Source organism: Vibrio sp. T13N (assembly GCF_032970445.1).
GTDB classification, from domain to species: domain Bacteria; phylum Pseudomonadota; class Gammaproteobacteria; order Enterobacterales; family Vibrionaceae; genus Vibrio; species Vibrio diabolicus.
In genome coordinates, this window is the sequence record NZ_JAWJYE010000003.1 from 115343 (window position 1) to 346028 (window position 230686).

Genomic DNA, 230686 nt, shown 5'->3' on the forward strand with positions numbered 1-230686 from the left:
TAAACGCTTGGTTTACGACGGAAAACAGTGGTTGAGTCAACTGCATAATCCAAGAGATAGAAAAAACCAATGCAATACGAGCAATAACAGCAAGGCCGATACCAAGGTTTCTTGCCAGTTTACGTTGATGCAGTGGTAATCTTTCACATAGGACGGAGATAAAAACGACGTTATCAACGCCTAAGACAACTTCAAGCGCAAACAAAGTGGCAAAAATCGCCCAAGCCTCTGGTTGCATGAAAAGTTCTAACATGAGTACGCCTCCAGTGATGGGAAGACATACGGTGAAGGGTTCTGTCGACTAAAGGGGTCGTCCATTAATTATTTATACCTCTGTTACTTAAGGATCTTGAGTAAATCACCAAACAATCAACAACACAATGGCTATTTTTAATAGGTAATGACGGCTTTTCATTCGTACACAAACTATTCAGCCCTCGCACTAGAAAGATAAATAAAATAGAAATTCTAAAATTGAAGAAAGAAAAACGCCAAAGACCTAACAAATCCAAGAGAGTTCTTTAATCTTACAAAGCTCAAATTATTTTTACGCAACACGTTAAATACATTGAGCTCAAAGCGAAAGATGCTCATTTACGAGATAAACAATAGTAAAAATTTGTTTCATCCTGATATACTGCCAAAAATCATAAGAAACCATGCTATTTATGGACTACATTGCTCTTTCACGCATTAGCCTAAAACATCTCACTGTATTGCATATGTTGTTAACCACTCACAGTGTTACGCTTGCCGCAGAGCGCCTGTGTGTGACACCTTCGAGCGTCAGTAAAACACTTGGGCAATTACGTGAAACGCTGAAAGATGACCTTTTCTATCGCGATGGTACTCGCTTGGTACCAACGGCATTTGCGCTGCACATTGGCCCCTCGATCCATGGCATACTCTCTAGCATGAATGGATTATTACATCAGGGCTCATTTAATCCAGCTTACTATCAGGGCAGTTTCTCATTAGCTATGCGCGAAAGTTCGTTTGAGCTTTTTGCGCCAGTTCTACAGCATTTATCTCAGCAACTCGGCAATCATGCACATTTGAATGTGCATGCAAAAGAGGAAATGAGTTTCGATGCGTTGGTAAGAGGCCAAGTGGACTTTTTGCTGCTTCCACACGATCTTAGTCAGCCGCCCACGCAAAACAAAGACTTGGTATGGCAAACCATTCTGAAAGACGAAATGGTTTGTTTAATGGGATCATCAAATCCACTCTCTAAACAGCCTTTGTCTGTTGAAAGCTACCTCTGTGCAAGACACATTGGGATTCATGATAAAGATCTCTCACAACCTTATTTCGAGCAGAACCTCACACAAAGGCACTCGAAGCGAAATATGGCTATGCGTGTAGCGGATTTTGGCTCAGCTGCGGTGATGTGCCAGCACTCAGATTACTTGTTCACCTGTTCCAAGCTTTGGGCAAGGGCGGCCATGCAAGCAAAAGGCTTGGTTGAACAATCCCTTCCATTCGATTATGGACAGGTAGCCTACAGCCTCGTTTGGAACAAAGCGAGCTTGAACGATCCGGCTTTAAAATGGCTACAAAAACAATTGCTCGATGCCTGTGCCATGCTAGACGCGTGCGATGCGTGAGTAAGATAACGAATCAAAACTGCATTACGTGAGTACAGCCGGCACTACGATGGGGTTACTCACGTAACGTAAAAGTTCTGATTTTAAGCGTTCGATATCATGGCGCGAGCAGACATCCCAAGTTAGCGCCTCCCCCATGACTCCGTGATGTTGAAATGCATTTAAACGGATAAGCACCGATTCAGGCAAAGTACTCAAATAGCGCCCAATCGCTACGATTTCTATATCTAAATCACTTTTCCCTGGAATATGCAGTAACCGAACTTCATACAATTTTTCATGCTTTGCAAGATACTGAAGCGTTTTGAATACACGGTGATTATCACGCCCAGTTAGCCACTGGTGCGTCTCTGTCTGCCACGATTTCAAATCGATCATCGCACCGTCCAGAAAAGGAAGCACACGTTGCCAACCTGTCACTGATAAAGAGCCATTGCTGTCGATGAAACAAGAAAGGTGCTGTAACTCAGGATCTTGCTTGATCCCTTTAAACAGCTCAATAATGAAAGGAAGTTGTAAGGTAGATTCCCCACCGGATACTGTAACACCACTGATGAAAAAGCGATGCTTGCGTATCAAATCGAGCATTGTTACCACAGAGTAGTCAGTAATTTTTGGATTAGATTGGTTCTGACATATCTCTATACAATGATCGCAGTGGGTGCACTCCTCTTTAAGCCAAACAACGTTGTTGTTTTCGTCGAACTTCAGTGCGTCTGCCGGGCACTCACTCACACAATCACCACAGTGATTACAATGGTTTATTGTATGAGGGTTATGACAGTTCAAACACTGATAGTTACAACCCTGTAGAAAGATGACTAGACGATTTCCTGGCCCATCAACACAAGAGAAAGGAAGGATACGAGTGACTTTTGCCAAAAGGCTTCCACTTCGTCTAGACATCTTGTTCTTTCCTAAACCGACCTTTACGCCTGCGTGTAGGTCGGTGTCATTTCATGACTCACCACACGTGGTGAGCGTTCTAAAATCCCAGTATTTCTTGCCGCCTCTGCTCCCAGAAACGTCGTATTGGTTCTCGAACCTTCTGCATCATATTTTGCGATATCAGAAAGTTTGACCATGTATCCCGTAACGCGAATCAAATCATTTGAGGCCACATTCGCGGTAAACTCACGATAACCAGCATTTAACGCCCCTTTGCACAAATTGAACATCGCTTCTGGGTTTGATTTCACCGTTTCATCAATCGTCAAAATATCGCTGATACCTGCACGATAATACTGGTGATGCTCAGCTGTTGCTTGTACATAAGTGACAGGGTCTGGCTCCGTGCCATAAGGAAGACGCACACCTGGCGTAACGCCAAGATCTAAGCTAATACCACCTTGAGCATGTAAGAGCGCTTTGCCATCCAAACCATATTTCACTGGGGTTGACTCCACTAGTTTCGCCAGTGTGGCTGAAACATCATGAGCAAAGGCATTCGCACGTTCATCTTTTCCGTACTGCCCCGTTTGGCCTTCTTTTTCGAACAGAAGATTCACCGCTTCTGCCATACCATAAATGCCATACATTGGTGCGAAACGGGACTCTTCAATCAACCCTTCTTGCGTCAAAAATCCTTGAAAGAAATTGGACTTTTCATGCAAGTGCGTACTTCTAGCGTCCATCAACTCAACCATTAATTGATGGTATAGAGGTAAAACACTGTTTAAGAAGTCGTTACAATCCGATGCTCGTTCTGCGACTCCTTTTAGGTTCATTCGCACCAGCGTGTTTGAACCACCAGCCAGTGGCAGTGAATTGTAGCAACTTACAATACCAAAACGTGAACCGCTGTAGGCTTTCGAGTGCACAGGGTAATTGGCAATATGAGGCTTACTACACTCGCAAATATTCTGCGTCGCTTGACGAAGTAAATCATCAGGCGTGACCGACTCGTCGTACATGAACGTAAGATTTGGCGCAATCTGCTTGAGCTCGGCGTCCACTTTTAAAATAGTGCGACAAATAATGTTGTCTGTCGGTCCGACATTCACGTGCATAAACGCATCTGGCAATGTGCGATCCAACATGATCCAAAAATGTTTTAACTTTTTGTAAATTTGATTCTCTGTTAGGTCGCCTATGTAAGGCAGCAAGACATCATCCAACTGACCTAAATACACCGGAATATTCGTTACCGATGGAACATGATGGTAAATGATGGTGAGCATATTCAGCGCATCATCGAAATCGTCAGCTGGAAGCAACTCTAGATACTCAGAGCCTTGCGATAGGAACTTAGCGTAATCAGGCAGCACATAGCGTGGTTTGAAAGGTGCATGGCCTTCAAACATATCACAGATGATTCCTTCATCCATTGCTTGTCTTAGCGATGGGGAAATCGACATGTAAGGAATACATGCTTCCGCCTCCAAGGCCAAAAAGTTCGACTTTTGTTTTGGAGAAAGACGAACATCAGTCGCAATGTCTAGAAAACGTTGTTGTAGTTCAGAAAGGCTTTTCATCTGAGATGTCCCTGAAAAAGTAACCACAAACCCACAAGATAAAACATGGATTCTACCCCTAAAGAGTAACGTGATTTTACTCCGGCTTACCTGTTGCCACTAATGAAAATAAACAAAACGTCTATTTCCATAATGGAAATAAGCTAACACTAAATTAGGTTATTACAACTTACGCTATTGAAATAACCCAACCATGCTCCAAACACGTGCTTTCTCATCGGTTTGCCGTCGACAACATGAAGCCAGCGCTAATAAATACTCCGCCAGTCAGGCGATTGAACAACTTGGCTCTTCCAGCGACAAACAGCCAGTCTGAAGCTTTTACACCTAATAATGCATAAAATGTTAGCCAACTTAGCTCAAACACCACAAATGTAGATGCAAAAATCGCGTATTGAGCCAACAAAGGCGCAGAGGGATCAATGAACTGAGGAAACAAAGCGGTAAAAAAGACAATCGCTTTCGGGTTACTAGCGCCAACAATAAAACCACTGGTGAACGCGCTGAGCGCATTCGAGGAGCTTTGGACGGCTGCCGTTTTGTCAAAATCCGTTTGAGAAGAGCGCAGCGCTTGAATGCCTAACCAAATTAAATAAGCGGCACCACACCATTTGATGATATTGAAGACCAGCTCAGATGAGGCAATCACAACCCCTAACCCGGTAAAAGAAAGCGTTAGTATAATAGTGATCGCTGATAAACTGCCTAGCGCAGTCATGAGGGCAATACGAAACCCACTACTCACACCTTTACTTAAACACAGCAACGAGCTTGGCCCAGGCGATGCAGTAAGCACCAAAACGGCCAGAGTGTAAAAAATCCATGTATCAATTTGCATTGGCATCCCTTCCCGCAAAAAGTTGAGGGTTATATCTCAATCTTTATTGAGATATTCCTAGCTCGGTTTCCATCCATGAAACTCGATTCTTTAATAACCACCTAGTCGCTACATAATTTAGAAACCATTAATAGATAGTTATGCAATCAAAATACGCTCTGCATGCAAGGTTGTAAAGCATGTTTATTTTTCTTAATCATAAAAAGGCTTGGGATCGATTTCTAACGATGACGGAGCGACTGCTCTTTCTATTTTGTGTAGGCTATTTTTCAAATCGACCATCGCCACATCGATATAACGCTGATATTTGCGTGAGTAAAAACACTTCACTTCTGGCTTTAAAGCTTGAGAGTCATTTGAGGACCAAACAATACCAACACGCCCATCACTCAACTCAACAATAGAGCCCACTGGGTACATCCCAACGCAATTAATGAACTTGTAGACTAGGTCTGCATCTAAATGAAATGGCGTTAAACTCAACAAGATTTTAAACGCTTCTGCTGAGCTCATGCCTTTTTTGTAGCAGCGATCGGCCGTCAACGCATCGTAAATATCAACAATACAACTCATGCGGCCGTGAATCGGAATCTCATCGCCCTTCAAACCTCTAGGGTAGCCATTGCCATCTAACTTCTCATGATGCATCAAACAAACATCGCGACTCACATCACTAAGGCCCTTTACATGGAGAATAATCTCACCAGCGAACACTTGATGTAGCTTCATGTGTTCAAACTCTTCAGGTGTTAGCTTTGCTGGTTTATGCAAAATCTTGTCATCAACTTTAATTTTACCTACATCATGAATGATGCCACCAATAGCGAGCTGCTTTAATGTCTGCTTATCTAACCCCAAGTACTTACCAAATGACACTAAAAGGCAAGCCACATTGACGGAGTGTTCCAACAAGTAGGAGTCTTTTTTTCGGAGTGCAGAAACACATTGCAACGCATCTGAGTCGATAAAAACGCTTTCAATGACATCATCGGCCCAAGCTTCTACCTCATCAACTTCAATGATTTTGCCTTCAAAAGTTTGATTCAATAGTTTCTGCGCCAGATCTTTTGCTTCCGCAATTAGCTTTTTGGCTCGTTTATGTTGAACATCTCTCGAGCGATAAGCGCGTTGAACCTTCGAAAAGTCAGAGGACTTGGGCTCTCGATCCTCTTCTACGGCAACAATGGATTCATCCACAGGCTTAAAGACACACTTCTGAGAAGATAATGTTTGATCTACCCAAACATACTTCACGCCGCTCGCGGTAAGCTTCTTAATGCCCTCTGGGCTAGATATCCGCCCTGCATTGGCTAAATTTACGCGCTTGTTGTGCTCTATCGCGGTAACAAACATACCAACGCCGACATCAGCGAGCGCAATTTTGATTGAATTTTTTGGATCGTACTGCATAAAAAGAAAGCTTACTCGATATTAACGGCAGTATTATAAGAGATTTGATTAATTGGCGTGATAATAAATTAGAATTGATTACTATTAATGAGCATCCTGTCAATTAATAACCCATCGCGATCACTAAGCCCTTTTTGTTATTATGGTCTTTAGCCTAGCAAATATACAGATATGACACTCAAGAGCAGAACCTCTAACCGACACGTCTTAAAATAACTTGAGGATAATTATTCATAAATATTTATAGATTGCGGACAGCATCAATAACTGTATTTTATAAATGATTTTTACTGTTGACTATTTTTTATAAATGTCGATGATTAGCCGCCTAATCTTAGTATGTTATTAACCTAGTAGCGCATAAAATGATAGCCAAACAATTTGAACTGATACTTTTGTGATTGTAATGTACGCCAACAGATCAACTCTATGTTATCAAACCCCCACACTCATCTCTGATGCTAACACGCTCGAGGAGGAAATATCTTGACCACCATATTTGACCAACAAGCCTCAGATAGTGACCGAGAGTTCCTGAAAATCGTTGAAGAACGATTCATTCATATCTTCGACGTATTTAACGAAGGCCTCTTCTACATGGATGAGTTTGGTACCATGGTATTTTACAACAAAGGCTTCTATGAACAGCTCGGTATTAACGCTGGCCGAATCAGTTTAGAGCAATGGTTAGAGCTTGTTCATCCTCTTGATCGAGAAAGGCTGTCCACAAGGGTCGATGCGCACATCACGACCAACAATAAGAGGGTTACAACCACTTACCGAGTGCGTAAACCCAATGGACAATACGTCTGGATAGAAGGCGTAGCCATGACCAAAGAAACAGAACATGGCCATTACATGGTTGGCAGCCATCGCGATATTTCTGAGCGTAAGCTGATGGAAAGTTACATCCATCAAGTCGCATTTCATGACAACGCGTCAGGCATGGCTAACCGCGCCCATCTCTTGCTGGATATCGAAGACAGTGTACGTACCACTGATTCTTGCGCGTCTATTTGTTATATTCAGATCGAAGACATCAAATCTTACTTGAATCAATATGGCAGTGAACTGGTCGATGGGTTAGTAGAGAAGTTGCTACAAACTCTCAGTCACTTGCCCTCTCCAAACAGCTCGGTGTATCGCGTGCATGATGATGACTTTGCGATTTTGATTCACGATGAGTGCTCAATAGAAGCGCTACAGAGTTACGCTGAAAGTTTAAAACAAACCTACCATGAAGCGGTGATTGAAGAAGGCCAATACCTAGGTAGCAACATTAGCATTGGTTTGTATCCTTGTATTGACCCTAGTCACTCCGCAGAGGAAATTTTACGTAAAGCGGCAAGAACTTGTCAGTACGCGAGCGAACAAAATAGAGACCGCGTCGCGGTCTACAGTGAGAAGACGCAGCATGCCGTTGATCGCTACTTCTTTATTGAGCAAGGTCTTAAAAGTGCGCTAGAAAAACAGACATTAAGTGTTAAGTTTCAGCCAATTATTGACGCCAAAAGCTCAAAAGTGGTGAGCTTCGAATCGCTAGTTCGCTGGCGTAGCAAAGAGTTTGGCGAAATTTATCCCGACGAGTTTATCCCTGTAGCAGAGAACAAAGGATTGATCGTCGAACTGGGATATCAAGTATTTGCCAAAGCGTGTGAATTCATCAGAAACTACCGTGAGCGTTACCAAAACCAAGTTCGTGTTAACGTGAACGTTTCTGTACTTCAGTTGATGAACAGCGAATTCCCTACGCGAATTAAAGCCATGGCGGATGAAGCAGGCGTTGACCCCGAGTCCATTGTTTTGGAACTGACAGAAACGTTTATTTTGGATAATAACCAGACGGCCATTGCTCCCCTAAGCACGCTCAGGGAGTTAGGTTTTGCACTCTCGCTCGATGACTTTGGCTCTGGTTACAGTTCATTAAATAGCTTCTTCGACTTGCCGATGACACAAATCAAAATTGATAAGTCGATGGCATGGAAGACACTGACCAATCGCTCTTCTCAAGAGTATTTGAAGTTTCTTATCACTATGTGTCAGGAAAATAATATTGAAGTGGTGATAGAAGGCATCGAAGACGCAAAAATGTGTGACTTCTTTTCCGAGATGGGCGTCGATTATTTGCAAGGTTATTGGTTCTCTAAACCACTCTCTGTTGCCAGTGCCAGTCGCTATTCATTGAGCTAAACCGTTCTTCGGCGAAATAATCCCAGAATTAACGCTATTCCGCACGGCCACGTTAAGCATGCTGAACTACTCACAGTAAATTTCAGACACTAACTGGCCGTGACGAAAACAACCTTAGAGAGCCTTGATTAACGTAGGCGCTCAAAAACAACACTCTGATCTAAGTGTTCGTGATATTGAGTGTAATCTAAGCCCATATCAAAGATATATTGAGTCACCAAGTTTCTAACGCACTCAATCAATTGGCTCGCTTGCCATGGCTTCTCAAAGTAGCGATCAATACCTGCGGAGTTAATCGCATTAATGGTATCCGTGTGCGTCGCCTGCCCCGTCAGAAGCACTTTACGTGTGCGAACAAAACGACTGTCTTGTGATACCTCTGTCAGTAGTTCCACTCCTGTTTTACCTGGCATGACATGATCGGAAATTATTAATGCGATCATCTCGCCTTCTGCATCAAGCTCATCCATCAGTTCTAGAACCTCACCTGCGGATTCGCAGTCTTCGATATTCAACCACTGATGTAACGGCTCTAAATCTTGTAGAACCGCGCTTAATACCTCTCGTTGGTCATCAACGCAAATTACATTAAGCTTCTCCATGTTCACCCTCTACTGGTAACTTGATTCTAAAAATTGTTTTTTCACTGTCGCTCTTTACCACAATAGAGCCGTTATATCCGGCGATAATGCGTTTCACAATCGACAGCCCTAATCCTAAACCAAACGACAACCCACCCTTTTTAGTGGTGAAGTTTGGCCGGAAAATTTTTCTGCGTGTCGCTTCATCGATTTCTGGTCCGTTGTTAGCAATCGTGACCAAAATTTTCCCCTTACTCTCTCGAGTATGTATTTCGATCCCCGGATCTTCGGTTTGACCAAGTGCATCACACGCATTCTTTAAAATATTGACCCAAACTTGGACGAGTTCGGTTTGAGAACCGACAAAGTCCGGCAAGTCCGCTGGGCTAAAACGTACGCTCACGCGTCTTAAGTCACTTTGCAATAGGGCCAGCGCTCGATTGATTGAGTCATTAATATTAAACGCTTCATCCAAGTCGATATCCGTACGCCCCAATTGTTTCACTGAACGTACAATGCCAACAGTATGTTTAGAGGCAATACGCAAATCATGAAGGTCTCGCCCCATTTGCCAGAAACGTATCGCTTCTTCGGGTCTTTTTAACCAATGCTCCGACAGGAAATTATTTGGAACGGCACGTGCGAGATCACGCGCGAGATCCTTGGGTAAGCCGTAATATTTTTCGAAGTGACGCCCCCGCTTTCTCGCTTCGCTGGAAGAGACTTTCTGTCCTTGCATCAAACCAAAATCAAAAAACTGACTCGCTTCCGGATGAACTTCTTCAAGCAATTCCATGATGACCGACTCGAGTCGCTCTGATTTACTGCTTACCACACCAATAGCATTGTTCAACTCATGAGCAATACCCGCAGCAAGCTGCCCTAACGTTGTCATTTGCTCTGCGGTATGCAGCTTTTGCAACGCTTTTTCTTTAGCCAAGGCCTCTTGCATTGCACGCCGTTGACGCCGAGATAACTCGTTCACCATCACAGGCATAAATTGTGTCGTCAATGGCCCGTATGTCGCCTCTTCCACCGCGGGCGTATCACGCTGTATCCAAGCCAGTTCAACGTCGGTTTGAGCAATCACTGTCGAAGAGGCCGTCCATGTACCAGAAAAGAAACTATGTACGCCAATAAACGCACCTTGAGACGCAGAAAATACCTGAATTGGCTTCTTGTCGTCTTCCGCATAATAGCCAGCCAACTCTCCTGAAAGCACGTAGTACAACCGATCGTTGTAGCCAGCTTGCTCGATCAGTACCGATCCGGACAAAACCGTTAATCGGCGTTCAAGATGGTTAAAATAGCGTTGTACTAACGCATCTAGTTTCGTTTCGTACATGGGTTACCCAATATGCCCAACGGTATGTAAAATCCAAACCATAACAAAACTAAGTAATACACCAATCACGCCCAGCACTGCACCGATACGAGCCATTTGGCTGCTTTCGACATGCCCAGTAGCATGAGCTAACGCGTTTGGTGGCGTACTGATTGGTAACGACATACCGAGTGACGCGGCAAATGTCACGACTAAGATCAGCGTCACTTCTCCACCCAATGGCGTTAACGAAGTCATCGAGGTACCTAGCGCAGCCATAATCGGCATAAGCAAGTTTGCAGTGGCCGTATGCGACATAAAGTTTGCCATTAGCAAGCACATGAAAGCCGCACCAAACAAGACCACATATGGCGAGAACTGATCAAACGGAATACTGTGTACCACCAGCTTCGCAAGCCCTGTTTTATCCAGAGCAAGACCCAGAGCGATACCACCTGACACCAACCAAAGCACGTCCCAAGAAATTTTCTTCAAATCTTCCTTGTTGATAATGCCCGTCAATGAGAATACCGCGACCGGAATTAATGCCACTGTGTAAGAGTTCATCCCATGTGCAGAACCCATCAACCAAAGAATAATCGTACCTGCGAAGGTGACATAGACAATCATCGCTTTTGGTGTTTTCAAAAACTTGCTCTTAATATTCAGATCGATGGTAGTTTGCTCGGCTTTATACAAAAAGCCAATCAGAAACCACGCTAGCGCCATCATCACAATGACGAATGGCACGCCAAAGACCATCCATTCACCAAAGGTAATTAAGTTGTCACCAACCAAATATTTCAGCGCGATAGCATTCGGGGGCGTGCCGATTGGTGTACCAATACCACCAATGTTGGCGGCAACGGGAATACACAAGGCAAACGCAATTCGACCGGGATCTTTAGGCCCAAATACCGCAATCACAGGGGTTAGAATCGACAACATCATCGCTGTTGTTGCAGTGTTTGACATAAACATGGAAAAGACAGCGGTGATCAACATCAAACCCAACATAACGAACTTTGGTTTTTGCCCAAATGGTTTTAGCAACACGCGCGCTAAGTTGACATCCAGCCTGTACTTTGTCGCCGCCATAGCTAAGAAGAACCCGCCGAGAAACAGCATAATAATCGGGCTAGCGAAAGTCGCCATTATCTCGTTATATTGCAACAGCTCACCAAAATGTGGCTGCCCTTCTTGCAAGCGAAAAAGTACGATGCTTTTATTCGAAACAAGCAATAGTTCGAGCACAATGATAACGACCGAAGTGGCGTAGATTGGAATGGGTTCAAACACCCAACAGAATGCAGCAAGCAAGAAGATTGCGATCACTCTCTGCTGGACGATAGTAATGCCATCAAATGGGAATGCAGAGAGGGGCATTAACCAAATAAGCAATGGTATCAATGTTGGAATAATGTATTTGAGATAAGGGCGCATAGTACTACTTCTCTTCCTGAGATGGTTAGCCAGACACGTTTGGCGTTTGGAACGCCATTACCCACCGCAATACCGAAGCTTTTAGGCTCTGACTAAGCCTTCAGAGACGAAAAATGCTGTAATGGCTTGTTCCAGAGAAGATTATGCACACTGTTTTCAAACAAAACTTTGGTGCGAGATCAATGAACTTGTTTTCACATTGGAAAACATTTTATATCTGTGTTCAAGCTCACTAAATGCTCACGATTTCAATGAAATATACTTTTCCATCATAAAGTTAGTTAAGGTTTCTCCCCTAACTTCAGCACGTTGCTGAACCTTAACTGTGAACCCCATTTTCTCGTAGAAAGGCCGGGCAGTGATACTCACTTCAGAGTACAGTCGCTCTATCCCCTTTACTTTCGCCTGTGAAAATAGAAAAGACATCAAATCACGACCAATACCTTGGCCTTGATATTCATTGTGACAAAAGAAATGGTCAATCAAGCCGTCACTTTGCAAATCACAATAGCCAACGATCTGCCCTTCTATTTCCGCGATATAGGGTTGAATAGCATCCATTGTGCGTTGCCATGAATTGAGATCAAAATCTGATGGGGCCCAAGCTGAAACTTGTGATTCAGTATAATCGCGACGATTAATGACTCGTACAGTGTGGTAAAAAAGTGTCCACAATATTGGAGCATCCTCTGTGCGATAGCGGCGTATTGAGAGCATCGGTTTAATCATTCCTATTCGATAAATACCAAGTATTAACGCAAAGTAATACTGGTGAATTCATCATTTTCAATACCAACCACTAAAGGCTTTTCAAGCTGATCGCTGCTCATCAATACGGTGGTATTTAGCTCTCGACTTGATCTGCGTATTTTGCTTTTTCTGATGATATGTATATTAACAATGTAATCGGAATATTCCTTCGTGACTCCTCCAGAAAACTCCACATGTTCACTTTCATTATCTTGGACCACATGAAATTTTCGATTTGCTTGAATATCAGCGCTGAGTGAAGAGTCACCATAGTTCAGTACAACGGACGTTGGTTCACTATCTTGATTGGCAAAACAGCTAAATGCGAACATGCATAATGCAAGTATACTTTTTGGTTTAAACATTGGTTATTCAATTTCTAGTTATTTTTCTGCCATTTGCATTACCAAACAGCACTCCTCAATAATCGCCTATTGTGCCACAGGTGTACGCAAGTCTCTAAATACAGTAAAAGGATGTACGATGAAATTCCGCTAAAAATGAGGAAATCACAATGCAGCTGAGGATAAACCAGCCTATTTAATCGCCCCAACAACACCCAAGCAATTGTTTTTATTGAATTTAAAAGCAGTAAATAATGTAAGCAATTACGTACAAGCTCTTACTTTTTCATACGCAACTAAGCAAGTTAATAGAGAGAGACAATATTGTCTATGCCACATGTTACAAATCTGCTTACCTCATTATTACGTATGATCCGATATTGTGGCGCTAGCCTTCCCTTCTTTTTAACGAAGGGAAGTTTTAACAATAAGGCTTGCACCTATTTTATAGCTAAAATCAATAAAGCATTTCCAACATCGGTTGGTCTAGGAGCGATCAATGAAAAACTCTCTCAGTTTTACTCATCTATTAAAAGTTGGCTTGATATCAATCGCAGCTTTGATGGGTGGATGCACTCAAGGAGATTGGCGTACCGCAAGCAGAGAACCTGCCGGTATCGCGCCTGACCCTTCCAATGTGAAACATGCCGTAATTGAGTTTTATGCCGCAGATGCATTTGGTTGGCGAGGCTGGTTTGCGGTGCACACTTGGTTTGCGATAAAGCCTGAAAATGCGAACGAATATACCGTTTATGAAGTGGTCGGGTGGCGCGTGAATCGTGGACAACCCGCTCTGTATCAATACCAAACGGGCACACCAGATCGCTACTGGTATGGTGCGAAGCCAGAAAAAATACTCTCAATACAAGGTGAAAAAGCCGATAAACTTATCCCAAAAATACAAAGCGTTATCAACCAATACCCTTGGGCTGAAGAATACACGTTGTTTCCAGGACCAAATAGCAATACATTCCCGGCTTGGGTGGGCAAGCAAATTCCGGAGTTAGAACTCGACTTGCCATTTAGAGCAATTGGTAGCGGCTACGCCAACGAGTAAAACAAAAGCTTGGTAACTGGCGCGTTTTACGTTCAGCGCATAGCACTATACCTATTGTGCGTCTTCACCCAACTCGGTTCTGTTTCTTCCGTTGCGCTTTGCTTTATACAGAGCGTTGTCAGCGTCTTTCATTACCGCTTCAATTGGCATATCGTTGCCTTTCCAGTGAGAAACACCAAGTGATACCGTTACCTTACCAACGACCAGGAAATCGTGTTTTTCTACGTTATGCCTAATCCGCTCAGCGACATCAACCGCGTGATGAACATCCGTCGCTTCAAGGAACATCATGAACTCTTCCCCACCGGAACGGCAAAGATGATCATTCGCTCGGGCTTGCTCTTTCATCAACTGAGCGAATTCTTTGAGTAGATTGTCACCCACATCATGACCATAGTTATCATTGACGCTCTTAAAGTGATCAATATCCAAAGCTAAAATAGAAAAAGCGGTGTTTTCTTGCTTAAACAAGCCTAGAACTTTGTCTAAGCCGCGTCGATTTAACAACCCAGTCATCGCGTCTGTTAGCGTATCCAGTTGCAGCTTATCAATGGTTTTTGAAACGATACCAAACGCCTTGAGAAAACTGAGCTTCAAATGTGAAGCCTCAAAATACCAAGACTTAACCAGCTTCAAATCATCGATGGATGAAGAGTGTTCTTCCACTCCTCGAACAGCGCCAGCCAGTTGCCATAATGGTCTTGAAATAAGTAGAGAGAAGAACCAGATTAACAGCAGAGTTAATAAACCAATTGGAATCGATTTGAAAAATACACTCCACATCTGCTCATCTAGCACCATTAACGTCATTGATTTCGGGCGCTGAGCGACAATTCCCCACCCTGATGATTCAACTGGTGCATACCCTGCTAGCATTTCAACACCGCGAGAGTTCACAATTTCTTTGTTACCACGCTGACCCATTGTCACGGCGTTAATTGCCATATTATCGTTGATCACTTCACCAACCCGCGATTTATCTGGGTGGTAGATCAGCGTATTGCTTTCGTCCACAACGTAAAGGAAAGAGCCATCTTTGTAAGCATGCTGGCTAAGTAATTCCGCAAGAATATTATCCTTCTCTAAATAGATAGTACCGCCGATATAGCCTAAATATTCATTGGACTGAGAAAATATAGGGTATGAGATCGTTAACAGATAATTTCCTGCGGGTGAGATGAATGGCTCAGTGACAACGGGCGCTTGAGCATTTAAAGATTGACGTTTTCTTTCACCAACGAGCTTTACACCTTTCACCTGAAGTGTCTCTGGTGATACAGAAATAATGACGCCTTTCGCATTAACGACAACCACAGAGTTGAATGATTTGGTTTGCTTTCTCAGCCTCTCCGCCTCTTCGTCAAGAAACTGAGCATCGTGCATCTTATCTTTTAGCAAGTTCGCACTGTATTTTAACTGCGACATTGAGCTTTCTATGAAAGAGTCCGTCATTTCTGACATTTTTTGCGCATAAACGCGGTTGGACTCTAACGTGTTATTGATGATGAGATCTCGTTGCACTCGATAGATCGAATAAAACGCATTGATCAAAGTGACAAGCACGCTGAAAACACACAGGATTACAATAAGGTTTCTAAGATTAAGTTTTTCTTTTCTTCTAAAGGACATTTGCCAACTGCCAGCTTCGATGGCTTTTTGTATGAATGAGCGTATAGGTTATATGAAATTGATTTAATTTTCAGGTAGGAAGTTGGGAGCAGTGTTAAATATTTTCTCACATAATAGAACGCAAAATGAGCTAATAAGAGAATTCAGTGACACAAAATAAATGCCGTGCCACTGTAATATCGCACAACTTTAAGCAAGCTCTGTGCTGGTCATTACCATTGTCTTTAATACATCGACAACAAGCTGATGATCATCTAACTGCGGTAAACCCGATACCGTCACAACCCCAATTAAACCAGAACCCACGATTCGAATTGGGAACGCGCCACCATGAGCACAATACTCACGCGCATCGAGATGTGGCTGATTTTCAAAATCACGCTGCTTTTGCTTATTGTACAGCGAGAGGTAGTAAGAGCTGTGACCATATCTCAATACTGAATTTCGCTTTCTACGAACCCAATCCAAATGGTCAGCGCACGTTCCTGTCATCGCGTATTGAAATAGCGTTTGTCCAAAACCGTAGACCTCAATAGCCACAGCCGCGTCACAGGCTTCCGCCGCTTCTTTTAAAGCTAAACCAATAGACCACGCTACTTGGTGGTTAAACTCTTTCAATTGAAGCTCATGCTCTTGTTGAGCGACGAGCTCAAGCGTTAAGCTCATGATTTCACCTGAATCGTTTTACCCGTTTTACTGCTTTCCAATGCCATCTCAATCAGAGCGATATTCTGTATTGCTTGAACGGCAGGAACCGGGTTATCAGTACCCAGGCGAATTGCGTCCGCCACACCAACAAAATAAGCTTGATACGCACCTCTCTCCGTTTTGATAGTTTGCGCACCGTCTTCGTCGTAGCGGACACCGTATAACGCCTCGTCCTCTTCTGACCAAGCATCGTTCTCCGGTAATCGGCCTTCTTTTAAGTAACCTTCTTGAGGATCTAATCCGTATTTTTCATATTTAGCCTCAGTACCCAATACTTTATAACGCAGGTTTGGTTCTGGGCTGTATAAGTTTGAATGTAAATGCACAATATGGTCTGGGTAATGAAGCACTAAGTTGTAGTAATCAATCGTGGTCGCGCCCGGACGCATCATTCGACACTGTGCGTCTATCGCATCTGGCAAACCAAATAACACCAAGGCCTGATCGAGAAGATGGGGAGCAAGATCGAATAAAATACCACCGCCATCTTGAGCCTGCTCTCGCCAGCGTTGACGAACTTCAGGACGGTAGCGATCAAAGTGCGACTCAAACAGCCTCACATCACCTAACTTACCTTGTTCGATAAGCGATTTAACGGTAAGAAAGTCGCCATCCCAACGCCTATTATGAAAAACGCTCAGAACCAATCCTTTTTCTTCTGCTAAGGCGATCAACTCATTCCCATCTTCTATGCGCGTTACAAACGGCTTTTCGACAATGACATGTTTGCCATTGTTCAACGCGCGCTTTGCGAGCTCGTAGTGCACGTCATTTGGCGCAGTGATGATCACAAGCTCAGCGTCACTGTCATCTAGTAAAGTATTGGCATCAGCAAACCACTGAGCATCTGGCCAATCATTTTGGACCGCTTCCTGTTGACGAGAACTTATTGCGCTCAACGTCAAGTTTGGCAGTGCTTTAATGAAGGGTAAGTGGAAAGTTTTTGCTGAATATCCGTAACCAATCACGGCGGTCTTTACGGGATCGTAAGCCATACTAAGATTCCTTATTTCGGTGAAACAACAATACATTCAATATCATTGTGGTCGAGAAGTTGTTGAAAGTCTGATTGAGGAGCATGATCGGTAATAACGATGTCGATCTTTGACAAATCACATACATGGTGAAAATTGTCGCTTCCAATTTTGCGGGATTCACAAACGACAATGACTTGTTGAGCTTGCTCTATCATGGTTTGTTTCATGGTTGCTTCTAGCTCATTATTTGTCGTCAACCCTCGGGATGACAACGCGCACACACCAATAAACGCCTTATTCACATGATATTGCTTCATTTGCTGTTCTGCTTGTGCCCCCAAGATCGCTCTGGCGTAGGGGTCAAAGTGTCCACCTAAGAAATGGACGTCCATTGATTCACTTTTTTCAGCAGCGAGCAGTACGTCAATACTGTTGGTGACCACGTTGAGCTTATCTTCTTCACAGCGTGCTTTTTCTACGTAAAGTGGGAGCAGAGATAAGATAGTACTGGTATCAATAACAAGGTGGTCACGCTCATCCACAAGCTTAGCGGCCGCTTGAGCGAGGCGATGTTTAGTGTCACTAATTGGTCGATTAGAGTACGCCTCTGTAGAGGAAGATATCGGGGCAAGCATGACGCCACCTCGGATTCTTTGTAATCCCGGTAGTTGGCTCAACTTAACTAAATCTCGACGCGCTGAATCTCGCGAGATGCCAAAATACTCGCAAACTTCCGATAACGTTATTTTGTTTTGTAGCTCTAGCTTGGCTCTGAGCTCTATCAATCGCTCTTCTTGCGTCATTACTTAAATTCACTTAAGTGGTTTTAAGCAATAATGCCACACAGCAATCAAATAACCAATACGGACGCACGCAATATTTGCTTATGCTGATACCAAACAGAATTGTTAAGTTGAGGAGATGAAGAGCGTTTTGCTCATCACCCCCTATCACAAAATGTTTGGTGTAGTGTTTACGTTGGCTGGGTCGCTATTTTTTCATCGCTTCTTTAAAAACTTGATTCCAATCTTGTTTCATATCGACAAACAGCCAACCTTGCTCTTCACCCACTTTAAATGATTTGTCTAATTTCCCCACGTGAGAGTCTTTATCATACGCCCATTCACGCTTGTCATCCGTGTGATGGATAACCGCTGAAAATCGTGGGCCAGACCCCGCTTTAGTCCACTCTAGCATTTGTAAGTCACCGTCAGAATTACCAAATGCCATCACCGGACGCTTACCAATGAAGTTCTGGATCGTGACAGGCTTCACCGCTTTATCATTCACAAAATCAATTTCTGGCAAGCGTTGAATCGTTGGCTTTCCATCAACGACCTGATACTCCGCTTTTAATGTCGTCCCAACGATATTTTGCGTTGGGATCCCGTATACTTCTGGTGCCCAAACACGCATGAAATCAATGCCACCTCCAGAAATTATATAGGTCTGGTAGTCATTTGCTCTCAAATAGTCGAGTAACTCAAGCATCGGTTGATAAACCATTTCAGTGTATGGCTTTCCCGTCGTAGGATGCACGGCCGTTTTCATCCACTCCTTCACTTCTTGATGGAACTGATCAGTCGACATTCCGGAGTGAGTCGCCATAACAAGCTTCATCACACCTTCAAGGCCTTGCTTGCCAACCCCCTCCAAGTCACCTTTTATTGCCGAAGCAAAAGGTTCTGTTGTTTTCCAATCAGGATGCTCAGAGGCCATCTCTTTCACTTTATCGATCGCAAAAAACAGCTGTAGATAAACGGGTTTTTCTGCCCACAGCGTCCCGTCATTATCAAACGTAGCGATCCTTTGGCTTTCAGGAATATAAGCGTCCGAGCCTTGAGTCGTCGTTTTAGTAACAAACGCCATAATAGCTTGCTTAGCACCGGTGTTGTTCCATGACGGCAGAGGATCTTGCATATCAGCAGCAATGCTATAGCTAGACAGAGCAAAACTTGTCGCAAGGACAATCACCTTTAACTTTATAGCCATTTTAATTCCTTATATTGAGGTACGGGATGCAAATCCAAATGAAAGTATAGTTCACGATTAACAAGCGCAATTCAGAGCAACATATGCAACAACACCACAACGTGACACTGTAACAAAAAGCACACTTCAATTAAAGAAGATTACCGATAAAGTGTTGAGTTAACTGGCGTCAACCTGCTCTGAAGTACTTTGACGTCCCTTTTTCTGATTAAGCTCATCAATCACGTAATCCGGAGCCACTTTCTTAAGTTCCGCTAAACACTGTTCAGACTTGGGGTTATCGTACCGAATGTAGATATCACACACTGCGTAAAGCTGCTCCGGCGCGCCAGAGATCAAATAAGCTTTTTCAAAAGCGTGCACAGATTTTTTAAGATCTAACTCTTCTTGCAGAACACCATTTAAGTACCAAAAATAACTGTTGTTCTTTGCCATGTTAGCGGCCTTTTCAATTTCGCTAGCGGCATCATGCTTCTCACCAAGTCTTACTAGCGCCAATGACTTCGAGTAATGCAAAGCAGCGTTATCAGGAAAAAGTGTGATTGCTTCATCAAGTACTTGGATAGCTTGTCGATCTTTTTGTTGCGCTCGAAAATTGTCCGCATAGCTTAACCAGACTTGGGGGTTACTTGGCATCAGCTTGGTTAGCTCTGGATAAATCAATGCCGCTTTGTCCCACTCTCGATGCCAACGATATACATCGGCAAGGAGTAATCTAGAAACGTTGTCAGTTTTCTGCGACAAGTAGGATGTTAAATCAGTCACCGCGCCTTCAAGTGACTGTTGCTGCTCCGAACTTAAACTGGCGTAATCTCGAACCAAGTTTATCGCTGCGGTAATTCGAACCATTGCATCGTCATCACTTAGCAACGGGGAAACCAGACGCCAGCGATGATCTATCATATAGGGTTGAGCTCCTACAATTGCTGCTTCACGAATTCCAGCATCTGCATCTTTCAAACCACGAGCGACGGCAACCAAAGCGTTTTGGCTGGGGTAGTTGGCCAGTTCACGTAAAGCATCAATACGCTTTTCTGAAGACAACTTCTTGTTTTGTGCATCATAAGACAACTTTTCGACTTGCTGTACTAGCGTCATTGGTTCTTCTTGAGATGCTATCTCAACGGGTGAAACTCTATCTGAATTGAGCGGAGGTTTATCTTGAGCCCAAGCGCCTTGGCTTAACGCTACACTCAGCGTGAAAGTTAAAAGTGACTTCGTAAAACGCGTTATCTTTTGCATTGATGAGACCTTACTTTTATAAAACTGGACCAGTTGAATCTTAGAACTTAGTGTCAAAAACAGGTCGATTAGACGCTTTCAGGTGTAAAGCCTTATCGCTGTATTTACCGTGTACCACAGGGTTGCCCATCGCTCGTAAAATGTACGCCATTGATTTGTCGACATGCGCAAAAAACTTCTTCCAACCTGCGCATAGATAGTTAAGGCCAGGCTCACCTTCTCTGGTGCGAATAAAGCGGTTTTTAGGGCATTCTCCAAAACATGCAAACTGATAATCGCAATGAACACACTGCTGAGGCAGTGTACGACTTTTAGCAAACCCGAATTTCTGCTGGTCAGGGCTATAAGCGAGAGTATCGAGTTTTTCGCTGTGAATATTTCCGACCTTGTATTCCGGGTAAACATAGTGGTCACACGCAAAGACATCACCGTTTGGTTCCATTGCTAAACCTTTGCCACAGATTTCACCTAGCGTGCATAGTGGGTTTTTTCTTCCCATCCATGTTTCCAAACTTGCTTCAAAATACTGTACAAAAACGTTACCAATATCATGCACGACCCACTCATTGAATATCGCGATAAGAAAGTTACCCCATGCTTCATCCGCCACACAAAATGGCTCGACAACCGAATCCTTGTGACCGGGAATCAGACGTTTATCACCTTGCATCAGTTGCTCATTGGGCTTCCAAGTTTGTGGCGCTGTTGTTCTGAAAGTTTTCTGCTCAACAATCGGAATAAACTGCATTTGAGGGGAACATACTTCATCTCGTAAGAAACGATACACTTCCAAAGGGTTACGACTAGTCAAGTTGTTCACACACGTGAGCGTTGCAAACTTCACTTCATGCTTATGCAATAGCTCAACGGCGTTCATCACTTGTTTAAATGTACCTCTTCCCGCTCGGTTTGTTCGGTAAGCGTTGTGCATCATCTCAGGGCCATCGATGCTTAAACCGACGAGAAAGTGGTTCGCTTTTAGAAACTCGCACCACTCATCATTAAGAAGCGTGCCATTAGTCTGAAGATCATTAGAGATCGTAATACCATGAGGGCGGTATTTATCTTGTAATTCAACAATTCTTTTGAAGTAATCCAACCCCAGCATGGTTGGCTCTCCACCTTGCCAAGAGAAGATAATTTCAGGTGTGTTCTGCCCTTCTATGTATTGGCGGATATAGCTCTCTAAGGTTTCGTCATCCATTATTGGCGAGCACCCTTGCTTATATTCCAACAAATCTTGTTTGCTTAAGTAATAACAATAAGTGCAATCGATGTTGCAAGCAGCACCAATGGGCTTTGCCATCACATGTAAACGCTTAGATGCTTTTCCGTTGAACTGCGGCCCTTGAGTTATGTGCATTCATCACCTTCTTAATTGCTAACCTGTCCCCAATGATGTCAAACCTAATCATCGAGTTAATCGCCTAGGGTGATGATAATGTTCAATTATTCTCGGCGCTTGTTATAGTGTGTATAACCGTTTGTTATGGTTTTGCTTGCTAGACTTTCTGACCAAAGTCGTTGACGGAGTCGCCGAATGAAGCATCCCAAAAGTAAGATTATTTCCTTTGTCTCAGCCATATCGGTCACGCTGATAATTAATGGGTGTGCAACAACCCCACCAAACTCTCTCGCTCAGAAAATCGATCAAGATATGGTTCTTGTCGAAGGTGGGCAGTTTACGATGGGCGCAGATAATCCATCAGCCAAAAAGTCAGAGGGCCCAGCTCGCACTGTTAACGTTGATGGATTCTATTTGTCAAAATTCGAGGTAACTCAATCGCTCTTTGAAGCTATCACTGGCTCCTCTCTGAGCTACTTTCGAGATCCAAATACACCCGTCAATAATATTAGTTGGCAACAAGCCAATTATTTCATTAAGAAATTGAATGAAAAAACGGGAGAGCATTACCGTCTACCAACAGAAGCAGAATGGGAGTTTGCCGCTAAAGGCGGAATTTTAAGTAAAGGCTTCACTTTTTCTGGATCAAACAATATTGACGAGGTGGCTTGGTATGCGAATAACTCGCACAATAAGGCTCATAAGGTAGGTCAAAAGCAACCAAACGAGCTCGGGTTGTACGATATGACAGGTAACGTAGGCGAGTTTGTTATTGATGCTTTTGACGAAGGTTATTACAAAACAGCGCCCAGTGATAATCCGGTAAACGCAAAAGAGGAAAAAGAAAGCCTTGCACACAAGTCTGTACGTGGCGGCAGCTTTGCTTATGACGCAGACGAATCTGAAAACTATCGCCGCGATTTTGCCAGCCAATCCGTAATTATGTCTGACATGGGCCTTAGACTAGCGAAAGACGTAGACTAAACTAAGTAGAGAAAGTGGCGCGATAAAGGCTCCACTTTTTACTATTGGTGTTTAATCTCTACAGATTCGTAATAGGTGCTTTCAGCTGATCAATAGCCTGCTTAGGAGCATAATTACTCAGCTCTTTTAGACACCTATCGAAAGCAAAAGCGACAGCGCCTTTTTTATGATTTCTCGCTAGAACTTCGCATTGAGCATATAAATGTTGAGGGTTCCCACCAACTTTAAACGCAGTCTGCAATGCCTTACTGGCTTCCAGAACGTCACTTTTTTCCAAAGCTAGACCATAAACATACCAGTAGTGAGCGTTAGTCTTTCCTAGTTCTGCGGCATGTTTAAGTAGAGCTTTGGCCTCATCTTCCTTGCCTTGGCGTAACAAAGAAAGACCGGCACTGTAAGGTAATGAGCTGGATTTAGGCTGAGCTTTCATCCCTTGTTGTAACACCCAGAGCGCAGCTTTTTCTTTCCCAAGGCGTCGATACAGGTCCGATAAATTCACGTAACTATTTTCGAAATAAGGCTCGATACTTATCGCTTCTTGGTATAACGCAATTGCCTTATCGATTTTGCCTAAGCTGCGGTATACATTTGCCAAATTGGTTCTACCAAAACCACGATCGGCGTTAAACTTTTGAATGTCCATGTACTCTTCAAGTGATGGTTGAATCCTATCTTTTTGTAACGGCGTCATTTGCGCATAGCTGGTCACTAATACCGAAGCCGCCTCCGCCCTCACTGAAAGTACGGGATCATCCAGCAGTGGTTCTAAAATTCGCCATCGATCATGAAACTCATAACCAGACGAGCCCGCGACTGCGCCGAGCCGAATCATTTCATTCTCATTTTTAACGGCCCTTGCGAGCGAAACAGTCGTATTTTGGTCAGTATTGCCGCCCATTCGCTCTAATGCAGAAGCTCGTATGATGTCTTTTAATGATGAATCCTGAGCAGAGTAAGCCAGAGCATTCGCCGCCCCTTTGTGCCCAATTGCATCGGCATAAAACGCGACAGCAAAGTGTTGTTGATAGCGGTATTGAGAGTGAGGAAACCATTCGGCTATCTGCGCATCCGCCCACTGGTTACTCTTATCCTCATGACAAGACGTACATACATTGGGCGTATCGATGTGTTTGCTCAAGTCAGGTCTAGGTACGTGCCAACTGTGGTCTCTACGAGGATCGACTTGCATATAAATCGTTTCTGGCATGTGACAAGTCGTACATTGTGACGCTTTGGATCCCGCTTCATGGAAGGTGTGGTTTTCTGGGGTATATTCTGACGCAATATGACATTGTGAACATACCGCCTCTTCTGGGATGTTTAGTTTTGCCGAATGAGGATCGTGGCAATTGGTGCATGTTACGCCTTTTTCAGCCATTTCAGACTGAAGAAATGAACCGTAAACATAGTCTTCATCGTAAATTTGGCCATCGTGGTAGTAGAGTTCTGGAGTGATCAGGCTTAACCGATATTTATCGAAAAATGAGCCTTGAATGTGATCACCTGTCTCATTTAACTGCGTTCGACGGCTGTGACATTGTGCGCACGTCTGAACTTGATTTGTTTCTGCGATTGCTTTTGGTTGTAACGTTCTGTGGCCCTTCTCAAATACCCACTCGGTTACCGCTTTAGATAAATTTCGGTCAAAACCATAGTGACTACCTGTATCGAAAGAGCCTCCTGTAGATGCGGACTTTTTCGCCAACTCGATGTGTCCACTTGCAGGGCCATGACACGCTTCACAACCAACATTGATCTCGGACCAAGACGTGTTGTAGGTATTTTTGATTGCTTCATAGTTCTTCTTTAAATTGGTCGAATGACAGTCTGCACACATGAAATTCCAATTTTGCCCAGTGTTAGTCCAGTAAAACTCATCTGTCGTTGTTGTCTCTGGATAAAGGTGAAACCAGCGCTGACCACCTTCCGATTTCGTCCTTGAATCCCACGCAAAAGGAATGAGCTGTACACGACCGTCTTCAAACTCCACCATATATTGCTGTAACGGTTCCCAACCAAATGTGTAGCTAATTTTATAATCATGCCATTGACCATCAGGGCCTTGAATATTGACCCAATACTCCTCGCCTTGTCTAAAAAAACGGTTGGGTTGCCCATCATGCGTCACTGTGCGGTTATCAAAATCACCTTGAACAGATTCTGAGTTTGCATGTTTCATTGCCATATCGTGATGAGAGCCCTTCCAAGCCTCCACCTCTTGTTGGTGACATTCCGCGCACGTTTGCGTGCCAACATATTCCAACCCAAGCTTCGTGGTATTTTGGGGACTCTCTATCACTGATGCCTGGGAAAAAAACGAACCACTCACCATGACGATACCCAGAAATAGACACCGAAACCGACCCGCCCACTGACTCATAACTATCCTTAGTATTTAGATGGTGCAACTTGAATCAATATAGTCGCTAACCCCTTGGTTATACAAATAATTAGAAGTGAAAGGCCTTCAAAATGAGTGCTCCATTCTTCGTCCCCCGATTAGGGAATATCTCGGTGTTTTTGCTGAAACTTTATTCGTCTCACCAGCAATCGGCAATGGTGTTCATTAGTGACCCATCTCTATTTTTAAAACCTCCCCAAATCATCAGAATGACAAGTATTTTTATTTAGAAACAAATAGTTAAATACCCTCAATAACTTATGGTTATAAAGAGTATAAGAGGATTTTTCTATACACATCATTAACTTATGCAACACCTAAGCACAAGGTTTACTTGTGCTTCTCGTTACTCTCAACCACCTGGAGTTTTTTATGGCAAACCAATTGAGAAAAATCGCAGTAGGCGTCGGACTGTTAGCAACGTCCAGCGCAGCGATGGCGGCAGACAAACCCAACATACTCGCAATTTTCGGTGACGATGTCGGTTACTGGAACATCAGCGCATATAACCAAGGTATGATGCGTTACAAAACCCCTAACATCGATCGTATCGCGAACGAAGGGGCTTTGTTTACAGACCATTACGGCCAACAATCTTGTACTGCCGGTCGAGCAGCATTCATTACTGGCGAAGAACCATTTCGCACTGGCTTGCTGACGATTGGTATGCCGGGTTCCGACCATGGGATTCCAGATTGGGCACCAACTATTGCTGACTTACTAAAAGACCAAGGTTATATGACAGCTCAGTTCGGTAAAAACCACTTGGGCGATCAAGATAAGCACCTACCTACCAATAATGGTTTTGATGAATTCTTTGGTAACTTGTACCACCTTAATGCAGAAGAAGAGCCCGAAACCTACTATTACCCTAAAGACCCAAAGTTCCGTAAAAACTATGGTCCTCGTGGTGTAATTAAATCTTATGCCGACGGTAAGATTGAAGATACTGGCCCAATGACGCGTAAACGCATGGAACACGCGGACGAAGAGTTCCTCGAAAGCACTTTATCGTTTATGGAGAAAGCTGTTAAAGCAGATAAGCCTTTCTTCATCTGGCATAACTCTACGCGCATGCACGTTTGGACCCGATTACAAGAGAAGTATCGAGGCAAGTCCGGTGTTAGCATTTACGCTGATGGCATGTTAGAGCATGACGATCAAGTCGGCGTATTGCTCGACAAACTCGATGAGCTAGGCGTTGCTGATAATACTATCGTTATTTATACAACAGATAATGGCGCGGAGACCATGACTTGGCCTGATGGGGGCGCAACCCCATTCCACGGTGAGAAAGGCACGACTTGGGAAGGCGGTATGCGTGTGCCTCAACTTGTACGTTGGCCTGGTGTCATTAAGCCAGGAACGAAAATCAACGAAATGATGGCTCATCAAGACTGGTTGCCAACATTGTTGGCGGCAGCTGGCGTTCCTGACGTGAAAGAAAAGCTTGCTGAAGGTTACAAAGCAAATGGTAAAGACTGGCGTGTCCATATAGACGGCTACAACTTCATGCCATACTTCGAGGGCAAAGAAGAGAAAGGACCACGTGAGTCTCTGCTCTACTTCACCTCAAATGGTGAACTAAACGCAGTACGCTGGAATGACTGGAAACTTCACTTTGCAACTCTGGAAGGAAACCTAAGCGACGCCGTGCGATCTGTACCAAACTGGCCTAAGATCATTCACTTACGTGCTGACCCATTTGAAAAAGGTCCTAGCGAGTCACAAATGTACCTACGTTGGATGGCAGACAACATGTGGTTGTTTGTACCAATTCAAGACGTTGTTGGCGACTTCTTTAAAACGTTACCTGAATACCCAATGCAACGCGGTACAACTATGAACCCTGCTTCTTTAAATTACGACTCTTTGCAGATGCAAGAAAAGATGCAGCAGTTAGAAATGCTTAAACAGGAAGTGAATAAAGTTAAGTAATCTAATTAATCACTCTAGATTGCGTTACTGAGCCAACAGAGCTCTGCTGGCTTATGTGTATCTCTACGGACACACTTAGCTCGGTAGTTTACTCCATGCAAAGCGGGCCTATATTGAGAACACAGAAAAACAAAAAAGGAGAGCAAACCTGCTCTCCTTTGTATTTTAACCGTGAATAAACTAAGCTACGTTAACCGATTTAGTTAAACTATTGCTCTGAAAGAATTCATCATGCAACGCACAAATTGCACGCTGATATTCTTTATCACCCACGACGAACTGAACGTTTACATTTCTCATTGATGAGTGAAGTGCAACTGGCGTTACGCCATTGTTCATCAAAGAAAGTACACCTTTCGCTAGTGTCTTGTTAGTGTCAATTTGAGAACCGATGGCTGAAATCAGCGCGACCATACGGCCTTTAATCGACGCATTCGGATAGCGTTTTTCAGCTTTATACAATACTTTGTTCAAGCTATCAGTACTGCCACCTAGATAGTAAGTAATAGAGTTCGCGTTCATCTCTTTACCAACTAAACTTACGCGAGCATCAGAGATAATTTCCATTAATTCGTAGCTAACGTTATCAGCTTTTCCCACCATCGCTTGGTCAAACAAATGCAGTGCGAACACCTTTTCTTTACCTGCGATAATTTCGACTTTGTCTTCTTCTGGGCGGTAGCTTGAAGAGATCAAAGTGCCTTCGTGTTCAGGTTCAAATGTATTTTTAATCTGTAGCTCAATACCACTCTCACGTAAACCTGCGGCTGCATTTGGGTGAATCGCTTCCATGCCAAGGTTAGCAAGTTGGTCTGCTACATCATAGTTTGTACTACCAATTGGCAAAACTTTTTCAGGACCAACAACACGCGGGTCTGCAGAGCTCAAGTGATATTCTTTGTGAATTACCGCTAAATCCGCTTTTGTTATCGCTGCAATTCGGCTAAATGTCATTTCACTATAACCTCGGTCATAAGTGTGCATTAGGCCTTCCTTACAGTAAGCATAACCTGTAACGATTGGCAGTTCTTTTGACACATCGATATCAGCAAACGCATCACTGATCGATTCATCAAGGCTTCTTGGCGCTTGATTGTCCCAACCGGACAGGTCAACGAACTTAGCGTTAATACCCATATTTTTTAGTTTCAGTGCCGTGTTGTAAGCACTGTGCGCCTCACCTATAGACGACAGAAACTCTCGAATTTGAGGCAAATACTGACGTAGCGAAAACTGACCGTACTGACACGTTTCTAAAATGTTCGCAATACAGTTTTTTGCTTCAGCAATACGTGAGCGAATGAATTTATCTGCACGGATACGATTCATTGGGTCCGCGAAAATATTTTCATTTGTGAGCAGCATACGGCTTTCTACATATGCTAGCGCTTCTTCCCATTTGTCATCACGTTTCGCGATAAGCTGATAAACACCTGGCTTACTGGTTTTTTTACATTCGAGTAGCGCGTCGGTCATACCGCCGTATGCAGAGACGACAAAGATACGATTGTATGGCGATTTAGGACGAAGAATAATGTTGTCGAGAACAGCATCAAATGCTGTCATTGATGTACCGCCGATTTTTTCTACGGTAAATGTCATGATAAGCCTTTTTTGATTGGTAACTTTAAAAGAAAAAAGAAGAGATAGTTGATCGTGGGGCGACAAGCACCCCACCTCTATCTTTTAGTCAACGAGAGGATAAACACCATTTTCATCGTGCACTTCAGCGCCGGTAATTGGTGGGTTGAATACACAAGCCATTACCATTTCTTTGTTCTTATAAGCTCTCAAGTAGTGCTCATCGTGTTTATCAAGGATGTATAACGTACCCGGTTTAATCGGGTAAGTTTCTCCACCAACGACTTCAATTTCACCTTCACCGCTCATACAAAAAACCGATTCTAGGTGATTTTGATAGTGAATGTGTGTTTCAGTACCTTCATAAATCGTAGTGATGTGGAAAGAAAAACCCATGTTGTCACCTTTCAACAACATACGGACACTTTCCCAGTTATCTGAAACGACACGTCGCTCACTGTTGCGACACTCATCGAGTGTTCTGACGATCATAATTAATAATCCTTATTAAGATGCTTGTTTGAAATGTTTCGCAGCAATGGTTTCCACTGCACTTTCAAAGATGCTTAGTCCTTGGTCTAGTTCTGACTCGCTAATCGTAAGTGGGCAGAAGAACTTAACGACTTCGTCGTCAGGGCCAGCTGTCTCAATTACCATTCCGTTTTCGAAACAGTTTTTCGCGATTTCAGATGCCATATCACCGTTGATACACTCAATACCAACCATCATGCCGCGACCTTTTTTCTGTACAAACATTTGTGGGAAGCGACGAACGCAGCGATCAATAACAGCACTTACTTTGTCTGAACACTGTTTGATGTGTGTTTCAAAATCATCATTTGCCCAATAAATTTCTAATGCTTTCGCCGCGGTAATAAATGCATGGTTGTTGCCACGGAACGTGCCGTTATGCTCACCTGGCTTCCACTGGTCTAGCTCTGGTTTGAGTAGAACGACGGCCATTGGTAAACCGTAACCACCGATCGATTTCGATAGCGTCACGATATCTGGTTGAATACCTGACGGCTCAAAGCTAAAGAAAGTACCTGTACGTCCGCAGCCAGCCTGAATGTCATCGACAATCACAAGAATGTCGTTGGCTTTACAGATTTTGCTCAAACGTTGTAACCACTCGTTTGAAGCAGCATTTAAACCACCCTCGCCCTGCACAGTTTCAAGAAGTACAGCGGCTGGTTTATCCATACCTGCAGAGTTGTCGTTTAGCATGGTTTCGAACAATGCTAGACCATCAACGCCAGCGTAACCTTCAAATGGAATACGAGTGACGTTACTTAAGCTAGAACCGTTACCTTGTCTGTGATGCTGGTTACCCGTTGCAGCTAGAGCGCCAGCTGTACAACCGTGGAAACCGTTGGTAAATGCAACGACGCTGTCGCGACCTTTTACTTTTTTCGCTAACTTAAGTGCTGCCTCAACGGCGTTAGTACCAGTTGGGCCAGTAAACTGAACTTTGTAGTCCAAGTTTCTTGGTTTAAGGATGTAAGTATCCAACGCTTCAAGAAACGATGCTTTCGCTTCTGAGTGCATATCCAAACCGTGAGTAATACCGTCCATCTCAATGTACTCAAGCAGTGCTTGCTTAAGTACTGGGTTGTTATGGCCGTAATTTAGAGATCCCGCTCCAGCAAGGAAGTCTAAGTATCGTTCACCTTGTTCTGTTTCCAGCCAGCAGCCTTTCGCTTTACGAAAAACCACTGGGAAATTGTTTGAATATGAGCGTACGTTGGATTCCTGCTTTTTGAAAATATCCATGATGAGACCGTTTTTAATTCCTATTGTTTGAGGATTATTTGAGAGGAATGCGATACAAATATTCTGTATCGTGTTTGCCTTTAAAGTGGGCTTCTTCATCCAAAAATGTGCTTACTTGGCCAGAGTTGCCGTTCATCGCATCTAACTTTTTGAACAATGCCCAAGAGGCTTTATTATCTTCCGTGATGGTAGTTTCTACCGATTTAACACCGCCCAATTCCTCTCGGGTGAGAAGTTCTTTCAACATGCGGAATGCTAAACCGTGACCTCTAAAACGAGGTGAGACTGCAACTTGCCAGACAAATAAAACGTCTTGCTCGTCTGGTTTCTGATAACCGGAAATGAAACCTGCGATTTCGCCTTTTTGCTCAACCAAAATACTGGTTTTGCTGAAATGCGTAGACTGTAGGAAATTGCAATAAGATGAGTTCATGTCCAATGGAGGACAATCTGCAATTAAGCTGTAAATGTCGTCACCATCAGAGATTTTAGGCTCACGAAAAATCCATTTTTTACTTGAGTCTTCTCCAATCTCTGGATAAAGAACCCAAGGTGCTGATGTGATCATGTGGAAATACATATCCTTTGAGGTCTAATTAAATTTCCTTTTTATTATGGGCATTCCTCGCGACTAAAAATCAAATAATCCGCCTTTTTATCGGTATTTTTGTGACAAATATCACAAAAACACCCCATTTAACCAAATCTTAAAATAGTTCGAGGTCTAATTTATTAAAAAATCACTTAAAGAATAAGCATAAAAAATGAACAGAAAAAACAGTCCTCCATGGTCTTCATTTCTCAGCAAAAAATTCAAAAATCAAAAAAAACGGCATGCTTTCGCATGCCGCTTTATTCAAATATTTAACTGCTGATGTTGGTTATTTCGATTTCTTCTTAGAAACCGCTTTTGGACGAGGTTCATCCATCAAGCCTTTTACTAGAGAAACCGTTGCAACAAGCAGAACAATCGTAAATGGTAGGCCTGTGGTCACGGCCATTGCTTGAGCTGCCGCTAGGCCACCACCAAGCATCAATGCAATCGCAACTAAGCCTTCAAACGTACACCAGAACACGCGTTGAGGCGTTGGCGCATCGACCTTACCGCCCGCAGCAATAGTATCAATAACCAGTGAGCCAGAGTCTGAAGAGGTAATGAAGAATACCACCACCAAAATAATACCGACGAAAGATGTAATTTCAGCTAGCGGCATCACATCTAACATGGCAAATAGTTTTAACGGTAATTCCGCGTTGAACACGGCTTCATAACCATCGCTCACGTATTGGCTTATAGCGTTACCACCAAAAGCGGTCATCCATAACACACAAACAGAGGAAGGGATAAGGATAACGCAAATAATGAACTCACGAACGGAACGACCACGAGATACACGCGCAATGAACATACCGACAAATGGTGACCAAGAAATCCACCAAGCCCAGTAGAATGCTGTCCAACCTTGAGAATAGTTTACGTCTTCTCGTCCAAATGGCATTGATAGGGCAGGAATATTAGCCACATATGACACTATATTTTCGAAGAAACCCGTTAAAATCGCGATCGTCGGGCCGACAACAATAACGAAAAGCAGTAAAAGCGCAGCGAGACCCATATTGATCTCAGATAAGATTTTCACGCCTTTGTCTAGTCCAGCAACAACTGAGATTAAAGCGAGTGCGGTGATGCCAATAATCAATAGTACCTGCGTAGTATTCGTCATTGGAACATCAAACAGGAAGTTCAAACCCGTTGCGGCTTGAGACGCACCGTAACCTAGAGACGTTGCCAGACCAAAAACTGTCGCTACAACGGCAAGAATGTCGATAATGTGACCAGTCCAACCCCATACACGCTCACCAAACAGTGGGTAAAAAATGGATCGCATGGTAAGTGGCAAGCCTTTATTAAACGAGAAAATCGCCAAACCAAGAGCCAATAGCGCATAGATTGACCACGGATGAAGCGCCCAGTGGTAAATCGTCGCCGCCATGCCTAGTGCAGATGCAGCACTTGCATCGCCTTCTGCACCACCTAGAGGGGCCCAGTCAGTACGAACACCGTTCTCAACGTTCACGCCACCAATAGCAGAACTAAAATGAGACATAGGTTCTGATACACCAAAGAACACCAGACCGATACCCATACCTGCTGCAAAGAGCATTGCCAGCCAACCCGCATAGGAATAATCTGGCGTCGCTTCTGTACCGCCGATTCGTACCCGACCTAGCGGTGTAAAAATCAACCCAACACAGACAATGACAAAAATATTACCAGATGCGAGAAAGAACCAATCCAAATGGTGTAACAAACCCGCTCTTAGATCTGCGAAAAACGGCTCTACCTGTTCTCGAAATAATAGTGTTACTACAACAAATAGGATGATTGCTAAACCAGAAATTGCAAAAACACGGTTATGAATATCAAGGCCAAACGGGCCTACTTTTAACGCGACGTTATCCTGACCAATTTGATAGTCAGTGTCTATCGCGTTTACCTTTCCATCGGGGCGTTGAATGCCACCGTTATTATCGGTGCTCACGGATAATCTCCTTAAAAATACGTGACCAAATTTAAATTACTTTCGTCGGAGTTTGAGTGATGAAGCCTCCCATCACTACCAAGCACATGTTCAAAAAACATAGTTCTTATAAGCGGTTACTCAGTCCGCCATCATAATCGCAAAGCCCCCTACCTTTCATTGCATTTTATTGTCTTCATCATAAACAACGCTTATTGCCAAATCGAAGAGATTGGCATGCTTCGATTAAAATGATATTGCAACTGTGCTTGAAACAGTTCAGCAGTTGCCAGCGCATCGGTCAAAGCATGATGAGGTTGATAAGCAGGAAGGCGATACCTTTCACGAGCATGCCCCAGCCTGACAGAGCCTGGCTTCTTACCTTTTAACTTATTGAATAGGCCACTGCATTCACGGCGCTGTATCGCGTGTTCAATGTCTAGCGTATCGACAACGGGAAACTGTATCCCCTCCCCAATGCTATTTAGCAACGCGTTATTAAAAAACTGCCTTTCGATATTTTTATAATGAACAAGCACAACTTTGCCTGACAGCGCATCCAATATTTCCCCTAAAATGTGGGTTAATTGGGGCGCGTTTTTGACTTCAGAATCAGTGATGCCATGAATCACGACTGACTCTTCGTTTAACTCACGATTAGGGTTAACAACCCAATGCGCAGAGCCACTACATTGAACACGATCAATGGTAAACGGCACAAGTCCAATCGTGAGAATTGCATCCTCTTCCGCATTCAAACCTGTCGTTTCAAAATCTACCGAGACAAATGGCACTTCCTCAACTGGGGTTTCCCCATTAACCATCGGTGTCGAGTAATAACGTTTGAGTCTCTCGTCTCTTGCTTCGGTCGCGAGCTGTTTGAATAACGTTGACCACTCTGGCGTCCGAGACGTATTCAACAACGGCTGATCTTTTGCTGCCTTTTTTGAGAACCACATTATTTGCTACTTCTCTGGTATCGGAACTTGATGAAGTTCTGTGCATTACTAAGGATTTGGAAAGCAGCTTTTAAGTTTCGGCGCTCAAACTCTGACATGTTCTCTGGCTCAATGTTGTTATCTGGTTCATCTCCATTTTCGATATCGAGTGCTTGATGACGAATTCGAACCATGTAGATCAATTCCATTGCATCCCTCAAGTCCATTCCTCGACCTTTAGGTAAAATGCCCGCATCATTGATATCGTCTAAACGGTCAAACGAGTTTTGCGAACGGGAACCAATTGCCAATGAATGTACTCGAATCAAATCTGCCAATGGCGCAGTACCTCTTCTTTTCAAGTTAATAGAATTGCGGTGACGACCATCTTTCTCCATAACAAAATCTTTGAAGAAGCCCAATGGCGGTGTACGACGTATCGCGTTGTAAGCCATACATGCAAGGAAACGGTTGTTTCTTTTCGCGCGCCTAACAATAAAGCTGCTTAATTGTTCCGCCCACTTCACTCGCCCATGAACACCTAATAAATCAAAAAAGATATTACTGTTTAACAACCTTTCAGGAGTTGGGTTATCTATCCAGTTGCCAAAGCACTCCTCCCACTCCGCTCGGGTTTTTCGCCACTCTGGATTGGTTGCCATAATGTCACCAGTACAGTAAGCATAGCCGCATGCTGCTAAACCATCACAAACAAATTTGGCAAACTTTTCAAAGTACTCCCCGTGCATCTCAACATCATAACTGTTGTCGAGAATAAGGGCGTTGTCTTGGTCCGTTACAATTAACTGCTCATCCCTGGCCATCGATCCCATAGCGACCAAACAATACGGAATTGGCGCAGGGCCAAGCTCTTGCTCTGCTAATTCAGCCAAACGCTGTTTAAAGCTACTACCAATGACCGACATGGCTCGACCAATCATATGAGCGTTGGCATCTTCATTCACCATTCGCACAAAACAGTCTTTCACTTGTTCAGAAACTTGCTTGAGATCTTCAACGCTGGTTTGTTGGAAGATAGAGCTAACGAGCAGCAAGCTGTTTTGAGATTCATAACGGACAATATCCGTCATGCCAATAATTCCTATCGGCTTTTTATCTTTTAAAATTGGGAGATGGTGCACGTTGTAGCGCAACATGGTTAACATGGCTTCAAAGACATAAGCGTTGTAATCCAGAGACACCACGTCATAACTCATGACCTCACTCACTGGGATATTGGTATCAATGCCCTGAGCTAATACGCGAATACATAGATCGCGATCAGTCAATATTCCAAGTAGTTGTTCATCATCTTCTTCTGTGAGTTCTTCTGCTGGGCGAACAATAAGCAAAGAAGTGACATTTTCCTCCGCCATCAGTATCGCGGCTTCTTGAATCGATGCCGTCGCCTCCAACGTTACCGGATCTCTCGCTAAGATCTTACGTGCCTTGGCAGTGGTAAAGTCATTGCTTTCTGAGCGGCTGGATATTGCGCTTCGCAAACGCGCGCTGTCTTCCAGTTCCATGTAGTCAGCAAAGTTTTCAAACTCGTCACAAAGCTCGTTGAAAATACCCTCCGGAATACAGTAAACCAAGGTGTCTTCTATCGCTTTGGCAGGCATACGCACACGGTTGTTCATTAACAACCCCATCTGTCCAAACAGTCCACCAGCGTCAATCCTGTTATAGAGTTCGCCTTTACGTCGGTAGATCTCCACAGCGCCGCTTCTCACCATATATAAGTCGCGGATCGTGTCTCCAAAATTGAGTATCTCTGTGCCTTGCCGAAAGTATGCAACCTCGGCATTTAGAGCGATCTTTTTTAACTGCTCTTCGGGTAGATCATCGAAAGGTGGGTACTGACTAATGAAGTTGAGCACTTCTAACTGTTCGGCTTCCATCTTTTATTCCATACGTTGCCTAAACTACAGCGATAAATATCACCAAGATTGAAATCAATCAATGAATAAATCTAAGAATAACAACACCTAACCCAGTTCGCAGAATAAAACTCCAATTAAAAATTAGAGCTCTAACGTTTTTAAATATAGACCTCTAATCTATTTCTCCTTATAGCTATGCAGGTGGGCTGAGTTGAAATGTACTAAAAACTTCAAAATAAATTCAAACCAATGTCATGGAAAAGTTATGCAAAGACAAGACTAACCATAAGCATCTATTTTTGTTAATAAAAACACCATTTAGCAACACCTACTTAATTGTTCATTGTATGCACATAAAACCCAGTTAACCGAACCCCATTCGTTGAAAGTTGAACTAAAATTAATTAGAGTACAAATCGTTAAACAGTTATAAACACACAAAAAAGGACAGATAACATGGATCCCATACTGGAAGTTAAGGGACTGTATAAAGTGTTTGGAGAAGACCCAGAAAGAGCCTTCTCGCTTATCGAAAAAGGTATCGATAAGGATGGTATTTTTGAACAGACAGGTTTAACAGTCGGCGTAAACGATGTATCTCTCACCATTAACGAAGGTGAAATTTTCGTAATCATGGGGCTTTCTGGTTCGGGAAAATCTACTCTCGTTCGACTCCTAAACCGACTCATTGAGCCAACGAAAGGCAGTGTTTATCTCAAAGGGAAAGATATTGCCCATATCTCTGAAGACGAACTTCGAGAAGTTCGTCGCAACAATATCTCAATGGTTTTCCAAAGTTTCGCGCTTATGCCTCACATGACGGTGATCGAAAACGCTGCATTCGGTTTAGAACTTGCTGGCATTGATGTTAATGAACGTCAGAAAAGTGCCCTTTCCGCCTTGGAAAGAGTTGGCTTAGACCCTTATGCAGAATCTTTCCCTGACGAATTATCCGGTGGTATGAAACAGCGCGTGGGTTTAGCAAGGGCATTGGCTTGTGACCCAGACATTCTATTAATGGACGAGGCGTTTTCCGCTTTAGACCCATTAATCCGTTCTGAGATGCAGGATGAGCTTATTCGTCTACAAAACGATGATAAACGCACAATTGTCTTCATATCTCATGATTTGGACGAAGCAATGCGTATTGGTGATCGTATCGCCATCATGCAAAACGGTGAGGTTGTTCAGGTTGGCACACCTGATGAAATATTGCACAGCCCAGCAAATGATTATGTTGAAGCATTTTTCCGCGGCGTAAACATCGCAAGTGTCTTGACAGCAAAAGATATCGCTCGCAAGAAGCCAGCCGCCGTCTTTAAGAAATCGGAAAATGATGGCCCGGGCTCTGCGATGCAGATTCTGATGGATCATGACCGTGATTACGGCATTGTCGTCGATAAATCTAGCCGATATTCCGGCATCGTGTCTCTTGACTCACTACGTTTGGCTCACAAAGAAAACCGCTCTCTAGCCAGTGCTCAATTGACGGATGAAGTCACTCTTCAGCCAGAGCAGTCAATCAATGACATTTTGGGACTAGTTGCAGGCGTTCCTTATGCCGTACCTGTCGTTGATGAGCAAGGTACTTACTTTGGTGTCGTGACTAAATCACGTCTTCTACAAACACTAGATAAGGATTAACACGATGTCTTCAGAGCAAACTAACAATGATCCCTGGTCGAATACCGCTCCTGCACAAGATGATCCTTGGTCACAAGGTGCAGGTGCTGACGCTGCCCCAAGTAATGACTGGTTAAGCTCAGAAACTGTAGAGCAAGCTCCATTCGACATTATGAACCCATTCCAAGATGCGGTTCTACCACTTGATAGCTGGGTAGAATCGGGATTGAACTGGTTGGTGGAACATGGTCGCCCTGTTTTCCAAGCAATTCGAGTTCCAATCGACTTTATTCTTACCTCGTTTGAAACTGCTTTGGTGTCCACACCTGCGCCCATCATGGTGCTCATTTTATTTTTGCTGGCGTGGCAGTTTTCCAATGTAAAACTCGGTTTTTCAACGCTTGTATCCCTTGTTTTTATCGGCCTAATTGGTGCGTGGTCACAGGCGATGACAACGCTCGCACTGGTTTTAACCGCCGTCTTCTTCTGTTTGCTTATCGGGCTACCGATGGGGATATGGTTGGCGAGAAGCCAAACCGCAGCCAAATTTGTTAGACCAATACTCGATGCAATGCAAACGACCCCCGCGTTCGTTTATCTAGTGCCAATCGTTATGCTATTCGGTATTGGTAACGTTCCTGGCGTTGTAGTAACCATCATTTTCGCACTGCCTCCCGTTGTGCGCCTGACTATTTTAGGGATTCAGCAAGTACCTGAAGAGCTGATCGAAGCGGGCCACTCTTTCGGGGCAAACAAAAAACAGATGCTTTACCGCATCCAATTGCCATTGGCGTTACCAACGATTATGGCAGGGGTAAACCAAACCTTGATGCTTTCACTTTCTATGGTAGTGATCGCTTCAATGATTGCGGTTGGCGGCTTGGGCCAAATGGTACTTCGTGGTATCGGCCGACTTGATATGGGTCTTGCTGCTGTCGGTGGCTTAGGCATCGTAATTCTTGCCATTTTATTAGACCGTATTACCCAAGTATTAGGGGTTAATGCGGGTAACACCAAGCTTCGCTGGTATCACACAGGTCCTGTTTCATACCTATTAAAACTGAAAACAAAGACGAACCAAGACGATCTAAAACTTAGGAGAAACATCAATGAATAATTCATGGAAGAAAGCGCTCTCTGTTGGAGCTCTAAGTACTATCGCATTTTCAACTTATGGTGTGGCAAGCGAACTACCGGGTGAAGGTGTGACTGTTCAGCCAGTTCAATCAACCGTTGCAGAGGAAACGTTTCAAACATTGATCGTAAACCGTGCACTTGAAGAGCTTGGTTACGATGTAAAACCAACTAAAGAAGTGGATTACAACGTAGGCTATACCTCTATTGCTAAAGGCGACGCCACTTTCTTAGCAGTAGGTTGGTTCCCTCTTCACGCCGATAAGTACACAATGTCTGGCGGTGATGATAAGTTTTTCCGCAAAGGTCAATATGTAAGTGGTGCTGCGCAAGGCTACTTGATCGATAAAAAAACCGCTGAAAAATATGGCATCACAAATATTGGTCAATTAAAAGATCCAAAACTGGCCAAGCTTTTCGATGCCAACGGTGACGGTAAAGCGGACTTAACAGGTTGTAACCCAGGTTGGGGTTGTGAAATGGTCGTTGAGCATCAGTTGGATGCATTCAAGCTTCGTGACACAGTAACGCACAACCAAGGTAACTACGCTGCGATTATCGCTGACACGATTTCTCGTTACAAAAAAGGCGATCCGATTCTTTACTACACTTGGACACCTTACTGGGTAAGCGGCGTCTTAGTTCCGGGTAAAGATGTTGTTTGGTTAGAAGTGCCATTCTCTTCACTTCCTGGTGAGCGTAAGGACATCGACACAACACTAGAGAACGGTAAGAACTACGGCTTTGAGATGAACTCTATGCGCATCGTTGCGAACAAAGAGTTTACTGAAAAGAACCCAGCAGCAGCGAAGCTGTTTGAAATCATCAAGCTAAACATCAATGATGTTAGTGCGCAGAATATGATGATGAGCCAAGGTAAGAACAGCTCAGCAGACATCGAGTCTCATGTAAATGGCTGGATCAAAGCGAACCAGAAAAAGTTCGACGCATGGGTAGACGAAGCTAAAAAAGCAGCCATGTAATCGGCACAACCATTAAAATACGTGACACCTAACTTTAGAGCCAACCGATAACATCGGTTGGCTCTTATTTTATTCACAGTAGTAAAAAGGATTGCAACAATACTGAGCCTTGCTCCTCAGTATTTTCTTAAAGTTTCTACTTAATTTCATTCCTTAAGAATTTCTTAAGTTTCGCGTTTTATTTTGTTGATAACCAATCAAACAAAGGAAGCGCTCATGAAACACCATGCACAAATTTCTGCAGATGGCTTTACTTTAGACATCGTCTATCCAATGCATCCGCTTTGGAGCCAAGTTATCGAGCATGTTTCTCAGCGTTATCAAGAAGCATTCTTTGCCGAGCTCAAACATTTTATGCCGGCGTATTTAACCCTCATTGAAGGTGCTCAAATTATTTCCGTATGCGGCTTTCGCATCGCCGAAGATGAGCCCTTGTTCCTTGAACAGTATTTAGAAGACGACGCTCAAAAGCTGGTTTCTAACGTATTTAACTGCGACGTAAAACGTTCGAACTTAGTGGAGTTTGGTCACTTGGCATCTTTCGCTAAGGGCATGTCATCTCTGCACTTCTACCTCATCGCAGAAATGCTGGTCAATCTCGGTTTTGAATGGTGCATCTTCACCGCGACAGACCCTCTTCACGCAATGATGGCGCGTCTAGGATTGGAGCCTCATGTCATCGCGCAGGCCGATCAAAATAAAGTCCCCTATGCCAAGTCCACTTGGGGTTCGTACTACGAACATCAACCGCGTGTGTTAGCTGGCAATTTGCAAAAAGGACTAGAGCGCCTTCGATTAGTCCAAGAAAAAAAACGTAAACAAGCCTAGATAGAAAAGTAAACGTCGTTAAAACCGCAAACACAACCAGAACAACTTGGTTAAACAAAACGCCAGAATATAGGTGACGTATGAATATTCTCCTCGATGCCATTACAAAATGGGCAAAAACGACACCAGATCAAGTAGCACTTGTCGGCTACGAAGCGAATCAAACGGTTGAACTGACTTACTCTGAATTGTTAAACAAGATCGAACTCGTTGCCGCCGAGCTTATTGCACAGAACATCAAAGTACTCGCGCTACGCGCAGAAAACAGCATCGATTGGGCCATTGTTGATTTGGCGGCGATGGCGGCAGACATAATCGTCGTACCTATTCCGACTTTTTTCTCTGATGCACAAGTTGAACACACATTAGAGCAATCAGGCGTCGATGCTTTAGTCGGCGATTGGCAAGCATGGTTGGCATCTAATCCTAAGCAAAGCTTTAACCAGCAAAACTATTCGTTTTCCATTGCAAATTTGCCTTTGCTGCGTCGTAACCAGTTGGGAGATGAAGATACACAGGTAGCTTATCTACCAGAAACCGGAAAAATCACCTTTACCTCTGGTTCGACTGGTCAGCCTAAAGGCGTGTGTTTAAGCAATGATCATTTGTGTTTGGTGGCGAAATCGCTCGCCGACGCAGTAAACAGCGCGGCGCACTCACACTTAGTGCTGCTTCCGTTATCGACGCTTCTCGAGAACATAACCGGCGTTTATGTTCCACTCATGTTGGGCGTGACGTCATATATTTTACCCGGAGAGCAAACCGGCCTACTCGGTTCGAGCCAATTCGAACCGGGTTTGTTTGCACAAGCATTAGCGACCATCAAACCAGAAAGCTTAGTGCTAACACCGGCTTTATTGCTTGCGCTCATTCAGATCGCGAAACAACAGCCCTCTCTTGTGGATTCTCTAAAATTTGTCGCCGTTGGCGGCGCAAGAGTGTCGTCGCAACTGATTAACACCGCGCATGCGCTGAACATCCCGGCGTTTGAAGGTTATGGCTTGTCTGAATGTGGCTCCGTCGTTTGTTTGAATATACCAGCCGCATTTAAAGCAGGAACGTGTGGCAAACCACTTCCCCACGCTCAGATTCGTATCGCAGAAGATGGTGAACTGCTCGTCAAAGGCAACGTTGCTCTTGGTTATTTGAATGAGCCGTTTACTCAAGAATGGTTAGCAACTGGCGACTTAGCCCAAATCGACGCGCAAGGTTTTGTCACTCTCTCGGGGCGCAAGAAGAACCTTATCGTCACCGCGTATGGCAGAAATGTCTCACCGGAATGGATTGAATCAGAAGCGTTGGCGTTTTTGCCGATGACGCCACTAATCGTTACGGGCGATAGCCAACAAACATTATGCGCTGTCATTGCCAATAGCGAAGACGTCGAAGCAAAGGTTCATACATTAAACCAAACCCTACCCGATTACGCTCAAATCCGAACCTTGTTGCTACTTGACAACCCACGAGCCATCTCTGGTTGGTACACGGATAACGGCAAGCTCAAACGAAATCAAATCGAACATGATGTGGCTCAGTTATTAGCGAGCACAACGCCTGAATTAACGCTGCAAGCGCAAAAGCTCCAACGCATCGATTTGCCCTTCCAGCAACACATTACGTCTTTCCAAACTGCATCTTAGTTAACGGCTTCTTACGGAGAAGGTTATGACTTTATTTTTCGAACAACTCAAACAAAGCACTGCCGCTGCTCAACAAGCAATGTTAACTGCGCCAGTCATCGCAGAAGTTCAACAAGGCAACATTTCCAAAGATATGTATATCGCCTTTCTAACCCAAGCTTACCATCACGTTAAGCACACTGTTCCCTTGCTGATGGCGTGTGGAGGCCGACTACCTGGCGAATACGAATGGGTACGAGATGCCATTGCCGAGTACATCGAGGAAGAGAAAGGCCATCAAGAATGGATTTTAAATGACATCAAAGCGTGCGGCGGCGATGCCGAAGCAGTGCGCAACAACAAAGATGTAGGTCAAGTAGGAGCACCGATTGAACTGATGGTTTCCTACCTTTACCACAACATTGACCGCCACAACCCACTCGCGCTGTTTGGCATGGTGTGGGTATTAGAAGGCACCAGCGTCGGCATTGGTGGCCAAATGGCTGAAAAAATCCAGTCAACGCTAAGCCTACCGCCTTCGGCAATGACTTACCTAGTTTCACACAGCGTGTTAGACCAAGATCATCTGCAATTTTTTGAATCACTGATGAACAAAATCACCAAAGAGGAAGATCAACAAGTCATCATCGACTCCGCAAAAATGGTGTTCGCATTGTACGGACAAATGCTGCGTTCTTTGCCTTCTTTCTCAACCCAACAAGCGGCGTGAGGTGAAGCATGATCATTAACAACAGCACCATTCTCTTGACAGGCGCAACGGGCGGAATTGGGCAAGCCATCGCGCAAGAGTTAGCAAAACGCGGTGCCAGCCTCATTCTTGTTGGGCGAAACGAAGAGAGCTTGCAAACACTACAGCGTGAACTGTCGAATCCAGAGCGCCATAACCTAGTCGTTGCAGACATCACCTCATCAGAAGGATTAACTGCGATTAAAGCTCGAGCGCGCCGACATCAAAGAGTGGACGCACTGATTAACAATGCGGGCAGCAACGATTTCTCGTTGTTAAGCCACAAACGACCAACACAGATTGCAGACGAAATCCAACTCAATCTCGTTGCGCCGATGCTGCTGTGCCAATCAGCGTTAACGTGGTTAAAGCAGCCTGGGGTGATTCTCAATATAGGTTCCACATTCGGCTCAATTGGCTACCCAGGCTATACCTCCTATTGCGCGGCAAAAGCGGGATTGCACCGTTTTACCGAATCGCTCGACAGAGAACTGTTCGCAACCGGAATCCGTGCGCTGTATTTGGCACCAAGAGCGACAGAAACCTCTCTCAATAGCGATGCTGTCAATGAAATGAATCGACAGCTAGGTAACCAAACGGACTCGCCGCAAGTTGTTGCCAATCACGTTGTCGCCATGTTGGAAAAAGAAATCTCCGCGAAATGGATTGGTTGGCCAGAGAAGCTTTTTGCACGCATCAATCAACTGCTTCCAAGCATGGTTTCTTCTGCGATTCGTAAGCAGCAAGAAACCATTCACCAATACGTAAACCGAGTCAGTCACTGAAGAGGACATAGACGATGAAGACCAAACAACTACTTTGCGCTTTGACGGTTTGTTCAACGTTAGCGTCGACCGCTGCGTTGGCAGGTAATGCTCCACTGCAACAGGTTCAAAAGAAATGGGCGGAATGTCAGTACAGCACGCCCGATGGTGACGAAAAGGAACAATGCTTCCATCGCGCGATTGCCAAAACCAGTATTTATCTCGACAGAGAACCGGGCAATCCCGAACTCACTGTTTGGCTGGCAATCAATAAAGCATCGCTGGCTGGTGCTCAAGGTGGCTTGGGTGCACTATCACTCGCCAAAGAAGCCAAATCTTTACTCGAAGGGGTAATTGCAACTTCACCGCAAGCGCTTGATGGATCTGCATACACCAGTTTAGGTTCTCTGTATTACAAAGTTCCGGGGTGGCCAATTGGCTTTGGTGATGACGATAAAGCCGAAGAAATGTTGAAAAAAGCGTTAGAGATCAATCCAAAAGGCATCGATCCGAACTATTTTTATGGAGACTTCCTTGCAGAAGAAGGTCGAGACAAGGAAGCGAAAGTGTATTTGACTCGCGCAATGCAGGCGTCACCTCGCCCTGACCGGCCTTTGGCTGATAAAGGTCGAAAACTGGAAATTAAAGCGACTCTTGGGAGTTTGAAATAATCCATGCGCTTATTACTCGTAGAAGATGACAAACTACTCGGTCAATCCATGGTGACTTCATTAAGTCGCCATGGGTACACCGTGGATTGGGTGGAAAAAGGCTCTGGCGTGACTAGCGCACTCAAAACAGAAGCGTTCACCGCCGTAATATTGGATCTCACTCTACCCGATATCGATGGATTGGAAGTTCTGCGTAAGATTCGCAAAGGCGGATTTAAGCTCCCCGTGATGATACTTACCGCCCGAGACGACATTCGAGATCGCGTTCAAGGCCTCGACGGCGGCGCAGATGACTACCTCGGAAAACCGTTTGCACTCGAAGAGTTGCTCGCTCGCTTGCGTGTGTTGATTCGCCGTCAATCCGGTAGTGCAGAAGAAATCATTCAAGTTGGACAGTTATCTTTATCCTTATCGGAACAAAGCATTCGCTACGATGACGCGCCGCTTAAACTCACACGCAATGAATTTAAAATCCTCACCAGTTTGATGACGAACGCCGGACGCGTGCAAAGTAAGGAGCAATTGCAACAATCACTGCACGGCTGGGATGAAGGTTCAAGCGACAACGCTATCGAAGTTCATATTCACAATTTGCGTAAAAAAGCGCCCAAAGTGGTCATTAAAAATATTCGCGGTGTGGGGTACATTCTTGAAAGATAAGAAATCGTACTCGATCAAACGTCAGTTAACTCTATCAGTAGGCGTGTTGGTAAGTGTTCTCTTACTCATCTCACTTTATTTCAGTTTCCAATCTGCGAAGCACGAGGTCGAAGAAGTTTATGACGCTAGGCTTGGACAATCCGCAAAATTAATGTTGCTGACGCTCTCAATTTCAACGGAAGAGAGGACTCTCGCTAACCATCGAGAATTATTTAATGAGTGGATGGAAAACATTGAGTCAATGTCAAAGTCTGACGATGACAATGTCACAACGTTCGGCCACCCTTATGAACAAAACTTGGTTTTTCAATTCTATCGAGACAACACACTGCTCTGGAGCTCTGATCAAACCTTGCACGCACTCTCTACGTCCTTTGATAATAACGGCTACGCTGATATCGTAAAAGACGGTACACAATGGCGTACATTTCAGATTTCACTACCACAAACAAAACATGATAATGAATACGTCGTGGTTGCAGAAAAATACAAGATACGTAAAGAGATCATCCACGAAATTGCCCTATCCACATCAATAGAACAATTGCTGATACTACCAACTTTGTTGCTTTTGCTGTTTTGGTTGATCGATAAACATTTCCGACCGATTAACGACCTGCGCACCGCCATCACACAAAGAAACGTACACCGATTAGATCGCATTCATGTAAAAGACAACACTGTTGAACTCGCACCACTTGTCGATTCGCTCAACTCTCTCCTCTCTGAACTAGAGTTAGCCTGGCAAAGAGAGAAACGCTTTACACGTGCTGCAGCGCATGAACTAAAAACCCCACTAACAATCCTTCGTCTTAACGTAGAAAATGCACTTGAAAGTAATGATCCGGAGCAACTGAGAGGAGATTTACACAACATTTTGCAAGGCATTGAACGCACTGACCGCCTTATCCATCAGCTACTGACTTTAGCTAAAGTAGATAGCTTATCAGAACGTGTATTCGACACCGTTGAGCTAACCCCTTTGTTGCAAACCGTTGTTGCTGATTTGGCACCGTTAGCATTGAAGCATAAGCAAGACATCAGTTTATCATCTTCCAACATCGCTATATCCGGTGATCGAATGTTGTTAGAGGTGTTATTTCGTAACCTCGTCGATAATGCGATTCGTTACTCCGGCGAGCACAGTGACATACAAGTCAGCGTCACTGAGAACAATAATACAATCAAAGTCTTAATTTCCGATACAGGCCCAGAAATCCCGAAAGAAACTCGTGAAAGAATCTTCGAACAGTTTTATCGGGGTCATTCCGAACTTGGCGACGGTGCGGGTTTAGGGATGTCAATTTGCAAAGACATTACAGTACTACACCGTGCAACACTTGAGCTCATTCCCAGAGAAAATAGTAGGAATACGTTTGTCGTCACTTTCCCAAAGTGCTAACAAAAGCGATACAGACCATAACGTGTTTAATTTATGTTCCAGCCGAACATGAGCTTCATTCCACACTTACATAGACATACCAACACTTACACTACTCGACCATAAACCCACATTATAATTCACGTTTATTTCACGCTTGCTTTGTTAAAAACAACACAACATAACAATTAAACTATTCGAATAAATATGAAAAACTTATCTAAGGGCTCTGTGTGGGGGCCTTTGCAGCCAATTGCTGCTTTTTCTTTGTTTTCACTTATATTTTTGTCTATCTCACGCGTTTTGCTCGCCTTTTGGCAACTTGATCGAATTGACTCTTTCAACGACTTAATTTACATCCTAGGCCAAGGCCTACGCGTAGACATTGCAACACTGTGCTGGTTATTCATCCTCCCTGCACTGCTTTCAGCCCTAATGCCATTAAACGGCAAGATTGGGCAATGCTGGAAATGGATATTGCGCATATGGATGGTTGTAGGGCTTTGGATTCTCGTGTACATGGAACTGGCAACGGCACCATTCATTCAAGAATATGACCTACGCCCAAACCGTCTGTTTGTGGAATACCTTATCTATCCGAAAGAGGTCATGGGCATGCTTTGGACTGGCTATAAGCTAGAGCTGTTTATTGGCGCGTTAGGCACGGCATTAACTCTAGTTTTGGGTTGGAAGTGGAGCAAAAAACTGACCGACAATGCACAGCAGATCAAATGGAAGTGGCGCCCACTATTAGCCATTTTTGTTGTACTTCTTGGTGTTGCAGGCGCACGCTCGTCTTTAGGCCACCGCCCACTAAACCCTGCCATGGTGGCATTTTCTAACGATCCACTGCTTAACGACTTAGCATTAAACTCATCTTACTCACTGCTGTTTGCTGTCAACAGCATGAAGTCAGAAAAAAGCGCAGAGCAGTTCTACGGCAAGATGGATAATCAAAAGATGCTGGAGCTAGTTCGCGCTTCGTCAAAAAAGTCCGACTTTGATCCAACATTGCTTCCAACCATGAACAGTAACCCCGCGACTTACCATGGTAAACGTAAGAACTTAGTGATCTTGCTACAAGAGAGCTTAGGAGCGCAATTTGTGGGTTCTTTGGGTGGTCTGCCTCTTACGCCAAACCTAGATGAACTCATGGCTGAAGGTTGGCAGTTCACGCAAATGTACGCAACGGGCACTCGTTCTGTTCGTGGTATCGAAGCTGTAACCACGGGTTTTCCACCATCCCCTTCTCGCGCAGTGGTGAAACTAAGCAAAAGCCAAACAGGCTTCTTTACCATCGCAGACTTACTCAAAGCACAAGGCTATCACACGCAATTTATTTATGGCGGTGAAGCAAACTTCGATAACATGAAAACCTTCTTCTACGGTAATGGTTTTGATCAAATCGTCGAAGAAGATAATTACAATAACCCAAGCTTTGTTGGCTCTTGGGGGGTCAGTGATGAAGACTTATACAACAAAGCAGACGAAGAGTTTGAACGCCTTTCAAAAAGCGACAAACCTTTTTTCAGCTTAGTTTTTACGTCAAGTAATCACAGTCCTTATGAGTATCCGAAAGGTAAAATTGAGCCATACGATTCCGAACACATGACGCGTAATAACGCGGTAAAATATTCAGATTACGCTTTGGGTACGTTCTTTGACAAAGCGAAAAACTCATCCTACTGGGATGATACTATTTTCATTGTCATTGCAGACCACGATGCCCGCGTGTCTGGCGCTAACTTGGTTCCAGTTAAGCACTTCCACATTCCTGCATTGATCATTGGTAAAGACATTCAACCACGTAAAGATGACCGTATCGCAAACAACATAGATATGCCGCCTACACTGTTGTCTCTTATTGGCGTAGACGCCAAAACGCCGATGATTGGTCGTGATTTAACGAAACCACTGGCTCGCGAAGATGAACGCGCAATGATGCAATACGACAAAAACTTTGGTTATTTAACGCGTGACAACCTAGTTGTGCTTTCTCCTGGTGAAAAAGTATCGACCCTGGCGTACGACTTTGAAAGCCAAACCATGAAACCGCTAGAAGTCGATGAATCCGTTATTGAACGCGCAAAAGCAAACGCATTGTTTGCATCTAAGGCGTATCAAAACAACTGGTACGCTTCGAAACGTACCAACTAATATCCGCTGATTCAGTGAAAAGGGAGCCAATTGGCTCCTTTTCTTTATTCTGTAAGACTCTTCACTCTTAGAGTACATGGAGGAACGCACACTTTGTATCTAGAAAATCATAGTCATATGTAGAGCATGAACTTTTCAGGATTGTGTTCGATGACTAAGGCCAACACGTAAACAACGAGGCTTGTTGATATCAAGCCAAACAGAAAACTGACCCGAAATACCATCGTTGTTATCGTGATAAAACCWTAGGCAAATACACCACTATTAATCATAGCGTACAAATTATCCAGACCAAAACTTGGTAAGGGTGCGCTAATAAATAGGAGTGAAAACATCATAATATTTGAAAATTTTTTAACCCAACTTGGTTTTTGTAGATAAAAACCCGAAATAGAAAAGGACAACAACAGCAATGGCACTAACCCATAATAAGTAAATTTGTAATATGGCGTAATCCAATCTGAACTCTGGTTTAAGAATAGTATTATGCAAGTAACAATGGTCGATGATAACGCTAAAGAAAAACACTTTGTTCCTTTGTACGGTTTGTCTTCAAAGTTAAATAACTTAAAAATTCCCACTGCAATACCAAGAACAACCCATGCAAATGTCACTAGCTGTAAAAATGCGATCTCTTCGCGGATGGCAAAAAAGCCAAAGTAAATAGCATGATAAAAAGACCAAACCATACCAATTGGTAAACCCAAGGAGAGTTTTTCTAGGAGAATTTCTGACTGCTCTTCGTAATGAATAGTCCACCATACTAGTGCGACATAAGCGAGCAACACACCAAAAATGACAACATATTGCGCTTCTGAGATACTGATAATCATTGGAACTAAGGCTAGGGTTAAGCCAATGATAACAAATAGAATCTGGTAACAAATCGCGGGTAATGTGCAAATAAGTCGCCAAAATACCCTACCGATATCTTGAAGAAGTTCGTAGGTTTGAGCGATAAAATAAGCAACAGCAGCGATAAGAAGCAACACTCCACATAGTTTCATCAGGTTAACTAAGTTAAATAGTTTCACCCAGTCACTGCTTTCTTCGGCTTGCTTCAGCTCTTTTTGAGCGTCATCAATGTGAGCGAGTTTCAATAAGGCATTTTTTCTGTCTTCATTTTCGAGAAAGTGTCCAAACTCTTGGTTTGCTTCACTCTCCGTTATCACTCCATTTTTGTAAAGAAGATAGATAGTTGAAAGGCTCACTCTTTCTATTTCTGTAAGATCACGAATTTTTTCTTTATTATTAATTTCATTGATAGTTAAAATTTGACTTTCTTTCTTTTCTATATTTTTTGCTGAAATACTTAATGAACATGTAACACAAAAAATAATAATTAACAGTGAACTAATCGTTTTACACATATGAACGGGATTGCTTTTGACAAGGAAATGTCGAGAAGATAAATGGAATCAAATACAAAGCAAACGATATGTTCATATGCTCGATCCTGAGCCAATAAAATTGAAAGTGATACTTCTCACTATTTCAAACAAGGTACTTTAACTTGGTCTACTGACAAAGCCTGTCTTAGCCTTCCGTTAGATTCAACCTCATACTTCTAGTAAATTGAGAAACAGACCATGCTAACTATTAATTCATTCGTCCTCTATGTTGAGGACATCCACGTAAGCCAAGCTTTTTACTCGAAACTGTTTGATTATGAGGTCACGTTTTTGTCTCCAACATTTGCTTCTATGCCACTCGCAAATGGCTTAAAACTGACACTCAAGCAAAGTGATGTTCTTTCCCCTTCCAGCGACATCAAAGGTGGTGGCACCGAGTTATCATTTGCAGTGCGCAACCGCCATACGTTAGAGCACGTTTACAACAGTTGGAAAAACATGGGCGTTGAGTTTGCTCAACCACCAATGACTTCGGTGTATGGCTTAAATTTTGTGGCTACCGATCCGGATAAACATCGCATTCGCGTTTTTATTAGTGAATAAAAATGCGTTAAAAATGCTTTTTACCCATTCCCAATGTGACTTCAATAAATTAGACTCAGGGAAACATCAAAAGCTGCGTAGTATATAAGAAGGAATGCCCATGAGCTCAAGTATGATCCTTAGCGAATCTCTAATCGAGAGTGGAAGAGATATCCCCCTCAAAGAACTGCTTTATGCAAAGCGCGTGCTGGATAACTACATGGCGGTAGCAAAAGAGAGCAGCCCACTTGAGCTGTTGACAGAGATGAAATCGGCAGCAAAGCAAGTGGAATACTTTACCACTACGAGTAACCCGTGTGAGGCTCGTAATGTCATCAGTCAGATGATTGAAAAAATCGACACTGCGGAATCTTTTGAGTCGTTCAAGGCTTTAGCAGGCAAGCCCTCACTAGCTCTCAATGAACTGATTGAAGATCGCGCCCAACTGATTAAACATGAGCGAGAATTGCTGCTTGCTTCAGGCTATGACGCCTCACGTATCTAAGAATAAACGCTAGCTCCCGAGTTTAAAGCTAGCAACGAAAAAGGAGCTCTTAAAGAGCTCCTTTTACTTTCCAAAATCAGGTATAAAAGATCTAGAGGCCGATATCTTCAGTTATTGCTTTGATTTGCTTGAGATCCATTTTATAAACTTCAATCATTTGATCGACCTGACTTAGTCGTGAATTGGCTTCATCGTGTTTATCACACGCGTCCGATTTCACGTCCCAAGATTTACCTTCCAAAAATACATCACACTCTTTTTTGAGTTTCTCGATCTTAGGCAATAATTTCGCCCTTTCTTTCTCTAGAGAATCCAATTCTTGCGAAATTTTCAGCTCTTTTTGAAACACCTCGCGCGATCGTTCAAAGATAGTCGCTTGCATATCCGCTTGACGACTCAACTTCTCATTTTCCGACTTCGTCGTATTGATCTTATCTGCCTGTTGTTTCAATTGAGACTCTAGCGACAAGTTAACTTTCTCGACCTCAGTCAATTGCTTTTGTAACTTCTTAAGCGCTTTCTCGTGCGCTTCATCTTTCGCAACGAGCAGTTCAGTGACTTTATCTTGTATTTCTTGGTCGAGCGCTTCTTCGCGCACTTTTACTTGAGACACCAACTGCGTTTTATCTTGCGTCAACGCTTGGTATTTTTCTTCTAGCACATGATAAGTCGATTCCCACTTATTCGCAGTGACAATCGATCCAACAAGGCCACCAAATGCCAAGCCTAATACCGCAGCAATCGCGATATAGATATGAGTACGTTTGTCACGCTCTTCAATGACAACAACGTCGTCTTGTTCTTCCATCTTGTTCTGAGAACTCACCGTATACTACTCCAAGGACTCTTTTACTTTGCTAGCGGATCAATTCCGCAAACATAATCGATGCTGTATAAATCAGAAAGGCGCCAATTAATGTTATAACGGTCGCTTTTTGGACTTTTTCATTGGTTCGATAACGAAACAGCACAAATGCTACTGCAATCAACACCGCAATGGCTAATAATCTGGTCATACCGCCTCCTTGTCCACTCATGAAAAACTGCCTAGGTCCATAGACGGTTTCACAAAGATTTATTGTAACTCATTTATACGCCCCATAAGGTCAACTTAGCGTAGATTTTAAAATAAGTGCTTCGATTTTAATCAAATTTGTGTTCTCAATTGAATAACTTATGCCGTAATAATCGAAACACATTTATCGTTCTGAAGTGTGTTCTTGGTTCTATTCCCTAGCCCAATGAGTTTTGTTTATGCAGTTGCTCACACAAAAAACTTGGTAAACATAGCTTCGTGAAAATAAGTGGGATTATTTCGTTGAAAATAAATTGACATAGGGTGTTGAAATGGACCAAAAACATGATAGAGTTCACACGTTAATGATGACCAGCATCATTAACTAACCTTTACTCATTTAATTGAGTAATTGTTCCGATGAAGACTGCAGGAGAGTGGTTATTAATCAAATTTTAACATTTGATTAGCATAACTCGCCGAAGAATTAACTATTTCAGGTGCTACCTAGGTAGCGGGGACTGTAGTTGGAGGAACCTCTGGAGAGAACCGTTAAATCGGTCGCCGAAGGAGCAAGTCTTGCACTCACGCAAGGTGAAACTCTCAGGCAAAAGGACAGAGGAGTGGAAAGTTACAACCTAACTATTTTGCTTGGCCTTCCCGCCTACAACCAATAGCTTAGTTCTTTTAGAGATCGTTGATCTCGTCCTTTCCCTCTTCTCCTTATTAGTTGTTTTATTAAGGGGAAATCATGAACGACCTACAATCTTTACTACAAACCATCGATAATTTTGTCTGGGGTCCACCACTGCTTATTTTGCTAGTGGGTACCGGTGTTTACTTCACTTTTAGCCTCGGCTTGATCCAGTTTAAACATCTCCCAACAGCGCTAGCGATGGTATTCAGTAAAGATAAGTCATCTGATAAACAAGGTGACGTTTCTAGCTTTGCAGCACTTTGTACTGCGCTCTCAGCAACGATTGGTACTGGTAACATTGTTGGTGTTGCCACCGCGATCAAACTTGGTGGACCAGGTGCCCTATTCTGGATGTGGCTCGCCGCCCTTTTCGGAATGGCGACTAAATACGCCGAATGTTTGTTAGCGGTTAAATACCGAAGAGTAGATGATAAAGGCCAAATGATTGGTGGCCCAATGTACTATCTGCAATACGGTGTTGGCTCAAAAGCCCTCGCGATCATGTTTGCAGTGTTTGCTTTGGGTGTTGCTTGTTTTGGTATTGGTACGTTTCCACAAGTAAACGCGATTCTGGATGCAAGTGAGATATCTCTCGGTGTTGACCGTGAGCTCTCTGCCTTTGTACTGACTCTTTTGGTTGCTTTCGTAACTTTGGGTGGCATCAAATCCATTGCTAACGTTGCAGGAAAAGTGGTTCCTACCATGGCTGTATTTTACGTGTTGGCATGTTTAAGCGTGATCATCATGAATGCAGACCAATTGTTCAACGCCGTTGAATTAGTGTTGGTATCAGCATTTACATCAACAGCAGCGACTGGCGGTTTCTTAGGTGCAAGTATCATGCTGGCGATCCAATCAGGTATCGCTCGTGGCGTATTCTCAAACGAATCTGGTTTGGGTAGCGCGCCTATGGCAGCAGCGGCAGCGAAAACAGACTCTTGTGTGAAACAAGGCCTGATTTCAATGACAGGTACCTTCTTTGATACCATCATTATTTGTACCATGACGGGCCTAGCCTTGATCCTTACTGGCGCATGGCAAAGCGACTTTTCTGGTGCAGCAATGACGACTCATGCCTTTGCGGTAGGTTTGAATGCGGATACATTTGGCCCAATGCTGGTGTCAATTGGTTTGATGTTTTTTGCATTCACAACCATTCTTGGATGGAACTACTACGGTGAGCGTTGCGTTGTGTTCCTCTTTGGTACAAAAGCGGTGCTTCCTTATAAGCTGATTTTCGTTGGTTTGGTGGCATCAGGCGCGTTCCTCCATCTAGACATGATTTGGCTACTCGCCGATATCGTAAATGGTCTGATGGCGATTCCTAACCTAATCGGTTTGATCGCACTGCGTCACGTCGTGCTGGCAGAAACCAAGCTGTTCTTTAGCTCAGCATCGCAATCTGATGAAATTGAAGCAGTAAAAGCTTAGTGACATGACAAGTGTTCAGTAATGAACCGTCAATCGCTGAAAGTAAATTGGAAATGGTAAAAACATAAAGCCCGCTGGTATTCAGCGGGCTTTATTTTATCTTAAGTTAAGCGGTTAATCTCTCAACCATTGATGCTCAACCTTTTCTCCACGTTCTTGAAAAAACTTCGCATTTTTTTGCTTGAATTGATCCGACTTCAGCTCTGATAGCGGCCAGTCTGAAAACGCCTCTGTTACGAACGAATCTCCAACCCCAACTTCAATCGATTCAAGATGCTTCCCGATGTAGCGATAAAAGTAGCTCTGCCCCAGTGCATCACAAACCATCGGCACATGTCTCATGCGTTGATGGTTGACGGATACTGAAGCCCAAGTTGTCGTTTTAGGTTCGCAGCTTTGCTCTTTTACAACATCAACTTCAAATTTATTGTCCATTGTTGTCGAGACAAAAACGACAATACCGTCATTCATATACACACGTCGAAGTAATAGCTGTTTCGTGTCTTGAGTTCGCGTCTGTTGTATTCCATTGGAAAATGGCTCGAAATAGCCCCAGTGCCAAGACCAGGTCATGCCACGTTGCGCAAACTGTACCTGTGGCCATGTCTGCCAAACAATGGCACCAACCACGCCAGCAATAAACACAACGAGCAATATCAAAAGGTGGTAAATATTGCGCATTACACGGGCTTTTCAATCAATAACTTTACGCCAAGTGCGACTAAGACAGCGCCCGTCGCCCCTTCCATCCACTTCATAAAGCTTGCATTCTTTAACAGGCTCTTAGCTGAGTTAAGTGCGCCAGCCAAACCACACTGCCAAACCATCGCAATAATAAAGTGCACGGATGCCATCATCATTGATTGAAGCAAAGGAGAACCTTCTGGATTCACAAACTGTGGCAAGAACGCCAAGTAGAAAACTGCCGTTTTTGGGTTCAAGACGTTAGAAAGAAAGCCCTCTCTAAAAGAGCGTTTGCCATTAAACACTTCATGAACCTGCTCAGTCACTGACAAACCATTCTTCGACGACATCAGGGCTTTTAAACTGCTCAGACCAAGCCAAATAAGATAAGCTGCACCAATCATTTTTACGATTTGGAACAACTCTGCAGATTGCGCCAGAATGGCCGAAATACCAACCGCTGAAAAGAAAGCATGCACAAATAAGCCAAAGCAAATCCCTAAACTGGTTGTACATCCGTCTTTTAAACCCGCGCGACTGGTATTACGGATAACAAGGGCCGTATCTAAACCCGGCGTTAGCGTTAAAATAGTGATGGCAATAATAAATGCCTCAAAATTCAAGATATCCATATTATCGTGATAATTAATTGTTAATCCGTCATCAATACCGTCAATCCACGAGATTCGCAAGCTTCTTTTTTAAGAGAGCTATACAACTGGGTGAATTTATGGACAATGAGGACGATTAATTGTTAATTATTAGTAAATTAACGCAGGTTGTTTCGTGCAACTCGACGTAAAGGACCCGTTATCGGGTGTTTAGGGAAAGAACAAAAGAATAAGAGTAGTCACATGAAAGCATTTACAAAACTCATTGAACATTCCAAAAAAGTGGCAAATTTTGAGCACCTCTCTGCCATCATAGGTTGGGACCAAGCAGCGGTCATGCCATCTGGTGGCGCTGAAGCGCGCTCCAATGCTATGGCAGAACTTGATGTACACATCCACTCATTGATGACTCAGCCACACTTGGGCGAGCTTTTCGCTCAGGCAGAAGAAGAGACGCTATCTGCAAGTGAAAAGTCCATCCTACGAGAAATGAAACGTGAATGGCAACAAGCTAACTTGCTACCAGAATCATTAGTTCAAGCTCAATCTCTTGCTGGCTCCAAATGTGAACATGCATGGCGTACGCAACGCGGAGAAAATGACTGGTCTGGCTTTGAAAAGAACTGGGCAGAAGTCGTCAAGCTATCGCAAAAAGAAGCGCAAATTAGAGCCGAAGCAAACGGCACAACGCCTTACGAGGCCATGCTTGATATTTATGAACCAGGCACAACGTCTGCATCGTTAGACACGCTTTTTGCTGACGTAAAAACGTGGCTACCTTCCTTGATAGACGAAGCGCTTGAAAAACAGCAATCAGACAACATCTTATTGCCAACTGCGCACTACCCTGCGGAAAAACAAAAAGCGCTGGGACTGGAAGTCATGAAGCTACTTCAATTCGATTTTGAACACGGTCGGCTTGATGAAAGTGTCCATCCATTTTGTGGCGGTGTGCCAACAGATGTGCGTATTACAACACGTTATGATGAAAGCGAGTTTGTCCAATCATTGATGGGGATCGTCCACGAAACTGGCCATGCCCGATACGAGCAAGGGCTACCAAAAGATTTAGCAGGAACACCAGCTGGTCAAGCCCGCTCTATGGGAATTCATGAGTCACAGTCGCTCTTCTTTGAAATGCAAATAGGACGAAACAACGCATTTATCGACCATCTTGCTCACATGGCTTCCAAGCATTTTTCTGGAGATGAGTTTGAAAAAGACAATCTAGCCAAAATCTACACTCGCGTAGAGAAAGGCTTTATTCGCGTAGATGCGGACGAATTAACATACCCTGCCCACGTTATTCTTCGATATGAGATTGAACGTGATCTTATGAACGGTGCCATCAAGCATACAGACGTACCAGAGCTCTGGAACGAAAAAATGAAAGCGTATTTGGGACTCTCAACGGAAGGCAATTTCAAAAACGGTTGTATGCAGGACATTCATTGGACGGATGGAAGTTTTGGATATTTCCCGTCCTACACTCTCGGTGCGATGTACGCAGCCCAGTTCATGGCCGCAATGAAGCAAACAGTAGATGTGGACGCGGTTATTCGCTCTGGCGATCTGACGCCGATATTCCATTGGCTGTCGAAGAACATCTGGAGTAAAGGCAGCTTATTAACAACAGATGATCTCGTAAGAGAAGCAACGGGTGAAACACTAAATGCTAAGCACTTCCAAGCGCACCTAAAAGGCCGCTACTTGTAAATAGAAAAAGAATAGAACGTAAAAGCCCAAGGTTCGTATGTTCCTTGGGCTTTTTTAAGCTCTTTCTATGCTATGCCAAGCTAGGGATAAGTCTGGGCTTGTACAAACAATCCTCGCCTTCAGGTCTGGTTTTAAACCGACGGTGAAGCCACATATATTGGCTCGGACTTGCCATGATTGACGTTTCAACTATCTTATTCACGAAAACTGCCGCACCTTGAGGATCTTCTTTCGGGAAACCGTCGACTGGTGCACTAATCGTCAAGGTATAGTGTCCGTCCTTTCCTCTTACCATCGTAAAAGGCACGATGGCACAATCTGTCGAATCAACCAGCAGACTTGTACCTGTCGTCGTGCAAGCATTTTTAACGGCAAATAATGGCGCAAAAGTTGAGCGTCGGTTTCCATAATCATGATCCGGTGCATACCAGACCCGCTCACCCGTTCTAAGCGCTTCAAGCATGGCTTTAACGTTCTTGCGGTCAATAAGCGTACGATTAGAGCGAGAACGCCCCTTGTATTGAAAGTAATCAAAACAAGGATTGTTGTTTGGACGATAAACACCAGTTCCAGACTTTTTAATGCCAAAAGCACGAGCACCTAACTCTAAGTTCATCGAGTGTACGGCCAACATTAATGCCCCCTTGCCTGATTTTTCTAAAGCCTCGAGGTGCTCCATTCCTTTTATCGTAACGTGTTTGTTTACCCGTTTATCAGACCAAAACCATGCCATCGCGGTCTCAAATAGCGCAATACCTGTATTGTCGATATTGTCTTTTAAAATTGCTTCGCGTTGGCATTCTTCCATCTGAGGAAAGCAAAGTTCAAGATTGCGCCTAATCGTAACTTGACGTTTTTTCATGATTCGCATAGCTAAACGGCCAATGCCACGTCCTAATGCTAACTGAACTTTGAAAGGAAGGAGACTGAGTAAGTACATCACGCTGATGATAATTAAGGTTCCCCAGTAACGAGGCAAAAGAAATTCAGCCTTGAATTCAGGCTTTTGGTATTTATTCATGTGAGTATTGTCAGATGTGCCCATCTATAAGTGATAAAAACAATGATAATGGACTGCACTTTTATCATTGATAGCGCTAATAACATAAATTAAAGCGCGCGGATTCTATGGTTCTTCGACACACTACACAATAAGAACTTTGCAGAAATATGTAGGGGGATGAAAAAGCAGCAAAGATGAATCACCACGTTAACATCGATTGGAGTGATTAATCTACCGCACTTTCATAAAGTTTGGACAAACATAACTTTGTGTTTTCAATGCGCTAGATAATGGTGTTTTTTTAACCCCATAATGCAGCCATCATGAAAATAACAATAAACATGATAATCATTACCCTGAACAAGTAAGACAACTTTCCGGTGCCACCTTTTGGCGCTTGGTTACAGCATCCCATTGTGTTTCTCCATCGTTTCATTTCGATATGGCATTAATGTACTCCTTGACCTTAGGGGAAAGTCAAACCTTTACCCAAAGGTTCTAATTCACCGCTATAAGTGTTTATTTATCCGACATATCACTCGTTTATACCCCAAAGAAATAAAGCGCGTTGTTTTCAGCTCATTTTCGGATAAATACATACCGTTTTTCGCTATATACCCACTATTTATGAGGAATCTACAATACGCGAGTCTTACTTGTAGCACGCTACTTTTACAGCCTAGAAGTTGTGCGCTCATCCATTAAAGGTATCGAATGAGCAATATCGTTAAATCCGCCGTTAAATTGAGTGTTTTCTCTATCATCATGATCACCGTAACTTCGGTCGACAGCATAAGGAACATTCCTGGGGCGGCTTTGTTTGGTAGCCATGCCATTTCTTTCTTCTTACTTGCTGGACTCTGTTTTTTTGTCCCTACAGCGCTAGTGTGTGCTGAGCTAAGTACCACTTATCCAAAGCAAGGTGGTGTATATCTTTGGGGCAAAGAAACACTAGGGCCAAACTTTGGCTTTGCCACCGTGTGGTATCAATACGCTGAAAATATTGTTTACTATCCACCGTTAATTTCATTCATTGTTGCAACGGGGGCCTACCCTTTTTTCCCAGACCTGGCGCAAAACAACATGTTTATGTTGGTGATGATTAATGTGATTTTTTGGGCGTTAACTTTAGTTAATATCTTTGGCTTGCGCCTCTCTTCCCTGATTACAAATGTATTCGGCACCCTAGGTTTGATATTTCCGATTCTATTGATTATCGGATTAGGCGGGTACTGGGCGTATACCCATCCTGGTGAGTCTCATATCTCGCTTCGCCACGTATCTGACTGGTTGCCGGACCTTTCTCAAGATGGGATCGGAGCGGGTTTTACTGCGGTAGTTCTGTCACTTACAGGCCTTGAAATCACGACCTCTTATGCAAGCGAAGTAGAAAATCCGCAAAAAGCCTATCCCAAAGCTCTGCTGATCTCCACAACCTTAATCTTGGTTTCTCTGACGGCGTGCTCACTGTCTATTTCTTCGGTCGTCTCAAGTGACCATTCTAGTTTGAGTGAAGGAGTGATACTTGCCTTCAAAACTTTTTTTGATGATCTGCACCTCTCATTCCTGCTGCCTGTCATTGCCCTTGCTATTGTTTTTGGCACGCTTGCAAGCCTGAATAACTGGATAATCGCCCCAACTAAAAGTCTGCATGTTGCCGCAAAAGATAGTTTCATGCCGATGTCGCTCGCCAAAGAAAACCGCAACCAAGCCCCCGTCTCATTGTTGCTCTTGCAAGGCGCGATTGTTAGCGTGCTCTCTTTGGTTTTCATTTTTGTTCCAAACGTCAATCAAGGCATGTGGCTATTGAATATCCTGATGACTCAGCTCTATATGGTGATGTACATCTGTATTTTTGTTAGCTTTTTGGTCTCACGCTACAAACACGCAGATATTGAGCGCCCATTTCGAATTGCGGGCGGAAAAATAGGAATGTGTTTAGTGGCAGGATTAGGCTTGATGAGTTGCTTGGTGACGATTGTTGTATCTTTTGACGTACCAGCAGGAATTAGCGCAAAAACTGGTGCATATGCACTGATATTAGGATTTATCACATTTAGCCTCCCAGCGTTCGCCGCCGTGATGTATCGCAATCGAAAACATCGTCAACAAAGCAAAATGCTTGAGGTACTAGTAAGTTAACTATTGGATTGACATTAAAAAGCCGCAGCAATTTCTCGCTACGGCTTTTTATTTGGCATCACTAGTTGTGTTAGTTATCCGTGTCCTACAGTCTTGGATAACAGGTTAACAATCATCACACCAGTGAGGATAAACCCAATGCCAACAAGCGCCGGCAAATCTAGCCGCTGTCCATAAACAAAGTAGCCAACCGTCGCAACTAAAACAATACCCGCCCCACTCCATATGGCGTAAACAACCCCAACAGGCATCGTTTTTACCGTGACGGAAAGCAAGAAGAAAGCAATGCCGTAACCAATCAGAACGACTGTACTCGGCATCATTTTCGTAAATTGCTCTGTTTTGGGAATATAGGAAGTGGCAATCACTTCACATACAATCGCGATCGACAGCGCCAACATTGGCGGCATAGATACAAGCATTTTGAACATAAGGCATTAACGCTCAACAGAAATGTAACCGACAACACGTCCGGATAATTAGGTCGCGCATTATACCCAACTCATCTCTCGATGGAATACCTCTTACTCAAGCGGCTTCAAAATGCAGGATTCACAGCGTGATCACTTGGGTATAGAGAAATTTACACGCCATCGCTTTCACTCACTTCTTGATAAGTAAGCGACAGGCCTGCTTTTTGGTGCTGCCGAGCAATTTCAAAGTAGATGTGCATATCAATTGGCTCTGGTGTATTGAGCAGCATCTTGCCCACTTCTCGTTGAAAGTGACCATAATTACCTAACTCATCCGTCAGCCCTAGCTGCTCGTAAGAAGCTTCATTGGCAAACATTCCATAGGCATACTGATAATGACTTAGATCCTTGCTCTTATCATAACCAAGCTCTTGAAGGGCTTGATCAATTTCTTTCGGCGTATAAGTGTCTTTATCGCCAAACAAGCGCAATAGTACGCTAGGAACCTCTTGAGCGATGCTCTGAATTTTTGTCTTTCTTTTAAAAATACCGAACATAATGTCCTCCACTGACGATGTTTCCAAATACACACTTTAATGCATATTGGTGAGCTGATTGTTTTTAGTATGGCTCATTAATCTGAGACTTCCTTACAACGAAGTCACTTTCGCATATTAACGTGATCACATAATTACCAGCAAATAGTACGACCAGCGTTTCAAACATATCTCATCAGAAACTCCGCTCTAGTCACAATTGTGTGACAGCTTCGAGCTCGGTTTACCATAATGTAAAGAGTAGATTGAAAAGTCATATTTCGTATCGACATCTAAACTTAATTAAGTTAGCTTTAGAAGTGTAGACGTCTAGATTGACTATGCTTAGGGAGAGAAAGTCGTGCCAATTAGAATTCCAGATCAATTACCAGCCACCGATGTGCTAAGGACAGAGAACATCTTCGTAATGAGTGAAACGCGTGCTGCGAGTCAGGAAATACGTCCTTTACGAGTGCTGATCCTGAATCTGATGCCCAAAAAAATAGAAACTGAAACTCAGTTTTTGCGTCTACTCTCAAACAGCCCATTACAAGTCAATGTCGAGTTATTGCGCATTGATAACCGCCCAAGCAAAAATACGCCAACCGAACATTTGGATACTTTTTATCGTCAATTTGAAATGGTGAGAGATAAAAATTTCGATGGCATGATCATTACTGGTGCCCCACTAGGTTTGGTTCAATTTGAAGATGTCATTTATTGGGACCACCTAAAAACCATCATGGAATGGGCAAAAGATCATGTGACATCGACTCTTTATGTCTGCTGGGCAGCACAAGCAGGGCTGAAGTTGCTCTACGATCTACCTAAAAAAACGCGTAAAGAAAAACTTTCAGGCGTGTACCATCACCAGATTCATCATCAATTCCATCCTATGTTACGTGGGTTTGATGACACATTTTTAGCGCCTCATTCACGCTATGCCGACTTTTCACCTCACTTTTTAGAAGAACATACCGACTTAGACATCCTAGCCACATCGGATGTTGCAGGTGTTTACTTAGCGACAACAAAAGACAAGAGAAATGTGTTTGTTACTGGGCATCCTGAATACGATTCGCATACCTTACATAACGAATATATCCGCGATTTAAGCGAAGGCATGGAACCAGCCATTCCCGTCAACTACTATCCAAACAACAATCCTGATAATCCACCAATTGCCAGTTGGAGAAGTCATGGACATCTCCTCTTTTTAAACTGGCTGAACTACTGCGTTTACCAGCAAACACCTTATGACCTTGATCACTTCAGTGAAGACGCTTTTACTAAAGACGATTAACCTCAAAGCACGCAAACAAAGCGCTTATGATGCCTAAATGTAATATGTGAACCAAGCCGCCATATGGCGGCTTTTTCATACCAGTTTGCAAACCTGATCGCATAGTGTTTTTTCCTCCATAGGCTTTTGCTACGTAATTCATATCATGCTGGGAGATTCAGGGATGTAGGGACAAAGAATGAAAACAACAAAGCTCGGTGCACTACTATTAATCTCTCAGTTTGCACTTGTGGGCTGCGTGACGGTGAAAGAAGATGGTAGTCCTGTCGTTAAAGCCGATCCTGTAGCAATGGCAGAATCACGTATCGCACTTGGCCTAGGTTATTTAGAAGGCGGCAATATGATTCGAGCGCATGATAACTTGCAACAAGCCTTAACCCACGCACCTCAATACTATCGTGCTCAGTTATCGATGGCTCACTACTATGAAACGGTTGGTGAAGATGCTAAAGCCGAGCAAATGTATAAACGCTCTCTACGCCAACACACCAAAAACGGTAACGTGCTCAATAACTACGGTACCTTTCTTTGCAAGCGGGGTGACTTCGAGAAAGCCGATCAAATGTTTAATCGAGCCATTGAGCAACCTTATTACTATCTCATTCCGGCCAGTTATGAAAACGCCGCATTTTGCGCGTTGAAGTCACAAGATAAAGACAAAGCGAAATACTACTTCGCCCGAGCTATTGATCATGACCCTCATAGGCCAAAATCTATTTTGCAGCTAGCCAAGCTAGAAATTGATAGCGGCAATTACACTGAAGCCAGAATTCGATTAATGAGATTTAATCAAATGTATGGCGTTAAGAAACCCTCTTTACAGCTCATGATTCAACTTGAACGTGCAGCAGGTAATGAAGCACTCGAGAAAAAATATCAAAAGCAATTGGAGAGGKTTTCTTAACACGACATCATGATAAAGAAGGTGTACTCGCTCACAGACACTACTGAACTTGACTAAGAATCCAGTGAATTAAAACCCACGGTGAAACATTCATCCTGTACATAAACTTCAAATTCGGTACTATTTGAACGGAATAAGTGACCAAGTCACGTTATAAAAGTGCGCTAGTAAAACGAAATTTGTACATCATACTGTTTCTACTATTGATTTGGGGCGCATTGATAAATGCTAAATATTACTGACATGCACCAGAAGGAAGTTGAAGCCGGATGAAACCTGCCTGCACTCTGTTATCACTCACTTTGCTGAGTTCGCCTTTTGTCGTCAGTGCACAAGAAAATATTGAAAAAACATTCACGTTTGGCATTGTTTCCAATAAAGCTCAAAGCAAAATCAAAAAGTCGACGCCTTTCACGCAGTACGTGACCAATGGTTTGGCCGGATACGGATACACCAAGGGTGCTGTAAAAGTATTTAAAAATTATCGCCAGCTCGCGGTGGCACTTGAAAATGGCACCGTTCAAATTGCAACAGCCACCCCCTTCAATGCAATGACCCTCGAGGCAGAGTCTGGTAGCCAAGCCATTGCCATACGCTGGAAAAAAGGTTTACAAAAATATCATACGGTATTCTTTACCCACAAAGAGAGTGGTATCGAGTCGATTTCTGACCTGCGCGGAAAAACACTTGTTTTTGAAAAGCGTACATCCACCAGCAGCTATTACTTACCCGCTATTACACTGCTTAATCAAGGGGAGAAATTAGAATACCTCCCCTCCTCCGATGACAAACCAGCCAAAGACAGTATTGGATATTTATTCCTTGACGAGCACTTGGCTCAATCGAATGAAATCAACCTTTCAGTATGGGTGTATAAGCAGAGAGTCGCAGCAGGAGCGTTCAGCAATTTCAATTGGAGCAACCCTAAAGATCTTCCAGAAAGCATGAAAGGCAAACTAACGATTTTCGCTCGCTCGGTAGAAATACCTAGAGACTTAATTCTCGCCTCTCCGACCTTAAGCCAAGATCAGCAACATAAAATCACGTCAATATTGCTCGGTATGGAGGCATCTCAGCAAGGTGCCCTAGCACTTAAACAGTTCCAAAACACGAAAAAGATCACCGCTCTAACGCCAGAAATGTCCGCGTCCTTAAATACCGTTCGAACATCTATTCACTTGTTACCGAAGGTGGATTGATGTTCCATAAACTCTCACTCGAAACTAAATACATTTGCTCGACCATTTTTGTTGTCCTGTTTGTCGTAGTGATAAACCTCGCACTATATATGCATGGTTACGATACGTACTCAAATAACTTAACCCGCCAAATCACCGAGAACTCACAAGAAAAAACAGAGTCTTACGTCAAGCAAAAAGGATTGGTTTACGCAGAGTTATTATCAAAGCAACTTTTTGACCCACTCTATACGGATAATATCAGCCAAGCATACGAGCAGATTAAAGCAACATTAAGCCAACCAGATGTCTCGAAGATACACGTTGTTGATAATGAAGGGCTAATCTTTCACGACGGTACGACTCAGCTGAGTATGTTTGCCCAACCTCATTACCGTTCTCGCTTTATTTTGAAAGCAATAGAAGAGTCTAGAATTCTCATTTCTTTTTCTAAACATCAATTAGAAATTGCGGCACCGATTCAGCAATCGAATATCACACTGGGCGCGGTGTATCTTGAACTGAACCTAGCGCATCTATTAGAAGAGAAAGAACAAAACATTGCTCAAGTACAAGCGCTTACCTCAAACGATAAGCAAAAGATGTTTAACTTGCTACTCACGATCAGTGCGATATCCGTTCTGCTCGGAAGTGCCATCGCGTATGCTTTGGGTCGCTCATTAATAAAGCCACTCAAACAACTTAAAGAACAATTTACAGAGTCAAATACTCAAGCACTGCCAATTACTGATATAAAAAGTAAAGATGAAGTGGGTGATCTTATTTCGGCGTATAACAAAATGTCGAACAAAGTGAACCGATACACAAGCCGGGTGGAGTTCATGGCGTATCACGACATTCTTACCTCCCTGCCTAACCGAGAAAAGTTGCTCATTGATATCCAAAAGCAAATAACGAACCGCAAATCACCCTCACTCGCGGTTGTTTTTATTGATCTGGATGACTTTAAACATATTAACGATAACTACGGGCATAGCATCGGAGATAAATTGCTAGGTCATCTCGCCTCAGAACTTCAAGGTCGTTTGCCGAGTTACTTCCAGCCTCTTTACCGTCTTTCAACCATCGTAAGCCGAGTCGGCGCTGACGAATTTGTGCTGGTCTTTCCATGCAAAGACAGTCTCGACGCTAGAGAAAAAGCGGACGATATTCATCGCCAACTGCTTTCTCCTTTTAACTTGGAAGATAACGATATTCAAATTACGGCAAGCCTTGGAGTCGCGGTGTATCCGGAATTTGGCTCAAACGCAGAGTCTCTTTTACAACTCTCCTCACTGGCGGCGCAAGAATCTAAACGACGCGGCAAAGATATCATGACGATATACGATTCCACGTTTGATGAGACCGTGAAACAGCGCTTATACATAGAAAAAGAACTGCGCCGCTCAATACGTGATTTATCTCAGTTCGAGCTTTGGTATCAACCCCAGTTCGACCTCAACACCTACCAGTTGATTGGTGTCGAAGCATTGGTTAGGTGGAATCATCCGGAGAAGGGTTATATCAGCCCAGAATTATTTATCCCGATTGCAGAACAAAGTGACTTAATTTTAGAGCTTGGTGAATACCTCATCGAGACAGCAATTAGACAGCGAGCACAATGGGCGGATCATTTCGCTGCTGATTTTCATATCGCATTAAATTTGTCTCCTAGGCAGATCTACCGCCAAGATTTAAGTCAGCTCTTTTCGAAATATTTACAACAATATCAAGTCCCCCCTCAAACCATTCATGTTGAAGTGACAGAGTCTCTGTTTATTGATGATATTGAGAAAGCGCAGTACGTGCTCAAAAAATTAAAAGATAACGGCGTAGAAGTGTGGCTAGATGATTTTGGAACTGGGTACTCTGCCCTCGCCTACCTACAACAAATGTCGTTTGATGGACTTAAAATTGACCGTTCATTTATCGCTCAAATCCAAAAAAATGAACAAGATGATTCATTAATCCGTGCGATTATATCCATGGCTCATAACCTAAGAATGAGAGTGGTAGCTGAAGGCATAGAAACCCAGACCCAACTAACAAGGATGGAATCACTTCACTGCGACGTTGTTCAAGGCTTTTTCTTGGGTAGGCCGGTGCCGGCAGAAGAAATCATAGAGTTTGAGCAACAACGCCAAGCAATAGATGACTCAACCGCCAGCAACTATGCTTAACTGAATAATTTATCGCGTCCATTGAATTAAAGGGGATTCGTTCTGCAATATTGGTCACACTTCGCCATCTCGCCAGTATGAATTTCCTCTTAAAATCTAACATTTGAGATAGGTAAACTACACTTTTCATATCAACTCTTTGGATATGGAAACGCGTGTGGTCGGGATATTTGCTTGGAACAACCTGTCTGTGAAGCAGAAACTTTTTGGATTGGTCCTACTACCAATCTTATTGTTATTGCTTCTGGCGGGCAAACATGTACAAAACCTCTCTATCCAARCTCAAGAACTTCAAAAAGCACAACTCTTCTCCCAATATATAGATCGTGTTTCCTCACTGTATTATTTGACGAGCGAGCCAAGAGTCGCGAATAACGCTCAAGAAACCCGCCAGCTCGTTCAAACTTTACAAGATACGGCTTCGCCTGTTTTTGGTGACAATGCCGATATATTAAATCAGCTCACGAATTTCGAAGAAGCAACACTGTCAATGCTCTCGTCCAATAATGCAGAAGATAAGTTAGATGCTGCTGAGTGGCGTGCCGACACATTCAAAGAGATTCTTTTGAGTTTGGATAGAGTCTATTTCAGCCATGTAAGTTATGAAACCAACACTCACCTCTCCTCATTGATGCAGCTTGAGTGGTTAATGTTTTGGTCAACAGAAGAGCATAGACTCAGCAAATACTTAGTGGAATCCACAGAACAGGGGCAGATTTACGATCCAGCTATCCAAGCCAGTATTCAATCATTAATCCAGAACCAACAACTGCTGTTCGAACGTTTTGTCACACTTAATGCGAATAAGCAGCAAGTCCATCTTCTCATCGAAACCTTTACCGATAATGTGTTTGTTAAAAGCCAAGCATTTCGAGCCAATTTGTTGCAGCCATCAAACCTTAGCGTGTTGACCCCCGCTCAAATAGATGACGGGTTGTCTGCGCTTTATAAACGCTTAAGTTTATTACGCAACGTTGATGACCAGATGGAACGACAACTTATTGAGGATATAACCAAGACGATCAGTGAAACAACACAGCACCGCATTGGCTTCATTGCGCTAATGAGCCTCGTGACATTGCTGGTTGTGAGTTTGACACTGAGGTTAGTGCGTAAGGTCACTGGCAACTTGAATTTAGTCCTCGAATTCCTAAGTCGAGACACTTACGAAGAGGACAACAATGAAAACTCACCACTGACAGAGTTGACCAAAGGGAAAGATGAGCTCAGTAAGTTTGCTAAAGAGGTAAAAAAACTGAGTTACGAACGTGAGCAGTCAAGACAAAAGTTAACTCAAGCCAAAGAAGATGCTGAAAAGGCGAAAGATGATGCCATCGAGGCAAGCAAAGCCAAAAGTAGCTTTCTGGCGAATATGTCTCATGAGATTCGAACCCCGTTAAACGGCGTTATTGGCATTTCAGAAGTTTTGTCAGACACGCCGCTAACGGCGACACAGCGTGATTATGTCGACACGATAGAAACCTCCTCGCAATTACTGTTGAGCCTAATAAATGACGTTCTGGACTTCTCTAAAATTGAATCTGGTATGTTGCTTATCAGCCCTCATTCAACCTGTGTTCGTGAATCCATCTACGATATTGCTTCTATTATTTCCCCGAAAGCGAAAGAAAAAGGCATCGACGTTCAAGTCAGCATCAGCCGCAATACGCCCTATCACGTTATGTTGGATGATCACCGTATACGCCAAATTATCATGAACTTCATGTCCAATGCCGTAAAGTTCACCGAACAAGGCTGCGTTGAACTCTCTGTCATCACTAGAGAAATCAAAAATGGTGAAGCGAGCATCGAGTTTTCAGTCAAAGACTCAGGGATCGGTATTGATGAGCAGCAACAAAAAAAGATATTTGCTCCTTTCGCCCAAGAAGATAACTCCACCACCCGACAGTTTGGAGGGACAGGGCTCGGGCTTGCAATTAGCACGCAGCTGGTAGAGTTGATGGGCGGTGAGATTCAGCTTGAATCCAAGAAAGGAAAAGGTAGCCGATTTTTCTTCGAACTTACGGCTCCAATTGTGACTCAAGAGTTCAATGGCTATCACTCCCTTAATCACAACGATATATGGATAGTTTGCAACAACCCTACTTTGGAGCAAAAGCTGCGTGACGAGTTGAGCTTTTTCCACATCAATGTTCAGCAATCAGTAAATACACTGGATGCTCTGCCAACGTGGATTGATAACGAGCGCATCATTGTTATCAACGTAGAAACTTCTCCAAATACCGCAGCCAAACATCTAGGTGAAATGAAAAGACTTTGCATGCAAAATGTTCGAGTTTGTCTTATTAAACACCTTCATAGCGCCCAACGTGATTTTGGTAACAGCATTAGTGCATTGGTCACTCAACCCCTCTTAGGACAGCGCTTAGTAAAAGCACTTGAAACTTGTGCTGCAAACTTCCCTCAAGTAAACAAAGAGAACACGACCACACCCAATGCTAAGACTTTCCCAAAAATCTTGGTGGTCGACGACAACACCGTCAATCAAAAAATCGCTGGATTACACGTCACAAAAGCGGGCTTCGACTTTGATATCGCCGTAAACGGAGAAGAAGCCGTAGATATGTTTCAACAGAATCAATACTGCTTAATCTTAATGGATTGCATGATGCCGGTGATGGATGGGTTTGAAGCAACCAAAATGATCCGTCAAATTGAAGCCAAAGAAAAACGGACGATCAGAATCCCAATTATCGCGCTAACAGCAAGTGTAGTCGATGATGACATTCAAAAGTGTTTTGATGTTGGAATGGATGATTATGTGCCCAAACCTTTTAAAGCGGGTTTGTTGAAAGAGAAATTAGATAAAGCCATTGGACTACGCATTTCCAATATTGCTTCTGATGAAAAGCGACTGGCAACAAACACCACTCACACTCCTGAAAAAACCTCGCATGCTGAACAATCAGAAGCGACCGTGACGCCTATTCGCTCTGAACGGATTTTGCTCGTCGAAGATAACAGAGTAAATCAAAAAGTCGCTTCGCTGCTGTTATCCAAAGCTGGTTATCAATTTGAAGTGGCCGAAAACGGACAGGTTGCGGTCGAAATGTTCCAAAAAGACGGTGGGTTCGACATCATTTTGATGGACTGCATGATGCCGATCATGGATGGGTTCGAAGCCTCGCGACAAATACGCGCCTACGAAGCAAGTAAGGGTCTTCCGAAGACTCCCATCATCGCGCTAACGGCAAGTGTTGTGGATGATGACATTCAACGCTGCTTCGATTCAGGCATGGACGCTTATGTACCCAAGCCTGTTCGTAGAGAAAAGCTGTTGTACCAGATTGAAAATGCGATATAGGTAGCGATGATGAGCGGCGACATTTCTCTCCTCTGTTTTCTTTTGCGCTGCATAAAACGCTACCTATTCATTGTTGTTTTCCTTCTACCCATAGATAGTCAAGTACTTGCTGCAGAGAGCTACGCCGTTTTCTCGTTTAATAATGAGTTCTCGCCCCTAACCATCAATAAAGCGCGAAAGTTGTACAGAGGAAAAACGCAACTCTTACAAGGGCAGAGAATTGAGCTATCTGACTGGCCAGCGACATCAGCGGAGAGAGCGGAGTTCTATCGCTACCTTCTCAATAAAAACTTGGCGCAAATGAACGCGCACTGGGCAAGCTTGTCTTTTTCAGGCAAAGCGAGACCACCCAAAGTGATTGCAAACTCTAGCATTGATGCGCTGATCACGTGGATGCAAGAAAAGCCCAATCGGATTGGTTATGCCCCTGCGTCGAGCGTGCCTGGAAATGCTCGTATTTTGTGTGTGGTGAGCTCGGAGGATTAATATGAAAAAATATTTGACCATGTTATCACTGAGTGTTGTCGCCTTTCCGAGCTTAGCCACCATTGAGTTATCAGATCACCTGTCTTTGAGTGGTTTTGGTTCGACATCTTGGTCTAAGTCGGATAACTCCACAACGGTTCTCGTCAACCGCTTTATTCATGATGAAGCCTGCTACGATTGTGACACAACCTTCGGCCTGCAACTTGATTACTTTTACAAGGCATTTCGAGCATCCGCACAGATAGTCAAGCGTCCGCAAGATCATTGGAACTCGCCCCAATTAGAGTGGGCATATTTAGCTTATACCTATAAAAATGTAGAGATACGTGGGGGACGATTGAGGCTGCCGCTGTTTTTGATGTCTGAGTATAATTATGTCGGTCACGCTTTTACTCAAGCTCGACCACCAAATGAAGTGTATGACAGCATATTAGGCATCACCGCTTACAATGGTTTATCCATTCGCTGGAATCACGACCTCAATGAGCAAATCATGCTTACTGCAATGCCGTTTATAGGGTTTAAAGACAGCAGTGATGTCACCCTCAACGAAGATACTGAACTGAAGATCGAATCAGACAACACAGCCGGAATAAACTTAACACTCAGCGGAAATGCCTACCGTTTGAACTTTTCTTATCTACATGGCGATTATGACCAAACTACGGTTCTCTCCAATACCAAGCAATCCACACCTGAAGGGGGAGCCATGTTAATTGACCGCTTGGTTCTAAAAGAAAAAGGCAACACGATTGACCAGTTTTCTCTAGGAGTAAGGTATGAGCTTGATAACCTTGTGATAATGGCTGAAGGACAAACCAGCAACATTTCCTCCTCTTGGTACGCAACAACGGGTTACAACGTGAATAAATTGACGCCCTACGTAGTTTACGGCCAACAGTTTAATAACAATGATACAAAAAATGGGGACAGCTATCTGCTTGGGGTGAGATACGACCTAGATTATAACGTGTCACTGAATGCTGAATGGCAAAAGTTTAACGCCCACAATAACGATACTGGCGCGTTTTCATCGATACCAGAAGATAACAGCGCCAATCTTTACACCCTGATGTTAAATTTCGTTTTTTAACTTTTCTATACTGACACCGTATAAACCGTGGGCATTTACCTTTGTTATCGTTGATACATGTTGTGCGTGATTTGACGCTCTTTGTAATAGAATTCTTTGTCATGTTCGCCTATCTCTCGCAATACACGACACGGGTTCCCTACCGCAACAACATTACTTGGTATATCTTTCGTTACCACGCTACCAGCACCAATTACGCTGTTTTCTCCAATCTTGACGCCAGGCAATACCACTGAGTTAGCGCCGATCCATACATTATCACCAATATGAATAGGGATATTGAATTGCGCAACTTCTCTTCTGAGCTCCGGTTCAACCGGATGGCCTGCCGTTGCTAGTGTCACATTGGGCCCAATCATGACACTATTGCCAATGTAGATATACGTATCATCGACTAGGGTTAAGTTAAAGTTTGTATACACGTTATCACCAACGTATGTATGCCTCCCCCAATTCGCCCGAAGCGGCGGCTCAAAATAGCAGTTGTCACCAACGGCGCCGAGCAAGCGTCGTAATATTTCTATACGCTTTTCAGATTCAGAAGGCCGAGTTTGATTGTAATCGTAAAGAACTTCTAAACACTGTGTTTGCTGCTCGACTAACGCTTCATCATTACAAAAATATATTTTCTGACTATGAAGCATTGATTCACTATCCATAATATCCTCCGTTCTATCTGCCCAGTAGCTTCAGGCTGCTGGAACACCTCGCCATACGAGTTCCTGTCAAGATTGGCTAACAGAATGCATGATGTCGTTTTTTACAATAAGTTTAATGACATGCTTGCGAGGCCTAACGCAAAATACCGAATAACTTGAAAGAAATATGTGAATCAGACAATTAACTAACACAAAGATCGATGCAGAGTTAGCTTTGTTTATCTCGATTCATTTTCAAGCGCTTTTCTTTACGTCGTAACGCTCGGAAAAACTTCGACTCCTCGTGATACCAGCCGATAACACTAACCGGGAAGCCCACTAGCATCATGATAAAAAGATCCGCGGGCAGCTGCTCCAAAATATCACTCAGGGAGTGCAGCTCACCAAAAATGAATAAACCAATGACTTTACCAAGCAATAGTGCGCAACAAATCATAAAAAAAGACTTCATGATGTAATGCCATTTGCCTTTTTTACGCTCTTCTCGCCAATAGGCATATTTATGTTGTCGGTCGTACATTCATCCCCCCAAGTGACAATGTCACTAGCCACAAACATTCAGGCAAAGTAACGGCTTTAGCTGCACTCTAATGATAGTGTGAATCAGAAGCGAATGCTTGTCATGGCAATGAGAAAGCGGCACATCATGCTGCGCATTTTACGACCTTATGGACGCTAGCATGATCGTGCAATACAGGGAGATATCAGCTTGTTAATTACGGAGTGAGTTAATGTTTTCGGAACACCCAAATTGGACCAATAAGAAGAAACTGCAAATCTTCGAAAAAAGACGGTTTCTTCCCTTCTATTTTGTGACCAATGAACTGCAAGATCCACAGTACACCGAATAGGAGCATCGAAATATGCAGTACGGGCAGCGCCAATACCTCCAAAGACCATATCAGGCCGATGCACGCTAATGTATACCCTAACATCATCATAAAGACGCTAAGAGACAAACGAAAATAGAAAACCCATACGGGTATGACAGCAATCCAGACCCAGTTAAACTCGAAACCCAAGATGGAGATTTGAGGAATTGACCAAATTAGACCGACCACAGATAGGTAAATACCCGGAACTGCGATTGTGTGAATCTTTTGGTTGATGGGGTTTTGATGGCTCTCCCCATATTCTTTTAGCCATTCAGATAATGCTCGCATATCATTCCTACTTTTCCGCCTACTTATTCTTATATAGCTTGAGGATGGAAAAGGTGCGAATTTTTCTGTAATAGCTATTACTGACCAAGCAATGCTCGTTGCACTTTTGGTAGTTTGGCAACGACGAGAGTATAAGAGCGTTCACATAAATCCTGAATCAATCCATCTTCCACATCACCATTAAAATAAACCGTTATCCAGTGACGCTTATTTAGGTGATAACCAGGAGTGATGTCCGTAAACTGCGATGTTAAGACTTCTCCATCTTCTGGTTTTACTTTTACGCTGACATACTCCCGACCGTTTCTCTCTGCAATAATCGCAAACATTTTACCTTTGATTTTGTATACAAGCGCTTCTGGCCCAAATGGGAAATCACTCTCCGCACACATAAAGGTACTTAAATAACCTTCTAACTCTTTGCTTCTCATTCCGTCCCACCCTTCCTGTATCTTTTACTCAAACAAAGGCAATAGTAGTCTTAACGCCTGGTTAACCTGCGCTTTCTCATTGCCTTCTAAACCATGTAGCAGCGATTGCTGAACGTCCACATGCTCTAAGATCAACTTGTCAATTAAGGTTAAGCCCTTTTCAGTTAACTCAACGGTGACACTGCGTCTATCTTCTTTACTGTGTGTTCTGGTAATAAAGCCTTTCTTCTCGAGTTTATCTAATCGGTTCGTCATCGCGCCCGAAGTGAGCATCATCGAATCAATTAGCGCTGAGGGAGTAAGGCAATATGGTGAACCTGCTCGGCGAAGTGTCGCCAACACATCAAATTCACCCATCTTAAGATCGTACTTCTTATGTAGGTCAGCGACCCGACACTCCATGTGCTTAGCAATTCGCATTAGCCGACCCATAATTGCCATCGGTTCAGTGTCGAGCTCTGGCTTCTCCTTAGCCCACTGCTCTACCACTCTATCAATTGCGTCCATGGTTTCTCTCCAAACGTCATTTAATTTTTATTTTAACATAAAGATACTTTACAAAAAGTAACCTTACCGATATCTTTACAATTAATTATCTCAACGTAAAGATATTTAACATGAACATTTTGCTTGCAATGATCCCGGCTTTTTTTTGGGGGACAACTTATGCTGTTACTCAGTTTACGCTTCCGGACTGGCCTCCCGTTTTACTTGGTGCGCTAAGAGCATTGCCTGCGGGTCTTTTGTTGCTCGCAATAAAGCCATCTTTCCCGAAAAAGAGTGAATGGAAAGTGCTGCTTGTTTTAGGAACTATCAACATCGCTTGCTTCTTTGGTCTCATTTTTGTCATGGCGTTGACGCTTCCTTCTGCGATCTCAGGTGTAGGTATGGTATCAGTGCCCGTTTTTGCGATGCTGTTTGGCTGGGCAGTCTATAAGCGCCAGCCAAGCGCAATACAGGCAATAAGTGGAGCGACTTTGATTGCTTTGGCTTGGTTCTTATTTGATCCTAGTTCTATTTCGCTCAACCCTATGGGTTTGCTGGCGATGATCTCCGCCATCATGTGTATTGTGGTAGGCAGTAGCGTAACGAAATCACTAGGAACGAAAATGCATTGGTGGACAGTATTAACATGGCAGCTCATTTTGGGTGGTGTGATTATGTCTGTCGCAACAAGCGTGCTAGCAATAAACAATCCAGAGCCATACGTTACAGCCATTCAAAACTTATCAATGACGAACACCCTTGGGCTGCTGTGGGTGATCATTCTGAACACTGCATTAGGCTACGGCATGTATGTTTGGCTATTGCAGCGTATGTCGGTCGTTGACTTTACTTTTGGTGGCATTGCCAACCCCGTTGCGGGCATTGTGTCAGGTTTGCTGCTATTAGGTGAGACTTTCACCCCTCTCCAATACAGCTTGATGCTAGGGATGATTGTTATGTCATTGCTCCCTCAATTGATCGCTTCATTAAAAACCAAAAAAGCCGCCCTTTCTTCCTAAGTAAAATCCTAACGCCCGATGCTAAAATCGGGCGTTCATATTCTCTGTAAACTCTGTTTGAATTCTAAGACTTCAACAGGTTTTTTATGGAACAGTGAACCCAAAAAGGTTCAGCAATAAAAAAGGTGCCGAAAGACACCTTTAATAATGAATACGCCCCATTATGCCTTGCTTTAAGTCATCACAAGGTTGTTAATAGGCTCTGGTTTAGCGTAGACATACCCTTGAATAAGGTAAATAGAATGCTGAGCCAAATACGCGACTTGAGCCTCGCTCTCTACACCTTCTGCAATCATCTCACATTCCGCTTTCTTTGCTGCCGAGACAATAGAATCCAACACTTTCAATTTTTGGTCATCAGAGCCTATTGGGTCGATGAACATCTTATCCACTTTCAAGCATCGGATACCCAGATCTTGCAAATAAGAAAAGCCGCCATACCCAGTCCCAAAATCGTCAATTTTGAACTTGTAGCCTTTATTCGCCAGATACAAAATCTCTTTTTTCGCTGCCTCTGTATCTTTTACAGGAATTCGCTCGGTCAACTCAAAATGCACTCTCTTCGGACATGGCCAATTCAGTTCTGACAGTAACTTAGTGAGTTCACCTGATTCTAAATGGGAAGAAACAATATTGATGCTGACCCACACATGCTCAGGTAATACACTAAGATCTTGTATGATTTTACGAATAAGCTGATTCGTCATTGGGACAATCAGACCACTTTCTTCTGCAGCGCCAATGAACATGTTTGGCGACACCATACCCCCACGACGAGACCACCGAATCAGTGCTTCATACCCCACTGTCGCACCATCACGGCTATCGACAATCGCTTGGTAATAAGGGACAAATTCCGCATTATTAATCCCATTCTGGATCAAGCCTTTGATAGACTTTCTCAAGCTCTTACTGGACACATATACAAACGCAAAAGCCAGCCCCATAAGCACACTGACTAGGCCTCCCCATAGAAAGACTCTTTCCTGAGCATAGCTCTTCAGTTTCTCGCCACTGTGTATTTTGATGAGCATATTGGCTTGAGAATCAGCCGAGAAGAATAACTCCTTTGAAACTGCCGCTTCTTCTGCTGCAATGGCTGGTTTTCCTCGACTTATTGTTAAATCTCCAAATACAGGCTCATCATATATAAACTCGACGAACAAACAGTCTTCACAAGGCGTTTTTATCACTTCTTTAACCCAACTATTATCGAGAACCCAGACAACTTCAACATGTTCATTTTCATAAATGACCATCCACTCAACTTGATCTTGGTGTTCCGGTAAAATAAGTGATGCAAAAAAGTTTTCGCCAAGCTGAAATCGTTGCGTATTGGATAAATGAGATACTTCACGACCAATCGTGGAGCATGTTTTACCGTCACTCGTTTCCATCGCAATAAAACGGATGTAATGGTTATAAAAACGTGGGTCGCGTAATGTTCTAACATCACTATTACTGCACGTGAAATCTAACTGCGAAACCTGCTTTACAATCGCCTCATCCAAATACATGGATCGTTGGTGTAAATAATCGACATAGGTGTCTATTTTAGTCTCTTTGATATAGCTGATGTAAAAATTGGCTATTGAATTAAAAGCCACAACAAAAACTGCAATGGGAACTAGGCCAAGCAAAATGGCATTTCTTGTTATCTTTGTAATCAAAGTTCCTCCTAACGTTCAGCCAAACAACTTAAATTAAAGAGTGACATGAACACTATCTCACGTTCACACACCAAAAAGTGAGGATCGAATCTCAATAAGAAGTATAGAAGCGCAAGGCTTGCCACAGAAAATGAGAGTACTGCTGCATATCCAAGATAGCAACTCTCTTGAGTGAGACTTACCGACGATAATCGCGAGAAAAGAGGGGCTTATGCTCAACATAACCAATGTATAAAACGACTTTTTTGCCATCCAATGACTCGCCACAGTCACTAACTTTCTAATTGACCTTTGAAGGCACTAGCAACACACTGCATGATAAAATAGGAAAAGCTACTTAGAGCTTTTACCAGCATTACAGGCTTATCGACCAGGGAGGGTCATGAAATGAAATTAGCTCAATTAAATATTGCGCTTGCTAAATATCCTTTGGATGCACCAGAAATTAAAGATTTCGTAGACAATTTGGACTTAATTAATGGTATAGCTGAAGAAAGTGAAGGCTTTATCTGGCGTCTAAAAGACGACTCCGGTGATGCAACAAGCATTAAATTATTTGATGACCCGAACATGATTGTAAACATGTCTATTTGGGAAAGTACTGACTCACTTAAAAACTTTATGTTTCGTACCGGTCATAGAGATTTTATGCGCCGAAAAAGCGAATGGTTTCATCGTCTAGCGGAGGATAGCTATGTTCTGTGGTGGGTAGAAGACGGTTATATACCAACACCACAAGAAGCCTTGTTACGCCTTCAGCATTTGCGCGAAAACGGAGATACGCCATTTGCTTTCACATTTAAAACAAACTTTACAGAAGCAGATCTTGTGTAAAGTACACGTATGCCAAAGAATCGGCGTTCAAATTTACACTGACTATAAGGTTAATTGGTGTGAATCACTGTCAGTTCTACCGACTTACTCGGAAAGGCGGGCAAGTGAACGCATAAAATGCGTTCACTTGGTTTATCGTTAATAGGGTGTTCTATTTAGAAATAAAGTTCATTCGTGCTAAATTTACGGTACCATGCACAATTGACCAAATTGTAGTTATTCATGATTATACCAACTAAGACTCCCTCTCCCCTGCCCTCTGATGTATCTTGCTCTAACTGTAAGGCTTGTTGTTGCCGTCTCGAGGTTATGATTATTTCAGATACTGGCGTACCTGAAGAGTTTATTGCGCGTGACCAGTATGGAGGCGAAACAATGATGCGGCTAAATGATGGTTGGTGTGCAGCTTTAGACAGAGACACATTAATGTGTACGATTTACGAAAATAGGCCTTGGATTTGCCGCGAATTCGAAATGGGCTCCAATGAATGTTTAGATGAACGAGTTAAATTCTTGTAAAACCACTCAAATTTACACTGATGGCAATGCGGAGTATTTGTAGAAAGTGTGCAAAGGAAAAGTAAGGTGTTTAAATCTGAGTATCAACAAATTATGGATACAAAAAAGCCCACCGTTTGGTGGGCTTTTTCTAAAATTTGGTGGGTCCGGGCGAACTCGAATCGCCGACCCCTACCATGTCAAGGTAGTACTCTAACCAACTGAGCTACGGACCCAAATTTTGTGTTCCTAACCATTCAATTCAGAATGGTGCGTCCGAGTGGACTCGAACCACCGACCCCCGCCATGTCAAGGCGATACTCTAACCAGCTGAGCTACGGACGCATTTCTCTGGAACGACGAGGATATTAGCTATAAGCGAACGACGGTGCAAGCACAAATTTACCAACTTTGAACCGTTTGGCGAAAATGTAAACTCAACACGCGTTTTCAGATGATTTTATCGACAAGGACTGAGCCTGCAGGGTTTAAAAGTGTGATCTATATAACTTTTATTATCTCACTTAATTGTCGTAAGGCACTTCACTGAGCATCCAAATCTGTAAGGTTTGCGATACCTTAGGGCAAGTGCCGAACAAAATCTGATATTTAGGTTTAAATGGTTCGCCGATATAGGTTGTACGGATCAACTCTCCTGTTTTGACATCCACTTGAGTGCTCACCCTGCCTTTGAAGTTTTGAAATATGACAAACTGCTCACTGTGGTAAACCATTTGCTCTCGGTAAAACAAGAAATGATCTTGGGGTGTCTCCGTTAACTCACACTCCAGTGGTTTCAAATTAGGTATCGCACTAACATTAGATGCGATGAACAACGCTGACAAAATCCATCCGTATCGCATATGGCTTCCCTATTCTGCACTCTTTTTCAAAGTATAGGTCTTGCCTTGGGGACTGATACAAAAAAGGCTTTGATCATCTCGAATCAAAGCCTCATCCGTTTTGCTGTTCAACTGTCGTCTTTAGTCGTCCGAATCAAACACCACATTGTAATTCTCGGTGTAAGTACAATTTGGTTGGCGGCTGCAAGTAAAGAAGCGTCGACCTTTGAATTCACCTTGGCTTGCGGTTTTAATGATCATCGGACTGCCACATTTTTTACAAAAGCGCACTTCTTTATCGGGCTCAATCAAATCAATGTGTGCTGCAAGCAAACGACGTAATCGCCCAACTTGATAACTGTGCTTTATCGAAGCGCCGATTAAAGGTAGGTTTGCCGTCTTACAAACATGGATCAGTAACTTTTGTCTTTCTACCTTGCCCTTGCTTAACTCTTGCCCGTTATCCAATTCAACGATCACACGCGGCTCTAGCGTCCTAGGATCACAAATAACGTAATCAAAATAACTTCGAGATATGCGATTGTTCGCGACAAAAAACTGCTTCTTATTTTTGATTTCTTTTGGCGTAACCAAACTGGACATGTTTACTTTCGCGAATACTACGGCATGCTCCCCTACCGCCGCTCTTAACGCATTATAGAACGCACCCTCTTGACCTCTGAGCAGAGGACCTTTCGAGCGATAAGGATAATCACGCGTGTCGTCGTGCTTAATCACGTACTTTTGAATAACAAAGAAGAATAAAACCAGAAGAACAACAATGATAAAAATGTTGGTCATAAATAAAGTGCATCCAAAACAACTCGTTGCTCAAAGCGTAAATGGAAATGCTATGCAGAGCAACAAAACCTCGCAATTTTGAGGAGCCACTACTATAGCGTGATACAGAAAATTTGACTCCCCAATAAAAACGAGCCAATCACACACTTGGATTGGCTCGTTTAAATTTTTGTTAATACATTATGATGCTAAGAATCAACTATTAGCGTCTGGCTGATTCTCTGGCATCGCATCAATAAAAGCAGGCATTTGATTGCATGACTGCACAACCGCGTTAATGGTTGGATAAAGAGAAGTATCTACACCAAAGCGTTGTGCGTTATAAAATTGTGGTACCAGACAAATATCGACAATAGATGGCGAGCTTGTCAGGCTAAACTTACAATCACCATTTAGTTTACGATGCTTCTGAAGTTTCTCTTCTAATGCTGCAAAACCTTTGTGGATCCAGTGATGAATCCAAGCGACTTTGCGCTCTGGCTCGCAAGCTAACTCCCCCTCTAAATACTGTAGAACTCTTAAGTTATTCAGAGGATGAATCTCCATTGCAATATCCTGAGCCAAAGCCAGTGCTTGATATCGAAGTGGTGTTTGCTCGGGGATCACAGTGACATCCGGATAGTGTTCTTCTAAGTATTGAATGATGGCCAGTGACTGGGTTAACTGAACCTCCCCATCCACCAGCACAGGAACCAGTTCAGAAGCGTTTAACTCATGGTACTCGTCACTGTGTTGTTCACCACCATTGCGCACCAAGTGTACCGATTTTGAATCATACGATAACTCTTTAAGATTCAAACAAATACGCACACGATACGCCGCTGAAGACCGCCAATATCCGTACAAAACCATGCTATCGCTCATATCGTCTCCCAACTGGCGCTCTTAATGCTTGAGATATTGGCTAACTTGTTGGTCAATCGAGCCAAAGATGTTGTTGCCATCCGCATCGAACATTTCCAGTTTGATTGAGTCGCCAAACGACATGAAGTTAGTCGACGGTTTACCATCACGAATGGTTTCAATCATGCGAACTTCCGCGATACATGAATAGCCAACGCCACCCTCCTCAATCGAAGTGCCATGTTCGGTGCCTTGCTTATTAGATACCGTGCCAGAACCAATAATCGCCCCCGCAGATAGCGGGCGCGTTTTAGTCGCATGAACAATTAAGTCTGCAAAATCAAACGTCATATCGATACCCGCATTTGGGCGACCAAACGGCTTGTGGTTGTATGTCGAGACCAGTGGTAAATGCACTTTGTTTTCGTACCACGCATCGCCTAGTTCGTCAGGTGTTACTGCCACAGGAGAAAACGCAGAAGAAGGTTTAGATTGGAAAAAGCCAAACCCTTTGGCTAACTCTGCGGGAATTAGTCCACGCAGTGAGACATCATTCACCAGCATGATCAAACGAATCGACTCCTGAGCCTCTGCAACACTTGCGCCCATTGGTACGTCACCAGTTACCACAGCAACTTCGCCTTCGAAATCAATACCCCATTCATCACTGGCAAACTCGATGTTGTCACAAGGACCAATAAAGGCATCAGAGCCTCCTTGGTACATCAGCGGATCCGTCCAAAAACTCTCTGGCATTTCAGCGCCGCGAGCCTTTCGAACCAACTCAACGTGGTTTACGTAAGCACTGCCATCAGCCCACTGATAAGCGCGAGGAAGCGGAGACTCACAGTAGTGCGCTTCAAACTCTTCATACCCTGCAACCGTGCCATTGTTCAGTGCAACGTATAGCTCTTCCAGTTGTGGTGCTAGCGTATCCCAGTTATCAAGCGCCACCTGCATCGTCGGTGCTAAGTTCATGGGGTGGAAAATTTCTGTCGCTGGTACGCAGCGCGTTAAGTCTTTGCTCACGACCATCAACAAACCGTCACGAGTGCCATTTTTCTTGGTTGCTAATTTCATCCTTGCCTCTTACTTCTCTTGCCAGCTATAGACGTATTCTTTGTTTTCTACTTTTTCCAGCTCATCCGAAAACTGAAGTGCGTGACGCGTATCAATCATGACCGCGACTTCGTCGGTAAAAGTCTTCTTATGCTCTCGCCCTGCTTTGAAAGCTTTCGGGTGAGGGCCATGTGTAAATCCTGCTGGATGGAATGTCACCATACCCGCTTCAATGTTGTCACGACTAAAGAAGTCACCTGCATGGTAGAACAAGACTTCGTCATAATCGTCATTGTTGTGGTAGAACGGTACTTTGAGCGCTCCAGGATCACTTTCAATTGGACGAGGAACAAAGGTACACACCACAAATCCTGCTCCTACAAATGTAGTATGTGCAGAAGGTGGTAAGTGGTAACGATGTGACATAAGTGGACGAATATCACGCCAGTTCACTTTTACTACCGCCAAATCACCATGCCAGCCAATCGCATCCAACGGGTTGAATGGGTAAGTGATAACACTGACTTTATCGTGGCGTTTCACCTGAACCTGTGTTTGATTCTCAGAATATTGAGCACGGAAATGATCGTTGATCGACGGCGTTTCCAAAACCGCTGGATCAAACACCGCGTGGTTTCCAACCATGCCTTTTTCGGGCAATGTATAGGCCGCATCGGTGTTTTCGATCATCAAAATGAACATCGGCTCGCTTGGTTCTAAACGCCAGCTCGTTGAGCGTGGGATCATGACATAATCCCCTTCGCTCACTTTCAAATGACCATAATCACAATACAGATCCGCCGTACCTTGGTGGATGAATAGCAGTTCGTCGCCATCCGCATTTCTCACCAAGAAGTCCATTTTTTCATCCATACGCCAAACACGAACTTTACAATTCGCGTTGTGTAATAGATGCGGGACTGCCCAAGGGGTAATATGGCTGGCTTTCTCGACTAAATTAAAATCGAACGCTCGTGGACGTAGCTCGCCCTCCCACTCAGACCATCCCGTTGGGGCATGTTGATGATGAAAATGTGTTGCGGGGCCGAAGAAGCCACTTCGACCTGCCTCACGTTCATAAATTGCCTCTTCCGGGAAGTCAGCATGCGCTTGTTTAGAGCACACTCCCTCCCGGTGAGGGAATGTGATCCATTTATGCATCGCTCAATACTCCTCGGCGAATTTGGTCTTCTTCTATCGATTCAAACAACGCTTTGAAGTTACCCTCGCCAAAGCCTTCATTGCCTTTACGTTGGATGATTTCGAAGAACACAGGGCCGATAACGGTTTGAGTAAAGATTTGTAACAAGATGCCATCTTTCGTTGGCGCACCATCAATAAGAATCTGCAAATCACGAAGCTTGCTTACATCTTCACCATGGCCTTCAACACGCTGATCGACTTTCTCGTAATAAGTATCTGGCGTTGGCATAAAGTCCATGCCTCGCTCACGCAATGTTTTGACCGTTTCGTAGATGTCGTCTGTGGTCAATGCGATGTGTTGAATGCCTTCGCCATTGTATTCACGGATAAACTCTTCAATCTGTGATTTATCATCTGACGACTCATTGATAGGAATTCGGATTTTGCCGCAAGGTGCGGTCATCGCGCGGCTGACAAGACCAGTCAGCTTACCTTCGATATCGAAATAACGAATTTCGCGGAAGTTACCAATGCGCTCATAGAAACCAGACCAGACATCCATGTTGCCTTGCTTAACGTTGTGCGTTAAGTGGTCGATTTCGTAAAGACCAACATTCGCTTTTGATAAACGCTCATCAGCATCATCATAAAAACGAAAATCGACATCATAAATGCTCTGCTTTCCATAACGATCGACAAAATAAAGCAAGCTTTCACCGATGCCATAAATAGCAGGAATGCTAAGCTCCATCGGCCCAATTTCCGTTTTATATTCTTTACCGCCATTCTCTAACGCATGCGCCAGAGCAACGGTGGCGTCTTTCACACGAAATGCCATGCCACAAACCGACGGACCGTGAACTTTGGCGAATCCCTCAGCTTGGCTATGCGGCTGCGCATTCACAATAAAGCTAATGTCACCTTGTCGATATAACCACGCTTCTTTTGAGCGATGCTTTGCAATTTCCGCAAAACCTAACGATATAAACAGATCTTTAAGCTGTTGAATGCCTTTGTTGTCAGCAGCGGTATATTCAACAAACTCAAATCCGTCTGTTCCTAGTGGGTTATATGCATCAACCATGACTTTCTCCTTGTCTCTGTAGCTTTTGTTTGGACTTATTTTTCTAACTTGGCGCAGGTCTTGAGAAATTGGAATACGTGGGGAGAAATCTTTACCTTGGCGATTTTTACGCATAATTGTAAAATATATGTTACACACAGGAAGCGCATCGAACCCACTTTCGTGAACATCAAACAAACTGCTTATTTTCAATATATTAGATTGATATTTTCGGCTTTACGCCAATACACAAAATGTAAACAAGTTGTTACCTTGGCATTTTATCTTGGCAACGTAGCTCAAAAAGTAAAAGGGGATGGAAAGTCTATTGCACCCTATCTCTATCCGATTTATTCATTTGATCCTGCAAAACATCAAAAGTAATGTTTCGTGACGCTTCATACAGTTCGAAAGACTCATCGGTCAGAATCGTGTCATGGATACCCCTTTATTGATTCACCTCAGTTTTATTCAAAAGTAACTGTGCCATAAGTGGTGCTCTGTTCCCTATCGAGCCCTAGCCACAGTGCTTCACGCTCGATCAGAAAAAGAGACATCTAATGACACACATCAATCAAGAACGCCTAGTTGAACACTTTTGCCAACTAGTACGTATCGACAGCGAATCAAAAAACGAAAAACAAATTGCAGAAACACTGGCAGAACAGCTAGGCGAGCTAGGCTTTACCGTGCACAAGCTTCCAGTGCCTGAGCACATTTCTAACGGTTTTAACTTGTACGCCCGTTTAGACGGCAAAAAAGACGGCTCTATCCTAATGAGCTGTCATATGGATACGGTCACTCCAGGTATTGGCATTGAGCCAATCATCGAAGACGGCATTATCCGTTCAAAAGGCAATACGATTCTTGGTGGCGATGATAAATCTGGTATTGCTGCAATCATGGAAGCCGTTCGTTGTATTCAAGCGGAAAACCGTGAGCACAAAACGTTAGAACTTGCTTTCACCGTGTATGAAGAAGGCGGTTTATTCGGTTCACAATACTTCGATATGTCACACGTCACTTCAACGGAAGCAATCGTGTTAGATACGGGTGGTCCTATTGGCACTATTGTGACCGCAGCCCCAGGCCAGCAAAAAATCGTGGCAACAATCAAAGGTCGACCAGCACATGCAGGGCTTGCGCCAGAAGAAGGCATCAGTGCGATCATGGTGGCGGCAGATGCCATCAACCAAATGAAGCTGCTTCGCATCGACGAAGAAACGACAGCCAACATCGGTATGGTTAACGGCGGTCAGGCCACAAACATTGTTATGCCTGAATTAAGAATCGTGGCGGAAGCACGCTCCCTGAATGGCGATAAACTAGATGCTCAGGTCAATCATATGATCTCAACATTAGAGTCTGTCTGTGAAAAACACAGTGCAGAAGTCGACATTGAATCTAGCCGAGCCTACGATGCATTTGTTATTGAAGAAAACCACCCACACGTTAGCGCTATAAAAGCGGCGTTTGCAGAGTTGGGAATTGAGGCTTTCACAAAAGGCACTGGCGGCGGTAGCGATGCTAACAACTTTAACAAGAAAGGTCTCACAACGGTCAATCTTTCAACTGGCATGGCAAAAGTACACACGACAGAAGAGTTTATCGCGGTAAGTGATATGGTCAAAATCACTGAGTTCGTAAAACATTTCCTAGTCAGTTAACGTCGTACCTTTTGAAGAGCAGACGAACTACCCTCCCCTTTTAGCGCGCGCTTGAAGGGGATTTTTTATTTGCGCGAAACAAAGCCTACCCCGTAATGCAGACTTAGCACCAGCTCCATATCAATCCCCCCAGCTCACTTTTTGATACCAAATAGCCCAACATTTGGCACCCTGTTACAACATTGTTAAAACTCGATTGTGTGGACAATTTATACAATATACATTTCTAGCATCTTTCAGGATGAAAAGAGTGAGACAAGGATGAAATTACCTAAGTTGCTTCTGTTAGCATCGATGATGAGCCCAATACTGGCAACATCAAGCTATGCCGCGCCGTATCCCGCAGGTGTGACCCTCGATGAGACACAAGAAATTACGCTAAACAATGGGGCTGAAGTTACTTCTATTGACCCAGCCAAGCAAGCCGCAGAGCCCGCTTTTAATCTCGGTCGAGACCTATTTGAAGGCCTGGTAATTCAAGATAAGCAAGGTAAAACCATTCCTGGTGTTGCTGAGTCTTGGTCAGTCAATGACAACAATACGGTTTATACCTTCCACTTACGTGATGCAAAATGGTCAAATGGCGAAACGGTCACTGCGCAAGATTTTGTCTACAGCTGGCAACGCTTACTGAATCCGAGCACTGCTTCACCGTACGCTTGGTTTGCGGCCATTCCAAATATCGCAAACTCACAAGCCATTATGAAGGGCGAAGCAGAACCCGAGTCTTTGGGCGTGAAGGCGCTGGATGAAACAACGTTCCAGGTAACACTCGAAGAGCCGATTCCCTTCTTTACGAAACTATTAAGTCATCCAGTGCTTGCACCCGTTCATAAAGCGACCGTTGAAAAACATGGCAACCGTTGGACCCAGCCTGAGCATATCGTTACAAATGGGGCGTTTACTGTCTCTGAATGGAAAGTTAACGAAAAACTAGTGATGGTTAAAAACCCACATTATTGGGACGCAAGCAATGTAGTGCTGGAAAAAGTCACCTGGCTACCAATTGGTGATGCAAATGTAGTGCTAAACCGCTACCTAGCCGGTGAGATAGACCAAGCAGTTTCCATTCCTGCCGCTCAGAAGAAAAAGTTAATTCAACAACGCCCACAAGAAGTGGCAAGCACCAGTGCGTCTCTTGGTTCCACATTCTATTACCTCAACACTCAACAAGGACCAACAAAAGACGTGCGGGTCCGTAAAGCCCTCTCATATGCCATTGACCGTCAACTGTTAACGAGTGCTATCTTGAGAAACGGTGGGGTTCCAATGTATACCCTTGTGCCCCCTCAAACAGATGGTTTTAAATCTCACACTCCTGAGTTCGCAACTTGGAACCGCCATAAACGTATCGAAAAAGCGCAGCAATTACTGTCAGAAGCTGGATACGATAAAAGCAATCCGCTTAAGTTAACGTTTACCGTACCAACTTTCTCGATGGACGTAAAAATGGCAACAACCATGGCAGGCATGTGGAAAAGCCGATTGGGTGCGCAAGTCACGATAAAACAGCTAGAACCGAAAGTGTTCTACGCACTTAAAGAGCCAACCGACATTACTCGCGGCGGCTGGACGGCCGACTACAATGAAGCCTCTACATGGTTGGATATCTTCGTTTCTAGTGGCGAGTACAACGATTCTCGTTATAACAACCCGCAATACGACGAGTTAATGGCTCGCTCAAAGACCATGAGCAACCCATCAGAACTGTATCTACAAGCAGAAAGCATGCTGATTGAAGACATGGCCATTATTCCTATTTATCGTCCGGGTAACGATCAATACCTCATCAAGCCTTACGTAGGCGGCTACGAACTGACAAACCCTGAGTCGTCGTACTACCGCAAGAATATCTATGTAAAAGCCCACTAAAAGCATGTTTTCGGTCTGAGTCGGCAAGTTCAATGTTTATTTGCCGTTCCTCATATCTCTCGGTGGAGAAGGCAACCTGAGCTCAGACCATTTTTTATTCATAACCGTTCGAAGTGATTTCGGATGACCAAAGGATGATGGATCATGATTTGGTACATTGTTAAGCGATTAGCTATCGCTATCCCCACGCTTCTATTCATCGCACTCGTATCATTTTGGCTGATGCACATTGCACCAGGGGGGCCATTTGATATGGAACGGCCTATGCCAGAGGTGGTACGTGCGAATATCGAAGCAAAATTCCATTTGGACCAGCCCTTCCTTACTCAGTTTTGGATTTACATTGGTAATTTCATACAAGGAGATCTCGGTCCGAGCTTCGTTTATCAAGACTTCAGTGTTACACAGCTCGTCGCACAATCATGGCCAGTTTCAGCAGTATTAGGCGTACTCTCCTTTTGTATTTCCGTTCCACTTGGCATGTTGCTTGGCACCATTGCGGCATTGAACCGAAATAGCCGCCTAGATTACGGCCTGATGACACTTTCGATGACTGGAGTTGTGGTTCCGGCTTTCGTGCTTGCTCCAGTTTTAGTCATGATCTTCGCTATTCAGCTCGGCTGGTTCCCTGCTGGTGGTTGGGAAGGAGGAAAGCTGGCTTTTCTTGTTCTTCCCGTGCTCAGCCTGGCGATTGGCTCCATTGCGAGTATTGCACGCGTCATGCGTGGCGCAATGATTGAAACGCTCAACCAACCATACATTCGAACGGCAAAAGCCAAAGGTTTGTCCACAACCTACATTTTATTCCATCACGCTTTGCGACCATCCTTGATTCCCGTCGTTGCGATGCTCGGCCCTGCGTTTGTGTCTGTCGTGACAGGCTCGGTGATTATCGACATCTTCTTTGGTACAGGTGGCATGGGACAACACTTTGTATCTGGGGCTCTCAACCGCGACTACGGCCTAGTAATGGGCATTACTCTGATTGTCGCTTCACTCACTATCTTCTTTAACCTTGTGGTCGACTTGCTATATACGATTATCGACCCTCGTATACGCGTTTAGGAGTCCGGCATGTTAACGATCAAAAAACTGGATACACAAGCTCTTCAAGATCAAGTCGTCGACAATATTGAAGCCGTCGAAGGTCGCAGTCTTTGGCAGGATGCATGGACTCGATTTCGTAAAAACAGAGCCGCGATGACATCAGTGTATGTTTTGGCGTTCATTACCTTATGCATCACCTTCGGCCCCTCTCTTGCCGCTTTTGGCCATGATGAAATTGACTGGGAAGTGCTCATCGATCCATACGAGCTAGGGAGACCTTCACTGAGCAGTGGCCATTACTTTGGTACTGATGACCTCGGGCAAGATGTCTTTGCTCGCACGATGCAAGGCGGCAGGCTCTCTATTTTGGTGGGTTTTGTTGGGGCCTTAGTCGCCGTTGTTATTGGTACGATTTGGGGAAGTATTTCCGGCTATCTTGGTGGCGTTGTCGACAGCGTAATGATGCGCATTATTGAGGTGCTCGATTCGGTACCATTTATGTTTATGGTTATCCTGTTCGTTACCCTTTTTGGCAATAACATCTATCTGATTTTTATCGTGATCGGAATGGTATCTTGGTTGGGCATTGCTCGTGTTGTACGTGGTGTCACCTTCGGTCTCAAAAAGCGAGAGTTCATCGAAGCCGCGCACTCTATTGGGGTTTCTAAATTGACAATTGTCCGACGCCATGTTCTGCCTAATGTGCTTGGGATCGTGATGGTTTATTCCTCCTTAATGGTACCAGGATTCATTATGTTCGAATCGTTTTTAAGCTTCTTAGGGCTTGGTGTTCAACCACCCGACACGAGCTGGGGAATCCTAATTTCCGAAGGCGCAAAAACGATTGACGTTGCATTGTGGATGCTGCTTTTTCCATCTCTGTTTTTAGTTGCCACCCTCTTTTGTTTTAACTTCATCGGCGATGGCTTACGTGATGCTCTTGACCCGAAAGACCGATAAGGACAAACCCATGCTATCTATTGAAAACATGAACGTGCGCTTCGATACGCCAGATGGGCAAGTGCAAGCGGTCAGTAATCTCTCCTACTCGATTAAAGCGGGCGAAACTCTTGGGATTGTTGGGGAATCAGGTTCGGGAAAAAGCCAGTCTGTTTTCGCATTAATGGGGTTAACCGCGGACAACGGCGCCGTGTCTGGCAGCGCGATGTTCCACGGTGATGATTTACTCGCGATGTCTAAAAAGCAGCTCAACCGCATCCGTGCAGAGAAAATCGGAATGATCTTTCAAGATCCGATGACGTCACTCAATCCATTCATGAAAATTGGCAAACAGCTTTGTGAAGTTCTCATGATTCATAAAGGAATGAGCCGAAAACAAGCAAAAGTTGAATCGATTCACATGTTGGATGCGGTGCGTATTCCCTCTCCCGAAACTCGGATGAATCAATACCCTCACGAGCTATCTGGCGGAATGCGTCAGCGAATCATGATAGCGATGGCGTTGTTGTGTAAGCCCGAGCTGTTAATTGCAGACGAACCAACCACCGCGTTAGATGTAACCGTTCAGGCTCAAATTTTGACGCTATTACGAGACTTACAACAAGAGTTCAACACGGCTATTTTACTGATCACTCACGACATGGGCGTCGTCGCCGAGATGTGTGATCGCGTATTGGTCATGTATGGTGGTCAAAAAATGGAGCAATCAGATACCGAGACATTGTTCGCTCAACCTGCGCACCCCTATACTCAAGGCCTGCTAAAGGCTATTCCTTCTATCACTGAAGATATGCCACGTTTACCAACCATCCCAGGTAACCCACCAAGTGCGTTGATTAACCATCAAGGGTGTCCGTTTAGAGAGCGGTGCGAGCATCGAGAGACGCGTTGCCAATACGAAACCCCACGGTTTTCTCCATTAAACACGAGCCAGTCCATTGCCTGTCACGTTAACGCACCCAGTGTTATCACTCCTATTCAAATAAAAGCTTAAGGAGGCGTTATGAATAAAAAAGAAGTCCTCATGTCTGCTCGTGATTTAAACGTCCACTTTCCTGTTTCGCGTCACCTTATTCCAAGTCGACGTAAAATCGTGAAAGCGGTCAATGGTATCGACTTAGATGTTTATCGAGGCGAAACACTTGGCATTGTGGGGGAATCAGGCTGCGGAAAATCAACGCTTGCACGCGCCTTACTTCGCTTAATTGAACCTACAAATGGCGAGTTGACTTGGAAAGGTCAAGACATGCGCGGGTTTAGTAAGAAAGAGCTCTCCTCTCGACGTAGAGAATTTCAGATGGTGTTTCAAGACCCATCCGCTTGTTTGAATCCGAGATTAACCATCTCAGAATGCATCGCCGAACCACTGCTCACCCACGAGCCACAACTTAAACGGGCAGAGGTAGAAAAGCGTGTCATCGCTATGATGGATAAAGTGGGTCTCTTGGCGAGCCAGCGAAACCGCTATCCACATGAATTTTCCGGAGGTCAATGCCAGCGTGTGGGCATTGCCAGAGCGTTAATTCTTAATCCAGATTTGGTCGTGTGTGATGAACCTGTTAGTGCGCTAGATGTCTCCATACAAGCTCAGGTCATCAATCTTCTAGACGATCTTAAACAAGAAATGGGGTTAACACTGGTGATGATTGCGCACGACTTAAGCGTGGTGCGCCATATCAGCGACCGCGTTATGGTGATGTATCTTGGTAAACCTATGGAAGTAGGACGTTACGATCAAGTATTTGATGATGCTCAACACCCCTACACCAAAGCACTGTTATCTGCTGTCCCGATAGCTAATCCGCAATTAGCACGTGACCGTGAAATACAACTATTGCCCGGCGATCTTCCTTCTCCACTTAACCCACCGAGCGGTTGCGTTTTTCGTACTCGATGCCCAGAAGCCACAGAAGTATGCGGGCAACAGAACCCAATAAAAACAGGCTCGGAGCAGCATCATATCTATTGCTCAAATATGACTTTAGGAACCATTTAATGAACAATACTAACTCAGTAAACCAACGCCTTACGTTATTGCGTGAGGCAATGTCCTTTCACAACGTGTCTGCATATATCGTAACCAACAATGACCCACATAACAGTGAATACTCAGCGGATCATTGGTTAGCGCGAAGCTGGATTTCAGGTTTTACCGGCTCAGCAGGCGATGTCGTCATTACCCAACAAGGTGGTGGCCTGTGGACTGATGGTCGTTACTATATTCAAGCTGAAGAACAGTTACACGGCACAGGACTTGAACTGTTTAAAGCCAAACAACCAGAAACGCCGACAATTGCCAAATGGCTAGCTACTACGCTCCCTGAAAACAGTATTATCGCGGTTGACGGGCGCGCCATCAGTTACGCTTATTATCAAGGCCTCAAACAAGCCTTTGAAGCGAAAAACATTAAGATCATTCTCGACCTGGATTTACTCGCACCGATTTGGCTTGAAAGACCACCTCGCCCAAGTGCACCCGTATTCGAGCATCCCACCGCTTTTGCTGGCGTTGACACAGAAAATAAGTTAGCGAGAATCCGTTCTTGGTTAACCGAGAACCAAGTAGATAGCTTATTAGTGTCAACGCTAGATGATGTCATGTGGACAATGAATATTCGAGGTGGTGATACGAATTATTGCCCAGTTTCTGAAGCTTATCTAATCGTAGAGCAATCACTTGCGACACTGTTTATTGATAAAGCCAAACTGCCTCAAGACGTTGAAAAGTCGTTGACCGAGCAGAGTGTACACATTCGCCATTACAACTACGTAAGTCAGTATTTGAATCAGCAATGTGAGGGATTATCGATCGCTTTTAGCCCGACCCACACAGACAGCTTATTGGTGAGTTCGATTGAACAGAATGTGAATCTAAAACCAATGGCTTGCCCTGTAACGGCAATGAAGGCCATAAAAAATGCGACCGAACTAACTAGCCTAGAGCAGACATTAACGGATGATGGTGTGGCAATAGTAAGGTTTATGAACTGGCTAGAAGAGCAAGTTCCAAGCGGACTCGTTACAGAATTGTCTGCTGAGGCACAACTGAATCACTATCGCCGTCAAACCCGACATTATGTAAGTGACAGTTTCCGCACTATTGCAGGCTTCGCAGCTCACGGGGCAAAAATGCATTATGCCGCCGATGAAGAAAGCAATGCAGTAGTCAATGAAAGCAACTTCTTTCTCGTCGATTCTGGTGGTCAATACCTTGGCGGGACAACAGACATCACCCGTACTTTCCACTTCGGGTCACCGACCGTTAAGCAGCGCAAAGATTATACCTTGGTGCTCAAAGCGGTCATCCGACTGACTCAGACTCGATTCATGAAAGGCTCTACGGGTGCCAATCTTGATATCATGGCGCGTGGCGTCTTATGGCAACATGGTATTGATTACAAGTGCGGCACTGGACACGGCGTAGGCATTTGCTTGAATGTTCACGAAGGCCCACAAAATTTCTCGCAAAGCCACCACGAGGTTGAGCTAAAACCAGGTATGGTCATTACTAATGAACCAGGCGTTTATCGCGAAGGTGAGTACGGGGTAAGAATAGAGAACATTCTTAAAGTTGTAGAAGTAGAACAAAATGAGTTCGGCACGTTCTACGGTTTTGAGACCATCACTCTTGCTCCCATTGCGACCAACGCCCTTGATTTATCAATGCTAGATCAAGCAGAGCTAGACTGGCTTAATCATTACCATTCACGTGTCTATCAGGCGCTTAGCCCTTTTCTTGATGCGCAAGATAAAAACTGGCTGCAAAGCACAACCCAACTTATTGAGAAATAGGATATCAGCAAGTTTTATAACGTTTTCATTTTCATCTCAAACTCCTTGTTTGCCAGCCTTCGGGCTGGTTTTTTTTATAGAGATAACGGCGTAAAAACAAAAACGCCCCGCGATGTTAGCGAGGCGCTCCACTTAGTTTAAATGACGTAGTTAAATTGCCCTACTGACGACACTTCTGAGCATCAAAATCAACGACGATGGCGGCATTCTCAAAGTCACCAGAGACTTTAACGTAGCCCCAGTAGTTACTCTGATTTGACAACGTAATACACTCTCCATTACCAATATTATCTGACCACCCGTGAAGATTAGTACCATCCGGCCAACCAGAGTTACTGTATTCAAGCTTTAGGTTGCCCGTACCGTTCCCCGTCGTTATCGCCAGATTTGAGCTCTCATTCACCGCTGGCACGCTCAGCCAAATGGTTTGTTGATTTGCCAAGCAAACAGGCTCTCCTGCTGTTAGGCGTCCACCGCTTACTTTACTTTGCACCGCGCAGTCTTGTGGCAATGTGTCATTACCGCCCAACGTTGAGATAAAAACACTATGAGTGGCGGTTGCCGTCAAGCCTTCACTGTCTGTAACACTTAGACTGACCGAATACTCCCCTTCACTCCCATATTGGTGCGTCGGCTTGGTTTGTGTACTTGTCGAGCCATCACCGAAGTCCCATAAGACGCTGACGATCTTCCCGTTTGGGTCTGTACTGTTTTCACTGCTAAATGTAATGCTTTCACCGACTTTCCCCTTACTGTTTGCGGTTATGACTGCATTAGGTGCACCATTTGAGACAAGGGCTTGCTGCCACTGCTCAAACTCACTTTGATACAAATTCGCCCATTGGGTGATCGTGGCCTTGTAATTGCTCCAATTCCCTTGGCGTGTTTCCACCAGCATTTGGTTTACGTCATCTTTATGATTTTCAAACATAAAACGTACAGCTAAGTACCCCCAACGATAAATTCGATCGACATCAAACCCATCATAAGTAGTCTCGAAAATCTCACTTAAGGTATACGTCGAGCCGTCTAAAATCGTCTCAAGTGCTGCTTGGTTGTCATTTTCTTGAGCGACATACTCTGCAATGCCTTCACTCCACCACACTATTTTTTCAGTTGGATGACTAAACCCTCCATAGAGATCAAATCGACCATCTAAGTAATGCACGTATTCGTGCTCTAAGTTCCAGACAAAGTGATCCGCGTTCGCATAAGAGGCTTCATAAGCAATAAAGTTGGGAATATTCCCCGGCTGGGAAGGTTCGCCCTCCAAGTACATACCGCCATTGTCAGTACTAATATCGAAAATTGGCCCTGCGTACTTACCATAATCGGTGCTTGAATCGAAGATATTGACTTGGAGCTGAGTATTGTGGTCATCTTTTACTGGCTGTTCACCAGTTTCTAATGACTGATGAAAGTAACCCTCTTCGTAGCCCATTTTAGAACATGCGGCCGCGTGTTGCTCTTGCGTCATATTCTGGGACAATATTCGAATTGTCGGACTACAAGTATAAGTTTGCGATAGCACCAAGCCTTTTAGCTCAGTTTCGAAATTACAAATTCCGAACTCACTACAATCTGCGTAATATGAGGCGGTGTCTGCCGCCGCAAGCCAAACCGCGTCACCCCGACCATACATTTCATACTGTTCAAAGATTCGACTTAGCTGACTCTTCACCACAGAACTCGCGTTACCCGTATACTTGGTCAGACGCCCAATCTCTCGCCCCGCATTCGCGGCCATAAACTCATCTTCAGCACCGATTGATGACGCCCTTAGAGCAAAATCGCCTAAAGCTTTGGCAAGGTCCGTTTGGTTGCCAATTATTTGCACAAATTGCTCGTTCCACTGCCCACCAAACAAAATAGTGAAAACACCGTTAACTGCATTGCGCATATACCAGTGCTGGGCGTATTGATCATTCCAACGTGTAAGCCACTGGGTCACTTGCGGTAAGTACGCGTGCTGCAAGCCCGCACTATCCATAGTGATGATGACCTCACTAAGCACTTTGCCGTGACGATCGCTGTTCTCGTAGAAATTTGCGTTGTTAACAAACGCATCCACTGATTCTTTCACCGCTGGGGTGACCCATTCAATAAATGAGATGTTGTCATTGTAAAACTCGGCGTAATAACCCGCGCGTAAGTATAAGAACAACGTTTCGAGTTCATCGCTCCCGCCACCCGTATAACCCTTCGCCAATGTCGTAGTGTGCTTAGCGATGTTGTACATATGATCGGAGCTAAATACCGACTCTTGAATCCGACTTTCAGCAGAGAATAACTGGTTCACACACGTCGCGCCCTGACTTAAAATTTCGCTGATCAATTGGTTACTGCTTTCGGTAACCAATAGCTCCAAATCACAAGCAGTGCTCGACTCATCAAGGCTTTCAAGTGACTGTACTCGAGTTGCCTTAGAGGGCTGAATTGGGAGAGTTGCGGTTGGTTGGTATTCAACTCGATTGGATTCAACACCGTGTGTATGAACCGAATGTGCATGTTGCTCTGTAACTTGAGAAACTGGCTCGCTTAACGCAAATACGCCAGTGCTGGTTAATGTTGTCGCAATCGCGACACTCAAAATCTTCAGTTCCATCTAATTTCTTCTATATTGAGTTTTCCTTAGATGCATTACGTCTTTTGCATCGCCACTGCCCTTATTACTGCAAGAGCATCTCCATATAATCTACTCGCAAGACAAGAAGAAACATTTTGTTATCAACCAGATGTGGCGGTATCAGTTTTTGGTACTCGAGTTGCCGTTGTACGAGCTTGCCAGAAATCGATTTGCTTTAGTAATATTTATCAACTAGTTGTTTATCTTTCCATTCAAATACCTTTTATTGCTCCTCACAAAAGCTATAAAATGGTTTCTTTTCTTTTTGCTAAACAACTCCTATGACCGACGCTGATATCGAGCTACAACATCTTTGGTTAGAAGTCCAAGCCGAACGCTGGCAAAACCTGCCACGCTTTTTATTCAGTTACTACTGCTACAAGCACAACCTTATCAGTAAAACCAACAAAGTTTGCTGGGAGACGGCACGTGCAAACCTGCCCGCTTCAACATCAATAAAAGAGCGAAAAAAGGCGGTGGTTGAATCGTTAGTCCCTGAGGAAGCCGTCGTTGGGTTATTGAAAGCCATCAGCAAAGACGGGGAAATGACGTTTGACGTGATGGGAACTACACTTGATGCGTTTTTGCACTATGTTGTGATTAGCAAGGAAGAAAAAGCCCAACTTAAACCAAACATGCCAGCTAGTTGGTATCAGCAATCGAACAAGTCGCCTTTGGCACGTTTCGAGCAAGCTGGCATTAAGCTACAAGAGTGATATGTCAGTCATCGCTGACGACAAACACAAAAGAAAAGCGCCTACAATGAGGCGCATTTGTTCAAAAATTGAGGTGCCCCTAAACAAAAGTGCAAAGTGACCAACAAAGAAAAAGTCTGGTTATTCTTGAATGCCTCTAATGCGTACATTACGTCTACGTAAAACTTCTAATGTCACGAGCAAACACACCGACATAAAAATCAACAACGTAGCGACCGCCAATATGGTCGGACTAATTTGCTCTCGAATTCCTGACCACATCTGCCTCGGAACGGTTTTTTGTTCTGCCCCAGTCAGGAATAACGCCACCACAACCTCGTCGAACGAGATGCCAAAGGCAAACAAGCCGCCAGAAATCATCCCCGGACGAATCAGCGGAAAGGTAATGTGTCTGAAAGTATAAACAGGGTTTGCTCCTAAGCTAGCCGCCGCTTTTACCAGGCTATGATCAAAGCCGCTTAAGGTCGCAGTAACGGTAATGACAACAAAAGGCGTACCTAACGCGGCGTGTGCCAAAATGACGCCTAGATAAGTTTGTGATAAGCCAAGGCGTGTGTAGAAAAAGTACATCGCAGCAGCAGAGATAATGACTGGTACGATCATGGGTGAGATCAACAGCGCCATAATGGTATTACGAAAAGGCAAATTACTACTGGCTAAACCCAACGCCGCCAGAGTTCCTAGCCCTGTTGCAACGAGTGTCGCCATAAAAGCAATGAACGTGCTGTTTTTCAGCGCCAACAGCCACTGATCACTAGTAAACATTTCTTGATACCAGCGAGTAGAATACGCTGCCGAATCAAGGTTTAGCATCCCCTCGGTAAAAGTAAAGTAAGGCGTTGCATTAAACGATAACGGGATGATGGTCAGAATTGGAGCGATTAAAAAGAACAGCACCAACCCACAAAAAACTAAGTAACCTGCGTAAGCGACTCGCTCTACTTTTGATGCATAGTTTGGTAATGCCATGGTTATCCCCCTACCTTAAGGTTGTTAATGCCAACCACACGGTTGAACATATAAAACAGAACCAGTACAACGAATAAAAGCAGTCCACCCAATGCGCCAGCCATCCCCCAGTTCAGTGATGTCTGCATATGATAGGCAATCATATTGGATATCATCTGTCCGCTTCTTCCACCAACCAAAGCGGGCGTAATGTAGAAACCAATAGAAAGAATGAAAGTGAGCAAGGCCCCCGCACCTATCCCAGGTAACGTAAGCGGCATATAAACTTTGATGAACGCAATGAAAGGCGTCGCGCCTAGAGAACGAGCAGCACGGAAATAAGTTGGGCTAATTCCTTTCATTACGCTATACAGAGGCAGGATCATAAACGGCAGCAGAATGTGAACCATAGACACCACCGTTCCGAAGGTATTGTGAATCATCTGAATTCGCTCGGAAGTAAAACCCGACCAAATAAGGAGATCATTAATGACCCCTTGGTTTTGCAGCAGAACAATCCAAGACGTGGTTCTGACTAATAATGACGTCCAAAACGGCAGCAGCACAATGATTAAAAGTAAGTTCGCGCGTTTATCAGGTAAATTGGCAAGCAGGTAAGCAACGGGGTACGCCATCACCAAACAAATTAAGGTGATTGAAATAGACATCCAAAAAGTTTTAAAGAAAAGGTCGACGTATATTTGGCGTTTTTCTGGTTGGGGCTCAATGTCTCCAAACTCATTCACTTGCAAGTCTAGCGAAGCAAGATAATGACTGAATGTTAATGCGCCACTAAGATTCTTAAACGCCGCCCAATATTTAGGATTAGTCCATCGCTTATCAAGCTTGGCCAACTGTGTCACCGAGCTCGGCAGCGACGCCAAACGAGACAACTTTCTGCCGGTTTTCATGAGTAAACTGCGCATACCAGACTCTTCAATATTCATCCGGTTGGCTATTTTCGGTAGCTCTTTGCTTTGATAAAGCGCAAGTACTTCAACAGAGAATGCCTCAATGACTTCTTGATGAGGCTGACCTTGATAATCCCAACTTTCTAAGGCTTGAATAGTTTGTGGTAGTGACAGGGATATTTCTCGGTTATCCACGCTTCGATAAAGCATGTCGAGGATAGGAAAAGCAAACGTAAGCAGAATAAAACACACCAATGGCGTTGTGAGCATAATGGAGCGAAGCTTTTTTCGGCGCTCTGCCTTTTGCAACTGCGCTTTCAGATTGGTTTCTTGTTGATGAACTTGACGTTCGATTTCCAATACAGAATCTAATGCGGTTAGCTCTCGACTCATGCTGCTACCTCGCTACTTTGAGTTTGTGTCCCATCAAGAGCATGGCAATCCTCACTTTGCCAACCAATACGACAAATTGAGCCAGGCGTTAACTGCAAGTGTTTACGATTATCGTTAGGTACTTTAACGATGAATTGACCAACGCTCTCTACTTCGACGACCAGACGATAATGATCACCGTGATAAATCAATTCTCGTAGGACGCCTGAGACTTGGTTCTCACAAGACGCTTTCTCTGGTTGAATAACAATCTTTTCTGGTCGAATGGAAAGTGTTGTCCTCTGCCCTTGCTCAGAGACTCTGACAGGTTTCGCAGTAAATAACTCTTTCCCAACGAGCACTTGGCAATACTTTCCGTTCCACTCTTTGACTAAACCTGAGAGTTGGTTGTTTTCTCCAATAAACTGCGCAACAAACGTATTACTCGGAGATTCATAAAGCTCGGTAGGTGTCGCGAGTTGTTGCACTTCGCCGTGATTAAAAACCGCAATACGGTCGGACATAGTGAGAGCTTCGTCTTGATCGTGCGTCACATACAAAATGGTGATGCCAAGCTTTTCATGCAAATGTTTAATCTCCATCTGCATTTGCTCACGCAGCTGCTTATCTAATGCGCCTAGCGGCTCATCCATCAACACGAGTTTAGGTTCAAACACTAATGCTCGCGCTAGCGCAACACGCTGTTGTTGACCACCTGATAACTGCTTTGGGTATCGAGTCGCAACATGCTCAAGCTCGACCATTTCTAATACACTCTGAACTTTGCTTTGAATCGTGTCACTGTCGAGTTTTCGCACCTTCAAAGGAAACGCAAGATTCTCAGCAATAGTCATATGTGGAAACAACGCATAGTTTTGAAACACCATACCAATATCGCGCTTGTGCGGCGCGAGATGATTAACAGGAACGCCATCAATATAAATGTCTCCACCGGTCGCGGTTTCAAAGCCTGCTAGCATCATCAAGCAAGTGGTCTTGCCCGATCCTGACGGCCCCAACATAGTAACAAACTCTCCAGGAGCAATATCTAAGTTGAAGTCTTTCACCACTAAATTCGTGCCATCGTAGGTTTTCTTAACGTGTTGAAAGCTGACATAGTCCTTGTTTTCCGTGCTCATGACTTCCCTCTTCTCATTTTTGAATATTACGAATGAGTAGAGCGTCAGTTAACGCTCTACTAAACAGCACAATTACAGATTGTATTTGGATAGGTCTAAGCGGGTTTCTAACGCATGTTCAACCATTTGAATGACTTGTTGACGCTCTTCACCTTGTAAAAGTTGGCGTGGCGCACGAACTTGTTCAGATCCACGTCCGCAGACTTGCTCGGCCAGTTTAATGCACTGAACCAACGTAGGAATGGTGTCTAAACGCAGCAGCGGTAAGAACCAACGGTAGATTTCTAACGCTTCAGCATAACGACCTTGGCTTGCCAGTTTATAAATCGCGACGGACTCTTCTGGGAATGCGTTGGTTAAACCAGAAATCCAGCCAGTCGCACCTAGCATCAATGATTCAAGAGCGATGTCATCAACACCACTGAACACGGTAAATCGGTCATCAAATTTATTGTAAAGCTCGGTGATACGACGAGTATCAGTGGTCGACTCTTTGATAGCTACAATGCTTTCAAACTCAGCCAGTTTCGCCATGATATCGAGGTTTACATCGACACCATAAGCAACCGGGTTGTTGTAAATCATGATTGGCATTTCTGGCGTTGCTTCTGCTAGCGTGCGGTAATATTCGAACGTTTCGTTCTCAGACGTGCGGTAAACCATGGCAGGCATCACCATACAACCATCGATACCAATTTTGTACGCATCCTGCATGTAATCAATAGCTGCTGTGGTAATAGACTCTGCTGTACCAGCAATCAAAGGCACACGGCCATTTACGACTTCTTTTGCCGCTTGCAAGACCTGGCGTTTCTCCTCCGGGTACAACGCACAGTTCTCACCGACGGTACCCAAGCAGATAATGCCATTCACACCATCTTTAATCTGGTTGTCTATAACGGTTTGCGTTGCGTCTAAGTCGATTGACTGATCTTGACGAAATTGCGTACTGACCGCCGGATAAACACCTTTCCAATCAATTTTCATGAACTACTTTCCTTATATGTATATTGTATGCAATTTAAATGAACGAGCGAAAATGCTCAGACATGGCTATCTATGCCATTTTCTAACAACACCGCCTTTACAGCGGCCAAATCAGCCAAAGCACTGCCAACTGATTTGTATAAAGTAATGACCTCATCGTTTTGACGTCCTGAGATTTGTTGGGCGCAAAGCTGCGGTAATTCCCCTTTGATATCGTCTGACGTGAATACGCCCTCTTGAATTGGAATGAGAAGATCGCCCGCTTCGGCTAATACATTAATACGGCTATCAACATACACCTGTGCTCGTTGCACTGCTTTAGAGTCGCATTCACGCTTGTCCAAGTCATGATTACCGACCAAATCAATATGGGTGCCCGGCTGCACGTCTGCGCCATTAAACAAAGGCTCTGCTGATGCGGTAATACAGCTGATGATATCAACGTGTTTGATAACGTGGTCCACATTTTCTACGACTGAAACGCGAAACCGACGCTCATCAGGAAGCGACTGATACTCTGAAGATGACACAATGGCATCTACCGTCGCCTCGGCTTTATCTGAGTTACGCCCCCAAATATAAACCTGCTTAAGTGGGCGAACCGCAGCGTATGCCCACGCAAAATAAGGCGCAAGATTGCCCGTTCCGCAGATCAACAGACGATCAGCATCGGGACGCGCTAAATAGTCCGCTGCCAACGCAGAAGCTGCGGCGGTGCGCCAAAACGTTAAAACTTTACCGTCCACGAGTGCGAGCGGCTCACCATCGTTTCGTCTAAAAACAAGCAGCTTAGATGCAAGCGTATCTTTGCCTTGCTCGGGGTTATGCGGGAAATATGTAAAGGCTTTCACCGCAATTAACTCCTGGTTCCAAGCAGGAAGTAGCGCAAACGCCTCGTATTCTCCCTCTTCTAAGGGCATGACTCGGCGTTGAGGTATTGTTGCTGGCCGCAAGTACATTTCACGCATCGTTTCAATAAGAGAATTCATTGTTAAACATTGCGCGACTTGCTGTGCTTCGATGACTTTCATCATTTCTCCGAAAACATAAATACAGTTGAGGAAAAGTACGGAACCTCGCTTATGGATGAAAACTCGGCCCCATACACAAATTAACGCCTAGTTAAGCAGCCAGGTATTGAACTCTTCATTGAGTTCATCCGCGTAGTCTGACCACCATTCATCGTTAATCAGGAAGGCGGTTTGGAAGTTTTGAGGTGCGGTAGGAAGGTTCGCTAAAATGTCTGGGTTCACCTCCGCCGAAGACGACTTACGCGTAGGTCCATAGGCAACGTACTTAGCTTGATCAGCTAATGGTTTTGTTCCTGAAGAAAAAGCAATGAAGTCCAATGCAAGCTTTGTGTTCTCACTCCCTTTAGGTATCGCCCATCCATTCATGTAACCCATTTGACGGTCCCATATAATCCGAAATGGTTGACCCTCATCTTTACGGGCATTGTGAATTCGGCCGTTAAAAGCCGAGGCGATCACCACTTCTTTGTCAGCAAGCATTTGAGGTGGCTGGGCACCTGTTGTCCACCACAGCACTTCTGATTTGATCGTATCCAACTTAGCAAACGCACGCTCACGCCCCGCTTCGGTTTCGAGCAGGCTGTAGACCTCTTCTGGTTTTACACCATCAGCCAATAGTGCCCACTCAAGATTACCCTGAGGTTGTTTTTGCAATGCACGTCGACCTGGAAAAGTTTTTAGGTCAAAAAGATCGGTCAACTTGCTAGGCAAAACCTTACCTTTAAACGCGTCTTCGTTCACCGCTAATACTGTGGACACAACGATGGTATTGATTGCGCACTCGTGAATCGCACCATCAATGAAATCCTCTTGTGCTGGTGTTCCATCTGCGCCCGGAGGCAAAATACTTGGGTTCACTGGTTCTAATAACCCTTCGGCACAACCACGAACAATGTCCGGCTTGTCGAGAGACACCAAATCCCAGCGCACGTTGTTCGCTTCCACCTGCGCTTTAATTTCGGCTAATCCGCCGCTGAAATCCTCGGATACGATCTCAACACCTGTTTTTTTAATGAAAGGCTTGTGATATGCCTCCACTTGGCTCTTTGTGAATGCACCACCCCAAGATACGACCGTCAATTTGTCTTCAGCATAAGCAGAGGTCCCCAACAGCATTCCTGAAATCAACAGCGCCAATGGTGCTTTGGTCATTCGTGACATGTTTTACTCCTTTTGGTTGTTTTTCTGGAGGCATCCGAGTACGGCTGTTGGACACCAGTTTTGTTAAAATTAAGTTAACATTAGCATTTAATATATTTTATACAATATTTAATATTAAATTTTTCAGGCAAATCGTTGTAGTGAAAAAGGTGAAAGATCAATCGATGTCGGCTTTCCTTCGATAAGCTCTAAAAGGAGATCTGCCGTAATCGCCGCTTGAGTTAATCCAAGGTGTTGGTGGCCAAATGCCAGTAATACATTTCCATCCCAAATTCTATCAATAACCGGTAACGAGTCGACTGTTGAAGGCCGATTCCCCATCCACTTTTCTCCTTGCCTGAGTGGATGTAACCCCGATTCAAACATCTCATCACCTAACTGAAAAAGCATTTCTGAACGTTTCATATTGGGTGGTGACTCTACATCGGCATACTCAACAGTGCCTGCCAAGCGTAGCCCACCAGACATCGGAGTCATGATGAATTTTCTATCGGCAGAGCTAATAGGAAATGGCAGTACATCACGCTTGTCATCCACCATTAGGTGATAACCACGCTCGGCTTGAATAGGCACTTTAACTCCGGTTAGTTGCCGTATCAAAGGCTTAGAATGTACACCAGCGGCAACAATGATTCGGTCAAATGAATGTGTTTGAGACTCAACCAGCACATCGCCATTTTTCGCCAACGCAGATACACCTTTTTGTAAAACCTTACCGCCAAGCTCTTCAAAGGCTTCACTTAGCTCAGCACAGAGCTGATAAGGGTCTAGCGTATGACCTGTTTCGGGAAAAAAGACTCCGACACGAACCTTATGGCTGAGATCAGGTATCCGCTCTCGAATCTCCTCTTGTGTCCAAACTTGATACGTCACACCGTTTTTAGCCAGTGAGTTAAGCGTACTTTGATAATTCTGAAACAGTTTCTCGTTTTCAAAAGTGAGCAATGAACCATTCATTTTTATTAGATGTGCTTTTCCGATTGAATCAAGCACGCCACGCCAACTTGCCACTGACCGCTCGTTAAGACTCTTAATCGCGTTTTTTGCCCGCTCCGCAGCTGATGGCTTTGTTTGTAATAGAAAACGAATCATCCACCCGATTGTGTTTGGAATATCTTGCCAACGGATCGAAACCGGACTTTTGGGATCTAGCAGCATTTTAGGTAATTGTGGAAGCAGCGCTGGCGTTGCAAGAGGGAAGATTTGCTCAGTCGCGATATGACCTGCATTTCCCTTAGAGCATCCATTCCCCACGCCATTGGGATCAAAAATCGTGACTTGATAACCTTGCTGCTGCAATTTCAAGCCAATTGATAAGCCAATAATCCCCGCACCTATCACAGCGATCCTTTCCTTTTTAGTTTCATCCTTGACCAACATAAACATGCTCCGAGTCACACTTGAAAACGTAGATTGTATACAATATATTTTACATTACGTTAACATCACTATTGTTTAATTCAACCATTTTTTCAGCAAGGAGCGAAAAATGAGACAAGGAACTTTTTTCTGTATTGATGCCCACACCTGCGGCAACCCAGTTAGGCTGGTCGCAGGCGGTGTGCCTCCACTCGAAGGCAATACCATGAGCGAAAAGCGCCAATACTTTCTTGAGCATTATGATTGGATTCGCGAGGCACTCATGTTTGAGCCTCGCGGCCACTCAATGATGTCGGGGTCAGTTGTCTTGCCTCCTTGCAGTGATAACGCAGACGCTTCAATTCTGTTTATTGAAACCAGTGGCTGTTTACCAATGTGTGGCCACGGCACCATTGGAACCGTCACCACCGCTATCGAGAATCGCCTTATCACTCCCAAAAAAGAAGGCCGTTTGATACTTGATGTCCCAGCAGGACAAATCGAAGTGCACTACCAAACAAAAGGTGACAAGGTCACGTCGGTGAAGATATTTAACGTACCAGCTTACCTTGCCCACCAAGACGTAACCGTGGACATAGAGGGCTTAGGTGAGCTCACTGTCGATGTTGCTTATGGCGGAAACTATTACGTAATCGTCGATCCTCAAGAAAACTACGCCGGACTTGAACACTACTCTCCAGATGAAATTTTGATGCTTTCTCCAAAAGTTCGCGAAGCGGTATCTCGAGCGGTTGAGTGCGTACATCCAGAAGATCCAACAGTGTGCGGTGTTTCTCACGTGCTATGGACCGGAGAGCCCACTCAAGAAAACGCTACCGCTCGAAATGCTGTGTTTTACGGCGACAAAGCGTTGGATCGCTCGCCATGTGGTACGGGAACAAGTGCGCGCATGGCGCAATGGCATGCAAGAGGCAAACTCAATCAAGGAGAAGACTTTGTTCACGAAAGTATCATCGGCAGCCTATTTCAAGGACGTATAGAAGGCATCGCCGAAGTAAATGGCAAAGCCGCTATTTTGCCAAGCATTGAAGGATGGGCACAAGTATACGGTCACAACACGATATGGGTAGACGATGAAGACCCATATGCGTACGGATTTGAAGTGAAGTAATAAGGATAGTAAGGAAGAATGATGAACCCACAAGAACCAACCACTTTTTACGCAGTCAACGCCTTTACTGGTGAGCCTCTACCCACAGCGTTTCCGGTACATGGAGAGCAAGAAGTTAATCAAGCCGCCTCAGCCGCCCAAAGCGTTGCGCGTGAGTTTCGCCAACTAAGCAATGCAAAGCGAGCGAGCTTACTTTGCTCTATCGCCTCTGAATTGGAAGTGAAGAGTGAAGAAATCGTTGCTCGTGCTCATTTGGAAACTGCTCTTCCCGAAGCACGTTTAAGCGGTGAAATAGGACGTACCGCGAGCCAATTACGACTATTTGCCGAGGTTGTGAGATCGGGTAATCACCATCAAGCAATTTTCGATACGCCAAACCCAAACCGTCAACCACTGCCAAAACCAGATATTCGCCGTCAACAAATCGCAATTGGCCCTGTCGCCGTGTTTGGTGCGTCTAATTTTCCGCTCGCATTTTCTACGGCAGGTGGTGATACGGCTTCGGCACTGGCAACTGGCTGTCCTGTGATTGTAAAAGGCCATACCGCCCACCCTGGCACCAGTCAACTTGTTGCTGAGTGTATTGAGGCTGCACTTGAGAAAGAGTGCTTACCGCAAGCCATCTTCACGCTATTGCAAGGCAACAAACGCGCACTTGGCCAAGCACTCGTTACCCATCCAAAAATTAAAGGGGTCGGGTTTACAGGCTCAGTCGGTGGTGGCCGTGCGCTGTTTAATCTAGCTCAGCAAAGACCAGAGCCAATCCCCTTCTATGGCGAACTAGGGGCGATTAACCCAACATTTATTCTCCCTTCAGCCATACGGGCAAACGCATCATTGGCTGAAGAATTTGTGGCTTCTATGACTTTGGGCTGTGGACAATTTTGTACAAAACCAGGCGTTGTATTTGTCTTGAATAGCCCAGAAACGCAAGCCTTTATCGAAACCGCTCAAGGGTTAATTCGACAACAATCAACGACCACTTTGCTAACGCAAGGAATCCGAGAAACATATGAATCCGAAGTGGATAAGCGAGCTTCCGAAACAGGCATTAACGTCACTCGCTCTGAACAAGCAGAAGTGACCAATGTCGCACCAGTACTGTTCGTGACGGACAGTAAAAACTGGCGTAAAAACCCACAATGGGAGGAAGAAATATTTGGTCCTCAATCGTTAATCGTAATCTGTGAAGATTTCGATGACATGTTGAAACTGAGTGATTCACTGACTGGCTCGCTCACCGCAACCCTTCACGCTACCGCTGAAGACGAAGAACAAGCCAAGCAACTGCTTCCAAGTTTGGAAGAAATCGCCGGACGCCTTGTATTCAACGGTTGGCCAACTGGCGTCGAGGTTGGTTACGCTATGGTTCATGGTGGACCATATCCTGCTTCAACCAATTCTGCCTCAACATCTGTCGGGGCAGAGGCTATTCATCGTTGGTTGCGTCCCGTAGCTTATCAAGCTTTGCCAGAATCTTTATTGCCGGATTCATTAAAAGCGTCGAACCCACTGGGTATTCAACGCGCCATAGATGGCAGAGTCTCCCAATAAGATCACCAAATGGCTCAAAAAGGCATCAACTGATGCCTTTTATTTCACTCTACTTCTCAAAACCTTCTTTCCTAGTTGGTTTGTGTCAGAAAAACAATAAACTACTAAAGTAAAATGGATTGGATACAATATTAATTTCACGGGAGACTTCAATGTCACAGAAACCTGTTTTTAAAACGCGCACTCAGCTCGTTGAGGAAGCAATTCGAACTCAGATCTTGAAGGGCGAGTTAAAAACTGGTCAACCTTTACGTCAAGATGCGTTAGCAAAAGAGTTTAATGTTAGCCGAATTCCTGTGCGTGAAGCGTTAGTTCAATTGGAAGCACAAGGACTCGTTAGCTTTGAACCTCACAAAGGTGCGACGGTCACTGAGCTATCTCCAGAGAAAATCAATGAGCTATTTGAACTGCGTGCTGTCGTGGAATGCCACATTTTAGAGCGTGCGATTCAAAACATGACGGACGCTGACCTTGAACGCGCGCGCGAAGTTCGCGAACGTTTCGAGTCAGTAGTGAACAGTGGCGACGAAGTAGAAGAATGGAGCAACTACAACTACGAATTCCATAAAGCCCTATATGCGCCAGCCAACATGCCTGAAACTATGGACGTCATTTACAGCCTGAACACAAAGTGTGACCGATACATACGCATGCAGCTATTGTTTACAACAGGCATTAAAAAGGCAGAAGAAGAGCACTTAAGCTTGTTTGAAATGTGCCAAAATCGCGATATAGAAGGCGCCAAGTACCTGCTGAAAAAACACATTCTAGAAGCAGGCACAGCGATTCGAAACCTGCTGCTTGAAAGGCAAAATATCAGCCAGTAAACGGAATAACGAATAAGGTGATATTCAAGGATGAATGTTGGACCAAAGTTTTTACTCGCAGCGCTACGACAAAAGATTAAAGAAGAAGGGCTTTGCTATAATTCCTTGTCAGAGAAAAGTGGCATCCCTTTATCTAGTATAAAACGCCACCTACATAATCCAGCTTTAGGTTTGGATAAAGTACTTATTTATCTGAACTACCTGAATACCGATCTCATCGAACTCGCAACCTTAGCCAACGAGCTTCAGCACCAAAACGAGCAAATGCTAACAGATGAAGAGAGCGCCCTTTTCGTTGAGCATCCCTATTTACTTGATTTTATTTATATGCTGACTTCTCGTGATATTAAACCGCAAGAGATAGCCCAAACTTACGGACTTTCTGATACAAGCTTACGATTCTATTTACGTATCGCGGAAATTCTAGGATATGTCGAAAACTTCGGAGACGGCTTGTTTTACCGTTCTGGTCGTCGATTTATTATGGAAGAAGGTACCGCATTGGACACCTTATTCAAAGAGCGATTTCAACAAGAGTCGCTTTCTCATAACATCAACCCAGGTGTGTGTGTCGGTCGTATTAGGCTCACCGAAGAGCAAAAAGTGCAAATAGAGGACGAGCTTTGTAATAAATTAGCGAAACTTAACGCAGTTAACACTTCCAACAACGAAGGTGAACTAACAAATATATTAATGCGCTGCACTCCTGGCGCTCAGATATTTTTCGCAGATGACTTACCGGATATTGATGGAAGCCTGTTAAAGCACGTCGCCCAATTGACTAAAATAAATTAAAACATCAGATTAAAAATTCACTCCAAACCTAGAATGCATCATTTATTCCTGCCAAATCTCTAATAAGTAGAGTTTCCCGTCCCGAAACTTATTTTCTATTTAGCAAACAACAATTAGTCGACTAAGAGAACCCTCCATTTCATCTTTGTTTTTTTCCTTATTATTACGTTTAAACTACTAAGGAACTTAAGGAATAACTAATGGATTTATAAGAATAAAAGATAACCATTTTTACGTTATTTACCTCACACTCTTTAAATATAAATTTGCAGACGAACGAATTAAATTAATACATTCACTTAGCTAATAAAAACAAAAGCAAAACAGATAATTATAATTCTATTATTTATAAGGACATAGAAAAGTGAAATTTAAGTATTCTTTAGCAACGGCAGTCACTCTCGCATTATTACAAGGTTGTGGCGGTGGCGGCGGTGATGGTTCATCTACTCCGTCAACTAGCAGCGCAACCGGACCAACATGGAAAGCCGGTGATTTTAGCCAACCATCAAGCTCGTTTGTCAACCAATGTGAAACCCCACGAGTGGGTCGAGACCCATATAACAATTATGCCGCCTATCCAGATGAATTAGGTTCTGCTTTACACGAAAAACTCTTTTTAAGAGCTTTTACTAACGAAACTTACCTTTGGTATGACGAAGTTCCTGATAATAATCCAGCAAACTACAAAACCGTGACGGATTACTTCAACACACTGGTCACCTCTGCTACTACCACGACTGGTAAACCGAAAGATCGCTTCCACTTTACCGTCCCTTATGAAGATGATATGAAGTCATCGCAATCTGGTTTAGTCGCTGGGTTTGGTTTTAACTGGGCATTCCTACGCGGCGTACAACCTAGAGACGTTCGTATCTCCTATACTGAAGAAGCCTCTCCAGCTGATAGAAGCGGCATTGCTCGTGGTGATAAGCTTCTAAAAATCAATAATATTGATGTGGTTAACACCGGTAGTCAGTCCGACATTGATTTTATTAATAGAACGCTGTTTAACCCTGACATCAATCAAGATTACACCTTCACATTTGAGAGTGTTGACGGCCTAAAGAAAACCGTGACGCTTACCGCCTCTGATGTCATGACTTCTCCAGTTAAAAATGCCAAAGTGATCGCACACAATGGTATGCAGATCGGCTATCTACAATACAACTCATTTGAACCAAGCGCTCAAGCCCCACTTATTGAGGCGTTCAGTACGCTCTCGGCAGAGAATGTTGACGAGATCGTCGTTGATTTACGTTACAACGGCGGTGGCTTAGTCCTTCAGTCCTCGCAAGTAGGCTACATGCTAAGCGGTGCTGGTCAGAACCGAGTCTTCAGTGAGTTGATTCACAACGACAAAGTGATGCGTACCATTAAAGATGGGGATAACATCTATCGCTTTACGAATCTAGCAATAGACTGGGCAGCACAAAAGTATTCGGACCAAGTGCTGCCGACACTGAACAAAAAGCGCGTATATGTGCTGACTTCAGGAGGCACGGCTTCCTCAAGTGAACTGTTGATCAACGCTTTGCGCGGCATTGATGTGGAGGTTATCCAAATAGGCTCAACAACCACAGGTAAACCGTATGGGTTCTCAGCAGAACAAAACTGCGGCACTATGTACTACACTATTCAGTTCAAGTCAGCGAACGAGAAAAAATTTGGCGACTTCTCTGATGGTTTTATTCCTACTCCAAAGAGCCAAATCAATACCGAGCTAGGCTTAAACAATAGAGTGGAAGGTTGCTGGGTCAATGACGACCTAACAAAACCATTAGGCGATCCGTCTGAAGGTATGCTTTCTGCGGCACTAAACTACATGGAAACTGGAACCTGTCCGCCGGTCTCCTCTTCTAGTTTCAACGCCATGCCGCGTAACATTTCATCTCCGGAGTTAAGCGATCTTCGCTCTCCGCTACGAACAGAGGCAATTCATGTTGAGATCAACTAACTTTTTACGAATGCTGATTCGGGTTGCGCTTTTCTTAGGCACTTCGATTTCTTTGATAGGATGCCAAGCTATGTCACAAGAACCCGTTGAAGCATTGAGTAAAAAGAACTCTCCGGAAACAGTCATAGAGATTCAAAACGCGATTGCAGAAATCCAAGGGACACCAGCACCTAGAATCGCAAATAACGTATTTGAATCCACACCGCATTTGTTGATTGAAAAAGGACGAGTAAAAGGGAACAACGATCAACTGTTGGATGGCAGCTATACGGATCTTCCAGACCAATATACGTTGCAGATAAGAGGTGAAACCTGTGGCTTGTACTACGCCAAAACAGATACCTTTGTCACTCTCAGTTCACTAGATTGTGAGCCCATCATTAAGTTTTAGATCTCCCAAAAAGAGAAGCCCGCTGATATCAGCGGGCTTCCTACTTTATTGTTCAGTGTGAAACGGTCAACGTTACTTTAGTTCAATCCATGCTTTGCGCTGTTGCTTATCCATGTATGACCAAGCTACAAAGCGGCTCACTTTCTGTCCTTGGCTCATTTCAACCACACGAATGGCTTTCACACCCAATTTTTCAAGCTGCTTGCGCATCGGGCGCACGTTGTCTTTTTTGGATATGAGTGTTGTAAACCACAAGACCTGCGCGGCAAAAGCTTGGCTTTCATTCGCCATTTTTCGGATAAACGCCGCTTCTCCACCTTCACACCACAATTCAGCGTTTTGACCGCCAAAATTCAACGCCGGCTTACTTGTCTTTACTTGTGTGGTTTGAGGTTTTAGTCCTTTCTTACGCTTGTTTGCTTTTAGATTATCGATTTTACGCTGGCTGCCCATAGCGGCATCTTCCGCCGAACGGTGGAATGGCGGATTACATGTCGTCACATCATAACGATCATTCGGTTGAATGATACCTCGATAAATATTGGCATCATTGTGTTGCTGTATTAGTGCAATTTTTCCCGTCAAAACACGATTGTGCTCTACGATCGTTTGAGCCGATTGGATGGATTTTGGATCGACATCGCTGCCCGTATAGTGCCAACCGTATTTTGTTACACCAACAATCGGATAAATACAGTTTGCTCCCACGCCAATGTCCAACGCTTTCACTTTTTGGTGCGCGTACTGACCTTTTACTTCACCATCAAGTAGTTCTGCCACTCGGTGAATGTAATCAGCTCGGCCCGGAATCGGTGGGCAAAGATAGGTGTAGGGAATGTCCCAGAACTCGATACCATAATACGCAGCAAGCAATGCTTTATTGAGCATTTTGACAGCGTTAGGATCAGAGAAGTTTATGGAATATTCCCCTTTCGGATTTTTGATAACGAATGGCTTTAACTGTGGTTCACTTTCCACGAGTTTTTTAAAATCGTAACGACCTCGATGAACATTACGCTCATGCAAACCATTCTTCGCTATTTTTATGAACTCGACTTCGCTCTTTCCTGCAGGCTGCGGGGATTTGCGCGCAACTTTGTCTTTAACACGCTTCGGCTTGGCTTTATTCGCGTCTTTATTCTGAGCCGCCTTTGAAGTCTTTGGCTTTGCTTGCTTCGCGTTGTGATTATTGTTCTTCATTCAAATTCGCTTTTAAATCGAGGTAAATCATAAACAAACGAGCATCAAATTCGAGTTGGTGATACTCAGGCTCCATGTAGCAACATAGCTGATAGAACGCTTTGTCGTGGTTTTTCTCACGAGTATGCGCCAACTCATGTACCACCAGCATTCTTAATAGTGGCTCGGGCGCATCCTTAAATACATTGGCAATGCGAATCTCGTTTTTCGACTTCAGCTTGCCGCCATGGTTTCTACTGATAACACTGTGCAAACCAAGCGCGTTGTTTACCGCGTGAATTTTCTTATCGTAGACAACTTTACTGATTGGCGCGGCTTTCTTCATGTAGCGGTTTTTGATTGCCATGGCGTACTCATAGAGCGCCCTTTCGCTTTTGATTTGGTGCCTATCGGGATAACGCTTTTCGAGCCAAGGAACAAACTTGCCACTCGCTATCAATGAGCTCACCTGCTCTACGATGTTTTGTGGGTAGCCTTGAATGTATCGAAGTGACGGATGCATAGAATTAACGTCTGTTATGACAAAATAAAGGCGCTCAATATACCTGAGATAAAGGACAGTTTCACCTTAGCTTTCGCCTTTCATTTATGGTGAAAGGCCGTTAAACTTCGCCTCCCAATGATAATGGAGAGAAATTCAATGAAACGTGTCGTCCTTTACGTCAAAGACAAATGCCCTCACTGCAAAGATGCTCAACGTTATCTGGATTCGAAAAATATTAACTATCGTTTGTGCAATGCTAAGATGCAACGCGGTCGCAAAGAACTTGATGCGCTTGGTGCTCGTTCAGTGCCAGTTTTAAAAATTGGTGATCGGGTAATGATTGGCTGGAACCCAAAGAACTTCGAGAAGATGTACAAAGGCGACTAGCGCTCGAACGATGAATCTGCGCTGCGTTTAAACGTAGCGCTTGATAAAGTCGATAAACGTTCGATCTGCTATTGATAAATACCCTTGCTTGCGCCAAGCAAGTGCCAGATCCAGCGTCACTGGTGGTTCAAACGGTAGGCCAACAACGCCCGACTCATGTTGAGTCACCAATTCCAGTAACGCGGTAATCGCAAACTCTTGTTTCACAATACTCAAAATCAAAGGCAGTAAGTTGGTCTCGAATGATGACTTCATGGTAAACCCATGCTCCTCACTCACCTGATCCAAAAATTCGCGGTGAAAATAGCCATGCTGAAACATAACCAAATCGTGTTCAAAGAACTCATCAAAAGTAAGAGATTCTCGCTGGGCTAACTCATGCTCAGGTGAAACAACGGCGACCATTTGGCTAGTAAATAAATGGTCAGTTTCTAGGTCATCAGGCACGTTATCACAACTGATCACACCGATATCGAGTTGACCATTAAGCAGCATACGACGAATCGATTGAGTCCCAGCTTCGACCAAGGTCAATTTTAACTCCGGGAACTGGCTTTTAAACGCCATCACAATTCGTGGAAAGAAATAACTGCCCATCATTGATGGCGTCCCGAGTCGTACTTCGCCTTTCGCTAAACCTTTCAACTCATCAATCGCGAGCTGCGCGTCGTGCAACTGTTGAATCACCCGCTTGGCATGTACAAGTAGCGTTTCGCCCTCTTTCGTTAAGCTGATTTTTTTATCATCACGGCGAAATAGGGTAACGCTCAAAGACTGCTCAAACTTTTTGATAGAAATGCTTAATGCGGGCTGGGCAATATGCAGGGCTTTCGCCGCATGGGTAATGTTTCCATGTTCAGCGACCGCCAGAAAATGTTTAAGTTGTTTCGATTCCATCAGATCAAAAATATATGGTGTTCATATTTTTAATATATTTTTTTAATTTATAACGAACTGATAGATTGATCACAGTCTCTCCATTTGCTCACATTAGGCAGGATTCATGGTCAGTTTTGGCACACCGGAATACAAACGCATTACGCTCTCGCTAGCGCTTGGTTCCTTCTTGGTTTTTTCAAATTTATACCTACTACAGCCAATGCTGCCCACTTTTGCCCAAATTTTCACGATCTCAGAAACGCAAGTTAACTGGCTATTTGCGGCCTCAACACTCGCTCTCTCTTTTAGCCTCGTTCCAATGGCTGTGTTATCAGAGTCAGTGGGACGAAAGCCAGTCATGATGGCCGGTCTGTTTTCGATTCCTACCCTTTCCGCTTTGATGCTGTTTGGTGACTCATTCCTGTTTTTGGTGGTATGTCGAGCATTGATCGGTGTCGCGCTCGCCGCTTTTGCGGCGGTCGCCGTGGCTTACATGGCAGAAGAACTCGACAAGCACGCTTTCTCGATGGCAATTGGAACGTACATTGCGGCTAACTCATTAGGCGGTATTGCAGGGCGTATTAGCGGCGGCTTATTGGCGGACAATTTCAGAGTTGATGCCGCCATTGAAGTTATGATGGTGTTCACTCTTCTTGGTGTCATTGGTGTTCACTATTTATTGCCAACACAGCGCAACTTCACCCCGTCATCAAGCAGTTTGCGCCATCAAAATCGTGCGCTTATTGGTCATTTTAAAAACCAACGCGTGTGGTTCGCGATGCTGATAGGAGGACTCAACTTTGCTTTGTTCGTCAACCTTTATTCCGTAATGGGTTTCCGCCTGGTGAGTGAACCTCACAATGTGCCCGTCGGGCTGGCATCACTGATCTTTATTTGTTACTTGGGAGGGACTTTCTCCTCTCGTTGTGCAGGCCACTGGAGTAAACGTTATTCCTCAATCCTCGGTATGTTCTTGGGCGCGATAGTGAGCATGACGGGGATGTGGATTGCGGCGGTTGAAAGCTTGACTGCAATGCTATTTGGGTTGTTGCTGATAAGTTTTGGTGCCTTCTTTACTCATACCCTCGCCTACGGTTGGGTCGGTCAGAACGCCACTCGCGCCAAAGCCACCGCGACAGCGCTCTACTTAGTACACTACTACGTAGGCGGTAGCTTAGGAGGATTCTTACTTCTTTATTGTTGGCAGCATGGTGGTTGGTCGAGTGTTCTTATGGGGGGAAGCGCAGTCTACCTAGCGATGTTTGCTGCGATTGCGTATTTGAAACACATTGCCGAAAGAAAGCATACTGACCAAACACCTGACGCAGCGAGTTTAAAGAGTAGCTAAGGTACGCTCATTTGCGTAATACCTCTCTGATTACTTGGATAACCAACTCTGCTATGCTTGCGCCACTTTAATAAAACCAGAAAGTCGTATGTCAACGCGTTCAACACAAAACACAGATATCGAAGCGATCACTCAACAGGTCGATCAATGGCTCAACGATGTGGTAATCGGACTCAACCTATGTCCGTTTGCTGCCAAACCGCAACGTAATAAACAAATCAAAATCTTTGTTAGTGAAGCGACTCAAGAAGAAGCGCTTCTTGAAGATATTTTATTGCAGCTGATTGAGCTGAGTAACACAGAGCCCGAACAACTTGAGACCACGTTGGTTGTGGTTCCCAACATGCTACAAGATTTCTGGGACTACAACTTTTGTATCGATTGGGTTGAAGGATTAATTAAGCAGCAAAACTGGGAAGGTGTTTTCCAAGTAGCGACTTTCCATCCTGATTACTGTTTTGGTGGCGCAAGGCCTGAAGACGACGAAAACCTAACCAATCGTTCTCCTTACCCGATCTTCCATTTGATTCGCGAAGAGAGTATGGAAAAGGTACTAAAACACTATCCTGACCCTGAATCCATTCCCGATTCAAACATCGCTCGTGTTTCCGCCCTTTCAGAGGAAGAACGTAAAAAGCTGTTCCCTTACCTATTTCGTTAAGCACCACCATTCCCCAAAGGCAGATTTATCACCAGTTAGATGCAATGCCCTTGGGGTTCAAAGTGCGGTTTGATATCATTGCCGCTTCAATCGATTCAATGGAAATTAGAATGCAACTGTCAAAGCTAACCCAAGAGATTTTTGATCACTTATACCGTGATATCACCGAGTTCCGTAGTACGTTCGACTTACCAGTCGCAGACGCTGCAAGCCTTGATGCGCAAGCAGACACACTACACACCTCTTTGGCGATCGAAGAGCTAACAGAGCTAGCAGAAGCAGATTGTAAAACTGAGCAAGCAGATGCCATCGTAGACAGCGTGTATGTATTAATGGGCCGTCTCGTTCATCTTGGCCACAGCAAAGTAGAAGACAACCTGGCGATCAGCTACTTAATTGATCTTCTATTAAACGTTGCGGTAAACCGTGGTATCGAATTTATTCCTTGCTGGGATGAAGTACATTCAAGCAACATGAGCAAAGTATGCCGTAACGAGCAAGAGTACTCAGAAACAGAGGCATTCTACGCGGAACAAGGCATCAAGTTGATGGCGGTGCAGAAAGGTGAATACATCATCGCAAAATGCGCCGAAGATTTCGTATCGGAAGGTAAAACCATTCGTAAAGGCAAAGTACTCAAATCAGTTTACTACCGCCCAGCAGATCTAAAACCGCTAACTCAGTAAGCGTTGAGTGTGGCTATCTCGATTAAAAAAACGACCTCAAGTAGGTCGTTTTTTATTGTCCCTTAAATACTAATCAAAGATTAAATAAGGTTGCTCATCTACGATGACCTTTTTGACTTGAGTATTGAACACTTCCCCGAGAGCTTCTTCCGTTAGCACAGTATCGGCACTTCCTGATGAGTGCAGCACACCGTTGTTAAGCAGCAATACTTTATCTGCGTGCTTTAATGTGCGATTGAGATCGTGATTAGCAACCAATACTCCAATTCCCTGCGCCGCCATAGCGTTAATCAATTGATAGAGCAGACCCTCTTGCGCAATATCTAACGGTGCTGCTGGCTCATCCAAAATTAAAAACTGCGAAAAAGGATTAATGGTACGCCACACCTGCAAACATACACCTGCTAATCGGACACGCTGCCACTCACCACCGGATAATGTTTGAATACTGCGATGAAGCTTATCTTGCAATTGTACCAGCTCCACCACCATATTGACGGCATCACGCACTTTAATATCCGCAATCTCAGCACCACTAGGCAGAGATAAAGCGAGATACTGAAACACATCAACATTAAACGCTGGGCGCGATTGCTGACACAAATAACCTCGAACATGAGCTTGCTCTGACAACGGTAAAGTAAGCAAGTTTTTGTCGCCAACGTACACTTCACCACTCATACCCTCTCGGCGGCTTAACGTACCAGAAATCGCAGCCAATAAAGTGCTCTTACCGGAACCATTAGGCCCAACTACATGTACGATTTCGCCAGCTTTGCATTCAAAAGAAAGAGGCAATAATCGACTACCAACCGACATATGTTTAACGTGCATCATGACTCTTCACCAGCATCCAGATGAAAATAGGTGCGCCAATCGATGTTGTCATGACACCTAAAGGTAACTCTGCGGAGTCCAATAACAGTCTTGCGCCGATGTCAGCAAATACAAGCAACGCAGCACCAGATATTGCAGAAAGTGGCAATAAATAACGGTTTTCCGTACCAAAAGCCAAACGCAACAAGTGCGGGACCACCAAACCAACAAAACTGATAATGCCACCCAAAGCGACTGAACTACCCACCAAAACAGAAATGGCGAGGATCAGTTTCCAACGCATTTGATGCACATCGACACCCAATTGGGTCGCATGAATCTCACCCAGCATCAATTTATCAAGCGACTTGCCTTTACAACATAACCAGATAAGCACCGGTAACATCACTAAAGTAACGGTATGTTGATACCAACTTGCACCGCCAATACTGCCCATTAACCAATACATCAGTTGGCGTAAACTGAGATCATCACTAAAGTAAAATGCCCACGTCACAATCGCGCTCGATAAAATACCCAATGCGACCCCAACCAAAAGCAATCGAGCCGTCGTCAGGTGCATTGCCCTTGCTATCGCCACCAAAACAAACGTGAATAACATCGAGCCTGCAATCGCTGCCAACATAAAAACAATCGGGGTAGGAAGAACAGGTGACGCGAACATGATTAAGACCATTGCTAAGCTTGCACCACCAGATATACCAAGCACGCCAGGTTCAGCCAACACGTTCCCAAGCAACACTTGTAACGTCGCGCCAGATACCGCTAACGCAGCACCAATAATTGCCGCAGACACCAACCTCGGTAAACGCAAGTCCACCAGTAGCTTATGTTCAAATGCAGATAAAGATTGAAAAGGAGAAAGGAAAATTTCTCCGACCATCAAGTGGATGGCAGAGAGTACAGCGAGCACGATCGACATAACCATCAGGTTACGTTGCCAGCGTCGTTCCTTGTTCAGGATAAGTTGTTGAAAATCCATAGCGGCCGATAAAAACAAACGAGGCTTAACCTTACAGTTAAGCCTCGGTAAATTGCAATTAACTTCTCAAAGCAATGTTGGATTAATCGTAAACCAACTCGCCCTCTTCAAAACGGGTTTTCACTTCACAAACCATCAGAGCTGCACGTTGACCTATTGCGACATGGCGGTTCGGGAAGACAATCGCTTCGTTTTCGTTCTTCGCCATTAATGGTTTGTCGCCATCATGACCAAACACTTCGCCGTGAACAAATGAAGTGAAGTTTTCAACATTGTCGTCGAACATAAAGTCAAAGTCTTCGTTCAGGCGAACGATTGTGCGACTTACGCGATATTTAATGCATGGTTTTGGTAGGTGTTCTGGCTTCGTTTCCGCAATCAAATTACGTAAAGACAAATCAAACGCAGTCAATTTATCGAGGTCATTTTCACCAATACGAGCCACACGACCAAGCTCCATTGTGAGAGCTTGCGCACCAAAGTTCTCGGCACTGTACCAGCTAAACGTACTCGATGGTGAGTTTGATAAGAGCACAGCTTCAATGTGTGCACTGTCCAAGAAATCGATTAATGCCTTGCTTCGCACAGGATGACGAGTCTTAGGACTTACTGCAAACGTATAGTGCTTCGAACCTCTAATCGCGCAGTGTAAATCAAGATGCCAGCGTGTTGTCGGGTCGGTATCCTGATAGAAATCGCGAACGAGCAACTTTAGTGTATCAGCGATGACAAGCTCTTTTGTCTGTTTGTGTTCTTTTTCGTCAAACAGACGGTTGAGGTTTTCTTCAAGGAATCGCGTGTGCGCCAGAGTGGATTCTGGATGAGCGATAATGAACAGACAACGGGTATCGACCGTCTGGAACCCAGATTCTATGTCTTGAATAATGGAATCCACCAGCTCCATCGGTGCGGTTTCATCTCCGTGAACCCCACAAGAGATGATGATGTTCTTCGTATCCTGAGTATAATTCGCAGGGATTACTTCTAATACACCACGCTGATAGAGTTTAAGTTTTACACCGTTAGAAAGCACCTGCTCCGCTGGTGCAACATCGATATGAACATCTAACGTGTCAGTTAAAAACGATTGGCGAAAGAGAGACTTCGTCATGCGTTACTCCTTAATAGCACGGCGGGTATGTTAATAAATTGTACAAAGGATTTTTGTTGCTGCGATCTCACTTATGAGTAGAAATCACTATTTCCCTCGAAAATCCGATACCTTTTCGCGCCAGGCACTCAAATCAAGCATTGAGGCGTTTAATTTTTAAACAATTACAAAGTGTTAGGGCTGTGAACTTTACCACAGCCCTGATTAAGATCATTATGATTTGATCAAATTTTTGTAGCTATAAAGCAGATTATGCATCAACAATGCGAAAAACTTAGCCGCGCTGTGCGAGCAAACGCTCAAACTCATCGACTTTTTCACGCACTAGCTCAACGCTCTGCTGCCAAAACGTTGGTTGGGTTAAATCCATCGACAGATGCTTTTCGACAACATCTTCCGCCATCATGCAGCCGGTATCGCGCAGCAAATTGATGTAATCGGTGTAAAACGCTTCGCCTTTGGTTTCTCGCTGTGCATAAATACCCTTGCTGAATAAGAAACCAAACAGGTATGGGTAGTTATAAAAACTCACACTATCGATAGAAAAGTGCAGCTTGCTTGCCCAGAAGTACGGATCCGGCTCGCTCATTACGTCGCCATACCATTCTTTCCAAGTTTCAGACATCAACTCACAGAATTCATCTGCGGTTAACTCTCCATCCTGGCGGCGTTCATAGAACGATTTCTCAAACTCATAGCGGACCGGAATGTTGATCATTAAAGCTAGCGCAGATGACAACTCTTCCCACAACATCTCGAGCTTTTCATCGACGCTCTCCGCTTTCGAAATCAAATGATCACGAACGATGTTTTCTGCAAAAATAGAGGCGGTTTCTGCTAACGTCATTGGGTAGTAAGTTTGGCAAAGTGGCAAATCACGAATAACCCAGTTATGGAACGCATGGCCAAGTTCATGCGCGAGAGTCATCAGGTCTGAGCGACTGCCACTCCAAGTCATAAACACAAGTGGTGTTCGCGTTGCTGGCAGTTTGGTGCAGTATGCGCCGAGGCGCTTGCTGGCATTTGGCGCGGCATCAATCCATCCGTTTTGTACCATCAAACGGACAAACTCCGACATCTCAGGGTTTACTGTTTCAAATGCTTCACAAATAACATCAATCGCTTCATCAAAGTCGTAGACCTTCGCTTCACCGCTCAAAGCAGGCATAGCCGCCAGATGATTCCAAGGTTTCATCTCATCCAGACCATGTACTTTCGCCATCAATAAACCCGCTTTCTGACCAATAGCTCGACTGTCTTTAGCTACTGTCATCATCGCATTTAAAGTTTCAGCTTGGATTCGACTACCATGCAAACTCGGCTCTAGGAAGTGAACTTCACGCTTCGTCGAACGCTTTTTGTTTTCAGTTAAACGCCATCCTGCTAACGCATTTAAAATCGCAGCGAATGATTCTTGGTGCGTTTGCATTGCATCTTGTACGCCTCGCCACGCGGCTTCTTGACGATCAAATTCAGAACCATAAAGAATGCTTGCCGCTTGAGAAAACCCAAGCTCTTCACTCTTACCATCTGCGTACTCAAGCTTCACTTTCAATGAGCCAGTCAGGTTATCGTATAGGTTACCCCAAGCCGATTTACCATCCACACTCATCGCAGCCAGTAACTGTTCTTCTGCGTTGCTAAGACGAGTATCCGCCAACTTTCTAGAATTCAAGATAGAAAAAGCTTGCCCACTGATATCTGGATTCTCATGGTCTAACACACGCAAGATAAACTCTTCGTCGGCATGCGTTAATGTCAAATCAAAGGGACTGAACGCTTGGGAAAGCTCCGAAAAGATGCGGGTCATTTTACCAAGTAACGATTTCGCTTCGGCGTTTGTTGCATCAACAGAAGCATAACAACTCGCAAAATTTGCAACTGTGCCCGCTAAACGACTCGCGGCTTCATTGGTCAAAATCGCATTTTGCATGATCTCTACGTTGCCGCAATCTGCTGATTGTTTATTCAAAAGATCAATACATTGTTCCACAAGAGCAATATCGTCTTGAATTCGTGGGTCAGAAAGGTCGTTATAAACGATGGACAAATCCCAACTCGGCGTTGTCATTTCTATATTTCCTTTTTATGTAACTGAGTCAATTTTCGCTTCCTGCACCTAGCAGATGGGCTTCCACTGACATCTTCCGTGACTATGCCCATAAGCAGTATCGCTTTGGGCATTTTAATATTTATAAATTAACGAGTTAAAAGAGGTACGCCAATCGAACGCACCGAGGCGTAAATTTGCTCATCTATGGTAATTGTTATATGCGTGACAGAAGCGTTTCCTATCGACAACGTCGAATACCACTTGGGGTTACGCCAATCTAACTCCAATACATGAGCAAGAATCATACGAATGACGCCACCATGCGTGACGATAAGTAGATTGTCATTGATATCGTTGATGATTTGAGACCAAACGCGACATATGCGCTCAGAAAATGTGCTTAAGCTCTCAGCGTTCGGCAACGTATGTTGTGCTGGCGATTGCCAAAAAGCATCTAGCTTTTTCCACTGCTCAGTGAGCATATCAAAAGGCATACCATCAAAATCACCAAATGCCATCTCTTGTAAAGATTCATCCGTCATTACTGGTAATAATTGCTGTTCAGCAATTATATTTGCCAGTTCTTGACAACGTGAAAGCGGAGAACAAATCACTCCACCCACACCTCGTCCACTCTCGATCCAAGCCCGAGCAATGCTTTCTTGGTCAGCAGGCGTAACTTTTACATCCGTTTGGCCATGGAGTCCTGGTGGAGCATCTACTTTTCCATGACGCACAAGATAGATATTGAGTGTTTTCATTTTCTTCCATCCTACTCTTTAAGAACCAACGGCAAACCAGCAGCAACAAAGGTAACACGATGGCAAACACTGGCTAGTTTTTGATTCATCCGTCCTGCATTATCCACAAAGTAACGACTAACCGCCCCCAAAGGCACAATGCCCATTCCAACCTCGTTAGAGACGAATATTAACGTCGCATCTGAACCACGTACCACCTGTATAAGCTTTTCAATTTCTGCTTCTAGCTTCTCATTGGAACATTTATCACCTAACTCAAATATCCAATTATTGAGCCACAAGGTTAAACAATCGACCAGTACAACATCGGTGTTAGCGAAATTTGTCAGTAACTCAGATAAATGAAGGGGGCATTCATGCTCTTGCCACTCGCCCCCTCGTTGCTTCTGATGATGCGCTATTCGCTCTCGCATTTCTTGGTCAAATGGCAGCGCGGTTGCAACATAATGTAATGAGTGTTGAGAAGTGGTCGATAATTGCTTGGCTGTTTTTTCCGCCAAATGCGACTTCCCAGAGCGCGCGCCACCGAGTATCAATTGCTTCATGAGATGTGATAAAACCCAATCATAGTGAGATAAACAAGCAGTTCCGATAGCTGCTGCGCTGCGCCAAGACAATCCCCCGTAAAGCCGCCAATTCGCTTGGTTAACCAACGTTTGAACATCAAACGAAATACCACGAGAACAAGCGATATAAAGATCGCCTGCGTGATACCAAGCACAAGCAATGTTATGCCACCAGTAAACAACAAAATGGAGACTTCTAAAGAAGACTGGCTATTTGCCAGCGGTTTACTTTTCGACGTATCACTGTCACTGACATAAGGTATGTCATAAATAAGCGTCGCGGCTAGTGCTCGGCTCGCGGTATAAGCGACGACAATGACCAACCAAAACTGCGGCAAGTTAGCCAGTTCACTCCAAAAAACATACTTAGCCAATAACGCCATAATGAGAGTGGCTGCACCATAAGTGCCAATGCGGCTGTCCTTCATAATAGAGAGGCGTCGCTCTACGGTCATGCCACCGCCAATGCCATCCGCCATATCAGTCAAGCCGTCTTCGTGAAATGCCCCTGTTAACAATAAGCTAAACACCATCGTTAATACTACGGCAACCGATTCTGGGAAAAGAATTGAGGTGAGCGAAAATACCAGAGCACAAAGCGCTCCAAGCACGAGACCAACTAACGCGAAATAACGTCCGGCCTGATTCATGCGTTCTTCACTGTATGGCAACGCTTGGGGTACGGGTAAGCGACTAAAAAAACTGATAGCTAATAGAAACAACTCCCACTGGTATCTTAACGATGACGGCGTGACGTTCTCAGAATTATCAGGGACTGACACTATACTGTAACTCCTGCACTCTCAAAGCTCGCCATCTTGTTGTAAAACTGGGCAGCAGCTTTTAACAAGGGTAAGGCAAGAGCGGCTCCGGTTCCCTCCCCTAATCGTAAACCAAGATCGAGTAGAGGTTCTGCTTTTAGGTACTCTAATACAAACTTATGTCCATTTTCTTCGGAGCGGTGGGCAAACAACATGTATTCGCGTGCTTCTTCGTCTAGCAACGTTGCAATATACGCAGCAACCGATACGATAAATCCATCCACTAAAACTGGGGTTTTAAGCCGCTTGGCTTCTAAAAAAGCGCCTACCATTTGTACGATTTCAAAGCCTCCAACCTGTGCGAGAATCGCTTTAGTATCAAGACCTCGACATCGGTTTACTCCCTGTGCAACCAGTTTATATTTGCGGCTCAACTGCTGTTGATTGATTCCGGTGCCAACGCCAACACAATAATCAATATCTAATGAACTCAGCGCCGATAACAGTGCGGAAGCTGAACTGGTGTTACCAATGCCCATCTCACCGAACATCAATAGATTTGAGCCAGACAAAATGGTTTGCTCAGCAATCTTCGCACCATACTCTAAACCTAGCGCCACTTGTTCTGGGGACATCGCTGATTGTTTAGAAAAATTAGCCGTACCGTTACCCAACCGTTGTTCAACCAAGTTTGGATGAAACTTAAATTCTGGAACCAGCACATCAATAGGTGCCAACATGCCGCAATCTATTACTTTGAGTTGGATGCCATTGATGTCGCAAAAGCAGTTGATGGCTGCGCCGCCGGCGAGAAAGTTAGCCACCATTTGCTGAGTGACTTCGCTTGGCGCAATGCTTACGCCTTCCTCTGCAACGCCGTGATCTCCAGCAAATACCAGCATGCTCGGTTTACAGATAGCGATGGAATCAACTGGCTGAGGTTTATCCTGACTTTGAATAAGAGCTAGCTGTAGTGCCACCTTTTCCAATAAGCCTAAAGAACCGACGGGTTTGGTTTTGTTATCTATGCGCGCTTGTATCTCCGCTGCAAAAGAGTCATCCATTTTTTACGTTCCTTTGATGTTGTCTGGGTGAGAGGTGTTCCATTGATTAAGAAATCTTGCTCAGCCCCAGTTTTGAGCGTCCACTATTGTATACCCTTGCATCCGCTTGGGGCAGCGCTAATCAGATTTCTGTTAGGAAAGTCTACTGAGTTCGCAGAGCGTCTCACCTTTCGAGCATTCGATTATAAGTAACTCCTTGAAATCCGCTACAATAGCTTAGGCTATATTCCCATATAGGAGAAAGGACATGGATAACAACACCTGCGCCATCATCGCTGGGGCGACTGGCTTAGTCGGTTCAAAAGTCATTACAAACCTCATAAATCAATCAGGTGTTGGTACCTTATATTATCTTTCTCGCCGCCCACTCGATGGCGTCCTAGATGCGGACAATAAGCTTGTTCCTCTCATTGATGCCGACCTCTCTATCCACCAATGGGATGATAACCAACCAACACCGACCATCGGCTTTATCTGTTTAGGCACAACTCTTAAGCAAGCAGGCAGTAAGGATAATTTACGTAGAGTAGATGTTGATCTGGTGTGTAAAGTCGCCCAACAGGTGAAAACGATCGGAGTCAAACGCCTTGCGGTTGTTTCTAGCCTTGGTGCAAATAGTAAATCACCATCCCATTACTTAGCCTGTAAAGGACAAATGGAACAAAGAATCGAAGCTATGGGTTTTGAGGAAATCGTGTTTGTTCGCCCAGGCCCGCTTGTTGGTCAACGTCAAAGTCCAAGAACGGACGAGAAGTTAGTGCAAATTCTGTTTAAGGTAATTCGCCCACTCATGCTTGGCAAACTGTCCAACTTTTTACCTATTCGAGCGGAAGATGTCGCCAAAGCGATGATTTATCAACTTTTCAGTTATCAAGAAGATTCGGTGGTTTACTTACAAAGGCAAGAAATGCGTGACTTACTGCATCACTACGAATAACCATTTTGTACATTTAACGTGCTAATTCACACTCTCACGCGACTTAGATCTCGTTTTTATATTCATTTTAGATCTAGCTAATACCCGTTTGTCATTTTTAAAGTTATATCGCGAGCGTTATCTTACGCCCCATAAACAAATCCGTATAAAACCCCGTATAAAAAACAACCGCCATTTCGGCAGGTTGATAAGGTCAGATTATGAATTTTGCAGTGATAGCCTCTCTAGCCGTCTTTGTTGGCATATTGTTCTTTCTATTTAACCAACAACAAAAGAAACACACACTCTCTCGTCTCGTTTTAATCGGTCTTGTTACTGGTTCTCTTTTTGGTCTTGCTTTGCAACTCATTCACGGTGAAGGCAACAGCGCAATTGCTCAAACACTTGAATGGGTAGGCATTGTAGGCAGTGGCTACGTTGGTCTACTGAAAATGGTCATCATGCCACTAGTATTGGTATCGATGATCTCTGCAGTTGTTAAATTGGAGAAAGGTGGATCATTAGGTAAAATTTCTGGCCTGACCATCTCTGTTCTTCTAGTAACGACTGCAATTGCTGCACTTATCGGTATCTTGGTGACAACAACATTTGGCCTGTCAGCTGAAGGGTTAACTGAAGGTGCTCGTGAAACCGCTCGTATCGCCGTTTTAGAAAGCCGTGCTGGTACAGTAAGTGACCTGACTATTCCTCAAATGCTAGTTAGCTTCATTCCAACCAACCCATTTGCTGATCTAACAGGTGCTCGCTCGACCTCAATTATCGCTGTCGTTATCTTCGGTGTATTAACCGGTATCGCCGCTCGCAAAGTGATGATGGAAAAAGCAGAGTTAGAATCACCGATTCGTACTTTCGTAGAAGCAGCTCAGTCAATCGTTATGCGATTAGTGAAGATGATCATGGCGTTAACGCCATACGGCATCGCAGCACTGATGGCAAAAGTGGTAGCAACATCAAGCGCAGGCGACATCCTAAACCTACTTGGCTTTATTGTGGCGTCTTATGTTGCTATCGCTCTGATGTTTGTTGTTCACGGCGTATTAGTCTCGTTTGTCGGCGTTAGCCCTGCGGAATACTTTAAGAAAATCTGGCCTGTACTGACCTTCGCGTTTACATCTCGTAGCTCAGCAGCAACGATCCCACTAAACGTAGAAGCGCAAATCACTAAGCTTAACGTTCCACCAGCGATTGCAAACCTATCAGCATCGTTTGGTGCCACTATCGGCCAAAACGGATGTGCAGGTATCTATCCTGCAATGCTGGCAGTGATGGTAGCTCCGACAATGGGCATCAACCCACTGGATCTGCACTTTATCCTGTCATTGATTGCGATTATCACCATCAGCTCATTTGGTATTGCTGGAGTCGGCGGAGGTGCAACGTTTGCAGCATTGATTGTTCTCCCTGCAATGGGCTTACCTGTCACCATCGCGGCGCTACTTATCTCTATTGAACCATTGATTGACATGGCACGTACCGCACTGAACGTTTCAGGATCAATGACTGCGGGTACGATTGCTAGCCGAGTGCTGAAGTCACCAGAAAGCGAAACAGCATTGGAAGAAACACGAGCGTAAAGCTCAAACTACTTCCCAAGCAATAAAACGTAAAATATCAAGCCGATGGTTCGCCATCGGCTTTTTCATTTTCAAAAATTCAACTTGCATCTTTCGTTGCTAGTCAAGGCGTTGAATGGTCTAATACTGTTATCGGTTTTGTAAACGGTAAGCAGAATGCACCAAGATAATCAGCCCACTTTTTTCTTCTTTGATTATGAGACATGGGGAACAAACCCCGCGAAAGATCGCCCAAGCCAGTTCGCTGGTGTTCGTACAGATGAAAACTTTAATATCATCGGCGAGCCTTTAGTCATGTACTGCCAGCCACCTGCTGATTATCTTCCGTCTCCTGAAGCTGCGCTTATTACTGGTATTACTCCGCAAAAAACGGTTCAAGAAGGCCTTTCTGAGCCTGAGTTTATCGCTAAGATTCACGCTGAACTCGCGAAACCAAATACCACCAGTTTAGGCTACAACAGCATTCGCTTTGATGACGAAGTGACCCGTTATACTTGTTATCGCAACTTTATCGATCCATACGCATGGAGTTGGCAAAACGGTAACTCGCGTTGGGATTTACTCGATGTACTACGCGCGTGCCACGCCCTTCGCCCAGAAGGCGTAGAATGGCCAGAAAACGAAGATGGCTTCACTAGTTTTAAATTAGAGCACTTGTCTGTTGCTAACGGCATAGAACATAGTAACGCGCACGATGCGATGGCAGATGTGATTGCGACTATCGAAATGGCAAAGAAAGTAAAAGCAGCGCAACCAAAATTGTTTGATTACTTTTTTTCTATGCGCCAAAAGCGCAAGCTCAATGATTTAGTCGACATAGTCAACATGACACCGTTGATGCACGTTTCAGGTATGCTAGGGCGCGAATGTCAGTACACTAGCTGGATTGTGCCTGTTGCTTGGCATCCAACCAATAATAACGCCGTTATCACCATCGATTTAGCGAAAGACCCTCAACCTATTCTTGAGCTATCCGCAGAAGAGCTACACGAAAGACTCTACACTAAGCGCGAAGATCTTGGTGAATTGCTACCAGTGCCAGTTAAACTAGTTCATTTGAACAAATGCCCTATTCTCGCCCCTGCAAAAACGTTAACGGCTGAAAATGCGGAGTCTATTGGCATTGATCGCCAGCAATGTCTCGCTAATCTCGCTTTGTTGCGCCAACATCCTGAAATTAGAGAAAAGCTGATTAGCCTCTTTTCAGTCGAGCGTAAATTCGATAAAAGTGATGACGTCGATACACAGCTTTACGACGGGTTCTTTTCTCCGGCTGATCGCGCAGCTATGGATATCATTCGAGAAACCGACCCGAATAATCTTGCTGCATTAGACATTGAATTTGATGACAAGCGTATTAAACCTCTATTGTTCCGCTATCGTGCGCGTAACTTCCCAGGCACATTAGACGAGCAAGAACAAAGACGCTGGGCACTACACTGTCGAGAAGTGTTTGAAAGCCAAATTGAAGAGTACATGCTGAATTTAGAAAACTTAGTTCACGAACATGAAAGTGACGAAAAGAAGATTGCGATATTAAAATCCGTGTACCGTTATGTAGAGAGCTTAGCTTCTTAACTCCTCCTAATACAAGCGCACCTTATGGTGTGCTTGTTGTTTATATACTGTCAAAATGATTAAAGAACGATTCTTACAACTGATCCAACTGCTCATTTCAATCTTCCTCATCATGGGAGCACTTGGCATCGGAATTACCATTCAAAAGTTCACTGGCGTTTCCGTTCCAGGAAGTGTCATCGGTATGCTCGTACTGTTTTTCTCCATGACTCTTGGGCTTGTAAAAGTCGACTGGGTCAAACCGGGCGCCACGCTATTTATCCGCTATATGATCTTATTGTTCGTTCCTATTAGCGTGGGATTAATGCAACATTTCGATATGCTACTCGCTAATGCCCTCCCTATCATTGCTAGCGCAGTTGGAGGCTCACTCATTGTACTAGTCAGCCTCGCTTGGCTGCTGGACTACTTGCTAAAGGAGAAGCACTGATATGTGGTTAGTTGTTACCATTGCGGTTTTTCTTGTCGCGCGCCAAATTGCAATCAAAGTGAATAATCCTCTAGCAAATCCTTTGCTGATCAGTATTGCAGTGCTCATTCCTTTGCTTACTTACTTAAATGTACCGTTTGAAACGTATTATGCGGATAACGAAGGGATCAGTTTTTTACTTCAACCAGCCGTAGTTGCTCTGGCTTACCCGTTATATGAACAACTACCACAAATTAAAGCAAACTGGCGAATCATCACTTTTGCTTGCACAGTAGGCAGTGTGATGTCGATGATGACAACCACCTTGATCGCAGTCGCTTTCAAAGCGGATATCAGTTTAATCGCAAGTCTAGTGGGTAAATCCGTCACTACGCCAATAGCAATGGAAATTTCGAGTCACCTCGGTGGTGAAGCTGCCGTTGCGGCGATCTTGGTTCTGATTGTTGGTTTATTGGGCGCGATTTTGGCATACCCAATTTACAACTTAATTGGAATTAAACACCCGATTGCACGTGGCCTAACAATGGGTACCGTGTCTCATGCCTTAGGCACCGCGACATGTGCAGAGAAACAGCCCATTGATGCCGCGTTCTCATCACTCGCATTGGTTTTATGCGGCATCATCACTTCTATTTTGGCTCCAAGCTTTTTTGCTTTGGCTGTCTGGCTATATCAATAGTTAAGCGCTCTCGGTCTGCCCTCCTTCCGGCAGGCCGTGGCCTTCCCGTTTCTTCCTTATCCCTTCCAAAATTCTGTATTACCTCATCTAACAACCCGTTCTAGTAAGATCGTTAAGGTACTCTGACGAGATACACACTAATAACTTCAACATTCAGTGCAATATTACTGACTCAACGTTGCTTAGATATCTAGGAATAACGTTGTGTGGACATGTAGGCATCGTAATTAACATATCCCAGCGTCTTGGTCATATGAATATATACTGATATGGTTAATTGTGAGACGGAGATAACGCTTCACGTCAGTGCAATCGAATACATGTGTGAGCTCACTCTAATTATGTAACAGAATTATCAATTGCATTATTTATCGTGATCTAACGCACGGAACATTTCTATCCTTCACATAGAATAACTGTCCATGCAATAACAAGGATTCAACATGAAAAGTCGCATTGAACAGGCGCTAGCAGGCGCTCCAGAAGCACTTTCCAAACAACTTGCTCCTATCATCCAAGCTGATGATTTTGATGCTACGCTTTCAGTTCAACAGTTTGAGCAGTTGCTTTCAGCTACCGGTCTATCAGATAAAGAGCTTCGTGTTGCTCTACTTCCTTTTGCCGCAGCATATTCCTATGCCCCTCTTTCTGAATTTTATGTCGGTGCTATCGTTCGTGGTCTCTCAGGTCGCCTTTACTTCGGTGCCAACATGGAATTCTTTGGTGTTCAGTTAGGTCAAACAGTTCACGCTGAGCAGTCTGCAATTAGCCACGCTTGGATGAAAGGTGAACGTGGTATTAAAGATATCACTATTAACTTCAGCCCATGTGGTCACTGCCGTCAGTTCATGAACGAGTTATCTACCGCAAACGAGCTTAAAATCCAGCTCCCAGAACGCGAAGAAAAGTCGCTGCATGAATACCTACCGGAAGCCTTTGGACCAAACGATCTCGGTATCGAATCTGGCTTAATGGCAGAAGTAAAGCATCAGTTCTCATGCGATGATGAAGACACTCTAATTCAAAGCGCTGTTGAAGCGATGAACATGAGCCACTCACCATATACCAACAACCTGAGTGGCTTAGCATTAGAAATGGCTAGCGGCCGTATATTCCAAGGTGCTTATGCGGAAAATGCAGCATTTAACCCTAGCTTGCCGCCATTACAAGTTGCGCTGATCCAAGTACTACTTGCGGGTGAAACTTTTGACAATATCAAAGCCGCTGCTCTGGTAGAAAACTCAGAAGGCAAGATCAGTCATTTGGCTGATACGCAATCAACGTTAGAAGCGTTGAATCCAGATATTCCACTTAGTTTTGTCAACGTATAAGCGACAATTTCAGTATAAAAAGCTCTACGGCATGTAGAGCTTTTTTATTGCCTAAAAACCAAAAGCAAACGTTTGCTTTGTCATGAAACTTCAGTATGATCTCCTGCAATTTCTGTCTCACCACTCTATTTTTGTAAGGGAACACTATGTTTGGCACTGCAACCAGCGCAAATGCTACCCGTGTATTACTTTTAGGCTCTGGCGAACTCGGTAAAGAAGTCGCAATTGAATGTCAGAGACTTGGTTTAGAAGTGATTGCTTGTGATCGCTATGCTAATGCTCCAGCGATGCAAGTTGCTCACCGTAGTTACGTCATCGATATGTTAGATGGAAGCGCCTTAGAAGAAGTTATTACGAAGGAACAACCTACTTACGTCGTACCTGAAATCGAAGCTATCGCAACCGACAAACTGGTAGAGCTTGAAGAAAAAGGGCTGAATGTTGTTCCAACCGCTAAGGCAACCAAGCTAACAATGAATCGTGAAGGTATCCGACGTTTGGCTGCAGAAGAACTAGAACTGACGACATCACCTTATCGTTTTGCAGATACTTTTGAAGACTTCAAAGCCGCGGTTGAGCATGTAGGCATCCCGTGCGTAGTAAAGCCAGTTATGAGCTCTTCAGGTAAAGGGCAAAGTGTCATCAAGACCGAAGACGACGTTGCAAAGGCATGGGATTACGCACAGGAAGGCGGACGTACGGGGGCAGGTCGCGTGATCGTGGAGGGTTTTATCGACTTCGATTACGAAATCACTTTATTGACTGTAAGAGCCGTTGACGGTGTGCATTTCTGTGCTCCAATTGGCCATCGTCAGGAAGATGGCGACTACCGCGAATCATGGCAACCGCAAGCTATGTCAGAAAACGCAGTAAAAGCAGCTGAATACACGGCTGAGAAAGTAGTCAACGCACTCGGTGGCTACGGCATCTTTGGTGTAGAGTTATTTGTTAAAGGCGATAAGGTCATTTTCAATGAGGTCTCTCCTCGCCCACACGATACAGGCATGGTCACTATGATTTCTCAGGAAATGTCAGAGTTTGCTCTCCACGTACGTGCATTTACCGGAATGCCGATTAATAATATCGTACAATATGGTCCATCTGCGTCGGCCGTTATTCTTGGTCAAGGGACTTCCACAAACATTCGCTTTGACAACCTAACCAAAGCCTTAGCTCAACCTCAAACGCAAGTTCGTCTATTCGGCAAGCCAGAAATCGATGGTCGCCGTCGTTTAGGTGTTGTCCTTACGCGACGAAAAACCACCGAAGAAGCCGTTCAAGATGCTGTTGAAAGTGCTTCAAAAGTGAATATCACTTATTAAATACGAACCACTTATACAAAAATAGCGCAGCTCAAATTGCTGCGCTATTTCGTTTTACAAACCAAAAAAACCTATTCACTCTCGATTAGGTACACTTCTTCAGAGAAGCGACTTAAGCCTTTTTTCGCAATTTTAGGATGGTTTTCATCAGCTTCATCTACGTTCAAACAGGTAACTTTGTAACCTGAAAATAACTGCTCAATCTCTTCGACTGGCACGCTAAATGGAGGCCCTGCCATCTCTTCTTGAGGATAGTTGAGTGTAACAAGCAAAATACGACCGCCTGGATTCAAAAGTTGCTTGAGACGCTCTACATACTCCTCTCGCATATCTTGCGGTAAAGCAACCAACGCGGCGCGATCATAAATGATATCGGCTTGAGATACTGGTGCAGTGAAAAAGTCCCCAGTATAAATAGAGAGCTCATCAAATTGATAAAGCTCGTGCATACCATTAACAGGCGTCACGGTTGGCGTATAAAAATGTTCAGCAAAAAAGGCACGAACAGCGATATGGCTCAGCTCAACACCTTCAACTGAATCATGCTTCATCGCCAACCAAATCAAGTCTTCTGACTTTCCACACAAAGGCACTAACACTTTGTCTTCACGCTTTGGGTTTGTGTGTTGCCAATATGCAGGTAATAGCGGGTTTACATCTTCCAAGTGAAATCCGATTTGATTACTGGCCCATTTATTATGCCAAAACTCTTGGTCTCTCATTTTACTTTCTACTTGTCGGCTGATTTTCATTTTGAGAAGTAAGACTAACGATTTTTTTCAATTTGTCTATGCCGTTCATCTTTGGTTAATACAGCGGTGATAGGATGTAAACGTTCTTATAGGAACCACGCCTTTATCTGATAAACAGAATAAAGAAAAGAGAAATGGTGATCTAACGCACGATTCCACTTCAAGACAAAACTGAAACCTTGGAATCTTTCGTAATGACCCCATTAATAAGTTAGTACCTGATTTGCCGAACTTAGCGACCTTTATGTTCCCTATTTTCTAAGTACAAGCAAGTTAAGGAGAGTGAATGAGCTTATTTCTTCGTACTACAGCATTGATGCTTTTGGTACTTAGCCGTGCACCGGCATTTGCCGCACTTCCAATTACCCCAGCGCCGAGTGGCGATCAAAATCGTTCAACAAGTCAAAACGAAGTTTGTTCGAAACTCTTTAAACATAGCCTTAGCGGCTTGTATGGTATTCAGTCAATCGACGCAACTCCAACTCAGCCATACACTGACTTCGACATTCTTTACAGCAAAGCTCACCAAGCACAATTTGAGCTTGAAACTATCTGTAAAAGTACCGCACTTCTTAATGATGCTCAGCCATACTTCGCAGGCGTAAAGTCCAAACAACGAGCAGAAGAAAAAATAGCTTTGGAGTTAGATGGAAAAGTCGAACGCATTACTGACCTAGCCCGTGCCACGATTGTTGCTGAAGACGTCGCGAGCTTAGTCTCCATTTATGAAACCTTAGAGCGTGAAACAACAATTGTTAAAGTAAAAAATCGCTTCAAAAAACCTGGTCCTTCAGGCTATAGAGACTTGAACTTACTCGTTCGTTTACCAAAGACAAATCTAGTTGCCGAAGTTCAACTGCACTTAAAAGCCATCGCAGATGTGAAAAGCGGTCCTGAACACGACCTATACGAAAAAATCCAGAAACTAGAACGCCAAGCGATGATGGAGAAACGCGAACTAAGCGAACTAGAACTCGCTTCTATTCGCAACATGCGTGCACAGTCTAAAAACTTGTACCAACAAGCATGGCAACCATACTTAACAACGCACCTAGAAGCAGCGTAATCCATATCATTAAGATATACTCAAAAACAGAAAAACCACCGCATTGCGGTGGTTTTCGTTTATATGCGACACAAGTTTTACGCAAAAAAAAGACCACGCCTTAGCGTGATCCATTTATTCGGCTTACTGTACTTTCTTCAGGTTTTCTACACGAGCTTTTAACTTCTGACCCGGGCGAAAAGTCACTACACGTCGAGCAGTAATTGGAATATCTTCACCGGTTTTCGGGTTACGACCAGGTCGTTCATTCTTGTCACGAAGATCAAAGTTACCAAAACCTGACAGTTTTACCTGTTCGCCACTTTCCAGTGCCTTACGAATCTCTTCAAAGAACACTTCCACCGTTTCCTTGGCGTCCCGCTTACTAAATCCTAATTTATCAAACAGGTTTTCTGCCAGTTCGGCTTTTGTGAGCGCCATAAAACTTTCCTCAAAGCTATGTTAAACAATGCTACGTTAGTGTAGCGCCAGAGCAGTTTTACCCTACCAATTCAACAACATATCGGGGTTACATCAGGAAGTGTATGACAAGCTTATGATTTTCGCCAACTTTTTTCTTGGCGAACAAAAGGAATAGCACTATGTAAATTATTGTTAAACGCCAACATTTTGATATTTTTGTTTTTGTTTTCTCTTTAATAGGAAAAACATCCAGCTGATAAAACTAAAAGTAGTTTAAATATCAACATTAATCACTATTTAATAAAAATATCAGAGATTGGTTATTTAACAGACACTTGACATAGAACTTGTCGTAAATTCAGTGATTTGTATGTAACTCGATACGTAACAATTGAACTAAATGGTATGACCACCTGGCTTTGCAACTGTGCTTAGAAAGCTTGATTAAACCCACGCTTCTCACTGTTCAGCGATGACGCAATATATAAAGGTTGATAATGTGGTTCTTCGTGTATCTCCACATTAGCTCCTTACACTTCATCTAGGCGACCATGATTAATCAAATCATAAATATTCTTTTCCCTGTTTTTGCTCTTGTCGGCGTCGGCTATTTGGTAGGTCGTTACATCAAGCCTGACTTTCGTCCAATCAACCGCATTAACATTGAGGTTTTCACACCTGCGCTGGTGTTTTCTTCGCTCGTTAACATGCCGTTAGACTCGAATCAGGGACCACTCCTTTTTGCAGCAATTGTCGCGGTTTTGGTTCCCGCACTACTCATGATCCCAGTATGTCGATTGACGTCACTGTCGTTTAAAACCTGGGCACCACCACATATGTTTCGCAATAGCGGAAACCTTGCTATTCCTTTGTTTACCTATACGTTTGGAGAAATTGCGCTATCCTCAGCAGTACTGCTATTTGTCGTGTCAGCATGCTTGCACATTAGTTTAGGTGTAATGCTACTTAGTCATGGCAACCCTTTTAAGCAAATAGTCAAGATGCCAATCTTTTTAGCTGCGTCGTTGGCTCTGTTTCTCAACGTGTCAAATGTGGGTGTATGGGCACCTTTATACGAAGCGACTGCTCTACTTGGCCAAGCGGCAGTACCCGTGATGCTTTTATCCCTGGGGGCGCAAATGTGTCATTTAAGAGTGGACGGTTTAAAGGTTGGTGTATTGTGTACCGTGCAGTCGCTTGCAACTGGGGCGGTTGCATTTGCACTTATTTATTGGTTAATTCCCCTTCCAACGATGCAATTGCAAATGATGGTACTCTTCACAATGCTGCCACCAGCCGTCATGAATTACCTATTTGCGGAAAGGCTGAATATAGAGCCCATGAAAGTGGCGTCAATGGTACTATTTGGCAACTTTTTCAGTATTCTTACGCTCCCACTTCTGCTTAGCTATACCCTCTCACTCGCCGCCTAGCCGCCTAGCCGCCAATAAGCTAGCGTTAGCGTCTGTTGGCTGAAAAACGATATATGCCAAGTCTCGATTAAGCGTTACCTCGAGTTTGGTCCAGATTTTTGAGGTTGTGGGAGGTGACGTAAACGGCCTAGTACGTGAATCACAATAAGGTAATGCTCAACATAAAAAAACCCTGCCGATTTGACAGGGTTTTTAGTTTCTTAAGAGAGATAGTTCGTCTAACGCTTAGTCACGTAGAGACGCACCAAACTTCTCAGAAACGTGAGCAACGATAGCGTCAACCGCACCAGCTATATCTGCATCTTCAAGCGTACGCTCAACTGACTGTAGAGTCAGAGCGATTGCTAGGCTCTTCTTACCGTCTTCAACGCCTTTACCTACGTAAACGTCGAACAGCTTCGCATCTTTAAGGAACTCGCCACCTTGCTCTAAACAAGCATTAACGATGTCACCAGATGCTACCGCTTCGTCCACAACTACAGCGATATCACGACGGTTTGATGGGAATTTAGAAAGCTGAACCGCTTCTGGGATCACTTTACTGTTGATTGCAGACCATTCGATTTCGAATACGATAGTACGACCGTTTAGACCGAACTTACGCTCAAGCTCAGGGTGAACGGTACCGATCACGCCCACTTCTTTGCCATCTACGATGATTGCCGCAGATTGACCTGGGTGAAGTGCTGGGTTAGCTTTTTTGCTTTCAGGTGACAGTGCAGCGAAAGAGTACGCTTTTTCGTTCGCAGATAGCTCTAGAATCGCTTCTAGATCGCCCTTAAGGTCGAAGAAATCAACGGTGTTAGTTTCGATATCCCAGTGCTCTTCACCACGAGTACCAGCAATAACACCTGCAAGCATAGGCTCTTGGCGCATGCCGTTTTCTGCAGATTCACATGGGATGAAACGTAGGCCGTATTCGAATAGACGAACGCGTGGCTGTTGACGTTTCTGGTTGTGAACAACCGTGTTCAGCAGCCCTTGGATAAGACCAAGACGCATTGCTGACATGTCTGCAGAAATTGGGTTTGGAAGCACTAGAGGCTCAACACCAGGTACAACTAGCTTTTGTTGTTCAGGCTCAACGAAGCTGTATGTAATTGCTTCCTGGTAACCACGGTCAACAAGAAGATCACGAACGCGTTTCAGTGGAAGATCCGCTTCAACGTGGTTGTGCATCTTAAGTGCTGCAGCTGGGTGTTGGTTAGGAATGTTGTCGTAACCGTAGATACGGCCAACTTCTTCAATCAGGTCTTGCTCGATAGCGATATCGAAACGCCATGTTGGCGCTACTGCCACCCAACCTTCTTCTGAAGCTTCAACAGTCAAACCTAGGCGCTCTAGGATTTCTACTACGTCAGCATCAGCGATGTGGTGACCTAGTAGGTTGTCTAGCTTCGTACGACGTAGAGCAACTTTGTTTGGCTTAGGTAGGTCTGCTTCAGACTCTACTGCAACAACAGGTGCTACTTCACCGCCACAAATTTCAACAAGAAGCTGAGTTGCACGCTCCATTGCGCTCACTTGCAGTGCGTAATCCACACCACGCTCGAAACGCATTGAAGAATCAGTGTGAAGACCGTAGCTACGAGCGCGACCACGGATGTGGTCAGGTGCAAAGAATGCACACTCTAGTAGAACGTCTTTAGTCTCAGTTGTTACACCAGACTCTTCACCACCAAAGATACCTGCGATTGCAAGTGCTTTGTTGTGGTCAGCAACAACTAATGTATCTGCGTTTAGTTCTGCTTCGCTGCCGTCAAGAAGTGTTAGCTTCTCACCTTGCTCAGCCATACGAACTACGATGCCACCTTCGATCTTCGCTAGATCGAATGCGTGCATTGGTTGACCTTGCTCTAGAAGCACGTAGTTAGTGATGTCTACAACAGGGTCGATAGAGCGAATACCACAACGACGCAGTTTCTCTTGCATCCATAGTGGCGTTTCAGCTTGAACGTTTACGTTCTTAACAACACGACCTAGGTAACGAGGACACGCAGCAGGAGCTTTCACTTCAATAGACACTTTATCGTCGATTGAAGGGGCAACTGCTTCTACTGATGGCTCAGTCACGTCAGCACGGTTTAGTACGCCAACTTCACGAGCTAGACCACGAATGCTGAAACAGTCAGCGCGGTTTGCTGTTAGATCTACGTCTACCGTTACGTCATCTAGACCTAGGAATTCACGGAAATCAGTACCGATTACTGCGTCTTCTGCTAGTTCCATGATGCCGTCTGACTCAACATCAATGCCTAGTTCAGTGAACGAACAAAGCATGCCGTGAGATGGCTGGCCACGTAGTTTCGCTTTTTTGATTTTGAAATCGCCTGGAAGAACAGCACCAACTGTTGCTACCGCTACTTTCAGACCTTGGCGACAGTTAGGTGCGCCACAAACGATGTCTAGAAGCTCTTCTTCACCCACGTCAACTTTAGTAACGCGAAGTTTGTCTGCGTCTGGGTGTTGACCACATTCAACAACGTGACCCACTTTAACGCCAGTGAAAGAACCCGCTACAGGAAGAACGTCGTCTACCTCTAGGCCGGCCATTGTAATTTGATGAGTGAGTTCGTCAGTAGTAACCGCTGGGTTTACCCACTCACGAAGCCATGATTCGCTGAATTTCATGTTGATGAACCCTCTGGATTACTTGAACTGTTTTAGGAAACGAAGATCGTTTTCGAAGAACGCACGTAGATCGTTCACGCCGTAACGAAGCATCGTTAGACGCTCAACACCCATACCGAATGCGAAACCAGAGTATTTTTCAGGATCGATGCCTACACTACGTAGTACGTTCGGGTGAACCATACCGCAGCCTAGTACTTCTAACCATTTACCGTTTTTGCCTTTCACGTCTACTTCAGCTGAAGGTTCAGTGAATGGGAAGTAAGATGGACGGAAACGTACTTCTACTTCTTCTTCGAAGAAGTTACATAGGAAATCGTGCAGGATGCCTTTCAACTGTGCAAAGTTTACGTTCTCATCAACCAGCATACCTTCCACTTGGTGGAACATTGGGGTATGAGTTTGGTCGTAGTCGTTACGGTATACACGGCCCGGAGCGATGAAACGGAATGGTGGTTTACCATTTTCCATCGTACGGATCTGTACGCCTGACGTATGAGTACGAAGCATCAAATCTGGATTGAAGAAGAAAGTATCGTGGTCAGTACGCGCTGGGTGGTCAGCGGCAATATTTAGCGCATCAAAGTTGTGGAATGCATCTTCGATCTCTGGGCCAGCTTCGGTGTTGAAACCAAGTTCGCCAAAGAACTTCTCAATACGCTCTACAGTACGAGTTACTGGGTGTAAACCACCGTTCTCAATACGACGACCTGGTAGTGTTACGTCGATTGTTTCTGCTGCTAGTTTCGCTTCAAGCTCTGCACGTTGTAGTGCGTCTTTACGAGCTGCGATGGCTTGCTGAACGACGCCTTTCGCTTTGTTGATTTCTTGACCAGCTTCACGGCGTTCTTCTGGTGGTAGTTTACCTAGGCTTTGAAGTTGAGCAGTTAGCTCACCTTTTTTACCCAGATACTGAACACGCACTTCATCAAGTGCGACTAGCGATTCGGCAGCTTCAATTGCAGTGCTCGCGCTAGCAATGATCTCTTCTAGATGTTGCATCGTTTCCTCATCTACCTGTTGGTAGTGTCCATAAGGGAGTGATTGGTTTTTTGATAGCTGTACATAGTAGCCAAACCGGGCACCAATGCCAAATTGAATTACGAAAAGAAGAGGTTATTGAATAAAAAGAGCACAAAAACGTCAAAAATGTCATCTTTCATTAATCTGCCGTTAAGTTGTGCCCTTTGTGTTTTAGAAATAGTATTGAATAGATAGCTCGATAAAATCGTCATCTCGGGCGAAATAGAGCAAATCGTTTGGCGTTTCATTTTTGAACAACCAAGCATCAATTTGCCACTTAAAGTTATTCGATATTCGGCTCGAGGCTTCTAACTTGGCATTGTAAACATCGGCGTTATCTAAATCCTTTGTGATTCCCGTCAATAATTCCGTTCCGTCCTCGTCGTTGAGCGCCCAACGAATGCCTGCAAACACATCATTTTGACCGATAGTTTGTGCGTTATTCCCACGACTGTCATAGAGGTACTCACCAATAACCCCCACATCCCAAACCGTGTCAAATGCACCGACGAAGGTATACTCAAAACCCGTCACAAGACCGACATGATTATCAGCACTATCTCGATAAACACTTTCCAGTTTCCATAACCAATCGCCAACGATTCCTTGTACATCGAGACCGATATGACTCATCAGAGCGTAGTAAGGCTTTAATTCCCCGTACTCAAAACGAAAGTAAGGATCCCGGTTTGTTCCATATAAATAGCTCAGGCCTACGTCCCAATCGCCAAGCATTTTCGAATATCGAAAAGCCACATCTACCTGCTTTTCTTCTCTGCTTGATTCATAGATAGCATCATCTGAGACAACAGGTTCGGTTCGCAAGCGCCCGTCAGTACCCGCAAACGTTCGCTCCCTAAAGTAAGGTAATAACATTGCATGGACGGTGCCCCAATCTTTGAATGAGGTAAAATGCAACATCGGCTGACCGAGCTTATCTTCACCATCGACGGCTTCAATGGCGTCTGTCTGGTTTACTACATCAACCAAATGGGCGGATTCCGTCACTCCCCAAAAAACCTTACTAATCCCAACTCGAAGCTCATAATCATCCCAGTACGTCAGATAAAGCGCCTCTCTTATGTCTCCATGACTTCGCTCATCGTCTAGACTATCCAAACGATAGAAAGGTGTGAGGGTAAAGCTCGCATCACCATTTTGCATCTCCCAGTAAAATTCTGGCTGCAAAACCAATGACGTTTGCGCTTTGCTCTGGCCCTGAGAGCCAGTTTCAAAAAACTGACGATGCTCAATATTGACTTGTCCAGCAAGCTCAACGGCGGCAAGAGGCATCGAGTAAAAAGAGGTTGCTGCGCTAAGCAACAACCCAACATTTGATCGGTTCATTTCTCCTCCACTACCTCACTCGCTTTAACACATTCTTATGAAAATCATTGTCTTCGAGCCCAGTGTTAAAGCGCATTTCACTTGTTGTTAGCTCAGTGCTTTTTCCTGTTTGATGATTTGTCATCGCCATGGTGTGCGCTCGCCAATATTGGTTGAGGTACTGCTTGTAATCTGAGAAAGAAAGCGTTTTTAACAACGACCCTTTGCGATCGTAAAACTCAACTTTCAGTGGGCGGTAATGCGCTTTATCTAACCACACCGTTTGCTTGGTATAACCTGAGTTCTTATCGGTCGGAATTTGCTCTACGATGAAAACATCTTGCCCGTTTATGCTGTCATCTTTTAGGTAGTTGAAACGGTATTTTTCAATCTCAAAGGAACTGAGATCCTCATACGCAAATTCACTGCCCATGAAAGGGCCTGATTTGTTACGCGAGGAAATACGTTTCACACGCTTCAGTGCTGGAAGGTAAAGCCACTGGTCATCGGCACCCACTGTATGAGAGTGGTTGAGAAACGCGGTGCCTTTCACATCTCTTGGTTCATCAAATATTGTGAGTCCTTTGTCACCATCGTCCTCAACTTCGAGTGATTGGAGGCGCATTAAACGTGTGCTGCTTTCTCCTTGTGCGTTCCGCAGAATCATTTTCATGGTAGCAACAGAATCCCCCCACCCTTCATCACGGGCTTTGCGCTCTTGAGCAATTTCTAATCCTTTCGCTTCATCCGCTAACACCGCATGACTCATAAAAAGCGAGACAGAAAGTGCAGATACTTTTAAGGCATTTTTTAGTAAATTCATGTTCAATCCTTTGATTCGTTATGACTGAGTAACAGCCGTGGTTTGAGAGTCAGTTGATTTAAGCTTGTTTCGGCGGCCCACCTCGTCGTAGACGCCTTTGTCAAACAACATCAGTAGAGTCGGTAGAAAGATGAAATCCACAACAAGAGCAATGAAGATAACAATGGCACTCAACTGTCCCATATCGGCATTTAAGCGGAAGCTCGACATCGCCAGAACGGAGAAACCAGCAACAAGCACGACAGTCGTAATCCAAAGCGCGCGCCCCACGGTGCGAAAAGCGTAACGAACCGCTTGTTCCGCGCTATGGCCATCTTTACGAGCGTGTTGGTATTTAGAGAGAAAATGAACGGCATCATCAACCACAACGCCAAGCGTCAACGTCACAACAACAGACAACCCCAAATTAATTTCACCAGAAACCAACGCCCAAATACCAAAACCAATAAGCGCAGGGGCGATATTCGGGACCAGGCTGATTAAACCGAGCTTGAACGAGCGTAAGGCAAAGATCAGTAATGCCGAAATTAAGACCAAAGTGATAGGCAAGGTTGACAGCATGCTAGCCATATTCGTTTCGCCAATATGCGCAAACATCAGTGATGGACTAGAAGCAACAACATCATACTGAGGCGCGTTTTCGTTAAACCATTGGTAAATACGATTTTCCAAATCAACAAGCTCGACGCTGCCCAAGTTCTCCACGGTGAGAACCATCTTGATTGACGACTTATCAACATTGATTTGGTTGTTCAAATCTAAACCATACGGTAGTGACATTTCATAAAGCAGCAGATATTGAGCCGCTAATTCTCTGTCTTGAGGAAGCGAGTAATAAGCCTGATCATCTCCATGCATGTTCTTGTTTAGGCGCTTATAAACATCGCTCAAGGTCGCAACATGGTCCGTTTCTGGCTGCAACCTTAGCCAGTCAGTAAATTTACCCACGGTATTGAGAAAATTAGGATCCGCAATACCCTGCGATTCGTTAGTTTTTATCGCGATACTGATGTTCGCCATGCCACTGATTCGCTCTTCCATAAAATCAGCCGCTCGACGAAATTCATTGCTATGACCAAAGTACTCGACGGATTCATCGTTGACTTTGTTCAGCGGAATCAAACTCGCACTCGCGACAATAACAAGCACCGACAACGGCAATAACGCATGTCGCTTTGACACCACGAAATCCCCTAAGTGATCCATAAAGTGCTTTCTTTCATCAGCAGTGTCTGACTTCACCCTAACAGGAAGGATATGAAGTAACGCCGGAAGTAATGTGATGGAAAGGAAACAAGCAATCATGACGCCAAGGGCTGATAGGTTGCCGAAATCTCTCAGGATTGGAGAATCCGACATATTCATCATTAAAAAGCCGATCGCGGTGGTAATGGAGGTAATCAGGATGGGCATGAAATTGAGCGCAATACTTCGTTCAATAGAATGAGCTTTACTAAAGCCGTTTTGCATAGACTGACGCATCGTCGCTATGATGTGCACACAGTCGGCGACGGCAAGCGTCATCACCAAGGTAGGCACATTAACTGTCGCCGTGCTTAAGAACATACCAGCCCATCCTGATAAGCCCATTGTCACCATAACTGAGCCGATAATAACGATGAGTGTCGCGATGACGCTAAGCAATGAGCGCAACATGAGAGTCAGGAAAACCAATATCACTAGTAGCATGGTCGGCACTAGCGTCGCGCTGTCATCTTGGGCTGCGGTCATAAACGCGTAGTTCATTGCAATAATACCAGCCTTGTGGAACTCAGTATCTGGGTACACTTGCTGATAACGCTCAATCACTCCGTTTATGTAGGCAACCACTTCTTGTACTTCAGCGGTTTTATCGACCTCAGGGAGTTGGACCGTAATATTCACGACCGTGACATCCCCTTTTTCGGAAATCAGTGAACTTTTCAAAACCGGCTCACTCAACGCAATACTTTTGACTTTCTCGATTCGCTGAGGCGTCAATTCATATTCGCTATACAGTAAATCTTCGACAAGAAGATCATCTTCAAACGCTTCGGTATGCTGGTAGTTGGCAAGGGAATCAACACGGGTGGAGTATGGGACTTGCCACGCCTCGTCAGTGATCTGCTGAATAAGAGATAAGGTGTTCGGAGTAAAAACAGTGCCACTTTTTGGCGCTATGACCAAAGCAAGACTGTCAGATTTTGCAAAGGTAGTCTGAATTTCATCAAACGCAAGTAACTGCTCATTTGTTCCATCAAAAAAGATGTCGTAATCCCCTCTAAAGTAAAGATTTTTTCCTCCAATAGTTGCTATAACAATCAATAAAACGGTAGCAAGTACAACCAACACACTGTAATTCGTTGGTAGCTTGACCCAGCCAATTCGGGCTTGTTGTTGAACGTTGTGATGTGGCATCACACTCTCCTTTTGTGACGTTTCGTCAAATTTAAAAACTAAAAAAAACAGCGAATGCTGTGATAACCAGATAACTTCAACATATAAAAATCAGATCGAATTTATTTGGTTATATAAGTTAGTTTTTGAGTAACTTCCTATACTTCTCGAGATCGGTAACTTGAGTACCAACCTCTATTTTTGACGATTCGTCATAATAGTGTAATAAAAAAGCCAACTAAAATATTAGATGGCCTCTATAACGATTAGCGATTCACAGACTCTAAATAAGCAAGCTCTTCGCTGAACAATTCCTGTTCCACTCGACGCCACGTTTTACGGTAATCCCACTCTGTCGATAAAGGTGACCACCCTAAACCATCAAGTAACATATTCGCGTTATGCAGTACTGAGAATGGATCTTGAATTCGCTGAATACATCGACTGTTCGATGCATTTTGCGCTAGAGCGTTTGAACCGAAGGCAATAGACCAGTTAGCAAATACGATGGCATCAGAACCAATTGCGGGAGAGAACTTAAGGTCTCCACATTCCACCGCATTATTCACCAACGCATCAGCACCATCTATTACTTGTTCTTCTAAGTTGTTCAATTCATTCACACGCTTAGGCGAAGCTTTCTCTAGGACCCAAGGCGTCTTTGCAACAATCGCACAGGTTGATAGTACAGGCTCCATACGAGCGTAAATACGATAACCTACATGCATAGCAATGATTTTTTCTCTGGTATTGCCATTGAACTTAGCGGTACGTTCGAAAAATATTGCTTCGCTTCTCAGCGAGTGAATACAAAGCGCAAGAATCACATCTTCTTTGCTGCAAAAATGATTGTAGATCGTTCCCTTCGAGTAAGGGCTTGCCGCTGTGAGCTTGTCCATCGTTAAGTTGGCAAAGCCTTGCTCTTGAACCAGAGACTTAGCCAATTGAATAAGCTCTATTTCACGATCAGCAATCGCCTGTTGTTTTTTAGTTAGCCCTGAAGACGTACGACATCCGTCTTGCTTGCTATCTTTTTTACAGCGAAAGTTAAACATAATCCTTTGATCCGTATACCAACACACTCCCAATAATTGTAACACGATTCTTGAATACAGGAACGCCACTAAATTTGACGAACCGTCATAAATGACACTTCGTCATAATAGTTCAAAAAACAAACATTGCAAGTGTGAATTTATAGCTAACCGAAAAATAAGCTTTAATTATATAACCAAGTAACATCAAGATGCTTGGTTCAGCGAGAATGATTTGATTGTAAGGAAAGGCTAGAGTGGAGTGCGGGGACATAGCCCCAAAAATCAGAACCTTAAAAATTGGACAACGAGTGATATTGAAATGATGTTATTCAAAAAAGCCCAAAACACTTAAAGTTTGGATTCAAAACAGCAACTGATAGATGCTCTATTTACAAAGTGTGCTCTGTCTTGGGCTTTTCTTTTACTGCTTCCTTTCAATATTAGAGCTGCAAAACTCAATAACATAGTGAGAAAGCGATTCTCTTTAAGTAAAAGACTGAATTTCTAAATCGAGAGGCTTGGTTTATCACCTGCAGATGCAATGGCATAACGAATATCGTCAATAAATCGCCCTTCTGTCTCGATAATTCCATCAGAGAATGTGACTGGTTGATGTGGCCCTGCAAGTAGAACAATATTAGTAAAATCAGAGACGTTGAAGTTCTCTGCCACAACATTTTGGGAATGAAAATCGATAACCGTTTTTGCGACTTGATCTTCCAATTGCAAAAGCTGCTCTTCGGTAATTTTCATGCGTGCCAAAGCCACACGAACGCATTTATCGTGGGTTGTTGTCTGTTCTTTTATGATTTCCGTATATTTATCATTGAGCTTGGAGTTTTCTGCATAGCTGTAATATAACGGCCCGTGCAACGTTATATTTTTATCTTCATCAACGTAAACAAGATCCAATAACTCCAAAGCTTTTAGGTAATCAGACATGCTCTGCTCAGACAAATCATACTTTTTCTTTAAAATGGAATATCCATCTTTGCCTCGCAGCATTCTCAATTCACGATAAAAATCGTAAAGATGGGGAAATTGAAAAAAGACTTCATCTTGCGTACGGCTAAAGTAATCCTCGTCTTCACCTTGTAATTGATTCGCAAGCTTTTGTAGCTCATCTAACGTGCAATCAACAGCTCTACAATATTCAAGCAGTTTATCCAAAGCGAGATTTGTGCTTGTTAAGTGTCTCTTAAAAGTGGACAGCGGCATGCCCATTTTCTCAGATAGCTCTCGATATGTTAGCCCTTTTGTTTTAATCGCTTGGCGTAATGCGGCTAGCAAGTATTCGGGAGTCAGATCTCTCATCTACAATTCCTTTTGGCAATGTTACAGCTGTATAGTATTTGTAACAATTTAGAACCGCTTGGCAAGGTATAAGTTCATATTTTTATAAGAAAAATATGAATTAATATATCGAAATCAAAATTCACACGATAAATGGAAAATTCAATATGAATTCAATTTCATTATGAATATAAAATAATACACAAAACAAAAGTGAAGCAATTACTCTAAAACATCGCAATTAATTTTAATAGTAACGTAGAGTTGAGAATATAAACCTATTCGCTCTGCAAAAATCTAGAATAATTAACCTAAAAGGAACAGAACGGTAAATGCATAATAATTCACCGCTCTCTATTAGCATTTTTGCACTGCTATTCAAGTAGACTAGTCCGCCAGTTTCACTGCAGTACCAAATGCCAAAATTTCCGAAGAACCATCTACGATTGAGCTTGTGGTAAATCGAATCCCTACAATTGCATCGGCACCTTTAGATTCAGCGTCTGCTACCATGCGCTGTATAGCTATATCACGCGCGTCGGTCATCATTTCCGTGTAACCGCGAATTTCGCCGCCAACAATGCTTTTGATACCCGCCATGAGGTCACGACCGATGTGTTTTGATTGAACAACATTACCAGTTACAACCCCTCTTATTTCAGAGATCTGCTTGCCCGGAATGCTTTCTGTCGTTGTGTAGATCATTTTTAGTCCCTTATAAACGTAAAATATATACCCAAGCCATTTTATTACCAACAGAGCAGTGATCACTAATCAAATCGGGAAGACTGATAGACAAGATTCTGAATGGCAAAACTGAAAAATATTTGGGTATATATTTTAGCAATAAAAAAGGAGAGCTAATGCTCTCCTTCTCTTAATCCTAAACTGCTAATTAAAGAGCAGCTTTCGCTTTTTCAACTAGAACTGCAAATGCAGCTTTGTCGAATACTGCGATGTCCGCAAGGATCTTACGGTCGATCTCGATAGATGCTTTCTTAAGACCGTTGATGAAACGGCTGTAAGATAGACCATTTTGACGAGATGCCGCATTGATACGTGCAATCCATAGTTGACGGAATTGACGTTTCTTAGCGCGACGGTCACGGTAAGCGTATTGACCAGCTTTAGTAACTGCTTGGAAAGCTACGCGGTAAACACGTGAACGCGCACCGTAGTAACCTTTAGCTTGTTTTAGAACTTTCTTATGACGTGCACGAGCTTGTACACCACGTTTTACGCGAGGCATTATGCTTCTCCTAAACTAAACGATTGATAACTAAAAAGAATTAAGCGTATGGTAACATACGGATTACTGCAGCCACTTCACATTTTGGAAGGATTGCATTCGGACGTAGTTGACGCTTGTTCTTAGTAGTACGCTTAGTCAGGATGTGACGTTTTGTAGCGTGCTTGTACTTAATACCACCAGCAGTTTTCTTAAAACGCTTAGCAGCACCTTTGTTGGTTTTCATCTTAGGCATGATGAATAACTCCGCATTGAGTAGGTTTAATAAACAACGTAATTAGGGCGAACAAAACCTAGCCGTTATGCCTTTATCGAAAGGAAAGCGGCTAGGTTTTAATTACTTGATGAGCCGTTAATTACTTCTTTTTAGGGGCTAGCACCATGATCATCTGGCGACCTTCAATCTTCTTAGGGAAAGATTCAACTACAGCAAGTTCTGCAGTATCTTCCTTAAGACGATTTAGAACGTCAACACCGATGTCTTGGTGTGCCATCTCTCGGCCACGGAAGCGAATTGTTACCTTCACTTTGTTGCCTTCTTCAAGGAAACGCGTCAGGTTGCGTAGTTTTACCTGATAGTCTCCAATATCAGTTCCAGGACGGAATTTTACTTCCTTGATCTGGACCTGCTTTTGCTTCTTCTTCTGCTCTTTAGCAGTTTTGCTCTTCTCGAAGAGGAACTTACCATAGTCCATCACACGACAAACAGGTGGCTCGGCGTTAGGACTGATCTCAACGAGATCCATACCAGCTTCTTCAGCAGCTGCAATGGCTTCTTGAATCGATACAACACCAACTGATTCACCGTCAGCGCCTGTTAGTCGAACTTCACGAATACCACGAATTTCACCGTTGATACGGTGCGGGTTTTGTTTTACCGGCTGTTGGCCACGTCTTCCGCCTTTAATAGCTTATTCCTCCAGATTGAGCTTACGGCTAGAGATCTCGTCTTGGATGTATGCAATAAAATCATCCACTTTAAATTTACCAAGATCTTTACCTTTACGAGTACGTACTGCAATTTCGCCAGCTTCCATTTCTTGGTCACCAACAACAAGCATATACGGTACACGCTTCAAAGTATGTTCGCGGATTTTAAAGCCAATCTTCTCATTTCTCAAGTCCGCTTTAGCTCTAATTCCACTTTTTTGTAGTTTTTGTACTATTTCTTGAACATAACCTGACTGTTTATCAGTAATGTTCATAAGAACTGCTTGTTCTGGCGCCAACCAAGTTGGGAAGAAACCAGCATATTCTTCGATAAGGATACCGATGAAGCGCTCTAGTGAACCTAGAATCGCACGGTGAATCATTACCGGTACAAGACGTTCGTTATTTTCACCTACATAAGTAGCGCCTAGGCGACCTGGTAGGTTGAAGTCTAGCTGGACAGTACCACACTGCCAAGCGCGGTCTAGACAATCGTATAGTGTGAATTCAATCTTAGGACCGTAGAACGCACCCTCACCTTCTTGAATTTCGTATGGGATATCCATCGATTCAAGAGACTGCTTCAATGCTTCTTCAGATTGATCCCAGATTTCATCTGAACCTACACGTTTCTCTGGACGAGTAGACAGTTTCACTACGATGTTATCGAAACCAAATGTTTGGTACGTATCGTACACCATCTTGATGCAGTTTGTTACTTCTTCTTGGATTTGGCTCTCAGTACAAAAAATGTGAGCATCATCCTGAGTAAAGCCACGTACACGCATAATGCCGTGCAGTGCACCAGATGGTTCGTTACGGTGACATGAGCCGAACTCTGCCATACGTAGCGGTAGGTCGCGGTACGATTTTAGACCTTGGTTGAAGATCTGTACGTGACCTGGACAGTTCATTGGCTTAATTGCGTATTCACGGTTCTCAGAAGAAGTTGTGAACATTGCATCAGCGTATTTATCCCAGTGACCTGAGCGTTCCCAAAGAACACGGTCCATCATTAGCGGACCTTTTACTTCTTGGTAACCGTACTCATCTAGCTTAGCGCGGATGAATACTTCCAGATCACGGAAAATAGACCAACCATTGTGATGCCAGAACACCATACCCGGTGCTTCTTGCTGCATGTGGAATAGGTCTAGTTGCTTACCAATCTTACGGTGGTCACGCTTCGCTGCTTCTTCTAGGCGAGTTAGATGCGCTTTCAGTGCTTTCTTATCGTGGAAAGCCGTACCGTAGATACGTTGAAGCATTTTATTGTCGCTGTTACCACGCCAGTAAGCACCTGCCACATTCAATAGAGTGAAGTGTTGACAGAAGCTCATGTTAGGAACGTGAGGACCACGACACATGTCGATGTATTCTTCATGGTGGTAAAGACCTGGACGATCATCACGAGATACGTTTTCGTCTAGGATTTCCACTTTGTATGGTTCGCCACGTGATTCAAACGTATCACGCGCTTCCTGCCAGCTTACTTTTTTCTTAACAACTTCGTACTTGGTTTTCGCTAGCTCTTTCATACGCTTTTCAATCTTTTCAAGATCTTCTTGCGTTAGAGACTCATCTAGGTCGATATCGTAGTAGAAGCCGTTGTCGATGGTTGGACCAATCGCCATTTTAGCTTGTGGGTAAAGCTGCTTAAGAGCGTGACCAAGAAGGTGAGCACAAGAGTGACGAACTATTTCTAGACCGTCTACTTCATCTTTTACGGTGATGATTTCAAGGCTTGCGTCTTCTTCAATTAGGTCACACGCATCAACGCGGTTACCGTTTACACGACCAGCGATCGTTGCTTTTGCAAGACCAGGACCGATCGATTGCGCAACTTCCATAGTAGAAACTGGGTTGTCAAATTGACGCTGACTGCCGTCAGGAAGAGTAATAATAGGCATGCTATGTCCTTTACAGTGGTGTTGCACACCAAGCAACACATGTTATTCAAATTAGAAGCTATTTGTTGAAAATAGTTGAGAGTCAATAAAGGCCTCTCGGTAACACGAATACCGGACCGTTATCGAAAGTGGGATTGTACCTAGCTCACATTTAGATTGCAAAGCGCGATTTTGTTTTATCATAAGAACTTAACCTCAACCCTCGTGGCAACAATCTGATGATTCTTCTTAAGGGCTCACATCACTTGTAAACAGAGTTCCCCCCTCCCAATAGAACTTGAATACACAACTGGTATAATAGTTCCTAATACATATTAACTAACACAGGACCCAGCACACCTAGTTCCACCTCAAAGTGCAATTTAGGTATATAGTTGTTTTATTGAGTAGTTTGCATGTAGGTGTTCATCATGATCTATTTCAAATCGCGCTTTATGGAGCTTCTAAGCACTTCAATATGCTGTGTACCAGCCATGGCATCAAATGACCTGTATGGGCCGCTACGTTCTTACGCACAATCTCCGATGCAAGTGGTTAGCCATACCAATATACTGCGCTCAGGGCATAGCCTTCCCTCTGATTTTGTCGAAACCTATGGCTCAGGAACCGTGGCCAGTGTTTGGGCTCATACTGATGAATACGCACTGGATTATTACCACAACCAAATCGAAATTGGCAGCAAGTGGCAAATCAATAGCAGTTGGCAATGGGAACTCAATTATCGGTGGGTTTTTGCCGCTGATAACCATTTAGATGGACTGACTAAAAGCTTCCATAACCTTTTCGGTATCGGACAGAATGGCCGAGACAAAGTAGACAGAGATCGTTTTTACATTTCAATGCCGCAATATGATGTGCTAGAAGATGATTTCGAAGGACAAACGCTTGCCAACAACTTATCTACTTATTTGCAATATCAAGTGTTTCAGAATGAACATCACGGCCTATCTATTGGTGGCAGCTTATATTTTAATGATGTTGCTCACGGGACTTTTCAAGGCAGTAATTTCGAGCAAGGCTTCCAAATAAATTACAGTTATTTGAGTGACGCCCATGCATTTTACTCGATGGTTGGCATGACTTTTCGCTCAGATGATCGCGCCTTGCTGGATCTACCCTATCGGCATAATACGATTGCAGCTGCAGCTGGGTACCGTTATGCATTGGAAGATAACCACCACCTGATGTTTGAATACCATTGGTATCAAGGCTCGACAGAAGGACCCGCAGAGTTTGCTGATGCCTCTAATGAACTGGTATTAGGCTATCGATATCTAATGGAAAACTCCGCGCTTGAGTTTTTAGCCGTAGAGAACGCACGAAACATGGATAACAGTACCGATATCGCTTTCACAATAGGATATCGGTACATATTCTCATCAAGTTGATGAGAACTATAGATTTAGCGTTGGTGCAACCGCGGCAGCGACTTGAGCATCAGTTGCATTGATCGGCAACGTAAACGAGCGATATTGGTCACCAGCCAAGCTGAGCGAACGGTCAATCTCCGCCAAACAATGCATGACCTGCCCTTCCAGAATAAAAGAAAGCTCAATTTCTTTTGATGAGATAAAACCGTTATTTCGGAACTCTAGCTCTTGATAAATTCCAGAGCGAGAAGCAAACGAGCCACCGCGCAAAAAGCCTTTTTCAACATCGGCTTTAACCATAGTGAAGCCAGCTTGCTCGATCGCTTGAATAACCCGAGATGCTACTGGTAGTGGTTTCACTTCAATATAGTCACGGTCACGCGGGTCAATCGCAAAATCAATATCTAACGTCGTTTCAACCCAAACATGGCATTGATTCTTAAGTGCGCTAACCGCAGTAATTGGCGTTTCATCATGCAGTTTTAGCTCAAACGGAATCTGCTTCTCTTCATTAGGTTGAATCACAAAGGGGTCTACCGCCTTCAGCTGATCAATAGTGAACGTTTGGTAACTTACGCTATCATCCACTTCGACTTTCATCTCTGTGTTCAACTTAATAGTAATAGCATCAATTTGTTGTTCGACGTCTCCGCCTTTGATATGAACATGCCCTTTCAGCGTCGCTCCTTGAAACACGCTCATTTCGTCTAAAATCGTATCTACTTTTGCAGAACCGATCCCCAGTGATGCTTTCAATTTTTTAAACATGTTTTTCCTTTTTAGCGACTTTTCTTCTAATAATCGTTTGTTTACACAATTGTTTTATACTCTGCAAGCAATAGACCACAAGAAAATGTTCGAATTCCATCATCAATCCAAATAATACTCAGCAGCAAGAGTCATTCAGCCCCACAATAGGATTGTTCTTTCACTAAGTGGGGCGTTCGTCTAGAAATGTTTGCAATTTGTACCTAAATTAAGCAGTATTTGTATAGTCAAATAAAAGGGAACCATTATGTCTGCACCACTCTACATTCAAATCAAACAATTTATCCTCGATAAAATTGATGCTGGAGAGTGGATAGTCGGTCATCGTATCGCCACAGAGATTGAGCTTACCGAGCAATTTGGTGTCAGTAGAATGACAGTGAACAAAGCAATTCGGGACTTAGTTAATGAGGGCCGATTACAACGTCGCCCACGCTTAGGTACGTTTGTGTGTGATCCTGGTGAAAAGTCAGAATCTCCTCTGTTAGACATTCGAAACATTGCCGAAGAAGTCAGCGACCGAGGGCGACAATATAGCAGTAAAGTGCTCAAACAAGTTGCCATAAAAGCAGATGACAGCATTGCGACAAAACTCGGCGTCATGCTTGGCACAACGGTGTTTTACAGTGAAATCATTCACTATGAAGACCAAACGCCTATTCAATTAGAACTCCGCTGGGTGAACAGCCAATATGCCCCGAGTTATTTAAATCAAGACTTCACACAAATCACTCCGAATCAATACCTGTCAGATAATTGCCCACTCAACGCTATTGAACATACTGTAGAGGCAATTGTGCCTGACGGCCGTATTAAGCAAGACTTAAAAATGCAAGCCAATGAGCCTTGCCTTCTCTTGAATCGCAGAACGTGGAGCCAAGATAAGTTAGTCAGTACCGCCCTACTTTATCACCCTGGTAACAAATATAAGCTGAGCTCAAAAGTGCTCATTTAATGACAAGATCGGTCCTCTAGATCTACGTTTTGATCACATTTTAGCAACATCAATCTTGTCAGTGTTCTTATTTTGCTCTATTTATTTGTATATACATTTAATGATACAAATAAACACAGGGACACAAACATGGATTTGCTGATTGAAAACGCACGTCTGGTCACCATGCAGTCGGGAGAGCGCGGTTATCTGCCAACGTCTCCTGCTCGTATTGGCATTCAATCTGGAAAAATCGTTGCGATCAGCACCTGTGCAATTGGTGAAGACGAACCGCAAACCGAGTCTCTGCTGTCTGCCCAGCATTACGCTCAGAGTATCGACCTTCAAGGCAAGTTAGTTCTGCCAGGTTTGATCGACTGCCACACTCACCTTATTTACGCGGGCAATCGTGCCAACGAATTTGAAATGCGCTTAAACGGCGTGCCATATCAAGAAATTTCCAAACAAGGCGGTGGGATACTTTCAACGGTGCATGCGACGCGTTCAGCAACCGAAGCGCAATTAGTTGAGTTAGCGTTGCCACGTTTAGACGGGCTACTCGCGAGCGGGGTCACTTCTGTCGAAGTGAAATCAGGCTACGGATTGACACTGAATGACGAAGTAAAAATGCTCCGTGCAGCCAAAATGCTTGAACAAGAGCGCAAAGTTAAAATCACCACTACACTTCTTGCCGCTCACGCCATTCCGCCGGAGTTCCAAGGCCGTGCAGATGACTATATTGAGCACATTTGTCAGGACATAATCCCTGTCGTCGCAAAGGAAGAGTTAGCCACGAGTGTCGATGTTTTTTGTGAATCGATTGGCTTCAATCTTGAACAAACAGAAAAAGTGTTTATAGCTGCAAAACGCCACGGCTTAAAGGTTAAAGGGCATACAGAGCAACTTTCGAATCTCGGTGGTACAGCCCTCACTGCGCAATACAACGGTTTGTCAGCGGATCACATCGAGTTTTTAGATGACCAAGGTGTTAAAGCACTTGCTCGCTCAAACACTGTCGCCACTCTACTGCCTGGCGCTTTTTATTTTCTAAGAGAAACTCAGTTACCACCGATTGAGTTGTTGAGAGAGCATAACGTGCCGATGGCAATTGCTACGGACGTCAACCCAGGTACATCACCGTTTTCTGATCTCACACTCATGCTGAATATGGCGTGCACACTATTTCGCCTTACACCGCAAGAAGCACTGCGTGGTGTAACGCAACATGCAGCCAAAGCTCTGGGTTATCAAAACTCACGTGGCGAAATCAAAGTAGGGTTTGATGCGGACTTCTCTATCTGGGATATCGAAAGCCCTGCGGATTTAAGCTATCAAGTCGGAGCAAAACGTCTGGTAGGTCGTATAGTAAATGGTGAATACATTTCACACGGAGGCCAATAATATGTCTCAATTCGACCTACACTCTCCCCTATTTCATTGGCAAGGCCGTCATGATGCCGAGGACGGCAAGCTTGGTCAGCGAATTCATCACGTTGTTCAACGCCAAAAAGCAGATGAGTTGAGTGCCGTTGCGCATGGCGTCTCATTACTCGGTTTTGCTACCGACGCTGGCGTTGCGAGAAACAAAGGACGCATTGGCGCGAAAAAAGCGCCAGACTTAATCCGACGAGCACTCGCTAATTTAGCATGGCACCAAGACGCCCCACTATATGACTTAGGTACTGTGGTGTGTGAAGACGACTTACTGGAAGAGAGCCAAGCTCTATGTGCAGCAACCATTTCAAGCGCACTGCCCCATACGCCAGTCATCGTGCTGGGTGGTGGGCATGAGATTGCGTGGGCCTCGTTTTCCGGCTTAGCGGAATATTTTAAAGCGCACCATCCAGAGAAGAAGCCTAAAATCGGCATTATTAATTTCGATGCGCATTTCGATTTACGCGCATTTGAGAGCAACCTCACCGACATAAGACCAAGCTCTGGCACCCCCTTCAACCAAATTCATCATTTTTGCCAACGTAACGATTGGGACTTTCATTACGCTTGTATTGGTGTAAGCCGTAGTAGCAACACTAAAGCGCTATTTGAAAAAGCAGATGCGCTAAATGTTTGGTATGTAGAGGACAATCAGCTCTGCTACCTAAACCACAGTTATCACTTAACTCAGCTTCAGCATTTTATTGACGACTGTGACTACCTCTATTTGACCATTGATCTGGATGTATTTCCTGCGGCAACCGCACCTGGGGTCAGCGCCCCTGCGGCTCGAGGAGTAAGTTACGACACAATTGCACCATTTTTAGATCGAATTCTTCATTACAAAAATAAGCTCATGCTGGCTGATATCGCCGAATACAACCCTAATTATGACGTCGATAGTCAAACTGCACGCTTAGCTGCCCGTTTGTGTTGGGATATCGCCAACGCGATGGCGGAAAAGCAACACAAACCATAACGCATCCTAGATGCCACTTATTATTACGACCAAGCAAGTACTTGGTCATCACGAGAAACTAAAGGAGTCTGAAATGACACAGCGCCAGGGACAAGATCCACGACTTGATACAAGCAGAACAATTCGTGCACCTCACGGAGATAAACTGCGCGCAAAATCTTGGCTAACCGAAGCCCCTCTTCGTATGCTGATGAACAACCTCGATCCTGATGTTGCAGAACATCCACATTCGCTGGTTGTATATGGCGGCATTGGCCGTGCGGCACGAAACTGGGAATGTTACGACAAGATTGTTGAAGTACTTGAAAGACTCGAAGATGACCAAACGCTTTTAGTTCAATCAGGCAAGCCTGTTGGTGTTTTCCCTACCCATAAAAACGCCCCACGCGTGCTTATCGCAAACTCAAACCTCGTTCCTCATTGGGCAAACTGGGAACACTTCAACGAGCTCGATAAACAAGGCTTGATGATGTACGGCCAAATGACCGCTGGCAGCTGGATATACATTGGCTCACAAGGCATCGTCCAAGGCACATACGAAACATTCGTGTCTGTTGCGAAAAAGCACTTTGACGGCGAAGCAAAAGGCCGATGGATTCTAACTGGCGGTCTTGGTGGTATGGGTGGTGCTCAGCCTCTAGCTGGTACGATGGCGGGCTTCTCCATGATTGCGGTAGAGTGTGATGAATCGCGTATCGATTACCGCCTACGTACAGGCTATGTCGATAAGAAAGCGACATCTTTAGATGAAGCGCTTGCTATCATCAAAGAATCGGACACACCAGTATCGGTTGGTCTACTAGGTAATGCAGCAGACGTTTTCTCTGAGTTGGTAGAACGTAATATCACGCCTGATGTAGTAACAGACCAAACATCTGCACACGACCCGCTCAATGGCTACTTACCACAAGGCTGGAGCATGTCTCACGCTGCAGAAATGCGTTTGCAAGATGAAGCAATGGTTGTTAAAGCAGCCAAAAAATCCATGGCAGTGCAAGTTCAAGCCATGTTAGAGCTACAAAATCGCGGCGCCGCAACACTCGACTACGGTAACAACATCCGCCAGATGGCCTTGGAAGAAGGCGTAGAAAACGCATTTGATTTCCCTGGCTTCGTTCCAGCCTACATTCGCCCTCTATTCTGCGAAGGTATTGGTCCTTTCCGCTGGGCCGCTCTCTCTGGCGATCCTGAGGATATCTATAAAACCGACCAAAAAGTAAAAGAGCTAATTCCAGATAATCCACACTTACATAACTGGCTAGATATGGCGCGCGAGCGCATTCAGTTCCAAGGTTTACCTGCACGTATTTGCTGGGTTGGTCTTAAAGATCGTGAGCGTCTTGGTCAAGCATTCAATGAAATGGTGAAAAATGGCGAACTTAAGGCGCCCGTTGTCATTGGTCGTGACCACTTAGACTCTGGCTCTGTAGCAAGCCCGAACCGTGAAACCGAAGGTATGATGGACGGTTCTGACGCCGTATCAGACTGGCCATTATTAAACGCGCTACTCAACACGGCGGGCGGCGCAACTTGGGTTTCACTGCACCACGGTGGTGGCGTAGGTATGGGCTTCTCGCAACACTCAGGTATGGTTATCTGCTGTGACGGCAGTGAAGATGCCTCAAAACGTATTGCCCGCGTGCTGCATAACGACCCAGCAACAGGCGTGATGCGTCATGCTGATGCGGGATACGATATCGCTAAACAATGTGCAGCAGAGCAAGGGCTAGATTTGCCAATGCTCAACGAAGAACTGAAGAAGCTCAAGTAAGGATGAAAGAGATGTTAAATTTAACGCTAAAGCCAGGTCATATTAGCTTAAACGAACTACGCCAAGTGAGCCGTTCACCAGTCAACCTTACTTTGGATCCTGAAGCCATTCCGGCCATTGAAGAAAGCACACAGGTCGTAGACCGAGTCATCGCGGAAGATCGAACGGTTTACGGAATTAACACTGGTTTTGGACTATTGGCTAACACACGAATAGCACCAGAAGATTTAGAAACACTGCAACGCAGTATCGTTCTTTCTCATGCGGCAGGTATCGGTGAGTTTATGTCAGATGAAACGGTTCGTCTGATGATGGTATTAAAAATCAATAGTCTGTCTCGTGGTTTTTCTGGTATTCGCCTAAAAGTCATTAATATGCTGACCGACCTAGTTAACGCACAAGTTTACCCTTGCGTACCTAAAAAGGGCTCTGTCGGCGCATCAGGTGACTTAGCTCCTCTGGCCCATATGAGCACAGTATTACTAGGTGAAGGACAAGCTCGTCACAACGGTAACATCATTTCTGGGCAAGAAGCGTTAAAAATCGCTGGTCTAGAACCCATTACTCTGGCGCCGAAAGAAGGCTTAGCGCTGCTAAATGGTACCCAGGCATCAACAGCGTTCGCATTAGAAGGTCTGTTTATCGCGGAAGATCTTTTCGCTTCGGCTACAGTATGTGGCGCAATGTCTGTCGAAGCCGCTCTCGGCAGCCGACGTCCATTCGATCCGCGCATTCATCGTGTACGTGGTCATCGCAGCCAAATGGACGCTGCACTGGCCTATCGTCATCTATTGGATACATCAAGTGACATTGGTGATTCGCATACTAACTGTGAAAAAGTGCAAGACCCGTATTCTTTGCGCTGTCAACCTCAAGTAATGGGGGCGTGTTTGCAGCAAATCCGCAACGCTGCAGAAGTATTGCAAGTAGAAGCAAACTCCGTATCAGATAACCCGTTGGTGTTTGCTGAAGATGACGACATCATCTCTGGCGGTAACTTCCACGCTGAGCCTGTTGCAATGGCAGCTGACAACCTAGCACTGGCGATTGCTGAGATCGGCAGCCTGTCTGAACGTCGTATGGCATTGCTTATCGATAGCGCATTATCAAAATTACCACCGTTCTTAGTCGATAATGGTGGTGTGAACTCTGGTTTCATGATTGCTCAGGTTACCTCTGCTGCGTTAGCAAGTGAAAACAAAACACTCGCTCACCCAGCGTCAGTAGACAGCTTGCCAACATCTGCAAACCAAGAAGATCACGTGTCAATGGCAACATTCGCGGCTCGCAGATTGAAAGAAATGGGCGAAAACACTCGCGGTATTCTAGCGGTCGAATACCTATCAGCAGCACAAGGCCTAGACTTTAGAGCGCCAAACAAGTCCTCTGAGCGTATTGAGATTGCGAAACAAATGTTGCGTGAAAAAGTATCGTTCTACGATAAAGATCGCTACTTTGCGCCGGACATTGAACAGGCGAATACTCTGCTTAAGCTGGCTATCCACAACACGCTCATGCCAGAGAGTCTGTTACCAAGTATTCAGTAATCCAGCATTACCAGCACTTAATCTAAAAACCGGATGATAATTTGAAGGCTCCACGTTTCGCGTGGAGCTTTTTATCTCCTCATTAAACGTATTCCCAGCGATCTTTATGAACACTTGCATGTTGTTATTGCTATACTTTTAAAAATAGCCGACGTAATAAAGTCGCTGTTTATTGCTTTCACAAATAAAAGCGTTGCTAAAGTATGCGTTTTTAACGATTTATCCGCCGAAATAGTGTCTTATTGTTAGGATACGGTGAAGTTTTCACTGGATGGACCATTGCTACGCAGATATTCGCATATAATCCCACACAGTTTTGGTTACTACGTAAAAATTATGTTTCTAACACCTTATTTTTCAAACACTAATCACCAGTTTCAGTTCACTCGCGAACAAGCAAGCCACTTTGCAAAACGTGTCGCAGGTGACTACAACCCAATCCACGATGAAGACAACAAACGCTTTTGTGTCCCTGGGGACTTACTTTTCGCAGTGCTTCTTAGTAAAGAAGGCGTCAGCCAAAAGATGCGTTTTAACTTCTCTGGCATGGTAAACGATGGTGTAGCACTTCATATTGAAAATAAGTGTGAAAAAGAAAGCGCCGTTGTTGACGAGGCCGGTAAAGAATACTTACACATGTCCCGTGAAGGTGAGACTAACCACGATCCCGCATTTATTGAGCATGTCGTAACAAATTACGTGCAATTCTCTGGCATGAACTTCCCTCACATCATGGTTCCTCTTATGGAAGAGAAGCAAATGATGATCAACTGCCAACGTCCATTAGTTATTTATGAAAGCATGGAAGTTGAATTTTCACGCTTAGACCTTACGCATCCTGAAGTGGATTTCACTGGCGCAACGTTCGACGTGGAAGGCAAACGTGGGGTAGTCACCTTAAACTTTGCGTTCAAAGAAGACGGTGAAGTCGTTGGCAAAGGCATCAAACGCATGGTTGCAAGCGGCTTGAAGCCATATGACCAAGAAGCGGTTGACGATCTTGTACGCCGTTTCAATGAACGTAAGGATGCATTCCTAGCAAAGTTCGTTAAGGCAGCCTAATCGATTGCCCTATCAGAAGTGCTCAAAAAACGTGTTTACTAAAAGAAAGCCCAACGTCGATCGTTGGGCTTTCTTTTTATGTCTCATCCAAATAAAACTAAACGCAATGCTTAGATCCAGCGGCGGACGTGGTTTTTGTAATCCACATACTCTTCACCAAACAATCGCTCTAGAACACGTTCCTCTGGCTTGATTTGAAATCGATTCATATAACTGACAAATACGACGCTACAAAGCACCACACTCAAGTGCTGCCACCACAAACCAATTGCAATGATTAGAAGCAGTAGCGCCATATACATCGGGTTGCGCGAAAAAGAAAATACGCCAGTTCTCACCACGGAAGAGGCCGTGTCAGGCTTTACAGGGTTAACCGTCGTTTTTACTTTATGGAATTCATACACACCAGCAATGCCCATATAACCAGAGAGCAAAGTTAACCCGCCAACCACAACCTCGACAAAGGGCACACTAATATTCAGGCTCGGCACCAGAACTGTCAGTCCATACATGAGTAGTATGACCAACAAAAACACCGCAACAGGTGGGACTTTGAGTTCAAGTTTTCTCAAGATTCATATCCTTTGAAATTGTTGTATGTGACTTCTAAAAAAGCCCAGTAAAACTGGGCTTAATTTGATGTGATTATATCAAAGTTAACAGCGCCTGAACGGGATGTTTGGGCTTTGTTCCTTCAAAGCGTTTCACTTGGCTGCGGCAAGAGTAGCCAGTAATCAAACATCTCTCGTTATCTAACTTATCTAAGCTTGGCTTCCAGCTTAAATTGTAAATGTCTTTCGACATCGACAACTTATCGACCTCGTGACCAAACGTACCCGCCATACCACAACAACCAACCGGTACAGTATTTAAAACCGCACCAAAGTGAGCAAAAATAGCGCCCCACTCTTTTTCCGCATTCGGCATTTTGGTTTTTTCAGTACAGTGCGCAAACAGATACCAAGGTTCCTGCGCGTTATGCTCTCCGCTTTCAAACGCTTCTAGTCTTGGGTAAAGCCATTCGTGGGCCGTTAGTACATCGAAATCACCTCGCTTACTGCCAAGTACTTCAGCGTATTCATCTCGATAACACAGCACCAATGCAGGGTCGACACCAACTAAAGGAATACCCAGATCCGCTACCATCGCCAAAAACTTCGCTGTATCGGCTGCTGTATCCTTAAACTGACGTAGAAAGCCTTTAATGTGTTGTGCTTTACCATTCGGCTTAAATGGCAGAAGTACCGGATTCATGCCAAGCTTTTTCAATAATTTAACGAAGTCTTCTACAACATCGGCGTCGTAGTAGCTAGTGAATGGGTCTTGAACAATTAAAACATGCTTGCTCTTTTCAGACGACGACAAACCGCTGAGCGCTTGCAGATCATAAGGCGTTGTCAGCGACTCTACTCGCTGTTTCAATGTAGGTACTGATAACAACGGCGCATCGACATACCCAACTGTTGAAGCCGTTAAGCTCTTGACCCACGACTGCTTCAAAACACCGTTTACGACACCTGGCGCTTTCGCCATCATCGGCAGCATAGTCTCAATGTTGGCAACCAGATAGTCTTTTGCAGGACGTTGGTAACGAGAGTGATAGATGTTTAAAAAGCGTGAGCGAAAGCTCGGAACATCGACTTTAATCGGACACTGGCTCGCACATGCTTTACACGCCAAACAACCATTCATCGCTTCATACACTTCGTGAGAGAAGTCATACTCGTGACGACGATTGATAGAATGACGTACGCGGTCAATCATGGTTTTGATTGATGTTTTGTTTTCTAGTGTTTGCTTTTCTAAGTCAAGAATATCAATGCCTTGCTCAGTAAGCTGACGCAACCACTCGCGAACCAAACCTGCACGACCTTTTGGTGAATGACGACGATCGGCTGTTACTTTCATCGATGGACACATTGGCGAGCTGGTATCGTAGTTAAAACACAAACCGTTACCGTTACACTCCATCGCTTGTTTAAAGCTGTCACGTACTTGAACGTCAATCTGACGGTCATAGTAACCACGTTTGGTATCGGTAACTTTGACAAGCTCTGCATCACTATCTAGCGGTGTACAGATTTTGCCCGGGTTCATTTTGTTGTGTGGATCGAATGCCGCTTTCACACGTCTCAGTTCAGTAAACAACTCGTCGCCGAAAAACTCAGGGCCATATTCTGAACGGAAACCTTTGCCGTGTTCACCCCACATCAAACCGCCGTATTTCGCCACCAGCTTGACCACCTCATCAGAAACTTCGTGCATCAATGCTTCTTGGTGCGGGTCACACAAATCCAACGCAGGACGTACGTGAAGCACCCCGGCATCGACGTGGCCAAACATGCCGTAATTCAGAGACTTGCTGTCTAACAGCTCTCGAAACTCTACAATGAAGTCTGCCAGGTTTTCTGGTGGCACACAGGTATCTTCAGCGAATGCGACCGGTTTAGCACGACCTTTTGCTGCGCCTAACAAACCCACCGCTTTTTTACGCATGTTGTAAATACGCCCAATGCTCGCTACATCGTTACAAACCTGGTAGCCGATGATGCCCGCTTCTTCTGTTTCCAACATGGTATCGAGCTTGGCGGTCAACGCTGCAACCTGAGCAGCGACTTCCTCTTCGTCCTGACCTGCGTATTCCACCATATTGATGCCAAGCATCTCTTTGTTTGGAACATCGGTAAGCAAATCACTCACGGTGTGCCAGACGATATCTTGCTTCGCGAGATTAAGTACTTTCGAGTCAACGGTTTCTACAGATAGCGCTTTCGCTTCGACCATAAACGGTGCATTACGCAGCGCAGAGTCAAAACTGTTGTATTTAACGTTAACCAAAGTACGTGCTTTCGGAATTGGCGTCAGGTTTAGCTTCGCTTCAGTAATAAATGCCAATGAACCTTCCGCGCCACACAGCACTCGTGTGATATCGAAACGATCATCGTCTTCATCTAGCGCGTTCTTTAAGTCATAGCCCGTTAGGAAGCGGTTGAGAGGAGGAAATTTATCCACGATCTGCTGGCGTTTTTCACGACATACGGATTCCGTTACTCGTAGCGCCTTGGCAGCAAACTCGCCCTCTTTTGGGTAACCATGAGACAAGTCCGACTCTAAAACTGAACCATCAGCAAACACCGCTTGTAGCGACAATACATGATCGGATGTTTTTCCGTATTTCAGAGATCCTTGACCAGAAGCATCGGTGTTGACCATTCCGCCAATCGTGGCACGGTTACTGGTAGATAAGTCTGGAGAGAAGAAGTAACCGTAAGGGCGAACCGCATCATTTAACTGGTCTTTCACTACACCAGTTTGTACACGAACCCAGCCTTCTTTCTCATTAATCTCAAGCACTTTGTTCATGTGGCGAGACATATCCACCACAATACCTTTGGTTAGCGACTGACCATTGGTCCCTGTGCCGCCACCACGAGGTGAAAAGGTAATTCGTTCGTACTTTTCTTTATTGCTCAGTTTCCCGAGGAGAGAAACATCTTCTGTCGTTTTGGGATGAACGACAGACTGAGGAAGTTGCTGGTAAACACTGTTGTCAGTGGCAACCGCTAGTCGGCTTGAATATTGGCTTTCGATATCACCAGTGAATCCGGCGTGCTCAAGCTCTTTCAGAAAACTAAGAACAAGAGGATCGACATCAGTTTGCGAGTGTAATCTTGGTAACATTTGCTTCCTGCCCCTACGACGCTGAATCCGATCAGCTGCGGGTTATGTAATTATTTGCTCACTTATCATACAAGTTGGCGTTCAGCGAAACAAAACACCACAAAAGAGTAAGTGAAGTAATATTCTTTGAATTTCGTCACTTTACAACATTTAAAAAGACGAGCAAATCAGAATCTCGATACAATAATTAAACTTATGCTTTATTTTTTCACGCTTGATGCCTTACATTGGGGAACGAATCGCGTTTCTAGATGAGTTTTCAGAATGAAAAAAAATAAAATTGTGACCACTGAAGATATCCTTCTCAAACTTTGCCAGTCTGTTTCTGGCGTCCTAACTTCGGCGACATCTTCTCAAGTAAATTACTCTGCAATGGTGCAAAAAATCCACAAGACTAGCCTCAAGCCAGATTTTGGCTGTTTTGTTCTGTTTGATGGCGGGTTTACCGGGCTGGTCGTAATTAATTTTACGGCAAAAGCCGCATTAGAGATCTACACCAACTACATGCGTAATATGGGTATGCCAGAAGAAGAACTGGCAATATCTCATACTTCTGACGAGGTGGGAGATGTTCTGGGTGAGCTAATGAACCAACTGGTTGGAGATTTCACCAATAAAATTCGTAAAGAGCTGCAAACGAACATCACACAAAACCAGCCAAAAATGATGGCGCTGAATAAGCAAGTCATCTTACAAGTTGACACCAACCTTGACCGCCCTCAAGCTCGCCGAGTAACGTTCTCCACCGAAAATAACAACATTTTCTATCTGGAGTTAGCGATGGACAAAACTGAGTTCATCCAACTAGAAGAGTTTGAAATCGCAGAAGACGAAAATCCAGACGATATTTTAGAAGCAACACGTAAAAATATGGCTGAGAAAGAATCTAAATCGTCGAGTTCAAACGATGACGCCGATGATTTACTCAACCAGCTCGGATTGTAATTCCAACTAATCTTAATGAAGAATGGCTTCTTAGACACAAGTACGACTTCATACTGATTATGACGAACTAAAACGCCTAGCCTCGCCTTCCGCGGGGCTTCTTTTTATGTCCATAAACCACCTTCACTCCCACCTTGTATTTCGTTTTTATGTCAAAAAAGGTAATATGTCTGACTTCATAAATTTTCTGCTTTCGTTACTGGTTGTCGATGGATAAACAAAAAGCTCTGAAAAAAATCGCCAAGTGCTTAGAACTGGGCAATTCCGCTAATGTTAATGAGGCTGCCAATGCTATCAAAATGGCACATCGCCTCATGCTCAAATATGGTCTGGATAAAGACGATATTGAGTTTATCAGAATGGGGAAAACACAGTCTTCCCACCTACTACCAGCGAATATCAGTTCTACCATATTGCGAGTGATTCGCGGCATTAACACTAAATTCGGTGTTGAAGCGGTGTTGTTGAATCACAAAGGGCTCAAACGTGTCGAGTTTATCGGTGAAGCAGATCGCGCGATTTTTGCTGCATTTGCTTTCGATATTATTTATCGCGAGATGAACGAAAGTACCGGACAATTCCGAAATAGTTTCGCAGGTACGGGCACCTCTTCTCAAGAAGTGACTCGCCGCGTGAACTCATTTGTATCTGGCTGGGTAGAGGGCGCGATAGAGAAACTTCCAGTCATTTCTCCAGACGAAGAGTCGGCCAACAAAATCAATGATTATATTGATAAAGAATTCCAAAACATTGACCGCGAAACCTTCAAGAAGCAACTGAAAGAAGCGATGAAAAACCTAACCGAAGACTACGAAGTGGGCTTGAAAAAAGGTAGAAGAGTCTCCGTTAACCGTGGTGTTGGCGGCGAGCAAGCGCGTAAAATGTTGGGCAACCCATCGAAATAACCAGAGCAGCAATTGATTGACGTAGGTTCCAATATTCCAATGTTATTGGGACCTACTTTTTGAAGTTGTGATAGTAACGATAAGAATTTTCTTACAGAAACTCTTATCAATCTTACTTTCTCATAACAAATATCAATGCTTACTTATTCATAATTCGCATCCCATTATGAGGCATGGTTTCGCCTCAGTTTTATACGGAGATTTTCCCTTGAAAAAGATGCCTATTGCACTAGCTCTAGTGCTAGCTCTTACTGGCTGTCAAGCCACTCAACGCCAAAATGCAACAACGGGTGAATACGAAACTAACTCAACCACGCAAGGCGCGCTTATTGGTGCTATCGCTGGTGCAGCAATCGGTCTAGCAACGGGCGATGACGCTAAAGAACGCCGTCAGCATGCGCTCATTGGTGCGGCAGCTGGCGGGGCGACTGGCGCTGGCGTTGGTTACTACTTTGACCAACAAGAAGCAGAATTGCGTCGCGCTTTACTAAACTCTGGTGTACAAGTTCAGCGTGTTGGTGAGAACCAGCTTTTACTGCGTATGGAAAATGGTATCGGCTTCTCTTCAAGCTCTTACCAGCTTGATGCTAGCATTCATAATACGCTACGCGGTGTTGCTCGCATCTTGGTTGAATACCCAGATACCAGCCTTGTTATCGACGGTTACACGGATAGCACAGGCAGTGAGTCATACAACCAAACGTTGTCAGAGCGCCGTGCAGAGTCCGTACGTCAATTCCTAGTATCTCAAAACGTTGCACCTGGTCGTGCAATTGCACGCGGCTACGGCGAACGTAACCCAATTTGCTCAAACCAAACTTCTGAAGGTCGTGCGTGCAACCGTCGTGTTGAAATCCAGATCTTGCCACTGAAGTAATTTGGTTGCACCATAACGGTAATAATAAAAAATTACCGGAGCAGGCCTAACCATTATCGTTAGGCCTGACATATTAATGTCTGTCAAAACGTCTACCCTACTCTGCTTATTTAGCCTCAGCTTTTCTGGTTACTCACTTGCCTCTCAAGCTCCAAATGACCCCATCGAACAATACGAGTACGCACAACAATTATTGGCATCAAGCGAAGCTGAAGCCTCACCAGAAACGCGCTACTGGCTAGAGCAATCCGCCAACCAAGGTTACCTCCCTGCGCAAAAACAGCTCGCGAACGACTTTGCTAAAGGGATAAATGGCGAAAAAAATGAAACACAAGCGTTATATTGGCTAGCCTCTATCGCACTCAATGATCCAACCGATCGTGGCTTTCTTCTCGCCGATTTTATTCAGCGCAATCCAGATAAGGTCACAACTTCTCAATTGACTGAAGCCTTGTATCGAATGGCTTCTCAGCATAATCCAGCAGCAGAACAAGCTTATAATCAACTGTTAGAGCAGCGCTTTAACCAAATGCGAGCTAAACAAGTCTCGCAAATAAAGTCGCTCGATAAAAAGGCGGAGCAAACACAAGAAGAGAAAAGCACAACAATTGCAAAACCCAACGTAGAATACTCGCAGTTTTTATGGCTGATCTGGCTAGCGGCGATACTCATCATCAGCAGCTTAAGTTTTCTCGTAACCAAGAAACTTAAGCAGAATAGAAAAGCGCTTGAAGCCAAAGAGGAAAGCAAAAATCAACGCATGGCGGAAAAAATAAAAGAGCTAGAGTTTACGAACAAGCAACTGAAACGCCAGCTAGAGAAAGTATTCAAAGAATTTAAGAAATCCAAAACCCAGGCAGAAAACCATAAGCTAAGCGTCGCATGCGCCATGTTTGGCTACACACCACAACACATCCCTGATTTACAAGCAATCAAGCTACGCTATAGACAGCTATCAAAGCTTTATCATCCGGACACAAGAGGCAGTGAAGAAGAAATGAAGCGACTCAATCATGCCTTTAAGCTTGTCTCACAAAATGTTACAAAACAGTAAAAATCGGTCAAGATACTTTGGCTAGCATGCTTTTAGACCTATATAATCAAGCGCCGCAATCGATCTCCCTCTCAAACAAATTAACAGACATTTAACTTAAGTCTCGCTTTTATGCCATAATGCTCAGCGCAAAATAACACCTAACGACTCAAATTAATCTAGGTGGGGAGAAAATCAATGTTCACTGAAGAAGGCACCTGTGATTGGTGTAAAAAACCTAGTCTTGTAACTCGTCACGATTATTTAGATGGCAAGCACCATTACTCATGTAAAGCTTGTTACGACATGGCAAAAATCGACGTGCGCCTATTTAACCAAGGCGAATTGCAAATGCGCGAACGCTTGCAACGAGCGAGCTAAGCAAGACGGAATCAACGGAACTGATTTTCAAAGGCGCCTTTTAAGGCGCTTTTTTGATCGGCCAAGCCTATTTCCAATCTCTATCTCGTATTCTCTCCTATCCTACACAGCATGTCGCATCGGTTATCAGCCCTCTCCCACTGTATACAAACCATTGTCCGTGAAAAAACACCTGTATATACAGTAGTAAACCCCTGTATGTCTCTCGTCCAACTTTCTACTCACCTCACATTTTTAAATTGATGTTAGACATATCAAAAATGAAAAACAACCAAATAAATTCAACCACTTAGAATGAAATTATTTTATTTCCTTCTCAAAAAACCGCAAATAACTTTTGATAAACGGGTTGATCAGGTCGTCAAAACAAACTACTGTATACACATACAGCATGTATAAAGGAACAGTAAGATGCAGTTACAAAGTCAATCTCATACATACTCTCGTTACAACGTATTGGCACAAACAACTCAGCCTATGGCCGTTTCGGATCAGCTTCTATCTAAGCTGGCTGTTTTATCGCAGCAGAAACAATGGATTTTGTTTACAGCAGACTGCCCTCGTCCAGACTTTGAACAACTCACTGCTTCTAATATTTGCTGTAAAAACGTGATTCAAATGAAGCCCTCTCAACAGCTTTCAGAAGTCGAGATCGTGATCAAAGCCATCCGATCAGGCAATGCCAGTGCTGTTGTCGCATCAAATAAAATTGCACTTATGAATCAATCTATGTTGCGCGACATGGCGCAGCGCTATCAGTGTGAGGTTTTTTTCGTCGAAGGCAGAGTTAATAAGTACCACTAATAAGTTCGACGTTATCCATCCTGCATCTCGCCTCCTTTTTAAGGGGGCTTTTTTTGTATTAAAGAAAACAGGCAAACGTTTGCTTTTTCTCTGGCGAGTTAAAATAGTTCTGGTATGATGCCCACATTCGATTTATTCAGCGCCCACATTTTGCTGAATATCTTCTCTTTCTGACGTTTGATTAAGATGATAGGAATGTCGCAATGAGCCTTGCTAATCAAGTACTTGCCGTCAATGACGACCTGCCAATTCGCACCCATAAACCCGTTCATAGCGGAAAAGTTCGTTCAGTTTACTGGTTAACTGAAGAAGACAGTGCCCGACTGATCAAAGAAAAAGGATACGATGTTGCTCCAGATGCGCCTTTGGCTATCATGGTAATTAGCGACCGAATCTCTGCATTCGATTGTATTTGGCATGCTGAAGGTGGTCTTAATGGTGTCCCGGGTAAAGGGGCTGCGCTTAATGCGATTTCTAATCACTGGTTCAAACTATTCAAAGAAAATGGCTTAGCAGATAGCCACATTCTAGACATTCCTCACCCTTTTGTTTGGATTGTACAAAAAGCCAAACCTGTAAAAATCGAAGCCATCTGCCGCAAATACATCACGGGTTCGATGTGGCGCGCTTACGCAAATGGCGAGCGCGAGTTTTGTGGAATCCAACTTCCTGAAGGGTTAGAAAAAGACAAAGCACTGCCAGAGTTGCTCATGACCCCATCCACAAAAGGCATTCTAAAAGGCATTCCCGGTGTGCCAGAAGCGGACGACGTGAATATTACTCGTCAAAACATCGTAGACAACTACGAAGCATTTAACTTCTCAAGTGCCGACGATATCGCACTCTACGAAAAACTGCTGAAAGAAGGCTTTAACGTTATCAGCCAAGCGTTAGAAGAAATCGACCAAATCTTTGTCGATACCAAATTCGAATTTGGTTATGTTCATGATGCTGCTGGCAATGAAAAGCTGATTTACATGGATGAAGTGGGTACACCAGACTCGTCTCGTATATGGGATGCTAAAGAGTACCAAGCAGGTCACATCGTAGAGAACTCAAAAGAAGGTTTCCGCCAGTTCCTACTTAACCACTTCCCTGACCCAGATATCTTGCTAAACAAAGAACGCATGCCAGAGCGCGAAGCACTCGCTCGTGATAATGCTTTACCCGTCGAATCTTTGATGGCCATTTCGAGCACTTACATTGGTATTGCCGAGAAGATTACAGGCAAGCCGATTCATTTGAGTGAGAATCCGAAAGCGGAAATCATCGAAGTACTGAGCAAAGAATACGGATTGATTGACTAGCACTGTCGCTAGATTAGCTAAACGCTTTCCAATAAAAAGTCCGCACTAGCCTGCGGACTTTTTTCGTATTAGGCTCAGTTTAGCCGATATTTAACGTAGTACCATCAGTTGTGGAGGCTGACTTGGTCGTCACCTGATATGTTTTGTCTTTAATTGTTGATACGAAATACCAGGTCGACTCTGCCTTGTCGGGTGTAAAAGTAACGCGCATAAAGCCACGCTGTTTGATATCTGCCCACTGTAATTCTGACACTAAGTGCGGCAACGTGTATTCCATTTGAGCGATCGCAACAGGATCTAACGCTAGGTAGGCCTCTAGCCCAGGGGAACTCACCGAGCTAGTTGCAAACTCTATCCCGATAGGATGCTTAGATACGTCTTTAAGCTCACTTGCCCATGCGTTGTGCGTATCTCCTGCCAAGCAGACAAAGTTACCACTGTTGGCTTTGGCCAGTTGATAAACTTTCTCTCGCTCAACGTAGTAACCATCCCATGCATCTAGGTTATATGGCAAAGCAATGGTATCTGAACTTGGGTCAGAGAGGTAACCCGTAATCGCAGAGTTTACTGCTAATAACGCCTCTGTTTTTTGTTCTTCAGTGGCAGTAAACAATTGAAACATCGCGGCCATAACCGAACTTGGCAACTCCATACGAGACATTAACACTTGTTGCCCTAGCACATTCCAAGTTGCGTCGTGCGTACTGAACGCATCCATCAGCCAAGCGAGTTGGTCAGCGCCTAACAGCTCTCGGTCTTCGCTGCGCGACTGAGCAACTAAACCGCCAATCGCTTCCATCGTTGGAGAGCTGAGCGAGAAGTAATCCAACGGTTTATCACGCCCCACAAGTCGCGTATCGAGCATCATCAAATTGACTAAACTTCCAAACGAAAACTGACGGTAAATCAGCATGTTTGAGAAAGTGTTTTCACGAACGGGCAACCATTCTGTCCACGCGGCAGCCGCAGCTGCACGACGATCATTAAAACTGCCTTCCTCTTCTTGATGGTTTTCCGCACCATTTTTCCAAGTATCATTTGCAAGCTCATGGTCATCCCAGACAGCAATCATTGGTAGGCTCGCATGTAACGCTTGCAGATCAGCATCTTGGCGATATTGCGCATACCGTTTTCGGTAATCATCTAAGGTAATACATTCAGTGCCTTTGCTTGGCTCTCGCCCTAGTGCCTCAGCATCTTCACTAGCGTAGCCACCAGCACCATACTCATAAATGTAATCACCGAGATGAAGCACCACATCAAACGGGTCTTGTTCATGTTGATTTAAGATCTCTCGATACACATGGAAATAGCCTGCAGGATAGTTTGCACAAGAAACAACCGCCATGGATGCCTTTTCTACACCATCCTCTGGTAATGTTTGAGTTTGCCCGACTTCGCTAGTGACATCTCCAACCATGAATCGATAGTAGTAGCGAGAATTTGCGTTGAGATTTTGAACATCGACTTTTACCGTGAAATCTCGGCTCGTGTCTGTGGCAAAAGTGCCACTTTGCACGATATCAGTAAAATTTTCGTTAGATGAAACTTGCCAGCTTACATCTGCGTAGCTCGCTGAGGTTGTAACACGAGTCCAAATGATTACTTGTGTTTGAGTAGGATCTCCACTCGCCACTCCGTGCTCAAAGGTAACCGCAACAGACTCACTAGCATCGCTACCACAGCCCACCAGCCCGGTAACAATAGCCGTTGAAGAGGCAGCTTTCATAAAGTCTCGACGAGACAAAGACATATTGACTTCCTTTCTTATTGTGTTTGTTTTTATGCCCAAATGACGTGGTGACTCAATCATCCTTGTGTGCCAATAAGGGACGTTAATTCGAACTTACAGTACCAACCACTTAGTCGGTAATTTGTCCTAAAAACACAAAGTTAGAAGCTAGTTATGACAATTGCATTTCCAAACGTTACATTTTTGTTAATTTAAGTGCAAATACTCTATATTCATCACACTTCCAAGACCTGTGACAAAAACCTCAAAATAAAAAAGCGACCTACTTTGAGGTCGCTTTTCATTGCACTATTGTTAAGTGGTACATTGATGAAGTGGAAATTCTCAGCCTAAAACTTGATGTTAAGGACATCTTGTTCTGACGTGTCCACCTTCAACTGACTGCGAGATTCTATGTACTCGATTTGCTGAACATCGAGCGAATATGGCATAACGACTCGCAATTCATTGATCCCTTCATGTTTAGCTAACTGGGTTAAGCGGACCAAATTGGATTCATCACTTTTACGAGAAGACATCGATTTTAATGCGGCATCCCACAACCGCTCTTCAGGCTTGCTCAATTCCGCAATGTTCTGTTTCCACATCAAACCGAAAATAGGCGCGATGGTGGCAAATGCCTCTAAGAAGGTCCATTTTTTACTACCTGTCGCCCCTAAAAAGCTAGTGTAGTCGAATTCAATGCACGTCTTTCCTTGTTGATCCATTCTATGCCCCCGACACTCGAAAATGAGATATACCAAATATCGTTCAACTGTTTTGATATAGCAATGGGATATAAAACATTCGTCTTTTATGCACTAATTTACATGCAAAAGGAAATATTAAAACCAGCTTTGTAACAACTGATGTACAGCTTCGCCATATATAAGCATTCAATTGATTAATATTTCAATTAAGAAACTAAAAACAACACGTAAGTAATGCTATCAATATGAAATCATTATAGATTCACCAAGAAAATATCCATTCTCGTCACAACGTCATCCGCCTACCTACTTCACATCAATCACTCGACTGGCCTTTTTATACTGTATCTTCCAACCAGCCCAGCGTGGCAGCTCCCAACGCTTCGGGTCCCCCTTACGGTTTCCCTCTCGATAAACGACCTGTACCAGCTTGCGAGACGCGTAATACTCAACATCCAGTTGGAGTTCTGGCAGCGAAAGTTCTAAAGGGTACTGCTCCGTGAAATCGTCGTATTCCCATTCTGGAACACCGTTAAATGTTAAGTCTTCCGGTTCAAACAACGCCATATCATCGACATTTTCAACGCCTAATGTTTCCAACTGATCCTTTAACCAGCTAGAAAATGTCAAGGAGGCCAAGTCGTTAACCTCTTCTCCTTCGACATTAAGGCCCAATGCGTTGTAGAGTTTCCAGTGCTGGATTTGTTGTTTTCTTTGAGAAGCAAAACCTGGTAACAGTGTCTCGTCTTCTATCATTTCGACAATAGACTGAACAGCAACATCACCTTGTAACGCTTGATGTTCAGAACAGATTGTTCGCCCGGCGTAGACCAAATGCATCGTTGCTCTTGGGGTCTCCTCTTCATAATTCGTCTCGCCTTGTTGCCACTCCCCTAGTTCAAGTTCGCGTAACAACGTCAGCGGGATAGGCATCATGACCGATGCGAGGTTTAGTGTTTGCTTAACGCCTCGTCCTGGCACGCTATGGCTATCTAGCACAATGGCCGCTTCTTCTTTATCAGGAAAGCGGCTGTTACGCCCAACCAGCATCTCGACTACGCCATTTCCTAGAGCATCTCTTCGACGAGCTCGTCGGACAAACACAAGCTCAGGGTGTAATGAGGCGATGGAGAAAAAGAGCGCTTCACGTTTATATCGAGAGGCAACGTCAAGTTCCGGTAATTCAAATACTTCTCGCATTTGTTTCGCTAAACCTTGTGCCTCTTCGAGTGCGCTGGCATCAATGACAATGCCCGGAAGTCGTTCCCCCCGAACCAAACGGATAAGCAAAGAGGCATCACATCCGTATGGTTCCTCTTGAGATAGAAGCTCAGCAACTTCACCACTTTGTCGCTGATAGAGCTGCGCAGGCACAGATAAGGCGGCAGCCAAATCAATCATTGCTTCCTTCTCTGGCTTCGCTTGAATTCTGGTAACAAGATCGGCAAACAGTGCATCAATGGGTAGTGGATATACTTTTCTCCCGTGCTGCGTGACATTGCCATCCTCATCAATCGCTTCCATAGATAACAACGTCGAATGAGATGCCTCTAGCGACTTTGGGGGAATTGAGTCGAGAAAATCGAGTGTTGAGAGACGATACCCACAACAAGCTGCTGCCAGCATGGGCTCGACGAGCTCTTCTCTGTGTAATTCTGGAGGTGTCACCAACTCTAAAGGCGCGTGCTCACCATATAGACGAATACAAGCCCCTTCGGCAACGCGACCTGCTCGCCCCATTCGCTGCGCGGCACTGGCCTTAGAAATGTTGGTTAGCGTCAGTGCTGTACGTCCATTTCGTTGTACAGTTCTGCGCTCTAAGCCGCTATCAATGACAACTCGGATGTTAGGTATCGTTAAGGAGGTTTCCGCAACATTGGTTGCCAATACGACTTTTCGTTGTTTTTGCGTAGTTAACGCGCGGTGCCGTTCTTCATCACTAACCGAGGCATGAAGTTTGACCACCATGACTTCGCCGCAACTTTGTAGCATCTGAGCACATTGGGTGATCTCTTTGCGTCCAGGCAGGAAAACAAGAATATCGCCATCTTCATCTTCCAATGCTTCTTTTACCGCTCTGACAACCTCTTGTTCACATCCCTTCTTATTCGGTAAATAACGGCTGTCTAAAGAACGATGTGTCACCGTGACTGGAAAGCAACGCCCTTCAGATCGCAGACGCTTCGCATTCAGGTAACGCGCTAGCTTTTCGCCCTCCAGCGTAGCGGAAGTGACGATCAACCGGTGTTGATTTTCTTGCTTCAAAATTGCGGTTAATAGATCAATATCCCAGCGTCGCTCGTGAAATTCGTCCACTATCACGATATCGAAGCCTGCTAGCTTGTTTTCCGCAAACCAACGCAGTGCGACTCCCGGAGTCACAAATACAACTTCGGTTTTTTCATCAAAGTAGGCATGAAGCTTGATCGCGTAACCAACTTTGCGACCTATTGGCTCACCAGATTGCTCCGCAAGATATTCAGCCAACGAGGTACAAGCAATTCGACGTGGTTCAATAACCAGCACGCGTCCGTGTTTTGCCGCCCACATAGGCAAACGGGTAGATTTACCTGACCCGGTTTCGGCTTCCACCACGAGATGGTTTTGGTTCACATGTTGGTCAAACTCAGCTTGCAGGCTGTCGATAGGTAGTTGAAACATAGAAATTGGATTTGATTTGATGATGCAGAACATTATACCCAAGTAAAAAAATCCTGCTTTAGGTATCTCTAAACAACCAATATTGCCGATATTTTCGGCGGTATCTGAGTTTTTTTGCGACATTACATCGATGTGCATCAACGCATGTTTACAACTAAATGGTGAACCCGTTAAAATTTGGTGCGCATCCTTCAACCCTACATAAGGCACCCAATGAACAACGATAAACGCCCACTATATATTCCATATGCGGGTCCGGCTCTTTTAGCAACCCCTCTTTTGAACAAAGGCAGTGCATTCTCTGCTGAAGAACGTAGTTCATTCAACTTAGAAGGCTTGCTTCCAGAGTCTACCGAAACAATCCAAGAGCAGGTGGAACGTGCCTACCAGCAATACAAGAGTTTCGAAAGCGATATGGATAAGCACATTTATCTGCGTAATATCCAAGACACCAACGAAACACTGTATTACCGCCTAGTGCAAAACCACATTTCAGAGATGATGCCTATCATCTACACGCCAACTGTCGGCGCAGCATGTGAAAACTTCTCTAACATTTACCGTCGTGGTCGTGGTCTATTCATTTCATACCCGAACCGTGACCGTATTGACGACTTGCTGAATAATGCAGCAAACCACAACGTTAAAGTGATTGTTGTGACAGATGGCGAACGTATCCTTGGCTTGGGTGACCAAGGTATCGGCGGCATGGGTATTCCAATCGGTAAACTGTCACTTTACACTGCGTGTGGTGGTATCAGCCCTGCTTACACGCTACCAATCGTGCTTGATGTGGGTACCAATAACCCGCAACGCTTAGCTGATCCAATGTACATGGGTTGGCGTCATCCTCGTATTACGGGGGCAGAATACGATGCATTTGTAGAAGAGTTTATCCAAGCAGTACAGCGCCGTTGGCCTGATGCCTTGATCCAGTTCGAAGACTTTGCTCAGAAAAATGCGATGCCTCTTCTTGAGCGTTACAAAGATCGCGTGTGCTGCTTCAATGATGATATTCAAGGCACGGCGGCCGTTACTGTTGGCTCTCTACTTGCCGCCTGTAAAGCAGCAGGCACTCAGCTGTCTAAACAGCGTATCACCTTCTTGGGCGCTGGCTCTGCTGGTTGCGGTATCGCAGAAGCGATCATCGCACAAATGGTATCGGAAGGGATTTCTGACGAGCAAGCTCGCTCACAAGTTTACATGGTTGACCGTTGGGGTCTGTTACAAGAAGGCATGCCTAACCTTCTTGATTTCCAACAACGCCTGGTGCAGAAACATACCAATACGAAAGAGTGGGAAAATGAAGGAAATGGCTTCTCACTACTCGATGTTATGCGTAACGCCAAACCAACGGTACTAATTGGTGTTTCTGGTGCTCCTGGCCTATTTAGCCAAGAAGTCATCGAAGAAATGCATAAACACTGTAAGCGTCCGATTGTCTTCCCACTGTCGAACCCAACAAGCCGCGTAGAAGCAACACCGAACGACATCATTCGTTGGACAAATGGTGAAGCACTGGTTGCAACAGGTAGCCCATTTGAGCCTGTGGTTCATGAAGGTCGCACTTACCCTATTGCCCAATGTAACAACAGCTACATCTTCCCTGGCATTGGCCTTGGTGTACTTGCTGTAAACGCAAAACGTGTCACCGACGAGATGCTAATGGAATCAAGCCGTGCGCTCGCAACATGCTCTCCTCTAGCAATCAACGGTCGTGGTGCGCTACTTCCACCGTTGGAAGAGATCCACTCGGTATCGAAAAAGATCGCGTTTGCTGTTGGTAAGAAGGCAATCGAACAAGGTGTCGCATTAGAAATCACTGATGAAGCATTAAACGTGGCGATTGAACAATCGTTCTGGCAACCGGTTTACCGTCGCTACAAACGCACTGCGTTTTAAGCTTGAGACATTTCGTTTAATAATTAGCCCCTACCATGTAGGGGCTTTTATTTTTTTATCATCCTAACCAGATTTTGGCATAAATGGGCTTCTCTCTTTTTGTTTCTATCAGATATGATGAGAACTACATTTTTAGTTAAGGATATAAAACGTTTTGTTGTTTTCTCGCATAAGATCAAAGTGGAAGCTGAAATTTTTCTGGAAGCGACTTGCTTTGATTTTGTCGATCTCTGTACTTAGTCTGCTTGTTTCTGTTATTGCCATCGACCGGTGGGTGGTTTTACAAGCCAAAGAAAGCATTTTCACTGAATACGAACAAATACCTCAACATGAGGTTGCTGTGGTTCTCGGTACCAGTAAATACATCGGTAAGATCCTCAACACTTACTACACTCATCGCATTAATGCGGCGATTGAGCTTTACAACCAAGGCAAAGTAAAACAGTTTTTATTGAGTGGCGATAACGCCCATCGCTCCTACAACGAACCGTGGACGATGAAACGCGACTTACTTAAAGCCGGCGTGCCTGAGGAAGTGATTCACCTTGATTATGCTGGCTTTCGTACTCTAGATTCGATTGTGAGGGCGAAAAAGATTTTTGCTTCGGAGCGCTTTCTGATTGTGACTCAGCGCTTTCATTGTGAGCGAGCGCTGTTTATTGCCGATGCTTACAACATTGATGCGCAGTGTCTTGCGGTAGCAGGACCTACGACAAACAAACAAAAAACATCAATGCGTATTCGAGAGTTGCTCGCCCGTGTGAAAGCCTTTTTAGACCTCTACATTATTAATACGCAGCCCAAGTTTCTTGGTCCTCAAGAACCTATCGTTGCAGTAAAAGAGCCTGAAAAAATCTCTAATGAGCCTCTGCAAGTTCCCGTCGAATAGAGGAACAACGCAGCTCACAAGGCTAATAACATTTCTATAAAACAAATGGGTAGTTTTCTACCCATTTCCAATTCTCAACATCACATTTTCTAATTTGCTCTACGATTCAGGCAAAACTCTTTTTTGCATTCCAAGTAACATTTAATCAATAAATAACTACAAGTCAGTTACTTTGCCATAAAAAAACCGACAAAAGGCAATGCAAAAGGAGCACTACCCATGACCGCACTCGCTGTGACATTGAAGAACTGGTTCTTCACTCGCAACAGCATGATTTTGAACGCGAATATCGTATTGTTCATTATCTTGTTTAATACCCTACCCTTTGAGCCACAAGTAGTAACCGGCCTTAGCATCTTAGTTTTTGTTGCTATTCTTTGGCTAACCGAAGCGATTCACGTCAGCATAACCGCGCTGCTCATACCATTACTTGCGGTATTTTTAGGCGTGTTTAATACTCAGACCGCACTGAACAACTTCTCCAACTCCATCATTTTTCTATTCTTAGGTGGTTTTGCACTTGCTGCGGCTTTGCATAAACAGAAGTTAGACCAAGCTATTGCTGATAAAGTGCTGTTACTCGCACGAGGCAAAATGTCTGTCGCTGTATTCATGCTATTTGGTGTGAGTGCTGGCCTGTCAATGTGGATTTCAAACACCGCCACTGCTGCTATGATGCTGCCTCTTGTACTGGGTGTGATGACAAAGCTAGACGCGAAGAAAAATCACAATACCTTTTTGTTTGTTCTGCTCGGCATCGCTTACAGTGCTTCGATTGGTGGTATTGCAACGCTGGTTGGTAGCCCACCAAACGCCATTGCAGCAGCTGAAGTTGGCCTAAGTTTTACTGAGTGGATGAAGCTCGGTGTGCCTATCTCATTAGTACTAATGCCAATCGCTATTCTCGTGTTGTACACCATGACTAAGCCTGACCTTAGCCACAAGTTTGACCTTGACCATCAACCAGTCGAGTGGACAAACGGCAAAATGATTACGCTGGCGATTTTCTTACTGACCGTGACTTTGTGGATATTCAGTAAGCCAATTAACGCTATGCTAGGTGGCTTCGCTAAGTTCGATACCCTTGTCGCAATAGGTGCGATCCTTCTGCTTGGGGCTTCTCGCGCCGTCGAGTGGAAAGATATTGAGAAAACAACCGACTGGGGTGTGTTAATCCTATTTGGTGGTGGTATCTGTTTGAGCAACGTTCTAAAAGCAACCGGAACAAGCGTATTTTTGGCTCATAGCTTGTCAGGCTTCCTTGAGCAAGCCGGTATTCTCCTAACGATTCTTGCAGTGGTTGCTTTTGTTGTCTTCTTGACTGAGTTTGCAAGTAACACCGCTAGTGCTGCACTACTGGTCCCTGTATTTGCAACCATCGCAGAGGCCTTAGGCATGTCTCCGGTCATTCTCTCTGCATTGATTGCCGTCGCCGCTTCTTGTGCATTTATGTTACCAGTTGCGACGCCTCCAAATGCGATTGTGTTCGGTACGGGTCATATCAAGCAAAAAGAAATGATGCGAATTGGCTTCGTCTTAAACATTGCCTGTATTGCTGCACTAACGCTTTTCGCTTGGTTGTTCTGGTAAAAAATAGCAAGTTCGATTAGCACTACACTGCTGCTCACGGTAATCATATCTATGACCCAAACTTCCCCCTAAGTGGTGTTCAGCAGTTTCCCTCTTGGTGGCCAGTTGGCCACCTTTTTTTATTCCTTTGAGTGACGAATCGTTAGGCTTGCTTCTTTTCGCAGGCAAGCAAACCATAATGAACCTCGACCCGGTTACGACCATTGCGCTTCGCTTGATAAAGCACTTCATCTGCTCTCGCCATGGTTTCTGAGACGCGTTCATTTTGCATTTGGGCAACGCCAATGCTGCATGTTAATGATTCACCGTGTACCCACAAATGACTCTCCACATTTTTGCGAATCATTTCCGACTTCTTCACAGCTTGATCAATATTGGTGTCAGGGCAAAATACAACAAATTCTTCTCCCCCCCAACGAACAAGTCGGTCATCTGGGTAGATAGAACTTGCCACCACCATGACAAATTCGCGCAATATGTCATCCCCCATTTGGTGCCCAAATTTGTCATTCACCTTCTTAAATTTATCCAAATCCATATAAAGGATACTGAATGTACTATGACCCCAGCGAACTTGCCGTGATTGCTGCTCAAGCCAGTGCTGCACTGCGTGACGGTTCATCGCTCCCGTCAACGCATCGCGATGCGCTAACTCTGCAAACTCATAGTTTTGAGCTCGCAACGTACCATTCACCTTCTCTAAATGAAGATGACGTTTTTTCGCTTTTTCATAAGCGACTCGATTTTTTCGTAATTCGTGCAGCGAAAATGCCAGTCCAAGCGCCATCCAAGAGAGTAAGAGCGCATACAGTAACGTTTCTTGTGCAAGGTAAGCGCCTTCAAACTCAATTTTATCAATCACAATTTTGTGCTCGCCAAGTGCCGCACCAGATCCGGTCGCGATATCAATACGTGTGATGTTTGAAAATTCAGGTGCAGAGTGTTCAATCGCGACTTTGTTGTCTACTAACCACCACGTCATCACCTGTAAATTTTTAATCGGAATTTCGATGATGTCGTTTGAACCGGACGGAGAAAACTGCATGCCATTGTATTTAATCGTGTACTCGTCGTCTGGTTTGGAATACTCAGGGTTATAGTTGCGCAGATATAAACGCAAATCATGGCTCGGATTGGGCCCCACCCCCGCCTCTTCATATCTCACTTTCAATCGAATCGTATGGTAGTTGGAAAGGTCAATCCCCTGTGTTGGCGTTGTGGAATCGGTATAAACAGAGATTCCGCAATAAGGCCAAGCATACGAGCTTTGCTTTAAGTCACAGCTGAGAACTAGGCTTTGCTTATCGTAAATAATATCAGCCTCACTCAAGCCACCTTCGCTGGCGTCTTTAGTCGCATAGATATTGAAATGTTCTGGTGTAATGGTCAGCTTTCGTGTATCGCCAAGAACACTATAAAGCGCAACCAAACTAATAGTGCAAATAGAGAGGGCAAAGATAAATTTATGGATCCACTTCATGGGCGAGTGACCTGCTCAGCTTATATACAACACAATGTACTCAATGATTTTTCGAACTTCAAACAAAGTCATTTATCAAGAAACAAAATTACTTTTAGTCTTCGTTCTTACTTTCGATACATGGTAACGTGTTTTGAACCGTTATCACGTTTTTAAATCTCTCAAAAATGCGGTTCACTTGTTATTTGCGAAGCATTTCACAGCCGTATCTCCTAACCCATGAAGGCCAGTGCATAACATTTCAGAGCGATACATTTCGCTTTAATGTGCCTGTCAACCCTGCATCTCATCACCACTTCGGATATACTGTGCAAAAACACAATAATGAGTAATGTCATGTCATTAATTGCAACTGGTACGCTAAATAAAATGCGTGCATCTCTGGACGGTGCTGTCAGTTACCGTCTACCTGTTGGTGAGGAAGAAATTGATCTATCGCCGTTTCTGGGTAAAACGCTCACACTGACTCACACGGGCAATATTTTTTGTTGCTCATGTGGTAAGAAAACGAAAAAGAGTTATTCGCAAGGCCATTGTTTTGTCTGTATGAAAAAGCTAGCAAGCTGCGATATGTGCATCATGAAGCCAGAGACTTGTCACTACGACCAAGGGACTTGTCGCGAGCCACAATGGGGCGAAGAGAACTGCATGGTGGATCACTTTGTCTACCTATCCAATACATCCAGCTTAAAAGTTGGTATCACTCGTCATACGCAAATCCCAACTCGTTGGATTGATCAAGGTGCGACTCAGGGTTTGCCAATTTTTAAGGTAAAAACTCGCCATATCTCCGGTTTAATTGAAGTTGAACTGGCGAAACATATCGCAGATAAAACCAATTGGCGCACACTGCTGAAAGGCGACGGTGAACCAATGGCACTGCAAGATCGTTTTGCTGAGCTATTGCCGTTGGTCGAAGATAAGATTGCTGAGATAAAACAGAAATTCGGTGAAGATGCAATTGAAGTATTGAGCGAAAGCATTACCGACCTTAGCTATCCGGTGCAACAGCACCCAACTAAGATCACCTCGCATAATTTCGATAAAAACCCGGTTGTTACTGGCACTTTGCAAGGCATCAAAGGTCAATACCTCATTTTTGACACTGGCGTGATCAACGTAAGAAAATTCACTTCCTATGAAGTAGAAGTAAGCGCCTAATCGCATATACGCATATATAGCTGGTTTGTTGAAATAAAATCGAAAAAGCTCGAGTCAAACTCGAGCTTTTGTTTTTCTATCAGGAAGATATGATCAGTTACGCATCAAGGATGTTTTCTAGTACATCGAACAACATATCGACTTCTTCTATTGTGTTGTAATGCATGCAGCCAATTCGTACTACACCACCCGACTCTTCTAGACCAAGTTGACGAACTAAGCCCAGCGCATAAAAGTGGCCGTTCCAAACACAGATGTTGTGTTCACCCAGCGTTTTCGCGATGAATTCTGGAGAATATCGGTCGAATGTTAGCGCAAAAGTTGGTGTGCGGAGCAGGCTATCTTCTTTCGCAATGCCAAATAGATTGACACCATCTAGTGCACTCAGACGCTGTAAGAAACGCTCACTCAAGCGTTGCTCATGTTGTTCATACAATTGGTAACTTTGCTCCAATCGTTGACGAAGAGGTAAACCGGCTTCACCAAACTGAGCCAGATACTCAACCGCAGCAACGACACCAGCAAGACCTTCAAAACTTTGCGTTCCCGTTTCAAATCGGCCTGGGCCAATATTGGTAGCAGGCTCGACTTTGTACGGACGAATACTGTGCAGCCACTGATCGGCAATGTAAGCAATACCAACGTGCGGGCCGAAAAACTTGTAAGCAGAGCACGCTAAAAAGTCACAACCCAACGCTTGAACATCAACCAAGTGATGCGGCGCGTAATGAACGGCATCCACATAAACTTGTGCCCCGACGTTGTGCGCCATGCTTACTACTCGCTGCACATCCACGATAGAACCAGTCGTATTCGATGCATAGGTCACCGCTACAAGGCGCGTTTTATCAGAAAGAAGACTGCTTAAATGCTCCAAGTCCAACGTACAATCATCTTCGTTGATACGAACCTGATGAACCGTAACGCCTTGATCTTCTGCCGCTTGTTGCCAGCTGGACACATTCGAATAGTGGTCCAAAGCAGAAACAATTATCTCATCTCCCTCTTGCCAATCTCGGCTAATCGCACGACTAAGCTGAAAGGTTAACGATGTCATGTTCGCACCGAAGACGATATTGCCAGATGACGGCGCGTTAAGCAGAGCTTGCGCTGACTCGCGTGCATTTTGCATCACGTCAACCGTCTTTTGGCTAGAAAAATAATGCCCGCCTAAGTTGGCGTTGAAACGACCTAAATACCCCACCATGCTGTCTAGCACTGATTGAGGTACCTGTGACCCGCCTGGACCATCAAAAAACGTCACAGGTTTGTCGTTATGGTATTGAGCGAGTGCCGGAAACTGCTCTCTGATCAGATTAAGATTGAAGTTCATTGCGCTTATCCGTAGCCGTGAGTACAAACACATCCATATGACCCGCTTCATCATCAATGACAGAACGGATTGGGCACGCGTTGTGCCACAGTTTACTGTCTGCCAATATTGCAACCTCACCCGTTTCTAACACCTTACGGAAAAATGGGGCTTGGTTATGACTGCTGTACAGCATGATGTCGCCACCAATGATGTTATGACGTCCCACGCCAACCATTGCAATGTGATCAAAACCGTCTTGGTGTACACCTTCAGGTGCCACTTGAGTTTCTTCTTCTAGCGCTGTGATTCGGATTTGGTGAATTTCTATTTCCTGGCCGTTAGGCAGATGATTCGCATTGACAAACAATTCGCACATTTCTCGGAAACCATCACTGGTGAGAATATCCTTCTCAATCGGCTCAAATTGTCTTACAACATCACCTTGGAATCGGTTGATATCAGACGATTGAACAAAGCTGTTTTTGTTTAAGTCAATGACTTTGCCATTATCAAAACCAACCACAGAATAACGTCTTAGTCGATACTGACCATCTGCATGCTCGGTACGAGGCAGTTCTTCAAACGATGGGGAAAGCTGCTCAATTGCTGCCATGCTGAGCTGTGTTAAATGCAGAGTATTCTCACGTGAATGTAACATCATTGTCTCCTTTAATGAGGCACATTAATTAACATTTAATTTACACACTAGGTTACGCAAATATTCTGCAATTGCCAGCTTTTAACGTTGATAGCTTCAACAAAATAACAAAAACAACATAACAGACCAATCCAAGGCACAAATACAGAACCATGTTTCAGTTTTGCGCTTTGGCAATATTTGAAACTAGACTTCTCTACTACGAATAGAATTTTATGCTAGAAGTCAACGTTCTTTATCAATCTTTAGTGGGTTCTAATCTATAACCAATTATTCGATCACAATCGTTGTTTATGCTTTTAAAGCACTAAGAATTTCCATACAATCGAGGGAAATGTTCAGCCCTTTTTGGAGCCATAATGAGCGACGTAAAACATTGTAAACTATTAATTCTTGGTTCTGGTCCAGCAGGATACACAGCTGCCGTCTACGCAGCGCGTGCCAACCTAAACCCTGTGCTTGTGACGGGAATGCAACAAGGTGGTCAGCTAACCACCACTACTGAAGTTGAAAACTGGCCCGGCGACGCTGAAGGTCTGACAGGTCCTGCATTGATGGATCGCATGAAAGAGCACGCCGAGCGTTTCGAAACTGAAATCGTGTTTGATCACATCAACGAAGTAGAACTATCACAACGCCCATTTCGTTTAAAAGGCGATTCTGGCGAGTACACATGTGACGCATTGATTATTTCTACAGGTGCATCAGCAAAATACCTTGGCCTTGAGTCTGAAGAAGCATTTAAAGGTCGCGGCGTTTCTGCTTGTGCAACCTGTGACGGTTTCTTCTACCGTAATCAGAAAGTTGCAGTTGTGGGCGGTGGTAACACTGCTGTTGAGGAAGCACTTTACCTATCTAACATTGCGTCAGAAGTTCACCTGATCCACCGCCGCGATTCATTCCGTGCAGAGAAGATCCTTGTGAAACGTCTGATGGATAAAGTTGAAAGCGGTAATATCGTTCTTCATACCGATCGAACTCTCGATGAAGTACTTGGCGACGACATGGGCGTAACTGGCGTTCGTATTAAAGACGTCAACACAGGTGCGACTGAAGACCTTGAAGTGATGGGTGCGTTTATTGCGATCGGCCACCAGCCAAACACACAAATCTTTGAAGGCCAAGTAGACATGAAAGATGGCTACATCATCGTTAAGTCTGGCCTAGAAGGCAACGCTACACAAACTAGCATTGAAGGTGTATTTGCAGCAGGCGACGTTATGGACCATAACTACCGTCAAGCTATCACATCAGCAGGTACAGGTTGTATGGCGGCATTAGATGCTGAGCGTTTCTTAGACTCACTTGGTGACAAATAACTTTTCACATTTGTGTCATATCCTTAAAGCCCAGCGGTATTCCCGCTGGGTTTTCTTTTGTATACTACCGCCTCATTAAAACAATTATCATTAAGCCTTCACGATGGATAAGAAAAAGCAAAGCAGCTTGAATAAGTGGCTTAAGCAACAAAGTAAGTTAGCCAAGCGCTGGCTTATGATTGCGATAGGCCTAGGCGTACTTTCAAGCGTGTTTTTATTGGCTCAAGCAGCCCTGCTCGCCTCCATTCTGCACCAGTTAATCATTGACCAAGTCGACAAAGCCGACCTCATTTGGCATTTTGTTGGGCTTGGTGGCACGGTTATCGGTCGAGCTGCTTGTACCTGGGGTCGAGAGCTTGCCGGTTACCGTTGCGGTGAGCAAATTCGAGTTTATATTCGCCAACTCATTTTAGATAAAGTTCATAAACTTGGGCCAGCTTACATCAAAGGCAAACCTGCCGGCAGCTGGGCGACGCTCATCTTAGAGCAGGTAGAAGATATGCAAGATTTCTTCTCTCGCTACTTGCCTCAGATGTCATTATCGGTACTAGTGCCTTTCATTATTTTGGTTGTCGTATTCCCAGTAAACTGGGCGGCAGGCTTGATCTTCCTCGTCACTGCACCACTGGTGCCTATTTTCATGGCACTGGTTGGGATGAAAGCCGCAGAAGCAAACCGTAAAAACTTTAAAGCGATGCAGCGTTTGTCCGGTCACTTTTATGACCGCTTGCAAGCAATGACGACCATTCGCTTATTCGATAGAACAAAATCTGAAACTGAAACTCTTAAGGGTGCTTCGGAAGTCTTTCGTACTCGCACCATGGACGTTCTGAAAATCGCGTTTCTATCTTCTGCGGTTTTAGAGTTTTTCACTTCCATTTCTATCGCAATTACCGCCGTCTACTTTGGCTTTAGTTATATCGGAGAGCTCGATTTCGGCTACTACGGCACAGGTGTTACGCTGTTTGCTGGTTTGTTCATTCTGATTCTTGCGCCAGAGTTTTATCAGCCATTACGTGATTTGGGCACGTTCTATCATGCGAAACAGCAAGCGGTTGGCGCAGCAGAAAGCATTGTCGAGTTTCTGGATTTGGAAGTCGATCAAGTCAAAGATGGCACCCAAGCGTTAGATAAGAGTAGTCCCATCCATATTGAAGCGGACGAGTTAACCATTTTTAGTCCGGAAGGTAAGCAGCTCGCAGGTCCCCTATCCTTCTCTCTTGAAGCCAACAAAAGTACGGCTTTAGTTGGACCAAGTGGCGCAGGTAAAACAAGCTTGGTAAACACCATCCTCGGTTTCATGCCTTATCAAGGTAGCTTGAAGATTAATGGTTGTGAATTGTCACAACTGGATCTCGCCACATGGCGAGAGGCCGTAAGCTGGATTGGTCAAAACCCAATGCTATTACATGGCAGCATTCGAGATAACGTCACGTTAGGCAAACACAACATTCAAGATGCAGACGTTCATTCTGTTTTGAATGACTCTCATGCTGCTGAATTTGTTGAAATGCATGGGTTGGATTACCCGATATCTGACCGCTCTGGTGGTTTATCTGTCGGCCAAGCCCAGCGTTTAGCGTTAGCTCGCGCTATGCTACAAAATGGTCGTTTTTGGTTATTAGATGAACCGACCGCAAGCTTAGATGCTCGTAGTGAAAAACTCGTCATGGAAGGCATTAACAAGTACGCACATGCCACAACGAATTTGATGATTACTCACCAGTTGGCACCTTTACAAAGCGTATCGCAAATTCTTGTTATGCAGGACGGCCAGATTGTTCAACGTGGTGATTACGACACACTGTCGACAGAAGATGGCTTATTTAAAGACATGTTGGAAGCGAACCTCGCACAACGTGAAACAGACAAGGGGAACTTAGATGCGTGATTTACTCCCTTATCTAAAACTCTATAAGAAACATTGGTTTGGTCTTTCTCTAGGTATGCTATTGGCATTTCTGACCTTAGCTGCATCTATTGGCTTATTAACGCTATCGGGTTGGTTTATTTCAGCCGCAGCGGTGGCAGGCTTGACGGTTGCTCGTGAAACCTTCAACTACATGTTACCAGGTGCCGGGGTACGCGGCGCTGCAATGGCTCGAACCGCAGGTCGATGGGGAGAACGTGTCGTCAGCCACAATGCAACGTTCAAGCTGCTTACCGATTTACGTATCTTCTTCTTTAAGAAACTTGCACCACTGATTCCGGGTCGTGTTTCTACGATGCGTGATGCCGATCTGCTCAACCGCCTAGTGGCGGACGTAGATGCGATGGATCACGTTTACCTTCGACTTATCAGCCCTGTCGTGATTGGTATTTTTGGCATATTGAGTTTAACGGCTGTCCTGGCGTTCTTTGATTGGCATCTCGCCCTACTGCTTGGCTCGATTCTTACCGTCATGTTGTTTGTATGGCCAGTGTTGTTCTATAAACTTGGTAAAAGTAATGGCGAGAATCTCACTCATCATAAAGCGCAATTGCGAGTGGCGACTCTGGACTGGCTTCAAGGCTACAGCGAACTGAGTATCTTTGGAGCAGAAGAGCGTTATCGCAATCTCATTCTAGAGAAGCAAAAGCAGCTTTTGTCTAATCAGTTTGTGAACGCGAATTTAACGGGCATGGCTTCAGGCCTGCTTATGCTTGTGAACGGTCTTACACTGGTTGTGATGCTTTGGTTTGCTGCAGACGGCGTAGGAGGTCGTGCTCCTGATCCTTGGATTGCGTTGTTTGCATTTGCAACGATGGCAAGTTTTGAAATTTTGATGCCTATTGCGGGCGCGTTCCAGTACCTGGGTCAAACGTTGACTTCTGCTCGTCGTTTAAATGAAGTAATTTTGGCTGAACCTGACGTTGTCTTCCCTGAGCAATCGAAACATAAAGGCACAACGTTAGACATTGAATTCAACAACATTGACTTCACTTACCCTGACGGTCAGCAAAAGGTGCTGAAAGACTTGTCACTCTCACTACCGGTGGGCACTAAAACAGCCATTGTAGGTCAAACAGGTTCAGGTAAATCAACACTAATTCAGCTTCTTTGTCGCTACTGGGATGTTAACCAAGGTGAAGTTCGAATCGGTGGTACAAAACTGCAAGATTGGAGCGAGTCTGACCTGCGAGAAGCAATGACAGTGGTCAGTCAACGCGTAGATGTACTAAACGGGACACTGCGTGACAACTTACTCATGTCCGCTCCAGAAGCAAGTGATGAGCGACTGTCTGAGATTCTTCAAAAAGTCGAACTTGGTGGCCTTCTTGAGGATCCAGGGTTAGACGCTTGGTTAGGCGACGGTGGTCGTCAGTTATCTGGTGGAGAGAAACGCCGAATCGGTATTGCTCGAGCATTGCTACATGATGCCCCAATCCTACTCTTAGATGAACCGACTGAAGGCCTCGATAAGCGTACGGAACAAAAAGTGATGACGCTTTTCAATGAGCACTTTGCTAATAAGACAGTGGTATTCATTACACACCGACTTATAGAATTAGAAAACATGGATAGCATCTGTTTGATGGAACAAGGTGAGATCATCGAGCAAGGCGATCATCCAACGCTACTCGCTCAGAAAGGTCGTTACTACCAGCTATTACAGTCTCTATAATTCGATATTCTGTGACGAGAAGGGCTCATCAAACGATGAGCCCTTTTGCTATTCCTGTATTGTCAATTGCCTAGTTAAGTACGTATACAGGGCTGATTTACCGACCTGATTTTTTGAGATAAGCCGCCATTTCATCTTCCGGAACCATGCCTCCACCTGTTGCCCAAACAAGATGCGTGGCGTTTCTGAGTTTTTCTTCGTCAAATTGCATTCGAGACTGATAAGCATGATTATTCGAGACATGCACTACCCCAACCATACCAGCTAATGCAGAAGGCTCTAGGTTAATGCCTTCTAGTTCACTTAACTCACCCAAGTGGTGATACATACGAGCATCATCAATGGTGTAAAAGCCATCAATTAGCCTTTCCATCGCTCTACCGACAAATCCCGACGCACGCCCTACTGCTAATCCATCAGCAGCGGTCATGTTGTCGATACCCAAATCTTGTACCGCAATCTCGTCATGCAAGCCGGTATGCACGCCCAACAACATGCACGGAGAGTGCGTTGGCTCTGCGAAAATACAATGAACATGATCACCAAACGCGACTTTCAAACCAAATGCCACACCACCAGGCCCACCGCCAACACCACAGGGTAGATAAACAAACAGCGGATGATGCTCATCAACCACAATTCCCAAGTCATCAAACTGCTGCTTAAGACGCTCACCCGCAACAGAGTAACCTAGAAACAACGTCTGCGAGTTTTCATCATCAATAAAGAAGCAGTTAGGATCATGCTCTGCTTCTTTACGACCTTGCTCAACGGCAACACCATAGTCTTGCTGGTACTCCACCACTTTGACGCCATGTGATCGGAGCTTATTTTTCTTCCACTCCCGCGCATCAGAAGACATGTGAACCGAGACTGAAAAACCAAGCTTTGCACTCATGATGCCAATGGACATACCGAGGTTACCCGTTGACCCAACCGCAATACTGTACTGCTTAAAAAACTGCCGAAACTCATTGCTGAACAATTTGCTGTAATCATCGGTTTCGCAGAGTAAGCCAGCTTCAAACGCCAACTTTTCTGCATGGGTGAGCACTTCATAAATGCCACCTCTCGCTTTGATAGAACCAGAAATTGGCAGATGGCTGTCCTTTTTAAGCATTAAACGACCCAATATTGGCGTGTCGTATTGCTGCTCCAAACGCACTTTCATCTTGGGAACATCCACCACAGAAGACTCAATGATGCCATGCGAAGCTTCCGTTTCGGGAAACGCTTTCATCAAATAAGGCGCAAATCGTGCTAGCCGTTCACTCGCAGCTTGAATATCTTTCTCATCTAGCCCCACATAGGGCAAACCTTCTGCTAAAGAGGTTATGTTTGGGTTAAACCAGCAAACCTCCTTAAGATCGATAAGTGGCGCCAAGAGTGGGAACTGCTTGATCAGCGCTTCAATATTCGCCTTGGTCATTTTACCTTCCTGGAGTGATGTGAGTTGAGATAAACAAAAGCGCCGCAATTGCGACGCTTTCATGAATAACAGTGAATTTGATTTTATGCGTAGTTTTTCTCAAACTCTTGCATAAAATCGATTAACGCTTGTACACCTTCTAGCGGCATGGCGTTATAAATGGAAGCTCGCATACCACCAACGGCTCGGTGCCCTTTTAGTGATTTCAGCCCTTTGGCATCGGCTAGTTCAAGGAAGGTTGCATCCAGTTCAGGTTTCGCAAGTTGGAATGGCACATTCATCAAAGAACGGTTTGCTGAGTGCACGCCATTACGGTAGAAATCAGACTGATCGATGTAATCATACAGTAGTGCGGCTTTAGCGCGGTTCACTTGCTCGATCGCTTTTACCCCACCCTGCGCCTTCAACCATTTGAAAACAAGACCAGACAGGTACCATGCAAAGGTTGGTGGCGTGTTGAACATTGATTCTTTCTCAGCCAGAACAGTATAATCCAAGATACTTGGCAGTACCTGCTTCGCCATACCTAACAAGTCGTCGCGCACGATAGCGATAGCAATGCCTGAAGGACCAATGTTTTTCTGAGCGCCCGCATAAATCACACCGTATTTCGATACATCAATCTCACGAGAAAGAATCGTCGAAGACATGTCAGCAACGATTGGTTTGTCGGTGACTGGAAGATCGTTAATCTCGATACCGTCAATGGTTTCATTTGGACAGAAATGCACGTAAGCCGCTTCTGGAGCAATTTTCCATTCGTTTGCAGGTAGAACGGCTACTTTTCCGTCGATTTCTGTTTTTGCATCAAATACGTCTGGCTCGCAGTATTTCTTCGCTTCAGCTACCGCACTTTCAGCCCAATAACCGCCGTCGATGTAAGTTGCCGTCTCGGCATCACCAAGTAAGTTTAGAGGAACAGCAGCAAACTGAGCACGAGCACCACCTTGGCAGAACAGCACTTTATAGTTGTCCGGAATATTCAGAAGATCACGTAAATCCTGCTCGGCTTCTTCTGCAACTTTGATGAACTCTTTGCTTCGATGGCTGATTTCCATGACCGAAGTACCAAGGCCTTGCCAATCGATTAGTTCCTGTTGTGCTTGCTGCATAACTGCTTTAGGCAGACCTGCTGGCCCTGCACTGAAGTTAAATACGTTGTCCGTATTTTGTTCCATGATGCTCATTGCTCCTGCTATGTAAATATTACGAAATTAATATCACGTTTTCGCAGCGATAAAAACAAGAAAAGAGGTCTTACGACCTCTTTTTAAAGACTAAGCGTTAAATTGGATTAATTCCGCAACAATACTTGGCTACTGTTGTTGCATCAAGGCGGGCATAAGTAGCGCCACCAATGGGAACTCATGTCCATTTTCGAACTTCAATTTACCGTCACCGATTTCTGCTTTGAGTTGATAACCGCCCTCGACTTTCTCGATCAACTCCATGATGAGCAGCTCATCGATTCCTTCTTGAATAAATGGGTAGTGCGTCACTAATTCGTCAGAGAAGTAAGTACTGAGCTCACCAGTAGTCGCCGTCATCAACTTCATTGGGTCTTGAGTAATGTGGTCAGTACCTTCAGGAATGGACAATTGCCACTCGTTATGGAACTTACCGTCACCAAACGCAAGTGAAAGCTCATTCACGGATAAATCAAAACCTTTGCTAAACAGCGTGTCAACATGCGGCAATAAGCTCGCAATTTCCTGCTCGTCTAACATTGGAGAGCTTTGATAGATAGACATAATTTGGTCAAATGACTGGCTATCCACATCTGCAATTGAGAAATCCAACTTAAAGTTATCGACATCCGTACCATCAGTTAAACGCAGTTTCTTAGCATCTAGGTTCAGCTGACTGTTCAGCTTATCACCAGACTCATTCATCGTAGTGTTGCCGCGGTAACTCGCATTCTCAATCAAAAAGACAGGCGTTAAGTTCGAATCAACCACATCCAGCTTCTCTAGAGAAAAAGATTGCTCACCCAGCCAATAGCCTTTTGCTTGCTTACCTTTACCCTGACCTGTCAATGCATTCAGATGAAGCTCTTCACCGTTTTCAAAATCCACTTGAACAGAAGGAACAGAAACTTGGTAATTGAGATCACCCAATACCGTCACATCCCCTGTCACTTTTGCAGGGCTTGTAGAAACAGAAACACCTTGCGCTTCGTTACGATAATGCCAACTGTCTAGGTCAAGGGTGAATGCCGTATTGCCATTTAGTTGGGTCTGACTATGCATCGTGAGAGGCAAAAAGTCATTGTCCACCAATTTTGAATCTGCTGTTAGGCTTGTTAGACCATGGCTAACATCACTGGTTACATCAAACGTCGTTGGCATGCCATCACGCTCTAGCTGCGTTTTAAGCTCAGGGTCAACAACTGAATAACGAGTCAGCACGACTGAAGACAAATAGCCACGCTGATACTCGACCACCTCGCCTTTAATCATTTCATCATTCATATTGGTAATACCATCTTCAATGATGGACTGACCAATTTGTCCGACAGCCAATGGCCAACACAGCGCTAATGAGATAGCACCACCAATGGCGCCGATTTTTTTAAGATTTTGCATAACGTCACTTATTAGGTATTTTCGGTCAGTCTACCCCAAACCTTCTGCGGAGAAAACATTGAGACAAATCAGACTATTGATGCTTATTCTAGTCCATTAATCAGGAATCATACTTGGCTCCCACTCATCATGTCCTTTTATTGTTAAAGTTTGCGTGGCGAAGTTTTAACCGGAGCTAAAACATCTGTGAATCGTTATGCTGTGTTGTGTCTCGACAACAACCCAATCAGTGCTGAACAGTTTCGATTGGAGCTGTCTGCCTTCTCAAGTAAGTTTGATATTTTTTCTGTCGAATCGATAGAAGAGGCTCAAAGCGCTTTAGAGTATCTAGAGGAAAGAGAGCAGACTGTTGCTTTAGTTATAGCGAGCCATCACGCTCATTTTAATGGCGTGGATTTTCTTATTGGTTTAGACCGGATGCCGCATACCGAGCAAGCAAGAAAAATTCTTATTAGCTGCTCGTCTGATATAGAGGCAATTCTCACTGCCGTTAATGAGGGCAGGCTCGACCACTGCCTCACTAAACCTTTGCCAGATCACGTCTTATTTAACACAGTGCAAAAAGAGCTGACCCAATTTATCTTGCGAAACGGTAAAGAAGACCTGCTAAGTTACAGTCAGATATTGGATCATCACAGCTTGTTGCGAGCGCACATCAATAATCAGATGAGCCATTATCAAGCGGGCTTTTTACACGACTACCACTCGATGTCTGATGCTGAGTTAGCCGAGCAAGTGATCTCCGCTCTCCAGCAGTTTTTCAAAGATAACGACGAAACAAGAGCGTGCCGTACATACTCACCTGAACACTTATTAACCGTGGAAGGCGAGCCAAATAGCTTTTTGTGGTTTATTACCGATGGTGAAGTGGCTCTGTACAAGCGCGATGAACAAGGCATGCAGCGAGAGGTTGTACGCCATAACAAAGGTAATATTGTCGGAGGCATGTCGTTTGTTACTGGGGAATGTTCTTTCTCGACAGCCCTAACGCTGACAAAGACAGAGGTCATCAAACTCGATCGCAACGTATTCAATAAAGTGATGCAAAGCGACTCAAACTTGCTGCCTCTTTTTACAAACTTGCTTTTACGCCACTTCAACCGCCGATTACAAAGAAGCATCAACACCAAGCTGCAACTTCAAAAAACGCTCGAATCGCTGGAGTCTGCCCACCAGCAACTCATTGAAAGAGAAAAAATGGCGATGCTCGGCCAGTTGGTTGCGGGCGTGGCGCATGAGCTAAATAATCCGATAGCAGCGATATTGAGGGGCGTAGAGAATTTAACGCATACGCTTGCACGATTACTTAACGAAGTACCCAGTTCCGATATACAAATCAAAGGCATTGAGTTACTGAGCAAAGCTCAAACCGCAAAACCCGCTTCAACCGCAGAGCTCAGATCACGCGTTAAAGCACTTAATCATGCCCTTCCAGACCGAACACTGGCTAAGAAAGTGGTGAACCTTGGGCTAGAGTCAGATCACGAGTTACTCACTCAACTAACGAAAAAACAGCAAGTGTCTTCTCATGTTCTCGATACTCTTGAGCAATACCACAAAGCAGGTTCCACTCTTCGCTCGATTAACGTCTGTGCTGCGCGAATTGCAGATATGGTGAAAAGCCTTAAAGGTTACGCACGCTCAGATGATGAGACCCAGCACTATGCTGATATTCATGAAGGTATTGAAGACACCTTGGTGATCTTCGAAAACAAACTAAAAATGCATCAGGTTTCCACTGATTATGCGGATTTACCTCCTATCCTTTGTCAACCAATCGCGCTCCAACAGGTATGGACGAATTTGGTCTCTAACGCCATTGATGCATTTCCGGAAAAAGGCGTTTTAAAAATACAAACACGTCTTGCAGAAAAAGATCATACACATTACGCCGTTATCTCATTTGAAGATAATGGGTGTGGCATTCCTGAATCGCAAAGAGAAGCCATTTTCGAGCTCAACTTCACGACGAAAAAAGAAGGCAACTTTGGTTTAGGCATTGGACTGTCCATCTGCCAACAAATCGTGACAGCACATAAAGGATGGATTGACGTCGAATCAGAGCTCGACAAGTTCACACGAATGACAGTCTGGTTACCAGTCATCGAAAAAGGAGATGAAATATGACCAAGTATTTAATTTTATGTGTCGATGACGAACGAGAAGTCTTGGATAGCGTGCTCCAGGATCTCGCTCTCTTTGAGGAACATTTTATTGTCGAGGGAGCGGAATCAGTCACTGAAGCAAGGCAAGTGATCGAGGAGATGGCGGAAGAGGAAGTTCAGCTTGCGCTCATTTTATGCGACCACATTATGCCGGAGCAAACTGGGATTAGCTTCTTAATCGAACTCAGTCAAAATGGTGACACAAAAGCGGCCCGCAAAGTCTTACTTACAGGACAAGCCGGCTTAGAAGACACCGTTGAGGCCGTCAATAACGCAAGTCTGGACTATTACATAGCCAAACCATGGAGAGGTGAAGAGTTGAGAAAAGCAATCGTGTCTCAGCTTACTGCTTTTATGATTGCAAATGATGATAACTTATTATCTTGGACTCAAGTCCTTGATTCTGAGGCGATCCTCAATGCCATGGCTGAACGCAGAGCAAGCTTCGGCGAGTAATATGCGTGGCTCTAGCTTGAATGTCACCAAAGCCAGCTGATCCACGTTATTTCGCGCAATAGCGCGAGTATGGAAAAGCATCACTATTTATCCGATTGATGCTCTTAGACGTTATGTATATGGCGTAGTTTTTGCTTAAACCAACTAACTATTAAGTTAATTGACAAAACATCGACACATTTTTGTTGGTCGTGGACCTTCCTTTTTATTATGATGTCGGACAAATCAGATTACGGTTCAAGTGGTTGCTTGAATCCATGGAAATAATGAACAAGGTTTATCGTTAGTTATGCGTAAAACACTATTAGCCGCTGCCTTACTAGTGGCATCAAGCCATGCCCTAGCCGCAAACGACCGCAATGCGCCAGCAACTATGAGCAACTTTAGCTACGACTATTTCGAAGCACGTATTGGCGCAAGTCCTGTGACATTTGGTGCTGGATTCAGCAAATCAATTCACCCTAACGCACATGTTATTGCTCGTATCGACTCTGAGTTTGAAAGTGATTTTGACTCAGCCGCTGGTTTTGGCTTTCATTCGCCACTAAACAACTGGGCTGACCTTACAGGTGAAATGCTAATGCGCGTTGTACAACCTTCAAGCGATAGCAGCACTGACGTAGGTATGGAACTGAACTTAGGTGTTCGTCAATGGTTAGGTCCTCAATTAGAAGTAGGCGGCAAAGTCGGCTACGTTTCTATTGATAACGATGACGACTGGACCGGTGCAGCATACGCTCGTTTCCACTCAACTGAGCTTTTCTCTCTAGGCGCTGAAGCGCGTATCAACGACTTTTATGGTGATCAGGTAATGTTCACTACCCGTTTTAAGTTTTAATATTTGTGCTTTAAGAAAAGAGCAAATTAAAAAACAAAAACCGAGGCCCATGCCTCGGTTTTTTGTCTAATCTAATGACTAACTCAATGAAGTGGTCAAAAACTTCAATGTCCTTTTTCCGCTTTCAACACTTGCCTTTACGACCCGCTAACTCCATCAAAACGAGTCAATCATCGTGCGTTCAGCTTGCTTACTCACACAGCGCCAGTAATTGCTTTTTACGCGGCTCTTGAATCAGTTTCCAATGAACACCGTCAGTGGCACCAGCGAATTTCCAAAGCAACTTAACATCAACGTCATTGCCATAAGCCACTTTAACTTTGTTGAAGACTTTTACAGGTCCAAGTTCTAAAAAGGTTTCTACGTCATCAACACCTGCTTTCTTGACCATTCGCTCAAGAGTTAACTGCATATTTGGCAGATCTCTCAAACGTCTACTGGCAGAAGACTTTTGATATTTTCGTTCCTTAATTGAGTATTCAATTGATTTTTGTACCAGTTCATCGAGTCCTGCATATCCGGATTCAAACAAATCTGTTACGTCATAATAATTTACGGTTGCCGTCGTCTGTTTTTTGACGTGCTTATATTTTTCGCAATTCAGTTGAGTAAACACTTCGTCCAATCCATTACCACCACGTAAGTAGCAGCAATCATTGCTAACAAGCGCAAACATAGCATCATCGGTGAATAAACCGATACCACCGAACATAGAACGTTTTTGATACTCACTAAAGTTGCGTACATATCTAAAAAAAGCTTGGTCTGTCATGTCCATTGACCTCTTTAATCTGAATAAATTACCCCGATTAGCGATGTCACCAGATAAACAGCAGCTTATAGCGAATTATAAATGTCGATTTGTTGGCGATATTTTTGTGAGTTGTGCTCACCAACTTGCTTAATCATACTTAACGTTGAAAAATAAGTTAGGACATAGGTCACATATAAAAAAGTATATATTCAGCATACGTGATTAGTTTCACACTTATTATTCATGTGGTGATATTTTTTTGACGCACGGCATGCCCAAAACACGCCATCATTATGATCTCGCTGGCAATTACGAGCACGTGATACGCATTTAATTGATAAAGAATACGCTGTAAGGGTACACTGTACGAAAGATCTCAAGTACAGCGTCACAATGGAACATTTATCATTTTTTTGGCTGCCAAATAATAAAGATAAGCTTATAAACGCACTGGAATCCGAGTTTGCTCAGCTGGTAGAACAGTCCATCTCAACGGGTAAGATTTCATTACCCCCTATTCCTGATGTCGTGCTTAAAATTCAGCAGTTATGTGTCGAAGAACACACCACTATTTCAGATGTTGCTAACTGTTTGTTAGAAGATCCCGGCTTGGCGGCGGTCGTTCTGCGAGTAGCAAACTCTGTAATTTTCAATCGCAGAAACATTACCTGCAACGACTTAACTACCGCGGTATCTCGCCTTGGTATACTGCGCGTGCGTGATATTGTTACCGCACAAGCGATTGAACAACTTAAACATTCAGTAAATTTAACCAAAGAATGTAATGCCATCTTGGTGAAAAGTGCAGCGGTATCCCGAGAACTCGGTGCCGTCATGGTGATATTGGTTCAATCGTTTCGTAAACACGAGCCAGGTACTTATGGGCACTTGGAGCAAGAAAAAGCATTGCTGGTTGGTCTGCTAGCCGATATCGGTTTGTTTTGTCTAATTAACGAGTACCACCTTTACTTAGATAGAGGCAATTACCTAGACCCTGAAATTGCGTTGCAAATCTTCCAAACTCGTTGTTCAGCAACAAGCAAACTGGTGCTCGAGCGCTGGGGATTTGACAATGACTTTAGAGAGGTCTCCTCAAACGAGAAGTACGAGCAAACGCGACCGGAAGTAAGTTATTTAGACATTGCAAGAATCGCGCATCACCTATTGATGTTCCGCAATCATGATGAACGCATTGATGAACACGAAGTTGAATTCAACTTAACAGGTGCAGAGGTCTTGTATGAACTCAGCAATATGAGTGATACTGACTTCAATGACCAAATACGTGCAGTGCTAAGTGCTAGCGGCTTGTAATTTATCGTTTTCTCACACCTAATTCGCGATAAACGATTCGCTCAAGGCTGAGCAGCGTTTGGTATTTGGTGAAATATCTCTCTAATTTCAACCGATAAATAATTTGATTTATGTGTGTTGGTATTATCTCAAAAAAGGAATCATAGAGCTTTATGTTCTCAGGGATGCTATTTATTTTCGCTCCACTTGTTGTGGGGTATCTAATTCCTATATCTCGAGCCTCGTTACTGGAGAAGATCAATCAATCAACGTCCTACCTTATTTACGTCATTTTGTCGTTGATGGGACTTAGCCTAGCAGCGCTCGATAACTTAAGTAGCAACTTACAGAGTATTCTCCTCTATGCGAGTACTTTCTTTTTATGTTTAAGTACCTGTAACCTGTTAGCGCTGCCTATTATCGATAGGATTATTCCTCTCCAGACCAATCAGAATCAAAAGAAGCTGCCACTATCCTCGATGGCTTTAGAATCAGTAAAGCTGATTGTTGTCGTTGGTGGCGGGCTAGTAGTTGGTCTGCTGTTACCCATCGATTTAAGTTGGGTGGATACAGCGAGCGAATGGATACTCTTCCTGCTCCTATTTTTTATTGGTATTCAGCTTCGCAATAGTGGGCTTACTCTTCGCCAAATTCTATTAAATAAACAGGGTATGGCCATTGCGGCAGTTGTGATCGCAACATGCATGCTTGGTGGCGTTATTGCAGCGATACTTTTGGACCTTCCTCTCTATCAAGCCCTCGCGATGGCTTCAGGCTTTGGCTGGTATTCACTCGCAGGAATTTTGATGGGAGACGCTTTTGGCCCCGTGTTTGGGGGGGCATCTTTCCTGATCGAATTGATGAGAGAGCTGGTCGCGCTGGTAGCCATTCCTATCTTTATTCGCAGCTATCCGTGCACAGCAATTGGTTATGCAGGTGCAACAGCAATGGACTTTACCCTACCTGTTATTCAGACTACAGGTGGTGTGCGTTGTGTCCCAGTCGCCATCGTTAGTGGGTTTATTTTGAGTTTACTGGTACCAGTTATGATGCTTTTCTTTGTATCACTTGCTAGCTAGATCTCAGGTTTTCGCTTTAACATCCATTACAATACGGCAAAAATTCAAATACCCAGTTAACGTCAAAGTGATCAAGATTTTGGCAATAATCCGCTTTCTTTTTATCAATTAGCCCAATGATTTATCACGACTAAAGAGAAAGAAGGGTGAAACATCAACTTATGTGCCTTGCGTTAATAAAGGGATAACAACCAGAAGGAAGAAGAATGAAACGCTTTGTCGTTGCAGCGCTCCTCGCTACAAGCTCAACTTTTACGTTTGCCGCAGATCAACAATGTCTTGCAAGCAAATACGACGGCTATGTTGATGCCTCACTACAGTGGTATCAAGATCTTGTCGATTTGACGGTTACCCAGTATCCAGATCTAAAAGAAGTTAGCCAGTGGTTCTTGGACGGCCGTAAACATCACTTTGAATTAAACCGTGAAGCAGTGCACTATTTTCTAGAGAACGATCCTAGCCGTGTTGCAACAGAACAGCCAATCGAAGCATGGCTAAAATTAGAACAACACGACGTTAAGCAGCTAGCAAGCCGAAGTGATAAGTTAGGTGAAGTCGCAAAACAAACGTTTAGTGACCGTCAATCGACTAACCATCCAAAAAACTACGAACTCCGTTCAGCATTCGCCGACCTGCTTAGCCATCCACAACAAATTGATACTGCGCTTAATAAGTACAATCAGTCAATAGAGAAGATTGAAAAGCAGAAGTGTGATTAATTAATCGTTGAGGATGCTCGAAAACGCCGAGTGTTTTTAACACATTAAAATCAACGATTTTTTAATGCGAAGATTGTAGCCCTCACCTAAAATTTTCATTTCAGCAACATGGGTTTCAACAATTAAAACGGGACTTTGCGCCCGTTTTAGTTTAGATTGTGCCGCTCGCATTACCACAATAACTACAAAGATTCTTTGCTATGGTTAAGGAACAAAAAACCGCTGACGTTAGCTTTGAGAGCTTGCTAAAGATCTTCACTGTCCCAGAAGGTCCTGACTCAACGTTAACCAAAATTGACGAGAGCCTCTCGCGAAATCTAAATCAATTTCTTCGTGAACACATCGTGGCAGAAGAAAAGCCTTTACGCGAAATCGAAAAAGACTTTTCTTCTGCTCAGATTCCTGAGCAGCCAGAGTTCGTGTCAGATCATACAGAACACTTACTCGACACTTTGGTGTCGCACTCCGTTCACACTTCTTCACCAAGCTTCATTGGTCATATGACATCGGCGCTGCCTTATTTCTTGATGCCACTGTCAAAGATCATGATCGCCTTAAACCAAAACCTGGTAAAGATAGAGACTTCTAAAGCCTTTACCCCGCTTGAACGTCAAGTTTTGGGCATGCTACATCGCTTGATCTATGGTCAGAGCGATACGTTTTACGATCAGTGGATGCATAGCGCAAACCACTCATTGGGCGCATTTTGCTCCGGCGGTACCATTGCCAATATCACTGCACTTTGGGTAGCACGTAACAAGGCGTTAAGAGCCAATAGTTCATTTAAAGGCGTTGAGAAAGAAGGCCTATTTAAAGCCATGAAGCATTATGGCTACGATGGCTTAGCGGTATTGGTGTCTGAGCGTGGTCACTACTCCCTTAAGAAAGCAGCCGATGTACTAGGTTTAGGTCAAGAAGGCTTGGTTGCGGTTAAAACGGATGCCAACAACCGTATTATTGTCGACGACCTTAAAGCGAAAATTGTTGAACTAGAGAAACAAAACATCAAGCCTATTGCTGTTATTGGTGTAGCTGGTACAACAGAGACAGGTAATGTCGACCCGCTACCTGAAATCGCAGAAGTCTGCCAAGCTCACGGTTGTCATTTCCATGTGGATGCCGCATGGGGTGGCGCAACACTTATGTCTAATCACCACCGTCACCTTCTTAACGGTGTGGAAATGGCAGACTCAGTAACCATTGATGCGCACAAGCAACTCTACATCCCGATGGGCGCTGGTATGGTTCTGTTCAAAGACCCTGACGCAATGAAATCCATAGAGCATCACGCTCAATATATCTTGCGTAAAGGCTCAAAAGACCTAGGCAGTCATACATTAGAAGGCTCTCGTTCAGGCATGGCAATGTTGGTCTATGCCGCAATGCACATCATCAGCCGCCCTGGCTATGAGCTGCTGATAGACCAAAGCATTGAAAAAGCTCGCTACTTTGCGGATTTAATCAAGCAGCAATATGATTTCGAATTGGTTTCTGAACCAGAGCTTTGTCTGCTCACATACCGCTACTTGCCGCCATTCATCCGTGAGGCATTAGCAAAAGCGGAAGGTTCACAAAAAGAACAACTGAATGAACTGATTAATGAATTAACACAGTTTATTCAAAAGCGTCAGCGCGAAACGGGCAAATCGTTTGTTTCACGTACAAGACTGAACCCAGACCAATGGCAGCGCATGAACACGATTGTGTTCCGAGTGGTTTTGGCTAATCCGCTGACGACCAAAGAGATTTTGAGTTCGGTGCTTGATGAACAGCGTGAAATCGCCAAGCAAGCACCAAATTTGATGGAAAGAATTCAGCAGGTGGTCACTGATATCCAATCGTCTTAATGGCCCGAAAGAGTTACATCAATTTGAAATTTTTTTTCGTTTTGATGTAACTCAAACATCATTCTCGTGCGACTGGCGCAACAAAACATCGATTACACATCCAATTCTGTAGTTTTTACAACATTTTGTTTGAGGCCTGTCAAATTCTCACTAAATAGTATCCGTTATTGGTTTAGACTGATTGAAGATCAGGTTTATACTGATTCTATGGCGCTGGTTGTTTTCGTTAACGCCCCACTCTACTCTGGAATCTTCGTGTTTCCTTTCGTTAACAGAGCCAGCGAGTTGTTCTCTATACCCTCGTGAACACTATGAATACATTAGAAAAAATTCAAAAAAACCTGGAGAATTTCAGTAAGTCAGAGCGCAAAGTTGCGGAAGTAATTATGGCGTCTCCACAAACTGCAATTCATTCAAGCATTGCAACGTTGGCTAAAATGGCTGATGTTAGTGAGCCCACTGTAAACCGCTTCTGTCGTCGTCTGGACACCAAGGGCTTTCCAGATTTTAAGCTTCACTTGGCACAGAGCCTAGCCAACGGTACCCCTTACGTTAACCGTAACGTGGAAGAAGACGATGGCCCAGACGCGTACACCCATAAGATTTTCGAATCGACCATGGCGTGTTTAGATGTCGCGAAAAACAGCCTAGATCCAATGCAAGTGAACCGTGCGGTCGATTTGCTAACGCAAGCGAAGCGCATTTCATTCTTTGGCCTTGGTGCATCATCTTCTGTAGCCCGAGACGCACAAAACAAGTTTATTCGCTTTAACATTCCAATTACTTGTTTTGAAGACATTGTCATGCAGCGCATGAGTTGTATTAACTGCAGTGATAATGATGTTGTGGTTCTTATTTCTCACACAGGTCGAACGAAGAGTCAGGTCGAAATAGCAAACCTTGCTCGTGAAAACGGCGCGACGGTCATTGCGATTACAGCAAAGGACTCACCGCTAGAAAAAGCAAGTTCACTCGCTATTACGCTTGATATTCCTGAAGATACCGACGTTTATATGCCAATGGCGAGTCGAGTTGTACAGATGACGGTGATTGATGTACTGGCAACTGGCTTCACACTCCGCCGTGGTACAGGTTTCCGTGAGAACCTAAAACGCGTAAAAGATGCGTTGAAAGACAGTCGCTATGACAAACTAAGTCAGTACTAAGTCCTGCTGTTTAGTGAAAGATTTAATAAAGGGGAGCTCAACGCTCCCCTTTTTTCAATGTGCTTTAGATCAATACATCAACCCAAGTCGTTCACACTCGATAAGTCCGTTCTTGATTCAAGCACTTCTACAGAGCTCACGTGTTGTGTGCTCTCTGCCACACACTCTCCACTGCAATCACAGACTTGCTGCAATATGTATATCAAACGTTCCTGATTAAGGGGTAGCGGGTTGCCTTTGATCGCCATCGACTTAAGCGCATCGTTCGCCACTTGTTCAAAAGAAGTTTGGCATACTCCGAATTGGCCAAGTAACGGCAACGCTAACTTATCTAACACCATATTTACCCAAAGAACCCCATCGTGCTCATTCGCGTTCGCACGATCGGTAACCAGCTGGGCAAGTTTACGATAACGATTTATCACATCATTCCTACCAGCGAGCTTCGCGGCGTTAATATTTTCCTGCATCACGTGCGGTGCAAGACGCGCCGTGATCACGCTGTGGGGAGCATCTAACTTACCTCCTAACGCCGACGCAAGCCCATGCGCAGCACCTAATTTGGCATTAGTAATGGCCATGCCACCGAGCAACGCAGCGAATGATAAATCCGAGCGAGCCTTATGATTATCTTGCTTACAAGCAGCAATCACTGAACGGCTTAAACGACGAAGTCCCTCTTCGCACACCATATCTGTAAGAGGGTTGGGCTCACCACACACATACGCTTCCATCAAATGAGTGAACGCATCCATCGCGCCACGCCCGGATGTGTATTGATCGGTTCCATAAGTGAGCGTCGGATCCACAATGGCAACGTCTGCCAGCATATCAGGGCTTCGAAGACTCACTTTCACTTTATCTTGTCCAGACTTCAACACCGCATTTCGAGTCACCTCTGAGCCCGTGCTTGCTGTCGTAGGAATTGCAATAAAATGAAGAGGTTTTGCCTTTAATGGTACGTTTCTTCCTACCACTTCGACGTAATCGTAAACATTGCCTTGATTAGGAATAATAGCGGCTAGGGCTTTACCCATATCGATGACACTGCCACCGCCAATAGCAATCACCATATCAGGCTGGAATTTTCTACCGAGTACCGCGGTCTCTTCTACCATTGTGATATAAGGTTCGCCATTGATTGCTACGTGTTGGTAACGCATATTTTGAGCTTTAAGGTAGTTAATGATGGGCGTGGCTCGTTGGGTGTCCTTCCCAGTTACCAGCAAAACACTGTAGCCAAATTGGTTGATAACGGATAATGAAGACTGAAGTGCACCTTCACCAAATATAATCCTTGTTGCAGTCATAAACTGAAACATACACATCCTCCCAAAATAATATACCCAAATAACCTCTTGCCCTCTGATTTAACACTTATGTAAGAGTTGAAGTCATTTGCGTATAGCCAGATTAGATTGCTATGTTTTTGAATAAAAAAAATTGACCAATTCCACCTTGCCATCATTAACCCCTTAAAATGTATGTTTTTATGCGTCACTTCACATACTTTAGAGCCATAGAATAAGGGAGCGCGTTTAGTTTTTATTCGATAGATTTCACCTATAGAACCAAGAGGTAATTGCCGCTTTATTTCCGTATCTGGATCGGGCATAGTTACTGCAACAAAAGAGAGCGCACTCAGCCGCTATGTTTTGTACGCTTTCAAAAAAGAATAGATTTAGGAGAAATAAGATTATGTTCGTTGTTATCTTTGGTCGCCCTGCATGTCCTTTCTGTGTTCGTGCAAAAGAACACGCAGAAACGCTAAAAGCGAAGCGTGACGACTTCAACTACCGTTACGTTGATATCCATGCTGAAGGCATTTCTAAAGCAGATCTTGAGAAAACAGTTGGTAAACCAGTTGAAACTGTTCCTCAAATCTTTATCGACCAAGAGCACATCGGTGGCTGCGACGAGTTCGAAGCATACGCGAAAGAGCACCTAGGTCTATTTGACGAGTAATAAAGACAGTTTTTAAGAAAGCCGCTTCATGCGGCTTTTTTATTATTTTTCAGTTGGTTATTACCTTACGTCAACTAATGGTAAAACCTAAAAAAATTCACTTATCTTTTTGCTATATTTAGTTACAATTCGCAATTCTTAATCTTTTTGGCACACACTTTACCGAGCCACACAGTGAACATAGACGTCGTATACCTTCTTGAGCAAAACCCTATTCTTCTAATCTTCGTCGTATTAGCCATTGGCCTTGCCATCGGAAAAATCCGATTTGGCAAATTACAACTAGGCAACTCCATAGGCGTTCTTATTACCTCGTTGGTAATGGGTCACCTTGGCTTCTCATTCAATGCAGAAGCATTAACCATTGGCTTTATGCTGTTTATCTATTGCGTTGGCATTGAAGCTGGACCAAACTTTTTTGGCATATTCTTCAGAGATGGTAAGCATTACTTTATTTTAAGTATGACCGTTCTCGTGTCCGCAGTCAGCTTAACGTATGGCTTGAGCCACTATTTCGGCCTCGATTTTGGCTTGTCAGCCGGTATGATGGCTGGCGCGTTGACAGCAACACCTGTACTGGTTGGTGCACAAGACGCTCTTAACTCTGGCCTTGCGACTATACCGCGCAATATGGATTTTTCTTTGGTATTAGAAAATCTATCCGTAGGTTACGCGATGGCTTATCTGGTCGGCCTAATAAGCATGATCATGTTCGCGAAGCTGTTGCCAAAACTACAGAAGCAGAATCTGTCTGATTCTGCGCAGCAAATTGCTCAAGAACGTGGCCTTGGAAATTCAAGCCAAAGAAAAGTGTACTTACCGATTATTCGTGCTTACCGAGTCGGCCCAGAATTGATTGACTGGACTGACGGCAAGAACTTGCGTGAACTGGGCATTTATCGTCAAACTGGCTGTTACATTGAGCGAATCCGCCGTAACGGTATTCTCGCCCATCCAGATGGTGATGCTATTTTGCAAGAAGGTGATGAAATTGCACTGGTTGGCTTCCCTGATAGCCATGCTCGCTTGGATCCTAGCTTCCGTAACGGTAAAGAAGTATTTGATCGTAACTTGCTTGATTTGCGCATCGTTGAAGAAGAAATTGTCGTAAAAAGTGACGCTATCGCAGGCAAGCGCTTATCGGATTTAAACTTATCTGAGTTTGGCTGTTTCTTAAACCGCGTGGTACGTGCGCAAATAGAAATGCCGATGGACTTAGACATTGTGCTCGCTAAAGGTGACGTCCTTCAGGTGAGCGGCGAGAAAAGCCGAGTACATGGACTCGCGGAAAAAATCGGTTTCATCTCGATCCACAGTCAAATGGCCGATTTACTCGCTTTTTGCAGCTTCTTTATTTTGGGTATTCTGTTTGGCCTCATCACGATGACATTCGGCCAGGTTTCGTTCAGCTTGGGCAACGCGGTAGGTCTTTTGTTATCTGGTATTACACTTGGTTTCTTACGAGCAAATCACCCTACTTTCGGCTATGTCCCGCAGGGGGCGCTGAATATGGTCAAAGATTTGGGTTTGATGTTCTTTATGGTGGGAATAGGTCTAAGTGCAGGCGGAAAGATGTTCGAGCACTTGACTCAAGTTGGTCCAAAAGTGATTGGTTTAGCATTCATTGTTAGTGTTGTGCCTGTGGTACTGGCCTATTTAGTGGGCGCACACATACTCAAGATGAACCGTGCCCTGCTCTTCGGTGCCATTATTGGTGCCCGAACTTGTGCCCCAGCTATGGATGTCGTCAACGACTACGCTAAATCCACCATCCCTGCTCTTGGCTATGCGGGTACCTATGCGATTGCCAATATTCTGATGACGTTAGCCGGTACGATCCTGATAATATTAAGTTAATAACTTTGACTGATGAAAGCAAAAAAGGCGCTCAATGAGCGCCTTTTGTATATCGGTTGTCTAATCAGTCATTCGATTAGATTTGGATAAAATCAGCTTCAACCGCTGGATTTACATCCGCTTCGTAATCTACGCCTTCAACACCGAAACCAAATAGTTTCAAGAACTCTTCTTTGTACTCTACGTAGTCAGTCAGTTCTTTTAGATTCTCAGTCGTAATTTGAGGCCATAGTTCACGACAGTGCTGCTGAATGTCGTCACGAAGTTCCCAGTCATCCAGACGTAGACGGTTCATCTCATCCACTTCTGCTGCACTACCATCTTCTTTGTACAGACGTTGGCTGAACATACGGTAGATTTGTTCCATACAGCCTTCGTGTACGCCTTCTTCGCGCATTTTCTTGAATACCATTGCAATGTACAGTGGCATAACAGGAATTGCGGAACTTGCCTGAGTTACAACAGATTTAAGTACAGCAACATTTGCACTGCCGCCTGTCGCTGCTAACTTGTCGTTTAGCGCTTTCGCCGCACGATCTAGGTCCATTTTCGCTTTACCTAGTGCGCCATCCCAGTAGATTGGCCAAGTTAGCTCAGTACCAATGTAGCTGTACGCGACTGTCTTACAGCCTTCAGCAAGAACACCAGCATCAGACAGTGCATTAATCCAAAGTTCCCAGTCTTCACCGCCCATAACGGTTACTGTGTCTTTGATTTCTTCTTCTGTTGCAGGCTCAACACTTGCTTCGATGATCACATCTTTGTTGGTATCAACGGCAGTTGATGTATAAGTTTCACCAATAGGCTTAAGCGCTGAACGAACTAGCTCGCCAGTTTCTGGCATTTTACGTACTGGGGAAGCCAGTGAGTAAACCACCATATCGATCTGACCTAAATCTTCTTTGATCAGTTCGATAGTTTTCTGTTTCGCTTCATTTGAGAAAGCGTCGCCGTTTAGGCTTTTTGCGTACAGGCCTTCTTCACGCGCTAGCTTTTCAAAAGCAGCTGCATTGTAGAAGCCTGCCGTACCTGGTTTCTTCTCAGTACCTTCTTTTTCGAAGAAAACACCGATAGTTGATGCACCGCCACCAAATGCCGCAGCGATACGAGAAGATAGACCGTAGCCACTTGATGCACCGACAACAAGAACGCGCTTAGGTGCGTTTTTGATTGGGCCTTGCGCTTTAGTGTACGCAATTTGTTCTTTTACGTTAGCTTCACAACCAACAGGGTGCGTTGTAGTACAGATAAATCCACGAATTCTAGGTTTGATGATCATATTCAACTTCCTTTAAAAAACCTTGTTAGGATAAAAGTTTCGTCGGGATTTCGCATCTAATTTCTGTAAAAATGCTCTGAAAAGGCAAGTGGTTGGAGCACTATCCCAACATCCACTCTGCAAGAACACAAAAAAGCACCTCATTGAGGTGCTTTTCTTAGTATTAACGGTTTACTATGCCGCCGGGTTCAAATGCGACTTTTTTGGGCAATCAGTTCGCACTTCAGAAAAGTCATGACTAAAGTGGTCAACTTGAATCGCCTTGTAACGCAATTTGTCTGCCGCCATGATTTGGTCAATTTCTTGCTCAGTTAACACGCCAGCTTCAAATGCTTGCTGCAAACGGTCGTGTAAAAGACCTTTACGAGCCACTTTCCCATCCTTCGCAGCCTTCATAAGCTTACGCTCTAATGGTTTGATTTCGTACATTGCGAGGAAGGCATTCTCCATTAAGCCTACGCTGTCGTCGTCGGATTTTCCGATGTAGCAAAGATGCGTGAGTCGATCACGTTGTGCTCCTGGCGTCATCATCGCTTCCGCCAAATTCACACACAGTTCATCGCTTGGCTTATTGAAATGATTGCCAAGTGGGAACAATAACCCTTTCAGCACACCGCCAACGTATTTCACAGGGAAGTTGGTATAAGCCTCATTTAATGACTTAGATGCGTTATACAAGCAGTGTTGAACGGCGTAGTGGACAAAATCTAGATCGCCTTGTTGACGTCCTTCATCTTCATACTTTTTCAGTGCGGCAGACGCCATATATAGATAGCTTAAGCCATCACCCAGACGTGCGGAAATCATTTCTTTACGCTTCAAATCACCGCCTAGTGTTAACATCGCGAAGTCAGCACTAACGGCAAGTGCTCGGCTTAATCTTGTGATTTCTTTATAGTACTGCTGTGTTGGGCCACTCATGTGCGCTTTTACAAACCGAGAACCAGTTAGCGCCGCGCCAAATGCACCAAATGTATTGCCTACTGCATGTTTGATGTGTTTAAAGAGCAAGTTGTCAAATTCTTTCGCCCCTTGTTCAGAATCTGGATTCGCAGCAGCTTCCATTTCTTTTAGTACATATGGGTGACAACGAGTCGCACCTTGACCAAAAATCATCAGGTTACGAGTCAGAATATTCGCGCCTTCCACAGTGATCGCAACTGGGATACCGAGATAATGTTTAGCAAGATAGTTCATTGGGCCATCTTGAATCGCACGACCCGCATGGATATCAAACGAATCATTTAGAATAGTACGCGCGATTTCCGTCATGTGGTACTTGGCAATCGCGGTTACAATCCCAGGTTTTTCTTTCATATCGAGAGAAGTCGTCGTCAGCGTACGTGTTGCTTCTAGTAGATAAGTAAGGCCACCAATGCGCCCCATTGCTTCTGCGACACCTTCAAACTTACCGATCGACATACCAAACTGTTTACGCACGTAAGCATAAGCACCGGTTGTACGTGTAGTAAGGTGGCCAATCGCTGTGCCAAGCGCTGGGAGAGAGATACCACGACCAGCAGAAAGACACTCAACCAGCATACGCCAACCTTTACCTGCGTAATCAGCGCCACCGATCAACCAGTCCATAGGGATGAAGACATCTTCACCACGAGTCGGACCATTCATAAATGCAGAACCCAGAGGATCATGGCGCTCGCCTATCTCGACACCTTCATGGTCAGCGGGGATCAGCGCACATGTGATTCCAACCTCTTTCTTATCACCAAGTAGCCCTTCTGGATCCTGTAGCTTAAATGCTAATCCGAGCACTGTCGCCACTGGCGCAAGTGTGATGTAGCGTTTATTCCAGCTAACTCGCACGCCAAGCACTTCTTTGCCTTCGTGAGTGCCATAACAAACTACGCCTTGATCTGGTATACCACCGGCGTCAGATCCCGCTTCGGGCCCTGTTAATGCAAAACAAGGAATGTCGGTACCATCAGCAAGACGAGGCAACCAGTAATCTTTTTGCTCTTGCGTGCCATAGTGCGATAAAAGCTCACCTGGACCAAGAGAGTTCGGTACCATAACCGAGACAGCGGTGCTGATGCTACGAGTCGCAATACGAGAAACAATGGTTGAGTTCGCTAAAGCGGAAAATTCACGACCACCATACGCTTTTGAAATGATCAGTGAGAAAAATCGCTCTTTACGTAAGTACTCCCATACTTCAGGCGGTAAATCCCTGTCTTCTTTGACAATCTTCTGGTCATCAAGCATTTCTAGCAGGGTTTCAAGCTCATTATCCATAAATGACTGCTCTTCTGCTGTCAGTGTCGGCGTTGGATAATGGTGCAATGTAGTGAAGTTAGGCTTGCCTGAAAATAGTTCGGCATCCCACCACACACTACCCGCTTCCATCGCCTCTTTCTCGGTGCTAGAGAGAGGTGGCAATACTTTTTTGAACACTTTAAAAGCTGGGTCACTAATCCATTTTCTTCGTAGAGAGCTCATAGTTCAGATCCTTTTGTTCACGTAACCGCTCTGGGCATAATTTTATTATTGGTTTAACTTTCTTATTTGTCTTGTGCCAACTGCTTCGCTGACATTCCTGCTGACAAATAAGGAATCAGTAAATCGACGACAGATTTCACATCGACTTCCTTTTCAAATTTACTTTCAGCAAGCTCCGAAAGAGCCTGGCTTGAAGCCATCGTAAATACGCAGGTACCTAGCGTGAAGTGCAGTCGCCAAAACAGCTGCTCCTCACATAGTTCCGGGTTTGCCTTCATTATCGAGAAGGTGAAGAGGTTAAGTACCTCTTCATATCGAGTGGTGATGAACCAACGCAGATGACCTTGTACGTCTGTGTAACCACGGCCAATTAACAACATGAATAATGCAGTACCATTGGGGCGCACATCATTTAATGTACGCAAAGGTAAACGCAATGACTCAAAGACGTCGTCCATGTCGTAGCTATCACGCGTATTTAACTCAATTAGTGAGGTTTTAATGCTCGGCATGAGCGCTTCTAGGTATCTATCTAAAACCGCTCTAACTAGCGTTTTTTTATCACCAAAGTGATAATTTACCGATGCTAAGTTGACGTTCGCTTTACCTGTTATCGTTCTTAGCGAAGTATCATTAAAACCATGTTCAGCAAAGAGTCCTTCTGCGACATCGAGTATTTTTTCTTTTGTTGATGTTCTCGGGGCCATTTTAATCACTCGTATTAAACAACTGTTTGAAAATATACTCCTGAAACTTTAGATTAACAAATGATTAACATCACACTTTCACCAATTGGTCTGACCAGAACTTAGAAGGTGTGATCTAATCTTTTGAATTTAAGTCTAATAAGCAAATGATGCTCGCCTGAAGAAAATGACCAAGTTTCGCAAACCATCGTATTTGAAACGCTAGCAATGTCGTTAGGCGGTCGGAGCAGGAGGTGCGGGTTTGAAATGCAATTTAAGTTTATAGCTACTATAGAAAAGAGGGCTATCGAGTTTCAAACCGCCATTAAGTTGGTTACGCTGTTCGCCTCTTCTCTTACTTCTTTACGATACAAGCGGGCAGAAAGAATTAAATCGAATTTTTTTTGAAAAAAAATGGAACTGTTTGGAAAAGGCTCGGTCTGAATAAATGTAACAACTAGGGCATTTTAAGTTTCACTGGCCGTCAAACTTGTTTCCATCTAATTGTTACGTTGCTGCTTTTTTCTTATTAACTCCTATGTTTGTATCCGCCCAGTCAAATTTTCGGCTGGGCTTTTTTTCGCCTGCAGATCTGCCAACCTACCTTTTTCGATGATTCCGTTCATCTCCATGGGTTAGACATCCGCTTAATACGAAAGTGTCGCTATTAAGTCGCTGATGTACTGAACTATGGGTATAAAAAAGCCTCCCGATTGGGAGGCTTTACAAAATAGCGCATTTTTTATCTTACGCTTGTGCTTTCTTAGGCAAAGAAAAGTGCAGTAAGGCATAGCCAAGTAATGCTGCTGTCGTCGAACCCATTAAGATACCGAGTCGAGCATAGGTATCAAATTCAGGACTTACATTTCCGAACGCTAAAGAGGAAATGAAGATAGACATTGTAAAGCCAATACCACACAACACAGATACCGCAAAGATATGCTTGAAGTTAACACCTTCAGGTAACTTAGCAACGCCCATTTTTACCGCTGCCCAGCTAAAGGTAAAGATACCTAGAGGCTTACCAACCAGTAGACCCAAAGCAATACCGAGTGGCAGCATTGAAGTTAGACCTGACATCGATACGCCTTCTAACGAAATCCCCGCATTGGCAAATGCGAATAGAGGCAGAATACCAAATGCCACGTATGGGTGAAGCGCGTGCTCCATATGTTTAAGTGGAGAATGTTCGCCCTGCTTTCCCTTTAGTGGGATAGCAAAACCAATCACTACACCTGCCAATGTTGCGTGAACACCAGATTTAAGCACCGCGAACCATAAGATCGCACCGACGATCATGTATGGCGTAAGTTTTGTTACTTCCTTCGCATTCAACATGAATAGGACACCAGTCATGATGAAGCCAACAAGCAACGCCATGGTCGACAGGTCACCGGTGTAAAATAGCGCGATAATAACAACCACACCTAAATCATCGATGATAGCAAGCGCTAGCAAGAACACTTTTAGGCTTACTGGTACACGCTTACCTAATAACGCCATGATACCTAAAGCGAAAGCGATATCTGTCGCCGCTGGAATTGCCCAACCAGAAATCGCCTCAGGATCGTTGGCATTAAAGGCTACGTAAATAAGAGCAGGAGCTAACATACCGCCAACCGCTGCAATCGCAGGGAAAATTGCGGTTTCTTTTGATTTTAACGCACCTTCAAGTAGCTCTCGCTTAACTTCAAGGCCAATGAGTAAGAAGAAAACAGCCATTAGGCCGTCATTAATCCAGTGAGAAACTGACATACCAAATACATAAGTATGCAGTACAGATTGATAAGTTTCGCCCAGCGGTGAGTTAGCAATGGTCATCGCAATTGCCGCGGCAATCACGAGAAGAATACCACCAGCTGATTCCATTTTGAAAAAGTCACGAATGACATCGTTCATGGTTTCGTCCTTATATTTATTATCTTAATAAACGATTAACAAAGAATGATAAGAGTGTATAGCGGTCGAAAACTTTAGAATAATCGCTTCTTCAGAGTATAAACTTCGATTTTTCCGATATGAAGTTTACTATACATCGTATTTTCCAACATAACACTCAATTTTGATCACAGCGCGTACTTGTGGTTATCGCGCCAAATGTTTATCAAGATTATGAGAAAATCAGCATAACATGGCATGTACTGTCATGATAACCCCATACTTTTGAGAAAAATTCAGGAAGTTTCATCCACTAAAAAACCACCCATTAGGGTGGTTTTTATCAGAATTTAATAACCAGTGAGCTGCATAAAGCCCCAAGCCTCGTTGGAGCCAGAAGCTAAGGTAGGACCTTCCCAATACGGTATAACAAACGGAAGCCACATATCTGATTTGATAATACGAGTGGTCAAGTTAATTTGATGCTTTGGAATATTAATAATCCACTGCAAAGGCAGCCTTCTTCCATTTGATAAACTGGTCACTTGCATTGGTTTAATACTGATATCATCATCTGAGAGATTAATGACTTTACCTGAGCGTGTGGACAAGGTGCCAAATACATGCGGTGTTTGTCCATGGTGGCGATAGCGGCTGACTGTCAGTGCTCGACCATCATCTAAATTGAATACAAACCAATCCCAACCCTGTTGCCCTTCACCAATTAAGCCACTGCCCCACTCTTTCTGAGCCCAAGCAGAGCCAGCAACAGAGAAGCGTTTGCCATTAATGTTCAAACTCCCTTTCACCTTTAAAAATGGCGCACTAAAACTGAAAGAGGCAACAGATTGCAACGCGTGTTTAACCTGAAAACCTTTGTCTCCATTCACGACAAAGGGGCCATTTGTCATAGTATTGAGATCTAAACCAAACGTATCGGTAGTCACATTCAAGTTACCAGGGAAAGGCGTTGCACCAAGTGAACGCCATGTCCAATTATCAATCCATAACCTGAAAGGACGATTAGTCATGCCAGCTTGGCCTATCCCGCCTCTCGCTACACGTTGCTCTTTCCAGACGTGCGAACCATGGCTAATGACAACATGTGAAATGTACAGTTGAGGGTTTTGCCATCCGCTGGTTTCTCGCTCGTCTGTCGCGACCCTGAAGTAACTCCATTGAACATTGTATATTTTCCCTTGTTCATCTTTCAGTTTCGCAAAGTAGTGCCACCATTCATGTTGGTACTCGGGATGAAAGCGAAAGTCTGACGGTAAAGAGACATGCTCGTCAGGTAATACAGGTTCAAAAATCGTTTGATTTTCACGCGTTAGAATAGAATTAAGCTCGCTTTCTTGTGTTGCTGTCGCTTCCAACCAAAAAGTTGAGTAAAAAGCAGCCCCGGTCAAAAAGGCAAACGTAATAACAATGATCGTTGAAACTAACAAGCGTTTTTTAGAGCCCACTTTTTTCATTACAACGCGTCCCTTAATGACTTCATTGGCGTACTCTTAATCATTCTAATAACTGGCAATGCGCCAGCAATCATGATGGCAAGCATCGCCCAAGCAATAGTTTGAGCGTATTCCCAAGGGATCGTTTGAAGCTCCAGAGACCAGCCGAATGATTGCTTAATGATAATATCAACGATCAAGTGTGCAAGTGCCAGACCAAGTGGCACCGCAATAATCGCGGAAATGGCCCCGAAAACAAACAACTGCAAACCACCTAATGCGACAAGTTCCTTTCCGGATACCCCCATACATCTCAGCAAAGAGAAGTGCCGCTGCCGCGACAACTCGCCCGCCAATGTCGCGAAGAATAAGCCAAACACAGCAATAATCAGCGTGATGTTGCCCAAGGTTCCTGCAATAGCGAAGGTATGATCAAATACCCTCATTGCCTGACTATAAATATTACCATTATCAAACACACGGTCTTGCGGGAGGCGGAATACATTTTCTAAGCGATTTTTCAGCCCCTCCCCATTAACGCTATCTTTTAACACCACACCAAGGCCAACATTGCCCGTCCCTGCAAATGCATACAGCCAATTCCGGTGCGACATCATCACCTGGTTATACGGGTTTCCATAATCGTAATAAACACCAACGACTTGCCAGTCTCCACCTAGTGGTTCCTGCAAACTAATGAAGTCTCCTGGGCGAATATCCAACTTCAAGGCCATCGATTCACTCACCATCAAGCTCTTGGTCGCGTGCAGTTGATACCAGTAATTCGGGACACCTAGTTTTACCGTCAGTGCATCTAGCTCACCTTCAGAAGAGCCTGTACTCACCACTTGCAAAGCACCATGTTCGGTTGGCATATCTTTTTCCCAACGCCACCAAACCGAGTTGACTTCTGGTTGGTTTTGCAGCCACGCACTCATCCGAGCTGCTGAGTTATTTGTCGGATAGATATAAATATCCGCTGCTAATCGCTGGTTGAGCCATTTATCGGTTGTATCCCTAAAACTGCCTACCATCGTTTCTACGCCGATATTTGCCGCCAGTGCCAACATAAACGCCATTGTTGCCACACCGCGATAACTCATGCTCGCAGCCGCATCGGCAAAAAACCAACGTACACGTACCCAACGCATGGTGTAAGAAAAGCTCTGGAACATATGCCACATAATAAATGGCATGAACAAGGCCACACTAACCAACATCAGCGCAATAATGGCAAAGCCAGTTTCTTGTGTTTTCGGTGCTTGATACACTGCGATTGCCGCGACACAAAACGCACACGCAGCAAGCGCCTGCCAAGAGAACTCACGCCCTGCAAATCGCATTAATGACAGTCGAGAAGATAGACGAATTGGCTGTGACTTCAACAAACGAATCAATGGCCACAAACACGATATTAATGCGCCCATCGCTGCCATGATCAGACTATATAAGCTGGACTGCCAAGACCATCCTATTGTTAAGCCTACGTTGGCATCGTACAAATCGCTCAGGCTCGATGAGACTGCAGGGATCAGCTCATTTGCCAAGATCAAACCAAAAAAGTTACCACACGCCCACGCAATAAAGACGAGCAACGACAACTCTAACAACAATGCTTGAGCCAACTGCGTTCCATTGACCCCCGTCTGTCTCAAAATACCCACCAAACGTTGTCGCTGAATAAATGACAAAGACATCGCTTGATAAAAAATAAACAACCCGACCAAAAATGACAGCATCCCCATCGCAGTGAGATTCATGTGGAATGCATTAGTTAACGACTCAAGCTCCGTACGCGTATTCCTAACGAGCGTCATGCCATTGGGAAGCATATTTTTCAGTGCTATTAGCTTTTCCTCTGGCATTTCACCACAAGAAATCGCAGATAAACCTGAGCTCCGCTTGAGCATACGCAACAACGATATATCAGTAACCAGCCGAGTCCCTGAGAGCATTTTGTTTTTATCGACTTGAATCGGTCCGAGACGACTTCCGTCATTCATCTCAATAAAGTCCCCATCCTGCCAACTCATGTAAGCGGCCAAATCTTGACTGACTAGAATGGGATAAGGAGGTTTCATTAATGATAGAACGGGCATCTCACCCAAAGATTTGCCTTGCTGCAATGGAATCATCGCGACAGGATCAATCCCCACCAGCATCAAGCTCATATCGGTTTTAGCATCTAGATGCAGCACGTCAAACGGCGCACATTGGTTAAACCCAGCTCGACGCAACTGGATATAGAAACCTTGAGGGATTTTATTGGCAGAGTGTTTAGTTCGGATTCGGTATGGCAAAGGATTGGAGAAAAGCTTTTCTCCTGTCGCATAACTTTGTTTTGCATGCTGGTTGATAGAAGTAACACCAACAAGAAGGGACACGCCTAAGGTTAACCCTAGCCAGACAAGAATAATTTGTAGTGGGTAACGACGGTAATGACCGAGTAGTGCCTTAACTACGGGCCATAACATGCAGTTGCCCTCCTTGAAGTCGAATCTTACCTTCCATATGGGCCGCCACTTTTTCACTGTGTGTCACTAACAGCAAAGTACACTCCAGTTGGCGAGCGAGACTCGTCAATAAGCGCATTACCGCTTCTGCGTTTCGCTCGTCTAGGCTACCAGTTGGCTCATCAGCGAGTAGGATTTTAGGTTCCATATAGAGTGCGCGAGCAATAGCAGCACGTTGTTGCTGACCACCAGATGCTTCTTCCGGGTAACGGCCTAGCAGAGGCATTAAATCCAGAGCAGAAAGAATTTGACGCCACAACTCTTTATCTTCTGGCAAACCTTTTAACTGACGACAAAAACGAATATTGTCGGCAATATTGAGCGTAGGAAGCAGGTTGAACTGTTGGAAGATATTACCAATATTGTTGCGGCGATAAAGGGTTCTCAAATGCTCTGGCGCATCATGCATGGCAAAATTTGGAAACTGAACTTCACCAGAGTCTGCAGTATCCAGTCCGGCAATTAAGTTCAGCAAAGTACTTTTACCCGAACCACTTTCTCCCATCAGAGCGACTTGGTCACCTTGCTGTAATGTTAATTCTGCCCCTTGTAATACAGGGTGAAATTCTCCCCCGTCTACATAGCCTTTACATAGGTCTGACAGTTTTAACATTGATTATGCCGCTCGGATGGTATTTAAAAATTGGGATCAGAATCTACACTAAAATCCTGTTAGTAGAAAGTATTTTGAATGCTTGATCACACTATGAGAGTACAAATGCAACTCGATTCACTTTCTGTTCCTAATTTTGTTGACGTATTGAGCAGATTTTTGCAGCTGCAGTAAACGCTGTTTACCTCTATTGACCGATAAGGTTTTTCATCCATTTTCGGCTCACCATTCTTGGCAAACAAATCGCCCACTTCACAACTTCCTCGGTCAAAAAGAGTAAGTAAACCCATTGCGGTTCCCAACCGAGCTGAATCGCTGCAAATGCAGCGAGTGGAATCCCGATCACCCACTGCGCAAGAATGTCTTGATACAAACAAAACTTAACGTCACCACCTGCACGTAATACCCCAACAATGACCATCATCGGCACCGAGCGTAGTACGACACCTAAAGCAAGAATCACCATAAACTGTTCAGCTAACTGGCGAGTATCCGCTGTCAGTGCACTAAACGCATTAAGGATCCATTGATTGGACACTATCAATACAACAGCGACCACAAATGCGATAAACACATTCAAAATGACCGTAGCCCAAGCTTGGTAATACACAGGTTCAAAGTTTTTCGCGCCGAGTTGGTTACCCACTAAAACCGCAGCTGCATTCGATAGGCCAATCATCATAGCGAGAGCGATTGACTCAACGGGCGTCATCACCGACAACGCTGCCAAACCTTGCACACCCGCTTGCCCCATGATGGCATGGTAAGCGAACAATCCACCAGCCCATGCCAAAAAGTTAAATGTGGTCGGTAAGGAAAGGCTCAAGAAACGCGTTATTTTGTCTACAACCAAACCTGCGCGTATATCATCCCAACCAAATGCAATTATGTGTTTCTTCAGCCATAAATAGCCAAATAGACAACCGACTTCGATCGCGCCACTGATAACCGTTGCAATGGCTGCCCCTGTAATCCCTAAAGCAGGAAAACCTAAGTGACCAAAAATTAACACCCAGTTAAGGAAAACATTAGACAGAATGCCTATACCACTAAAAAATGTGCTCAGCCCCGGTTGGTGCATCGCTCTCAAGCCCACCGACATACTAGCGACACACGCAACAGCAAACATGCTAACGGATGAAATAATTAGATAGCTGGCCCCTAACTCAATCACTTCTTGTGAGTCTGTCGTCAGTTTCATGACTGGCTGTGGGAAAATAACAAACAAAGTAACGGCAATGGCGGCAAACACCATGGCTATCATCCATGTTAAAGCGGTACTGCGACGTACCCCGACTTTATCGCCCGCCCCCCAATATTGTGCGGTCAGTAATGCACCACCCGTCGTCACCCCAACTAACATGATGGTAGTAACAAACGTCGCGCGCGCCGCTACCCCAACAGCGGCTATTTCAGCTTCACCAAGTTGGCCGAGCATAAGCACATCGACAAGGCTTCGGCTAGAAAACATCATGCTTTGCAGTGTAATTGGTAGCGCGATCGCGAATAAGCGACGTAAGAATGCTTTATCTGCATGTATTGAGAGTTGAGAGAGAAAAGTCACAAGCGCTCCAACGACAACTTATTGATAGAATGGGGAAAGTGTCTCATGATTATACTCTGCGGTGTTTATTCCACCAACGATTAAAAGGACAGATAATGAAAAAGGTGTTGGTGCTAGGCGCCTCGGGTTACATTGGTTCTCAACTTCTTCCGTTACTCTTAGAAAAAGGTTACGCCGTCACGGCTGCGGCGCGACATATCGATTATTTGGAGTCAAGGACTCGGCCCCATCCTAATTTAACGTTGCGGTATCTAGACCTAGCCGACGCAGAAGCCACGCTCGCTGTGGTGAACGATTTTGACTTGGTATTTTTCCTAGTACACGGAATGGCACAAGGCGATGACTTTGTTGAGTACGAGCTAAACCTTGCTTTGAACTTTAAATACGCGTTGGAGCAAAGCCGTGTCAAACATGTCATTTATTTAAGTGCCATCCAACCGCAAACCGGAAACTCGCGCCATTTAGCCGCACGCAAAGCAACGGGCAAAATTATCCGACAGTCTGGCGTTCCAGTAACTGAATTGCGTGCAGGCGTCATCATTGGCCCCGGCTCCGCGGCTTTCGAGATCATGCGAGATTTTGTCTACAACTTACCTATTTTGATTGCGCCTAAATGGGTCGACTCAAAAGCCAACCCTATTGCCCTACCCAACCTCAATCACTATTTATTGCAGCTGGCCGAAGCATCACCCCCAGAAGAAAACCAAATTTATGAAGTTGGTGGGCCAGATACACTCAGCTACCGCGAGCAGTTTAAAGTCATTTGCCGAATCACCAACAAGCCTTATCGGCTGTGGTCGACACCGTTGCTTACCCCCAAAATCGCATCGTACTGGCTCGGCTTGGTCACCTCTGTACCAGCAAACATCGGCAAAGCATTACTCGCGGGGTTAGAGCATGACTACATTGCCGATTCCAAAGCGATTGAAGCACGATTTCCGCAAACGCTGATCAACTACGAGCAAGCGGTATCCGATACCATCCAAGATGAAGGCACGTTTGTGCGCAGTAATGTTTGGGGCTTTGAGCCAGCGGCACTTCGTCGATGGCAACCGGGGTATGGCTACTACCCTAAACAAGCCGGTGCGAGCATAAAAACTCAAGCCTCCCCTGCGGCATTATGGAAAGTGGCTCAAAAAATCGGGAGTCGTGAAAAAGGCTATTACTTTGCCAACATTTTGTGGCGCACACGTGAATGGCTCGACATCTTTTTTGGTGGCGGGAAACCGATTCGCGTTTCTCCTCCGGGGCCGGAGCTCAAAGTCGGCGATTATATTGACTCTTGGAAAGTGATTCGCTGCGAGGAAGATCAGTTCCTCTCACTGTTTTTTGGGATGAAAGGCCCGGGGCTTGGACGTTTAGAAATTACCATCAAAGACCATGGCGATGAACGAGAACTGGATATCACCGCTTGGTGGCACCCACAGGGGTTTCTCGGGCTGCTTTACTGGTTTGCCATGATGCCAGCCCATCTATTCATATTCAAAGGCATGGTCAAAGCCATCGCGAAAGAAGCCGAAAGTATCAGTATTACTCCTCAGGTGGGACAGTCTCTGGAGAATCTAGAGAAATAGCCAGGTGATGAGCAATCCCCGCATGGCAATCAATGCACGATTGCTCTCGACTTTCCATCATTTGATGTCGACGCGCAACGGTTCGTCCTTGCGCTTCGAAATCCATCTTGTCAACGGAATGGCAATATCGACACTGCTTTGATTTATTCTCGATAAACTGCTGTGTGACTTCAGCAGCCAACCTCGGACGATGCTCCGCCTCGAAGTTCTCTAACGTAATTTCTCCAGTCAGTTTGTGATAGATGTCGGCTGTAGCACCGATTTTCAATGCGATTTTAGCAAAAAACTCCCTAGGGACATGGCAATCACTGCACGTAGCGGCAACCACACCCTGAGCATTTTTGAAGTGTGGAGATGCTTGGTACTCCTCAACTATCGTATCCATCCCAATATGGCAACTGTAACAAAACTCGTTGCGATTGGTGTAATCCATACCAAAGTGAAAAACACTGAGGGCCGCCCCACCAAGGATAAACGCCAATAAGCCACCAATTGGTATGCCAAGCATCCATTTTCTGTTTGGTTTACGCCATAAACTCATTGGTGTTCATCCCAAAGCAGCGCTAGCGATAACTCGCATAGTATTCTACGAGCGCGTTTAAATCATCGGCACTAAGCCCTTTGAACGCCTCATCCATTTTTTTATCAACGGAGCGTTTGCCTTGCTTAAACTGTTGCAACGTAGTGGCGAGATAGCCCTTCTGCTGACCAGCTAAAATCGAAGCTTCATCCAGAGCGTTACTGCCACCATCCGAATGACAGTTCTCGCAACTTTTCGCGTGGATAGCCTTACCTTTCATCGCTAACGCTTGATCGAAAGACTGCTTAGCAGGCACAAACTCAAGCCCAGCATAATGTTTTGCTAACTCTTCAATCTGCGCTTCAGATAAAGATTTGACTATCGTCACCATGTCGCCTTTTTGGCTCGTGTCTCCGTATACGTGATTAACCGAAGCTGAGGGTCTGCCCTCAAGGTAACGCAACATCTGGTCGAAAAAGTTGAACTCGGGAATCCCTGCGATGGTCGGAATATTCGTGTCTGAGCTAACACCGTTTGGCCCATGACAAGCTTCACATTCATGTTGTGAAATTAGCTCACTTGGTGACGCTAAACTGTGGGAGGCCAAAACTGAGCTAATGGCTAACACCGAGGAAAATTTTAGAGATAATTTAATTAGTTGGTGCATATTAGACTGACTCCGTAGTAATTATCTTTGTTAATCAAAACCAGACAGCGAATAAACGATAAGAAAATCATTTTATAAACGCGACTTAAAACCAACGATATCCAAGATAAAAATATTAAGCCGTCAACCATTTAAAGTAGCGTAGTTCAATACCCCTACTTTTTCTGCACCGACCTCTTCAAGAACAAAAAACCTCAATACAAGCAATTGATTTAAAAACACAATAATTTAAAACCTAAAATTCACGCATAGAAAAAATGGTTTATTTTAATAATATTTCATATTGCGTCTATACTCTTACGAGCCATGTATTTCGATTTATTCAAGCGATGTAAATATGGATATTTTGCTTTTGGCTTGAATACAAAATTAATATTTCAATCAATTGCTTATTGAGATATTTAACCATTCCAACGCATTCCCACTTACTTTAGGACGAATCGAGAGGGACTATGAACGGTTTAAAGTCGATCGCTACATTAATATTTTTTATTTTACTGCTCACCGGATGTGGTCCAGACAGCAAAAACGATCAAAATACACCACCACCTGCGCTTGGTGATTTCGAGATCAGTGTTTCCGAGCCATCATTGGTCACTCAAGAAACCGGAGAAACCAAACTGGTAGTCGATTTTACCGTCAAAGACGGCAGTGGCAGATCTCATGAGCTAGACGAAACGAAAGACTTTCGCATCGCACTTCTTAAAGCAATGCCCTCTCGTGTCGATACACAAAATTCGAGCGATCCAGCCTTTGCCTTCAATGGGCGTCATGGCAATACCTATTGGAAGAGTTTCCATCACTCAAGTAATACCACAAATAACCGTGCCAGCATGGAGAGTGTTTGGGATGGAACACTAGTAAAAACAAACGAGGGGTATCGCTACACGTTTGCCATTCCTGACGTTTTAAAAGTGTCCGATCCTTACACTGCCGACTCTTCTAACAACAATGGTTTTATTGCTTGGGATGCGGATAAACTCCACCGAATCGTCATGGCGTATGGCGAGCAAGGCAACGGTTTTACCTACGTGTTTGAATGGGTGCCGCAAGAAAGTTCAGATGCAGTGGTCTCCCGCAATGTGATTGAAACAGGCACGTGTGAAAACTGTCATATGGGCGAACCGCTTCATCATGGACCCGGCTATCGCTCAATTGATAACAACATTGCCGTTTGTACCGCTTGCCACAATGACAGTAACCCAGGCGCCGCTCCAACCAGACGCCCTCTCGCTGCCGTTGTTCATCAATACCACGGTAATGTTTTCAAATTAGGTAGCGACAGAAATAACATCGACACTTACAAACAGCCTGTCGACGAGAATGACGTGCTCGTTACCGACATCAATGGTTTAGTCATTGAAGGCAACCCTTTCCCGCAAGATGCCCGCAACTGTACAACCTGCCATTCGACCGATGTCGCGAAAGCATCAGACGCCAACAATTGGTTTGAACACCCAAGCCAAGTTGCCTGTGAGACCTGTCACTTGTACCGAGACAGAGGCGCGCATGATAACCAAGTCGGTACGGTTTGGGTAAGAAACGGCGAGCCACAAAACTCCTGCTCGGGCTGTCACCGACCTTATGACCGAGATGACAATGGCGATCCAATCATCGGCCAAGACGCGAGCCGAAGTGCTAAAACGGTTCACGTAATGCGTTTAGATAATCTTGCAAAAGCGCGTGATTCGCTTGAAATCAACGTTGAAAACGCGCGATTTATTGATGACCAGTTTGAGGTTGAACTAAGAGTGTCGAAAGCGGGCTCAGGTATTAGATCCATCAACGAACTGACCCCTTTCATTAATGAACATGGGCACCTCAATTTGTTGCTGAACTGGGATAACGGCCAAGGCCCGATGGTCGCAAACAACAGTCTCAACGTCGCCGATGATGGCGCACTTGGTGACGGCTGTGAAGCTCAAGGAGAAGGCCTATTCTTATGTCATAAAGACTTCACTGACGCTGCGATTAAGCCAATCTCCGACTCTACGTTGACGGTTAATATCGCCGACATGCCACTTTGCGCCAACCGTAGAGATGGCGAGCTCGCCGAATGCGTCACGTTTGAAGGCATCGATCTTATCAAATCGCCTTTCGTCATTGCCGCCAATAACGCATCCGGCTCGTTTGATGTGTCTGGTATCAACAAGCAACACAAACTGCCAGTGGGCGCGGACATTTCATCGTGTAACGATTGTCACAAAGAGCTGACTATCCATAAGCTTGGTGAGCATCCACATGCCGCCACCGACTTCCAACAATGTAAAAATTGCCATAACTCTGAACGTTCTGCGTTTTATCCTGGGATGGCAGCTGATCTAAAGTACCACGTGCACTCATTCCACGCCTTTGGCTCCGCTCATAGCGGTGAAGCGTCTTTCCCTGGCGCAGTCAACAACTGTGAGGCCTGCCATACCAATGCTCAATACAACTTACCTAGCCAACAAAATACGCGCCCTTCTCTGGCAAGTGGTAAGTACTTTAGTCCTGCATTAGTCGCCTGTGGCGCGTGTCACCTAGAGTCATCTTTAGCTAATGCTGACCCGGATACCGTGGCAGGAGATGCGCCTCTGAACCATATGCTGAATCACGGCGCGGTATTTGGAGCAGACACAGCAGCACAAGCCATGGGCTCCGAGCAATGTGCAACTTGCCATGCCATTGGTCAGTCACAAGGGGTAGATAAGGTTCACAAGGTATACGACTACCGTTGAATTCGTCATTGAACACAATGCTTTGACAATTAAGGACAAGAAAAGGAAGAGCTATGAAAGCAATGTTTCTGCGGTGGTTGGTAGCTGGGATACTTGGGTTAGGCGTCATCTTCACCGTCAGTTCGGAAGATGTCGCCGAGCCAGAACCCAAAGCGGCGACGTTAACTCAAGAAGAAATGGAAACCATATTAGACACCAAGTTTTCCGAGGGAAAATATTCACGCCGCGGACCAGATGGCTGCCTTCGTTGCCATGACGATACATCAGATAAACCTGCAACGGGTATTTTCGATAACATTCATGGCAAGTCCGCAAACCTGCATGGGCCAATGAATGATAAACAATGTGAAGCATGCCATGGCCCAGCAAACAATCACGCGCGCAATCCGCGAAAAGGACAAGTTCGTGAGCCGATGATCACCTTTGGGCCAAACTCCCCTGTTCCGGCCGAAAAGCAAAACAGCGTGTGTTTATCTTGCCACCAAGATGCGAAACGCTCGACTTGGCATAGCAGTGAGCACGCTTTTGAAGGTCTGTCTTGTGCAAGCTGTCACCAACTGCATCAAAAAGACGATCCGATGATGGTTGCCGAAATGCAAGCAGACAAATGCACCGATTGTCACTCCCGCACCAAATCGGATATCCACAAACGCAGTCGTCATCCTATTATTGACGGCGTCATGACTTGTTCTAGCTGCCACAATCCACATCAGACATTAAATGAAGCGAGCCTGAACTGGTCAACCGTCAATAACGCTTGTTACGAGTGTCATGCGGAAAAACGCGGCCCATTCTTATGGGAGCATGAGCCTGTAACTGAAGATTGCATATCCTGCCACACACCTCATGGTTCAGTGAACAAAGCCTTGCTCAATAAACGACTGCCAATGCTATGTCAGGAATGTCACCGTGTGCCACATGCAAACGTAGCCATTCCTGAAAACGACTTGAGAGTGCGTGGCGGAAGTTGTTTGAACTGCCACAATCAAGTGCATGGCTCTAACCACCCACGTGGTCAAACATTAAGTTATTAGGAGGGAGGCATGAAACTATCTCAACTGTGCATCGCTATTTCCCTTGCTTTTGCTGTGCAAGCGCACGCCAACGATTATTCGTTACAACGTTCTCAACCAGCCGACACTAGCCGCTGGCAGTGCAGTGAATGCAGCAGCGACGGCACGTGGAGTGGAGAAGTCAGCGCCGGCGTCGGTTACCTTAACAACGATGGTTCCTCGCGATTCTATAATTGGAATCCACCCGTTTACGGTACAAACTCTGACAATAAACACTTTAACGCGAGCCTAAACGCCGATATCGAACAATATGAAGACGATGGGTTCTACAATCGAATCGTCGTCGAAGATCTTGGTTTGCAACGCTTCTTACTGCAGTGGGAAATGGGCCAGTACGACGGATTACGTGTCCTCGGCAGTTATAGTGAAACGCTGTATTTCTGGAATCAGTCCTCACTCAGTGCGTATCATCCAAGAGAGGATGCACTCGTTAGTGGTGACCTATCGAAATATGAAAACTCAGTGACGCGAGAGACGTTTAAGTTAGAACTCAAGTACACACCACATACACCATGGAAGCCATATGCATCCATGAAGCACGAACGTAAAGAAGGCACAACTTCGCTTTATTCATCGACCATTCCGGGTTACACCAACGCGCCGGGATCCATACCCAAAAACGTCGACCATGAAACCTTAAATACTCAAGTAGGAGTAAGCTACATGGAAGATTTGTGGCTGGTGGATATTGCGTATCGCGGCTCGTTTTTTAGAAATGATAAGTCCGCACTTTATTACGGCAGCACTACCAATCCTTACGCTAACCACCTCGCGTATGAGCCTGACAACGACTTTCACCAGTTTGCTGTCACGGGGAATTATCGGTTGAATCAACAAACGTTCAGTGGCCGCTTACTTTGGTCACAGACGTCTTCTGAAGGCGGGTTAAATCCGTTTCCACAGTCCCCCGTTAACTCCAATACATTCCATGGCGAAACTAACACTTGGCAAATAAGCGCGGATTACCACAACAAACTTTCGCGAGACACAGCTTTCGCCATTTCTGCGGATTATTCAGATAAAGACGATAACTCCGATAGAAACACCATCATCGGATCGACGAGAGAAAAATACGACCACACCAAAACCAAACTAGAAGCAACACTCAAGCATCGTGTTACTTCTGATGTGAAAGTGAATACGGGTTACCATTTTAGACAAGATGAGCGAAGTTATGCTGATAGGAAACGTACCGATGAACAACGCGTTTTTGTTGGGGCCCAGTACAGACCAAATAGACCGTGGCAATTAGGCGGTAAAGTCTCCTACTCTTTTCGCGATGGCTCTGATTGGCAGGACGACAGCAGCGACTCGCCTAATTTGCGCCAATACTATTTAGCCGACAAAGAGAGGATTGAGCTCCGTGGCCACGGCAGTTATGACATGACCGACGATGTCCAATTGCTTGCAGAGCTTTGGTACGGCAACGATGACTATGCAAAACCCGATATTGGTTTGAGTGAAGGGGAAGATTACGGTTACGACCTCAGCCTTAACTTCAATTTACTCGACGGACTAAGCGGGCATGTTTTTTACAATCAACAGATCATCCGCTCCGAGCAACAACAAGCAAACTCTGACGTTGTCGGTTGGAATCGCTACACCACCAAACTCAAAGATGACATAACAACCATTGGCTTTGGTGTGAGTAAAGAGCAGCTACTAGACGACAAACTTTCTATCTCGTTTGATTACAGCTACAGCCAAGCTGATGGAAAATCTTCAACCACATCTGATGGCTACCAATATCCTGATAACGAGGCGAACTCGTACCGATTTGAAGTCATCGCTGACTATGAAGTATCTGAAAATCAAAACGTGCAGCTTAACCTCCGTTATGAAGACTACTCAGAAGAGGATTACTTGTTTAATAACGAAACCGAAACGATGGGCGACGTTTTGCAAAGCTATGAAGGTCTATATGGTGGCGTCTATTGGAAATATCGCTTTTAAATACAGAGTGACGTAACAAAAAAAGCATCAGACGTTTCAAACGYCTGATGCTTTCGTATTTCAATTCTACTGCTGTGAGAAGTTGATTAAGCTTGGAAGCTCAACGGAATCTCAGCCAATTGGTTACCTTCGTTTGCAGGAAAGATAAGGTACTCGCCGTGGTATTTCACCATCGATTTGTAGTCCGTCACTTTATGCACCATAAAGCCCGCTTGCGCTGCTTTCTCAACAAACTCAGCATGGTTGCCACGTACAAACCAGCTCATTGGTTTGACGAGCAGCTCGCCGTCGAAGCAGCTTTCGCATTGATCTGCACATAGCGCCAAAGAGTTTTGACCTTCCGTGAAGATTTGGATTTTGCCACAACCAACAAGTTGCTCAGACGTTGATACTTCCCAGCCAGCTTGCTCCATCAAATCAAGAAATGATTCAATATCGGAGTCTTTTATCACTTTGGACTCTTCACCTTCAGGAAAAAACTGAGCGTAAAAAGCGGAAATACGCTTGAAGATAAACAACAAACCAGCGTCATTACCCTTTGAACGACCCGCTTTTTGCCAACGTGTTAAGTCATCGCCTACGGCTCGACCGAAACGCTGAGATTTAAGTGCTTTGGTAACCCAGCGCACTAAATAATGGTTATTCGCAACAGGGGCATTGGCTAACTTACCTGAGCGATGCTCTTGATCTAACTCTTCAAGTGCTGAGTTAACTAAGTTTTGAATTTCTTTGGTGTAATTCGACATTACGCCTTTCTTCCTAAAGTCCAATAAAACAGTGCTGAAAGCACAGAACAAGCAAACATCACAATGATCATCGGCCAAGCAACATTACCGGGTAGTGATGCCACCAGCGCACCAACCAATGAACCGATACCGAATCTTAACGTCCCCGCCAGAGACGAAGCTGTACCCGCCATTGATGGGTAGCCACTTAAAAGCAGCGCCATCGCGTTACTACCTATCGTCGACAATGTACCGATAAACAGCACAACAAAAGGTACGATGCCCCATAATCCGAAGTCCATTAACCAACTTACGAATAAACCAATCCCCGCCAAAAGTTGCACGAACAACCCAAAACGAAGCATGGCATGAGAGCCAACTTTCTTCACCAAGCGACCATTAATACTGGTCATGATGATCATCGCAACAATGTTCAAACCAAATAAATAACCAAAGTGGTCTGGTCGAACACCATATAAATCAATATAAACAAACGAGCCCGCAGTCAGGAATGCAAACATTCCGGAAAATGAAAACGCTCCAGAAAGCATCAAACCTATCGCTTCAGGGTTGGAGCATAATCTGGCGTAGTTTCTCATCGTAGTGCGAAAACGAAGCGGCTGACGATTTTCTGGTTTCAACGTCTCTGGGATTTTCCAAAGTACCAGTAGAATTACCACCACAGCGAAAATAGCTAACACCCAAAAGATCGAACGCCAGCCAAACCAGATCGCTAGGTGACCACCTA

197 protein-coding genes, 2 tRNA genes and 1 riboswitch (2 of these 200 cut by a window edge) are annotated in these 230686 nt (G+C 44.3%); of the genes, 93 read left to right on the top strand and 106 right to left on the bottom strand.

All coding sequences use genetic code 11. From position 1 onward, the window contains the following. Positions 1 to 253, bottom strand: the 5' end (the start) of a protein-coding gene (locus R2S67_RS05970; protein ID WP_047008736.1) for a TerC family protein. It extends 518 nt beyond the left edge of the window; 253 of the gene's 771 nt are visible here — the first part of the coding sequence; it begins with the start codon at positions 251 to 253; its stop codon lies beyond the left edge, outside the window. A gap of 415 nt (positions 254 to 668) precedes the next feature. On the opposite strand from R2S67_RS05970, the gene R2S67_RS05975 reads away from it, so the two are divergent. Continuing rightward, positions 669 to 1607, top strand: a complete 939-nt coding sequence (locus R2S67_RS05975; RefSeq protein WP_048626349.1) for a LysR family transcriptional regulator — start codon at positions 669 to 671, stop codon at positions 1605 to 1607. Positions 1608 to 1631: 24 nt separating this feature from the next. Here R2S67_RS05975 and R2S67_RS05980 read toward each other — a convergent pair whose 3' ends face one another. The 4 genes from R2S67_RS05980 to R2S67_RS05995 form a co-directional block, all read right to left on the bottom strand. Then, positions 1632 to 2513, bottom strand: coding sequence for a YjjW family glycine radical enzyme activase (locus tag R2S67_RS05980; RefSeq protein WP_317342788.1), 882 nt, complete (start codon positions 2511 to 2513; stop codon positions 1632 to 1634). Positions 2514 to 2536: 23 nt separating this feature from the next. Continuing rightward, entirely contained in the window at positions 2537 to 4081 is a 1545-nt protein-coding gene (locus R2S67_RS05985; RefSeq protein WP_109168382.1) for a YjjI family glycine radical enzyme, read from the bottom strand. 214 nt (positions 4082 to 4295) lie between these two features. Then, positions 4296 to 4919: a LysE family translocator gene (locus R2S67_RS05990; RefSeq protein WP_317342789.1), complete on the bottom strand. Its 624-nt coding sequence runs from the start codon at positions 4917 to 4919 to the stop codon at positions 4296 to 4298. Between the two features lie 192 nt (positions 4920 to 5111). Then, complete coding sequence (locus R2S67_RS05995) at positions 5112 to 6329, bottom strand: HD-GYP domain-containing protein (RefSeq protein ID WP_317342790.1); 1218 nt, start codon at positions 6327 to 6329, stop codon at positions 5112 to 5114. A 486-nt stretch (positions 6330 to 6815) separates the two neighbouring features. On the opposite strand from R2S67_RS05995, the gene R2S67_RS06000 reads away from it, so the two are divergent. After that, complete coding sequence (locus tag R2S67_RS06000) at positions 6816 to 8519, top strand: putative bifunctional diguanylate cyclase/phosphodiesterase (protein ID WP_176320477.1); 1704 nt, start codon at positions 6816 to 6818, stop codon at positions 8517 to 8519. 128 nt (positions 8520 to 8647) lie between these two features. Here the strand turns inward: R2S67_RS06000 and R2S67_RS06005 are convergent, their stop codons facing one another. The 5 genes from R2S67_RS06005 to R2S67_RS06025 all read right to left on the bottom strand — a co-directional run bounded on the left by R2S67_RS06005 (position 8648) and on the right by R2S67_RS06025 (position 12982). Beyond that, a complete protein-coding gene (locus R2S67_RS06005) occupies positions 8648 to 9121 on the bottom strand; it encodes a response regulator (protein ID WP_047008729.1) in 474 nt (157 codons plus the stop codon). Next, the gene (locus R2S67_RS06010; RefSeq protein ID WP_053807362.1) at positions 9108 to 10445 is read right to left on the bottom strand and encodes a sensor histidine kinase; all 1338 of its coding nucleotides are present in this window, start codon (positions 10443 to 10445) and stop codon (positions 9108 to 9110) included. Before R2S67_RS06010 ends, R2S67_RS06005 begins: the two co-directional genes overlap by 14 nt. A gap of 3 nt (positions 10446 to 10448) precedes the next feature. Further along, positions 10449 to 11867 carry an SLC13 family permease gene (locus R2S67_RS06015; RefSeq protein WP_317342793.1) on the bottom strand — a complete coding sequence of 473 codons (1419 nt, stop codon included), beginning with the start codon at positions 11865 to 11867 and terminating at the stop codon, positions 10449 to 10451. A 240-nt stretch (positions 11868 to 12107) separates the two neighbouring features. Beyond that, a complete protein-coding gene (locus R2S67_RS06020) occupies positions 12108 to 12584 on the bottom strand; it encodes a GNAT family N-acetyltransferase (RefSeq protein ID WP_317343034.1) in 477 nt (158 codons plus the stop codon). Positions 12585 to 12619: 35 nt separating this feature from the next. Continuing rightward, positions 12620 to 12982, bottom strand: a complete 363-nt coding sequence (locus tag R2S67_RS06025; protein ID WP_317342794.1) for a hypothetical protein — start codon at positions 12980 to 12982, stop codon at positions 12620 to 12622. Between the two features lie 478 nt (positions 12983 to 13460). On the opposite strand from R2S67_RS06025, the gene R2S67_RS06030 reads away from it, so the two are divergent. Beyond that, on the top strand, positions 13461 to 14018 hold the full coding sequence (locus R2S67_RS06030) for a DUF3750 domain-containing protein (protein ID WP_012841873.1): 558 nt from the start codon (positions 13461 to 13463) through the stop codon (positions 14016 to 14018). Between the two features lie 51 nt (positions 14019 to 14069). Here R2S67_RS06030 and R2S67_RS06035 read toward each other — a convergent pair whose 3' ends face one another. The 7 genes from R2S67_RS06035 to R2S67_RS06065 all read right to left on the bottom strand — a co-directional run bounded on the left by R2S67_RS06035 (position 14070) and on the right by R2S67_RS06065 (position 21929). Further along, on the bottom strand, positions 14070 to 15647 hold the full coding sequence (locus R2S67_RS06035) for a sensor domain-containing diguanylate cyclase (RefSeq protein WP_047008725.1): 1578 nt from the start codon (positions 15645 to 15647) through the stop codon (positions 14070 to 14072). A gap of 189 nt (positions 15648 to 15836) precedes the next feature. Then, on the bottom strand, positions 15837 to 16313 hold the full coding sequence (locus R2S67_RS06040; protein WP_317342795.1) for a heme-degrading domain-containing protein: 477 nt from the start codon (positions 16311 to 16313) through the stop codon (positions 15837 to 15839). After that, positions 16310 to 17350 carry an oxidoreductase gene (locus tag R2S67_RS06045; protein WP_167426621.1) on the bottom strand — a complete coding sequence of 347 codons (1041 nt, stop codon included), beginning with the start codon at positions 17348 to 17350 and terminating at the stop codon, positions 16310 to 16312. Before R2S67_RS06045 ends, R2S67_RS06040 begins: the two co-directional genes overlap by 4 nt. A gap of 11 nt (positions 17351 to 17361) precedes the next feature. Continuing rightward, positions 17362 to 18135 carry a DeoR/GlpR family DNA-binding transcription regulator gene (locus R2S67_RS06050; RefSeq protein WP_170902067.1) on the bottom strand — a complete coding sequence of 258 codons (774 nt, stop codon included), beginning with the start codon at positions 18133 to 18135 and terminating at the stop codon, positions 17362 to 17364. A 187-nt stretch (positions 18136 to 18322) separates the two neighbouring features. Then, entirely contained in the window at positions 18323 to 19324 is a 1002-nt protein-coding gene (locus tag R2S67_RS06055; protein WP_104971645.1) for an HAD family hydrolase, read from the bottom strand. A 159-nt stretch (positions 19325 to 19483) separates the two neighbouring features. Then, a complete protein-coding gene (locus R2S67_RS06060) occupies positions 19484 to 20566 on the bottom strand; it encodes a hypothetical protein (protein WP_317342797.1) in 1083 nt (360 codons plus the stop codon). Positions 20567 to 20606: 40 nt separating this feature from the next. Next, positions 20607 to 21929, bottom strand: coding sequence for an anaerobic sulfatase maturase (locus R2S67_RS06065; RefSeq protein ID WP_317342798.1), 1323 nt, complete (start codon positions 21927 to 21929; stop codon positions 20607 to 20609). A 177-nt stretch (positions 21930 to 22106) separates the two neighbouring features. Here R2S67_RS06065 and R2S67_RS06070 point away from each other — a divergent pair, with 177 nt between their 5' ends. Then, positions 22107 to 22895: a formylglycine-generating enzyme family protein gene (locus R2S67_RS06070; protein WP_182036553.1), complete on the top strand. Its 789-nt coding sequence runs from the start codon at positions 22107 to 22109 to the stop codon at positions 22893 to 22895. A gap of 58 nt (positions 22896 to 22953) precedes the next feature. Here the strand turns inward: R2S67_RS06070 and R2S67_RS06075 are convergent, their stop codons facing one another. Beyond that, a complete protein-coding gene (locus tag R2S67_RS06075; RefSeq protein ID WP_317342799.1) occupies positions 22954 to 25275 on the bottom strand; it encodes a multiheme c-type cytochrome in 2322 nt (773 codons plus the stop codon). A gap of 393 nt (positions 25276 to 25668) precedes the next feature. Between R2S67_RS06075 and R2S67_RS06080 the strand changes: the two genes are divergently transcribed. Next, complete coding sequence (locus R2S67_RS06080) at positions 25669 to 27234, top strand: arylsulfatase (protein ID WP_317342801.1); 1566 nt, start codon at positions 25669 to 25671, stop codon at positions 27232 to 27234. 180 nt (positions 27235 to 27414) lie between these two features. Here the strand turns inward: R2S67_RS06080 and R2S67_RS06085 are convergent, their stop codons facing one another. The 7 genes from R2S67_RS06085 to R2S67_RS06115 all read right to left on the bottom strand — a co-directional run bounded on the left by R2S67_RS06085 (position 27415) and on the right by R2S67_RS06115 (position 35949). After that, the gene (locus R2S67_RS06085; protein WP_005393366.1) at positions 27415 to 28836 is read right to left on the bottom strand and encodes an aspartate kinase; all 1422 of its coding nucleotides are present in this window, start codon (positions 28834 to 28836) and stop codon (positions 27415 to 27417) included. Positions 28837 to 28920: 84 nt separating this feature from the next. Next, complete coding sequence (locus R2S67_RS06090; protein ID WP_050914660.1) at positions 28921 to 29307, bottom strand: ectoine synthase; 387 nt, start codon at positions 29305 to 29307, stop codon at positions 28921 to 28923. A gap of 15 nt (positions 29308 to 29322) precedes the next feature. Beyond that, entirely contained in the window at positions 29323 to 30588 is a 1266-nt protein-coding gene (gene ectB / locus R2S67_RS06095; RefSeq protein WP_005393371.1) for a diaminobutyrate--2-oxoglutarate transaminase, read from the bottom strand. A gap of 34 nt (positions 30589 to 30622) precedes the next feature. Then, the gene (gene ectA / locus R2S67_RS06100) at positions 30623 to 31156 is read right to left on the bottom strand and encodes a diaminobutyrate acetyltransferase (RefSeq protein WP_005393379.1); all 534 of its coding nucleotides are present in this window, start codon (positions 31154 to 31156) and stop codon (positions 30623 to 30625) included. A 313-nt stretch (positions 31157 to 31469) separates the two neighbouring features. Beyond that, positions 31470 to 33131 carry a BCCT family transporter gene (locus R2S67_RS06105; RefSeq protein ID WP_005393381.1) on the bottom strand — a complete coding sequence of 554 codons (1662 nt, stop codon included), beginning with the start codon at positions 33129 to 33131 and terminating at the stop codon, positions 31470 to 31472. 191 nt (positions 33132 to 33322) lie between these two features. Beyond that, positions 33323 to 34069, bottom strand: a complete 747-nt coding sequence (locus R2S67_RS06110; RefSeq protein WP_301569528.1) for a 3'-5' exonuclease — start codon at positions 34067 to 34069, stop codon at positions 33323 to 33325. Then, complete coding sequence (locus R2S67_RS06115; protein ID WP_005393386.1) at positions 34069 to 35949, bottom strand: DUF294 nucleotidyltransferase-like domain-containing protein; 1881 nt, start codon at positions 35947 to 35949, stop codon at positions 34069 to 34071. The genes R2S67_RS06110 and R2S67_RS06115 overlap by 1 nt, the downstream gene beginning before the upstream one ends. A gap of 438 nt (positions 35950 to 36387) precedes the next feature. Between R2S67_RS06115 and proV the strand changes: the two genes are divergently transcribed. The 11 genes from proV to R2S67_RS06170 all read left to right on the top strand — a co-directional run bounded on the left by proV (position 36388) and on the right by R2S67_RS06170 (position 48499). Then, on the top strand, positions 36388 to 37575 hold the full coding sequence (gene proV, locus R2S67_RS06120) for a glycine betaine/L-proline ABC transporter ATP-binding protein ProV (protein WP_005393388.1): 1188 nt from the start codon (positions 36388 to 36390) through the stop codon (positions 37573 to 37575). 4 nt (positions 37576 to 37579) lie between these two features. Continuing rightward, complete coding sequence (proW, locus tag R2S67_RS06125) at positions 37580 to 38671, top strand: glycine betaine/L-proline ABC transporter permease ProW (RefSeq protein WP_046874899.1); 1092 nt, start codon at positions 37580 to 37582, stop codon at positions 38669 to 38671. Then, on the top strand, positions 38664 to 39671 hold the full coding sequence (gene proX / locus R2S67_RS06130; RefSeq protein WP_005393392.1) for a glycine betaine/L-proline ABC transporter substrate-binding protein ProX: 1008 nt from the start codon (positions 38664 to 38666) through the stop codon (positions 39669 to 39671). The genes proW and proX overlap by 8 nt, the downstream gene beginning before the upstream one ends. A gap of 216 nt (positions 39672 to 39887) precedes the next feature. Beyond that, complete coding sequence (locus R2S67_RS06135) at positions 39888 to 40499, top strand: thermostable hemolysin (RefSeq protein WP_317342803.1); 612 nt, start codon at positions 39888 to 39890, stop codon at positions 40497 to 40499. Between the two features lie 80 nt (positions 40500 to 40579). Then, complete coding sequence (locus tag R2S67_RS06140; protein ID WP_317342805.1) at positions 40580 to 42139, top strand: AMP-binding protein; 1560 nt, start codon at positions 40580 to 40582, stop codon at positions 42137 to 42139. A 25-nt stretch (positions 42140 to 42164) separates the two neighbouring features. Further along, entirely contained in the window at positions 42165 to 42848 is a 684-nt protein-coding gene (locus R2S67_RS06145) for an iron-containing redox enzyme family protein (RefSeq protein ID WP_317342806.1), read from the top strand. Between the two features lie 8 nt (positions 42849 to 42856). Next, complete coding sequence (locus tag R2S67_RS06150) at positions 42857 to 43651, top strand: SDR family oxidoreductase (RefSeq protein WP_317342808.1); 795 nt, start codon at positions 42857 to 42859, stop codon at positions 43649 to 43651. A 14-nt stretch (positions 43652 to 43665) separates the two neighbouring features. Then, positions 43666 to 44301, top strand: a complete 636-nt coding sequence (locus R2S67_RS06155) for a tetratricopeptide repeat protein (RefSeq protein ID WP_145532182.1) — start codon at positions 43666 to 43668, stop codon at positions 44299 to 44301. 3 nt (positions 44302 to 44304) lie between these two features. After that, the gene (locus R2S67_RS06160) at positions 44305 to 44961 is read left to right on the top strand and encodes a response regulator (RefSeq protein WP_053807341.1); all 657 of its coding nucleotides are present in this window, start codon (positions 44305 to 44307) and stop codon (positions 44959 to 44961) included. After that, positions 44951 to 46363: a sensor histidine kinase gene (locus R2S67_RS06165; RefSeq protein WP_317342811.1), complete on the top strand. Its 1413-nt coding sequence runs from the start codon at positions 44951 to 44953 to the stop codon at positions 46361 to 46363. The genes R2S67_RS06160 and R2S67_RS06165 overlap by 11 nt, the downstream gene beginning before the upstream one ends. 186 nt (positions 46364 to 46549) lie before the next feature. Continuing rightward, positions 46550 to 48499, top strand: coding sequence for an LTA synthase family protein (locus R2S67_RS06170; RefSeq protein WP_317342813.1), 1950 nt, complete (start codon positions 46550 to 46552; stop codon positions 48497 to 48499). 113 nt (positions 48500 to 48612) lie between these two features. Here R2S67_RS06170 and R2S67_RS06175 read toward each other — a convergent pair whose 3' ends face one another. Next, a complete protein-coding gene (locus R2S67_RS06175) occupies positions 48613 to 49869 on the bottom strand; it encodes an MFS transporter permease (RefSeq protein ID WP_317342814.1) in 1257 nt (418 codons plus the stop codon). A gap of 219 nt (positions 49870 to 50088) precedes the next feature. On the opposite strand from R2S67_RS06175, the gene R2S67_RS06180 reads away from it, so the two are divergent. Together R2S67_RS06180 and R2S67_RS06185 are read left to right on the top strand one after the other, a co-directional pair. Further along, positions 50089 to 50454 (top strand): VOC family protein, encoded by a 366-nt coding sequence (locus R2S67_RS06180; protein WP_053807339.1) that lies wholly within the window; start codon positions 50089 to 50091, stop codon positions 50452 to 50454. 100 nt (positions 50455 to 50554) lie between these two features. Beyond that, on the top strand, positions 50555 to 50938 hold the full coding sequence (locus R2S67_RS06185; protein ID WP_012841882.1) for a hypothetical protein: 384 nt from the start codon (positions 50555 to 50557) through the stop codon (positions 50936 to 50938). A gap of 91 nt (positions 50939 to 51029) precedes the next feature. Here the strand turns inward: R2S67_RS06185 and R2S67_RS06190 are convergent, their stop codons facing one another. Both R2S67_RS06190 and R2S67_RS06195 read right to left on the bottom strand, forming a co-directional pair. After that, a complete protein-coding gene (locus tag R2S67_RS06190) occupies positions 51030 to 51764 on the bottom strand; it encodes a chromosome partitioning protein ParA (protein ID WP_317342815.1) in 735 nt (244 codons plus the stop codon). A gap of 31 nt (positions 51765 to 51795) precedes the next feature. Then, positions 51796 to 51954 (bottom strand): hypothetical protein, encoded by a 159-nt coding sequence (locus R2S67_RS06195; RefSeq protein ID WP_005377784.1) that lies wholly within the window; start codon positions 51952 to 51954, stop codon positions 51796 to 51798. Positions 51955 to 52482: 528 nt separating this feature from the next. Continuing rightward, positions 52483 to 52582, top strand: a riboswitch (glycine riboswitch). 122 nt (positions 52583 to 52704) lie between these two features. On the opposite strand from R2S67_RS06195, the gene R2S67_RS06200 reads away from it, so the two are divergent. Further along, the gene (locus R2S67_RS06200) at positions 52705 to 54081 is read left to right on the top strand and encodes an alanine/glycine:cation symporter family protein (protein ID WP_006741605.1); all 1377 of its coding nucleotides are present in this window, start codon (positions 52705 to 52707) and stop codon (positions 54079 to 54081) included. Positions 54082 to 54195: 114 nt separating this feature from the next. Here the strand turns inward: R2S67_RS06200 and R2S67_RS06205 are convergent, their stop codons facing one another. Together R2S67_RS06205 and R2S67_RS06210 are read right to left on the bottom strand one after the other, a co-directional pair. Beyond that, positions 54196 to 54762 carry a threonine transporter RhtB gene (locus tag R2S67_RS06205; protein WP_317342817.1) on the bottom strand — a complete coding sequence of 189 codons (567 nt, stop codon included), beginning with the start codon at positions 54760 to 54762 and terminating at the stop codon, positions 54196 to 54198. After that, a complete protein-coding gene (locus R2S67_RS06210) occupies positions 54762 to 55397 on the bottom strand; it encodes a LysE family translocator (protein ID WP_005393419.1) in 636 nt (211 codons plus the stop codon). Before R2S67_RS06210 ends, R2S67_RS06205 begins: the two co-directional genes overlap by 1 nt. A gap of 222 nt (positions 55398 to 55619) precedes the next feature. Between R2S67_RS06210 and R2S67_RS06215 the strand changes: the two genes are divergently transcribed. Further along, on the top strand, positions 55620 to 57092 hold the full coding sequence (locus R2S67_RS06215) for a carboxypeptidase M32 (protein WP_317342818.1): 1473 nt from the start codon (positions 55620 to 55622) through the stop codon (positions 57090 to 57092). Between the two features lie 70 nt (positions 57093 to 57162). On the opposite strand, the gene R2S67_RS06220 is transcribed toward R2S67_RS06215, so the two are convergent. Continuing rightward, on the bottom strand, positions 57163 to 58113 hold the full coding sequence (locus R2S67_RS06220) for an LpxL/LpxP family Kdo(2)-lipid IV(A) lauroyl/palmitoleoyl acyltransferase (protein ID WP_041853039.1): 951 nt from the start codon (positions 58111 to 58113) through the stop codon (positions 57163 to 57165). Between the two features lie 696 nt (positions 58114 to 58809). Between R2S67_RS06220 and R2S67_RS06225 the strand changes: the two genes are divergently transcribed. Further along, positions 58810 to 60237, top strand: coding sequence for an APC family permease (locus tag R2S67_RS06225; protein ID WP_317342819.1), 1428 nt, complete (start codon positions 58810 to 58812; stop codon positions 60235 to 60237). Positions 60238 to 60311: 74 nt separating this feature from the next. Here the strand turns inward: R2S67_RS06225 and R2S67_RS06230 are convergent, their stop codons facing one another. Then, positions 60312 to 60647 (bottom strand): DMT family transporter, encoded by a 336-nt coding sequence (locus tag R2S67_RS06230; RefSeq protein WP_065646842.1) that lies wholly within the window; start codon positions 60645 to 60647, stop codon positions 60312 to 60314. Between the two features lie 173 nt (positions 60648 to 60820). Then, entirely contained in the window at positions 60821 to 61207 is a 387-nt protein-coding gene (locus R2S67_RS06235; protein WP_317342821.1) for a DUF6559 family protein, read from the bottom strand. Positions 61208 to 61547: 340 nt separating this feature from the next. Here R2S67_RS06235 and metA point away from each other — a divergent pair, with 340 nt between their 5' ends. The 7 genes from metA (at position 61548) to R2S67_RS06270 (ending at position 71655) form a co-directional block, all read left to right on the top strand. Further along, positions 61548 to 62489: a homoserine O-succinyltransferase MetA gene (metA, locus tag R2S67_RS06240; RefSeq protein ID WP_006741610.1), complete on the top strand. Its 942-nt coding sequence runs from the start codon at positions 61548 to 61550 to the stop codon at positions 62487 to 62489. A gap of 178 nt (positions 62490 to 62667) precedes the next feature. Beyond that, positions 62668 to 63393 carry a type IV pilus biogenesis/stability protein PilW gene (pilW, locus tag R2S67_RS06245; RefSeq protein ID WP_317342822.1) on the top strand — a complete coding sequence of 242 codons (726 nt, stop codon included), beginning with the start codon at positions 62668 to 62670 and terminating at the stop codon, positions 63391 to 63393. Positions 63394 to 63662: 269 nt separating this feature from the next. After that, positions 63663 to 64592 carry a phosphate/phosphite/phosphonate ABC transporter substrate-binding protein gene (locus tag R2S67_RS06250; RefSeq protein ID WP_301579197.1) on the top strand — a complete coding sequence of 310 codons (930 nt, stop codon included), beginning with the start codon at positions 63663 to 63665 and terminating at the stop codon, positions 64590 to 64592. Continuing rightward, complete coding sequence (locus R2S67_RS06255; RefSeq protein WP_317342823.1) at positions 64592 to 66751, top strand: EAL domain-containing protein; 2160 nt, start codon at positions 64592 to 64594, stop codon at positions 66749 to 66751. The genes R2S67_RS06250 and R2S67_RS06255 overlap by 1 nt, the downstream gene beginning before the upstream one ends. A gap of 157 nt (positions 66752 to 66908) precedes the next feature. Continuing rightward, entirely contained in the window at positions 66909 to 70076 is a 3168-nt protein-coding gene (locus R2S67_RS06260; protein WP_411057189.1) for a response regulator, read from the top strand. 9 nt (positions 70077 to 70085) lie between these two features. Then, on the top strand, positions 70086 to 70562 hold the full coding sequence (locus tag R2S67_RS06265; RefSeq protein WP_104971622.1) for a hypothetical protein: 477 nt from the start codon (positions 70086 to 70088) through the stop codon (positions 70560 to 70562). Between the two features lies 1 nt (position 70563). Further along, positions 70564 to 71655, top strand: coding sequence for a sulfate ABC transporter permease (locus R2S67_RS06270; RefSeq protein ID WP_317342825.1), 1092 nt, complete (start codon positions 70564 to 70566; stop codon positions 71653 to 71655). Positions 71656 to 71699: 44 nt separating this feature from the next. On the opposite strand, the gene R2S67_RS06275 is transcribed toward R2S67_RS06270, so the two are convergent. The 5 genes from R2S67_RS06275 to R2S67_RS06295 all read right to left on the bottom strand — a co-directional run bounded on the left by R2S67_RS06275 (position 71700) and on the right by R2S67_RS06295 (position 74415). Beyond that, the gene (locus R2S67_RS06275) at positions 71700 to 72314 is read right to left on the bottom strand and encodes a sugar O-acetyltransferase (RefSeq protein WP_256936232.1); all 615 of its coding nucleotides are present in this window, start codon (positions 72312 to 72314) and stop codon (positions 71700 to 71702) included. Positions 72315 to 72522: 208 nt separating this feature from the next. Next, on the bottom strand, positions 72523 to 72834 hold the full coding sequence (locus R2S67_RS06280; protein ID WP_005393448.1) for a hypothetical protein: 312 nt from the start codon (positions 72832 to 72834) through the stop codon (positions 72523 to 72525). A gap of 208 nt (positions 72835 to 73042) precedes the next feature. Beyond that, a complete protein-coding gene (locus tag R2S67_RS06285; RefSeq protein ID WP_012841889.1) occupies positions 73043 to 73477 on the bottom strand; it encodes a DUF962 domain-containing protein in 435 nt (144 codons plus the stop codon). 77 nt (positions 73478 to 73554) lie between these two features. Further along, positions 73555 to 73908, bottom strand: coding sequence for an MmcQ/YjbR family DNA-binding protein (locus tag R2S67_RS06290; RefSeq protein ID WP_005393450.1), 354 nt, complete (start codon positions 73906 to 73908; stop codon positions 73555 to 73557). Positions 73909 to 73932: 24 nt separating this feature from the next. Further along, positions 73933 to 74415, bottom strand: a complete 483-nt coding sequence (locus R2S67_RS06295) for a MarR family winged helix-turn-helix transcriptional regulator (RefSeq protein ID WP_005393451.1) — start codon at positions 74413 to 74415, stop codon at positions 73933 to 73935. A gap of 110 nt (positions 74416 to 74525) precedes the next feature. On the opposite strand from R2S67_RS06295, the gene R2S67_RS06300 reads away from it, so the two are divergent. Beyond that, the gene (locus R2S67_RS06300; RefSeq protein WP_005393452.1) at positions 74526 to 75413 is read left to right on the top strand and encodes a DMT family transporter; all 888 of its coding nucleotides are present in this window, start codon (positions 74526 to 74528) and stop codon (positions 75411 to 75413) included. A gap of 173 nt (positions 75414 to 75586) precedes the next feature. Here R2S67_RS06300 and R2S67_RS06305 read toward each other — a convergent pair whose 3' ends face one another. After that, positions 75587 to 77083, bottom strand: coding sequence for an EAL domain-containing protein (locus R2S67_RS06305; protein WP_317342826.1), 1497 nt, complete (start codon positions 77081 to 77083; stop codon positions 75587 to 75589). A gap of 387 nt (positions 77084 to 77470) precedes the next feature. Here R2S67_RS06305 and R2S67_RS06310 point away from each other — a divergent pair, with 387 nt between their 5' ends. Together R2S67_RS06310 and R2S67_RS06315 are read left to right on the top strand one after the other, a co-directional pair. Next, a complete protein-coding gene (locus R2S67_RS06310; RefSeq protein ID WP_005393454.1) occupies positions 77471 to 77917 on the top strand; it encodes a DUF3291 domain-containing protein in 447 nt (148 codons plus the stop codon). 222 nt (positions 77918 to 78139) lie between these two features. Then, positions 78140 to 78436 (top strand): YkgJ family cysteine cluster protein, encoded by a 297-nt coding sequence (locus R2S67_RS06315; protein ID WP_074191235.1) that lies wholly within the window; start codon positions 78140 to 78142, stop codon positions 78434 to 78436. Positions 78437 to 78574: 138 nt separating this feature from the next. Here R2S67_RS06315 and R2S67_RS06320 read toward each other — a convergent pair. The 8 genes from R2S67_RS06320 to hppD all read right to left on the bottom strand — a co-directional run bounded on the left by R2S67_RS06320 (position 78575) and on the right by hppD (position 84187). Then, positions 78575 to 78651 (bottom strand) — tRNA-Val (locus R2S67_RS06320). 32 nt (positions 78652 to 78683) lie between these two features. Then, positions 78684 to 78760 (bottom strand) — tRNA-Val (locus R2S67_RS06325). Between the two features lie 179 nt (positions 78761 to 78939). Next, complete coding sequence (locus R2S67_RS06330) at positions 78940 to 79278, bottom strand: hypothetical protein (protein WP_005377830.1); 339 nt, start codon at positions 79276 to 79278, stop codon at positions 78940 to 78942. Positions 79279 to 79398: 120 nt separating this feature from the next. Beyond that, positions 79399 to 80058 (bottom strand): DUF2726 domain-containing protein, encoded by a 660-nt coding sequence (locus R2S67_RS06335; protein ID WP_253644029.1) that lies wholly within the window; start codon positions 80056 to 80058, stop codon positions 79399 to 79401. A 195-nt stretch (positions 80059 to 80253) separates the two neighbouring features. Then, the gene (maiA, locus tag R2S67_RS06340; RefSeq protein WP_182018882.1) at positions 80254 to 80922 is read right to left on the bottom strand and encodes a maleylacetoacetate isomerase; all 669 of its coding nucleotides are present in this window, start codon (positions 80920 to 80922) and stop codon (positions 80254 to 80256) included. Between the two features lie 21 nt (positions 80923 to 80943). Further along, positions 80944 to 81981 carry a fumarylacetoacetate hydrolase family protein gene (locus R2S67_RS06345; protein ID WP_065646799.1) on the bottom strand — a complete coding sequence of 346 codons (1038 nt, stop codon included), beginning with the start codon at positions 81979 to 81981 and terminating at the stop codon, positions 80944 to 80946. A gap of 9 nt (positions 81982 to 81990) precedes the next feature. Next, positions 81991 to 83121 carry a homogentisate 1,2-dioxygenase gene (locus tag R2S67_RS06350; RefSeq protein ID WP_046874871.1) on the bottom strand — a complete coding sequence of 377 codons (1131 nt, stop codon included), beginning with the start codon at positions 83119 to 83121 and terminating at the stop codon, positions 81991 to 81993. Continuing rightward, positions 83114 to 84187 carry a 4-hydroxyphenylpyruvate dioxygenase gene (gene hppD / locus R2S67_RS06355; RefSeq protein ID WP_005377835.1) on the bottom strand — a complete coding sequence of 358 codons (1074 nt, stop codon included), beginning with the start codon at positions 84185 to 84187 and terminating at the stop codon, positions 83114 to 83116. Before hppD ends, R2S67_RS06350 begins: the two co-directional genes overlap by 8 nt. Before the next feature lie 539 nt (positions 84188 to 84726). Between hppD and R2S67_RS06360 the strand changes: the two genes are divergently transcribed. From R2S67_RS06360 to R2S67_RS06390, 7 genes are all read left to right on the top strand, one after another. After that, positions 84727 to 85833 carry a M20/M25/M40 family metallo-hydrolase gene (locus tag R2S67_RS06360; RefSeq protein WP_237309955.1) on the top strand — a complete coding sequence of 369 codons (1107 nt, stop codon included), beginning with the start codon at positions 84727 to 84729 and terminating at the stop codon, positions 85831 to 85833. A gap of 261 nt (positions 85834 to 86094) precedes the next feature. Next, a complete protein-coding gene (locus R2S67_RS06365) occupies positions 86095 to 87705 on the top strand; it encodes a peptide ABC transporter substrate-binding protein (protein ID WP_317342829.1) in 1611 nt (536 codons plus the stop codon). A gap of 144 nt (positions 87706 to 87849) precedes the next feature. Next, the gene (gene oppB, locus R2S67_RS06370; protein WP_005377838.1) at positions 87850 to 88770 is read left to right on the top strand and encodes an oligopeptide ABC transporter permease OppB; all 921 of its coding nucleotides are present in this window, start codon (positions 87850 to 87852) and stop codon (positions 88768 to 88770) included. Between the two features lie 9 nt (positions 88771 to 88779). Then, positions 88780 to 89712, top strand: a complete 933-nt coding sequence (locus R2S67_RS06375) for an ABC transporter permease subunit (protein WP_074191232.1) — start codon at positions 88780 to 88782, stop codon at positions 89710 to 89712. A gap of 10 nt (positions 89713 to 89722) precedes the next feature. Then, a complete protein-coding gene (locus tag R2S67_RS06380) occupies positions 89723 to 90706 on the top strand; it encodes an ABC transporter ATP-binding protein (protein ID WP_182034924.1) in 984 nt (327 codons plus the stop codon). Between the two features lie 9 nt (positions 90707 to 90715). Then, positions 90716 to 91708, top strand: coding sequence for an oligopeptide/dipeptide ABC transporter ATP-binding protein (locus R2S67_RS06385; protein ID WP_317342831.1), 993 nt, complete (start codon positions 90716 to 90718; stop codon positions 91706 to 91708). Continuing rightward, complete coding sequence (locus R2S67_RS06390; protein ID WP_005393487.1) at positions 91708 to 93504, top strand: aminopeptidase P family protein; 1797 nt, start codon at positions 91708 to 91710, stop codon at positions 93502 to 93504. The genes R2S67_RS06385 and R2S67_RS06390 overlap by 1 nt, the downstream gene beginning before the upstream one ends. A gap of 160 nt (positions 93505 to 93664) precedes the next feature. Here the strand turns inward: R2S67_RS06390 and R2S67_RS06395 are convergent, their stop codons facing one another. Continuing rightward, the gene (locus R2S67_RS06395) at positions 93665 to 96109 is read right to left on the bottom strand and encodes a collagenase (RefSeq protein WP_317342833.1); all 2445 of its coding nucleotides are present in this window, start codon (positions 96107 to 96109) and stop codon (positions 93665 to 93667) included. Positions 96110 to 96411: 302 nt separating this feature from the next. On the opposite strand from R2S67_RS06395, the gene R2S67_RS06400 reads away from it, so the two are divergent. Beyond that, positions 96412 to 96846, top strand: coding sequence for a hypothetical protein (locus tag R2S67_RS06400; RefSeq protein ID WP_012841895.1), 435 nt, complete (start codon positions 96412 to 96414; stop codon positions 96844 to 96846). 120 nt (positions 96847 to 96966) lie between these two features. On the opposite strand, the gene R2S67_RS06405 is transcribed toward R2S67_RS06400, so the two are convergent. The 7 genes from R2S67_RS06405 to R2S67_RS06435 form a co-directional block, all read right to left on the bottom strand. Then, positions 96967 to 97815: an ABC transporter permease gene (locus R2S67_RS06405; RefSeq protein ID WP_317342835.1), complete on the bottom strand. Its 849-nt coding sequence runs from the start codon at positions 97813 to 97815 to the stop codon at positions 96967 to 96969. 2 nt (positions 97816 to 97817) lie between these two features. Further along, positions 97818 to 99098, bottom strand: coding sequence for an ABC transporter permease (locus tag R2S67_RS06410; protein WP_317342837.1), 1281 nt, complete (start codon positions 99096 to 99098; stop codon positions 97818 to 97820). Further along, positions 99095 to 100216 carry an ABC transporter ATP-binding protein gene (locus R2S67_RS06415; RefSeq protein WP_317342838.1) on the bottom strand — a complete coding sequence of 374 codons (1122 nt, stop codon included), beginning with the start codon at positions 100214 to 100216 and terminating at the stop codon, positions 99095 to 99097. The genes R2S67_RS06410 and R2S67_RS06415 overlap by 4 nt, the downstream gene beginning before the upstream one ends. A 72-nt stretch (positions 100217 to 100288) precedes the next feature. Beyond that, positions 100289 to 101203: a dihydrodipicolinate synthase family protein gene (locus R2S67_RS06420; protein ID WP_248380954.1), complete on the bottom strand. Its 915-nt coding sequence runs from the start codon at positions 101201 to 101203 to the stop codon at positions 100289 to 100291. A 56-nt stretch (positions 101204 to 101259) separates the two neighbouring features. Further along, entirely contained in the window at positions 101260 to 102234 is a 975-nt protein-coding gene (locus R2S67_RS06425) for an ornithine cyclodeaminase family protein (protein WP_317343036.1), read from the bottom strand. Positions 102235 to 102321: 87 nt separating this feature from the next. Next, the gene (locus R2S67_RS06430) at positions 102322 to 103395 is read right to left on the bottom strand and encodes a polyamine ABC transporter substrate-binding protein (RefSeq protein WP_104974200.1); all 1074 of its coding nucleotides are present in this window, start codon (positions 103393 to 103395) and stop codon (positions 102322 to 102324) included. A 123-nt stretch (positions 103396 to 103518) separates the two neighbouring features. Continuing rightward, complete coding sequence (locus tag R2S67_RS06435) at positions 103519 to 104775, bottom strand: FAD-dependent oxidoreductase (protein ID WP_317342839.1); 1257 nt, start codon at positions 104773 to 104775, stop codon at positions 103519 to 103521. Between the two features lie 109 nt (positions 104776 to 104884). Between R2S67_RS06435 and R2S67_RS06440 the strand changes: the two genes are divergently transcribed. From R2S67_RS06440 to R2S67_RS06465, 6 genes are all read left to right on the top strand, one after another. Further along, entirely contained in the window at positions 104885 to 105886 is a 1002-nt protein-coding gene (locus R2S67_RS06440) for a 4-hydroxyproline epimerase (RefSeq protein ID WP_317342840.1), read from the top strand. 21 nt (positions 105887 to 105907) lie between these two features. Continuing rightward, positions 105908 to 107440, top strand: coding sequence for an aldehyde dehydrogenase (NADP(+)) (locus R2S67_RS06445; RefSeq protein ID WP_317342841.1), 1533 nt, complete (start codon positions 105908 to 105910; stop codon positions 107438 to 107440). Between the two features lie 152 nt (positions 107441 to 107592). After that, positions 107593 to 108267 (top strand): GntR family transcriptional regulator, encoded by a 675-nt coding sequence (locus R2S67_RS06450; RefSeq protein ID WP_005393513.1) that lies wholly within the window; start codon positions 107593 to 107595, stop codon positions 108265 to 108267. A gap of 30 nt (positions 108268 to 108297) precedes the next feature. Beyond that, positions 108298 to 109062 carry a transcriptional regulator gene (locus R2S67_RS06455; protein WP_301579177.1) on the top strand — a complete coding sequence of 255 codons (765 nt, stop codon included), beginning with the start codon at positions 108298 to 108300 and terminating at the stop codon, positions 109060 to 109062. A gap of 364 nt (positions 109063 to 109426) precedes the next feature. Continuing rightward, positions 109427 to 111019 carry a S41 family peptidase gene (locus R2S67_RS06460; protein ID WP_005397753.1) on the top strand — a complete coding sequence of 531 codons (1593 nt, stop codon included), beginning with the start codon at positions 109427 to 109429 and terminating at the stop codon, positions 111017 to 111019. Positions 111020 to 111089: 70 nt separating this feature from the next. After that, on the top strand, positions 111090 to 111410 hold the full coding sequence (locus R2S67_RS06465) for a hypothetical protein (RefSeq protein WP_317342842.1): 321 nt from the start codon (positions 111090 to 111092) through the stop codon (positions 111408 to 111410). A 72-nt stretch (positions 111411 to 111482) separates the two neighbouring features. Here the strand turns inward: R2S67_RS06465 and rlmF are convergent, their stop codons facing one another. Both rlmF and R2S67_RS06475 read right to left on the bottom strand, forming a co-directional pair. After that, the gene (gene rlmF, locus R2S67_RS06470) at positions 111483 to 112610 is read right to left on the bottom strand and encodes a 23S rRNA (adenine(1618)-N(6))-methyltransferase RlmF (protein WP_317342843.1); all 1128 of its coding nucleotides are present in this window, start codon (positions 112608 to 112610) and stop codon (positions 111483 to 111485) included. Further along, on the bottom strand, positions 112597 to 113112 hold the full coding sequence (locus R2S67_RS06475; protein ID WP_317342844.1) for a M48 family metallopeptidase: 516 nt from the start codon (positions 113110 to 113112) through the stop codon (positions 112597 to 112599). Before R2S67_RS06475 ends, rlmF begins: the two co-directional genes overlap by 14 nt. Positions 113113 to 113250: 138 nt before the next feature. Here R2S67_RS06475 and R2S67_RS06480 point away from each other — a divergent pair, with 138 nt between their 5' ends. Continuing rightward, positions 113251 to 113481, top strand: coding sequence for a glutaredoxin family protein (locus R2S67_RS06480; protein WP_005377871.1), 231 nt, complete (start codon positions 113251 to 113253; stop codon positions 113479 to 113481). A gap of 27 nt (positions 113482 to 113508) precedes the next feature. On the opposite strand, the gene R2S67_RS06485 is transcribed toward R2S67_RS06480, so the two are convergent. Continuing rightward, the gene (locus R2S67_RS06485) at positions 113509 to 114378 is read right to left on the bottom strand and encodes a LysR family transcriptional regulator (protein WP_317342845.1); all 870 of its coding nucleotides are present in this window, start codon (positions 114376 to 114378) and stop codon (positions 113509 to 113511) included. Between the two features lie 106 nt (positions 114379 to 114484). Here R2S67_RS06485 and R2S67_RS06490 point away from each other — a divergent pair, with 106 nt between their 5' ends. The 3 genes from R2S67_RS06490 (at position 114485) to R2S67_RS06500 (ending at position 117055) form a co-directional block, all read left to right on the top strand. Beyond that, positions 114485 to 115708 (top strand): MFS transporter, encoded by a 1224-nt coding sequence (locus R2S67_RS06490; RefSeq protein ID WP_317342846.1) that lies wholly within the window; start codon positions 114485 to 114487, stop codon positions 115706 to 115708. Positions 115709 to 115796: 88 nt separating this feature from the next. Further along, positions 115797 to 116369, top strand: coding sequence for a DUF1415 domain-containing protein (locus R2S67_RS06495; RefSeq protein ID WP_124008769.1), 573 nt, complete (start codon positions 115797 to 115799; stop codon positions 116367 to 116369). A gap of 110 nt (positions 116370 to 116479) precedes the next feature. Then, entirely contained in the window at positions 116480 to 117055 is a 576-nt protein-coding gene (locus R2S67_RS06500) for a nucleoside triphosphate pyrophosphohydrolase family protein (protein ID WP_005397767.1), read from the top strand. A gap of 69 nt (positions 117056 to 117124) precedes the next feature. On the opposite strand, the gene btuD is transcribed toward R2S67_RS06500, so the two are convergent. The 8 genes from btuD to cobT all read right to left on the bottom strand — a co-directional run bounded on the left by btuD (position 117125) and on the right by cobT (position 125190). Beyond that, positions 117125 to 117892, bottom strand: a complete 768-nt coding sequence (gene btuD / locus R2S67_RS06505) for a vitamin B12 ABC transporter ATP-binding protein BtuD (RefSeq protein WP_104969343.1) — start codon at positions 117890 to 117892, stop codon at positions 117125 to 117127. Further along, positions 117879 to 118874: a vitamin B12 ABC transporter permease BtuC gene (gene btuC, locus R2S67_RS06510; RefSeq protein WP_048626288.1), complete on the bottom strand. Its 996-nt coding sequence runs from the start codon at positions 118872 to 118874 to the stop codon at positions 117879 to 117881. Before btuC ends, btuD begins: the two co-directional genes overlap by 14 nt. A gap of 82 nt (positions 118875 to 118956) precedes the next feature. Continuing rightward, positions 118957 to 119985: a succinylglutamate desuccinylase gene (locus R2S67_RS06515; protein ID WP_005377878.1), complete on the bottom strand. Its 1029-nt coding sequence runs from the start codon at positions 119983 to 119985 to the stop codon at positions 118957 to 118959. Positions 119986 to 120259: 274 nt separating this feature from the next. Next, positions 120260 to 122056 carry a M3 family oligoendopeptidase gene (locus R2S67_RS06520; RefSeq protein WP_256949769.1) on the bottom strand — a complete coding sequence of 599 codons (1797 nt, stop codon included), beginning with the start codon at positions 122054 to 122056 and terminating at the stop codon, positions 120260 to 120262. Positions 122057 to 122184: 128 nt separating this feature from the next. Then, positions 122185 to 122799 (bottom strand): alpha-ribazole phosphatase, encoded by a 615-nt coding sequence (cobC, locus tag R2S67_RS06525; protein WP_074191208.1) that lies wholly within the window; start codon positions 122797 to 122799, stop codon positions 122185 to 122187. Between the two features lie 11 nt (positions 122800 to 122810). Then, positions 122811 to 123344, bottom strand: a complete 534-nt coding sequence (gene cobU / locus R2S67_RS06530) for a bifunctional adenosylcobinamide kinase/adenosylcobinamide-phosphate guanylyltransferase (RefSeq protein WP_170891361.1) — start codon at positions 123342 to 123344, stop codon at positions 122811 to 122813. Next, on the bottom strand, positions 123341 to 124147 hold the full coding sequence (locus tag R2S67_RS06535; RefSeq protein ID WP_317342847.1) for an adenosylcobinamide-GDP ribazoletransferase: 807 nt from the start codon (positions 124145 to 124147) through the stop codon (positions 123341 to 123343). The genes cobU and R2S67_RS06535 overlap by 4 nt, the downstream gene beginning before the upstream one ends. After that, positions 124147 to 125190, bottom strand: a complete 1044-nt coding sequence (cobT, locus tag R2S67_RS06540; protein ID WP_048626282.1) for a nicotinate-nucleotide--dimethylbenzimidazole phosphoribosyltransferase — start codon at positions 125188 to 125190, stop codon at positions 124147 to 124149. Before cobT ends, R2S67_RS06535 begins: the two co-directional genes overlap by 1 nt. 247 nt (positions 125191 to 125437) lie before the next feature. Between cobT and R2S67_RS06545 the strand changes: the two genes are divergently transcribed. The 7 genes from R2S67_RS06545 (at position 125438) to purT (ending at position 133041) form a co-directional block, all read left to right on the top strand. Then, entirely contained in the window at positions 125438 to 126127 is a 690-nt protein-coding gene (locus R2S67_RS06545; RefSeq protein WP_317342848.1) for an NAD(P)H-binding protein, read from the top strand. Positions 126128 to 126327: 200 nt separating this feature from the next. Further along, positions 126328 to 127701 carry an L-cystine transporter gene (locus R2S67_RS06550; RefSeq protein WP_054867346.1) on the top strand — a complete coding sequence of 458 codons (1374 nt, stop codon included), beginning with the start codon at positions 126328 to 126330 and terminating at the stop codon, positions 127699 to 127701. A 156-nt stretch (positions 127702 to 127857) separates the two neighbouring features. Further along, a complete protein-coding gene (gene sbcB, locus R2S67_RS06555; RefSeq protein WP_130546027.1) occupies positions 127858 to 129279 on the top strand; it encodes an exodeoxyribonuclease I in 1422 nt (473 codons plus the stop codon). A gap of 55 nt (positions 129280 to 129334) precedes the next feature. Continuing rightward, on the top strand, positions 129335 to 129709 hold the full coding sequence (locus tag R2S67_RS06560) for a CidA/LrgA family protein (RefSeq protein WP_005397786.1): 375 nt from the start codon (positions 129335 to 129337) through the stop codon (positions 129707 to 129709). Between the two features lies 1 nt (position 129710). Then, complete coding sequence (locus tag R2S67_RS06565) at positions 129711 to 130388, top strand: LrgB family protein (protein ID WP_005377888.1); 678 nt, start codon at positions 129711 to 129713, stop codon at positions 130386 to 130388. A 443-nt stretch (positions 130389 to 130831) separates the two neighbouring features. After that, on the top strand, positions 130832 to 131719 hold the full coding sequence (gene cdd / locus R2S67_RS06570; protein ID WP_109168440.1) for a cytidine deaminase: 888 nt from the start codon (positions 130832 to 130834) through the stop codon (positions 131717 to 131719). A gap of 146 nt (positions 131720 to 131865) precedes the next feature. Then, positions 131866 to 133041: a formate-dependent phosphoribosylglycinamide formyltransferase gene (purT, locus tag R2S67_RS06575; protein WP_006741653.1), complete on the top strand. Its 1176-nt coding sequence runs from the start codon at positions 131866 to 131868 to the stop codon at positions 133039 to 133041. A gap of 71 nt (positions 133042 to 133112) precedes the next feature. On the opposite strand, the gene R2S67_RS06580 is transcribed toward purT, so the two are convergent. Then, positions 133113 to 133763 (bottom strand): thiopurine S-methyltransferase, encoded by a 651-nt coding sequence (locus R2S67_RS06580; RefSeq protein ID WP_046874957.1) that lies wholly within the window; start codon positions 133761 to 133763, stop codon positions 133113 to 133115. A gap of 316 nt (positions 133764 to 134079) precedes the next feature. On the opposite strand from R2S67_RS06580, the gene R2S67_RS06585 reads away from it, so the two are divergent. Further along, positions 134080 to 134859 carry a RelA/SpoT domain-containing protein gene (locus R2S67_RS06585; protein ID WP_006741655.1) on the top strand — a complete coding sequence of 260 codons (780 nt, stop codon included), beginning with the start codon at positions 134080 to 134082 and terminating at the stop codon, positions 134857 to 134859. Between the two features lie 123 nt (positions 134860 to 134982). Here R2S67_RS06585 and ihfA read toward each other — a convergent pair whose 3' ends face one another. Next, on the bottom strand, positions 134983 to 135279 hold the full coding sequence (gene ihfA / locus R2S67_RS06590; RefSeq protein ID WP_005377899.1) for an integration host factor subunit alpha: 297 nt from the start codon (positions 135277 to 135279) through the stop codon (positions 134983 to 134985). 533 nt (positions 135280 to 135812) lie between these two features. Between ihfA and R2S67_RS06595 the strand changes: the two genes are divergently transcribed. Further along, positions 135813 to 136694: an AEC family transporter gene (locus R2S67_RS06595; protein WP_161442284.1), complete on the top strand. Its 882-nt coding sequence runs from the start codon at positions 135813 to 135815 to the stop codon at positions 136692 to 136694. Between the two features lie 225 nt (positions 136695 to 136919). On the opposite strand, the gene pheT is transcribed toward R2S67_RS06595, so the two are convergent. The 12 genes from pheT to thrS form a co-directional block, all read right to left on the bottom strand. Then, positions 136920 to 139325: a phenylalanine--tRNA ligase subunit beta gene (pheT, locus tag R2S67_RS06600; RefSeq protein WP_317342854.1), complete on the bottom strand. Its 2406-nt coding sequence runs from the start codon at positions 139323 to 139325 to the stop codon at positions 136920 to 136922. Between the two features lie 18 nt (positions 139326 to 139343). Beyond that, the gene (gene pheS / locus R2S67_RS06605; RefSeq protein ID WP_005385470.1) at positions 139344 to 140327 is read right to left on the bottom strand and encodes a phenylalanine--tRNA ligase subunit alpha; all 984 of its coding nucleotides are present in this window, start codon (positions 140325 to 140327) and stop codon (positions 139344 to 139346) included. Positions 140328 to 140519: 192 nt separating this feature from the next. After that, complete coding sequence (locus R2S67_RS06610; RefSeq protein ID WP_317342882.1) at positions 140520 to 141695, bottom strand: hypothetical protein; 1176 nt, start codon at positions 141693 to 141695, stop codon at positions 140520 to 140522. Between the two features lie 10 nt (positions 141696 to 141705). Continuing rightward, positions 141706 to 142497, bottom strand: a complete 792-nt coding sequence (locus R2S67_RS06615; RefSeq protein WP_317342883.1) for an outer membrane lipoprotein-sorting protein — start codon at positions 142495 to 142497, stop codon at positions 141706 to 141708. Positions 142498 to 142515: 18 nt separating this feature from the next. Further along, positions 142516 to 144894: an efflux RND transporter permease subunit gene (locus R2S67_RS06620; protein WP_317342885.1), complete on the bottom strand. Its 2379-nt coding sequence runs from the start codon at positions 144892 to 144894 to the stop codon at positions 142516 to 142518. Between the two features lie 245 nt (positions 144895 to 145139). Beyond that, a complete protein-coding gene (locus R2S67_RS06625; protein ID WP_005395898.1) occupies positions 145140 to 145928 on the bottom strand; it encodes a TetR/AcrR family transcriptional regulator in 789 nt (262 codons plus the stop codon). A 486-nt stretch (positions 145929 to 146414) separates the two neighbouring features. After that, positions 146415 to 147224 (bottom strand): helix-turn-helix domain-containing protein, encoded by an 810-nt coding sequence (locus R2S67_RS06630; protein WP_046874836.1) that lies wholly within the window; start codon positions 147222 to 147224, stop codon positions 146415 to 146417. A gap of 366 nt (positions 147225 to 147590) precedes the next feature. Next, positions 147591 to 147908 carry a heavy metal-binding domain-containing protein gene (locus tag R2S67_RS06635; protein WP_005377919.1) on the bottom strand — a complete coding sequence of 106 codons (318 nt, stop codon included), beginning with the start codon at positions 147906 to 147908 and terminating at the stop codon, positions 147591 to 147593. A 190-nt stretch (positions 147909 to 148098) separates the two neighbouring features. Then, entirely contained in the window at positions 148099 to 148452 is a 354-nt protein-coding gene (rplT, locus tag R2S67_RS06640) for a 50S ribosomal protein L20 (RefSeq protein ID WP_004727974.1), read from the bottom strand. Between the two features lie 40 nt (positions 148453 to 148492). Further along, a complete protein-coding gene (rpmI, locus tag R2S67_RS06645; protein WP_005377932.1) occupies positions 148493 to 148687 on the bottom strand; it encodes a 50S ribosomal protein L35 in 195 nt (64 codons plus the stop codon). 121 nt (positions 148688 to 148808) lie between these two features. Beyond that, complete coding sequence (gene infC / locus R2S67_RS06650; protein ID WP_074191168.1) at positions 148809 to 149360, bottom strand: translation initiation factor IF-3; 552 nt, start codon at positions 149358 to 149360, stop codon at positions 148809 to 148811. Positions 149361 to 149363: 3 nt separating this feature from the next. Continuing rightward, positions 149364 to 151292: a threonine--tRNA ligase gene (gene thrS, locus R2S67_RS06655; protein WP_005395892.1), complete on the bottom strand. Its 1929-nt coding sequence runs from the start codon at positions 151290 to 151292 to the stop codon at positions 149364 to 149366. A gap of 410 nt (positions 151293 to 151702) precedes the next feature. Between thrS and R2S67_RS06660 the strand changes: the two genes are divergently transcribed. Continuing rightward, positions 151703 to 152680, top strand: a complete 978-nt coding sequence (locus tag R2S67_RS06660) for a DUF3187 family protein (protein ID WP_317342921.1) — start codon at positions 151703 to 151705, stop codon at positions 152678 to 152680. Positions 152681 to 152686: 6 nt separating this feature from the next. Here R2S67_RS06660 and R2S67_RS06665 read toward each other — a convergent pair whose 3' ends face one another. Further along, a complete protein-coding gene (locus R2S67_RS06665; protein ID WP_134646802.1) occupies positions 152687 to 153430 on the bottom strand; it encodes a sporulation protein in 744 nt (247 codons plus the stop codon). Positions 153431 to 153677: 247 nt separating this feature from the next. Here R2S67_RS06665 and hutC point away from each other — a divergent pair, with 247 nt between their 5' ends. The 6 genes from hutC (at position 153678) to R2S67_RS06695 (ending at position 161157) form a co-directional block, all read left to right on the top strand. Beyond that, on the top strand, positions 153678 to 154385 hold the full coding sequence (gene hutC / locus R2S67_RS06670; protein WP_046874833.1) for a histidine utilization repressor: 708 nt from the start codon (positions 153678 to 153680) through the stop codon (positions 154383 to 154385). Between the two features lie 129 nt (positions 154386 to 154514). Continuing rightward, positions 154515 to 155765 (top strand): imidazolonepropionase, encoded by a 1251-nt coding sequence (gene hutI / locus R2S67_RS06675; protein ID WP_104971556.1) that lies wholly within the window; start codon positions 154515 to 154517, stop codon positions 155763 to 155765. 1 nt (position 155766) lies between these two features. Continuing rightward, entirely contained in the window at positions 155767 to 156777 is a 1011-nt protein-coding gene (gene hutG, locus R2S67_RS06680) for a formimidoylglutamase (protein ID WP_053350426.1), read from the top strand. Between the two features lie 73 nt (positions 156778 to 156850). Continuing rightward, on the top strand, positions 156851 to 158548 hold the full coding sequence (gene hutU / locus R2S67_RS06685; protein WP_005395885.1) for a urocanate hydratase: 1698 nt from the start codon (positions 156851 to 156853) through the stop codon (positions 158546 to 158548). An 11-nt stretch (positions 158549 to 158559) separates the two neighbouring features. Then, positions 158560 to 160095: a histidine ammonia-lyase gene (hutH, locus tag R2S67_RS06690; RefSeq protein WP_046874830.1), complete on the top strand. Its 1536-nt coding sequence runs from the start codon at positions 158560 to 158562 to the stop codon at positions 160093 to 160095. A gap of 336 nt (positions 160096 to 160431) precedes the next feature. Continuing rightward, a complete protein-coding gene (locus R2S67_RS06695; protein ID WP_005395883.1) occupies positions 160432 to 161157 on the top strand; it encodes a DUF3581 domain-containing protein in 726 nt (241 codons plus the stop codon). Positions 161158 to 161267: 110 nt separating this feature from the next. Here the strand turns inward: R2S67_RS06695 and R2S67_RS06700 are convergent, their stop codons facing one another. Then, positions 161268 to 161729, bottom strand: a complete 462-nt coding sequence (locus R2S67_RS06700) for a methyltransferase family protein (protein WP_053807257.1) — start codon at positions 161727 to 161729, stop codon at positions 161268 to 161270. A 73-nt stretch (positions 161730 to 161802) separates the two neighbouring features. Beyond that, entirely contained in the window at positions 161803 to 164838 is a 3036-nt protein-coding gene (locus tag R2S67_RS06705; protein WP_258687498.1) for an FAD-binding and (Fe-S)-binding domain-containing protein, read from the bottom strand. A gap of 264 nt (positions 164839 to 165102) precedes the next feature. Here R2S67_RS06705 and R2S67_RS06710 point away from each other — a divergent pair, with 264 nt between their 5' ends. The 7 genes from R2S67_RS06710 to R2S67_RS06740 all read left to right on the top strand — a co-directional run bounded on the left by R2S67_RS06710 (position 165103) and on the right by R2S67_RS06740 (position 171090). Next, positions 165103 to 165783 (top strand): DUF3334 family protein, encoded by a 681-nt coding sequence (locus R2S67_RS06710; RefSeq protein ID WP_006742601.1) that lies wholly within the window; start codon positions 165103 to 165105, stop codon positions 165781 to 165783. 209 nt (positions 165784 to 165992) lie between these two features. Beyond that, entirely contained in the window at positions 165993 to 166688 is a 696-nt protein-coding gene (locus tag R2S67_RS06715) for a DUF2786 domain-containing protein (protein WP_005395879.1), read from the top strand. A gap of 217 nt (positions 166689 to 166905) precedes the next feature. Beyond that, on the top strand, positions 166906 to 167565 hold the full coding sequence (locus R2S67_RS06720; RefSeq protein WP_005377956.1) for an OmpA family protein: 660 nt from the start codon (positions 166906 to 166908) through the stop codon (positions 167563 to 167565). A gap of 76 nt (positions 167566 to 167641) precedes the next feature. Continuing rightward, on the top strand, positions 167642 to 168619 hold the full coding sequence (locus R2S67_RS06725; protein ID WP_317342924.1) for a J domain-containing protein: 978 nt from the start codon (positions 167642 to 167644) through the stop codon (positions 168617 to 168619). Between the two features lie 177 nt (positions 168620 to 168796). Beyond that, positions 168797 to 168979 (top strand): hypothetical protein, encoded by a 183-nt coding sequence (locus R2S67_RS06730; RefSeq protein WP_005377960.1) that lies wholly within the window; start codon positions 168797 to 168799, stop codon positions 168977 to 168979. A gap of 411 nt (positions 168980 to 169390) precedes the next feature. Then, complete coding sequence (locus R2S67_RS06735) at positions 169391 to 169783, top strand: cell division inhibitor SulA (RefSeq protein WP_005395873.1); 393 nt, start codon at positions 169391 to 169393, stop codon at positions 169781 to 169783. A gap of 203 nt (positions 169784 to 169986) precedes the next feature. After that, entirely contained in the window at positions 169987 to 171090 is a 1104-nt protein-coding gene (locus R2S67_RS06740) for a phosphoribosylaminoimidazolesuccinocarboxamide synthase (RefSeq protein WP_006742604.1), read from the top strand. A 79-nt stretch (positions 171091 to 171169) separates the two neighbouring features. On the opposite strand, the gene R2S67_RS06745 is transcribed toward R2S67_RS06740, so the two are convergent. The 3 genes from R2S67_RS06745 to R2S67_RS06755 form a co-directional block, all read right to left on the bottom strand. After that, entirely contained in the window at positions 171170 to 172843 is a 1674-nt protein-coding gene (locus tag R2S67_RS06745) for an alkaline phosphatase D family protein (RefSeq protein ID WP_164666180.1), read from the bottom strand. 329 nt (positions 172844 to 173172) lie between these two features. Beyond that, positions 173173 to 173550: a transporter gene (locus tag R2S67_RS06750; RefSeq protein ID WP_317342926.1), complete on the bottom strand. Its 378-nt coding sequence runs from the start codon at positions 173548 to 173550 to the stop codon at positions 173173 to 173175. A 288-nt stretch (positions 173551 to 173838) separates the two neighbouring features. Then, on the bottom strand, positions 173839 to 176193 hold the full coding sequence (locus R2S67_RS06755) for a helicase-related protein (RefSeq protein WP_317343038.1): 2355 nt from the start codon (positions 176191 to 176193) through the stop codon (positions 173839 to 173841). Between the two features lie 213 nt (positions 176194 to 176406). On the opposite strand from R2S67_RS06755, the gene R2S67_RS06760 reads away from it, so the two are divergent. From R2S67_RS06760 to R2S67_RS06770, 3 genes are all read left to right on the top strand, one after another. Continuing rightward, entirely contained in the window at positions 176407 to 178095 is a 1689-nt protein-coding gene (locus R2S67_RS06760) for an NAD-dependent malic enzyme (protein ID WP_005395857.1), read from the top strand. Between the two features lie 154 nt (positions 178096 to 178249). Then, positions 178250 to 178984, top strand: coding sequence for a vancomycin high temperature exclusion protein (locus tag R2S67_RS06765; RefSeq protein WP_139060749.1), 735 nt, complete (start codon positions 178250 to 178252; stop codon positions 178982 to 178984). 219 nt (positions 178985 to 179203) lie between these two features. Then, positions 179204 to 180574: an SLC13 family permease gene (locus R2S67_RS06770; RefSeq protein WP_005395853.1), complete on the top strand. Its 1371-nt coding sequence runs from the start codon at positions 179204 to 179206 to the stop codon at positions 180572 to 180574. Between the two features lie 142 nt (positions 180575 to 180716). On the opposite strand, the gene R2S67_RS06775 is transcribed toward R2S67_RS06770, so the two are convergent. Continuing rightward, positions 180717 to 182054, bottom strand: a complete 1338-nt coding sequence (locus tag R2S67_RS06775) for a GGDEF domain-containing protein (protein WP_243327187.1) — start codon at positions 182052 to 182054, stop codon at positions 180717 to 180719. Between the two features lie 336 nt (positions 182055 to 182390). Here R2S67_RS06775 and R2S67_RS06780 point away from each other — a divergent pair, with 336 nt between their 5' ends. Further along, on the top strand, positions 182391 to 183215 hold the full coding sequence (locus tag R2S67_RS06780) for a DUF2797 domain-containing protein (protein WP_145532232.1): 825 nt from the start codon (positions 182391 to 182393) through the stop codon (positions 183213 to 183215). 97 nt (positions 183216 to 183312) lie between these two features. Here the strand turns inward: R2S67_RS06780 and R2S67_RS06785 are convergent, their stop codons facing one another. Both R2S67_RS06785 and R2S67_RS06790 read right to left on the bottom strand, forming a co-directional pair. Continuing rightward, positions 183313 to 184548 (bottom strand): cysteine desulfurase-like protein, encoded by a 1236-nt coding sequence (locus R2S67_RS06785; protein ID WP_317342929.1) that lies wholly within the window; start codon positions 184546 to 184548, stop codon positions 183313 to 183315. Next, complete coding sequence (locus tag R2S67_RS06790; RefSeq protein ID WP_005393193.1) at positions 184532 to 185188, bottom strand: 2OG-Fe dioxygenase family protein; 657 nt, start codon at positions 185186 to 185188, stop codon at positions 184532 to 184534. Before R2S67_RS06790 ends, R2S67_RS06785 begins: the two co-directional genes overlap by 17 nt. A 359-nt stretch (positions 185189 to 185547) precedes the next feature. Between R2S67_RS06790 and trxB the strand changes: the two genes are divergently transcribed. The 3 genes from trxB to cydC all read left to right on the top strand — a co-directional run bounded on the left by trxB (position 185548) and on the right by cydC (position 190112). Then, the gene (trxB, locus tag R2S67_RS06795) at positions 185548 to 186507 is read left to right on the top strand and encodes a thioredoxin-disulfide reductase (RefSeq protein WP_005393195.1); all 960 of its coding nucleotides are present in this window, start codon (positions 185548 to 185550) and stop codon (positions 186505 to 186507) included. A gap of 103 nt (positions 186508 to 186610) precedes the next feature. Beyond that, the gene (gene cydD / locus R2S67_RS06800; RefSeq protein WP_046874822.1) at positions 186611 to 188398 is read left to right on the top strand and encodes a heme ABC transporter permease/ATP-binding protein CydD; all 1788 of its coding nucleotides are present in this window, start codon (positions 186611 to 186613) and stop codon (positions 188396 to 188398) included. Beyond that, entirely contained in the window at positions 188391 to 190112 is a 1722-nt protein-coding gene (gene cydC, locus R2S67_RS06805) for a heme ABC transporter ATP-binding protein/permease CydC (protein WP_317342930.1), read from the top strand. Before cydD ends, cydC begins: the two co-directional genes overlap by 8 nt. A 97-nt stretch (positions 190113 to 190209) precedes the next feature. On the opposite strand, the gene R2S67_RS06810 is transcribed toward cydC, so the two are convergent. From R2S67_RS06810 to R2S67_RS06820, 3 genes are all read right to left on the bottom strand, one after another. Next, entirely contained in the window at positions 190210 to 191541 is a 1332-nt protein-coding gene (locus R2S67_RS06810; protein ID WP_317342932.1) for a D-serine ammonia-lyase, read from the bottom strand. 83 nt (positions 191542 to 191624) lie between these two features. Next, the gene (serC, locus tag R2S67_RS06815) at positions 191625 to 192719 is read right to left on the bottom strand and encodes a 3-phosphoserine/phosphohydroxythreonine transaminase (protein ID WP_317342934.1); all 1095 of its coding nucleotides are present in this window, start codon (positions 192717 to 192719) and stop codon (positions 191625 to 191627) included. A 138-nt stretch (positions 192720 to 192857) separates the two neighbouring features. After that, positions 192858 to 194126 carry a DUF945 family protein gene (locus tag R2S67_RS06820; protein ID WP_006742618.1) on the bottom strand — a complete coding sequence of 423 codons (1269 nt, stop codon included), beginning with the start codon at positions 194124 to 194126 and terminating at the stop codon, positions 192858 to 192860. A gap of 186 nt (positions 194127 to 194312) precedes the next feature. Here R2S67_RS06820 and R2S67_RS06825 point away from each other — a divergent pair, with 186 nt between their 5' ends. The 3 genes from R2S67_RS06825 to R2S67_RS06835 all read left to right on the top strand — a co-directional run bounded on the left by R2S67_RS06825 (position 194313) and on the right by R2S67_RS06835 (position 197585). After that, positions 194313 to 196253: an ATP-binding protein gene (locus R2S67_RS06825; RefSeq protein WP_145474197.1), complete on the top strand. Its 1941-nt coding sequence runs from the start codon at positions 194313 to 194315 to the stop codon at positions 196251 to 196253. Further along, on the top strand, positions 196250 to 196747 hold the full coding sequence (locus tag R2S67_RS06830; protein ID WP_145474199.1) for a response regulator: 498 nt from the start codon (positions 196250 to 196252) through the stop codon (positions 196745 to 196747). The genes R2S67_RS06825 and R2S67_RS06830 overlap by 4 nt, the downstream gene beginning before the upstream one ends. A 289-nt stretch (positions 196748 to 197036) precedes the next feature. Beyond that, positions 197037 to 197585, top strand: a complete 549-nt coding sequence (locus R2S67_RS06835) for a hypothetical protein (protein WP_005393208.1) — start codon at positions 197037 to 197039, stop codon at positions 197583 to 197585. Between the two features lie 190 nt (positions 197586 to 197775). Here the strand turns inward: R2S67_RS06835 and R2S67_RS06840 are convergent, their stop codons facing one another. Further along, a complete protein-coding gene (locus R2S67_RS06840; RefSeq protein ID WP_258687488.1) occupies positions 197776 to 198363 on the bottom strand; it encodes a TfoX/Sxy family DNA transformation protein in 588 nt (195 codons plus the stop codon). 369 nt (positions 198364 to 198732) lie between these two features. Between R2S67_RS06840 and R2S67_RS06845 the strand changes: the two genes are divergently transcribed. The 5 genes from R2S67_RS06845 (at position 198733) to R2S67_RS06865 (ending at position 204443) form a co-directional block, all read left to right on the top strand. After that, on the top strand, positions 198733 to 199653 hold the full coding sequence (locus R2S67_RS06845) for an HDOD domain-containing protein (protein WP_048626253.1): 921 nt from the start codon (positions 198733 to 198735) through the stop codon (positions 199651 to 199653). 152 nt (positions 199654 to 199805) lie between these two features. Beyond that, positions 199806 to 200711: a lysine exporter LysO family protein gene (locus R2S67_RS06850; protein WP_074191149.1), complete on the top strand. Its 906-nt coding sequence runs from the start codon at positions 199806 to 199808 to the stop codon at positions 200709 to 200711. 206 nt (positions 200712 to 200917) lie between these two features. Continuing rightward, positions 200918 to 201430: a hypothetical protein gene (locus tag R2S67_RS06855; RefSeq protein WP_012841922.1), complete on the top strand. Its 513-nt coding sequence runs from the start codon at positions 200918 to 200920 to the stop codon at positions 201428 to 201430. Positions 201431 to 201630: 200 nt separating this feature from the next. Continuing rightward, positions 201631 to 203277 carry a pyridoxal-dependent aspartate 1-decarboxylase PanP gene (gene panP, locus R2S67_RS06860; protein ID WP_317342938.1) on the top strand — a complete coding sequence of 549 codons (1647 nt, stop codon included), beginning with the start codon at positions 201631 to 201633 and terminating at the stop codon, positions 203275 to 203277. A 311-nt stretch (positions 203278 to 203588) separates the two neighbouring features. Beyond that, positions 203589 to 204443, top strand: coding sequence for a MurR/RpiR family transcriptional regulator (locus R2S67_RS06865; protein WP_005378021.1), 855 nt, complete (start codon positions 203589 to 203591; stop codon positions 204441 to 204443). 77 nt (positions 204444 to 204520) lie between these two features. Here R2S67_RS06865 and R2S67_RS06870 read toward each other — a convergent pair whose 3' ends face one another. Then, entirely contained in the window at positions 204521 to 205765 is a 1245-nt protein-coding gene (locus R2S67_RS06870) for an iron-containing alcohol dehydrogenase (protein WP_065645318.1), read from the bottom strand. Between the two features lie 376 nt (positions 205766 to 206141). Between R2S67_RS06870 and R2S67_RS06875 the strand changes: the two genes are divergently transcribed. Beyond that, positions 206142 to 206408 carry a GrxA family glutaredoxin gene (locus R2S67_RS06875; RefSeq protein ID WP_005378026.1) on the top strand — a complete coding sequence of 89 codons (267 nt, stop codon included), beginning with the start codon at positions 206142 to 206144 and terminating at the stop codon, positions 206406 to 206408. A 174-nt stretch (positions 206409 to 206582) separates the two neighbouring features. Next, the gene (locus R2S67_RS06880; RefSeq protein WP_006742623.1) at positions 206583 to 208265 is read left to right on the top strand and encodes an aspartate:alanine antiporter; all 1683 of its coding nucleotides are present in this window, start codon (positions 206583 to 206585) and stop codon (positions 208263 to 208265) included. 76 nt (positions 208266 to 208341) lie between these two features. On the opposite strand, the gene fabV is transcribed toward R2S67_RS06880, so the two are convergent. The 8 genes from fabV to R2S67_RS06920 form a co-directional block, all read right to left on the bottom strand. Next, positions 208342 to 209544, bottom strand: a complete 1203-nt coding sequence (fabV, locus tag R2S67_RS06885; RefSeq protein WP_006742624.1) for an enoyl-ACP reductase FabV — start codon at positions 209542 to 209544, stop codon at positions 208342 to 208344. Between the two features lie 174 nt (positions 209545 to 209718). Beyond that, a complete protein-coding gene (locus R2S67_RS06890) occupies positions 209719 to 212001 on the bottom strand; it encodes an acyl-CoA dehydrogenase (protein ID WP_006742625.1) in 2283 nt (760 codons plus the stop codon). Between the two features lie 62 nt (positions 212002 to 212063). Then, positions 212064 to 212708, bottom strand: a complete 645-nt coding sequence (locus R2S67_RS06895) for a TetR/AcrR family transcriptional regulator (RefSeq protein WP_005393225.1) — start codon at positions 212706 to 212708, stop codon at positions 212064 to 212066. A gap of 726 nt (positions 212709 to 213434) precedes the next feature. Continuing rightward, complete coding sequence (nhaA, locus tag R2S67_RS06900; protein ID WP_006742626.1) at positions 213435 to 214586, bottom strand: Na+/H+ antiporter NhaA; 1152 nt, start codon at positions 214584 to 214586, stop codon at positions 213435 to 213437. Positions 214587 to 214915: 329 nt separating this feature from the next. Then, positions 214916 to 216040: a lipocalin-like domain-containing protein gene (locus tag R2S67_RS06905; protein WP_203342304.1), complete on the bottom strand. Its 1125-nt coding sequence runs from the start codon at positions 216038 to 216040 to the stop codon at positions 214916 to 214918. Then, positions 216040 to 218493 (bottom strand): ABC transporter permease, encoded by a 2454-nt coding sequence (locus R2S67_RS06910; protein WP_237311814.1) that lies wholly within the window; start codon positions 218491 to 218493, stop codon positions 216040 to 216042. Before R2S67_RS06910 ends, R2S67_RS06905 begins: the two co-directional genes overlap by 1 nt. Next, positions 218474 to 219145 carry an ABC transporter ATP-binding protein gene (locus R2S67_RS06915; RefSeq protein WP_005393230.1) on the bottom strand — a complete coding sequence of 224 codons (672 nt, stop codon included), beginning with the start codon at positions 219143 to 219145 and terminating at the stop codon, positions 218474 to 218476. The genes R2S67_RS06910 and R2S67_RS06915 overlap by 20 nt, the downstream gene beginning before the upstream one ends. A gap of 187 nt (positions 219146 to 219332) precedes the next feature. Then, complete coding sequence (locus tag R2S67_RS06920; RefSeq protein WP_317342942.1) at positions 219333 to 220709, bottom strand: MATE family efflux transporter; 1377 nt, start codon at positions 220707 to 220709, stop codon at positions 219333 to 219335. 95 nt (positions 220710 to 220804) lie between these two features. Here R2S67_RS06920 and R2S67_RS06925 point away from each other — a divergent pair, with 95 nt between their 5' ends. Then, positions 220805 to 222283 carry a DUF2867 domain-containing protein gene (locus R2S67_RS06925; protein ID WP_317342944.1) on the top strand — a complete coding sequence of 493 codons (1479 nt, stop codon included), beginning with the start codon at positions 220805 to 220807 and terminating at the stop codon, positions 222281 to 222283. Here the strand turns inward: R2S67_RS06925 and R2S67_RS06930 are convergent. Both R2S67_RS06930 and R2S67_RS06935 read right to left on the bottom strand, forming a co-directional pair. Continuing rightward, a complete protein-coding gene (locus R2S67_RS06930) occupies positions 222240 to 222824 on the bottom strand; it encodes a NapC/NirT family cytochrome c (protein ID WP_226421808.1) in 585 nt (194 codons plus the stop codon). The genes R2S67_RS06925 and R2S67_RS06930 overlap by 44 nt on opposite strands. A 22-nt stretch (positions 222825 to 222846) precedes the next feature. Then, on the bottom strand, positions 222847 to 223470 hold the full coding sequence (locus tag R2S67_RS06935) for a c-type cytochrome (RefSeq protein ID WP_024699886.1): 624 nt from the start codon (positions 223468 to 223470) through the stop codon (positions 222847 to 222849). Between the two features lie 452 nt (positions 223471 to 223922). Between R2S67_RS06935 and R2S67_RS06940 the strand changes: the two genes are divergently transcribed. Genes R2S67_RS06940 through R2S67_RS06950 form a run of 3 tightly spaced genes read left to right on the top strand, consistent with a single transcriptional unit; the run spans position 223923 to position 229213 of the window. Next, positions 223923 to 226187 (top strand): OmcA/MtrC family decaheme c-type cytochrome, encoded by a 2265-nt coding sequence (locus tag R2S67_RS06940; RefSeq protein WP_317342946.1) that lies wholly within the window; start codon positions 223923 to 223925, stop codon positions 226185 to 226187. Positions 226188 to 226240: 53 nt separating this feature from the next. Next, a complete protein-coding gene (locus R2S67_RS06945; RefSeq protein ID WP_317342948.1) occupies positions 226241 to 227221 on the top strand; it encodes a DmsE family decaheme c-type cytochrome in 981 nt (326 codons plus the stop codon). A gap of 9 nt (positions 227222 to 227230) precedes the next feature. Then, on the top strand, positions 227231 to 229213 hold the full coding sequence (locus R2S67_RS06950; protein WP_317342950.1) for an MtrB/PioB family decaheme-associated outer membrane protein: 1983 nt from the start codon (positions 227231 to 227233) through the stop codon (positions 229211 to 229213). Positions 229214 to 229299: 86 nt separating this feature from the next. Here the strand turns inward: R2S67_RS06950 and R2S67_RS06955 are convergent, their stop codons facing one another. Both R2S67_RS06955 and R2S67_RS06960 read right to left on the bottom strand, forming a co-directional pair. Further along, positions 229300 to 229959, bottom strand: coding sequence for a DUF2913 family protein (locus R2S67_RS06955; RefSeq protein ID WP_046874809.1), 660 nt, complete (start codon positions 229957 to 229959; stop codon positions 229300 to 229302). Beyond that, positions 229959 to 230686, bottom strand: partial view of a Bcr/CflA family multidrug efflux MFS transporter gene (locus R2S67_RS06960; protein ID WP_005393240.1) — the 3' portion only. It continues 475 nt past the right edge of the window; 728 of the gene's 1203 nt are visible here — the last part of the coding sequence; its start codon lies beyond the right edge, outside the window; it ends in the stop codon at positions 229959 to 229961. The genes R2S67_RS06955 and R2S67_RS06960 overlap by 1 nt, the downstream gene beginning before the upstream one ends.

What these genes read in the sequence shown, in the direction of transcription:
- R2S67_RS05975 (WP_048626349.1), top strand. Translation starts at nt 669, where the DNA reads ATGGACTACATTGCTCTTTCACGCATTAGCCTAAAACATCTCACTGTA.
- R2S67_RS05980 (WP_317342788.1), bottom strand. Translation starts at nt 2,513, where the DNA reads ATGTCTAGACGAAGTGGAAGCCTTTTGGCAAAAGTCACTCGTATCCTT.
- R2S67_RS05985 (WP_109168382.1), bottom strand. Translation starts at nt 4,081, where the DNA reads ATGAAAAGCCTTTCTGAACTACAACAACGTTTTCTAGACATTGCGACT.
- R2S67_RS05990 (WP_317342789.1), bottom strand. Translation starts at nt 4,919, where the DNA reads ATGCAAATTGATACATGGATTTTTTACACTCTGGCCGTTTTGGTGCTT.
- R2S67_RS05995 (WP_317342790.1), bottom strand. Translation starts at nt 6,329, where the DNA reads ATGCAGTACGATCCAAAAAATTCAATCAAAATTGCGCTCGCTGATGTC.
- R2S67_RS06005 (WP_047008729.1), bottom strand. Translation starts at nt 9,121, where the DNA reads ATGGAGAAGCTTAATGTAATTTGCGTTGATGACCAACGAGAGGTATTA.
- R2S67_RS06010 (WP_053807362.1), bottom strand. Translation starts at nt 10,445, where the DNA reads ATGTACGAAACGAAACTAGATGCGTTAGTACAACGCTATTTTAACCAT.
- R2S67_RS06015 (WP_317342793.1), bottom strand. Translation starts at nt 11,867, where the DNA reads ATGCGCCCTTATCTCAAATACATTATTCCAACATTGATACCATTGCTT.
- R2S67_RS06020 (WP_317343034.1), bottom strand. Translation starts at nt 12,584, where the DNA reads ATGCTCTCAATACGCCGCTATCGCACAGAGGATGCTCCAATATTGTGG.
- R2S67_RS06025 (WP_317342794.1), bottom strand. Translation starts at nt 12,982, where the DNA reads ATGTTTAAACCAAAAAGTATACTTGCATTATGCATGTTCGCATTTAGC.
- R2S67_RS06030 (WP_012841873.1), top strand. Translation starts at nt 13,461, where the DNA reads ATGAAAAACTCTCTCAGTTTTACTCATCTATTAAAAGTTGGCTTGATA.
- R2S67_RS06035 (WP_047008725.1), bottom strand. Translation starts at nt 15,647, where the DNA reads ATGTCCTTTAGAAGAAAAGAAAAACTTAATCTTAGAAACCTTATTGTA.
- R2S67_RS06040 (WP_317342795.1), bottom strand. Translation starts at nt 16,313, where the DNA reads ATGAGCTTAACGCTTGAGCTCGTCGCTCAACAAGAGCATGAGCTTCAA.
- R2S67_RS06045 (WP_167426621.1), bottom strand. Translation starts at nt 17,350, where the DNA reads ATGGCTTACGATCCCGTAAAGACCGCCGTGATTGGTTACGGATATTCA.
- R2S67_RS06050 (WP_170902067.1), bottom strand. Translation starts at nt 18,135, where the DNA reads ATGACGCAAGAAGAGCGATTGATAGAGCTCAGAGCCAAGCTAGAGCTA.
- R2S67_RS06055 (WP_104971645.1), bottom strand. Translation starts at nt 19,324, where the DNA reads ATGGCTATAAAGTTAAAGGTGATTGTCCTTGCGACAAGTTTTGCTCTG.
- R2S67_RS06060 (WP_317342797.1), bottom strand. Translation starts at nt 20,566, where the DNA reads ATGCAAAAGATAACGCGTTTTACGAAGTCACTTTTAACTTTCACGCTG.
- R2S67_RS06065 (WP_317342798.1), bottom strand. Translation starts at nt 21,929, where the DNA reads ATGCACATAACTCAAGGGCCGCAGTTCAACGGAAAAGCATCTAAGCGT.
- R2S67_RS06070 (WP_182036553.1), top strand. Translation starts at nt 22,107, where the DNA reads ATGAAGCATCCCAAAAGTAAGATTATTTCCTTTGTCTCAGCCATATCG.
- R2S67_RS06075 (WP_317342799.1), bottom strand. Translation starts at nt 25,275, where the DNA reads ATGAGTCAGTGGGCGGGTCGGTTTCGGTGTCTATTTCTGGGTATCGTC.
- R2S67_RS06080 (WP_317342801.1), top strand. Translation starts at nt 25,669, where the DNA reads ATGGCAAACCAATTGAGAAAAATCGCAGTAGGCGTCGGACTGTTAGCA.
- R2S67_RS06085 (WP_005393366.1), bottom strand. Translation starts at nt 28,836, where the DNA reads ATGACATTTACCGTAGAAAAAATCGGCGGTACATCAATGACAGCATTT.
- R2S67_RS06090 (WP_050914660.1), bottom strand. Translation starts at nt 29,307, where the DNA reads ATGATCGTCAGAACACTCGATGAGTGTCGCAACAGTGAGCGACGTGTC.
- ectB (WP_005393371.1), bottom strand. Translation starts at nt 30,588, where the DNA reads ATGGATATTTTCAAAAAGCAGGAATCCAACGTACGCTCATATTCAAAC.
- ectA (WP_005393379.1), bottom strand. Translation starts at nt 31,156, where the DNA reads ATGATCACATCAGCACCTTGGGTTCTTTATCCAGAGATTGGAGAAGAC.
- R2S67_RS06110 (WP_301569528.1), bottom strand. Translation starts at nt 34,069, where the DNA reads ATGTGGTTCTCAAAAAAGGCAGCAAAAGATCAGCCGTTGTTGAATACG.
- R2S67_RS06115 (WP_005393386.1), bottom strand. Translation starts at nt 35,949, where the DNA reads ATGGAAGCCGAACAGTTAGAAGTGCTCAACTTCATTAGTCAGTACCCA.
- proV (WP_005393388.1), top strand. Translation starts at nt 36,388, where the DNA reads ATGGATCCCATACTGGAAGTTAAGGGACTGTATAAAGTGTTTGGAGAA.
- proW (WP_046874899.1), top strand. Translation starts at nt 37,580, where the DNA reads ATGTCTTCAGAGCAAACTAACAATGATCCCTGGTCGAATACCGCTCCT.
- proX (WP_005393392.1), top strand. Translation starts at nt 38,664, where the DNA reads ATGAATAATTCATGGAAGAAAGCGCTCTCTGTTGGAGCTCTAAGTACT.
- R2S67_RS06135 (WP_317342803.1), top strand. Translation starts at nt 39,888, where the DNA reads ATGAAACACCATGCACAAATTTCTGCAGATGGCTTTACTTTAGACATC.
- R2S67_RS06140 (WP_317342805.1), top strand. Translation starts at nt 40,580, where the DNA reads ATGAATATTCTCCTCGATGCCATTACAAAATGGGCAAAAACGACACCA.
- R2S67_RS06145 (WP_317342806.1), top strand. Translation starts at nt 42,165, where the DNA reads ATGACTTTATTTTTCGAACAACTCAAACAAAGCACTGCCGCTGCTCAA.
- R2S67_RS06150 (WP_317342808.1), top strand. Translation starts at nt 42,857, where the DNA reads ATGATCATTAACAACAGCACCATTCTCTTGACAGGCGCAACGGGCGGA.
- R2S67_RS06155 (WP_145532182.1), top strand. Translation starts at nt 43,666, where the DNA reads ATGAAGACCAAACAACTACTTTGCGCTTTGACGGTTTGTTCAACGTTA.
- R2S67_RS06160 (WP_053807341.1), top strand. Translation starts at nt 44,305, where the DNA reads ATGCGCTTATTACTCGTAGAAGATGACAAACTACTCGGTCAATCCATG.
- R2S67_RS06170 (WP_317342813.1), top strand. Translation starts at nt 46,550, where the DNA reads ATGAAAAACTTATCTAAGGGCTCTGTGTGGGGGCCTTTGCAGCCAATT.
- R2S67_RS06180 (WP_053807339.1), top strand. Translation starts at nt 50,089, where the DNA reads ATGCTAACTATTAATTCATTCGTCCTCTATGTTGAGGACATCCACGTA.
- R2S67_RS06185 (WP_012841882.1), top strand. Translation starts at nt 50,555, where the DNA reads ATGAGCTCAAGTATGATCCTTAGCGAATCTCTAATCGAGAGTGGAAGA.
- R2S67_RS06195 (WP_005377784.1), bottom strand. Translation starts at nt 51,954, where the DNA reads ATGACCAGATTATTAGCCATTGCGGTGTTGATTGCAGTAGCATTTGTG.
- R2S67_RS06200 (WP_006741605.1), top strand. Translation starts at nt 52,705, where the DNA reads ATGAACGACCTACAATCTTTACTACAAACCATCGATAATTTTGTCTGG.
- R2S67_RS06205 (WP_317342817.1), bottom strand. Translation starts at nt 54,762, where the DNA reads ATGCGCAATATTTACCACCTTTTGATATTGCTCGTTGTGTTTATTGCT.
- R2S67_RS06210 (WP_005393419.1), bottom strand. Translation starts at nt 55,397, where the DNA reads ATGGATATCTTGAATTTTGAGGCATTTATTATTGCCATCACTATTTTA.
- R2S67_RS06215 (WP_317342818.1), top strand. Translation starts at nt 55,620, where the DNA reads ATGAAAGCATTTACAAAACTCATTGAACATTCCAAAAAAGTGGCAAAT.
- R2S67_RS06220 (WP_041853039.1), bottom strand. Translation starts at nt 58,113, where the DNA reads ATGAATAAATACCAAAAGCCTGAATTCAAGGCTGAATTTCTTTTGCCT.
- R2S67_RS06225 (WP_317342819.1), top strand. Translation starts at nt 58,810, where the DNA reads ATGAGCAATATCGTTAAATCCGCCGTTAAATTGAGTGTTTTCTCTATC.
- R2S67_RS06230 (WP_065646842.1), bottom strand. Translation starts at nt 60,647, where the DNA reads ATGCCGCCAATGTTGGCGCTGTCGATCGCGATTGTATGTGAAGTGATT.
- R2S67_RS06235 (WP_317342821.1), bottom strand. Translation starts at nt 61,207, where the DNA reads ATGTTCGGTATTTTTAAAAGAAAGACAAAAATTCAGAGCATCGCTCAA.
- R2S67_RS06250 (WP_301579197.1), top strand. Translation starts at nt 63,663, where the DNA reads ATGAAACCTGCCTGCACTCTGTTATCACTCACTTTGCTGAGTTCGCCT.
- R2S67_RS06255 (WP_317342823.1), top strand. Translation starts at nt 64,592, where the DNA reads ATGTTCCATAAACTCTCACTCGAAACTAAATACATTTGCTCGACCATT.
- R2S67_RS06265 (WP_104971622.1), top strand. Translation starts at nt 70,086, where the DNA reads ATGAGCGGCGACATTTCTCTCCTCTGTTTTCTTTTGCGCTGCATAAAA.
- R2S67_RS06270 (WP_317342825.1), top strand. Translation starts at nt 70,564, where the DNA reads ATGAAAAAATATTTGACCATGTTATCACTGAGTGTTGTCGCCTTTCCG.
- R2S67_RS06275 (WP_256936232.1), bottom strand. Translation starts at nt 72,314, where the DNA reads ATGGATAGTGAATCAATGCTTCATAGTCAGAAAATATATTTTTGTAAT.
- R2S67_RS06280 (WP_005393448.1), bottom strand. Translation starts at nt 72,834, where the DNA reads ATGTACGACCGACAACATAAATATGCCTATTGGCGAGAAGAGCGTAAA.
- R2S67_RS06285 (WP_012841889.1), bottom strand. Translation starts at nt 73,477, where the DNA reads ATGCGAGCATTATCTGAATGGCTAAAAGAATATGGGGAGAGCCATCAA.
- R2S67_RS06290 (WP_005393450.1), bottom strand. Translation starts at nt 73,908, where the DNA reads ATGAGAAGCAAAGAGTTAGAAGGTTATTTAAGTACCTTTATGTGTGCG.
- R2S67_RS06295 (WP_005393451.1), bottom strand. Translation starts at nt 74,415, where the DNA reads ATGGACGCAATTGATAGAGTGGTAGAGCAGTGGGCTAAGGAGAAGCCA.
- R2S67_RS06300 (WP_005393452.1), top strand. Translation starts at nt 74,526, where the DNA reads ATGAACATTTTGCTTGCAATGATCCCGGCTTTTTTTTGGGGGACAACT.
- R2S67_RS06310 (WP_005393454.1), top strand. Translation starts at nt 77,471, where the DNA reads ATGAAATTAGCTCAATTAAATATTGCGCTTGCTAAATATCCTTTGGAT.
- R2S67_RS06315 (WP_074191235.1), top strand. Translation starts at nt 78,140, where the DNA reads ATGATTATACCAACTAAGACTCCCTCTCCCCTGCCCTCTGATGTATCT.
- R2S67_RS06330 (WP_005377830.1), bottom strand. Translation starts at nt 79,278, where the DNA reads ATGCGATACGGATGGATTTTGTCAGCGTTGTTCATCGCATCTAATGTT.
- R2S67_RS06335 (WP_253644029.1), bottom strand. Translation starts at nt 80,058, where the DNA reads ATGACCAACATTTTTATCATTGTTGTTCTTCTGGTTTTATTCTTCTTT.
- maiA (WP_182018882.1), bottom strand. Translation starts at nt 80,922, where the DNA reads ATGAGCGATAGCATGGTTTTGTACGGATATTGGCGGTCTTCAGCGGCG.
- R2S67_RS06345 (WP_065646799.1), bottom strand. Translation starts at nt 81,981, where the DNA reads ATGAAATTAGCAACCAAGAAAAATGGCACTCGTGACGGTTTGTTGATG.
- R2S67_RS06350 (WP_046874871.1), bottom strand. Translation starts at nt 83,121, where the DNA reads ATGCATAAATGGATCACATTCCCTCACCGGGAGGGAGTGTGCTCTAAA.
- hppD (WP_005377835.1), bottom strand. Translation starts at nt 84,187, where the DNA reads ATGGTTGATGCATATAACCCACTAGGAACAGACGGATTTGAGTTTGTT.
- R2S67_RS06360 (WP_237309955.1), top strand. Translation starts at nt 84,727, where the DNA reads ATGACACACATCAATCAAGAACGCCTAGTTGAACACTTTTGCCAACTA.
- R2S67_RS06365 (WP_317342829.1), top strand. Translation starts at nt 86,095, where the DNA reads ATGAAATTACCTAAGTTGCTTCTGTTAGCATCGATGATGAGCCCAATA.
- oppB (WP_005377838.1), top strand. Translation starts at nt 87,850, where the DNA reads ATGATTTGGTACATTGTTAAGCGATTAGCTATCGCTATCCCCACGCTT.
- R2S67_RS06375 (WP_074191232.1), top strand. Translation starts at nt 88,780, where the DNA reads ATGTTAACGATCAAAAAACTGGATACACAAGCTCTTCAAGATCAAGTC.
- R2S67_RS06380 (WP_182034924.1), top strand. Translation starts at nt 89,723, where the DNA reads ATGCTATCTATTGAAAACATGAACGTGCGCTTCGATACGCCAGATGGG.
- R2S67_RS06385 (WP_317342831.1), top strand. Translation starts at nt 90,716, where the DNA reads ATGAATAAAAAAGAAGTCCTCATGTCTGCTCGTGATTTAAACGTCCAC.
- R2S67_RS06390 (WP_005393487.1), top strand. Translation starts at nt 91,708, where the DNA reads ATGAACAATACTAACTCAGTAAACCAACGCCTTACGTTATTGCGTGAG.
- R2S67_RS06395 (WP_317342833.1), bottom strand. Translation starts at nt 96,109, where the DNA reads ATGGAACTGAAGATTTTGAGTGTCGCGATTGCGACAACATTAACCAGC.
- R2S67_RS06400 (WP_012841895.1), top strand. Translation starts at nt 96,412, where the DNA reads ATGACCGACGCTGATATCGAGCTACAACATCTTTGGTTAGAAGTCCAA.
- R2S67_RS06405 (WP_317342835.1), bottom strand. Translation starts at nt 97,815, where the DNA reads ATGGCATTACCAAACTATGCATCAAAAGTAGAGCGAGTCGCTTACGCA.
- R2S67_RS06410 (WP_317342837.1), bottom strand. Translation starts at nt 99,098, where the DNA reads ATGAGTCGAGAGCTAACCGCATTAGATTCTGTATTGGAAATCGAACGT.
- R2S67_RS06415 (WP_317342838.1), bottom strand. Translation starts at nt 100,216, where the DNA reads ATGAGCACGGAAAACAAGGACTATGTCAGCTTTCAACACGTTAAGAAA.
- R2S67_RS06420 (WP_248380954.1), bottom strand. Translation starts at nt 101,203, where the DNA reads ATGAAAATTGATTGGAAAGGTGTTTATCCGGCGGTCAGTACGCAATTT.
- R2S67_RS06425 (WP_317343036.1), bottom strand. Translation starts at nt 102,234, where the DNA reads ATGAAAGTCATCGAAGCACAGCAAGTCGCGCAATGTTTAACAATGAAT.
- R2S67_RS06430 (WP_104974200.1), bottom strand. Translation starts at nt 103,395, where the DNA reads ATGTCACGAATGACCAAAGCACCATTGGCGCTGTTGATTTCAGGAATG.
- R2S67_RS06435 (WP_317342839.1), bottom strand. Translation starts at nt 104,775, where the DNA reads ATGTTGGTCAAGGATGAAACTAAAAAGGAAAGGATCGCTGTGATAGGT.
- R2S67_RS06440 (WP_317342840.1), top strand. Translation starts at nt 104,885, where the DNA reads ATGAGACAAGGAACTTTTTTCTGTATTGATGCCCACACCTGCGGCAAC.
- R2S67_RS06445 (WP_317342841.1), top strand. Translation starts at nt 105,908, where the DNA reads ATGAACCCACAAGAACCAACCACTTTTTACGCAGTCAACGCCTTTACT.
- R2S67_RS06450 (WP_005393513.1), top strand. Translation starts at nt 107,593, where the DNA reads ATGTCACAGAAACCTGTTTTTAAAACGCGCACTCAGCTCGTTGAGGAA.
- R2S67_RS06455 (WP_301579177.1), top strand. Translation starts at nt 108,298, where the DNA reads ATGAATGTTGGACCAAAGTTTTTACTCGCAGCGCTACGACAAAAGATT.
- R2S67_RS06465 (WP_317342842.1), top strand. Translation starts at nt 111,090, where the DNA reads ATGTCACAAGAACCCGTTGAAGCATTGAGTAAAAAGAACTCTCCGGAA.
- rlmF (WP_317342843.1), bottom strand. Translation starts at nt 112,610, where the DNA reads ATGAAGAACAATAATCACAACGCGAAGCAAGCAAAGCCAAAGACTTCA.
- R2S67_RS06475 (WP_317342844.1), bottom strand. Translation starts at nt 113,112, where the DNA reads ATGCATCCGTCACTTCGATACATTCAAGGCTACCCACAAAACATCGTA.
- R2S67_RS06480 (WP_005377871.1), top strand. Translation starts at nt 113,251, where the DNA reads ATGAAACGTGTCGTCCTTTACGTCAAAGACAAATGCCCTCACTGCAAA.
- R2S67_RS06485 (WP_317342845.1), bottom strand. Translation starts at nt 114,378, where the DNA reads ATGGAATCGAAACAACTTAAACATTTTCTGGCGGTCGCTGAACATGGA.
- R2S67_RS06490 (WP_317342846.1), top strand. Translation starts at nt 114,485, where the DNA reads ATGGTCAGTTTTGGCACACCGGAATACAAACGCATTACGCTCTCGCTA.
- R2S67_RS06495 (WP_124008769.1), top strand. Translation starts at nt 115,797, where the DNA reads ATGTCAACGCGTTCAACACAAAACACAGATATCGAAGCGATCACTCAA.
- R2S67_RS06500 (WP_005397767.1), top strand. Translation starts at nt 116,480, where the DNA reads ATGCAACTGTCAAAGCTAACCCAAGAGATTTTTGATCACTTATACCGT.
- btuD (WP_104969343.1), bottom strand. Translation starts at nt 117,892, where the DNA reads ATGATGCACGTTAAACATATGTCGGTTGGTAGTCGATTATTGCCTCTT.
- btuC (WP_048626288.1), bottom strand. Translation starts at nt 118,874, where the DNA reads ATGGATTTTCAACAACTTATCCTGAACAAGGAACGACGCTGGCAACGT.
- R2S67_RS06515 (WP_005377878.1), bottom strand. Translation starts at nt 119,985, where the DNA reads ATGACGAAGTCTCTCTTTCGCCAATCGTTTTTAACTGACACGTTAGAT.
- R2S67_RS06520 (WP_256949769.1), bottom strand. Translation starts at nt 122,056, where the DNA reads ATGACAACGCCGAGTTGGGATTTGTCCATCGTTTATAACGACCTTTCT.
- cobC (WP_074191208.1), bottom strand. Translation starts at nt 122,799, where the DNA reads ATGAAAACACTCAATATCTATCTTGTGCGTCATGGAAAAGTAGATGCT.
- cobU (WP_170891361.1), bottom strand. Translation starts at nt 123,344, where the DNA reads ATGAAGCAATTGATACTCGGTGGCGCGCGCTCTGGGAAGTCGCATTTG.
- cobT (WP_048626282.1), bottom strand. Translation starts at nt 125,190, where the DNA reads ATGGATGACTCTTTTGCAGCGGAGATACAAGCGCGCATAGATAACAAA.
- R2S67_RS06545 (WP_317342848.1), top strand. Translation starts at nt 125,438, where the DNA reads ATGGATAACAACACCTGCGCCATCATCGCTGGGGCGACTGGCTTAGTC.
- R2S67_RS06550 (WP_054867346.1), top strand. Translation starts at nt 126,328, where the DNA reads ATGAATTTTGCAGTGATAGCCTCTCTAGCCGTCTTTGTTGGCATATTG.
- sbcB (WP_130546027.1), top strand. Translation starts at nt 127,858, where the DNA reads ATGCACCAAGATAATCAGCCCACTTTTTTCTTCTTTGATTATGAGACA.
- R2S67_RS06560 (WP_005397786.1), top strand. Translation starts at nt 129,335, where the DNA reads ATGATTAAAGAACGATTCTTACAACTGATCCAACTGCTCATTTCAATC.
- R2S67_RS06565 (WP_005377888.1), top strand. Translation starts at nt 129,711, where the DNA reads ATGTGGTTAGTTGTTACCATTGCGGTTTTTCTTGTCGCGCGCCAAATT.
- cdd (WP_109168440.1), top strand. Translation starts at nt 130,832, where the DNA reads ATGAAAAGTCGCATTGAACAGGCGCTAGCAGGCGCTCCAGAAGCACTT.
- purT (WP_006741653.1), top strand. Translation starts at nt 131,866, where the DNA reads ATGTTTGGCACTGCAACCAGCGCAAATGCTACCCGTGTATTACTTTTA.
- R2S67_RS06580 (WP_046874957.1), bottom strand. Translation starts at nt 133,763, where the DNA reads ATGAGAGACCAAGAGTTTTGGCATAATAAATGGGCCAGTAATCAAATC.
- R2S67_RS06585 (WP_006741655.1), top strand. Translation starts at nt 134,080, where the DNA reads ATGAGCTTATTTCTTCGTACTACAGCATTGATGCTTTTGGTACTTAGC.
- ihfA (WP_005377899.1), bottom strand. Translation starts at nt 135,279, where the DNA reads ATGGCGCTCACAAAAGCCGAACTGGCAGAAAACCTGTTTGATAAATTA.
- R2S67_RS06595 (WP_161442284.1), top strand. Translation starts at nt 135,813, where the DNA reads ATGATTAATCAAATCATAAATATTCTTTTCCCTGTTTTTGCTCTTGTC.
- pheT (WP_317342854.1), bottom strand. Translation starts at nt 139,325, where the DNA reads ATGAAATTCAGCGAATCATGGCTTCGTGAGTGGGTAAACCCAGCGGTT.
- pheS (WP_005385470.1), bottom strand. Translation starts at nt 140,327, where the DNA reads ATGCAACATCTAGAAGAGATCATTGCTAGCGCGAGCACTGCAATTGAA.
- R2S67_RS06610 (WP_317342882.1), bottom strand. Translation starts at nt 141,695, where the DNA reads ATGAACCGATCAAATGTTGGGTTGTTGCTTAGCGCAGCAACCTCTTTT.
- R2S67_RS06615 (WP_317342883.1), bottom strand. Translation starts at nt 142,497, where the DNA reads ATGAATTTACTAAAAAATGCCTTAAAAGTATCTGCACTTTCTGTCTCG.
- R2S67_RS06620 (WP_317342885.1), bottom strand. Translation starts at nt 144,894, where the DNA reads ATGCCACATCACAACGTTCAACAACAAGCCCGAATTGGCTGGGTCAAG.
- R2S67_RS06625 (WP_005395898.1), bottom strand. Translation starts at nt 145,928, where the DNA reads ATGTTTAACTTTCGCTGTAAAAAAGATAGCAAGCAAGACGGATGTCGT.
- R2S67_RS06630 (WP_046874836.1), bottom strand. Translation starts at nt 147,224, where the DNA reads ATGAGAGATCTGACTCCCGAATACTTGCTAGCCGCATTACGCCAAGCG.
- R2S67_RS06635 (WP_005377919.1), bottom strand. Translation starts at nt 147,908, where the DNA reads ATGATCTACACAACGACAGAAAGCATTCCGGGCAAGCAGATCTCTGAA.
- rplT (WP_004727974.1), bottom strand. Translation starts at nt 148,452, where the DNA reads ATGCCTCGCGTAAAACGTGGTGTACAAGCTCGTGCACGTCATAAGAAA.
- rpmI (WP_005377932.1), bottom strand. Translation starts at nt 148,687, where the DNA reads ATGCCTAAGATGAAAACCAACAAAGGTGCTGCTAAGCGTTTTAAGAAA.
- thrS (WP_005395892.1), bottom strand. Translation starts at nt 151,292, where the DNA reads ATGCCTATTATTACTCTTCCTGACGGCAGTCAGCGTCAATTTGACAAC.
- R2S67_RS06660 (WP_317342921.1), top strand. Translation starts at nt 151,703, where the DNA reads ATGATCTATTTCAAATCGCGCTTTATGGAGCTTCTAAGCACTTCAATA.
- R2S67_RS06665 (WP_134646802.1), bottom strand. Translation starts at nt 153,430, where the DNA reads ATGTTTAAAAAATTGAAAGCATCACTGGGGATCGGTTCTGCAAAAGTA.
- hutC (WP_046874833.1), top strand. Translation starts at nt 153,678, where the DNA reads ATGTCTGCACCACTCTACATTCAAATCAAACAATTTATCCTCGATAAA.
- hutI (WP_104971556.1), top strand. Translation starts at nt 154,515, where the DNA reads ATGGATTTGCTGATTGAAAACGCACGTCTGGTCACCATGCAGTCGGGA.
- hutG (WP_053350426.1), top strand. Translation starts at nt 155,767, where the DNA reads ATGTCTCAATTCGACCTACACTCTCCCCTATTTCATTGGCAAGGCCGT.
- hutU (WP_005395885.1), top strand. Translation starts at nt 156,851, where the DNA reads ATGACACAGCGCCAGGGACAAGATCCACGACTTGATACAAGCAGAACA.
- hutH (WP_046874830.1), top strand. Translation starts at nt 158,560, where the DNA reads ATGTTAAATTTAACGCTAAAGCCAGGTCATATTAGCTTAAACGAACTA.
- R2S67_RS06695 (WP_005395883.1), top strand. Translation starts at nt 160,432, where the DNA reads ATGTTTCTAACACCTTATTTTTCAAACACTAATCACCAGTTTCAGTTC.
- R2S67_RS06705 (WP_258687498.1), bottom strand. Translation starts at nt 164,838, where the DNA reads ATGTTACCAAGATTACACTCGCAAACTGATGTCGATCCTCTTGTTCTT.
- R2S67_RS06710 (WP_006742601.1), top strand. Translation starts at nt 165,103, where the DNA reads ATGAAAAAAAATAAAATTGTGACCACTGAAGATATCCTTCTCAAACTT.
- R2S67_RS06715 (WP_005395879.1), top strand. Translation starts at nt 165,993, where the DNA reads ATGGATAAACAAAAAGCTCTGAAAAAAATCGCCAAGTGCTTAGAACTG.
- R2S67_RS06720 (WP_005377956.1), top strand. Translation starts at nt 166,906, where the DNA reads ATGCCTATTGCACTAGCTCTAGTGCTAGCTCTTACTGGCTGTCAAGCC.
- R2S67_RS06725 (WP_317342924.1), top strand. Translation starts at nt 167,642, where the DNA reads ATGTCTGTCAAAACGTCTACCCTACTCTGCTTATTTAGCCTCAGCTTT.
- R2S67_RS06730 (WP_005377960.1), top strand. Translation starts at nt 168,797, where the DNA reads ATGTTCACTGAAGAAGGCACCTGTGATTGGTGTAAAAAACCTAGTCTT.
- R2S67_RS06735 (WP_005395873.1), top strand. Translation starts at nt 169,391, where the DNA reads ATGCAGTTACAAAGTCAATCTCATACATACTCTCGTTACAACGTATTG.
- R2S67_RS06740 (WP_006742604.1), top strand. Translation starts at nt 169,987, where the DNA reads ATGAGCCTTGCTAATCAAGTACTTGCCGTCAATGACGACCTGCCAATT.
- R2S67_RS06745 (WP_164666180.1), bottom strand. Translation starts at nt 172,843, where the DNA reads ATGTCTTTGTCTCGTCGAGACTTTATGAAAGCTGCCTCTTCAACGGCT.
- R2S67_RS06750 (WP_317342926.1), bottom strand. Translation starts at nt 173,550, where the DNA reads ATGGATCAACAAGGAAAGACGTGCATTGAATTCGACTACACTAGCTTT.
- R2S67_RS06755 (WP_317343038.1), bottom strand. Translation starts at nt 176,193, where the DNA reads ATGTTTCAACTACCTATCGACAGCCTGCAAGCTGAGTTTGACCAACAT.
- R2S67_RS06760 (WP_005395857.1), top strand. Translation starts at nt 176,407, where the DNA reads ATGAACAACGATAAACGCCCACTATATATTCCATATGCGGGTCCGGCT.
- R2S67_RS06770 (WP_005395853.1), top strand. Translation starts at nt 179,204, where the DNA reads ATGACCGCACTCGCTGTGACATTGAAGAACTGGTTCTTCACTCGCAAC.
- R2S67_RS06775 (WP_243327187.1), bottom strand. Translation starts at nt 182,054, where the DNA reads ATGAAGTGGATCCATAAATTTATCTTTGCCCTCTCTATTTGCACTATT.
- R2S67_RS06780 (WP_145532232.1), top strand. Translation starts at nt 182,391, where the DNA reads ATGTCATTAATTGCAACTGGTACGCTAAATAAAATGCGTGCATCTCTG.
- R2S67_RS06785 (WP_317342929.1), bottom strand. Translation starts at nt 184,548, where the DNA reads ATGAACTTCAATCTTAATCTGATCAGAGAGCAGTTTCCGGCACTCGCT.
- R2S67_RS06790 (WP_005393193.1), bottom strand. Translation starts at nt 185,188, where the DNA reads ATGTTACATTCACGTGAGAATACTCTGCATTTAACACAGCTCAGCATG.
- trxB (WP_005393195.1), top strand. Translation starts at nt 185,548, where the DNA reads ATGAGCGACGTAAAACATTGTAAACTATTAATTCTTGGTTCTGGTCCA.
- cydD (WP_046874822.1), top strand. Translation starts at nt 186,611, where the DNA reads ATGGATAAGAAAAAGCAAAGCAGCTTGAATAAGTGGCTTAAGCAACAA.
- cydC (WP_317342930.1), top strand. Translation starts at nt 188,391, where the DNA reads ATGCGTGATTTACTCCCTTATCTAAAACTCTATAAGAAACATTGGTTT.
- R2S67_RS06810 (WP_317342932.1), bottom strand. Translation starts at nt 191,541, where the DNA reads ATGACCAAGGCGAATATTGAAGCGCTGATCAAGCAGTTCCCACTCTTG.
- serC (WP_317342934.1), bottom strand. Translation starts at nt 192,719, where the DNA reads ATGGAACAAAATACGGACAACGTATTTAACTTCAGTGCAGGGCCAGCA.
- R2S67_RS06820 (WP_006742618.1), bottom strand. Translation starts at nt 194,126, where the DNA reads ATGCAAAATCTTAAAAAAATCGGCGCCATTGGTGGTGCTATCTCATTA.
- R2S67_RS06830 (WP_145474199.1), top strand. Translation starts at nt 196,250, where the DNA reads ATGACCAAGTATTTAATTTTATGTGTCGATGACGAACGAGAAGTCTTG.
- R2S67_RS06835 (WP_005393208.1), top strand. Translation starts at nt 197,037, where the DNA reads ATGCGTAAAACACTATTAGCCGCTGCCTTACTAGTGGCATCAAGCCAT.
- R2S67_RS06840 (WP_258687488.1), bottom strand. Translation starts at nt 198,363, where the DNA reads ATGGACATGACAGACCAAGCTTTTTTTAGATATGTACGCAACTTTAGT.
- R2S67_RS06845 (WP_048626253.1), top strand. Translation starts at nt 198,733, where the DNA reads ATGGAACATTTATCATTTTTTTGGCTGCCAAATAATAAAGATAAGCTT.
- R2S67_RS06850 (WP_074191149.1), top strand. Translation starts at nt 199,806, where the DNA reads ATGTTCTCAGGGATGCTATTTATTTTCGCTCCACTTGTTGTGGGGTAT.
- R2S67_RS06855 (WP_012841922.1), top strand. Translation starts at nt 200,918, where the DNA reads ATGAAACGCTTTGTCGTTGCAGCGCTCCTCGCTACAAGCTCAACTTTT.
- panP (WP_317342938.1), top strand. Translation starts at nt 201,631, where the DNA reads ATGGTTAAGGAACAAAAAACCGCTGACGTTAGCTTTGAGAGCTTGCTA.
- R2S67_RS06865 (WP_005378021.1), top strand. Translation starts at nt 203,589, where the DNA reads ATGAATACATTAGAAAAAATTCAAAAAAACCTGGAGAATTTCAGTAAG.
- R2S67_RS06870 (WP_065645318.1), bottom strand. Translation starts at nt 205,765, where the DNA reads ATGTTTCAGTTTATGACTGCAACAAGGATTATATTTGGTGAAGGTGCA.
- R2S67_RS06875 (WP_005378026.1), top strand. Translation starts at nt 206,142, where the DNA reads ATGTTCGTTGTTATCTTTGGTCGCCCTGCATGTCCTTTCTGTGTTCGT.
- fabV (WP_006742624.1), bottom strand. Translation starts at nt 209,544, where the DNA reads ATGATCATCAAACCTAGAATTCGTGGATTTATCTGTACTACAACGCAC.
- R2S67_RS06890 (WP_006742625.1), bottom strand. Translation starts at nt 212,001, where the DNA reads ATGAGCTCTCTACGAAGAAAATGGATTAGTGACCCAGCTTTTAAAGTG.
- R2S67_RS06895 (WP_005393225.1), bottom strand. Translation starts at nt 212,708, where the DNA reads ATGGCCCCGAGAACATCAACAAAAGAAAAAATACTCGATGTCGCAGAA.
- nhaA (WP_006742626.1), bottom strand. Translation starts at nt 214,586, where the DNA reads ATGAACGATGTCATTCGTGACTTTTTCAAAATGGAATCAGCTGGTGGT.
- R2S67_RS06905 (WP_203342304.1), bottom strand. Translation starts at nt 216,040, where the DNA reads ATGAAAAAAGTGGGCTCTAAAAAACGCTTGTTAGTTTCAACGATCATT.
- R2S67_RS06910 (WP_237311814.1), bottom strand. Translation starts at nt 218,493, where the DNA reads ATGTTATGGCCCGTAGTTAAGGCACTACTCGGTCATTACCGTCGTTAC.
- R2S67_RS06915 (WP_005393230.1), bottom strand. Translation starts at nt 219,145, where the DNA reads ATGTTAAAACTGTCAGACCTATGTAAAGGCTATGTAGACGGGGGAGAA.
- R2S67_RS06925 (WP_317342944.1), top strand. Translation starts at nt 220,805, where the DNA reads ATGAAAAAGGTGTTGGTGCTAGGCGCCTCGGGTTACATTGGTTCTCAA.
- R2S67_RS06930 (WP_226421808.1), bottom strand. Translation starts at nt 222,824, where the DNA reads ATGAGTTTATGGCGTAAACCAAACAGAAAATGGATGCTTGGCATACCA.
- R2S67_RS06935 (WP_024699886.1), bottom strand. Translation starts at nt 223,470, where the DNA reads ATGCACCAACTAATTAAATTATCTCTAAAATTTTCCTCGGTGTTAGCC.
- R2S67_RS06940 (WP_317342946.1), top strand. Translation starts at nt 223,923, where the DNA reads ATGAACGGTTTAAAGTCGATCGCTACATTAATATTTTTTATTTTACTG.
- R2S67_RS06945 (WP_317342948.1), top strand. Translation starts at nt 226,241, where the DNA reads ATGAAAGCAATGTTTCTGCGGTGGTTGGTAGCTGGGATACTTGGGTTA.
- R2S67_RS06950 (WP_317342950.1), top strand. Translation starts at nt 227,231, where the DNA reads ATGAAACTATCTCAACTGTGCATCGCTATTTCCCTTGCTTTTGCTGTG.
- R2S67_RS06955 (WP_046874809.1), bottom strand. Translation starts at nt 229,959, where the DNA reads ATGTCGAATTACACCAAAGAAATTCAAAACTTAGTTAACTCAGCACTT.